Below are 230,686 nucleotides of genomic sequence, written 5' to 3'. Positions count from 1 at the left end.
TTCTCTTCAGTAGGCTTAGCAAACTCTGAGCTATCAAACAGTTCTAACAACACTTTTTCATCCGCGCCAACGGCACGAGCGTAGGAACGGATATATCCGCGAGTAAAGGTGTGCACTTGGCCTAATTGGAAGTCATTACTATCAATACTTTGTATTATAGCGACTCTAAGACGCAGGCGATCCGCGATCTCTTTTTGGCCAATACCTAAAGACTCACGTTTTGCTCTTAGGATGTCACCCACCATAGGTGATGTTGCATGACCCTCTGTGGAGTCAAGGTGTTGTGTATCTGTATGGTTTGATTCTTTGCTCATTCTTTATAGTACTTCAATCTTTAAGGAAGCCTGGATGGGAATTCGCCACTCTGGAGTTACGGATGATTGCGGTCCAATTCATCTTGTAACTGTTGCGTCTCTACCCTTGATCCAAACCTCGTGTGAATATGTTGCAATCGTTGCTGAGCTTCGCTAAAGGCGCCGAAGTGAACAGATAACTTTACCAGTTCAATACTGCTTCGGAAGCGAAATGGCTCATGCTCTAAAGACTTAAGAAAATAGGTCTCAGCTAATCGCAGATTACCTTGCATTGCGGCACACAGACCTGCATTTTCATAACTTGCGGAGACATAGTCGTAGTCGGACTGTTGAATCGCACGCTCAAACTGTCTTTGAGCCAAGGTATATTCTTGTCGTCGACATAAGAACACGCCATAGTCATTCAACACGTCGCCGCTTGTTGGTGATGCAGCTAATGCTTTTTTATACCAAATATCAGCAAGTTCAGGCTCTGCTACCTGCTGGTAATAATAGGCTATTGCGGAGGAAGCGCGTACATAATTAGGCGCATAACGGTGTGCCAGCTCAAGATTTTGCTTTGCTCTGACATTATGCCCAAGTGCTAAGTAATTTATACCGAGCTCTATTCTGGCATCCGCTGCTTTGAAAGGGTTGAATTGCGCGTTTCCAGCCTCACTATCAACTGTAACACAACCGACTAAAAGACAGAGTAAAAAAAGTGTGACCAATCCTTTAAACATAAGGTTCCCCGATAGTTATACCGGGGAACCTTAGTCAAATTAGTCAACGAGTTTACTATCCGTTAAAGTGATTTAACTGGAATGGCTTCCCCAGTGTTCTTCTGGGTACGCTTAGTTCGGTCGATCACGTCACCAACCAATTGACCACAAGCTGCATCAATATCGTCACCACGAGTCTTGCGCACCGTTACCGTGTAGTCGTATTGCATTAGCGTTTTTTGGAAACGGTCAATACGTGAATTACTCGGTTTCTTATAGGGTGAACCAGGATACGGGTTAAAAGGTATTAAATTGATCTTCGCTGGCGTGTCTTTAAGCAATTCTGCGAGCTGTCTCGCATGGTCCATATCGTCATTCACATGGTCTAGAAGAATGTACTCTACTGTCACCTTGCCACGGTTTGCATTCGAAGATGCAATGTAACGACGAACAGATGCCAAGAAATCTTGGATGTCCCAACGGTCGTTGATTGGCATGATTTCGCTGCGCAGCTCATCTGTAGGCGCATGCAATGAAATCGCCAATGCCACGTCAATGTTGCCTGTCATTTGGTCAAGACCCGAGACTACACCAGAAGTGGACACAGTAACTCGACGTTTAGACAAGCCAAAACCTAAATCATCTAGCATGATGTTTAGAGACGGCATTAGATTCTTCATGTTAAGTAGAGGCTCACCCATACCCATCATTACCACATTGGTAATTGGGCGACGACCCGTCTCTTTTTCCAGACCGATTTCTCGAGCTGCACGCCAAATCTGACCGACAATTTCGGATACACGAAGGTTACGGTTAAAGCCTTGCTGCGCTGTTGAACAGAATTTACATGCCAGCGCACACCCTACCTGTGAAGAAACACATAATGTAGCTCTGTCACCATCAGGAATATATACCGTTTCAACGTCTTGATCGCCAACGCGCATAGCCCATTTAATGGTGCCATCGCTAGAGTGCTGAGCTTCAGACACGTAAGGTGAACGAATCTCAGTAAGACGCTGCAATTTTTCACGCAGCTTCTTGTTTAGGTTGGTCATTTTTTCAAAGTCATCACAACCAAAGTGGTATATCCACTTCATTATCTGATCTGCGCGGAATGCTTTTTCACCCAGCTCATCAGCAAAGTACTGACGTAGGCCTTGGCGATCAAAATCAAGCAGATTTACTTTTGCTTTAGTCATGGTGCCTCTCAACGACGAACAACAAATCTAGGGGCGCAGATTGTACAGGGTTTGTGCAACAGCAACAAGAAATATGTGATTTAGGTCAATCTAAAAAAAGACCTAAGCTCTCGCTTAAGTCTTTTTTAGCTCTTAATTGCTAGCTATTAGCTTCGAGGATGAATCTCTGAAGCTGGGAAGAAGAACTCTATTTCTCGTGCCGCTGACGCTGGGCTATCTGAGCCGTGTACAGAGTTATGGCGCATGCTCAAGGCATAATCAGCGCGGATAGTGCCACAGGCAGCTTGTTCTGGATTAGTCTTACCCATCAACTCGCGGTAGCGACAGATAGCATCCTCTCCTTCCAGCACTTGAACCATGATAGGACCAGAGGTCATGAACTTTTTCAGTTCAGGAAAAAATTCTTTGCCTTCATGCTCTGCATAAAAGCCACTTGCTTGCTCTTCTGTAAGATGCAGCATTTTTGCCGCTACGATGCGTAAGCCTGCTTGCTCCATACGCTGATAGATAGCGCCAATTAGGTTACGTTTTACCGCATCAGGCTTCACGATAGAAAATGTTCTTTCAATGGCCATTTAATTTCCTTATAGCTCTTGGGTCGTCAACACAGCTGTTAAAACGACTGTTAAAACGATTTTTCTCTTAGGGTAAAAAAGGCCCCATAGGGCCTCAATTTTTATTATTGATTGTTCAGTAGGTTTGCCAGTGTGCGTACACCCATACCTGTACCACCAGCAGCCCACTTATCCGTCGCTGACTTACGGTAGGCGCCAGCACAGTCAATGTGTAGCCAACCCGTTTTGTAGTCGCTTACAAAGTAAGATAGGAAACCGGCTGCTGTAGATGCACCTGGAGAGAAGTCACCACTACTGATGTTAGATAGATCAGCAAAGTTCGACGGCAACATACCACGGTGGAAATCTGCTAGAGGTAATGGCCATAGACCTTCTTTTTCTTCTGCCGCACATGCAAGTGCTTGCTCAGAGAATGCAGAATCAAAGCTAAACAGAGCGTGGAAGTCATTACCCAGTGCATTTTTAGCCGCACCGGTTAAGGTCGCGCAGTCAATGATCACTTCTGGGTTTTGCTCGCTGGCATAGATAAGGCCATCAGCCAGTACCAAACGCCCTTCAGCGTCAGTGTTCATGATTTCTACTGTCTTACCATTTTTATAAGTAATGACATCGCCCAGTTTCACTGCTCGGCCAGAAATCATGTTTTCTGCACAACATAGGATCAGTTTAACGCGCTTGTTCAAACCACGAAGAATCGCTAACGCTAAGCCACCAGTGATGGTCGCTGCGCCGCCCATGTCCGCTTTCATAGCGGTCATACCCTGAGAGGGTTTAATGCTATAACCGCCTGAGTCAAAGGTAATCCCCTTGCCTACGAGACATGCCATCACAGGCGCATCAGGATCGCCCGTTGGGTTGAAGTCTAGTTGCAGCATCGCTGAGGTTCGTGCCGAACCACGGCCAACCGCATAGATGCCTTCCCAACCTTCAGTTAAAAGGTCTTTGTCTTTTACGATACGGTACTTCACCAAACCTGGTGCAACTGATTTGATGAGCTCACCAGCCATTGTTGCCAACTGGCGTGGCGCGACTTCTTCTGCACTCTTATTGATGATATCGCGAGTCCAGTTAGCCACCTTAATGCGGTCTTGAAGCTCTTTTTCATCAGCTTCAGCTAGTGGTTGCCATTCCAGTGCATTGTCGCGTTTTGGATTACGGTAGCCTTGAGCAAAAGACCAAATGCCTTCTAGATCCCAACTCTCGCCAACGAGAGCAACGTTCTTGATACCTTGTGCGTCTAGCTTACGACCGGCTTTTTGAATAGCGCCGTAATCATGGCCTTGGCCAATGTGCACAGAACAACCTTGCTCTGTGTGAGAAATAATGGCGTTTTCGCCCCATTGAGGTGCTGCTTTATCTGTAGATAGTGATACTTGCATTGCTGTAGACATGACCTCTCCTTGCCCTCTACTTGTCTTATTATGTTTGTTACTTTTATGTTCTCAAGATACAGGAATCCTAGTTTCTCCGACAGAGGAAACTCAGTTATTAATGGAAAGTAAGATATCCCTTTCCTAACAAGGTCTTTCTTGTAGCTTTCAACTGATTTTATGAGCCTATTATGCCTAGGCTAAGTGTCAAAAACATAAAAATCGGGCTCTAAGGCCCGATTTTTATTAAATTTATGTTAAGTGGACCGTTAATCCGCTTCGTCCATCCAACATAGGATAACGGCTTCTAAGATTTTCTCATTAGAGTGCTTCGGATCATCATCAAAACCTTCCAACTCTAATATCCATTGATGCAAGTCAGTAAAACGTACTGTCTGAGGATCTACCTCTGGAAACTTTTCCACTAACTCAATGGCGATATCTCTAGTGTCTATCCATTTCATGCAAACCTCCTTGTTAGCTAAATTGATTAATGATCTTCTGATGCGTGGTTCAGGGTATAACGCGGGATCTCAACCACAAGATCTTCATCTGCAACTACTGCTTGGCAACCTAGACGAGACTCTGGCTCTAGGCCCCATGCCTTATCTAACATATCATCTTCAAGCTCTTCGCTCTCTTCTATAGAGTCGAAGCCTTCGCGTACAATGACGTGGCAGGTAGTACAAGCACACGACTTCTCACACGCATGTTCAATGCCGATGCCGTTCTTTAGAGCCACATCAAGTACGGTTTCACCCGTGTTGGCTTCTAATACAGCCCCTTCTGGGCAAAGATCATCATGGGGTAAAACTACAATCTTAGGCATAACTGCTTATCTCTATATATCATCTACTGATTGGCCAGACAAAGCCTGACGAATCGATTTATCCATACGACGGGAAGCAAAGTCTTGGCTCGCTTTATCCGTCTGCTTAATTCCGTCTTCGATAGCATCAGCATCATCGCCATTGCGCAAAGCAATGAGGTCTTCAATGACTTGAAGTAGCACAGCACGCTCTTGCTCGCTGAGCAGTTCATCTCCGTCTGCTTGCAACGCGGCAATTAATCCTTCGATAACACGATCGGCTTCCACGCGTTGCTCTGCTAGCGCCCTTGCTTGCATATCTTCTTTTGCAAAGGTCATTGAGTCTTTCAGCATATTCGCAACTTCATTGTCACTTAGGCCGTATGAAGGCTTAACCTGAATCTCAGCTTGTACACCGGTGCTCTTTTCCATCGCGGTCACAGAAAGCAAGCCATCAGCATCTACCTGATAGGTTACACGAATGTGCGCCGCACCTGCTGCCATTGGAGGTATCCCCTTCAGTGCAAACTTGGCTAGCGAGCGACAGTCATCAACCATCTCGCGCTCACCTTGTACAGTGTGCACAGTCATGGCGGTTTGACCGTCTTTAAAGGTAGTGAATTCTTGTGCTCTTGCTACTGGAATTGTGGTGTTACGAGGAATGATCTTCTCAACCAGTCCACCCATTGTTTCAATACCAAGAGACAGAGGGATAACGTCCAATAAAAGCATATCTGAATCAGGCTTATTACCCGCAAGGATATCCGCTTGAATCGCAGCGCCTAACGCTACAACCTCATCAGGGTTGATGCTAGTTAACGGCTCTTTATCAAAGAAATCGCCAACCATAGAGCGAACCAAAGGTGTACGTGTAGAACCACCTACCATAACAACCTCAAGTACCTCATCGCTACCAACCTGTGCATCTTTCAACGCGCGGCGACAAGACATCAGAGTCTTCTTCACCAAGGAGCGAATAAGATCGTCAAAAGTTTCTCGAGATATTTCGCCCTGCCAATCTAATACAGAAACCTGAGTTGTCTCGTTATCAGATAGGGCAATCTTGGTCTTTGCAGCAGCATTAAGCAAGATACGGTTCTGTTCATCGGTTAAAGAATCTAGGCCCATTTCTTTTTGAATGTGCTCAGCAAGAAGATGGTCAAAGTCATCACCGCCTAGCGCCGAGTCCCCACCCGTTGATAGCACTTCAAATACACCTTTAGACAGGCGCAAGATCGAGATATCAAAAGTACCGCCACCTAGATCATAAACTGCAATAACGCCTTCTTGACCCGAATCTAGACCGTAAGCGATAGCTGCGGCGGTTGGCTCATTAAGCAAACGAAGTACATTCAACCCAGCAAGCTTAGCCGCATCTTTTGTGCCCGCACGCTGTGCATCGTCAAAGTATGCTGGCACCGTAATAACCACACCAGTGAGTTCTCCACCTAGTGTAGATTCCGCACGCTGACCTAGCGCTCTTAGAATATCTGCAGATACTTCTATCGGGTTCTTATTGCCAAGCGTGGTTTGTAAAATAGGTAAGCCATTGTCGCTATTTGACAGTGCATACGGCAATTTTGGATAACGCTGTTTGATATCTTCAACCGAACGACCAAGAAGTCGCTTCACTGAGATAACGGTGTTTTGAGGATCGCTCTCTGCCGCATCCAAGGCAGAATACCCCACATTGAAGCCATCTGATTTGTAGTGCACCGCTGATGGTAAGATAGCGCGGCCTTCTGCATCAAGGAGTGGGCTCGCTTGCCCACTGCGCACTGAGGCAACCAGTGAGTTCGTGGTACCTAGGTCAATACCTGCTGCAAGCTTATGTTCATGAGGTGCAGAACTTTGGCCTGGTTCTGCTATCTGTAGTAATGGCATGACATTCCTATTGTATATACGACTAGTTAAGTAACTTATCTTCTAGTCGTTCAATTTCTACTAATAACTTGGCAATAAATTTCAATTTTCTTACGCTATCTGCCGCATCAGCCCAACATTGATCATTGATCTGTTGCTCGACTTGTTGCAGTTGTTGCTTGTGCATTTTGGCGACTTTAGATTCAAAATCAAACAATAAATCATCTGCGTCTGTGCTCTCACCAATTTCCTCAAGCTCTTCGCGAAGTTCCATCTGCTGCATTAAAAACAAAGGATCTTGCAACGTTTGCTGCTCTGAACGGATATCGTGCTCATTCTCGGCCAACATATATTCGGCGCGAGCGATAGGATTCTTTAAGGTTTGATATGCATCATTGATGGTTGCCGCTTTTTGAACGGCCATTAGTCGATCGCGCTCAGAGGCAGTGGCAAATTTGTCGGGATGAAAACGACGCTGTAATTCTCTGAATTGAGAAGAAAGAAGGCTACCATCCACATTAAATTGTGTTGGTAGCCCGAATAGTTCAAAGTGGTTCATAATGAGACTCTCGATATCTAAAGAGAGAGGGCTCACCCTTTTGATGAACCCTAGCCTTAACTCGCCCGTTAAACGTTGAAGCTTTCGCCGCAACCGCACTCACTCTTAGCGTTCGGGTTGTTGAATTCAAACCCTTCGTTAAGGCCTTCTTTAACGTAATCTAGCTCGGTACCATCAAGATAAACAAGGCTCTTGGCATCGATCACCACTTTAACGCCTTTGTGCTCGAAGATGCTGTCTTCTTCATTTACGTCATCTACGAATTCAAGCACATACGCCATACCTGAACAGCCCGTTGTTTTAACACCCAGTCTTAAACCGACGCCTTTGCCTCGACTGTCTAGGAATGCTCTAACGCGGTCTGCCGCGGTTTCTGTCATTGTGATGGCCATACTACAACCTTTATTGCCGGTGAGGGGAAGCCTCCCCTCTAATTATTACTCTTGATGTTTTTTCTTATAATCTGAAACAGCTGCTTTAATCGCATCTTCCGCTAGGATAGAGCAATGCACCTTAACCGGTGGCAACTCTAGCTCTTCAGCAATTTCAGAGTTTTTGATTGAAGCGGCTTCATCAACGGTTTTACCCTTAACCCACTCTGTAACTAGCGAGCTTGATGCGATAGCACTACCACAACCGTACGTTTTAAATTTAGCATCTTCGATGATGCCCTCAGGTGTCACCTTAATTTGCAGCTTCATTACGTCGCCACAAGCTGGTGCACCTACCATTCCGCTACCTACGCTTGGATCTTCTTTATCGAAAGAACCAACGTTGCGTGGGTTCTCGTAGTGGTCAATTACTTTTTCACTGTAAGCCATAATATAGTCCTCTAATCCTCTACTTCCTTGGAATTAGTGATGTGCCCACTCTACGGTGTCCAGATCAATACCTTCCTTGTACATATCCCAAAGTGGAGACATGTCGCGTAATTTTGTTACCGCAGTGCGAATTTGCTCTGCTGCATAGTCGATTTCTTCTTCTGTCGTGTAGCGACCGAAAGAGAAACGTACTGAGCTGTGTGCTAGTTCATCATTTAGACCTAATGCACGTAGTACATACGAAGGTTCAAGGCTTGCTGATGTACATGCAGAACCGGATGAAACAGCCAAATCTTTCAGCGACATAAGCAGAGACTCGCCCTCAACAAACGCAAAGCTTACGTTCAAGTTGTGCGGTACACGCTGCTCAAAGTCACCATTAACGGTTACTGCTTCCAGATCTTTAACCGCGTTAAATAGGCGATTACGCAGATTCAGAGCATGTTGGTAATCTTTTTCCATATCCAATTTAGCTACACGGAACGCTTCACCCATACCTACGATTTGGTGAGTTGGAAGCGTGCCAGAGCGGAAACCGCGCTCATGACCACCACCATGCATTTGTGCTTCTAGACGGATACGAGGTTTACGACGAACGTACAATGCGCCGATGCCTTTAGGGCCGTATACCTTGTGTGCTGATAGTGACAACAAGTCAACTTTAGTCTCTTGCACATCAATCGGTAGCTTGCCAGCTGATTGAGCAGCATCTACATGGAATACGATCTTGCGCTCGCGACATAGTTCGCCAATTGAAGTGATATCTTGAATCACACCAATTTCATTGTTTACGTGCATGATAGAAACCAAAACGGTATCTTCACGCATCGCTTCTTGAAGCTTATTAAGGTCAATAATGCCATTTGCTTCAGGCTCTAAATAAGTCACCTCAAAGCCTTCTCGCTCAAGCTGACGACATGGGTCTAATACCGCTTTGTGTTCAGTCTTACAGGTGATGATGTGCTTGCCTTTCTTTGAGTAGAAACGAGCAGCACCCTTGATAGCAAGGTTATCTGATTCTGTCGCACCAGATGTAAATACGATTTCGCGAGGATCCGCATTCAGAAGATCAGCAATCTGTTCACGAGCAGTATCAACAGCTTCTTCAGCTTGCCAACCATAGCGGTGCGAGCGAGACGCAGGGTTGCCGAAGGTACCATCCATAGTCATATACTGGACCATTTTTTCAGCAATGCGTTCATCTACCGGGCAAGTCGCTGAATAGTCTAAATAAATTGGCAGTTTCATTATTTACTCCAAGTAAAACTGTTTGCTCTATGAGCGGACATTGACGCCGATTGCTTCGGCTATCGATTTAGAGCTAAAACCATGATTAGAGGCTAACTCCATATCTTGGCGTCCTGAAATCTCTAAAACTTCATTGTCCAACATCAACTCACCTAAGGTGATGTTGTTTAAAAAATCACTAATTCGAGAACTCAAATCTCGCCAAAGCGTATGGGTAAGGCAACGAGCGCCCCCCTGACAATTGGCCTTTCCATTACAACGCGTTGCTTCGACTGATTCATCGACCGCTGAAATAATGGTACCAATAGCAATAAGTTGCGCGTCTTTTCCTAGGTTATAACCACCACCCGGACCACGAACACTAGCAACTAAACCCGCTTTGCGTAGCTTTGAAAATAATTGCTCTAGATAAGAAAGAGATATACCCTGACGTTCCGATATGTCAGCCAGCGGTACTGGGCCTGACTGAGAATGCAATGCTACATCAAGCATGGCTGTTACGGCATATCTTCCTTTCGATGTAAGCTTCATATCACACTCTTTCCAATTACTTCGTTGCGGAAAGTCTCCCATACCCGACAAAAACGGTCAAGTATTTATTTGACCAATTTACTCAAGTATTTAACCTTATACGAAATATGGCTATTATTTGTGCGAATCTTTCTTTTGTATCGCCGTAAGGATACCGCGTAAGATGTTGATCTCTTGAGCTTCAGGGCGAGCGCGACTGAATAGTCTTCTCAGTTTGTTCATCACCTGATTTGGCTTGTCCTTCTCAATAAACTGGGTATCAAGAAGCACGTTTTCAAGGTGTTGATAAAACATTTCTAATTCGTTATGACGAGAATAGACGACGGGTTCGCTTTCTGGGTACTGAGCCTGATCGCTTTCAAGAAATGCCATTCTCACCTCGTAGCAAAGGGTTTGTACCGCCATCGCTAGATTCAGTGAGCTGTATTCAGGGTTAGCCGGTATAGCAACGTGATACTGACAAAGTTGCAGTTCATCATTGGTGAGGCCGGTACGTTCACGACCAAATACAAGTGCTACCGGGGTATGGCTACCTTCTTGGACAAACTTAACACCACATTCGCGTGGCTCTAGCATTGGCCAATTTAGGGTGCGCGAGCGTGCGCTCGATCCAACAACAAGGGCACAATCGGCCACCGCTTCTTCCATGGTCGAAAATGTCTGTGCATTATTCACCACATCGTCAGCACCTGCTGCCAATGCCATGGTTTGTTCGTCGACTTCACATTGGGGATCAACCAAGACTAACTGCGTCAGCCCCATCACCTTCATTGCTCGTGCAGCTGAACCAATATTCCCTGGGTGAGACGTTCCCACCAATACCACTTTGACGTTCTGTAACATCAAGCCTACCTCTATATTTCACAACCGACGCATACTAACACATCCCTATAGCGGAATAAAAAAAACACTAGCGCAAAAAATAACCACTTCCCTTTTGCCACAATCTTGCTTATACTCCGCCCCGCTTTCCGTTCTTTAACATCCGTTGGGTATAATTATGCATCCTATGCTAAATATCGCTATTCGCGCTGCGCGAAAAGCAGGCAATCATATTGCTAAATCTCTAGAAACTGCTGACAAGATTGAAATCTCGCTGAAAGGCGACAATGACTTTGTTACTAATATCAACAAAGACGCAGAACATGTGATTATCGATACAATCAAATCTTCTTACCCTGACCACAGCATCGTTGCTGAAGAGTCTGGTTTAACAGTAGGTAAAGATGACGCAGTTCAATGGATCATAGACCCACTGGATGGCACCAATAACTTCGTTAAAGGTATCCCACACTTCTCTGTATCTATCGCTGTTCGTATCAACGGCAAAACAGAAGTTGCTTGTGTTTATGACCCGATGCTTAACGAGCTTTTCACTGCACAACGTGGTTCTGGCGCACAGCTAAACAACGCTCGCATCCGTGTTAAGCAGCTAAAAGACCTTCAAGGTACTGTTCTTGCGACTAGTTTCCCAACTAAGCAAAAGCAACACTCTGAATCTTACTTCAAAATCATGAGCTCTCTATTTGTAGACGTTGCTGACTTCCGTAGCACGGGTTCTCCTGCTCTTGATCTATGTTACCTTGCTGCTAACCGTGTTGACGGTTACTTCGAGCTAGGTCTTAAGCCTTGGGATATCGCTGCAGGTGAGCTTATCGCACGCGAAGCTGGCGCAATCCTAACTGACTTTGCTGGCGGCACTGACTACATCAAGTCTGGTAACCTTGTAGGTTCAAGCGCTCGCGGTGTTAAGAACATTCTTCGCCACGTACGTGAGAATGCAAACGAAGGTATGCTGAAGTAATCTCAGCCCTTTGGAAAAAATAGTATAAAAAAAACGGCCATCATTTGATGGCCGTTTTTGTATCTAGCGTTTAACTGTTTGAACAATTATCGCTTAGCAGTGTTCACGAACAGTATCTGCGATGCGGTTAGCAAGTTTAAGCACTAGCTCCCCATCTTCACCTTCTACCATTACACGAATCAAAGGCTCTGTGCCTGACTTGCGCAGAAGGACACGTCCTTTATCACCCAATTCTTGTTCTGCCTGAACAACAGATTCTTGAACAACATCCAGTTGCATTGGATCAGTTTCACCTGAGAAGCGAACGTTAATCAACTCTTGCGGGTATAAAGTCATTCCTTGAGAAAGGTCAAACAGGCTCATGCCGCTGTCAACAATCGATGATAGAACTTGCAAAGCTGCGACAATCGCATCACCGGTAGTTACTTTATCTAGCAAGATAACGTGACCTGAGTTTTCAGCGCCAATGCTCCAGCCTTTTTCTTTCAGCTGCTCCATCACATAGCGATCGCCTACTGCAGCACGTGAGAATGGAATACCCAATTGCTTAAGGCCATTTTCCATACCTAGGTTGGTCATCAATGTGCCGACAACACCACCTTTTAACTCGCCACGGCGCAGTGCGTCACGCGCAATGATGTAAGCGATTTGGTCGCCATCAACTTTGTTGCCTTTATGGTCAACCATGATGATGCGATCACCATCACCATCAAAGCCAAGACCTAGGTCAGCTTTCTCTTCAACGACCTTAGCTTGCAGTGCGCGAACATCCGTTGCACCCACTTCAGCATTAATGTTTAGACCGTCTGGTTCACAACCCATAAGCACTAATTCGGCGCCTAGCTCCTTGAATACATTTGGAGCGATGTGATAGGTTGCACCATGAGCACAATCCACCACAATCTTCAGTGAGCTTAGATTTGCATTACTTGGGAAGGTGCTTTTACAAAATTCAATATAACGACCGGCAGCATCGTTCATGCGAGAAGCTTTACCCAGCAGTGCTGATTCAACACATTCAATGTCTTTGTCTAGCTCAGCTTCAATAGCAAGCTCAATGTCATCTGGTAGTTTTGTGCCTTCAGATGAGAAGAATTTGATGCCGTTATCGTAATAAGGGTTATGAGATGCTGAGATAACAATACCCGCTTCTGCGCGGAATGTTTGCGTTAAATAAGCAACTGCAGGCGTTGGCATTGGACCAGTAAAGGTCGCCTTTAGACCAGCAGCAGCAAGACCTGCTTCTAGCGCAGACTCAAGCATGTACCCAGAGATACGAGTATCTTTACCAATAATGACTTTCTTGGTGCCTTGTTTAGCCAAAACACGGCCCGCAGCCCAGCCTAGCTTTAGTACAAAGTCAGGAGTGATTGGATATTGGCCTACTTTTCCTCGGATACCGTCGGTACCAAAATAACGTCGTTTAGACATTTGTAATTCCTAGTTATTATTTTAATGATTCCATAAAACTCACCACGCGCACGGCATCTACCGTTTCTGCCACGTCGTGAACTCGGATTATTTGTGCGCCTTTTTGAGCAGCCACAACCGCACAGGCAACACTAGCGGAAACGCAGTCCGCGGGTGCTTTATCTAGCAACTTGAACACCATCGATTTTCGAGACATGCCGGCTAGTAGCGGCAATTCAAAGCGATGAAATTGTTCCAAGTGTTGCAATAGATGGTAGTTATGTTCAAGGGTTTTACCAAATCCAAAGCCGGGATCCAGTATCAACTTATCCTTGCTTATTCCCACAGCCTCGCACGCCTTGATTCGTTCTGCCAAGAACTGCTCCACCTCTGAGATGAGATCATCATAATGAGGATTAGCTTGCATCGTTCTTGGCTGCCCTTGCATGTGCATAAGGCAGATAGGCACACCAGAGTCCGCAGCGACTTGCAATGCACCAGGCTCTTGCAATGCTCGAACGTCATTGATTAAGTCAGCTCCAGCCTGTGTTGCTTGACGCATCACCTCAGCTTTGCTGGTATCAATGGATATCCATACATCAGACTCAGCGCGAAGCGCTTCAATTACAGGAATAACGCGCTCTAGCTCTTGCTGCAATTCTACTTCGGGGGCACCCGGCCTTGTAGACTCACCACCGATATCAATAATGGTAGCTCCGGCTGCAATCATTTTGCGCGATTGAGCTAATGCATCTTCAATTCGATTGTATTGGCCACCATCAGAGAATGAATCAGGGGTGACATTGAGTATGCCCATGATCTGCGGCTCAAATAGGTCGAGCTGTTTTTTTCCACTGTTTAAGATCATAACATTAACGAGTTTCAAAAAGGTTAAAGCGAAAGTTTGAGAAGGGTAGAAACAGAAAAACCCCGAGAGCTCTCGGGGTTTGCTTATTTAGCTATTATTCTGAGTCTTTTTCAGCAGACTCTGTCTTTGTTTCTTCTGCCTTTTCTGGCTCAGCTTGCGCTTCAGCCTTAGGCTCTTCGACAGGTTTGCTTGGCTGGTCTCCCCAACCGGCTGGCTCGCGAATATCGCTACGACGTTCCATTAGGTCATCAATCTGACCCGCATCAATGGTTTCGTACTTCATCAGAGCATCTTTCATCGAGTGCATGATATCCATGTTCTCTTCAAGAATCTGACGAGCTCGAGCGTAGTTACGGTCGATGATTTGACGAATCTCATCATCAATCAACTTAGCAGTATCATCAGACATGTGTTTAGTCTGAGTTACGCTACGGCCTAGGAATACTTCGCCTTCTTCTTCAGCATAAAGAAGAGGACCAAGCTTCTCAGAGAAGCCCCACTGAGTCACCATCTTACGAGCGATATCAGTCGCACGTTCGATATCGTTTGATGCACCAGTAGATACGCGCTCTTTACCGTAGATAAGTTCTTCAGCTAGACGACCACCGTAAAGGCTTGAGATCATCGACTCAAGGTGACGACGGTTCATACTTACGCGATCTTGTTCTGGAAGGTACATAGTCACACCTAGCGCACGGCCACGTGGGATAATAGATACCTTATACACAGGATCGTGCTCAGGAACCAAGCGACCAATGATTGCGTGGCCTGCTTCGTGGTATGCCGTTGACTCTTTAATGTCATCCGTCATTACCATAGAGCGGCGCTCTGCACCCATCATGATCTTGTCTTTCGCCTGCTCAAACTCAACCATAGACACGTTGCGCTTATTACCACGAGCTGCGAATAGAGCCGCTTCGTTAACAAGGTTCGCAAGGTCAGCACCGGAGAAACCTGGAGTACCACGAGCAATCAAAGAAGGCTCTACATCGCTAGAAAGAGGTACCTTGCGCATGTGTACTTTCAGAATCTGCTCACGGCCACGTACATCTGGAAGACCAACGACTACCTGACGGTCAAAACGACCAGGACGAAGTAGTGCAGGGTCCAATACGTCTGGACGGTTAGTTGCAGCGATAACAATAATACCTTCGTTACCCTCAAAACCATCCATCTCAACCAGCATCTGGTTCAATGTTTGCTCACGCTCATCGTGACCACCACCAACACCTGCGCCACGCTGACGACCTACAGCATCGATTTCATCGATGAAGATGATACAAGGCGCTGCTTTCTTCGCTTGCTCGAACATGTCGCGCACACGAGATGCACCCACACCTACGAACATTTCTACAAAGTCAGAACCTGAGATAGTAAAGAACGGTACTTTAGCTTCACCAGCAATCGCCTTCGCAAGTAGGGTTTTACCCGTACCTGGAGGACCGACTAGCAAGACACCTGTTGGGATCTTACCACCCAATTTCTGGAATCGGCTTGGGTCACGCAAGTAATCCACTAGCTCTTTAACGTCTTCTTTTGCTTCATCACAACCAGCAACGTCAGAGAATAGTGTTTTGATTTGTTCTTCGCTCATCATACGAGCTTTTGATTTACCGAAAGACATGGCGCCTTTGCCACCACCGCCTTGCATTTGACGCATGAAGAAAATCCACACACCAATCAGTAGAATCATTGGGAACCATGAGATGAAGATAGTACCAAGAAGGCTTTGCTCTTCTGGTGGGGTACCTGTCACCTTCACGTTTTGATTGATCAAGTCATCAAGAAGCTTAGTGTCGTACACAGGCATATAAGTCACATTACGTGAGTTATCGCTGCGATAAAAAACGATTTCTTTATCGTTGATCTTAGCTTCGCGAATCTGGCCTTGGCCAACTTCCTGTATAAAAGTGGTGTAATCCACTGATTTTCCGTTACTGTCTCCTGGGCCAAAGCTCTGGAAAACGGACATTAGCACTACAGCTATCACTAGCCACAGAATTAGATTTTTTGCCATGTCACTCAAGGTGTAAGCCTCTCGATAACTAATTGTAATTAAAAGTAGATTACTACAGTTTGGATGCTGTAGCCAGAATGTAAAGCTTTCTCAAGCTTGTTGAGCGGTTAGCCTTTGTAACCTGTTGCTACAATGAAGACTTCACGAGAACGAGCTCGGGAAGAATCGGGTTTTCGAACTTTAACAGTCTTAAACATTTCACGTACATCTTTGACGAATTGATCAAAACCTTCGCCCTGAAATACCTTAACAACAAAGCTACCATTTGTAGCTAGAACTTGTCGACACATATCAAGGGCTAATTCGACCAAATACATAGCCCTTGGCTGATCTACCGAGTTATTACCTGCAATATTGGGAGCCATGTCAGACATTACGACATCCACCATGCTCGGTTGAATGCGATCCAATAGCGCTTCTAGCACGCTCTCTTCACGGAAATCACCTTGTAGAAAGCTTACACCAGCAATAGGGTCCATTGGCAACAAATCACATGCAATTATTTGTCCATTATCACCAACTATTTTTGCCGCGTATTGCGACCAACCACCAGGAGCCGCCCCTAAATCTACTACGGTCATTCCAGCAGAAAAGAGCTTATCTTTGGTGTGTATTTCTTCCATTTTGAAATAAGCACGTGAACGGTAGCCTTTTTTTCTGGCTTCGTTAGCGTATTTATCATCAAAATGTTCTTTCAACCATCGACCCGAACTGGCCGAATGCTTTTGTTTACTCATTCAATTTCCAATGTGTTTTGAGTAGGCAAATCGCCTAATATTCCCGTTTCATGGATAAAGTATAGTCTTGAGACCTATATGACGTTAAAATAGGATTTTTCAACCCTTACATAAAAGAAATTGGCCGCGATATGAACTTAAGCACCAAACAAAAGCAGCATCTTAAAGGCTTAGCACACGACCTAAAACCGGTTGTGTTGATGGGCGCAAATGGACTTACTGAGGCTGTTCTAGCGGAGATTGAAATTGCACTGGACCATCACGAGTTGATCAAAGTTAAGGTTGCATCGGAAGATCGCGAAACTAAAGTCCTTATCATTGATGCTATCATTCGTGAAACTGGCGCAGAGAAAGTACAAACTATTGGTAAAACACTGGTTATGTACCGCCAATCAGAGCAACGCAAAATCGAAATACCTCGTAAATAGGTCATCGTCGATTAATCGTTCTCACTAAAAAAGGCTGCTGATGCAGCCTTTTTGATATCACGATCCAATCGTCGATTAGATGTATTCTACCTGATCGATTTCGTAATCTTTTACGCCACCTGGAGTGGTGATCGTCACTTCGTCGCCTTCCATTTTACCAATAAGGCCACGTGCGATAGGTGAGCTAACAGAAATACGGCCTAACTTAATTTCCGCTTCATCTTCACCTACGATCTGATACTTGAACTCTTCTTCTGTATCGACATCAATCAGAGTCACTGTTGTACCAAAGATAACCTTACCCGTGTTATCCATTTTAGTGACGTCAATAACTTGAGCGACAGATAGCTTGTATTCGATATCGCGAATCTGAGCTTCACAGATACCTTGCTCCTCACGAGCCGCATGATATTCAGCATTCTCTTTAAGGTCGCCTAGTTCACGAGCTTCAGCAATAGCGGTAGAGATCAGTGGACGCAGTTTAAGCAATCTTTCTAATTCTGTTTTTAGTTGCTGTTCGCCACGAACAGTCATTGGTACTTTTTCCATATTTAACCTCATTTGCCCAGTAAATATAGGGCAACAAAAAACCTATCAAGCGAAGGCTCAATAGGTAACTAACTGATAGTGATAGGGCAATTGTACCGAAAAATCTGCTTTTTTTCATCTAAATTCGAAGCAGATGTACCTCGATAAAGCGTGATGCAAATCACAACATGACGTACAAAAAACAAACTAAATCAATAACATAAATCTAAAATTTCATAAATACTCAAGATGTCATACCAATTGCACACGCACGGTAAGTTACTGTTTTTAATAGCACTGCAACTTAGTGACAGCAATTTGACACAAAAAGTTCCCCTCATTTACATCATTTTACTATCATTCAGCTCTTCATCTAAGTCAGAATCCTAATCGAGAACAAATCTTGTTAAGGCAAAAACATCGCAGATTACAATAACTTAGTGTGATGCTTAACCAAGATTAGATTCAAGGGAGTTTGGGTTTTATGTAAACCCGCTTTTATCGGACAAAAACATTCTAGGACTTGGAAATGAACAAAAAGATTATTGCTCTTGCAGTAGCAGCTGCTGCATTTGGTACTCAGGCATCTGCTGTTGAACTATACAACAACGACGGCTCTACTTTCTCTATCGGTGGTCACGTAACTGCGGCTATCCAAGGTTCTGAAGAGAACGATGCATCAGTAGAAGCAGTTTCTCCACGTATTAACTTCACTGCAACTCAAGATCTAGGTCACGGCTTCACTGCTGATGCTCGTGGTGAGTGGGCAATGAACATGCTAGAAGGCGGTGACAACACGTTCACTACTCGTCTTGGTTACATCGGTGTAACTCACGAAGACTTCGGTCGCGCTGTAGCGGGTACACAGTGGTCTCCATACTACGATATCGCTGGTGTAGCTGATATGCCAATCGCATTTGCGAACGACTTCCTATACGACAACCACGGTAAACTAGGTACTGGTCGTGCAGACAAAATGGTATCTTACCGCAACGGTTTTGACTTAGGTTCTGTTGGCCTAAACATCGGTGCAGGCTGGCAGGGTGACAACCTTGAAGGCGGCGCAGAAGCTGATGCAGGTAACTACGGCAACCGTGCCCAAATCGCTCTAAGCGCTGATGTTGCTGCATTCACTGTTGGTTATGTTTACAACACCGGTAACGTAAACTTCGCGACTATCGCTGGCGGCTCAGTTGATGCTAACTCTCACGCTTTCTCTGCAAAATACGGTTCTTACGGCGACGGTCTATACGTAGCTGCTGTTTACGCAATGAACGAGTACATGAACTCTTACGGCACTGAAGCTCTAGCTGAAACCTCTGCTTACGAATTTCTTGCAGCCTACGCTCTTTCTAACAGCCTAAACCTATCTATCAACTATGAAGGTGTTGAAGATGATGCTGCTAGCGAAACAGTACGTAGCGAAATGGCTCTACAAGCTGAATACAACTTCACTAACAGCTTTGTTGGTTTTGCTGGCTACCAAATCGACCTTGGTAACGACAAAAACAACATCGAAGACAACAAGTACTCTGTTGGTGTTCGTTACTACCTATAATGGTATAACAGCCTAAAATCCTAATAAAACACCTGCCTTTTGGCGGGTGTTTTTGTTTATACTGTCCTTTAATTGCTTTTGCCTAATTAGGGACGTTATGCGCACTCTCACCCTTTTGCTGACTTGTATTTCAACAGCAGTAGCCGCTTCAATCTCTACCCCTTACGAAGTTCTTCCTCCTGGGCAGCTTTCCAGTGTTATCGTCGCGAAAGACGCCACTGTAGAGTCCTCAGTAAATGCGGAGCAACTTCTTCCCCCTGCAAGTACCCTAAAATTAGTCACAGCACTTGCCGCTAAGCTTCATTGGACGGAAGGTCATCAGTTCTCTACCCAGCTTCTTCAACAAGGCGAGGATTACGCAGTTCGCTTCTCTGGAGATCCGAGCCTGAGCCGTCAGGACTTAGATTCACTGCTAAAAGAACTAAAAGGCAAAACCATCAATGGCGATGTGTATCTTGATGGGTCCATATTCACAGGCTATGACCGAGGCGTTGGCTGGCCTTGGGACGTGTTAGGAGTCTGCTACGCAGCCCCCGCTTCAGCTTTAAGCCTGGAGGGTAACTGTGTACAAGCATCTCTAAAGACATTGGATAACGGTGCAACCTCAGCATTTGTCCCTAAACACCAACCCATTAAAGTCACCACCAATGTGAAAGCCGTTACTCAAGAAGAAAAAAGTCGTAGCTACTGTGATCTCAACCTTTCTTCGGCTCCCAACAATAGCTACACATTGAGCGGATGCTTGGTCAATCGAGACAAACCTTTACCGCTGAAATTTGCGGTGCAATCCCCTAGTCTATTTGTAAAGAAGACCCTCACTGAGATTCTTCAGCAAAATAACATCACTCTTAACGGCAAAATTAAACTAGGCAAAGCCAAGTACAACGCAACACTACTTGCAGAGCATCAGTCAAAACCACTCGATGAGATGCTTGAGTTTATGCTGCACAAGTCTAACAACCTGTATGCCGACAATATTACTAAACAACTTGGTGCTGATTTTTATGGAGCGCAAGGAAGCTTCAACAGTGGCACTTCTGCCATTAGAGAGATATTGCTTCAACAAACGGGAATCGACCTCGGCAATGCGGTTCTAGAAGATGGCTCAGGGCTGTCTCGCAATAATCGAGTTTCCCCTCAAGTCATGATGCAGATAATGCGGTACATCAAGGATAACGATGAAAAGGTACATCTTATTGCCTTGCTACCGACATCCGGTTTAGATGGAACCTTGAAATATCGCCCTAGCATGCGAAACACGCCTATCAAAGGCAACATCAAAGGTAAGAGTGGCTCATTGTTTGGCAGTCACAACATGGTTGGCTATAGCTATGATGAGCACGGGAATATCAAATACACCTTCGTGCAATTTGTTAGCAACTACCATCCAGAGCCTAAGGTTAAGGGCGTTGAGCCAGCCATTACTCAGTTTGAAAAGGCTTTCTACAAATCCCTCGTTACTCAGTAAACTAGAGTAAAACAAAAACGGGCTCTGTAATGCAAGATTACAGAGCCCGTTTTTATTGTTTTTTACTTAAGCTAGGCCTAAGAAGTAATTCACTACGCTAAAGTAAATCCACATTCCGGTAATATCTACGATTGATGCCAATACTGGGCTAACCAATACCGCAGGATCTAGCTTGAATGCTCGCGCTATAATAGGCAGCACTCCGCCTAAAGTGGTTGAGATGGAGATCTGAATAAACAGAGCCACCGCAATCGCCAAGGCGATGATATTAAGGTCGTGACCACCTGTTGAGACGCCATCACTAAACAGTAAAATGCGTCCAACGATCACTATGGCAATGACAAAGCCAATACATAGAGCAACTCGACTCTCTTTCCAAAGAACCGAGAGCCACTGCCTTTTCTTAAGCTCTCCCGTTGCCAAGGCCCTGATCACCAGCGTTGCCGACTGAGTACCAGTATTACCACCTGCAGCCGCAATAACCGGCATATAGATAGCAAGAAGCACCAATTGGCTTAAGGTATCCTCATAACTTGCGATGATAAGACCCGAAACGATCCCCATCAAAGCTAAGCCGATGATCCAACCAATGCGCTGCTGCACATGGGCTAACACACCCGTTGAGAGGTATCCTTTATGAGGCTCAGCCTCAGAGCGTATAAATCCTAATTGATGGGCAAAATGACGCGCTCTTACATCTTCCCCAACCACTTCTAACTCAGCAATAATATGCTGAACATAAGCCACTGAGCACTGATTAAGAATCGCCACTGCCTCTTCAATAGGCATTACTTGTAGCAGTTTAACCTGCTGTTTTTCATCATATTTCAAAAATGCGCTTGTTGCTGCGCAGATTTCCTCACGAGAAAAATTAGATATATCGTGAGCTAAAGTTGTGTTCATTACCGTCATGGCGAATCTCCCGATTAGCTGTGTCGACACCAGCAAAAAAGCTGATATAAATGGGGTAACGACCATCGAAATAACACGTACGCTTCGCATCAGAATAGCGAGGCAATTCCATGATATTTATGACTAGAGTGTAAGGAGAAAAATCGAGAGAGAATCAGAAAAGGTTTGATAAAAGTTCTCTACCACTGGGGTAGAGACGAAGAACGTGCACACCGACAGCGAGTTATTTTTCTCCCTTCATACTAGGAGGATGGTCGGTAGTGTTCATAGTGTTCTCCAAAGGTTACTGGGATGTCCCAGCGGCGCGTAATATATCAAAAACAGGACTTAGTTCACAAGTTAACAAATATAAAATAGGCGCCAAATAGGCGCCTATTAATCAAAGGTTACAACTTAGCCTATTTAAAGGTAAGACGAGCAAATTTACGTTTGCCTACTTGGAACACATACGTGCCCGCTTGAGGTACAAACTTGCTGTCAGTTAGTTTCTCACCATCAATTTTAGCTGCGCCTTGTTTTACCATACGCATCGCTTCTGAAGAAGACGAACATAAGCCTGCTTCTTTTAGAAGGTTACTCACAGGACGGCCAACTTCGAATTCAAACTCAGGCATCTCATCTGGGATTTGGCCTTTTTGAAAACGATTAATGAATTCTTGCTCAGCAGCTTCAGCATCGGCTTCAGAGTGGAAGCGAGCGATGATTTCTTTCGCTAGTAGAATCTTAACATCACGTGGGTTTGCACCGTTCTCAACGTCTGCTTTGAACTGCTCAATCTCCTCCAGAGGACGGAAAGAAAGTAATTCGTAGTAGCTCCACATCAAGACATCAGAGATAGACATGATCTTACCAAACATATCGCTTGGTGCATCGCTAACGCCGATGTAGTTGTGCGCCGACTTTGACATCTTCTTCTCACCATCAAGGCCGACAAGAAGAGGCATAGTCAATACAGCTTGAGGCTTTTGACCATGAGCTTTCTGTAGTTCACGTCCCATCAGAAGGTTAAACTTCTGATCCGTACCACCAAGCTCTACGTCCGTTTCCATTGCTACAGAGTCATAACCTTGCAGTAGCGGGTACATGAACTCATGAATAGCGATTGGCTGGCCACCAGCATAACGCTTTTTAAAGTCATCACGCTCTAGCATGCGCGCTACCGTTTGGTTAGCAGCAAGACGTAACATACCTTCAGCGCCAAGTTCACCTAACCACTCAGAGTTAAAGGCAATCTTGGTTTTCGCTGGATCTAGGATCTTGAACACCTGCTCTTTGTAGGTTTCGGCATTACGCAGAACATCTTCACGAGTCAGAGGTGGACGAGTTGTGTTTTTACCCGTTGGATCACCCACCATACCGGTGAAGTCACCGATTAAGAAGGTTACATCGTGTCCAAGGTCTTGGAATGTACGCAGTTTATTTAGAATTACTGTGTGACCAAGGTGGATATCCGGTGCCGTTGGATCTGCGCCTAGTTTAATGCGTAGAGGACGGTCTTCTTTCAGCTTGGCGATCAGCTCTTCTTCTGGAATCAGCTCTTCAACGCCACGCTTGATCTCAGCTAAGGCAGCTTCGAAACTTGCCATATTAGTGTGCTCCCACAAAATCAGGAAAAAATATATCCCGACAGTGTACTTGAATAGCGATTAGTTTTGAAAGCAGTTAGACTAATCAAATACTAATTTTTCACTGATTATTTAACGAATCGGGATATGCTGACCATTTTTCAACGTTTACCTCTGTTGCACCGAGCGTTAATTTGCTGTTTTAGTGCGCTTATTGTTGTCGCCCTATTTCTTCTTCCCGATCCTAGAAGCCTTCACGAGCAAGAAAACAACTATCAAGTCGGTCGTATTTACCCTCTAGAAATTAACGCTAAGGCTTTATCTCCCACAGATCAAAAATTGCCTATGGCAGTAATGCGCTGGGATACTCACGAAGTGCGCTCAGGTGAAAGTGCTTCTGTATTATTTAACCGAATTGGTTTGTCACCTCGTCTGTTGCATACCCTAGTCACCAGTGATGACGAGATTAATAAACAACTATCTCGCCTGCGCCCTAATGATGAATTGATTTTTGGGTATGACGATCAAAATAACCTCATTCAGTTGCAGCGTAAAATTAGCCCTTATGAAACCTTTAAAGCGGTTAAAAGCGGCGATAAATTCAAAGCTGTTACCGACAAGAAAGAAGTCTATACACAGCTTAATTACGCACAAGCGAACATAACCTCAAGCTTTTGGAACGCAGCGATTGGTGCAAAACTCACACCGAATCAGATAATGAGCGTTGCAGGGATCTTCGGCTGGGATATCGACTTTGCTTTGGATATTCGCCCAAACGATAGCTTTAAGGTGTTATTTGAAGAGAATATTGTTGAAGGCGAGTTCGTGGGTAGAGGACGAATCCTAGCCGCGCAATTCACTAACCAAGGTGATACCTTCAAAGCCATCTTAGATGAAGAGAGTGGTAATTATTACGATGAGAAAGGGCGAGCAATGAAGAAAGCTTTCTTGCGCTCTCCTGTGGATTTTCGTCGCGTTACCTCCAACTTTAACCCCAACCGTCGCCACCCAGTAACCGGCAAAGTCAGAGCCCACAGAGGCACAGATTACGCAGCACCGGTTGGCACCCCAATTTACGCGGCGGGTGATGGCATCGTACTCAAATCCGGATATAACCAATTCAACGGTAACTATGTATTTATTAAACACAGCAATATCTATATCACCAAGTATCTACACCTTCAAAAGCGTAGAGTAAAAGGTGGACAAAGAGTTAAGCAAGGACAAACCATAGGTACTCTAGGCGGGACAGGCCGAGTCACTGGCCCTCACCTTCACTACGAATTCTTGGTAAATGGCGTACACAAGAATCCGCGTACGGTTAAACTACCAGAGTCAAAATCCCTCTCTGGGAACAAAAAGACAGAGTTCATGAAAGTAGCAAGCCAACGTTTGGATGAACTTGAGCGTTATCAGCACTTGCTTACCGCTTCGACAAACTAAACACTTTTAGCTGACAGCTTTAAGCTATCAGCTAAAAGTGATTCCCTCTCAATCGGTTTTTATCTTATTCCTTCCAAACATCAGCAGGCAAGGTGTTAGTACCAATGTAAGTACAGTAGCGAAGGCTAGGCCACCGGCAATGGCGGTGGCAAGCTGAGTCCACCATTGCGTGCTCGGTGCTCCAACCTCAATCTTCTGGTTTATGAGGTCTACATTGGTTTGCAGGACCATAGGCATTAAACCAAGGATAGTTGTCACCGTAGTCAGCATTACAGGTCGCAAACGCTGTACACCGGTTCGCAGTATCGCTTCTTCTTTTGACAAGCCACGTTGACGTAATTGATTGAAGGTATCAATCAAGACAATATTGTTATTGACGACTATACCTGCCAATGCGATCACGCCAATACCCGACATTACGATGCCAAACGGGCGCTGGAACAATAGCAAACCGGCGAACACCCCTACCGTTGAGAACAATACGGCACTCAAGATCAAGAATGCTTGGTAAAAGCTATTAAATTGAGTGATCAAAATTAGAGCCATAACAGCCAGTGCAGCCAAAAATGCCGACTGCAGGAAGGCTGAAGAGTTTTGCTGCTCTTCATTTTGCCCTTTGATTCTAAACTCAACACCATCGGCTAGCTGTAAATCTTGCAATGCTTGTTGTATCGACGGCAACTCAATGGCGAGGTTATAACCTTCACTCATATCCGCCACCACATTGACGATACGTTTGCCATCTAGACGATTTATCGTGTCTTGCTTCGGCTCTGGTTTTACCTTAGCAAAATTAGTAATAGGCACTAATCCAGCATGCGTTTTTACCCTGAGTTCATCAAAGCGCCCAATATCACGCTTGTCTTCAGGATAGCGCACCAATATATCCACCTCATCATCGGTATCATCAGGTAGATAATCTCCCACTCGTAAGCCATTGGTAACAAATTGAACCGTATTACCTACCAGAGAAGCATCAGCGCCAAATCGAGATGCATCGGCGCGATTTACATCAATCGTCCAATCAATACCTTCTTTGCTTGAGTTATCGCTGACATTGGTCAGTGCTGGATTCCCATCAGCCCATAGGCGAATTTTCTTAGCGGCTGAATCAATCAAATTAGGATCTCGAGAAGTCACCTCTATCACCAAATCGTTCTCTACCGGGGGACCTGCATCTGGAAATTTATACTCAATCTCCACGCCGGCAAATTTATCCGTTCTTTCGCGAAGCTCCTCAATGATCTCTTTGACCGAGCGGCGATCCTGCCAATCTACAGGCGTCACTTGTATGGTCCCGATTTCGTCTTGACCGCCGGTGCGAGTGTAAACACTCTCAAGCTCAGGATGACCTATGATCTCCCTTTCTAACTCCCGCATAATGCTGTCTTTCTCGACAATAGACAGATCGCCGTAAGAACGAGCTTTAACGTTAAAGTAAGGTGGATCCACCTCAGGGAAAAACTCGGCACCAAGCCCTGCCTTGTTGTAAGCAAAGCCCACCGCAAATGCGAGCAATACAGCACTCAGCAATACTTTCAGTGGATGCTTAATCGCGATAGCCAGAGTGTGGTAATAAAGTTTGGTAATGCCTGTGGCTTTTTCAAAGTCGCCGTCATGAAGCTGCTGCATACGCGTCTGTGTTGCCGCATTCATAAACTGAGGTTTACCAATCAAGCTGCCCAATACAGGCACAAATACCAACGCCATCACCAGTGAAGCACTTAGAGTTGCTATCAAGGTGAGCGGTAGATACTTCATGAACTCGCCTGTGGTATCAGGCCAGAATAACAATGGGGCAAATGCGGCTAGGGTCGTTGCAGTTGAGGCTGTAATAGGCCAAGCCATTCTTTTGGCTGCCTCACGATAGGCCTCTTTACGAGGTGTTCCTTCTTGCATCTTCCTATCGGCAAACTCGGTGACTACGATAGCTCCATCCACCAGCATTCCCACTGCCATTATGAGCGAGAACAACACAACAATATTGACCGTCAAACCAAACACCGAAAGCACCAACAGCCCCGTTAGGAAAGAGCCTGGAATGGAGATACCGACTAACAAAGCCGTGCGCATTCCCAAGATGGCAATAATAACGATAACCACAAGGATAATGGCTGACAGCACGTTATTTTGAAGATCCGTCAACATGCGATCTACGTCTTCAGAATCATCATAAGTGTACTTAACCAATAGATTACTTGGCCACTCTGGTAACTTTTGCGCCTCTGCAATGACCGCCTTAACAATATCCACCGACTCTATGATGTTCTCCCCTGCGCGCTTTTTAACATCAAGCACAACAGCGCTTTCTCCATCCAATCGAGCAAAACTTTCTGGGTCTCTAAAGGAGCGTCTTACCGAGGCAACATCACCAAAGGTAATCACTTGCTTTCCATCGACCTTGACGGGCAATTCAAGTACATCTTGCAGAGAAGCAAACACCGAAGGCACTTTCACAGAGAAGCGCCCATAACCGGTATCAACAAAGCCCGCTGCGACAACGCGGTTGCTCGCGGCAATCAAGTTATAGATATCTCCCTGATCAAGGCCATAACTCTCCATCAACAGGGGATCGACGATCACCTCAACAATATCGTCGCGATCACCCGCTATATCCACTTCCAAGATCTGCTTAAAGCTCTCTAGCTTGTCCTGAATACGGCGACCAATCTGCACTATGGTCCGCTCTGGCACGGTGCCATACAGTGCTACCGACAAAATAGGCTGTTCACTCGCAAGGGTGACTTCGTTTACCGTAGGATCGTCACTGTCATCCGGAAGCTTTGATTTAGCAAGATCCACAGCCTCACGAACATCCGTCATGGCTTTATTGAGATCACTGCCCGCAACAAATTCTAGAGTCACAGAACCATGCCCTTCAGATGCAGTAGAGGTCATTTTCTTCACGCCCTCTATAGAGCGAAGCTCTTGCTCTATAGGACGTACAAGCATGCGCTCAGCATCAAGAGGTGAAATACCCTGATGACTAACAGAGACATAGATAATAGGAATGGTAATGTCTGGGCTAGATTCTTTAGGGATGGTGATATAGGTGTATACACCAGCCACAATCAGCATAAACAAAAGGGTCAGTACCGTTCTGGAACGGTTAAGAGCCGCATCAATGATAGAGTGCATAGCTTGCCCTCTACTGTCTAACGGCGATGACAGAGTCACCATCACGAACAAAGCCCTGCCCTTTAGTGACAATCTCAACGCTGTCACCTAAACCGCTCAACCAGACACCATCTTGCTCTGCTTTAACAATCTGAATACCCACAAAATGAACCTTGTCGTTTAGTAATGTTTTCACTCCAAGGTTGCCCGCTTCATCCAGCGCTAGCATAGCAGGTGTGACCTTAACGGCCATCTTAGTTTCTAGCTCTAACTCCACCTCTGCACTGACACCAGAGGGAAGCATTTGGCCTTTATTAGCGATTTCTATTTCAATGGGGAAGGTATTGGTAGTCACAGAGGAATTGCGGGACACATAGCGCAGGGTACCCTGAAGTTTTTCGCCGCCAAGTAAAGTGATGTTGGCCGTTTGCTCTTTCTTCACTTGCTGAATATGACGCTCGCTAAGATCGGCTTCAATAACCAGCTTTTCAAGATCAATAAGGTGAGCAACCTCATCTCCACGCGATACATAGTCTCCCAGTTCTACGTGCAAGCGGTCGATGATGCCATCAAATGGCGCTCGTATAATACTGTTCTTGAGGCCTAACTTAACATTGGCAACGGTCGCTTTGGCGTTGGCAAGCTCCGCTTCTGCGGTAGTAAAAGCCACCTCATTCTGTAATCCGCGCTCTTTAAGAGAAGTCGCGGCATCAAACTCTTTTTGTTTAACTTTCAACAAGGCATTAGCACGATCCAACTGGATCTCTAAATCCCCTTTGTCGATCATGGCAATGATTTGTCCACGTTTAACCGTCGCGCCTTTTCGAACTCTCAACGTTTTTATGGTACCAGCAAGCTCAGCGCTGAGTTCAACATGACGATTTGGCGCAGTTCGGCCATAGAGTTCAATTTTTCGAGCGACAGGCTCGGCATTAAATTGGGTCACAACAACCTTAGCTAGAGGTACATTGCGTTCTGTTGCAGGGGATTGTTTTGCGGGTTGTTCTGCCCTAAGGGCGCCAGCTGCAAGCCAAGCGCCGAGGACAACAACAAGAGTAAGCGAGATAATCCAAGGTCGTTGGGCAAAGAATTGCCCTGTCCTTCTTAACGGCATAACTAAATCCTTTTAATTATCAGTAGGCGACCTTGCCTAGCTGTTTATACGGCACAGCCTTTATATGCGACTACTGTACCGATTTCTGCCCGTTATTTCTGAGGGTAGGATCACACGCTAAATGAGGCTCCACAACCACAAGTGGTTGTTGCATTAGGGTTATTAATGAAGAAGCGTGCACCTTCAAGTCCCTCTGTGTAATCGACTGTACCACCGATCAAGTACTGTAAAGACATAGGGTCTACCACTAGGGTTACCTCATCTTTAACTATAATCGAGTCGCCTTCATTCACTTTCTCATCGAAAGTAAATCCGTATTGAAAACCACTACAACCACCACCTGTGATGTAAACGCGTAGTTTTAGTTCTGGGTTTTCTTCCTCTGTAATCAATACTTTAACACGCGCTGCTGCTGCGTCAGAAAAATTCAAAGGGACATTTAATTCGCTCACCGAGACCTCTCTTTATTCGATGTTGCCACTCTAGGTGACTCTGTTGATCTCGCGATTATCTAATACCTGAGCAAAGTGTTCAAGTATTGTAATCTATGTGCTCAAACTAATAGTGAGACACAAGCGTTAGACTTGTGCCCAATATTTATTACAATGCTGTCATTCCCAAAAATGCTATCCGAAAGCAAGGATTCTTTAATGAGCAAATCAGAAGCACTCTATCAGCAAGCCCAAACCATTATTCCTGGTGGCGTTAACTCACCAGTACGTGCATTTAACGGTGTAGGCGGTTCTCCACTTTTCATTGAGCGTGCTGATGGCTCTCGTATCTATGATGCAGACGACAAAGCGTACATTGACTACGTCGGATCATGGGGACCAATGATCTTAGGCCATAACAATCCTGTTATTCGCGATGCTGTAGTAGAAGCTGCGCAGCGTGGTCTTAGCTTTGGTGCACCTACTGAGCTTGAGATCAACATGGCTAAGCTTGTCTCTTCTCTTGTTCCGTCAATGGAGCAACTGCGTATGGTAAGCTCAGGCACAGAAGCGACCATGAGCGCAATCCGTTTGGCACGTGGCTACACGGGTCGCGACAAGATCTTGAAGTTTGAAGGTTGTTATCACGGCCACGCCGATAGCTTGCTAGTTAAAGCGGGCTCTGGCGCATTGACTCTAGGCCAGCCGAGCTCTCCTGGCGTACCTGAAGATTTTGCCAAACACACATTGACCGCAACTTTTAATAATCTAGATTCTGTTCAAGCTCTGTTTGATGCGAATCCAGAGCAAATCTCGTGCATCATTGTTGAGCCTGTTGCAGGCAACATGAACTGCATCCCGCCAATCAATGGCTTCTTGGAAGGACTTCGCGAAATCTGTGACCAAAATGGCGCACTACTTATCTTTGATGAAGTAATGACTGGCTTCCGCGTTGCCCTTGGCTGTGCTCAGGCACACTACAATGTTAAACCTGATCTAACTACCCTAGGTAAAGTCATTGGTGGCGGTATGCCAGTAGGCGCATTTGGTGGTCGTAAAGAAGTCATGCAACACATTGCGCCAACGGGCCCTGTATACCAAGCGGGCACACTATCAGGTAACCCTATCGCTATGGCAGCAGGTTACGCCTGTCTAACCCAGTTAGCGCAAGCAGGCAACGCAGAACGCCTTAATGAAATCACAGCAAAATTAGCTCAGGGTTTCAAAGAGCGTGCTGACAAACATAGTATCCCGCTACTTGTAAGCCAAGTAGGCGGTATGTTTGGCTTCTTCTTTACTGACCAAGAACAAGTAAACTGCTACGAAGAAGTGGCGAAATGCGATGTTGAACGATTCAAACGCTTCTTCCACTTGATGCTAGAAGAAGGTGTTTACCTTGCGCCATCTGCATTTGAGGCAAGCTTTACCTCTTTATCTCACTCTGATGAAGATATTGAGCAAACGCTGGCAGCCGCTGACCGTTGTTTCGCCGCTTTAGCTGCCTAATATCCAGCGACAAAAAAGTGAACAAGGAGCCTATTGGCTCCTTTTTTATTTCTAGCGATTCATGTTGCATAACGCTATGATTTATCATCACAAACACTATAAGTGGGCCATTCAAAGTGCCAAGAAGATTCCAACTCACGTCTAGCCAATGGCTACTCATTGCTGCGCTACTGGTTTTTGCGTATGCCTGCTTTGTCTTAATTAGGCCTTATGTCAATTCAATCGTAATGGCGTTTATCATCTCTTTGCTGATGTTCCCTATTCACGAATGGCTCGATAAGAAAATGCCGACCTTGAGGAACACCACTGCGCTCCTCTCATGCATCATCCTAACCTTTATCATCGTAATACCACTGTTGTTTGTCTTCACGGCAATTATCCAGCAAGGTTCTTCTTTCTCGCAGGGTGTTTATCACTGGGTTACCGACGGTGGGGTTCAGGAGTTATTCGCACAGCCTTGGGTGGTTAAGATCCTCGATATCGTCAATACCTACTTGCCGTTCGACACCTTAAAGCCCTCTGAAATAGGCCAAAAAGTCGCAGAGCTTGCCAGTACGTTTGGCTCAAATTTAGTTGCTATCAGTGCTTCGGTTGTGGGTAGTGCGACCAACTTCTTGGTTAACTTTGGCTTGATGCTATTTGTGCTGTTTTTCCTACTGCGCGACCATGAAAAGATCATCAATACCATGCGTCACATTCTGCCTCTTTCTCGCTCACAAGAAGATAGGTTGTTGGATGAGATTGAAAAGGTGTCTAAATCTGCCGTAATGGGATCATTTTTAACTGCGATTGCTCAAGGTGCTGCAGGTGGCTTCGCTATGTGGTTGGTGGGCTTCCCTGCACTCTTCTGGGGCACTATGATGGGGTTTGCGTCATTTATTCCTGTTATTGGCACCGCGTTGATTTGGATACCAGCTTGTCTGTATCTTCTTTTGACCGGTGAAACCGGCTGGGCAATATTCTTGCTTATTTGGTCAGTTGCAGTGGTCGGTTCTATCGATAATATCCTTCGTCCTCTGCTAATGCAGGGAAGTGCGGGGATGAATACCCTAATGATCTTCTTTTCTTTGCTTGGCGGTTTGCATGTCTTCGGCTTAATTGGTTTAATCTACGGCCCGCTGATCTTTGCCATCACTATGGTGCTGTTTAACATGTATGAAGAAGAGTTCAACGACTTCCTCGATCAGCAAGATAACAACTAGTAAGAGTAAATTAATGAGTGCCTACACCGCCCCAAGTCAGATAGCTGAACGTCAACTTGCTTACTTCGCTGGAAAGCGAATCGTCATTGCAGGAGAAGCAGAGGATCATTTCCCAAAACAGCTACAACAGCACGCTGAAGCGGTGACCGTATTTACATCTCACTATGGTTATCATCAACAAATGCAGCGCATCGGTGTTGATAGCCAGTTTGGTGTTGAGTTTGATAACAATGTTGATGCTGACATGCTATTGCTTTACTGGCCAAAGGCGAAAAGTGAAGCAAAATATCTGCTCGAGATGATGCTCAGTAAACTGCCGCCAGAAACAGAGGTTGCCGTAATCGGTGAAAACCGTTCTGGAGTAAAAAGCATAGAGAAAATGTTCAAAGAGTTTGGTCTTATCAATAAGTATGACTCGGCGCGTCGCTGCTCTTTTTACTGGGGGTTAAGCCAAACGCCACCATCTAGCTTTGAACTCAATGATCACTTTAAGTCTTATCAAGTTGAGCTAGAAGGTGTCTCTATCGAAGTTCAAAGCCTACCAGGAGTATTCAGCCATGGTGAGTTTGATTTAGGTTCTAAATTGCTACTTGCAAACCTACCTAAGCTGAAGGGCAAGGTTCTCGATTTTGGCTGCGGTGCAGGCATTATTGGTGCTGCGATGGCATTAAAAAATCCATCAATAGAGTTAGAGATGTGCGATGTGAGTGCCTTTGCTGTGGAATCAAGCAAGCGCACCCTTGAGGCAAATGGACTCAAAGGGCGTGTTTTTGCTACTGACGTGTATTCTGAAGCAAATACAGACTACCAATTTATTGTTAGTAACCCTCCTTTCCACTCAGGATTAGATACCAGTTACAGTGCGACAGAAACCTTACTGGCCGATGCTCCAAAGCATCTCACTCGAAATGGCGAACTGGTAATTGTGGCTAATAGTTTTTTGAAATACCCACCGATTATCGAAAAAGCCTTCGGTAATTGTGAAACTACAAGTAAAACCAATAAGTTCGCGATCTACCACGCAACGAAATAAAACTGTGTGAGGCAACACGCTTTTTTAAGCCTCTGCTTGCCTCACTGCATTTGGCGGGTACATTTCAGCAATGATGATCTCATTATCAGGCCTTGAATTAGTACCCTATGTCAAAAAGTCACGCTCGCCCAAAGTTTAAACGTCTACAAAGCACCCTTATGGGCGCCTTTATGCTGGTCAGCCTTATCCCAATGCTGCTGGTTGCTTTTTTCTTTCTTCGTTCTCACACTCAAGACCTTCAAGAACAAAGCACCACTTACCTAACCTCGATGAGAGATGGCAATGCCAACAAGGTTAGCGCTTACATAGGAAATCTTGACTCAGAAGTGATTGGCTTTGTTCATTCGGAATTGGCTTACGCCAGTGGTGGACGTTTTTATGGGCTGATTGACTCTTTTAGACGCTTAGGGAAAGACCTAGAAGAATCTAGAAGCATAGGTCAACAGAGGTATATTCCAGGCTCAGGGGATGCTATCCGCACCAAAACCGTCAGAGGCAACGACAACTACACCAGTGTTGAGCGCTACCGATTACTGCATAAGCGCTACCATTCAACCTTCCAAAGCTTGTTAGAGCGCTCGGACTTCGATGATATCGCTTTAGTGGATCTCGAGGGCAACGTCGCCTATTCAGTCCATAAGTATGATTACTATGCAACAAACCTAAATTCTGGTCGCTACAAACAAACCGAATTGGGCGATTTGTTCAAGCAACTAAAAGACTATGTTGCCACAAATAAAGACTCCTTAGAGCAATACAATGACATTGTTCTTATGAGTGATTTCTCCATTGAAGGTAACTCGAGCAGCACTGAAGAAGTCGCTTGGTTTGCTGCTCCAATCGTGCAAAGAGGTTATTTACATAGCTATGCGTTCTTTCGACTGCCTCTGTCTGCGCTCACTGACCTCATCACCGAGGAACACCTCGTTAACCTGAATGTATCCTTATTTGATAAGTCCTTAAAACTACTCGCAAGCAGTAGCGATGATGTTGATGCCAAACAGAGCTCTCCTGTGGCCATAAAGGCTCTTGAAGGCTCTGCCGAGGTTGAAACCTATACCAACTTATCTGATGACAACACCATCGCTGCCTATGCACCTATTGATGTACACGGACTCACATGGGCCGTGGTGGTTGAGACTCCAGAAGAAGTCGCGTTTGAACGAGTTAACCAGTTATTTAAGCTGTTTTTCATCATTGTATTGAGCGCTGCCATTGTCGTAGTAGTAGCCTCTCACTATCTGTCGAACTTCATTACCACCCCATTGCTCAAGCTTACGTGGGCCGCTGAGCGAATCTCTGCAGGAGATCTGAAAGAAAATGTTGAAGGCACTAAGCGCAAGGATGAGATAGGAAGGCTCGCAGTCAGCTTTGAGAGAATGCAGCGTTCTATTCGAGAAAAGATTGAATTAATCAAAGAGCAAAACAAAGAGCTCGAATTTAACCTAGACACCATTGCCACGCAAAATGGTGAGCTTCAGCTTGCTGATAAACTAAAAGATGAATTCTTAGCTACCACTTCCCATGAACTAAGGACACCACTGCACGGCATGATTGGAGTCGCGCAAGCTATGCTTAGCGAGGCTCATGGAAGCGTACCGCCTTCTCAACGATACCAATTAGAAATCATCATCAATAGCGGGCATAGACTGTCTAACTTGGTGGATGACCTATTGGATTACCACAAGATGCAATATGGTCATTTGCAGCTTGAACCCACCGCAGTTTCGCTCTCATCTGCATCTCAGCTGGTTGTCGAGTTATCAAAACATCTGGTTGATAAGAAGCCCGTTCGTATCATCAACCAAATTGATAGTAGCTTGCCTATGGTTAGTGCCGATCCGCAAAGGCTTGAGCAGGTGCTGTACAACCTTGTTGGCAACGCGATCAAATTCACTTCGGAAGGCAAAGTGATCTTGAATGCAGAGCAGCAAGGCGAACAACTAAGAATACAAGTGATCGATACCGGACATGGCATCCCTAAAGAGGATCTAGATAATATATTTGAGCCTCTAACTCAAAGTAACTCTTCTGGTTACCATCAAGGCACAGGGCTTGGGTTATCCATCAGTAAACGTTTGATTGAAATCATGCGCGGCGAACTGACTGTTACCAGCCAACCCATGCTCGGCACTACCTTTACCATGACTCTGCCACTTGCCAGCAAGCAAGAACTTGATGCCTTCAACAGTGAATCAGAAACTGAACATTATTCTCGAGAAGAGTTTCATCAAACCGAGTTTGATGAGCAGTCCCTCTCTTTGCCTAAGAATCCAGATGGCAAGCTAGTCATGATCGCGGACGATGAACCTGTGAACCTCAAGATTCTGGAAAGTTTCTTGCGAGTAGAGGGATATAGGGTGGTGAGCGCGCATAATGGCCGAGAGGTGCTTGACCTTATTGCTGAGGAAAAACCCGATATCCTGCTGTTAGATATCATGATGCCGGAGCTGAGCGGATTCCAAGTTTGTGAGTACTTACGTAACTTGTATAACTACAACGAACTGCCAATCATCATGCTCACCGCTTTGAACCAAACTGAAGACAAAGTGAAAGGCTTTGACTGTGGTGCCAATGACTATCTGGTTAAGCCATTTAATAAGCAGGAGCTATCCGCGCGAATTCAGGTACATATTAATGCTAGTCTGTCGGAAAGGCGTAAGCAGGAGAACGACTCACTAAGTGCTGAACTCACCCAGCGTGAAAGAGTCGAATCTTTACTTCTAGAGACTCAAACTAAGCTTCTCGAGCAACTAGAGAGTACTCCAGAGGCCATCGTTTGTATCAACGAAAACCATAAGATTACCTTTGCTAATAAATCGGCTACTGAACTACTAAAGCGCTCTATTGAGCAAATCAAGCGCTCGCAAATTGAAGAGTTCATTGCGCCGAAGCACCTGCAATTTGATCAGCCACACCGCAGCATGGATATCGATGTCTTTGTCGATGAAACCAAACAGGTCATAGCCAGTGATATCTTTACCCTGCCGTTAGAAACCGGGTTAAGAGGCATGATTATCTTCAACTCAGATCCTGATGATGCTAACCAACGCATCAATAATCTCGAAGTCGCGCTGGATGCCTTAGCGAGCTACGCTTTTGCTGGCGATAAGTCACAACTAGAAGAGCTTAAAGAGCTAGGGGATGAGTTTGCAGACTTGGTCGAACAGTTAGATAACAGCAAGGACAACAAACAGCAGAATATGCGACAACTGCTCGTAGACTGCATGTCATCAGCACTTGAGTATTGGGAAAGCCATGACGGCAATACCAAATTCAACTTCGCTGAGCAAAGTGGTCTATGGCGTGTATATCTGGATAGAAGCACCCTGCAAACCAGAACGCTGGATAAATACCTAAGAATAGAGACGCTACCCAAGACTCCACGCTGGCGTACCGTGCTCAATTCTCTAGACTTTATTCTTGCACACTCAAATCACGATGATGCTCAGCGAGCACAGTTAGCTGATTTAAGAGAACAACTACAGAGCTTAGTCACCCAATAACACTTAAAGAAAGAGCTTTTTACACCCTGTAATAAGCTCTTTCGTTATTTGCCACTCTTATTTTCCAGTTCTAAAAAAGAATGAGAGACAACGATATTCCCTACCCTAAAAAGCCCTATACCGACCCCTTTAACGCAGATTTATTCAAATTTGCGAGCATAATCACAACAAATTCATAGTCATATTTTTAACTTGCGAATAAAGTAATAAAACTTAGTTCAATCAAGATCACGAACTAACAAAAACATGATGTAAACACTACTACATATAGCAATAAGAGTAAGTAAACACTAACAACACTCATATTTCCCATTGTGACCTGTATAAAAAAACAACTGACCCAACACCTAATAACGCCGCTATATTAACGATTTTGACATCAAAATGGCCTTGTTTAACGTTTTTGACGGGAATGTAAATTGACGATTTTGACTGGAGAGACAATTCTACTCTCAACCAATGGTTCTCAGAGTCATACAGATGACCCGCCACAGTTAAGCAGTCACGTCGTTGGGTGGCACTGTTTAAGCAACTGACTCAGGCAATCAAGCTTGGTTACTTACTAATAAAGAAGCAAACACAGACTAAGGATAAACTATGCTTGCTAACATAAAAAAAACAGCTCTTGCTACCGCGGTAATCGCAACTGCAGCGACTGCAATCTCTGCACCAGTAGCAGCAAGATCGGAACTTACTATCGTACCTGATTTCTACCCTACAATGGTTCGCAACTTTAACCCCTACTTAGCGACGAACCTGCGCACTACGACTGACTTTATCTACGAGCCACTGGTTGTTTTCAATGAGATGCACGGCAATACACCGGTTATGCGTCTGGCTGAAAACTTTGCGATGGCTGATGATCTAAAGAGCGTTACCTTTGATATTCGCAAAGGCGTTAAATGGTCTGATGGTGAAGCTTTTACTGCTGATGATGTAGTTTTTTCTTTCAATCTAGTTGCTAACAACACGGCATTAGACCAGACAGGTATCAACAAGTGGGTAAGCAAGGTAGAAAAGCTGAATGATTACCAAGTTCGCTTCTTGCTAACAGAAGGCAATTCAAACGTTCCTTATGAAATTGCTAAGGTACCGGTTGTTCCAGAGCATGTGTGGTCAAAGGTTGAAGACCCAACGTCTTTCACCAATGAAAACCCTGTGGGATCAGGCCCATTCACTGAAATCGACACCTTTACTCCTCAGCTATACATTCAGTGTGAAAACCCTAACTACTGGGATGCAGACAACCTAGATGTTGACTGTCTTCGTGTTCCCCAGATTGCTAACAACGATCAGCTTCTAAGTAAGATTGTTAACTCTGAACTGGATTGGACATCGTCTTTCATTCCAGACATTGACCGTACCTACAAAGCCGCTAACCCTAATCATGGTTACTGGTATCCACCAGCAGGCACACAAGCGCTGGTTGTGAACTTTAAAAACCCAGATCCAGCAAAGAATGAAGCACTCACTAATGTAGATTTCCGTCGTGCTATGGGTATGGCGATTGACCGTGAAACTATCATCGATATCGCATTCTATGGTGCCGGAACGGTGAATGATTTTGGCTCAGGTCTTGGTTATGCATTCGAGGCTTGGTCTGATGAGGGAACTCACAGCAAATACCAAAAATTCAATTCATACCACCCAGAAGATGCCCAAAAGCTATTGGAAGAAGCTGGCTTTAAGGACACCAATGGTGATGGCTTTGTAGAAACTCCATCAGGTAAGTCTTTTGAGCTGTTAATTCAGTCACCAAACGGTTGGACAGACTTTAACAACACCGTTCAACTGGCTGTAGAGCAGCTAAACGAAGTTGGCATCAAAGCGCGTGCTCGTACTCCTGAGTTTGCGGTATACAACCAAGCCATGCTTGAGGGTACTTACGATGTGGCTTACACCAACTACTTCCACGGTGCTGACCCACACCTATATTGGAACAGTGCATATAACTCAGCTCTGCAAGAAGGCAGTGGTATGCCTCGCTTCGCAATGCACTTCTACAAGAATGAAGAGCTAGACAACCTTCTAAACAGTTTCTACAAAACTGCAGACAAAGATAAGCAAATGAAGATTGCTCACGGTATTCAGCAGATCATTGCTGAGCATCAAGTAACAATCCCAATCATGTCTGGCGCAAGCAACTATCAGTACAACACTACTCGATTTACGGGTTGGTGGACTGAAGACAACGCCAAGGGCCGTCCAAATATCTGGGCTGGTATTCCTGAGCGCCTACTTCACGTGCTAGATCTAAAACCTGTCGAGTAATCGACATTCAAAGGCGCACCAAATGGTGCGCCGATTAATTCCCCTCAAAGTCAATAACAACTATGGCGCTAAAGCGTCAGGGGACTCTTCGCCCAAAAAGCGAGCTTTATCCGAGATAAGGAAAATAAATCGGATAGTTAAGGTGTAGGTATGGGATATTTTCTAAGACGTCTATCGTTCTATTTTATCGCGCTGCTAGTCGCAGCGACGATTAACTTCATTATTCCGCGAGCAATGCCTGGTGACCCCGTTACCATGATGTTTGCTAACGCGACAGCCCAAGTGACTCCAGAGCGCATCGAGGCCATGAAACAACTGCTCGGCTTTGTTGATGGTCCGCTGTGGATGCAATACATCACTTATATCAAGAGTATTCTTAGCTGGGAGCTAGGTACCTCTATCAAATTCTACCCACTGAGCGTCAATGAATTGCTTGGCGGCGCCTTTGGTTGGTCTTTATTTCTAGCCGGCACTGCAGTGGTGCTTTCATTCTCTCTTGGCTCAATATTAGGCATCTTCGCTGCTTGGAAACGTGGTAGCAAATACGACACCTTTATCACCCCAGGTATGCTGGTTATTCAAGCCGTACCCCAGGTAGTTATCGCTATGCTGGCGATGTTCATCTTCGCTATTGGTCTTAAATGGTTCCCTACTGGTTACGCGTACACCGCAGGTATAACGCCAGACTGGACCAGTTGGGAATTTATAAAGAACGTTGCTTATCACGCAATACTGCCCTTATTTTGCGCCTCAATTGTGCAAATTGGTGGTTTCCTAGTGAATATGCGCAACAACATGATTAACTTGCTAGCTGAAGACTACATCACCATGGCAAAGGGCAAAGGCCTTAGCGAGAACCGAGTAGTATTTAACTACGCTGCGCGAAACGCCTTACTACCCAGTGTCACAGCCCTTTCTATGTCATTGGGTATGGCGATTGGTGGACAGTTAATCATCGAGATCATCTTTAACTACCCCGGCCTCGGCACTGTACTTTTTAACGCAATCACCTCTCGCGACTACCAAGTGCTGCAAGGGCAACTATTAATCATGACCCTATTTATGCTGTTCTTTAACTTGCTAGCTGACATGCTGTATGTACTGCTAGATCCTCGCCTACGCAAGGGAGGTAAGTAACATGAAAGACATACTAAAACTGATTCGAGGCAATACCGTTGCCATGATTGGTGTATTCATTCTAAGTACATTTTTGTTTATCGCTATTGCAGCCCCGCTGATCACTCAGCACGCTCCGGATAAGCGTACAGGTAAGCCTCACGAGTACCCTGGCTTGATAGTCAAAGCCGCTCAAGCAAACCCTGAGGGTTGGGTAGCACAAAACCTAGCAACTGACAGCCGCACCCTACGAATGTCTAAGGATGCAGAACACACCTTAGGCACAACGCGAATGGGTCGCGATGTATGGGCACAGGTAGCCTATGGCGCGCGCGTATCGTTAGCTGTTGGCTTTGGCGCAGGCTTAACTGTGTGTTTTCTTGCGACCATTATTGGCGTATCCGCAGGTTACTTTGGAGGAAAAGTTGATGAATTTCTGACTGCCGCCATGAACATCATGCTGGTGATTCCTCAATATCCATTGTTGTTCGTTGTCGCCGCCTTTATTGGCGAGGCAGGACCGTTAACCATTGCGCTTATCATAGGTCTCACCTCTTGGGCGTGGGGGGCTCGTGTCGTAAGAGCACAGACCCTTGCACTACGTGAAAAAGAGTTTGTTAAGGCTGCAGAAGTCTTAGGTGAGTCTTCATTTAGGATCATCTTTGTAGAAATACTGCCGAACCTAATTTCTATCGTGGGTGCCAGTTTCATTGGCTCTGTGATGTACGCAATCATGATGGAAGCCACTATCTCCTTCTTAGGTATGGGCGATCCCAACACCATCAGTTGGGGCATCATGCTGTACAACGTACAGACCTCCTCTTCTATGTTAATTGGCGCTTGGTGGGAACTATTGGCTCCATGTATGGCGTTGACGCTATTGGTCACAGGCCTAGCACTACTTAACTTTGCGGTTGATGAGATTGCTAACCCACAGCTTCGCTCTCATAAAGGCATGCGTCGCTGGAAAAAAATGGCCAAGTTAGACAAGAAAGAACGCAAATCTGAACCTGTTAAGGTTCCAACCCACCCAATCATGCGCGGAGACTGATCATGACTGAACCATTAATTTCTGTGCGTAATCTTTGTGTGGATTACATTACCGATGCAGGTGATGTGCGAGCATGCAATAACGTGAGCTTTGATATCGCTCCCGGTGAAGTATTTGGCCTAGCGGGTGAATCTGGCTGTGGTAAATCCACCGTTGCCTTCTCCCTGATGCGCCTGCACAAGCCACCTGCTTTTATCTCTGGCGGAGAGGTGATCTTTAACGGCGAAGATATTCTGCAATACAGTGACGACCGCATGCAGGCGTTTCGCTGGAGCGAGATGTCTATGGTATTTCAAAGTGCCATGAATGCCCTTAACCCAGTATTGCCAATAGAAGAGCAGTTCTGTGACGTTATTATGCGCCACACTAACATGACTCGAGAGCAAGCGATTAAACGCGCAGAGGGACTACTGGAGATCGTTGATATCCATCCTAGCCGACTGAGCGATTACCCTCATCAGTTCTCCGGTGGCATGCGCCAAAGATTGGTCATTGCCATTGCCTTGGCCTTGAACCCTAAGATGATCATTATGGATGAGCCTACTACGGCACTTGATGTGGTGGTGCAGCGAGAGATCCTACAAAAGATCTACGCTCTAAAAGAAGAGTTTGGCTTTTCTATCTTGTTTATCACCCATGACCTTTCACTGATGGTGGAGTTCTCTGATCGAATCGGGATCATGTATTCAGGGGAGTTGATTGAAGTGGCTCCTGCCAAGCAAATTCTTGAGCAGCCCTTCCATCCTTATACTCGCGGATTAGGTAGCTCCTTCCCGCCACTAACTGGTCCTAAAACCAAACTGACAGGTATTCCTGGTAACCCATTGAACCTACTAGAAATCCCTGAAGGTTGTCGCTTTCAGGCACGTTGCTCCGAGGTCACAGAGCGATGTAAGACAGTCCCTACGCACTTGCGTCAGATAGAGCATCAACGCTTTTCAAACTGTCACCTGTTTGGTGAACCTATCGCACAACAAGAAGTCAGCTAAGGCCATTGGAGAAGTAACATGAGCAAAGCAACAGGCGAATTACTCATTGAAGGCAAGAACTTAGTCAAAGACTTTCCTGTGAGTAGCAACGCACTCAAAAACCCAATGATGCGAGCCATCAATGACGTGTCATTTAAGATGTATAAGAGCCGCGGATTATCGGTAGTCGGTGAGTCTGGTTCAGGTAAGTCCACCACCGCCAAGATGATTGCCAAGATGTACGCACCGAGTAATGGCAGCATCGAATATCGTGGGCGTGATATCCAAACCATCACTAAAAAGTCAGACCTAATGCGCTACCGCGAGGGAGTGCAAATGGTATGGCAAGACCCCTTTGGCTCTCTCAACCCAACCCATAACATCTTTCACCATATAGCCAGACCACTTTTGATCCATAAGAAGGTGTCGCGAGGGAATAAAAAAGAGCTACAAGAGCGTGTTTACGATCTTCTTGAGCAAGTTGGCTTAATCCCGCCAAAAGAAACAGCAGAAAAGTTTCCGCATCAACTCTCTGGTGGTCAACGCCAAAGGGTAAATCTAGCACGCAACATTGCTGTAGGTGCCGAAGTGGTACTTGCTGACGAACCTACCTCTATGCTGGATGTGTCCATTCGCGCAGGCGTACTCAACCTGATGGAGGAGATGAAGTTTGAAAAGCAGATGTCTCTTTTGTATATCACTCATGATATTGCCACAGCGCGTTACATTGCCGAAGACATCGCCGTAATGTATGTGGGTCACATGGTGGAATGGGGGGACACCGATGAGGTCATAGCCAACCCTCAGCATCCGTATACACAATTGTTGGTCTCTGCTGTGCCCGATCCAGCCAAATCTATCCACGAAAAATTGGCTGGCAATAAAGGGGAAATCCCCCTTTGGACTCCGGAGTCTGTTGGCTGTCCTTTTGCTGGGCGCTGCCTACACGCTACCGACAAATGTAAAGATAAACTCCCTGAAGTCACTCAACTGTCCGATAACCACTTTGTACGCTGTTACTTGCACGAGGGTTAAGAGTGACTTCTGTTTTGGCCCCCACTTTTGGGGGCTATTTTTCTATAAGGAATAACGACTTATGCAGTTGTTAATCAATCAAATCGGCTATTCCACTGCGGCCAATAAACAGGGAGTCCTTCTCTCTCCTTACGCTCTACCCCTTGAAACAGTAGACAACCTAGATGTCATCATTGTTGATACTGCCACCAAGCAAGAAGTGGCTCGCATTCCACTGCAGCCCGGCTCTCAGGTGGATCAATGGAACATAGGGTGGAGCTACCCTTTTGACTTTAGCAAGCTCAACAAAAGCGGGACCTATCAGGCTCGCTTTGAAGACTGTTCATCACATTCGTTTAAGATTCAGCCTCAACTATTGTTCAAGCGCACCTTTTCTGATCTTTTGCATTATTTCAAATCTCAGCGTTGTAGTGGTATCTATGATCAAGCAGATCAACAAGCGAAACTGTTAGGCTCAGAGCGAACCATTGATGTCTCTGGTGGTTGGTATGATGCCTCTGGCGATGTAAGCAAATACCTAAGCCACCTATCTTATGCCAACTATATGAATCCACAGCAGATTCCTATGCTGGTTTGGAATCTGCTTTCTAGCTTAGACAAGTTAAAGGGGGAGCCAAGTTGCCACTCTTTCACTCAAGCGCGTCTGATTGACGAGGCCTTATTTGGCGCTGATTTTCTGGTGAGAATGCAAGATGTAGAAGGCTTCTTTTACATGACGGTGTTTGATCAATGGAGCAAAGACCCTGCCCAGCGAGACATCTGTGCCTATAAAACCCAAGCAGGCATTAAGCTCGATAGTTATCACGCAGGCTTTCGCCAAGGAGCGGGGGTTGCTATTGCTGCCCTCGCCTCTGCCGCTAGGCTTAAGCAAAGCGGTGAGTTCAGCAATAGCGCCTACTTGCAACAAGCGGAGCTTGGCTATTGGCACTTGATTGAGCACAACCAAAACTATCTAGACGATGGTACTGAGAACATTATTGATGAGTATTGCGCGCTACTTGCAAGCATCGAACTCTATAAAACAACCAGTGAGCCTCGCTATTTAGATGAGAGTCGCAGTTGGACTAAAAAGCTTATTGCTCGTCAGTCTAGTGATGATTACTGCCATAACTTTTGGTCAGCCAATAGCGATGGTTCTCGCCCTTATTTTCATGCTGCAGAAGCGGGATTGCCCGTTATCGCCCTATGCTGTTTTCTCGATATTGAGACAGATATTGAGATAAGAAGTCAGGTAGTCGACATCATCAATGCATCGTTATTATTTGAGCTCAGCATCACTCAGAAGGTAGCCAATCCCTTTGGCTACCCTAGGCAGTATGTCAAAGATGTTAGCGGCGAGAAACGTGATGCATTTTTTATTGCTCAAGATAACGAGTCAGCCTATTGGTGGCAGGGAGAAAATGCTCGCCTTGCCTCACTGACCGCGATGGCGCATTTTGCACTTCCATATCTTTCTGGGCACTTAGTTCCTCAGGTACAAAACTACGCACAACAATCCCTTAACTGGATTCTAGGCCTTAATCCCTACGATATGTGCATGCTCGACGGGCATGGACACAACAACCCAGATTACCTTCCAGAATTAGGCTTTTTCAATGCAAAAGGAGGGATTTGTAATGGCATCACCGCAGCCTTTGATAACCCGCTAGGCATTGGATTTAAACCAGCAGAATACGCAAATAACCTAGAACAAAACTGGCGCTGGGGAGAGCAGTGGCTACCTCATGCGGCATGGTATCTATTAGCTATCGCCTATCAAACCAGTGATGAATTATCAGGAGACTCTCAATGAGCCTATTTCGTCTCGACCTAAAAGTCATTAATCAAACTGAGCAGCGAACTCGTTTTTCAATGACGCTTAGCAACCACTCTTCACAAACACTCGAAGATTGGACTCTCTATTTTTCCATTACCCGCTTTTTAGATGCAAGCAGCAATACGCTAGGTGAGCTTTCTCAGTTGGGTAGTTTCTGCACATTAAAGTCACTGCCTAAGCTTAAATGCGGTGGCCTATTCAACACTGAATTTGAGATGGCAACACCACCTTTACAGCTGCAATGTGATGGTATTTTAGAGGCGTTTATTACGACGCCAGAGCACAATTCTGTGGAGGTGACACCGCTGGAACTCATAGAACCTAAACTACACGCACAGCCTTTAAGCGCGGTACGCAAGGCGAGCTTTGGCATTATTCCTAAACCCCAGGAGACAAATATTGGCTCTGGTGTCTTTGAATTTACTCATCAAGAAGGGATATTTGTAGAGAGCGAGCACGCAAAAGAAGCGGCTTTATGGCTGATTGAAGCAAAGCCTGAACTAGGTTTAACCTTAAGTGATCAAGCAAGCAGAATCGTGTTTAAGCAACTTGAAGGCTTATCTCAGCAGTCTTACCAATTAGAGGTATCTTGCAACTCAATCACTCTATTTGCCAGTGACTGCCAAGGGTTTAGTCACGCTGTCGCCTCCCTATTGCAACTGCTTGGCAATGGCGTCAAAGCCACTTGCGTTCAGATATCAGATAGCCCAGTTTATAACTATCGAGGGATGATGCTAGATTGCTCAAGACACTTCCATGAACTTGAGCAGATCAAATTGATCATTGATCAACTGGCTCGCTATAAATACAACCACTTTCATTGGCACCTCACCGATGATGAAGGTTGGCGTATTGAGATCAAAGCCTTCCCTGAGCTGACCGATATTGGTGCATGGCGAGGCAAAGACCTACCTCTTACCGCTCAGTTCAAACACATCGATTCCAAGTATGGTGGGTTCTATTCTCAGCAACAGATAAAAGAGGTGATTGCCTACGCTAACCGTCGAGGGATCACTGTGATCCCTGAAATCGATATACCGGGTCATTGCCGCGCAGCAATCAAGGCACTGCCTCATCTTTTGCTCGATAGTGAAGACAAGTCTATCTACCGCAGTGTGCAGCACTATACCGACAACGTTCTCTCCCCTGCATTAGAAGGAACCTATAAATTCCTCGATAAGGTACTAGAAGAGGTCGCTGACTTGTTCCCTGCCCCTTACGTGCATATCGGTGCAGATGAAGTCCCTGAAGGGGTTTGGACAGATAGCAAAAAATGCCAAGCGCTAATGGCAGAGCACGGCTATTCTGACGCCAAAGAACTGCAAGGACATCTATTGCGCTACGTAGAAAACAAACTAAGCAGTTTGAACAAGCGAATGCTTGGTTGGGAAGAGGCTCAGTATGGCGATAAGGTTAGCCAGCAAACAGTAATCTATTCGTGGCAGAGCGAAGAAGCAGCCATAAAATGTGCACGCAAAGGCTTTGATGTGGTGCTGCAACCGGGTCAATACACCTACCTCGATATGGCTCAAGAATTTGATGCGACCGAGTCTGGATTCTATTGGGCGAACATCACTCCGCTAAAACACGCTTATCACTATCGTCCATTAAGCGAGATTGAGGCTAACGATCCTATCCAACAGAAGGTGTGGGGAATCCAAGCGGGATTATGGTGTGAACTCATTGATAGCGCCGAGCGACTGCAATATATGGTGCACCCTAGACTGCAAGCCATCGCAGAGGTCGCGTGGACTAAAGAAACCAACAAAGATTGGGATGATTTCTTATCTCGTTTACAGCTTGATCTAGAAGGGTTAGAGGGTCGCGGTATCCAATATCGCAACCCTTGGTCTTAAAAAGCCAGCAGCTGAGTTGGGGTTAAGGTAACGTCAACTCGGCTACCAATATCTAATTGCTCTATGGAGCTAGACAGTAGCTTATGTCCATCCACATCAATAACGTAGCGGAAGTGATCACCCATAAACTGCTGTTCTAGTACCTTAGTTAATCCATCAGGATTTGCAGTCAGTTGCAGGTGTTGAGGCCTAAACAATATATGGGCCTGCTCATCGGTACTTTGCTGCTTAGAGAGTGCGTTAACCACACCAAGGGCAGTTTGATATACCCCTTGCTCTACTCTGCGCCCTGGTAAGTAGCTGCCACCACCAAGGAAGTCAGCCACAAATCGGCTCGAAGGGTTGTGATACAAATCGCTTGCGGTACCAAACTGCTCAATGACTCCCTTATTCATCACCGCCATTTTGTCGGCAAAGGCAAAGGCTTCTTCTCTGCTATGGGTAACAAAAATGGCTGTTACCCCTGCTTGCTTGAAGATAGAGCGGATTTGGGCAATCAATTTATGGCGTACTTGGGTATCGATATTCGAGAATGGTTCGTCCAGCAATAGTAGATCAGGCTTATAAGCAAGAGAGCGCGCAATCGCCACACGTTGCTGCTGACCACCCGATAGTTGATGAGGGTAGCGGTCGCCGAGATCTTGCAGGTGAACCATTTCTAGCATCTGCAGAACACGCTCTTTCTGTACTTCTTTCGCCAGTTCTTGGATACCAAAACAGATATTCTCAGCGACTGTAAGGTGGGGAAATAGCGCGTAATCCTGAAAGATCATCCCAATATTACGTTGCTCAGGTGCAACCCAATGCTTGCCATCATCAATAACATTGCCGTTGAGTTCGATATAGCCTTTAGTCAGAGGCAATAAACCTGATATCGCCTTAAGCAACGTGGTTTTGCCACAGCCACTGGCACCTAGCAAACAGACAATCTCTCCTTGCTTAACCTTTAAAGACAAAGACTCAAGAACAGTCTGGTTGTCATACTTACAGGTGAGGTCTTTAATGGCTAAGGTACGGCTCATTAGTGTGGTTGCTCCAAAGAACGGTTGACGATAATTAACGGAATCAATCCGACAAGCACAAGGAGAACAGCAGGCATCGCTGCGATTTCCAATTGCTCATCGGAGGCAAAGTTATACACGTAGGTGGCGAGTGTTTCAAAGTTAAATGGTCGCAATAGCAATGCCGCATTTAGCTCCTTCATCGACTCGATAAACACCAATAAAAAGGCGATGAGTGCCCCACGCTTCATTAATGGTATATGCACACGCTGTAGCATCTGGGTACTGTTACATCCCATAGTGCGCGCCGCCATATCCAATGATGGTGATACCTTATTCATACTGCTTTCGATAGTGCCAATGGCGACCGCAGAGAAACGCACTACAAAGGCAAACACGATGGCGAACATTGACCCTGAAAATATAAGACCGGGTCTGCCCCAATCCATTGCCTTAGCAATATCATTAACAAAATGATCAGCGGTTAATACCGGCACCATAACGCCAATAGCAAGCACAGTACCAGGTACCGCATAGCCTAACGATGCTAGGCGCACGAACACATTGCTACTCTTGGTTGCAGATAGGCGATTGTAGAAATTCAATACCACCGCGATAACCAGTGCAATCAATGCCGCCAACACAGAAACCTGCAGACTATTCATCGCATACTGATAAAACTGAGTTGTCCAACTTTCCGAGAAATAGCGATAGGCGTACTGACAAAGTTGCAGTAAAGGGAAGATAAAAGCAACCGCAACAACCGACCAACACCAGGTAACCGCTGCCCACTTTTTCCAGCCTTTAAGTTCGTAACGGAAGTTCTCATGACTATTAAATTGGTTCTGGAACAGTTTCTGCTTTCGACGACTGTATCGCTCAGCACTGATAAGCAAAATAATAACCAGCAGCATAATCGCTGAGATCTTCGCAGCTGCACCCAAATTAGAGTAACCGAGCCAAGTATCAAATACCGCTGTGGTAAGCGTATTTACTGCAAAGTAGCTTACCGTACCAAAATCACCAATGGCCTCCATTGCCACAAGGGATAGACCAACGGCGATAGAAGGACGAATAATCGGTAACGATATACGCCAAAAGCTTTGCCACGGTGAGCATTTTAGCAATCTAGCCGATTGCAGAATACTGACGCTCTGTTCCATGAATGCCGCGCGACACAGCAGATAAATATATGGATAGAGAACCAAAGACAGCACCCAGATAGCGCCACCTAAAGTGCGCATATCAGGAAACCAGTAATCTCCAGGCCCCCAACCAGTGATGTCCCGTAGGAAAACCTGCAAAGGACCGGCAAAGTCAAACCAGTCCGTAAATACGTAACCGACGATATAACCAGGCATTGCCAGTGGCAGAACCATTGCCCACTGCAACACTTTTTCTGAAGGAAGGCGACACATGGCCATTAGCCAGGCGCTTGGAATACCAATTAACAAGGACAGCAACATCACACCAAATACCAACCAGAAGGTATTTGAGACGTAGGTAGGCAACACCGTAGCAAAAAGGTGGGAGAACAAATCGTTGTCACCACCAATACTGGTGTAAAAAATGGCTAAAATTGGCAAAACCAGTAGCACAGCTAACAGTGCGCTACTGGTTCGAAATACTGGATAGTTTTCTTTCATCAAATAACTTGAAAAGGCGTCCTAAAGACGCCTTGTTTCTAAACCTTAAAGTTTATAGGTGTTTATCCCATGCAGTGTATTACAGGTCAAACTTAGTTTCATCCAATAGCTTCACAGCAATGGCATGATTTTCAGCAATCTTTTCTAGCGCTAGAGTATCTGCCTTGAAGTCACCCCATGATGCGACAAGCTCAGAACGCTTCACACCTTCTTTCACTGGGTACTCATAGTTCACTTCTGCATACATTTGCTGAGCTTTATCACCCGTTAAGAATTCCATAAGCTTCAGAGCATTCTCGCTGTTTGGAGAGTGCTTAGCCATTGCCATACCACTCACGTTTACGTGTGTGCCGTTAGATTCTTGACCAGGGAAATTAATGTAAACTGATTCCGCCCACTCAACTTGCTTAGGATCATTAACCATCTTACCTAGGTAGTAGCTGTTACCTAGTGCTAGGTCACAAAGACCTTCTTTAATCGCTTTAACTTGAGCACGATCATTACCTTGAGGCTTGCGAGCTAGGTTTGCCTTAACGCCTTCAAGCCAAGTTTTAGCTTCAGCTTCACCGTAGTGCGCCACCATAGAAGCCACTAGAGAAACATTGTATGGGTGCTTACCGCTACGAGTACAGATCTTGCCTTTGTACTCTGGATTAGCTAGATCTGTGTAATCAAAATCAGAACCAAGCTTACCTACGCGATCACGAGAAGAGTATACGTTACGTGCACGTAGAGTCAGTGCAAACCACTCACCTTCAGTATCACGGTACTGAGCTGGAACATTTTCTTCGATAACCTTGCTATCAACACTCTGTACAACGCCTTTATTGCTTAGCTCAACCAAGCGGCTGATGTCAGTAGTTAATACTACGTCAGCAGGGCTGTACTCACCCTCTTGAACTAGTTTCTCAGCGATACCTGTATTAGAGAACTTAACGTTTACCGTGATGCCCGTTTGTTTAGTAAATTCATCAAACATTGGCTCAACCAAAAATGGCTGGCGGTAAGAGTATACGTTCACTTCTTCTGAAGCTGATGCGATTGGCGCGAATACACCGCTAACAGCAGCAGTCAACACAAGTAATTTTTTCATTCTAGTTCCCTTAATTGAAAGTGAGAATAGTTATCAATGCGTTTATTATATTCAAGAACTCGTTTCAAACAATGATAAAAAACAACTAAAGTGCAATTTATTTAACTTTATTGCCCATTTATGTGATTCAGCTTCGCAAAAACAAGCTAGTCAAAGCAGAGATAGTCTCTAAAAAGATGACTTTTAGTGGATAAGTTCTACTAAATTCCACGAACTCCCCCTTTTCCACACAAAAAAAAGGCCTACTTTAAAGTAGGCCTTTTGTTAAAAGTTTGATTTAGTGAATTATTGTTTCACTGTCATGAACTCTGGGTAAGCACCGATACCACAATCGTGAACGTCCATGCCTTCCATCTCTTCTTCTTCAGTAACACGGATACCCATAGTTGCTTTCAGTACAGCCCATACCACCATGCTTGCACCAAATACCCAACCAAAGATTACTGCAGCACCTAGAAGCTGAGCACCAAAAGTTGCATCACCGTTGCTTAGAGGCACAACCATCAGGCCAAAGAAACCACACACACCGTGTACAGAGATAGCACCTACTGGATCATCAATCTTGATTTTATCCAAGCCTACGATACTGAATACTACGATTGCACCTGATACTGCACCAATACTAACCGCTGCAAGTGGTGATGGTGATAGAGGGTCAGCTGTAATAGCAACTAGACCTGCTAACGCACCGTTAAGAATCATAGTAAGGTCAGCTTTACCCCAAGTTGTCTTACACACTAGAAGCGCTGCGATTGCACCTGCAGCAGCAGCTGCGTTAGTGTTCAGGAAGATTTGACCTACTGCTGTTGCATTTTCAAAATCAGAAACCATTAGCTGAGAACCGCCGTTGAAGCCGAACCAACCAAACCAAAGGATAAACGTACCTAGTGTTGCAAGAGGCATGTTTGAACCAGGGATAGGGTGAACTGAACCGTTTTTACCGTATTTACCCTTACGAGCACCTAGTAGGATTACACCTGATAGTGCAGCTGCTGCACCTGCCATGTGAACAATACCTGAGCCAGCAAAGTCACTGAAGCCTGCTTCTGATAGGAAACCACCGCCCCAAGTCCAGTAGCCTTCCATTGGGTAGATAAAACCTGTAAGAACGACTGTGAATGCTAGGAAAGCCCAAAGCTTCATACGTTCAGCTACAGCACCAGAAACCACTGACATTGCAGTTGCTACGAACACCACTTGGAAGAAGAAGTCAGACTCTAAAGAGTGATCTGCGCCTTCACCTTGTGTTCCAATCAGGCTGCCAAATGATGGTAGGTAACCGCCACCGCTATTGTCTACGTACATGATGTTGTAGCCTACTAGCAAGAACATAGTACAAGCGATTGCGTACAACACGATGTTTTTAGTTAAGATTTCAGTGGTATTTTTAGAGCGTACTAAGCCTGCTTCTAGCATGGCAAAGCCTGCTGCCATCCACATAACTAACGCACCTGAAATAAGAAAGAAAAAAGTGTCTAGTGCGTAACGAAGTTCCGTTACTGTAGCTGTAAGTTCCATAATAAATTCTCTTGTCCGTTATTCTTAAAGGGCTTCTGTATCCATTTCGCCTGTACGAATACGTACAGCCTGAGATAGGTCGTAGACAAAAATCTTGCCGTCACCAATCTTGCCTGTGTGAGCTGCTTTACTAACAGCTTCAACAACACGGTCAACGTTCTCAGCCTGTGTTGCGATTTCTAGCTTAACTTTTGGCAAGAAATCCACTTGATACTCTGCACCACGGTACAGCTCAGTGTGACCTTTCTGACGGCCAAATCCCTTAACCTCAGAAACAGTCATACCTTCAATTCCCACATCCGATAGTGCTTCACGGACATCGTCCAGTTTGAAGGGTTTTATAATTGCATTGATAAGTTTCATCGCTTTCCCTCTGCATAATTAGTTTCATCAACACTTATACATATACAAAGGGCGTGCCAAGTTTTTAAGACTATGAATTTAAAGGGTTTATAGGGAGAAGGAGAAAATGACGGGGTTTTATTGCACAAATACAGTGCATCAAGCTCACCAAAATTGCACAAATGTTAAAAAATGTCACAAGATTGTGCAATTAAGGGGCAAGAGCCTATCGTCCAGTAGTGAGGAAACGCTGCCATTGGTGAATAAGGATAGAAAAATCCTCTAAACCGCACATTCCAGAACTTTCGCTATCATAGAAGTCCATATCTGGCTCAAACTCTTGTTCATATTGCTGCAGTAATACGTTTTCTTGTACGGTCACTTCGCCCGCTTCAATACTGATGTTGATTTCTGTGCCAGGAAGAGTAAATACATCTGCTAGATTATTTTCTGCCTGTGCTACCAGACTAAGAACTTGGCTGATTTTTTCCATATCATTACCAATCTCTTCATTTAGCCAGCGGCCGATAATCTCGTGCCCCATGCTGCATTGAACGGAGTATTTTCCAAATACGCGTTTAAATTCAAACTCCATAACTCAACCTATACTGCAATAATAACCAAGCGCTACAAGCCCGGCAGTATACCATTATCTTTTTAGAAACGAGCATATTGACGAGTTTGTCGTTACTATCCTGCTGAAAATGCCTAAAACAATACCTGCAATGATGAGAGCCTGTTATGCAACTGAATGAAATGATCGCCAGACAAATTGTTGAACGAACAATGAAGATCATTCCCTACTCCATCAATGTCATGGACGATCAGGGGCGTATTATTGGTTCAAGTGATGCCACTCGCTTGCACCAAAAGCATGAAGGAGCTGTGCTGGCCATCACTGAGTCTCGCGTTGTGAATATAGATGAAGCGACTGCAGAGCATTTAAAAGGTGTAAAACCAGGCATCAATCTGCCTATCCTTTTTCAAGACAAAGTCATTGGAGTAATCGGCATTTCAGGGACACTGCAACAAGTGCATCATTTTGGTGAACTGGTAAAAATGACTGCTGAGCTGATTGTCGAACAGGCGGCACTGATGTCACAGGTCGAATGGAACAAGAGGCATCGAGAAGAATTAGTGCTGCAACTGATCCGTGGCAGTACTCTAAATGACATGCAATTACAGGCGATTGCACAGCGCTTAGATCTCGACTTAGAACAACCTCGAATAGCAGCTGTCGTAAAGGTACTCCCCATTGGCAATAAAGCGCCTTCCCTAGAAAACCTACAGCAATTAGTGCATCTATTAGAATACCCAGAGCGCGACAACCTAGTCGGTATCTTATCGGTATCACAAAATGAGGTGGTCGTCCTAAAGCCTATTACGTTAACTGGAAGCGGTTGGTCAAAAGAGGCTGAAACCAAACGCGTGAATATGCTTCTGAAAAGAATAAAGAAAGAAGCTAAATTTCAAATCAAGATTGCGCTAGGTGATTACTTTCCTGGACTCGCCGGACTCGCCCGCTCCTATGATACGGCTGAACTGACCATGCACAGCGTCGGGAATCGCTCAGGCGAAGTGTTCTTTTATCAAGACCATCGACTTCCAGCCATCATGAGTAGCCTATTGGAAGACCCTTGGATTCGCGAACAGCTAGAACAGTCTTACTTACAATTACGGAAGCAAGACAGCAAAGGGCTACTCATGAAAACGCTCAAGACATATTTGAAGCAGAACTGTGATTCAGCTCTCACCTGTAAGGAGCTACACATTCACCGTAACACTCTGCGTTATCGAATAGATAAAATAAATCAGATAACATCCTTAAATATCAATAATATAGATGACTTATTTCAACTATATATCGCTATCAATTTGTTCCATTGGAAATAGCCACAATTGTGCAACTGCACAACTAGTAACAACAAAATTAGTCGTTTTTTTGTAGAAAGCGCTAAAGACTTGCCACGCCTACCTCTTTATATTTGCCGAAAAATTACAAATTGTTACTTGGGAAATATCACATGATTGAAGTTTCAACCCTCGGCGCACTCGCAGCACTTATCGTTGCTATCGCGCTGATTCTTAAGAAAGTCCCACCCGCCTACGGCATGATTATTGGTGCCTTAATTGGTGGTATTGTGGGTGGTGTATCACTGACAGATACCGTCGGTCTAATGATCGGTGGTGCTCAAGGCATAGTAACCGCAGTTCTGCGTATATTGGCTGCCGGTGTATTAGCGGGTGTACTCATCGAATCTGGCGCTGCCACCTCTATCGCTGAAACCATAGTTAAAAAAGTGGGTGAGACACGAGCTCTACTTGCGCTAGCAGTAGCCACTATGATTTTAACCTCCGTTGGCGTTTTCGTTGATGTTGCGGTTATTACTGTATCCCCAATCGCCCTAGCGATCGCTCATCGTGCCAATATCTCCAAGACAGCCATCTTGCTGGCAATGGTAGGTGGCGGTAAAGCGGGTAACGTAATGTCACCCAATCCAAATGCGATTGCAGCCTCTGATGCATTCAATGTTCCGCTGACTTCTGTAATGGCAGCCGGCGTTGTTCCTGGTCTATGCGGCATGCTATTGGCGTACTTTATTGCTAAGCGCCTAGTTGATAAGGGCTCAAAGGTTTCAGCATCTGAGATTGTAGCCGTTGACCACAGCAAACTGCCTTCATTTGGCGCTGCAATTGTTGCACCTCTAGTGGCTATTGCCCTGTTGGCACTTCGCCCTGTTGCAGGCATTAATGTTGACCCACTGATTGCACTCCCTCTTGGCGGCCTTCTAGGTGCCGTGGTTATGGGGCGCTTTAAAGACTCCAATCAATTTGCCGTTGCTGGACTAAATCGCATGGCTCCAGTAGCCGTGATGCTTCTTGGTACAGGTACCCTCGCAGGCATCGTAGCCAACTCTGCACTAAAAGGCGGGCTGATTGATATCTTGACCGCGTCAGGCTTGCCATCATATCTACTCGCACCAATCTCAGGTGCAATGATGTCACTTGCTACCGCTTCAACCACAGCTGGTACAGCGGTTGCCGCAAGTGTATTTAGCCACACTATTTTAGAGCTAGGTGTTCCCGCTCTTGCAGGTGCGGCAATGATTCACTCTGGTGCTACCGTTCTTGACCACATGCCACATGGTAGCTTCTTCCATGCCACAGGCGGTGCTGTACATATGGGTATTCGAGAGCGTCTTAAGCTTATCCCTTATGAATCTGCGGTAGGTCTAATGATCGCATTTGTTTCGGTAATGATGTTCGGCGTGTTTGGTCTGTTTGTTTAAGTTAAGGGTTTCAAAATGAAAATTGTAATTGCTCCTGATTCATATAAAGAAAGCCTATCTGCAATGGGCGTTGCTCAAGCGATTGAAGACGGCTTCAAACATATAATGCCAGACGCTGAGTACATCAAACTGCCTATGGCAGATGGTGGTGAGGGCACAGTTCAATCACTAGTAGACGCGACAAAGGGCTCTATCACCAAGCACTCCGTGGTTGGTCCGCTAGGAGAAACTGTTGACGGTTTCTACGGCATGCTAGGTGATGGCAAGACTGCGATCATCGAAATGGCAGCAGCTTCTGGCCTAGATTTAGTCGTACCTGAGAAGCGTAACCCATTAAAAACAACCACCTATGGTACTGGCGAGCTAATCAAAGCGGTATTAGATAACGGTGTTGAGCATATTATTATTGGTATCGGCGGTAGCGCTACCAATGATGGGGGCTTGGGAATGGCTCAAGCGCTTGGCATTCGCATGCTAGACGCTGAAGGCAACCAGCTTGGCTTTGGTGGTGGTGAGTTATCAAAACTGGCAACCATAGACCTAAGCAAACTAGATCCGCGCCTACAAAGCGTGCGCCTTGAGGTTGCTTGTGATGTTGATAACCCACTGTGTGGTCCCAAAGGCGCATCACATGTCTTTGGCCCACAAAAAGGGGCAACACCAGATATGGTTGAACAATTAGATGCTAACCTTGCCCACTACGCAAGCATCATGAAACAGCAATTGGGTGCAGACGTCATTAACCTGCCAGGTGCGGGAGCCGCTGGCGGCCTTGGTGCAGCGCTGGTTGGTCTATTAAATGCAGAGCTTCGCCCTGGCATCAACATTGTCATGGATGCAGTAAATCTAGATAGCATTGTTGCGGATGCAGACCTTGTTATTACAGGTGAAGGCCGTATTGATAGCCAAACCATTCACGGTAAAACGCCGATTGGCGTTGCACGCGCCGCCAAGAAGCATAACTTACCCGTCATCGGTATTGCAGGCTGCCTATCTGCAGACTGTGGTGTGGTTCATGCGCACGGTATCGATGCGGTATTTTCAGTTGTAAACCGCTCGGTAGATCTGCCAACAGCACTGGCAGAAGCTGCGGAGAATATTGAGCTAACTGCTCGCAACGTAGCTGCGTTGTATATGATGAAGCGCTCGATATAACAAAGCGTTACGCTACTTTTAATGCAAAAAAAAGGCCGCTATCAAGCGGCCTTTTCATATTTACAGTAACTCTGACATTATGCTGGTTCTTGGAAAATTACCGTATCTGCTTTGTCTGTGTACTCGCCCATACGATGGAAGTTCAGGTAACGGTATGTATCCGCTGCTGTCGCATCAATCTGTGATGAGTACTCTAGGTATTCTTTTTTAGTTGGAATGCGACCTAAGATAGCACCTACAGCGGCCAGTTCTGCTGAAGCCAAGTAAACGTTCGCACCAGTACCTAAACGGTTCGGGAAGTTACGAGTCGACGTTGACATCACTGTTGCCTTATCAGCAACACGTGCTTGGTTACCCATACACAGCGAACAGCCCGGAGTTTCGATACGAACCCCTGCACGTCCAAAGATGCCGTAATAGCCTTCTTCAGTCAGCTGATCACGGTCCATCTTAGTTGGTGGTGCAACCCACAGGCGAGTATCCAACTGACCGTTGAATTTCTCCAATAGTTTACCTGCAGCGCGGAAGTGCCCAATATTGGTCATACACGAACCGATGAATACTTCATCAATTTCAGTACCTTGTACTTCAGATAGTGGACGTGCATCATCAGGATCATTTGGCGCGCACAAGATTGGTTCATCGATCTCTGCCAGATCAATTTCAATTACATGAGCGTATTCAGCGTCTTTGTCCGCTTCCATAAGCTCAGGCTTATCTAGCCACTCTTGCATAGCAGTAATACGACGCTCAATAGTACGACGGTCACCGTAGCCTTCAGCAATCATCCACTTAAGCATAACGATGTTAGAGTTTAGATACTCTTCGATAGACTCTTGAGATAGCTTAACTGTACAACCTGCAGCACTTCGCTCTGCAGATGCATCAGAAAGTTCAAATGCCTGCTCTACGCTTAGGTGTTCAACGCCCTCAATTTCAAGAACGCGACCAGAGAACTCGTTGATCTTGCCTGCTTTCTCAACCGTTAGTAGACCTTGCTTGATGCCGTAATAAGGAATGGCATGAACTAGATCACGCAGCGTGATACCCGGCTTCATTTCACCTTTAAAGCGCACCAAGATAGATTCAGGCATATCCAATGGCATAACACCTGTCGCAGCAGCAAACGCGACAAGACCAGAACCTGCAGGGAAAGAAATACCTAGAGGGAAACGAGTATGTGAGTCACCACCTGTACCTACAGTATCAGGAAGCAACATACGGTTTAGCCATGAGTGGATAACCCCGTCACCTGGACGAAGTGATACACCGCCACGGTTCATGATGAAATCAGGTAGCGTATGGTGAGTGTTCACATCAACCGGTTTTGGATAGGCTGATGTGTGACAGAAAGACTGCATAACAAGATCAGCTGAGAAGCCCAAGCAAGCAAGGTCTTTCAACTCATCGCGAGTCATAGGACCTGTGGTGTCTTGAGAACCTACGGTAGTCATCTTAGGCTCGCAGTATTGACCTGCACGCACACCTTCAACGCCACATGCTTTACCAACCATCTTCTGAGCTAGGGTGTAGCCTTTATCTGATGCAGTTGGGTCAATTGGTTTAGCAAATAAATCAGTCTCTTCAAGGCCAAGCGAAACACGCGCTCGGCTTGTTAGACCACGACCAACAATAAGCGGGATACGTCCACCAGCACGAACCTCATCAAGCAATACTTTGCCTAGTTCAAAGCTAGAAATCTCTTCGCCATTCTTACGTACAACGCCTTCGTATGGGTAGATATCAATCACATCACCCATATTCATTTCTTGAACGTCTAGTTCAATTGGTAATGCACCTGAATCTTCCATTGTGTTGTAGAAGATAGGAGCGATCTTACCACCTAGACAGATACCGCCTGTGCGCTTGTTTGGTACAAATGGGATGTCATCACCCATGAACCAAAGCACAGAGTTTGTCGCCGACTTACGTGAAGAACCTGTACCTACAACGTCACCAACATAAGCAAGTGGGATGCCGTCTTTTTGCAGCTCTTCAATTTGAGTGATAGGACCAACGCTGCCCTGCTCATCAGGGTGGATACCCTCACGCTCCATCTTAAGCATTGCTCTAGCATGCACTGGAATATCTGGACGTGACCAAGCGTCAGGCGCTGGTGATAGGTCATCGGTATTGGTTTCGCCGGTGACTTTAAATACTTTAACTGTGATTTTTTCAGCAACTTTATCTTTCGATGTGAACCATTCAGCATCAGCCCATGATTGAATGACTTTCTTGGCGAACTCATTACCCGCTTTTGCTTTCTCTTCTACATCGTAGAAGGCATCGAACATCAGCAGAGTATGAGAAAGTGCTTTTGTCGCGATAGGAGCCAGTTCAGCGTCATCTAATAGGCTAACTAGCGGTTCGATGTTGTAACCACCCTGCATTGTACCAAGCAGCTCAGCCGCTTTTTGCTTGCTAACTAGCGGCGACTCAACCTCACCCTTAGTGATAGCAGTTAGAAAGCCTGCTTTAACATAAGCGGCTTCATCTACACCTGGTGGAATACGGTTTTCTAGAAGGTCTAAGATGAAGGTTTCTTCACCTTGAGGTGGGTTCTTAAGTAATTCAACAAGTGCAGCCACTTGTTCTGCGTCTAGGGGCTTTGGAACCACTCCCTGTTCAGCACGCTCAGCTACGTGTTTGCGATAAGCTTCAAGCACAACATCATTCCTCTGGTTGTGGTCTGTGAGCCAAAAAGCTACAGACATCCTTTGATCAGACACCTTGTTCTATTGTCGTAATATTTCTGCAACACTTATGCACTGCAGTGAACAAGGGCCAAAATGGTGTACCGAGAATATCAAAATTAACCTTAAATTAAAATCTCGCCATTTTGACCAACATAGCAACTTAGGATGAAATTTTTTACAAATTGTGTCTGAAAGTGCCTCCAGAGGCACTATTTAAAGGCTGTACCTATAATCAAATACACTGACCCCATGCCATCTTCGGTATGACCATAACCAAGAATGACTGGCCCTACAGGTGAGTCGATTCCGGCAAACAATGACCCTGCAACAAACATAGGGGCATCACCAATATCTTTATCTGGCCCAGTCCAAACACCGCCATACTCCACCGAACCACCTAGGTAAACTGGCGATTGGAACATGCCGAAATCATTCTCAAACCATTGATAGCGATAAACCAGCTTCGTAAATGCCTTATTCTGACCAATTAAACTATTTCTTGGGATACCCGACAGGTTTTGAAAACCACCCAAATCATAAGGATCAATAGGTACTGCACCAGAATTATTGGCGTCGAATAAACCCAATTCAGCGGTAGCCACTAAGGTGTGTTTTTCAAAGAAGGTTGCAGCACCTACTAAGTCCATCTTGTACTCGTCGACTCTTTCGTCTTCCTCTGTGGTTGAACCCTGCTCTTCAACTGAATCAAATGAGCTAATGTATTCGAGGTAAACCAATGAACCACGAGTTGGGAAAGATAGGCTATCTAACGTATCGTGAAGGTATCGTGCATACAGAGCTTTTCGTTCAAAGTTTGAATTGCCCACTGACGGAAGTGTTGATAGCTCGGCCTCACCAATGGTGTAGCGAAGACCCACTTTGACTTCATTCCATAGCGCAGGTTGCAAGCCAATACCCAAGTCTGCGACAAACTGCTTGTAGGTCACAGGGATATAATCCTTTGTTTGAGACAAATCATCGATATCACCGGTGATTGATGCCAGAGCAACGTTTCGGCCTTCATCGGTATATTTAAGGGTAAGCGTATTGAACAGTAATTGATTGGCAAAAAATGGGGAGTAAAGGTCAGCTGAGATCAGTTTGTCCGTACCTAACTCTAGATTGGTGCGTAGCTCCGCACCTTGACGACTCAAATCAGTAAAGTTGATAGAGGCTCCTAGCCCATACTTACTCTCTGTCGTAAAATCATCTTCAAGATAAAACCTGAAATTAAGGTAATTCGGTCCCCAATCCTTTTCATCTACACTCACAACAACGGCATTTTCATGCTCTCGCTGTTCAACTCTGTAAGTGATTTTTTCAAAACGGTCTAACGCATAAAGACGAGTAATCCCTTCTTCTATTTCTTCCGGTGTTGGCTGCTCATCCACCCGAAGATCCAAGCGGTGACTGAGAATCTCGGGATTGTAGTGGCTTTGGTTTTGTACTTCTATGGCTTCAATCGGGATCTCGTCTCCCATGACCATAAGGTCTGCTAATAACGCTTTGTGCTCGGTATAAGCGGCATACTCTTCCTCAGAAAGAGAGTAGCGCATCAACTTATCACGATTGGCCATTGCCGCTTCATAACCCAATTCATAGGCCTCAGGCATAGCACTAAAATCGGTTGTACCTATCGTCCCTACCTCTGGCTTCAAATAAGTATCGTCTGCCGTCAAAAGTTTAGCTTTTTCTAAGGTGCCTCGCTGAACCAAATAATTAGATAGCTGACCACCCACATCTAAAAAGCTTCTGAGCTCTTCTTTCGATTTATAGTTACTGGAGATATCAACCGCAATAATGTAATCCGCACCCATATCTTTGGCGAGATCAACCGGCATATTGTTGACCACACCACCGTCTACCAGCATGCGACCATTTACCTCATAGGGAGGGAGTGCTCCGGGTACCGACATAGACGCCATCATGGCGTCAACTAGGTAGCCTTTGTCGATAACAACTTCTTCGAGTTCAACAATATCAGTGGCAACTGCGCGATAACGAATAGCCATGTTATCAAAGGAGTCTATCGCAGGAGGGTTGCGAGAGGTTTCACGCAAAATGCGCAACATCCCTTGTCCTTGCACAACCCCTTTAGGAGTTTTAATGGTACCCATACCAACACCAAGGTCAGTATTAAGTTGATAGCGGTCTTCGTATTCTTTATCGCGCAGACGGCGATCAGAGCGGTTTACTTGATCACGATAACCGGAGTTCCAATCAACGGTCGTCAAGTAGCCTTTAATTTGATCAGCGCTTTGTCCGGTAGCATAAAGTCCACCGACGTACGAACCCATACTGGTACCAGTGATGATATCAACAGGGATTCGCATCTCTTCAAGTGCTTTAAGTACCCCTATGTGGGCTGCGCCTTTTGCCCCACCACCAGCAAGTACTACACCTATGGTGGGTCTAGAATCTGACTTGACCTGATTAGTCTCTGCTGTGGATGCAGACTGTGCTTGTACAGCAAAAGCAAAGGCTGCACATATGCCAACAAGGAATGTGTTACGAAGCAATTGATATTCCTATAAATCCGTTTATTAGAATACCTATAAATCTAACACACTTTGTGACAAATCATTGGCCCTACCAAGGTAATATTTTTTTAAACCAAGGCTTTGCGCTAGATTCACACTCCGCTAGTGCCAAACCGCTCTCATCCCAAACAGGCAGTTTGAAATCACTAGTACAATCTACCGCTAGGCTTCCATCATCCAGTTTGCGATAACCTAGGGTACGAATACCTTTTGGCCAAGGTAAACTAAGCACCTCTGGCTCTCTATGTTTTAAGTAGTCTGCATAGACTCGCAGAGCACCCGATGAGCCTGTCAAATGCGCTTGTTGATTATCATCACGTCCAACCCATAGGGTCACCACTTCTCGACCGTCTACGCCAACAAACCAACTATCACGTCCATCATTACTGGTGCCAGTTTTCCCCGCAAGCGCATAGCGAGAGTAGTTTGCAGACAGATAACGCCCCGACCCTTCACTAACGACTTTTTTCATAGCAAAGGTTGTTAGCCAAGCAGCTTGTTCCGGTACTACCTGCTGAGCACGAGGAAACGATTGATACAACACCTCATCATCTTGGTTTTTCACTACCCGAAGCGCACTTAATGGCACTTTTCTTCCCGAGTTAGTCAACGACTGATACATCTGCGCCACTTGATATGGCGTTAATGAGAATGATCCAAGGAACATGGATGGCAGAGGACGTACCTCATTTGCGCCAACGCCTAGTTTCTCTATGGTTTGTTGTACATTGCGAATTCCTAGCGTCATTCCTAGCTGTACCGTTGGTACATTTAAGGATTGAGCGAGCGAACGGTACAACGGCACATCACCACGGAACTTGCGATCAAAGTTTCTTGGTGTCCAAGTGCTGCCCTTATTGCCTTTCAGGGATATTGGTTCATCAACCAAGGTGGAGGCTAATTGGTACTTATCAGGCTGCATCAAGGCATCGAGGTAAATGGCAGGTTTAACCAAAGAACCAATCTGACGTGAGGCATTGAGCGCTCGATTAAATCCGTCATAGCCAGTGCGTCTTCCGCCAACCATGGCGCGAATTTCACCGGTTTGTCTATCCACAGCAATAGCGGCTGCTTCCAGCTGATCGGGTTTTCCTTTCTCTAGCCTTGGTAAAGTTTCTACAACGGCCTTTTCCAGCATTGACTGAGAAACTGGGTCTAGAGTAGTAAACAAGCGCAGCCCAGCATGCTGCTGAAAATCTTCACCAACATACTGATTTAGTTCATTTTTAAGCTGCTGAAAATAAGCGGGCTGCCTACTCGCAATTTGCGGTGTCTTTTGCAGATCTAAATCTCTACTTACCGCTTGTTGGTACTGTTCTGAATCGAGGGTTCCTTGCTCAAACATCAACTTGAGGATCAAGTCTCGACGTTCTTTAGCTCGCTCTGGATTACGAATAGGGTTGTAATACGATGGTCCCTTCACCAATCCAACTAGCATTGCCATTTGGTCAATACGCAACTCTTGGATCGGTTGCCCAAAATAGAATCTGGCGGCTAAGCCAAAACCGTGTATCGCTTCACCTGCGCTTTGTCCAAGATAAACCTCGTTGAGATAGGCCTCTAGGATTCGATCTTTGTCATATCGATGGTCGATGATCAGAGCAATCAAGGCTTCTCGAACCTTTCTCACTAGCGTTTTTTCTCTGGTTAAAAATAGGTTCTTACTTAATTGCTGAGTTAGAGTACTGCCACCTTGTACCGCACGCCCAGCTTTAAGGTTTACCACAAATGCGCGAGCGATTGCGGTAAGTGATACACCATCATGCTGATAGAAGTCGCGATCTTCTGTGGTTATCAATGCATCTATCAAAAACTCGGGATAGTCCTGCCGTTTTACAAACAGTCGCTGCTCAGTGACATCTTTCTCCAGCATGCCAAGCATTTTCGGCTCAAGACGCAAAAAGCCCAGTTGCGCTTTCTTCTCTACTGACTCAATCTTGGTAACGCTAGAGCTATCAAAGTGAAGCATCACATGACGTTCAGCCTCTGGACCATCCTGAAACTCAAACGGACGACGAATAAGCTCTATCTTTGTGCTAGAGGCTGAATACTCTCCAGGAAATTTAGGACTGCGCACCTTACGGTAATGCAGAACATCCAATTCTTTGAGCATCTGAGAATGGGTAATTTCGGTACCAGGAGCAAGGTTTAAGATACGAGCGTAGACGACCGTAGGCAGGTCAAAAAGCTGCCCTTCAAAGCGTCGTTCTACAATCGTATTTAGATAGATCATCACAAAGGCAAGTACCGCAAATCCAGTGACCCCAAGCTTCCATGTAATACCCCAAAGCTTTTTCAGCCATGAGCGCGATGCTTTTTTGTTGGCTTTGGTGTTCTTTGAGGCTGGCTTTTTTGGCGCAGCTTTTTTTGCCGGTGTCTTTTTCGCTTGTGGCTTCTTCACCTGACGACTTTTTGGCGGAGTCCGTTTCTCTGGCACGCTATGATTCCATTTATAGTTTAATTTTATTTAAGGTGACGTTTCGTTTTACTGGTCGCTTGGTGTGAGGCTGGGTCATCAGGCCATGGATGCTTAGGATAGCGACCCTTCATCTCTTTTTGCACCTCTTTGTACGCCCCATTCCAGAAACCGGCTAGGTCCTGAGTTACCTGAAGTGGCCTTTGCGCAGGAGAGAGTAATTCAAGTGTCACCTTGACTCTACCTTGCGCTACCGTTGGCGACTGAGGCTCACCAAACATTTCTTGTAACTTGACCGATAGCTTAGGATTTTGCCCCTCACTGTAGTGAATCGCTTTATTCGATCCTGAGGGCACCTTCAATGCTTTAGGCAGTAAGGTATTAATTTCTTGGTTTAATGGCCAGCCTAATTCCGCATTAAGAATATCCAGCATATTCAGACGCTGTAGGGCTTTTACCGAACGAACATTATCAAGATAAGGTAACAACCACCCCTCTAGATTGTTCAATAGACCTTGCTCACTCCAATCTGGCCACTCTTTTTCTGGAAGCCAAGTTCGCGCACAATTAACACGACTTCGGAGCGCCTCAGAGTCCTTGCTCCAAGGCAATATCTGCAAGCCTTTTTTAGCGATGTAATTCAGTAGCCCTTTAGCCAACACCTGAGAGGATATCTCGGAGGGTGAAATAGGCTTACGTTTTATAACCAGTTGACCCAAGCGCACTTGATGCTCTGCGAGCATAGCCTGTTTTTCATCACTCCAATGCACCACGTCCTCTTCTTCAAAACCTTGGTATGCCTCAAGCTCAGAGATATTGATACTTGCTGCCGATAATACTCTGCTGGCCGACTGCCGCCCTTTCTGCAAGTTAGCGACTACTAAGTATTCATCACTGGATAACCGACTATTCTCATCCACAAAAGCGCCATGACCAGAGGCTAACTGGTACTGATTCCCTGTTAAAGAACGGCGCTGCCCGATACGATCTGGAAACGCAAAGCTGAGGCACACACCTACCTGGTCTGTTTGTATCGACGCTGGAGTAAATTTACGATTACACCTCGAAGATAAATTCTCGACTCGTTTTTTTAACACTGCTTGTTTTGGATGCTTTTTATCCGCAAACAGAGTGACTTGAAATGCAACATCATCATTATTTCTCATCGGCTCTTCGAGTACTGCAGTAGTAGCAAGCGCAGTATTAAAAAGCGGTTCTGGCGCGCGTGAAAGCATGGCTCCCAAACGAGGTTCTAAACCTAATTGTAGAGCTCGCTTCCCTTGCTGAGTCAAGGTTAAGTCAGAAGTAAGTAAGGTTAGGCGTTGCAATAGCTCCGCAGCCGCAGTTACCGCAGCTGAAGAGGGTTGGTCGACAAATTGCAATTCAGTAAGATCGCTACTGCCCCACTGCACCGCTTCAAGCATTAGAGGTGCTAAATCGGAGCGTAATATCTCAGGCGTTGTATGCGATGGGTTTTGATTTAACTGAGATTCAGAAAACAGCCTTATACAAATTCCGGGCTCGATTCGACCTGCACGTCCTGCACGCTGAATAGCTGAAGATTGCGATATCCATTTTTGTTCAAGGCGCGTAATGCCACTACTCAAGTCAAAGCTCGCTCGATTCTCCAGACCAGAATCAATAACGATTCTAACTCCCTCGATTGTGAGAGAGGTTTCAGCAATATTGGTGGTCAACACCACCTTTCTTTCGCCATTAATACATGGCTGTATTGCCTGCTGCTGAGCGGCAAAGTCCAAGCCACCATGTAAGGGAAGCACCTTTAGCCCGTTGGTTTGTGATAGCTCATTGCTCAGAGACTCTAAGCAAGCATTAATCAGCCCTACGCTTGGTAAAAACACAATAATTGAGCCCGCTTCTTCGTAAATTGCTTTGCTTGTTTGCTGATAAATATGCGTAATTAGATTTTGATTTGACTTAAGCGGAGCGTATCGCTGTTCAATAGGATAGCCACGCCCTTCTGAGGTATGAACTGCGGCATTAGGCATAATCGAATGCAGACCCGCCTGGTCAAGCGTCGCCGACATCACAATGATCTTAAGCTGCTCATTGAAGACTTGCTGTACCTCTAGTGCCAAAGCTAAGCCAAGATCAGCGTGGATACTCCGTTCGTGAAACTCATCAAAGAGCAAAAGCTCAACATCGCTAAGCTCTGGATCTGCTTGAATCATACGGGTAAGCACGCCTTCCGTGACTATTTCAAGCCGAGTTGAAGCACTGGTTTTACTCTCTCCGCGAATTCGATAACCCACGCGCTGTCCGACGGGCTCACCAAGCTGTTTTGCAATAAAGGTGGCAATACTCTTCGCCGCAAGTCTCCTTGGCTCAAGCATAATGATCTTGCCCTGCCATTGTGGGTTGAGAAGCAACTGCAATGGCAAGAAGGTCGATTTACCCGCACCAGGTGGGGCTTGAATAATCAACTGAGAATGGAGCTTAAGAGAGGCGGTAATATCCTCTAAAATTGCGCCAATAGGCAGATTGGATAGTGCTTGAGTCAAGAGAAGGGCCTATGCCATGATGTGTCCTTGGTCAATTCTACCCAAATGATTTAGAAATGGAATTTTCTCCTCCCTTACAAAGCGGCACTTTAATCAAACGTTATAAGCGCTTTCTTGCCGACCTTACCCTAGAAAACGGATCTGAGCTCACTATTCATTGCGCTAACACTGGGGCGATGACCGGATGTGCGGAACCGGGCAATAAAGTGTGGTTCTCTACCTCTGATAACCCTAAACGTAAGTATCCAAATAGCTGGGAACTCACAGAGACAAAAGCGGGCCATCGTATCTGCGTCAATACCATACGCGCCAATGCACTCGCTATTGAAGGAATTAAAGAGGGCGTTATTCAAGAGCTATCAGGCTATGAAGAACTCCAAACAGAACAAAAATATGGTTCTGAGAATAGTCGTATTGATGTTTTGCTGCGCTCACAAGATAAAGCCGACTGCTATATTGAAGTAAAGAGCGTCACCTTACTTTCTAATGATGAAGGCTTGGGACAATTTCCGGACGCAGTGACAACTCGTGGGCAAAAACACCTTAGAGAGTTGATCGAGATAACAAAATCAGGGCAAAGAGCCGTACTTTTGTTTATTGTTTTACATTCGGGTATTGAAAAGGTATCCCCTGCAACCCATATAGATGAGCATTATTCAACTTTACTTAAACAAGCGCAAAAAGCCGGAGTTGAAGTACTTTGTTACAATGCAGATCTATCCGTTGATCAGATAAAGATCTCGCGCAAGTTGCCATTTTACGGGCTGTAAAATGACGAATTGTTCACAGTTATTCGTATAGCTAGAAATGTAACTAACAGACTCGTTGCTAAAACAAGGACTTTTTGCTATAGATACCCGCCTTAAATTAAGCCACTTAGTGGTTTGATAAGGTTATTAGGAGATGCGGTATGCCAGAATCTAAGAAAAAAGCGCTAGGCATTCTAGCCATAGCAGGCGTTGAGCCGTACAAAGAAAAAGCTGGTGAAGAATACATGTCACCAGAGCAGATGGCTCACTTTACAAAAATTTTAGGAGCTTGGCGCGACCAATTGCGTGAAGAAGTAGAACGTACAGTTGTACACATGCAAGACGAAGCGGCAAACTTCCCCGATCCTGTAGACCGTGCGTCTCAGGAAGAAGAGTTCAGCTTAGAGTTGCGTAACCGTGACCGCGAGCGTCGCTTGATCAAGAAGATCGAGAAAACTCTAAACAAGATCGAAGAAGACGAATTCGGCTTCTGTGATTCTTGTGGTATTGAGATTGGCATTCGCCGTCTAGAAGCTCGTCCAACAGCGGACCTTTGCATTGATTGCAAAACGCTAGCTGAGCTTAAAGAAAAGCAAATGCAAGGCTAACGCCAACAAAGCAATAGTTTAAACTAAAGGGAGCCTAGGCTCCCTTTTTCATACCAATCACACTAAGTAAGTGATCAGAAATAACGCAGGAAAAATCCTCGAGAACAAGGCATTATTTTCTCGATTAGTAGTTATTCTAAAATTCTAACGCCATTATCGAGCATTTTAACAAGTTAGAATGACCAGTTAATTAGTACGGTTGGTATCAATCATAAGTGTTTGTATGGATTACGTAGGACGTTTTGCCCCTTCCCCTTCCGGCCCATTGCATTTCGGCTCACTCGTCGCCGCACTGGGTAGCTATTTCCAAGCTAAAAGCCAGCAAGGAGCTTGGTTGGTGCGCATGGAAGATCTTGATCCACCAAGAGAAATGCCAGGCGCAGCCGATCTTATCCTCAAAACCCTAGAAGCGTATCACCTCTTCTGGGATGGTGAGGTTGTGTATCAAAGCCAGCGACACCCTATATATCAATCGCAGATAGAACAGTGGCTAGCAGAGCAAAAAGCCTACTATTGCCAATGTACTCGCAAGCAAATCAAAGCCGATGGCGGGTATTACCTAGGCCACTGTAGAGATCTACACCTTCCTGCTGAGGATTGTGCCGTCCGGATTAAAGTTGATACCCCAATCACAGAGTTTATCGACCTAAAGCATGGAAGGATCGCTATTCCTCAAGCGATTGCCGAAGAAGACTTCATCATTAAACGCCGCGATGGCTTATATGCGTATAACCTTGCGGTTGTGATTGACGATATTGAGCAAGGTGTTACGGAGGTAGTGCGTGGCGCCGATCTCATCGAACCCACAGGACGACAAATTGGTTTGTATAAGACGCTTGGGCAAACACCCATACAGTATCTGCACTTGCCACTAGCTGTGACTGAGAATGGAGCCAAGCTCTCTAAGCAAAACCATGCAGAAGGTATTTGCATGGAGAACCCTATTCCAACCTTGCTTCAAGCAATGCGTTTCTTGGGGTTTTCTCTGCCAAAAAGTCTAGATTCTGCCAAAATTGATGAAATCATCGCCTGGGGAGTTGAACATTGGCAGTTAACTCAGCTTCCAGAAGAGACTCAAATCACAACCTTGTTCTCAAATCGCGTCAGCTAGGCTATTATATGCGCGGATTTGAAGCTGATTCAGACCAAACCTTTATTGGGTGCAACACTAGCTATTGCGCTCTCGTTCCTACTAAAAAAGAAACCGACAAACTCGATGACATCTGATTTCGATACCAATAACTCAGTTGGGAAAATAGACCTTACTGTCTACCCAAGAGACAAACACAATATCTCTAGAGAGCATATCAGTGAGAATGCGCTCAAGGTATTGTATCGATTACAAAAAGCTGGGTACGATGCGTTTTTAGTAGGTGGTGGTGTTCGCGACCTTCTGTTAGGGAAATCGCCTAAAGACTTTGATATCGCTACCAATGCGACTCCAGAGCAAATCAAACAACTATTTCGTAACTGCCGCTTGATTGGCCGTCGCTTTAGACTGGCACACATCATCTTTGGCCGAGACATAATTGAAGTAGCAACGTTTAGAGGCCATCATCAACAGCCTGAAAAGCAAACTTCGGTTCAATCTGATGAAGGTATGCTACTGCGTGATAACGTCTACGGCAGCATAGACGAAGATGCTGAGCGTCGCGATTTCACTATCAATGCTATGTATTACAACATTGCAGATTACTCTATCCATGACTATGCCAATGGCATGCAGGACCTAAACGAAGGTATGGTTCGCCTTATCGGTGATGCAGAGGTTCGCTATCGCGAAGACCCTGTTCGTATGCTTCGCGCCATCCGTTTTGCGTCCAAGTTAGACATGGATATTAGCTACGAAACAGCCAATCCAATCAACTATCTTGCACCTTTGCTTCAAGGTATTCCTGCGGCTCGTTTGTATGAAGAATCTCTCAAATTACTTCAATCTGGCCACGGTTTAGACACCTATGATCTTCTGCGTGAATTTGGCTTGTTTGAGCATTTGTTCCCACAAGTGGCTGAGCTATTTACCGAAGACGAAAACTCAAAGACTGAGCTAATGATTGAGTTGGTACTGGAATCGACAGACCAACGCATTGCTGAGGGCAAGCGAGTCAATCCTGCATTCATGTTCGCCGCTATGTTGTGGTATCCGCTTGAAGCCTATGCTGCACGCCTTATGGCAGAGCAAGGCATGAGCGAATACGATGCCATGATGACTGCTGGCAATCATATTCTTGACGAACAGGTTCGCAGCACAGCTATTCCACGTCGCCATACCGCAACTATCAGAGAAGTATGGCAACTGCAATCTCGTCTAGAGCGCCGCTCTGGCAAGAGAGCCTTCCGCCTACTTGAGCTAAATAAATTCCGTGCAGGGTTTGATTTCTTAGAGATGCGTGGCGAAGTTGAACAAGGCGAAACTCAAAAGCTTGCTCAATGGTGGCATACCTTCCAGCACTCTGGCCGAAACATGCGCCAAGCTATGGTGAATGACCTAGCGAGTGGTGGTAAATCAGGGAGTGGACGTCGCCGTCGCCCTGCAAAGAAAAAACCAAAGAAAACCAATTCATGATTAATGCGTATATTGCAGTAGGAAGTAATCTTGGCGATCCTGTCGCTCAAGCAAAACTTGCGATCGAGAGCCTTAAAGATCTTCCTAATAGCCGTGTTATCGAGGCGTCATCACTGTATAGCAGTACGCCTATGGGTCCTCAAAACCAACCTGATTACATCAATGCTGTAGTCAAAATCGAAACTGAACTGCAACCTCTTGAGCTTCTTGATAACACCCAGAAGATAGAGAATGAGCAGGGACGTGTGCGCAAAGAGGAGCGCTGGGGACCTAGAACTCTTGATCTCGACATTATCCTTTATGGCGATGAAACCATCGACCTACCACGCTTAGTGGTGCCTCATTACGGCATGCGGGAACGAGAGTTTGTGCTTTATCCTCTTCTCGAAATCGAACCAAATTTAATACTTCCCGACGGAAGTGCACTGTGCAAACTGATCCAGTCCGTGGACAGAAATGGCTTGCAGGTGTGGGACAAGTAACTGAGTCCAGCTTCCAGTAAAAGGCATAGAAATGAAAAAAGTAACTATCAACACGCTAATGAAGCTTAAAGAAGAAGGTCGTAAATTTGCTTCTTCAACCGCTTATGACGCAAGCTTTGCTCAACTATTCGAACAACAAGAGATGCCAGTGCTTCTGGTTGGCGACTCGTTAGGAATGGTACTTCAGGGCAAGCCAGATACTCTCCCTGTTACCGTTGAAGACGTCGCTTATCACACTCGCTGTGTGCGTGCAGGTAGCCCAAATAGCCTGCTTATGGCTGACATGCCATTCATGAGTTACGCAACGCCAGAGCAAGCCTGCCTAGAAGCAGCAAAGCTGATGCAAGCCGGTGCCAATATGGTCAAACTAGAGGGTGGCTCTTGGCTAGCTGAAACAGTGCGCATGCTTACCGAGCGTGCTGTGCCTGTGTGTGCTCACTTAGGATTAACGCCACAATCTGTCAATATCTTTGGTGGCTTTAAGGTTCAAGGTCGCGAGCAAGAACAAGCAGACCAAATGGTTAAAGATGCACTAGAGCTTCAAGCAGCAGGTGCACAAATCATCCTACTAGAATGCATTCCTGCAGAGCTTGCAGAGCGCATCACTAAAGCGTTGAGCGTACCTGTAATTGGTATCGGCACAGGTAATGTGACTGATGGCCAAATTCTAGTTATGCACGACATGTTCGGAATTTCGGCTAACTACATGCCTAAATTCTCAAAGAACTTCCTAGCAGAAACGGGCGACATGCGTTCAGCAGTCACTAAGTACATTGAAGATGTAGAAAGTGGTGCATTCCCAGGTCCAGATCATACGATAGCTTAGGAGTGAACATGCTTACGATTGAAAATACCGTTCAGCTTCGCGAGCAGATTCGTAGCTACAAACAGGCTGGAAAAACCATTGGCTTTGTTCCAACTATGGGTAACCTACATGAAGGCCACCTAACACTGGTTCGCAAAGCAAAGGAATTAGCCGATGTTGTGGTAGTGAGCATCTTTGTAAACCCAATGCAGTTTGGTAATCCAGACGACCTGCAGAATTATCCTCGCACATTAGAGCAAGATATTGCTTTACTTGAGGGTTTGGGTACAGAGCTTGTTTTCACGCCAACACCCGAAATCATGTATCCAAAGGGCTTAGACAAACAAACTTTCGTCGAAGTGCCTTTGCTATCCAACATGCTTGAGGGCGCATCTCGACCAGGACACTTTCGTGGCGTAGCAACCATAGTTACTAAGCTGTTTAACTTGGTAAGCCCTGATGTCGCCTGCTTTGGTGAAAAAGACTTCCAACAAGTGGCTGTTATTCGCCAAATGGTTGAAGACCTCGCTATGGATATCGAGATAATGCCAGTACCAACCGTTCGTGAACAAGATGGCCTTGCCATGAGTTCTCGTAACAACCGTCTTACTGAAGAAGAGCGTAAAATCGCACCCGCTATCGCAACTATCATGCATGAAATGGCAGATCGTTTACTGCTTGATCCATTGGACTCTAAGGCGGTAATTTCATTTGGTGAACAGCGTATCAAAGAAGTGAGCATGACACCGGATGAGCTCTTTATCCGCGATGCGGATACTTTGCAAGACATCACTAATGAAACAAGAAACGCGGTAATTTTAATGGCGGCATTTTTAGGCTCTGTTCGCTTAATCGATAACAAAATCATTCAGTTAAGCTAAATAGACCTTTTACACATAGTAAAGCGGCAGTTGGTATTCCAACTGTCGCTTTTTATTTTTTCAGATATGTATTGGCTAACAAGCTTGATTACCACTGGTAACCAACACTAAAGTCTACCAATTAAGCTACTGCTACTAAGGCTAAACGCAGAGCTTTGATTATTTAACCTCTAATAGATGAGCTGTCATTGATACCGCGCGAACATGATTCACTAGTCTTACTGCTTCATCCAAAGTCTTACTAGGCATATCAAAGTCACGTAGTAATTGCTGACCATGCGCTTGGAAACATGCCCACCCTTGATTGATGATTGATACAGCCATACATGCTAAGTGGTAGCTGATTTCATCGGCAACGTTTAGTTCGGCAAATGGGCGTAGGTTAAGTTCGTTAAACCCACCTTCTGGCAATGGCAGTGGACCGCGACTCATAAAGTAACCGTTGGTTACTGACATACGTGATACAGCGTAATTAATGGCAACCTTATCTTCGTTGTTAAGGATCTCTAAATCTGTTTCATCTTGTTCTACACGTAGGGCAATGCGTGTTGCTGCACGAACGTATGCTGCTTGTTTAACAGTGAGTAGTTTTGAAGCTTTTTCAACTTCTGAATATGAATCGTAGTTTTGCATAGTTTGTTACCTAATTTTGGATATAAACAAAACCACTTCCTTGTGACCGTAAGGGCAGTCTATTTAGAACCACGGCTTATTGATGGAATAGCTGTTGTTGGTGTACGTGCTACATGATTATCGTAGTGGAATACAGGATGCACATCGTTCTGTGCGTCACGGTAGTTGCCTGTGTCAGAAGCATTGGCTGCAAATGCGAATACTGCTAGTAAAGCGATAGTTAAGTTTTTCATAATCTATTACCTAAATTTAGACAAAAAATGCCCACTTCCTTATGGGCGAAGGACTAACAAAATATCAGTTAATTACCACTCGTAACCAACACCTGCACCGATAGAAACATTCTCAGAACCTGTATCGTATGCGATGTTAGAGCGAGCAGTGAAGTTCTCAGTAAAGCGAACACCTACACCACCAGCGATTGCGTTTGCTTCGCCTGAGTGACCTAGTGCCACAGTAGTAGAGATCTTGCCAACGTTGTAAGGCATAACTAATGAGCTAGTTGCAATACCTTGGGCCATAGCACCATCCATCACTTTAGCCTGCTCTTCAAATGCCGAGCGTAGATCTTGGATATCAGTTTTGTTTTGAGCAATATCTGATTCGTTTTGCGCTATGCGATTTGAATTATCAGCTATGTGTGCTTGGTTAGCTCGAGTGCGACCATAGTTAGCATCAATAGCGCTGTTTTGAGTATCAATACGTTTAGAGTTAGTAGTTGTATTCACCTTATTGGCTTGAATATCATGAGCATTTACTACTGTGTTTTCTTCTACGTGAGCTACATAGTCAGTATTCGCTTGTATATCTTGCGCGTTAGTGACGGTGTTTGCTTCAACAGATGATACATAGTCTGTATTCGCTTGAATGTCATGAGCATTTACTACTGTGTTTTCTTCTACGTGCGCTACATAGTCAGTAGTTGCTTGTATATCTTGCGCGTTAGTGATGGTGTTTGCTTCAACAGATGCTACGTAGTCTGTATTCGCTTGAATGTCATGAGCATTTACTACTGTGTTTTCTTCTACGTGCGCTACATAGTCAGTAGTTGCTTGTATATCTTGCGCGTTAGTCATAGTGTTCAACTCGACCGACGATGTGTAGTCCATATTGGCTTTAATTTCCTTGGCGTTATCAGCAATTAAGCCATGATTAGTACCAATTCGATTCGAGTTATCCGCAATATCCGTTGTATTTTGATTCGCTGAGTACTGAGCATCCTCAGCAGTTCTCTGTGTTTTCTTAATGCTATCTAGTACACCTGAACTACCAGTACCTACACCTACGATATCTGCCAATGCGCCAATATCATGCGTATTCATTTCTACTTGTGGTTTCAATGAACTTGTTGAACTACTAATTTGGCTAATACGCTCATTAGCCTCAAATAACTCGGCTGTATTGTGTCCTACTGCAGCCTGAGTATTAGCCAGTTCGTCTTTAACACTTTTAACACTGTTTGAGTTTTCAGTTGTGTGAACCTCCAATGCTGCTAAGCGTTCACGATGCGACTCAATAGCTAATGTATTTAGAGTGATCGCATCTTTGTTTTTAATAGCAGTAGTGCCCACATTAGAAATAGCAGTACGATTATCTAGAGTAGTGTTGTAGTTCTTATTAACACCTTGAACCACGTTATGAACACCCGGAGCATTGAATGCAGCTTTATTGCTATCTACTTGGGATAGAACGTCTGCCATCGCTGAACTAGCGAACATAGATGTTATCACTGTAGCTAAGATTGCTTTTTTCATTGATTATTACCTCTTTGTGTTATGAGGTGAACTCTATGTACCACCTGAGCAGAACTCACTCACAACAATCAAACAAAAATGATTAAAACGAATCAATAAATCATCGATCGAATCACAAGTGCGGCAAATATAAACAATCACGATTCATATTTCATCCCTAGACAACTGCAAACTCATTTACCAACTTTGAACTCTCCAAGCTTTTCACCATAAAAACATACAGTTAATAAATAAGGTGCTATTTATTCGATTTATTTCATACAGGTAAAGTATTGACATAGTCCAATGAAATAAAAATCTATTAAAAACAAAGGTATCAGTGAATATAATCATATATGACGGCCAAGTATCACCTCCACAAGAAAAGAAGAATATGTTTCGTTCAATTCGTAAATGCACATGGAAGCTAAATAAAATAGAAAGGGATAAGAAGAAGAGCTGGTGAATTCTGTATTCACAAGATGAGTGTTTTAGGGAAGGAATCCTGAAGAGCTTGAATCGAAGTCAAATGGTAAAGTTGTGTCTAAACCAAAAGATCTACCACTAATTCCAGACTAGAACCCACAACACTAAACAATCTCAAGTTATTGATTTTAATTAAAATAAATGTACTACACGACGTATTCACTAATAATAGTCCGCTATGAATTAGAGATACTCACTAATACTGAAATCAAAAGAAATCCTATTAAATCTGCCTCCTATTACACAGTAAACCTCATCATTGCTCTACTTACGCATCACAAAACACAAACAACAACCAATAAAGTTGCGATAAAGTCATTTATGTAGATAAAGTGACAACAAAATGGATAGTAAACCTATATAGTTTGGAACTAGCACCACTGTCTATGAATATTCGCCTCAGTAAAAACAAGGTTAAAACAATGAATAAATTGACTGTCAACACTGCAACACATCATCCTCTTGAGCAAATAGATAGATGCTTGGAGACTACTGGGGATTCATTTAGTGATCGTCTATTGAAGCTTTCGGCTATAGCAGCTTCACTTGCTAGCAGTAACCTTGAACTTACTAGAGAGTTAATTGCACAGTTTAGGGAAAACTTTGATCTGTCGATGGCTCTTCTTGCTTTGACACGAATGGGCACAGATCAATCGGTTAATCTTTCAAACTCAACACTCGATGATATAGGGCTATCGCCACTCACAAATTTTCAAGTTGATGATATAGGTATTTATCATATGCTTTGTGCTGTGATCTCACACATAAACGGCGATTACAGTTGTATGGAGTATCACTTAAGCCAAGCAAAAATAGATGATGAAATTAAGATTCGCAGCCTAGTACTTGCAACTAATATCTTTAGCCTTACTGAAGACACTGCAACAAATTCTAGAAAACGAAATGACTAGTTCTAAAAACAAATAAGCCAATTACCCATTGTTCAATGCAGTTAACAATCTCACTCAATAAAGCCCCGCTTGCTAGTTAAAGTTATTTTGATAGTAAACGGGTTTAGATGCAGCCTAGAACTCCACTATCAACGTTTAATCCCTACTCAGCTTCAAACCTATGGTCATACTGTTTCTACAAGGAGTAAGGCATGATTAATTGGTTACGAGCACTACCCATTTTAAAAATTAAGAGTAATATCATAGTGTAGTGATCAAGACACTTTAGGTAAGAAGAAAGAATTATGGCCTCTGAACAATCTATTCTGGCAAAAAACATTCAAAAGCGAATGAATGATTTGAACATTAAATCGAATTTGGCTTTATCGAAGGTATCTGGGGTAAGCCGAGCTGTAATCACAAACATCATGCTACATCCTGAGAAATCCATCATGGCTGATAGCGCCTTACTACTAAGTAAGACTCTCGATTGTAATGTTGAATGGCTACTAACAGGAAAGGGGCCAATCAATCGCGATCACGAGGTAGATAGTCAGAAACGATCGGGAGCGCCATTGCTCTCTTTGAATGAAATATCAGAGCGAGGTATCGATGTTCTTCTTTCTGAAGCATCTGAAGATGACACTATTACACGCTTTATGTGCCCATCAGGCAACAAGCCAAGTATTTTTATGGTTTGGCTCAATCGTCCAATGGGTAAAATGAACCATGCTGGACATATTTACTTTGATAGTGATAAGAAACCAGTTTCCGGACAGTTAGTTATTGCAAGAACTCTGAAAGGTGGCCCTATTTCATACATGGAGTACTACTCGGTTCATGACAAACAGTTCTTGTACTGTGTAGAAGATAATATCCCAGAACCACTCAGAACCGTTGAATACACAGACGATATGGAAATTATTGCCACGTTCGAGTGTTTTATCGTGAGTTAAGAGAAGCGATACATAACAACAAATCTTTAGCTAATCTACACTCATAAAAAATGGCAGTTAAACTGCCATTTTTTTATTGCTAACTATGTACTCTAAGTTCAATTAACTTCTCAAACCAATCCCTTTATCCACCAACCTATAAGCCACAGCAAAAAGTACCACGACAAAAATGGCTAGTACTGAAAACGAACTGACAATGTCAACGTCAGAGACACCCAAGAAGCCATAACGGAAGGCGTTCACCATGTAGACGATCGGGTTGATCTTCGATACTCCCTGCCAAAACTCAGGTAGTAAACTGATGGAGTAAAACACGCCGCCCAAGTAGGTCAAAGGCGTCAAAATAAACGTCGGGATGATGGAGATATCATCGAAAGTGCCCGCAAACACAGCGTTAATTAACCCGCCTAGTGCAAACACAACCGAGGTCAAGAAGACGGTTGCGATGATCACTCCCCAATGCTGAACTTGCAGGTCTACAAAGAACAGCGATACGAAGGTAACGATAGTTCCCACTAGCAAGCCACGAACGACACCGCCCATCACAAAGCCAGCGATAATGACATAGGTCGGAACTGGCGCGACTAATAGCTCTTCAATGTTCTTTTGGAACTTGGCACTGAAAAAGGACGACGCAACATTAGAATAGGAGTTAGTAATCACACTCATCATAATTAGGCCTGGCACTATATATTCCATATAGCTAAAGCCGTTCATTTGGCCAATACGAGAACCAATTAAGCTACCAAAGATAATAAAGTAGAGTGTCATTGTGATCGCCGGTGGTACAAGGGTTTGCACCCAGATACGAGTAAAGCGATTGATTTCTTTTCTTAAAAGACTCTTAAAAGCTGTCCAATACACCGCGTACATTATTGTTGTTCCTCTGCTTGATCTCGCACTATGGTCACAAAGAGCTCTTCTAATCGGTTGGCCTTATTGCGCATGGAAAGCACTTTCACCCCAGCGTCGGTTAACTGTGAGAATACATGGTTAAGCCCCTGCTCTTTCTTTAACTCTATCTCTAAAGACCCATTCTCAAGGTGCTGACTTACTACATCGTCAAGTTGAGCAGGCTCAACGCCCTCTTCTAGATCAAGGATAAACGTCTCTACTTGCAGTTTATTAAGCAGGCTCTTCATGCTGGTGTCTTCGATTAGCTCACCACGGTTGATGATACCAATGTTGCGACACAACATTTCGGCTTCTTCTAGATAGTGGGTGGTAAGGATAATGGTGATCCCTTCCTTGTTGATTTTCTGCAAGAACTCCCACATTGAGCGACGCAGTTCGATATCGACACCCGCGGTAGGCTCATCAAGGATCAACAACTTTGGTTCGTGCATTAAAGCGCGAGCAATCATCAAACGACGCTTCATACCACCAGAAAGGCTTCGAGCTCGCTCACTGCGTTTATCCCATAGATCTAGCTGCTTTAGGTACTTGTCTGCTCTGTGCTTCGCATCTTCGCGTGAAACACCGTAGTAACCGGCTTGCTGCAACACAATTTGCTCTACTGTTTCGAACATATTGAAGTTGAATTCTTGAGGAACCAAGCCTAAGTGCTGTTTGGCCAACTCTAAATCTTTACTAATGTTGTGTCCAAATACAGTCACCTCACCCGAGGTTTTATTCACCAAAGACGAGATAATACCAATGGTGGTGGATTTGCCTGCACCATTGGGACCAAGCAACGCGTAGAAGTCACCTTTTTTAACGCGAAGCGAAACGCCCTTAAGTGCCTCAAAGCCACCCTTATAAGTTTTACGTAGATTTTCTATTTCTAATGCGTACATATGAATTTGATACTTAGTGGTTATTTGTCACAAATCCGATTTGATTTGAGCGAATTTTAGGTATAGTAACCCAAGATTCAAAAAAGGACTTAACATGCCAGAAATTAAACAGTTATTTGAGAATAATTCCAAATGGTCAAAATCTCGCACAGCTGATGAGCCTGAGTACTTTACTACATTGGCGCAGGGACAAAACCCTGACTTCCTATGGATAGGATGCTCTGATAGCCGAGTTCCAGCAGAACGCCTTACAGGGCTTTATTCTGGAGAACTATTTGTTCACCGAAACGTAGCAAACCAGGTAATACATACGGACTTGAACTGCTTGTCTGTTGTTCAATATGCCGTAGATGTGTTGAAAGTTAAACACATTATTATTTGCGGCCACTACGGTTGTGGTGGCGTTAATGCCTCTATTGATAACCCTAAACTAGGCCTTATCAATAACTGGTTGTTGCATATTCGCGACCTCTACCTAAAGCATCGTGAATACCTTGATGTTCTTTCTGAAGAAGAGCGTTCAAATAAGCTTTGCGAAATCAACGTAGCAGGACAAGTCTACAACTTAGGCCACTCAACTATCATGCAATCTGCATGGGAACGAGGCCAAGACGTTGAGATTCATGGCGTTGTCTACGGCATTGGCGATGGTAAGTTAGAAGACCTAGGTGTTCGTTGCTCAAGCAAGGAAACCCTCGAGGCAAACTTCCCTGTAGCTATGGCTAAAATCCTAAAATCGGATTAATTACCCCTCATAAAATGAATACCCGCTTTATGCGGGTATTTTTTTATCTTATGTTAGTAATTATAACGGTACGACTTTACCGATGTATGGCAAGTTACGATATTTCTGAGCGTAATCGATGCCCACGCCCACAACAAATTCATCTGGGATTTCAAAACCAATCCATTTCACGTCAACCTTAACTTCTCGGCGAGAAGGTTTATCAAGCAGAGTCGCGATTTGAATAGAGTTAGGCTCGCGGATAGATAAGATTTCGCACACCTTACTTAGTGTGTTGCCCGTATCAATGATGTCTTCCACCAGCAGTACATCCTTGCCTTTGATGTCATCATCAAGGTCTTTCAAGATACGCACATCACGTGAGCTTTCCATGGTGTTGCCGTAGCTAGAGGCTGTCATGAAATCAACACTGTGGTTTACCGTAACTGCGCGAGACAAGTCAGCCATAAATACAAATGAGCCACGTAGAAGGCCTACCATAACTAGCTCTTCACTATCTTTATAGTGCTCATTAATCAATGCACCAAGCTGTTGTACTCGTTCTTGAACCTCTTGTTCAGAGATCATCACTTCTACGGTATGTTTCATACTGTTCTCTCGTTTACTGGACTCGCATCAACTATAGCCACCCAGTACCATACTGTCGCAAATTTTTGCATTTGAATGGCAAGGTGGGCTCAAAAAAGTCGTTGAGCTTAAAATGGGCGAGCATTGTAACAAACAATGTTTGAAACCGAAAAAAAACCCAGCTAAAAAGCTGGGTTTTATTTTCAAACACATTGTTCAGCAAATAAGAAATTACTTCTTCTTCACTGCTTTCTTGTTTGGAAGGTCAGTGATTGAACCTTCGAATACTTCAGCTGCTAGACCAACAGACTCATGCAGTGTTGGGTGAGCGTGGATAGTTAGAGCGATATCTTCCGCATCACAACCCATCTCGATAGCTAGACCGATTTCACCAAGAAGCTCACCACCGTTAGTACCAACAACAGCACCACCGATTACGCGATGAGTATCTTTATCGAAGATCATCTTAGTCATACCGTCAGCACAATCTGATGCGATTGCACGACCAGAAGCAGCCCAAGGGAAAGTAGAAACTTCGTAGTTGATGCCTTCAGCCTTCGCTTCTTTCTCAGTCTTACCTACCCATGCCACTTCTGGCTCAGTGTAAGCAATTGAAGGAATAACTTTAGGGTCAAAGTAGTGTTTCTTACCAGAGATAACCTCTGCCGCTACGTGACCTTCATGCACACCTTTGTGCGCAAGCATTGGTTGGCCAACAACGTCACCGATAGCGTGAATGTGTGGTACGTTAGTACGCATCTGCTTATCAACGTTGATGAAGCCACGCTCATCTACTTCGATACCCGCTTTTTCAGCGTCGATTAGTGCACCATTTGGTACACGACCGATAGCAACAAGAACAGCATCGTAGCGCTCAGCTTCTGCTGGTGCTTTTTTGCCTTCCATTGATACGTAGATGCCATCTTCTTTCGCTTCAACTGCAGTCACTTTAGTCTCAAGCATTAGCTTGAACTTGTCTTTAATGCGCTTAGTGAAGACTTTAACGATGTCTTTGTCTGCTGCTGGGATAACTTGATCGAACATCTCAACAACGTCAACTTTAGAACCTAGAGAGTGGTATACCGTACCCATCTCAAGACCGATGATACCACCACCCATGATAAGTAGTTTTTCTGGTACTTCTTTCAGTTCTAGTGCATCCGTAGAATCCCAAATACGTGGGTCTTCATGTGGAATGAACGGCAGTTTGATTGGGCGAGAACCCGCAGCAATGATTGCGTTGTCAAAGTTAACAGTCGTTGATTCTTCGCCTTCCACTTGGATAGTGTTAGGGCCAGTGAATTTACCGAAACCATTTACAACAGTTACTTTACGCATCTTAGCCATGCCGTTAAGGCCGCCAGTCAGTTGGTCTACAACCTTCTCTTTCCAGATGCGGATTTTGCTGATGTCTGTTGTTGGTTCACCAAATACAACACCGTGCTCAGCCATCGCTTTTGCTTCTTCGATAACTTTAGAAACGTGAAGAAGTGCTTTCGATGGGATACAACCCACGTTCAGACAAACACCACCTAGAGTGCTGTAGCGTTCAACAAGTACAGTTTCAAGACCTAAATCTGCGCAACGGAAAGCGGCAGAGTATCCAGCAGGACCTGAACCAAGTACTACAACTTGGGCTTTAATTTCTTTGCTCATTTTGACCTCTTGTAGTCATTATCCCTAACAGGCTAATTGGGTATTTGCGTCGCCCCAGTTTACAAACTTGTAAACTAAGAGAAAACTAATTCCATTTAGGCTGTGAGCTATACAACAATTCGGCACTACTTTATCTCAAGTCGCGCCAAATTTTGTTAAATATTTGCGACAAAAAGCAGCTCTATCGAGCTGCTCTGTTTTTTACATTACCAGACGACGAATATCGCTTAGGCATTGGTTTAAGAAGGTAATGAATCGTGCACCTTCTGCACCATCGATAACACGGTGGTCATAAGACAGCGACAATGGAAGCATTAGGCGAGGAGTAAACTCACTGCCATTCCATACTGGCTTCATCTCAGACTTAGATACACCAAGGATACCCACTTCTGGTGCATTCACGATTGGCGTGAATGCTGTACCGCCGATGCCACCTAGGCTTGAGATAGTGAAACAGCCACCCTGCATATCCGCAGCTGTAAGCTTACCAGCACGAGCCTTCTTAGAGATAGCCGCAAGTTCAGCAGACAACTCGTAGATGCCTTTCTTGTTTACGTCCTTAAATACAGGAACAACAAGACCGTTTGGTGTATCTACTGCGATACCAACGTTCACGTACTTCTTAAGAATGATGCTTTCGCCATCTTCAGATAGAGACGAGTTGAATGAAGGGAATTCTTCAAGTGCTTTCGCTACCGCCTTCAAGATAAACACAAGTGGCGTGATCTTGATGCCAGAATCTTTCTTCGCTTCAAATGCGTTTTGCTCTTTACGGAACTTCTCAAGCTCAGTGATATCAGCGTTATCCCACTGTGTAACGTGCGGGATCATAACCCAGTTACGGTGCAGGTTCGCGCCAGAGATCTTCTTGATCTTAGAAAGCTTCTGAACTTCAGTGTCACCAAACTTGCTGAAGTCTACTTTTGGCCATGGTAGTAGGCCAAGTGCACTGCCGTCGCCTTTGCCAGATGCAGCTGCACCAGACTCTAGGCGCTTAAGCGCGTCTTTTACAAAGCTCTGAACGTCTTCTTTCAGGATACGGTTCTTACGACCAGTACCTTTAACCTTAGATAGGTTAACGCCAAACTCACGAGCAAGGCGACGAACAACTGGAGATGCGTGTGCATACTCGTGGTTCTCTTGGAAGTCACCCTTAGTTGCTGGCGCTGCTGCTGGAGCCGGAGCCGCTGCAGGCGCTGCTGCTGGTGCCGCTACTGGTGCAACTGCTACTGCGCCGCCAGCCGTTTCAAATACCATGATTAGAGAACCAGTGGTTACTGAATCGCCTTCAGCAATCTTGATTTCTTTAACCGTACCCGCAAATGGTGCCGGTACTTCCATAGAAGCCTTATCGCCTTCTACAGTAATTAGTGACTGCTCTTCTTCAACGCTATCACCAACAGAAACCATGATTTCAGTTACTTCAACTTCATCACCGCCAATATCAGGTACGTTAACTTCTTGTACAGCAGATGCTGCTGGTGCCGCCGCAGGAGCAGGTGCTTGAGCTGCTGCCGGAGCCGCTGCAGGTGCGCTTGCGCCGGTCTCAAATACCATGATTAGAGAACCAGTAGAAACAGAATCGCCTGAAGCTACTTTGATTTCTTTAACTGTACCTGCGAATGGTGCCGGTACTTCCATAGATGCTTTGTCGCCCTCTACAGTAAGAAGAGATTGCTCTTCTTCAACTGTGTCGCCAACTGCAACCATGATTTCAGTAACTTCTACTTCGTCACCGCCGATGTCTGGTACGTGAACTTCTTTAAGTTCTGAAGCGCCCGCAGGAGCAGCAGCTGGTGCCGCCGCTTCAACTGCTGGAGTTGCAGGTGCTGCAGCAGCACCTTCCACTTCAAAGATCATGATTAAAGAGCCAGTAGTAACTGAATCGCCTTCAGCTACTTTGATTTCTTTAACGATACCCGCTTGAGACGCAGGTACTTCCATTGAGGCCTTGTCGCCTTCAACAGTGATCAGTGACTGTTCTTCTTCAACCTTGTCGCCAACGTTAACCAGAATCTCAGTTACTTCAACCTCATCAGCACCGATATCAGGTACATTAATTTCGATTGTCATTGTTTATTTCCCTTAATAAATGGAAGTCTTATGCGTATTGCGGGTTAATTTTGTCTGCGTCGATGCCGAACTTAGCAATTGCTTCTGCAACTACTGACTTCTCAACATCGCCACGTTTAGCCAGTTCAGTTAGTGCTGCAACTACTACGTAGCCAGCGTTAACTTCGAAGTGACGACGTAGGTTTTCACGGCTATCTGAACGACCGAAGCCATCAGTACCAAGAACCTTGTAAGACTCAGAAGGCATAAATGCACGTACTTGCTCAGCGTAGTTCTTCATGTAGTCAGTTACTGCGATTGCAGGCTCATTACCTAGAACTGTAGTGATGTACGGTACTTGCTCTGCAGCTTCTGGGTGAAGCATGTTGTAGCGTTCTGCTGCTTGACCGTCACGAGTTAGCTCGTTGAACGATGTTACAGAGAATACGTCAGATGCTACGCCGTACTCTTCACTTAGAATCTGTGCAGCTTTACGCGCTTCGTTCATGATAGTACCAGAGCTCATTAGCTGAACTTTAGACTTGTCACCTGCGTAAGACTCAAGCTTGTAGATACCTTTGCGGATGCCTTCTTCAGCGCCTTCAGGCATTGCTGGCATTGCGTAGTTCTCGTTCATTACTGTTAGGTAGTAGTAAACGTTCTCTTGCTCAGGACCGTACATGCGACGAATACCGTCTTGCATGATTACCGCTAGCTCGTAAGCAAACGTTGGATCGTAAGAGATACAGTTAGGTACAGTGTTCGCCATGATGTGCGAGTGACCATCTTCGTGCTGTAGACCTTCACCATTCAGTGTTGTACGACCTGCTGTAGCACCTAGTAGGAAGCCACGAGCTTGTTGGTCACCTGCTAGCCATGCCATGTCACCAATACGTTGGAAACCGAACATTGAGTAGTAGATGTAGAATGGGATCATTGGTAGATCGTTAGTGCTGTATGAAGTTGCAGCAGCAACCCAAGACGCCATTGAACCTAGTTCGTTGATACCTTCTTGAAGAACCTGACCAGAAGTCGCTTCTTTGTAGTAAGAAACGATGCCTTTATCTTCAGGCGTGTAGTCTTGACCGTGCGGGTTGTAGATACCGATTTGACGGAATAGACCTTCCATACCAAAGGTACGTGCTTCGTCACAAATGATAGGAACGATGTTCTTACCAACGCTCTTGTTCTTCAACAAGATGTTTAGTGTACGAACGTAAGCCATAGTAGTAGAGATTTCACGCTTCTGAGCACCTAGTAGAGGAGCGAACTCTTCTAGTTCTGGTACTTGGAATTCTTGAGTGAACTTAGGCAGACGCGCTGGAGTGTAACCGTGCAGAGCGTTACGACGAGCGTGCATGTATTCATATTCAGGAGTACCAGCTTCAAGCTTCAGGTAAGGAAGTTCTGCTAGTTTGTCATCTGAAAGGATGTCTTCTAGGCCTAGGCGATCACGTAGGTGTTGAACATGAGTCATGTCCATTTTCTTCACGCCGTGTGCAATGTTCTTGCCTTCAGCTGCATCACCCATGCCGTAACCTTTAACAGTCTTAGCTAGGATAACCGTTGGCTTGCCGCCAGTTTCTTTCGCATTGTTGAATGCTGCGAATAGCTTAGATGAATCATGACCACCACGCTTAAGAGCGAAGATCTCGTCATCAGTCATGTCAGCAACAAGTGCTGCTGTTTCAGGGTATTTACCAAAGAAGTGCTCACGTACGTACGCGCCATCTTTAGATTTGAATGTTTGGTAGTCACCGTCGATAGTTTCGTTCATTAGCTGAAGAAGCTTACCAGTCGTGTCTTTTGCAAGTAGAGAATCCCAGTTGCTACCCCAGATAACCTTAACAACGTTCCAACCAGCGCCTTTGAATAGGCCTTCTAGTTCTTGGATGATGCTGCCGTTACCCATTACAGGGCCATCTAGACGCTGTAGGTTACAGTTGATTAGGAAGCATAGGTTGTCCAGTTTTTCACGAGCAGCAAAAGAGATTGCACCGCGTGATTCTGGCTCATCCATCTCGCCATCACCTAGGAATGCGTAAACGCGCTGAGCTGAAGTATCTTTTAGACCACGGCCTTCAAGGTACTTCAAAAAGCGAGCTTGATAGATAGCAGAGATAGGGCCTAGACCCATAGATACTGTTGGGAACTGCCAGAATTCAGGCATCAACTTAGGGTGTGGGTAAGAAGGGATACCCTTGCCATCAACTTCTTGACGGAAGTTATCTAGCTGCTCTTCAGTTAGACGACCCTCAACGAATGCGCGAGAGTAGATACCTGGAGAGATATGACCTTGGTAGTAAACCAAATCGCCACCGTCCGTCTCATTTGGAGCACGGAAGAAGTGGTTGAAGCAAACTTCGTAGAATGCAGCTGCTGACTGATAAGAAGCCATGTGACCACCAAGGTCTAGGTCTTTCTTAGAAGCACGCAATACGATCATGATTGCGTTCCAGCGGATGATAGAGCGAATACGACGCTCAAGCGTTACATCACCAGGGTAAGCTGGTTCTTGCGCGGCCGGAATGGTATTGATGTAGTTAGTGTTAATGCCAGTAGGCATATCAACACCGTCTAAGCGAGCCTTATCTAGAACTTGTTCTAGTAGGAACTGCGCGCGTTCTACACCTTCTTCACGTACTACTGACTCAAGCGCTTCTAACCAATCTTGAGTTTCCAGAGCATCTACGTCATGCTTCATATCAGACATGGCGAACTATCCTTTTTAATTAAGTTAGGTCAACTACTAGGGTGGTATACCCTAAGCAAAAGCTTACTGTTTGTTCTGTTGAATTCGACGCAATGAACGAGCTCTTCTATCCTGCTCTTCAGTCAAATCCGACAATGTTTCATCGATAAACGCTAAATGAGTTTCAGACATTTCGCGGGCTCGTTGTGGCTCTCTCGATGTAATCGCTTTAACGATGTCCGCTCTGTGCTCATTTAATTTTTGAATTACGTCTTCACGGCTATGCAAAAGCATCAAATTCTGTGACACATTCTTTTGCAGCAGTGGAGATAAACTACGAACAATGTGCAATAACACGACGTTGTGTGAAGCCTCTGCAATAGCAATCAGGAATTCCATAATTGCTTCGGATTCTTGCTCAACGTCATCGCTATCCACCGTAACGCTCATCGCCTTTTGGCACTGAGTAATACGCTGGAAGTCCTCTGTCGTTCCTCTTAAAGCAGCAAAATACGCTGAGATACCTTCGAGTGCATGGCGCGTCTCTAATAGGTCTCTTTGCGTATCAGCATGGCTTGAAAGAAGGTTCAAAAGAGGATCGGTTAGATTAGAAGACAAGCTTTCACAAACAAAAGTTCCCCCACCTTGGCGACGAGTTAACAACCCTTTGGCTTCTAGCCTTTGAATTGCTTCGCGTACCGACGGTCTTGAAACATCAAACTGCTTGGCAAGTTCTCTCTCTGGCGGCAGTTGCTGCCCTGGAGACAATATCCCATCCAAAATCAATGTTTCCAACTCACGCTCTATCACATCAGATAGCTTAGGTTGGCGAATACTTTGAAAGGAAACTTTTTGCATCTAAATCTCTGCGTCCTGCTCGATGTTAATTGGTATTACCAATTTCAACTTGACGCGAAACTTAACATATCAATTTCTCACCTGTCTAGAAAAAATTGATTTAAATCATAAAACAGGGATCGCGATAACAAAACAATTCCAAAAAAAACGGGGGCTGTGACGCATTTGTTAACAAATGTGTATTCACGCGAACTATATGTTCACCTGTTTACTTGTACGACAAATGTATCAATCACGCACTAACGCGCGATCATCTTGCGAAACCTAGACCAGTTAAAGGATAGGCCTGGGTCGGTTTTTCGCAGCGGTGCTATGTATTGATGGCCGGTAATTCTCGATGAATTCAGCTTGGGATAGGTGTCGAGTAGGAACTGAGTCAACTTAGCTAGGGATTGATATTGAGCCTGTGTATATGACATATAATCCGTTCCCTCTAGCTCAACACCAATGGAGTAGTCATTGCACTTATCCCGACCGGCAAAAGAGGAAAGGCCCGCGTGCCATGCACGTTTTTCAAATGGGACAAACTGTATTATTTCGCCATCTCTTTTGATTAAGCAGTGCGCCGAGACTCGCATACCACTAATACGTTCAAAAAACGGGTGCACAGAAGCATCCAACTTACCTTGAAAAAAGGCTTCAATATTGCCGTTATTAAATTCTGCGGGCGGCAGGGAAATATTGTGCACCACCAACAAAGAGATATCCTTGGGATCAGGTCTGTCATCACAATGCGGAGATGGGACGGCTGTGGCGTGCGGATACCATAAATTAGCGGACATTTTTCTTCCCTGAGAGCAATTATTGCTGAATTATAAGTCAAGCAAGAGTATCATTCAGCACAAATCAGTATTCGACAACATAGTGAAAGTTTTGGTTATGAAAAATACCCACGACAGTGACGCTCGTTTAGCGTACCTAAAGCAACAACTACCTCATGAAGTATCTCGCGCAGTAGAAGAGACACTTAAAGAAGATCTTGGGGGCTCAGTTGACGCTTCTGTGGACATCACCGCAAATCTCATCGCAGAAGATACTCAAGGTATCGCAACCATCATTACTCGCGAGCACGGAGTGTTCTGTGGGCAGATGTGGGCAGACGAAGTCTTCAAACAGCTTGGCGGACAAGTGACTGTTGAATGGCACGTTGCAGATGGTGACGCAGTAGAACCTAACCAAACGCTATGCACTCTTACCGGCCCTGCTCGCACGCTATTAACTGGCGAGCGCAATGCTATGAACTTCATCCAAACACTATCCGGCTGCGCTACCGTTGTTGCTGAATATGTGGGTAAGATTGAAGGTACCGGATGTAAGCTACTTGATACTCGCAAAACCATCCCAGGGTTGCGCAGTGCATTAAAATACGCTGTTGCGTGTGGTGGCGGTTTCAATCACCGTATTGGTGTATTTGATGCTTACCTTATCAAAGAGAATCACATCATTGCCTGTGGTGGCATTAAGCAAGCGATCTCTACAGCCAAAGAGCTAAGCCCAGGAAAGCCGGTTGAGGTGGAAACAGAAAGCTTAGATGAGCTTAAGCAGGCAATTGATGCTGGCGCTGATATCATCATGCTAGATAACTTCACGTTAGATATGATGCGCGAAGCAGTTGCAATCAACCAAGGCCGTGCCGTACTTGAGAATTCAGGTAACGTAACCCTAGAGACTATCCGCCCTATGGCTGAAACGGGTGTCGATTTTATCTCAGTGGGTGCACTGACTAAGCATTTGAAGGCAATGGATCTCTCCATGCGATTCAAATAGCCACCAGCGCCAAACTCTAAAAATTAAGGTCAGCATTGCTGGCCTTTTTTGTATCGTAAAGCATTAGACAAAGTTCGCTCTATTGCGACTGATATTTTCTTTCCTAGCGCTTATACAGACATTCGTTGCTCCAATTGCTGCGAGATGCCCTGCAAGCACTTACTCCCCTTCTTTCACCTCAGCTCATAGCTTCTAATTTTATTGCCACTAACAAACCTCCAGTTACCTAAGGAGAGAGCAATGAACAGAAAACAAACCGGCTTTACCTTAATTGAACTAATGATAGTGGTCGCCATCATCGGCGTACTTTCGGCAATCGGCATTCCTATGTATCAGGACTACGTAAAGAAGTCTGAACTGGCTTCAGCAACGGCAACCCTGCGCGGGTTGCTAACCAAGGCTGAGCTCTATTACTTAGACCAAGGCTCTTTTCCTACCGCTCTGACTGATATCGGCTCGGTATCGAGTGCCGGAGGTAGTATTGGAGAGGTTGGAATTAGCGGAAACCAACTGCAGTTTACCTTTAGTGCCACTGGTAGCTCATTGGATGGTTCTTCGGTGTCCTTTTCTCGTGACGATACTTCGGGTTGGAGTTGTAGCGTAAGTGGTGCTGCGGGTATCGATAAGCCAAAGGGTTGCCAATGATCCACCCTATTGTTGCTTCACTCTGTCCGGTAATACTCAATCAGTCTGATATAGAGCTATTATCCCATAGGACTATAGACTCAACCGCTGATGCACTTTATCAAGTGTCGCAAGTAAGCCAACGCTCTTTCGCTGAATTAGGGCAGATACTGGCGAACCATCATCAGCTTATGTTTAATCCGAGGCCTAATCGAAGCATTAAACTGGCCACAGTGATAACCACAATCAAAGAGTTGCATCTTGAGCGCATTGTGGCTCAGCACGCCATTATCCCAATGTCATTGGATAATGGCGTGTTGCAACTACTCTCTTTTGATCCGCTTCTCAAGTCACTGTTAGCCGAATTGCAATTTCATCACCGCGTTAATACCCAACTGGTTATTACTGATATTGAGCAATTTCAGTACTTGTATAGTGAAGTAAAGCGCCAGCTTGATTCCGAATATCAGCAAGGAGCAGATGAGCTAAACCTTCTTCCCCAGATAATGCATCAAAGCCAGCAAAGGGATGCCTCTGATATTCATATAGAACCAGATAAAGATCAGGCTCGAGTAAGGGTGCGTTGCGATGGGTTACTCGTGACCATTATGCAGTTTCCTTTGAATAAGATGATGGCGCTAGTCAGTCAGATAAAAATCTATGCTGAGCTCGATATTACCGAGCAGCGCTTACCACAAGACGGTCGCATGAGTTATAGCCTTTCAGAAAAAGAAGAGATCGACGTTCGCGTCTCCACACTGCCAACCCTTTGGGGGGAAAAGCTGGTGATGAGGATAGCAAGGGAGAAAGAAAGCCTGCCTAAGCTTGATCAATTGGGACTTACGCAAGAGCAATATCATGCGTTAAAGCTAGCGCTTAACCAGCCACAAGGGCTAATACTGGTGACTGGGCCAACCGGTAGTGGCAAGACCATCACACTCTACTCTTGCCTCAGTACTGTCGCCAACGCCAGTATCAATATCTGCACAGTAGAAGATCCCGTAGAGATCCATTTTCAAGGGTTCAATCAAGTGCAGACAAATGCCCATATTGGTCTGAGCTTTGCTCGGAGCCTTCGCTCATTGCTGCGCCAAGATCCCGATGTGATCATGCTAGGGGAGATACGTGATTCAGAAACAGCAGAGATCGCCATTCATGCAGCTCAAACGGGTCATCTGGTGCTCTCTACCCTGCATACCAATTCGGCCTTTGGCGCTCTCGAACGACTCAATCAACTCGGTATCAATAAAGCAGATCTTATCGATAGTCTGCAACTGGTTATAGCCCAGCGCCTGCTACGTAAGTCATGCCCATACTGCGCTGAGGATAGCTCCACTCAGACTTGCTATCACTGCAATGAGGGCTACAAAGGTAGAAGCGGTGTATTTGAGCTATTGCCGGTAACTCGTCAGTTACTGTCCAATATTACGCAACTGCAAAGTGGCGAAGAACGCTTAAGCGGCTATCTGATTGGCGAGCAAGACTTGCTTCAAGTTGCCAATGAGCTTTGCTTGAAGCAAATCACTACCCAACAAGAAATAGAACGAGTACTCGGGCATGAGTAGCTTGAAGCTGTTCATCTGGCTAGGCACTAGCCACTCTAAACCTCGGATTACCGGTCACCTTTTGGCGTACTCAGGAATCCAACTAAAGAGGATTCTAGAGAGCAAAGGAATAAAACTTCGTAAATTCATAGCAAAGCCCGTTCCCTTTACTACAGCGTATAAGCATGAAGTAAAATACAGTGACATCACCACGTTCACCCACCAGTTAGCATTGATGCTTGAGGCAGGACTTCCTTTAGCCCTTGCTCTGTATGAACTGCAACGTTCAAACCAGCGGCAAGGTGTGCAGGTACTGTTGGAGGCGCTGCATTTTCAGATACAGCAAGGTCAAAAGCTATCGGTAGCGATGCAGGAGTTTCACTTCCTAGATTCTATTTACCTTCAGTTTGTACGAATTGGCGAGGAGAATGGTGATCTTTCCACAGCATTAGGCTACTGCACCCAGCACAGAGAGAAGAACCAACAATTACTCAAGCAGGTAAAATCGGCGCTTATCTACCCCACTTCGGTCATTATCATGGCGTGTGCTGTATTTACGATAATGATGACGTTTGTCATCCCACAGTTTTCTAGCTTGTTCCACAGCTTTGGTGCTGAGTTACCAAAACTGACTCAACTTATTGTGGAGCTCTCCACTTGGTTTCAAAGGTACTTTTGGGCACTACTATTTGGTCTATTGGTATTCACTAGTCTTGTTTGTCTCTGTTACCGAAAAAGTCCGAACGTTCGTCATATCATTGCTAAACACAGCTTAAACGTCCCGATACTAGGGCGCTGTATTCTGGTTAGTGAATTAGCTCGATTTAATTTGCTATTGTGCAATGGGATACAAGCAGGTCTCCCCCTCATCACCTGCCTGAATAATGCCACCCTTGGAGTGCGCAATGACTTTATGCGAAAAGCACTTAGCAGTGCACATGAGGGTATCAAGGAAGGCAAAAGTCTTTATCACTCCTTAGAGGCCCTCTCTTTTCTTCCATCAATCATGCTTAAAATGATCAAAATTGGCGAAATAAGCGGAACTCTAACGGTTATTACAGGTAGATTGGCTACACTTTTTGAACAGCAACTAAAGGAAACAACAGACAAGTTAGGCCAGTTAATTGAGCCCTTAGTCATTGTTTTTCTTGGTACTCTCGTCGGAGGCTTGGTATTGAGTATGTATTTACCTATTTTCAGTCTTATGAGCGTTGTAGGATAAGCTTATCTCTGAGTTAGGTATAAACAAGCGCTTAAAGTTGCGATAACATACCCACAGACTTTCTTAATATGGGCTCAAGATGCTCGATTTTTATTTTACGCACTACCCTTTGCTATTTCCGATACTCGCCACCATTCTTGGTTTGATCATCGGTAGCTTTCTCAATGTAGTGATCCATCGACTTCCGATCATCATGGAGAGAGAGTGGCAGAAAGAATTTGCCGAAGCCTACCCTGAGCTAAAACTTAAGGTACCCGAAGGGGTTTTTAACCTCAGTCTACCTCACTCACGTTGCCCTAAATGTGAAGCTCCAATTAAAGCGATACATAACATTCCGGTTATCGGCTGGTTAAGCCTCAAAGGGCGCTGCCGTTCTTGTGGCGATAAGATCAGTCCAAGATACCCTCTTATCGAGCTGCTTTCTGGGGGGCTAAGCCTCACCATCGCTCTCTTGTTTGAACCAAGCTTTTACGCCGTCGCATTACTCGGATTTACTTGGGTACTGCTCTGTGCCACCTTCATCGATTTAGACACCATGCTACTGCCAGATAGCTTGACCTTACCTCTGATGTGGGCGGGTTTAGCTTTATCAGTATTTGGGATCAGCCCGCTATCACTGCAAGATGCAGTCATCGGTGCAATGGCAGGCTATCTTTCTTTGTGGAGTGTCTACTGGTTATTCAAACTACTCACTGGAAAAGAAGGCATGGGATATGGTGACTTCAAGCTATTGGCGGCGCTAGGTGCGTGGTTAGGTTGGCAGTCCTTACCTCTTATCATTTTACTTTCTTCATTAGTTGGCCTGATATTTGGCATTATTCAACTTAGACTGAAGCAGCAAGGCGTTGAAAAAGCCTTCCCCTTCGGACCATACCTAGCGATAGCCGGTTGGGTTTACTTGATAGTGGGCAATGACATTGTGTCTTGGTACCTCAGTCGCTACATCGGGGGATACTAATGTCTAAAATTATCGGTTTAACGGGGGGGATTGGAAGTGGAAAAACTACCGTAGCCAATCATTTCCATGACAATTACCATATCGATATCGTTGATGCTGACATTGTTGCTAGAGAGGTTGTCGAGCCAGGCAGTGAAGGTTTAATGGCCATTGCAAATCAATTTGGTCGTTCAGTTCTTAACGAAGATGGCACCCTAAATCGCGCTCAATTGCGTGAATTGGTATTTGCAGATCCAAGCAACAAACAATGGATCGACAACCTGCTGCACCCAATGATCCGAGAGCGGATGCAACAACAGCTAAAAATGGCCACCTCTCCCTACTGCCTATTAGTCATCCCATTGATGGTAGAGAATGGCTTACAGAGCATGGCTGATCGAGTTTTAGTTGTGGATGTTTCTCCTGATACACAACTAAAGCGAACTTTAGCGAGAGATGGCGTATCTAAACAGCAGGTGCAGTCGATATTAAAAGCACAGGCAACACGAGAGCAAAGACTGGCCATAGCCGACGATATTATCAACAACGATAGCGATAATGGACATTTAGCAGAAAAAATTGCTGAGTTGCATCGTAAATATCTAGCCTTGTGTCACTGATTTCTGGGAGAATAACCATTATGTCTAAAGCAGGATGCAATGTATGACAATCCAAAGATATGAACATCCTCTGAATGAGAAAACCAGAACTTATCTGCGTATTGAAAGCCTTCTTCGTCAAGCGCAACACTGCGCGACTTTTTCAGATCCGCAACACTACCAAGTTCTTTTCCGTTCTTTGTTCGATCTATTAGATATATTTGAACAAATTCAGCTTAAGCCAGAGCTATTAAAAGATCTCGATAAGCTCAAGCTGACTTACAGCAACTGGTTAAATGTACCGGGCGTCGATCAGAAACGCCTGCAGGGCCTATTAAGTGAAATTGCTCTAGTGCATAAAGAAGTACTAGGGGCTCAGCGATTTGGTACAAAACTGAAAGAAGACAGCTTTTTGTCTTCTATCAGACAACGGTTCAATCTGCCGGGTGGCGCTTGCTGCTTCGATCTACCTGCGTTGCACTATTGGCTCCACCAGCCTTTAGAAAAGCGAATGGCAGATGCTCAACAGTGGCTAACATCACTAGCGCCACTAAACCATGCCTTGCAACAGTGGTTAAATCTCACTCGCAGCTCAGCACAATTTAAGCCTCAGATCGCACGCAATGGTTTCTTCCAAAGTGATGCAGATGAAGCCAATATACTCAGGCTGCACTTTGCTCATGACTATGGCGTATACCCAATGGTTTCAGGGCACAAGAATCGCTTTGCCATTAAGTTTATCCACTTTGATACCGGCCAAGCCAGCACCCAAGATATCGAATTTGAACTGGCTATTTGTAGCTAGTTAATACAGTAAGAGAAGTAATACTATGAGTAAGATTACCATCGTACCCTGCCCGACCTGTGGCAATGATGTTGAGTGGGGAGAACAAAGCCCGCATCGCCCTTTCTGTAGCAAGAAGTGCCAGATGATCGATTTTGGTGATTGGGCAGATGAAGAAAACTCCATCGCCGGCGCACCCGACATGTCAGACAGTGATGGATGGTCAGAAGATCAATACTGAGTCGTAGACATAACGCTGAAAGATTTAAGCTGTTAGAAGTTAATAAATCGAGAACAAAAAAAAGGAGACCTTTCGGTCTCCTTTTTTCTTATGAGAAATGCAGGTTTTGCATTACTTCTTAGCAAGTTTCTCTTTAATACGAGCTGACTTACCAGAACGCTCACGTAGGTAGTACAACTTGGCACGACGTACTGCACCACGGCGTTTAACTTCAATGCTATCAACCATTGGAGAGTGAGTTTGGAACGTACGCTCAACACCTTCACCGTTCGAGATTTTACGAACTGTGAATGCAGAGTGTAGACCACGGTTACGAATAGCGATTACAACGCCTTCGAATGCCTGTAGACGCTCACGGTCGCCTTCTTTAACTTTAACTTGAACTACTACAGTGTCACCAGGTGCGAATGTAGGTAGGTCTTGTTTCATTTGCTCTTGCTCAAGAGCGTTGATGATATTACTCATGTTTCTATACCCTAGAATAAACTGAATCTAAATTTAATAGGTTACTTGCTGTCTTTATTCGTGCGCTTTCGCTCCATCACGAACTCGGCAAGTAAGTGTTCCTGTTCGTCAGTCAGAGCTAGGTTTTCCAGCATCTCTGGCCTTCTTAGCCAAGTACGGCCTAACGATTGTTTCAATCGCCAGCGACGAATGTCCTTGTGGTTTCCAGATTTTAGTACCGCTGGTACCTCTTTTCCATCCAACACTTCAGGACGCGTATAGTGGGGACAATCCAGTAACCCATTTGCAAAGGAGTCTTCCTCTGCTGACGCAAAATCACCTAGTACACCCGGTATAAACCGTGATACTGAGTCGATTAAGGTCATGGCTGGCAATTCACCACCTGTCATCACAAAATCTCCAATTGACCATTCTTCGTCAACCTCAGATTGTATGATGCGCTCATCTACCCCTTCATAGCGACCACAAATAAGAAGCAAGTTCTCGTTTGTTGCCAACTCTTCTACACCTTGCTGGTCGAGTTTACGACCTTGAGGGCTAAGATAGATAACCTTCGTCTTTCCAGGAGCTGCTTGCTTGGCAGTGTTAATAGCATCGCGCAAAGGCTGTACCATCATCAGCATACCAGGGCCACCCCCGTAGGGTCTATCATCGACAGTTCGATGTTTGTCTTGTGTAAAATCGCGGGGATTCCACGTTTCTACCGACAAAAGACCTTTTTTAACCGCTTGACCTGTTACACCAAAATCAGTGACAGAGCGGAACATTTCTGGAAACAGGCTTATTACGCCAACCCACATAGTTCACTCTCTAATTTTGATTTAAAAGGCAGGATCCCAGTCAACTTCGATCCGTTGAGCTTCGCGATCAACTTTGATGATCACTTGCTCTTCAAGGAACGGAATTAGTCGTTCCTTTTGGCCAAAAGCATCCTTCAGATTAGCTTTCACCACCAAAACATCGTTTGAACCCGTCTCAAGCATGTCTGAGACTTCGCCTAGGTCATAACCTTTAGTGGTTACAACTTTCATTCCAAACAATTCACGCCAGTAGAATTCTTCTTCTGACAGTTCAGGTAATGAAGATGGGGCTACTGAGATTTCAAGGTTAGTCAACAGATGTGCATCTTCACGTACATCAAGACCTTCCAGCTTACACACATAACCTTTGTTATGACGCTTCCAGCTTTCTACCTTGCACTCAACCCATGTCCCCTTTTGGTTCAAGAACCAAGGGCTATAATCGAAAATGTTTTCAGCATTGTCTGTAAAGGAATGAACTTTAAGCCAACCACGAATGCCATAAGTAGCGCCGAGCTTTCCTACAACAATTTTTTCGTTTTGTTCACTCATTCATTCTTTTCCTTAACATCGAGATAAATTGCTGATTAAGCCGCTTTTTGAGCGTCTTTAACTAGCTTAGCTACACGGTCAGAAACTGTAGCACCTTGTGAAACCCAGTGGTTCACACGGTCTAGGTCTAGACGTAGACCTTCTTCTTGACCTTGAGCTGTAGGGTTGAAGAAACCTACTTTCTCGATGAAACGACCTGTAGCTGCGCGACGGCTGTCTGCTACTACGATTTGATAAAATGGACGCTTTTTAGCGCCGTGACGTGCCAAACGAATGGTAACCATGTCGTCCTCTTTGCTTTCTCAATAAAATAATTAACCCCAAACTACTCCTCAGAGTTGCGTGGGGTCTCGTGCCAAAATAAAGCTAGCGAATTTTACTCTTATTCCTAGTCTTTGCAAGGGTTTTAGCTACTTTTTAGCCAACTAATTGAATGTGAGCGAGTTAACAGCTTGAAAACAAAAAGGCTCTATCTAAATAGAGCCTTATGAAATCACTATTGGTAGCTTTGAAGCTGACCGCTATTAGCTAAATGGATTATCGACCGAATGGGCCACCCATTCCGCCCATACCGCCACCACCCATGCCGCCCATCATGCCTTGCATGTTGCGCATCATGCCGCGCATTCCACCTTTTTGCATTTTCTTCATCATCTTCTGCATCTGGGTGAATTGCTTCAGTAGACGGTTTACGTCTTGTACCTGAGTACCCGAACCGGCAGCAATACGTTTCTTGCGAGAGCCTTTGATTAGCTCAGGGCGCAGACGCTCTTTCATAGTCATTGAGCTGATGATGGCTTCCATCTGCTTAAACATTTTGTCGTCTACCTTATCTTTCACATTATCAGGTAGATTACCCATGCCAGGCAGTTTGCCCATCATGCCAGCCATGCCGCCCATGTTTTCCATCTGGCCTAGTTGTTCACGGAAGTCTTCAAGGTCAAAGCCCTTCTTCTCCTTGAACTTCTTCGCCATCTTCTCTGCTTTATCGGTATCTACATTACGCTGTAGGTCTTCGATAAGAGAAAGAACATCGCCCATGCCCAGAATACGAGAGGCAACGCGATCTGGATGGAAAGGTTCTAGTGCGTCAGTTTTTTCACCCACACCCAAGAACTTAATTGGCTTACCTGTAATGTGCTTAACCGACAGTGCCGCACCACCACGTGCATCACCATCAACCTTAGTTAGAATCACACCGGTTAGTGGTAGTGCATCGCCAAAGGCTTTTGCTGTATTTGCCGCATCCTGACCTGTCATGGCATCAACCACGAACAAGGTCTCAACAGGGTTAATCGCAGTATGAAGCTGCTTGATTTCGCCCATCATCTCTTCATCGACGGCTAGACGACCTGCGGTATCCACCAAAAGCACGTCATAGAATTTCTTCTTCGCATGGTCGATAGCTGCATTAGCGATATCTAGAGGCTTCTGGTCAGCGCTGGATGGGAAAAAGTCCACACCAACATCCGATGCTAAGGTCTCTAGCTGTTTGATCGCTGCAGGACGGTATACGTCGGCAGAAACAACCAATACTTTTTTCTTATCACGCTCAGAAAGAAGTTTAGAAAGCTTACCTACACTGGTGGTTTTACCCGCACCTTGTAGACCAGCCATTAGTACTACAGCCGGTGGCTGAGCAGCTAGGTTAAGACCTTCATTGGACTCACCCATTACCGCTTCTAATTCAGACTGAACAATCTTGATGAATTCTTGGCCTGGAGTAAGAGATTTAGATACCTCTACGCCTACTGCACCCTCTTTAACACGCTTGATGAAATCGCGTACTACTGGAAGGGCGACATCCGCCTCTAAAAGCGCCATGCGTACTTCGCGCAGCGTATCTTTTATATTGTCTTCGGTCAGACGACCTTTACCGCTGATGTTCTTCAGCGTTTTGGATAATCGTTCTGTTAAGTTATCAAACATCGTGCTCTCTTCGCGTTGAATTGCGATTAATTACTCGAAGTATACCCCACAGCCACTATTTACAAAACCATGCGCAATAAGTACATAGCCAGTAATGTGGTATTGGGTGTATAATTTCCTTTTAAATCCAAATACTAATGTCGACTGAATATGGACTTTGTGGTTGTTATCCTAGCCGTACTTTTATACCTAACGGCGACCTTTCTTATTCTTCCGGGGCTATTACGTCAGTCGGAAATCAATAAAAAGGTTGTTTTAGGCATAGCGTTTGTTGCTTTGATCCTGCACTTTTCAACGTTAGTTGAGGGCATCTTTGCGCCCCACGGGCAAAACATGAGCATTCTCAATGTCGCTTCATTGGTGAGTATTATCATCTCACTAGTGCTGACCTTGGCTATGTTTAAAACTCGTTTGTGGTTTTTGCTACCCATCGCCTATGGATTTTCTTGCCTTAGCCTTGTTGCTGCCGAATTTGTTCCGGGTACCTTTATCACCCACTTCGAACATTCACCTGGCTTAATTATTCACATCACACTTGCTCTGTTTTCGTATGCCACACTAATGATTGCGGCTTTGTATGCGATGCAACTGGCTTGGCTTGATTTCAAACTAAAGCAAAAGACTTCTCAAGCATTAAACCCTAACCTACCTCCTTTAATGAAGGTGGAGCGCCAACTTTTCAATATCATTTTGATCGGAAATGGCTTACTTACCCTCACATTAATGAGTGGTCCGCTATTTGTTGAAGACTTTTTAAGTAGTGGAAAGACTCACAAAGCCTTGCTGTCGTTTATCGCATGGCTAGTATTCAATGTCTTATTGTGGGGGCATTATAAGCTGGGCTGGCGCGGTAAAAAGGTCACTTGGTTTTCCATTATCGGGGCATTTTTGCTGACCCTTGCCTACTTTGGCAGTCGATTTGTACGTGAAATCATACTGACCTAATCGGCACACTTAGTTGACAGTTGCCCGTAAATCATTCATTAATTGAAAAGAGCTAAATAAAAGGATTCATTTAATTTGGACGACATATCAACCGGGGTACTGTTTACCCTCCTTGCATGTCTTATCATTATATCAGGCTACTTTTCAGGTTCAGAGACTGGGATGATGTCCCTGAATCGCTATAGATTAAAGCACCTTTCAAATCAGGGGCATAAGGGAGCGCGTCGTGTAGAGAAGCTTCTTACCCGCCCCGATCGCTTAATCGGCCTTATTCTAATCGGCAACAACCTCGTTAATATTTTGGCATCTGCCATCGCCACCATACTCGGTATGCGTTTGTACGGTGATATTGGTGTTGCGATTGCCACTGGTATTCTCACTTTAGTGGTGCTGGTTTTCGCCGAAGTAACGCCTAAAACTCTCGCTGCCATGTACCCTGAGCGTGTCTCCTACACCAGCAGTATTCTGCTGAAGATACTAATGAAGTTGCTGTCACCACTGGTTATCCTGGTCAACTTTATTACTAATGGTTTTTTACGACTGCTAGGCATCAAGGGCATCAATCATAAGTCTGATCACCTGAGTTCTGATGAGCTTCGAACGGTTGTGAACGAAGCCGGTAGTTTGATACCGAGCCGTCACCAAGACATGCTGGTCTCTATTTTGGATCTCGAGAACGTCACTGTGAACGATATTATGGTGCCTCGAAATGAGATTACGGGTATCGACGTCAACGATGACTGGAAGTCTATTGTACGGCAATTAACTCACTCTCCTCATGGCCGAGTAGTGCTATATCGCGACCAGATCGATGAGGTAGTAGGCATGGTTCGCTTGCGTGAAGCCTATCGCTTGATGCTGGAGAAAAATGAGTTCAACAAGCAAACCCTGTTAAAGTCTGCGGATGAGGTTTATTTCATTCCTGAAGCGACGCCACTCAATGTGCAGCTATTGAAGTTCCAACGCAATAAAGAGCGTATTGGATTAATCGTGGACGAATATGGCGACATTATTGGCTTGGTTACTCTAGAAGATATCTTAGAAGAGATCGTGGGCGAGTTTACCACTTCGATGGCCCCTAGCCTTGCGGAAGAAATCACGCCGCAACCTGATGGCAGTTACCTGATTGAAGGCAGTGCAAACATCAGAGACATCAATAAAGGGTTGCAGTGGGACTTACCTACCGATGGACCAAGAACGCTAAACGGACTCATTTTAGAGCACTTGCAAGACCTTCCTGAAACTCACATCAGTATCATGGTGGCAGAGCACAATATGGAAGTTATCGATTTTTCAGAAAACAAAATCAAGATGGTGAAGGTTCATCCTATTCAGTAGTGGATGTTCTACATTCATCAGAAATCAAAAAGGCTCCTTTCGGAGCCTTTTTTAGTAGAGAGTAAAACTACACTTTCAGTGTTTGTAGCATCTCTTCTGGAAGAGCCAACTCATCATTTTTATTCACTGATACACCCGCTTCTAAAATAGCGCTAGCAATAGCTTTTGCTTCTTCTAGAGAGTGCATTTCTGCGGTACCACACTGGTACTCGTTCAGTTCAGGGATCTTGTTTTGTCCCTCGACTTTAAGCACATCTTCCATAGATGCAACCCATGCCGTTGCTACATCAGATTCTGATGGTGTGCCAATCAGGCTCATGTAAAAGCCAGTACGACAACCCATAGGGGAGATATCGATGATCTCAACGGAATCACCATTTAGGTGGTTACGCATGAAACCAGCGTACAGGTGCTCAAGTGTATGAATCCCTCTCTCAGAAAGGATATCTTTATTTGGCTGAGTAAAGCGAAGGTCGAATACTGTAATAGTATCGCCACTTGGAGTTTGCATCGTTTTTGCCACACGCACTGCAGGTGCATTCATTTTTGTGTGGTCAACTGTAAAACTGTCTAATAGGGGCATGATCGGCTCTCCAAGGTTATTTCAGATACGCGAAGTATTCTTCTAAGTATTGTTCAAAATCTACCGAATCGGCAGCTTCAATTTGTTGTTGCTTATTCACAGAGTCTGCGACTTCTTGGTCCATCATTTCCTGAGAATAAACGCTGTAATTGTGTTGACGGTACTGCTGCTGATAGCGCTCACCTAACTGCATACCAAACTGGCCATTGCCGCCTTTTTCTTTTACTTCAGCAAGCATTTTACCAGACAGGGTTAATTCTGGTTCATCAATCCAATCTCGCAGTTCATTGCAGACATCTTGATAACCCGTACTGCTGTTGCCTTCATCCATCACCTTAGCGATTTGTTCAAACTGGTCAAAGATGCGGTGCACCCACTGTTGCAAGGTAAGCTTCTCACCATCACAGCCAATGGTCAGATATACCCCTTTACGTCGCCCTTCGGTAATCACTGAATTCCAGTTGTGTTTCCAGCAATTGAGCTCACAGTCATCCATTGGATCAGACTCTGTCAGCGCACACCAAGTAAGGAAGATATCAAGGAAGCGAATCTGACGCTCGCTAATGCCCACCGGGTTAAACGGGTTGACGTCTAATGCACGAATTTCAATATACTCTACGCCACCACGCTCAAGCGCTTCTGAAGGCTTTTCACCACTCTTCGCGACTCGCTTAGGTCTGATAGGAGCATAAAGCTCATTTTCTATCTGCAAAACATTACTGTTTAGTTGCTTAAATTGTCCATCTTCTTTGACGCCAATCTTAGAAAATTTTTCTGAAGGCTTACGAATCGCTCGATTCAAGCCTTCTAGGTACTCACCTACGCCATTAAAGCTTATCTTTAGCTCGCTCTGTTCGCTATTGGTATAACCCAAATCACTCATACGCAAAGAGGTAGCGTACGGCAGGTACAAAGTGCCAGTGCCATTTAATTTTTCAAAGGGTAAGTCTGTTTCGCGACCTTGAATAAAGGTTTCACAGATCGCTGGAGAAGCACCAAAGAAATATGGGATTAACCATCCAAAGCGGTAGTAGTTACGAATCAACCCAAAGTAAGCATCAGACTTAGAGTCCTGACGCTGCTGTTCGTCTTGTTCACCGTATAGGCTGTCCCAAAAGCTTTCAGGAAACGAAAAATTAAAGTGAACCCCTGAGATAATCTGCATCAAGCTTCCATAGCGATGCTTCAGTCCCTGGCGGTAAAGGGTTTTCATTTGACCTGAATTAGAAGAACCATACTGCGCTAGTGCAATGTCGTCTTCATCAGCAACCGCACATGGCATAGACAGTGGCCATAACTGCTCTTGGTCTAACTTACTGTGCGCGTAGTGATGGATGTCTTGTAATTGAGACAGCAGCGTAGGGATATCATTTGAAACAGGAGTAATAAACTCCATTAATGATTCTGAGAAATCAGTGGTTATCCATTCATGAGTCAAAGGAGAACCCAGGCTTTCTGGATGAGGAGTTGTTGCTATGTGGCCATCGGGTTTGTAGCGAAGTGTCTCTCGCTCCACGCCGCGTCCATACTGCGTAAATACCTGCTTGTTAGCAGCCACCTGTGCTAGGCGGTTAGAAAAAATAGTCAAAACAAGGCCACTTATATTTTTAGAGAGTACTCTCTCAATAGACAGCCCTGTACTTGAGAACAAGCACAGGGCATACAACTATCCCATAGATGGGTCGACTAAGGCGCAATTTCAAGTGTTTGAATAGGGAAATTTAGCGTCTTAAGTTGAGGCATTAGCTGTTTCGCGTCTCCGACAACAATAATTTGATAGTCGGCAGGATCAAACCACTTGCTCGCCATTTCATTGAGCGTCTGTTTGGATACGTCAGCAACAATATTATTGCGCACAGCTAGATAATCATGATCCAAGTTGTAGGTCAGTATTGAGCTTAACAAATAGGCTTTCTGCCCTGGTGTTTCATACTTCAGCGCATCTTGTTGCCCAACCGCTAGTCGCATGAATTCAATTTCTTTATCAGTAAAGCCCTCTTTTGCAGCACTGTCCATTTCTTTGATCAGTTCTTTAATAGCAGGAGCAGTTGAATCTGCCCTAACTTGCGCTGTAGCAACGACGGCCCCGATCTCTCTATTCGCTGCAATGTAGCTACTTGCACCGTAGGTGTAACCCTTATCTTCACGCAGATTTTGATTAATACGACTGTTAAAGTTACCACCTAAATTGAAGTTAGCCAGTTGAGTAAGGTAACTCTCACCTGTCGCATCAAAAGGTAACCCTCGGCGAACTAAGCGCACAGACGTTTGAGGTGCCCCCGGCTTATCAACCAAGAATAACGTTTGCTCTCCCATCTCTGGCAGACGGCGCTGGCGTAGCAAAGGCGGTGTTTCGCCCTGCCACTCTTGTAAACTAGCAAGCTCTTTGCGTACTTGCTTCTCAGATAGGTCACCAACCACTAATATCTGCGTGCCCTTTGGCGTGTAGTACTTGTTATAAAAAGCTTTTACATCATCCAAAGTAAGGCTTTTCACTGAATCCATAGTGCCTGATGCAGAGCGTCCATAAATCGTATCGCCGTATAGCACTTGTCTTGTTGCTTGAGAAGCTAACCAGCTTGGTGTCTGATGCTCGTACACAATCCCTTCTAACATCTGGCGCTTAACGCGCTCGAAGTCTTCTTCTTTCAGCAATGGATTGAACAGAGCGTTTTCAACCAGTTCCATTGTCGCAGTAAAGTTTTTACTCAAGCTAGAAACAGTCAGAGTTGTATTGTACTGGCCCGCACTTAATGAGGCGCTACTGCCCAATTTATCCAGCTCAGCAGTAAGCTCTTCACTGGTTAGGGTCTCGTCTCCCTCTGAGACCATAGAGGCAGTAAGACTGGCTAGTCCTTCTTTACCCACCGGTGCGTAGCGATTGCCTGCAGGCATCTTTATTTGCATAACCACGGTCGGCGTTTCCGACGTTTCACTGCCTAGTACTTCAATATCATTGTTCAAGTGGAATGAATACAGCTCAGGCATGGTTCCCGTAACCGCAGACTGCACTTCCGGCATCACTGAACGATCAAACGTATCATTCACGAAGCGGTACTCTAATTCGCTATCTTCGATCTTCTTGTTTTCAGGCAATGTTCTTGGCGGCGTTTCAAAGGTCGCTTCTTTCGCCGCTAGCTCTAGTTTACCTCTAGGTACTACCGATAAAGTCACCTTGTGTTTATTGTCGATAAACTCTTGATATACTTTATAAATAGAATCTGGCGTTACCTTACGTAAGCGTTCTAGTTCAATCTGAAGTCGATCTGGCTGTTGATAGAAGGTCTCATTAGACGCCAGTTGCGTCACCTTGCCACGTACACTCTGCAAGGCGAAGATTGAGCCGGCTTCTGCGCTACCCACAATTTCTTGTAGCGAATCAGGATTGATATCAGAAAGCTGCAAATTATCGATGATGTCATACACTTCGTCATACAAAGGCGTTAGATCGGCTCTCTTACTGGAGTCAGCCATTACGTAAACGTAAAAATTACAAGCTAACTCCGTACATTGATGGAATGCCCCCGCATCAAGCGCTTTTTCAGTCTTCACCAATTTTTGATAAAGAATACTATTTCGTCCGCTCCCTAAAACCTTAGCTAATACGTCAAGATCAGCATTGCGCGCTTCCCCTTGGTAAGTCGTTGGCCATCCCATGACAAGCATTGGTTGTTGGATCATACGATCTTCAAGGGTAACGTAGCGGTCTTCATTGAGGACAGCCGGTTGCTTAGGTGCAGCCTCTACTTCTGGACCACGGGGAATTGGACCAAAATACTTCTCTACCCATTCAAGTACTTGCTCTGTCTCAAAATCACCACCTATGGTCAAAACTGCATTGTTTGGGCCATACCAACGCAAGAAGAAGGCTTTAAGATCATTCACATCGACCTTATCTAAGTCTTCAACATAACCAATGGTCTGCCATGAGTATGGGTGCCCTTCCGGATACATAGCCTCACCCATTTTTTCCCACATCAAGCCATACGGGCGATTGTCATAGTTTTGAGCGCGCTCATTTTTAACGGTATCACGCTGTATTTCAAACTTGCGTTGAGACACAGCCTCAAGCAAGAAGCCCATACGATCTGACTCAAGCCAAAGCATCTTCTCTAGCTGGTTCGATGGGACTGTTTCAAAGTAGTTGGTGCGGTCACGATTGGTTGTACCGTTAAGCGATCCACCTGCTTCGGTGATGATCTTAAAGTGCTGTTGATCTGCCACGTGTTTCGAACCTTGAAACATCATGTGCTCAAAGAAGTGCGCAAAACCAGACTTACCAATCTCTTCTCTCGCTGAGCCCACATGATAGGTGACATCAACATGAACCAAAGGATCTGAATGATCAGGCGATAAGATTAAGGTTAATCCATTGGCAAGCTTATATTTTGAGTAGGCGATCGACGCCTTGCCCGGTGTTGCATCGACTTTTTCAACTAGCTGAATGGCCGAATCCTTAGGCTTTGGCTCAACTGTGCTCTCTTGAGTAGAGCAAGCCGCTAACAGAGTCACAGCGGTCAGCGTGCCCACAAGCTTGTACTTGGACAATGACAGGTTAAGACGAGATAAGATCATTGTTGTTCCTTATAGATTACCCAGCCCAGTGTATAACCCTACTAGTACCGCATAGCGGACTAATTTTCCTAGGGCTATCAACACCAAACAGGGAAGAAAGCGCATTCGAAGCCACCCAGCGGCTAGGCACAAAGGGTCACCAATAACGGGAGCCCAGCTAAACAATAGACCCCAATAGCCATATTTTTGTAACCAAGCTATGGCTTTGTGACCATGTTTTTCCTGCTGAGTTCGATTTGGTATCCACAAACCCAGCCAATAGTTAGTTAATCCACCAAGAGTGTTACCCAAGGTAGCAACCAACAAGATGCTAAAAATTGAATATTGATTAAGACTCAGTGTGGCGATAAGCGCCGCTTCTGAACCGCCCGGAAGTAGCGTTGCACTTAAAAATCCCGTTGCAAATAGTAAGGTCAGCGCCGAATCGGCAAACCAAACACCGAGCTGAGCAAATACAGCATCCACTAGCTTACAGTCTCAAAACAACAATTATTAATAAGGTATACGTTACAAGTAAACGAGGTAAGCCACAGAGGCATAATTTTCTGACCATTTGAGATGCATATCGTTACATATTACCGACAATTCTCAGGAATATCATTGTTTTGCTGTCAGAGATAAGTGAAAAAAAAGGATGCAAAAATGCATCCTTTTCTCAATAGTGAAAGGAGTTAGCCCACCAGAGCAAGTAGGATACCAGCAGCGACTGCTGAGCCTAATACACCCGCTACGTTCGGCCCCATTGCATGCATTAATAAGAAGTTCTGAGGGTTTGCCTGCAGACCTACCTTGTTAACAACACGAGCCGCCATTGGAACCGCAGATACACCAGCCGCGCCAATGAGTGGGTTAATGTCTTCTTTAGACACCTTGTTCAGTAACTTGGCCATCAATACGCCACCCGCAGTACCAATACTGAAGGCAACTGCACCAAGACCAAGGATACCTAAGGTTTCGATGTTCAAGAACTTATCCGCTTGAAGCTTCGAACCTACACCAAGGCCCAAGAAAATGGTAACAATGTTGATGAGTTCGTTTTGGGCTGTCTTACTCAAACGGTCCACAACACCTGCTTCTCGCATCAGGTTTCCAAGACAAAACATTCCGACCAAAGGCGTTGCCGACGGCAAAAATAGGATTGTCATTAGCAGTACACCTAGTGGGAAGAATACCTTCTCACCTTTACCCACATGACGAAGCTGCGCCATTTTGATGGTACGTTCTTCTGGGGTAGTTAACGCCTTCATAATAGGTGGCTGAATGATTGGAACTAAAGCCATGTAACTGTAGGCAGAAACTGCGATTGCACCAAGCAAATCAGGGGACAATCGGCTTGCTAAGAAGATCGCGGTTGGACCATCAGCACCACCGATAATGGCAATTGACGATGCATCCGCCAAGCTAAACTCCATGCCTGGTACATAGTTAAGCAAGATAGCGCCAAACAAGGTTGCAAAGATACCAAACTGAGCTGCAGCGCCTAACCACAAGGTTTTAGGGTTAGCAATCAAGGCACCAAAGTCCGTCATCGCCCCTACGCCCATAAAGATAAGCAATGGGAATACCCCAGTTGAAATCCCTACCTCGTAGACGTAGTACAGCAAACCACCTGGCTCAGTAAAGCCAGCATTTGGGATATTAGCTAGGATTGCACCAAAGCCAATTGGCAGTAGTAGTAAGGGCTCAAAGCCCTTACGAATAGCAAGAAACAGCAGCCCGCAACCCACCAAGATCATGCAGATCTGGCCAAATTCAAAGTTAGCGATGCCCGTCTCTCTCCAGAGAGTAAGTAAACCGTCCATGTTGTATTGCTTCCTTACGCTAGGCTAAGTAGCGGTGAGCCAACAGAGACAGAATCACCTTCTTTCACATGCAAACCTTGTACTACGCCACCTCGTGCCGCTCGTACTTCGGTCTCCATCTTCATTGCTTCTAGGATCAGTAACACATCGCCTTCTTCAACCACCGCGCCACTTGATACGTTCACCTTGAAGATATTACCAGCCAAAGGTGCAGGCACATCTTCTGCATTACTCGCCACTGGTGCTGCAACTGGCGCAGCCGCTGCAGTGGATGCTGCTGGGGTAACAGAAGTAAGCTCTCCTTGAGGGCCCACCTGCACATCGAAGACCTGACCATCAACCTTAACGCTGTAGGCTTCTACCGTTGTATTAGCACTCGCAACAGGAGCTGGTTTAGTTTCTTCAACTTCTGCTTCCGTGCCTGGTGCTGGCTCAAACATAGATGGGTTGTGACGATTCTTCAGGAACTTCAAGCCCACTTGAGGGAACAGTGCATAGGTTAAAACATCATCTTCAATGTCTTCAGCCAGTGAAATACTTTCTGCTTTTGCCTTCTTCTGTAGATCAAGTGTCAAAGACTCAAACTCATCTTCTAGCTGATCCGCTGGACGACAGGTAATTGGCTCTGCACCGTCTAATACTTTATTTTGTAGCTCAGCATTCAGCTCTGCAGGCGCTTTACCGTATTCACCCTTTAGTATGCCCGCGGTTTCTTTAGTAATGCTCTTGTAGCGCTCGCCAGTTAAGACGTTGATAACCGCTTGCGTACCAACAATCTGTGAGGTTGGTGTCACCAAAGGAATGTAACCAAGATCTTTACGTACGCGAGGGATCTCCTCTAGCACTTCATCCAATTTATCAGCCGCGCCCTGCTCTTTTAGCTGACCTTCCATATTGGTGAGCATTCCGCCAGGAACTTGAGCAATCAAGATACGAGAATCAACGCCCTTCAATTGCCCTTCAAACTTCGCATACTTCTTACGTACTTCTCGGAAGTAAGCCGCAATAGGTTCGATTTGGTCTAATTTTAGGTTGGTATCACGCTCTGTACCCTCAAGCATCGCCACAACGGTTTCTGTTGGCGTATGGCCATAGGTGCAGCTCATAGACGAAATCGCAGTATCTAGAATATCTACGCCCGCCTCTACCGCTTTAACCGCAGTTGCAGTACTCAAACCTGTTGTTGCATGACAGTGAAGTGCCAGTGGAACGTCGCATGCCTCTTTGATGCGTGTAATCAGCTCTTCAGCCTCATAAGGCTTAAGCAGACCTGACATATCTTTAATACATAGTGAATGACAACCTAGGTCTTCTAGACGCTTAGCAAGATCAACCCAAGTATCAGAATTGTGCACAGGACTTGTTGTATAAGAAAGTGTACCTTGAGCATGAGCACCAACATCAACCACTGACTTAACGGCTTTTTCAAAGTTACGCACGTCATTCATCGCATCAAAGACACGGAAAACATCCATACCATTGGCATGTGCGCGCTCTACAAACTTTTCAACCACATCATCCGCGTAGTGACGGTAGCCTAAAAGGTTTTGTCCACGTAGCAACATTTGCATTGGTGTATTTGGCATTGCTTTTTTAAGCTCACGCAAGCGCTCCCATGGATCTTCTCCAAGAAAGCGAATGCACGAATCAAAGGTCGCTCCACCCCAGGTTTCTAGTGACCAATAGCCAACTTTATCCAGTTCAGCCGCAATTGGCAGCATATCCTCTAAACGCATACGTGTTGCGAACAAAGATTGATGCGCATCTCGCAGTACTACGTCTGTTATTGCAAGTGGTTTAGACATGCTCATTAACTCCTTCTAATTTTTGTTGTCTATTGGGCTACAGCTGAACGATGACGATGCACAGCGGCCGAAATAGCGGCCACAACTTTTGGATCGACTCGATGGGTTGATTCAGCTTGAGTAACTTGTTTAAGATTTTGCGGGCTTACTGGCGCCACTGGTTGTTCTGCCGGAAGTAACTTCGACATCAAACGAACCACAAACACCAATAAAGTAAGAAAAAGAAAAACCATAGCCATACCAATGGCCATAATAGAGGCAGCTTCCGATAGCAAACCTGAGATGTTATCCATAATAAAATTCCCTTATTTGTCTTCCTGACAATTCGATGTTTTCACATCGAGCACCTGATTATCTAGATTGATGAAAATTTGTCAATTTTCTTTATTCAGGTGCATGCAGGCAAACCATTGCATAGAAAGTATGCGAATTGAAGACAAAATACTGAGATCAGACCAGAATTTATCAAAAACACTTAGAAAACAGTGCTTTATGTAAATAAAGGGTTATCGGAATGATAATGAGATGTTATAAAAAAACCCCGCCGAAGCGAGGTTTTGTGAAGTGGCGCGTCCTGGAGGATTCGAACCTCCGACCGCCTGGTTCGTAGCCAGGTACTCTATCCAGCTGAGCTAAGGACGCGCGATGCTTCTTTGCAGAAGACTTTATAGAAAAGCCGATACTTGTATCAACTCTTCGTTGTAGTGGCGCGTCCTGGAGGATTCGAACCTCCGACCGCCTGGTTCGTAGCCAGGTACTCTATCCAGCTGAGCTAAGGACGCGCAGTGCTTCTTTGCAGAAGGCTTATATAGAACCGTTAATTATTAATTAACCATTCGTTGTAAAGTGGCGCGTCCTGGAGGATTCGAACCTCCGACCGCCTGGTTCGTAGCCAGGTACTCTATCCAGCTGAGCTAAGGACGCACAGTGTTCTCGTTCTGAGAAGGGTGCGAAGTCTATCACACTTTTCAGTTTAGAAAACAAAAAAATTGACCATAAGGTCAATAAATGGCGGTGAGGGAGGGATTCGAACCCTCGATACGGCTACAAACCGTATACTCCCTTAGCAGGGGAGCGCCTTCAGCCTCTCGGCCACCTCACCGCATTATCACTAACAAGTTAGCATTTTCATATCAAAAAATGATATGGCGCGTCCTGGAGGATTCGAACCTCCGACCGCCTGGTTCGTAGCCAGGTACTCTATCCAGCTGAGCTAAGGACGCGCATTTTGTTCCGTTAAGAACGTTTCGCAAGAATGGCGGTGAGGGAGGGATTCGAACCCTCGATACGGCTACAAACCGTATACTCCCTTAGCAGGGGAGCGCCTTCGGCCACTCGGCCACCTCACCGTCTTGCGGAGGCACATATTACGATTTACCAAAAATATGTCAAACATTTTATTGGCAAAATCACATAAAAAACGGTTAACAGAACAACTTTCAACCAAACCGCTTAAAAATGCTAGTTATATGTACTTTGTGCCTACGATAAAACAAGAAAGGCTAGTCCTATGACTAGCCTTTCAATAGAAACTTAGTAGTTGCCTGATGCAACGTTTCCATTACCTTTTTCAGCTTGAATACGCATGTAAATTTCTTCACGATGCACAGAAACTTCTTTAGGCGCGTTTACACCGATACGCACTTGGTTTCCCTTAACACCCAGTACAGTAACGGTCACTTCATCCCCAATCATTAGGGTTTCACCAACACGGCGAGTCAAAATTAGCATTCGATAGCTCCTTGCTGTCACTCAAAATACTTTGAGATCTATTATTCAATAAAAATAACAACTTGGTAAAGAACTTATTACAAAATAAGCGCTTTTTTGTCTGTAGCAACACTATGAGACTGCTCAATGTATTGAGCATGAATAAAATTGGCAGCCCGATCCAGATGTTCCGGTAATAGTAGCAACTTCACTACCCTATCACACCTAAAACTATCAAGAACTTTGATATCTTCCGCCAACAATTGAGGTAAAACATCGATATGTAGCTCCTCAAGCTCAGCACCGACGATAGTCAGGGCACTAATAGGCTCAACGATGCTGACGTCGTCAGATAGGATCTGTAATAGCTTGGAGACATCATTATTGTTAACAATAAGATGTTCAGCCGTTTGAGAATGCACCGCAATACCAAGTAGTTGGCACTGCATTGCAATCTGATCTGCTTTTTCTAGATTAACAACTAGGCGAGCAAGTTCGCGCTGAAGTGCTAAACCACACACATTTTTTTTGCTCTGTAAGCGAGTGACCAAAGTGCCTTGTTTTGGCGAAAACGAGGATAACACTCGGATATCCAAGTTGTATTTAGCTGCAAACTCAACACACGGCTCGTGTAAAACCTTGGCACCATGCTTTGCCATGGTTTGCATGTCATCAAAGTCGACATGCTCTAATTTCAAAGCCGATTCAACCACTCTAGGGTCACAACTATACACGCCATCAACATCTGTGAAGATCTGGCACTCGTTAGCTCCTAGAAGCCCTGCTAGAGTGACTGCACTGGTATCTGAACCTCCACGTCCTAGCGTGGTAATCGCGCCGGCTTGGTTAACGCCTTGGAAGCCTGCCACAATCACTATATGACCATCACTGAGTAGTTGGTCAAACTTCTCATTGTCTACAGACTGAATCGTTGCTTGATTGTGCATATCATCGGTAACAATGCCTGCTTGCCACCCCGTTAGAGAGGTCGCTTTGTGGCCGAGCTTATTAAGAGTCATCGCCAATAAAGCTATGGTCACCTGCTCCCCAGCTGACAAGATAACATCGAGTTCTCTTGAGTTGGGAACACTATCCACTTCATAGGCTAAGCCTTGCAACCGATTCGTTTCACCTGACATCGCTGAAACCACAACCACGACTTGATTGCCTTGCTCTTTGGTCTTTATTACCTGCTCGGCAACCGCTCGAATTCGGTCAACTGAACCTACAGATGTCCCACCAAACTTTTGCACGATTAATCGGTTCTTCACTTACTTTCCACCTTCCTAAAACAGTCTTCTGTTCTTTGTACACAGGACACTTTAAAACAACAAAACCAAGCATTTTGCGATAACAAAAATGCTTGGTTCCTATTACTTTACTTGGGTACCCGATGCACCCAAGTTAATTACTATTCGCTTACAGGCGCTCTTCCAACCAAGGAATAACCGATTGTAGAGCCTCTGGTAATGCCGCTACGTCTGTACCGCCCGCTTGAGCCATATCAGGGCGACCGCCGCCTTTACCACCTACTTGAGTCGCAACTAAGTTAACCAACTCACCCGCTTTTACTTTGCCAGTTAAGTCTTTAGTTACACCTGCAACCAAGCCAACTTTGTCGTTGGCAATATTGGCAAATAAGATAACACCAGTACCAATGCGGTTCTTCGTATCATCAACCATGTTACGAAGATTCTTGTTATCTGCACCTTCAAGTGCAGCAATAAGCACTTTAGTACCGTTAACTTCCTGTACCTTACCCATGATGTTGGCGCTTTCTGCCGCTACCATTTTGTCTTTCAGGTACTGAATCTCTTTCTCTAACGATTTGGCTTTCTTCGCTGACTCAACTAGCTTCTGTTGTAGTTTGTCCTGCTCTGCATCGATAGCATCTAGAGCTGCATCAGCGGTTACCGCTTCGATACGACGAATACCGGCAGCAATACCACCTTCAGAAGTAATCTTGAACAGACCAATATCACCCGTATTAGCAGCGTGAATACCACCACACAATTCAGTAGAGAACTCACCCATAGAAAGCACGCGAACTTCGTCGTCATACTTCTCACCAAACAATGCCATCGCGCCTTTCTGCTTAGCAGACTCGATGTCCATTACATTGGTTTCAATATCGTGGTTAGTTCGAATTTGAGCATTAACCATACGCTCTACTTGCTTCAATTCAGCCGCGGTCACCGCTTCAAGGTGAGAGAAATCAAAACGAAGGTTCTCTGCTTTTACCAATGAACCTTTCTGAGTAACGTGCTCACCTAGAACCTTACGTAACGCAGCGTGTAGCAAGTGAGTTGCTGAGTGGTTCAATGAAATTTGTGCACGGCGCACTGCATTAACAGCCGCTTTTGCTTTTTCACCCGAGCTCATCACACCTTCAACAAGCTCGCCATGGTGCGCAATCGCATTGCCTAGTTTCTGAGTATCAGTAACCTTAAACTCACCAAGCTCAGTTTTCAGAGTACCTGTATCACCAGATTGGCCACCTGATTCGGCGTAGAACGGAGTTTGCTCAAGAACAATAATGGCCTTCTGACCACTTGATAGGTTCTCTGTAGGTTGGCCCTCGACAAAGATAGCTTCAATGTTGCTCTCACCATCTGTCGCAGAGTAACCACAAAACTCTGTTGTGCTGTCTAGCTTGATAGTCTCGTTGTAATCAGTACCAAACTGGCCAGCTTCACGTGCACGTTGACGCTGTGCTTCCATCGCTTTCTGGAAGCCTTCTTCGTCAATGTTGAATTCACGCTCACGTGCAACATCATTGGTTAAATCCGCTGGGAAACCATAGGTATCGTACAATTTGAATACTGTCTCACCATCAAGCGTAGATTTACCTTCGCTTTTCAAGGCATCCAGTGCATCGTTAAGAATGCTCATACCGCGCTCTAGAGTGCGACCAAAGTTCTCTTCCTCAATGCGAAGTACTTTCTCAACCAGTGCTTGTTGCTTCTTAAGTTCAGCGCCAGCTTCACCCATAACATCAGCCAACACACCAACTAGTGTGTGGAAGAATGCACCTTGAGCACCTAACTTGTTACCGTGACGAACTGCGCGGCGAATAATACGGCGAAGTACGTAGCCACGACCTTCATTTGATGGCATAACGCCATCAACGATAAGGAAAGAACATGAACGGATATGGTCTGCGATTACGCGTAGAGACTGATTTGAAAGGTCTTCATAACCAACCGCTTCTGCAGATGCTTTAATAAGGGTTTGGAATACATCAATCTCGTAGTTTGAGTGCACACCCTGCATAATTGCAGAGATACGCTCAATACCCATACCTGTATCAACAGCTGGCTTTGGAAGAGGTTCCATAGTGCCGTCAGCGTGACGGTTAAACTGCATGAATACGTTGTTCCAGATCTCGATGAAGCGATCACCATCTTCTTCTGGTGTGCCTGGACGTCCGCCCCAGATATGCTCACCGTGATCATAGAAAATTTCAGTACATGGGCCACAAGGACCTGTGTCACCCATTGTCCAGAAGTTATCTGATTCGTAGGCTTTGCCACCCTTTTTATCGCCAATACGGATAATTCGATCAGCCGGAATACCCATCTGCTTGTTCCAGATATCAAAGGCTTCGTCGTCAGTTTCATAGATAGTAACTAACAATTTTTCTTGTGGCAGACCAAGAGTGTCCGTAAGGAATTCCCACGCGAACTTAATTGCGTCTTCTTTAAAGTAGTCTCCAAAACTGAAGTTACCTAGCATTTCAAAGAAGGTATGGTGACGGGCTGTAAAGCCAACGTTTTCTAGGTCATTGTGTTTACCACCGGCACGAACACAACGCTGTGCCGTAGTCGCTCGCGTGTAGCTACGCTTTTCGGCTCCTAGGAAGCAGTCTTTAAACTGGTTCATACCTGCGTTAGTAAATAGCAGAGTAGGATCGTTATGAGGTACAAGAGAAGAACTCTCTACAATCTGGTGCCCTTTGCTCTCAAAGAACTTTAAAAAGGCACTACGAATTTCGGCGGTGCTCATGTACATGTGGCAATATCCTGAAACGTTCAAGTTAGAATTTTGCCACATTGTAAATCAAGCAAGGGAGAACGACTAGTTTTCTGTCTAATTTGCCTGAAAATGCTGATGAATTAACGAAAATTTGTCAGAAGGCGTTTACTTATTCTTAAGTAAGAGAAGCTAGCATCGGAGGTATAACTATGAATTTACTCAGGATTTAATGCATATTGGATCTGCTCTGAGCTAAACCCTCGATATTGTAGAAAACGTACTTGGTTGGAGTATTCGTGGCTCTCTGAGGTACTGCTCTCTCCAAAATGCTTGTTTACTGATAGTTTCGCAAGCTCAAACCAATTTTGAGGATCTTCTGCCAGGGCCTGATCGATAACCTCGCTACGCACGTGTTTTACGTGCAAGTTCTGACGAATTCGACGTTCACCATGACCTTTTTCAACATGCAGCTTAATTTGATCTTTAGCGTAACGCAGGTCATCTAAATAATGATGCTCTCGACAAAACTCAATGGCTTCATCAATATCATTTAGCTCGAAACCTTTGTTCAATAGTTTTTGTTGAAGCTCGTACCGGCCATATTCACATCGACTCAATAGGTCTAGTGCGGCCTTCTTAGCTGTTCGAACTGGAGTTTGAGAATACATACACACCTCGTGAGATTCAGTGCGAAGAAAAACAAATAAGACAAGGGAAAGTACTGAGCCTTAGGATAAAGGCTCAGTAGATTAGGAGCATAATTGAGTTGAGATTACTCTACCTCAGCCTCTTGAGTATCTTCAAGTTGAGCTGTAGTCAGCAACATTTCACGTAGCTTAGTATCGATTTCGTGTGCTGTTTCAGGGTGCTCGCGAAGGAATTTACCTGCGTTTGCTTTACCTTGGCCAATCTTATCGCCTTGGTAGCTGTACCACGCACCCGCTTTTTCTACTAGCTTGTGCTTAACACCCAGATCAATCAGCTCACCTTCACGGTTAAAGCCTTGACCATACATAATTTGAGTTTCTGCTTGCTTAAACGGTGCAGCAATCTTGTTCTTAACAACCTTAATACGGGTTTCGTTACCAACAACCTCATCACCATCTTTGATAGCGCCAGTACGACGGATATCAAGACGAACCGATGCATAGAACTTAAGTGCGTTACCACCAGTCGTTGTTTCTGGGTTACCAAACATCACACCAATCTTCATACGGATTTGGTTGATGAAGATACACATACAGTTAGATTGCTTTAGGTTACCCGTTAGCTTACGCATTGCTTGAGAAAGCATACGAGCCTGAAGACCCATGTGGCTGTCACCCATTTCGCCTTCAATTTCAGCTTTTGGTGTTAGTGCTGCTACTGAATCGACAACCAATACGTCGATAGCGCCAGAGCGAGCTAGTGCATCACAGATCTCTAACGCTTGCTCGCCGGTATCTGGCTGAGAAACTAAAAGAGCATCGATGTTTACGCCAAGCTTTTGAGCATAAATAGGGTCTAGTGCGTGCTCTGCATCGATAAAGGCACAGGTTTTACCTTCACGTTGAGCTGCCGCAATCAACTCTAGAGTTAGTGTTGTTTTACCCGATGATTCAGGACCGTATACTTCTACGATACGTCCCATTGGCAGACCACCAGCACCTAGAGCGATGTCTAGAGACAGTGAACCAGTAGAAATTGTTTCTACGTCCATGGTGCGGTTATCACCAAGGCGCATAATTGAGCCTTTACCGAATTGTTTTTCTATTTGGCCAAGTGCAGCCGCGAGAGCTTTTTGCTTGTTATCGTCCATTTTATGCTCCATGGAATCGGGTATTTCTAGTTGATGAATCAATTATTACTGTTAATTCATACAGTGTCTAGATGAAAAAGTGTTTTTTTTGCCTGCAACAAGCAATTACTTATTTTCTATATATTTTTCAATTAGTTGAAGAGCATGATAAACGGACTGATTTCTCACCTCGGCTCGATCACCTGTAAATACACAGCGTTGTACCTGTATAAGTTCAGTATTAAACGCTAACCCAAAACACACGGTGCCAACGGGCTTATCTTCACTGCCCCCACCAGGACCTGCAATTCCAGTAATAGAAACGGCTATTTGAGCTGCAGAGTGTCTTGCCGCGCCCAATGCCATCTCCTTCGCAACCTCTTCACTCACCGCTCCAAAGCAGTCTAATGAATGAGAAGTCACGCCGAGCATCTCCATCTTAGCTTCGTTGCTATAGGTGACAAAAGCTCTATCAAACCAAGCAGAACTGCCCGCAATTTCGGTCACGGCTTGCGCCACTCCGCCACCAGTGCATGACTCTGCTGTCGCCATCATCCAGCCATTTTTCTCAAGCAGTTTTCCCACTCGAGCGCTTAAGTTATCCAATGTTCTTTCCGACATCTGACTGATTCGCTTTACCCATTAGTTGTGAATCATTTATCCTAAGCCTCTATAGAAATAATGAAAAGCAACAGAAGTGATTATGTCGGTAAAATCAAAGCCAAAACACACCCCAATGATGCAGCAGTATCACAAACTCAAAGCAGAGAACCCTGATATCCTGCTTTTTTACCGCATGGGTGACTTCTATGAATTGTTTTATGACGATGCAAAGCGAGCCTCTCAACTACTCGACATCTCGCTAACCAAACGCGGCGCATCAGCGGGCGAGCCTATCCCAATGGCTGGCGTCCCTTTTCACGCGGTTGAGGGCTATTTAGCTAAGCTGGTTCAACTTGGCGAATCTGTCGCGATATGCGAGCAAATCGGCAATCCAGCAACCTCAAAGGGACCCGTTGAGCGTAAAGTTGTACGCATCATTACTCCAGGTACAGTGACTGATGAAGCCTTGCTAGCTGAGCGCGTTGATAATCTGATTGCCGCTATCTATCAGTATGATGATAAGTTTGGTTACGCCACTTTGGATATTACCTCGGGTCGCTTTTTAATATGCGAGCCGAAAACCGAAGAAGCGATGCTTGCAGAGTTGCAGCGCACTAGCCCTAAAGAGTTGCTCTTTCCTGAAGACTTCGCGCCAGTACACCTGATGGAAGGTCGACATGGCAATCGTCGCAGACCGGTTTGGGAGTTCGAGTTACAAACGGCAAAACAGCAGCTCAATATCCAGTTTGGTACCAAGGACTTAGTCGGCTTTGGTGTTGAGAAAGCAGAGCTTGGACTTTGCGCGGCTGGCTGTTTGATACAGTACGTCAAAGACACGCAGCGTACCGCTATGCCTCATATCCGTTCGATCACGATGGAAAGGCAAGACAACTCCGTTATCCTTGATGCTGCAACAAGACGCAACTTAGAGATCACGCAGAACTTATCTGGCGGCCTCGATAACACCCTTGCGGAGGTGCTAGATCATACCGCAACCGCGATGGGTAGCCGCATGTTAAAACGTTGGTTACACCAGCCAACTCGTGAAGTCTCAGTTCTGAACAATCGTTTGGATGCGATATCAGAATTAATAGAGCAAGGGCTTTTCCCTGAATTGAACCAAACCTTAAAACAGATTGGCGACATTGAGCGTATTGTCGCTCGATTGGCTATTCGCTCTGCTAGGCCACGTGACCTTGCCCGCCTGCGTACCGCATTACAGCAATTGCCAGAACTAGAAGCGACACTAGAAAGCTTAGTCAATCCACACCTCAAAGACTTGTCCAATGATGCGAAACCATTAGAGAGTTTATGTGAGCTATTGGAGCGAGCAATCAAAGAAAACCCTCCAGTTGTCATCCGTGATGGGGGCGTTCTGGCCGAGGGCTATAACGAAGAACTCGATCAATGGCGCGACCTGGCGAATGGTGCGACGGAATATTTAGAAAAGCTTGAGTCTGATGAGCGAGAGCGACACGGCATAGATACCTTGAAGGTAGGCTATAACGCCGTTCACGGCTTCTACATTCAAGTCAGCCGTGGACAGAGTCACCTTGTGCCTCCTCACTACATTCGTCGCCAAACGCTGAAGAATGCAGAGCGCTACATTATTCCTGAGCTAAAAGAGCACGAAGATAAAGTTCTTAATTCTAAATCTAAGGCTCTGGCAGCAGAAAAGGCGTTGTGGGAAGAGTTATTTGACCTGATCTTGCCTCACCTTACTAGGCTGCAACTTCTGTCATCTGCCGTTTCGGAGATAGACGTACTGCAAAACCTTGCGGAACGCGCTGAAACCTTAGAGTACTGCCGTCCAAACATTAAAAATGATATTGGGTTATCGGTAACCAATGGCCGACACCCAGTAGTTGAGCAAGTGCTAGAAGACCCGTTCATTGCTAACCCTATTGAGCTCCACCCTGAGCGTAAAATGCTGATCATTACCGGCCCGAATATGGGGGGTAAATCCACCTATATGCGTCAAACAGCTTTGATTGCATTACTCGCTCACATTGGCTCTTATGTTCCTGCTGAATCAGCAAACATTGGCTTACTGGATCGTATATTTACCCGAATCGGTGCGTCCGATGATTTGGCCTCAGGCCGTTCGACATTCATGGTGGAAATGACGGAGACTGCGAATATCTTGCACAATGCTACAAACCGAAGTTTGGTGCTGATGGATGAGATAGGACGAGGAACCAGTACCTATGATGGGCTGTCTCTAGCATGGGCTAGCGCCGAATGGCTGGCAAACCAGATTAGTGCCCTGACCTTATTTGCTACTCACTACTTTGAGTTAACGGAACTGCCTTCCCAACTAGAAGGACTGGCAAATGTACACTTAGATGCCGTTGAGCACGGCGACGACATCGCCTTTATGCACGCGGTACAAGAAGGTGCGGCTAGCAAGTCTTATGGCTTAGCGGTAGCAGGGTTGGCTGGTGTACCTAAGCCTGTCATCAAGCAAGCGAGACAAAAGCTCAACTTGCTTGAACAGCTTAGCCATCAACCACAAGCAAACAATCCAAGTAGTGTCGAGATTGCAAACCAACTTAGTTTGATCCCAGAGCCAAGTGATGTGGAAATCGCATTGGGTGCTATTGATCCTGATGATCTGACACCAAGACAAGCTCTTGAAGAGCTCTATCGATTGAAGAAAATTCTCTAAATCTCAGCTCTCAGAAAGTTTAGAACTAATAGCATAAACGTAAAAAGGTCAGCAATCGCTGACCTTTTTTATTTAGCCTTTAAAAATATTATTCACTGTCGAAGTTGAACAGCGACTCCATGTTTAGCCCTTGTTTCAACAGGATTTCACGTAGTCGACGTAGACCTTCCACTTGGATCTGACGTACACGCTCACGAGTTAGGTTAATTTCGCGACCAACCTCTTCTAGGGTTGACGGTTCATAACCAAGTAAACCGAAGCGGCGAGCAAGTACTTCTTTCTGTTTTGGATTTAACTCATCAAGCCAATCGATCAGAGAGTGCTTAATATCGTCATCTTGGGTAGAAACTTCAGGGTCTGAGTTGTTGATATCAGGAATGATATCAAGCAATGCTTTGTCACCGTCACCACCAATTGGGGTATCCACTGAGCTTACACGCTCATTGAGGCGTAGCATCTTGCTTACATCATCAACCGGTTTATCAAGCTGCTGTGCAATCTCTTCTGCGGTTGGCTCATGGTCTAGTTTCTGAGATAACTCACGAGCTGTTCTCAGGTAAATATTAAGCTCTTTAACCACATGAATCGGCAGGCGGATAGTGCGGGTTTGGTTCATCAGAGCACGTTCGATAGTTTGTCGAATCCACCAAGTTGCGTAAGTAGAGAATCGGAAACCACGCTCGGGATCGAATTTTTCCACAGCGCGAATTAGACCGAGGTTACCCTCTTCAATTAGGTCTAATAGAGCTAAGCCTCGATTACTGTAACGACGAGAAATTTTGACGACAAGACGTAGGTTACTTTCAATCATACGCTTGCGTGCAGCTTCGTCTCCGCGAAGTGCTCGTCTTGCGTAAAGAACCTCTTCTTCTGCTGTTAGGAGTGGGGAGAAGCCGATTTCGCCAAGGTAAAGTTGAGTTGCGTCTAGATTCTTTGTTGAAGCATCAAACTCTTCTTTTACCTGAGTTTCCACTTTTTCAACAATACTACTTTCTTCTATCTCCGCACTAACCTTGTCTTCTGCTAGGTCTTCCACTTTTGCTGCAGTGTTATCCATACTCATAGCGCCTCCAATGGCTCAACAGGTTGGCATTACTGCTTATAATGCCGTCAGTTAGGGTAAATATCTTTCCGGGTTAACGGATTTTCCTTGATACCTAATCTCAAAGTGCAGTTTAACGCCGCTAGTGCCAGAGCTACCCATAGTTGCAATCTTTTGCCCTGCAGATACTGTCTGTCCTTCATGGACTAACAAACTATCGTTGTGAGCATAAGCACTAAGGTAATCATCATTATGTTTAACAATAATAAGGTTGCCATAACCGCGAAGGGCACTACCGGAATACACCACACTACCACTGGCAGTTGAGATAACCGACTGGCCACGTTGACCTGCTATATCAATCCCTTTATTGCCTTGTTCTCCTGATGAGAACTTGCTGATGACTCTTCCTTTAGTTGGCCACTTCCATGACGAGACCGCTTTATTTGCTGGCGGTTTCGATGTTGCAGCACTGTTAACACTTTGTTTAGAACCAACATACTCCTTTGTGGACTGCTGATCAACCTTTGCGGTAGCACTTTTTTGTGGATTTGTCGAAGTCTGTCCCGAATTTTGTGCTGTACTCTGCGCAGGTTGAGGGCTCTTTGTAGTAGAAGTTTGAGCTACAGCAACAGGTTTGCTTGAACTATACGCCGGGGTTGTATCTTTATAATCGGGGTGCCAAAGCTTAATTCTCTGGCCAACACGCAGGGTATAAGGTGCTTTAAGGTTGTTAAAACGGATAAGATTATTGACGTTGCGATCAGTGATATAAGCGATGTAATAAAGGGTATCGCCCTTATCTACCGTATAAAAACTGCCTCGAAAGCTGCCTCGATCGAGTTGCTTGTAATCACGATCTTTGGCGGAATATCCACTAGGAGCACACCCCACTAGGGTTGCAATCAGAACAATCCCAATGATCGAACGTAAAATCTTATCCATAAACCTAAGCTAGCTCTCCCTGAACTAAAGGCACAAATCGTACATCTTCTATAATTTCAGACTGAACTCCAGACTCGTGTTTAACAATCTTCAATAATTGTTGATGTGAGTCTCCAATTGGAATGATCAGTCTTCCACCAATCGCCAACTGGTCAACAAGAGCTTGTGGAAGCTCTGCCGCTGCTGCTGTTACTATAATAGCGTCAAACGGAGCATGTGCGCCCCACCCTTTCCAACCATCACCGTATTTTGATGATACATTGTAGATATCGAGCTTAGATAAGCAGCGCTTTGCACCCCACTGCAGCGTTTTAATACGCTCAATGGTAAATACACGTTCAACCAACTGCGCTAACACTGCAGTTTGATAGCCAGAACCAGTCCCCACTTCTAAGACCTTAGAGGTGTAATCCAGTTCCAATAGCTCTGTCATTCTTGCGACAATATAGGGTTGAGAAATGGTTTGTCCATTGCCAATAGGCAGAGCGTTATTATCATAGGCCTGATGCCTCATAGCGTCTGATAAAAACGACTCTCGAGGCAAATTAGCCATCGCCTTCAACACAGCAGAATCACGTATGCCCAACTGCTGCAAATGCTCTGACAAACGTTGAGCTTGATAATGTCCCATCTAAGATCCTTTCAACCACTTATTCATACTAGGTAGCGATTCGTGTGCGGTCAGGTCGACCTGTAGCGGTGTAATCGAGACCTTTTTCTGCTCTAGTGCGTAAAAGTCGGTGCCTATTCCTGCGTCCTGCTCTTTGCCCGGAGGACCTAGCCAGTAAATCTGCTTTCCTCTCGGGTCGAGCTGTTTAATCATGTTTTCTGCATGATGCCTAGCACCTAGACGAGTAACTTCAATCTCACCGAGGTCTTCCCAGGCAACATCCGGAATATTCACGTTAAGAAGTCTATTGGTTGGTATAGGTTGACGCTGATGTTGCTCCACCAGCTGACGCGCTATCTTAGCCGCGGTATTAAAGTGTGTGTTTCCAACCAGAGACAATGCAATAGATTGCACCCCAAGAAAGTGCCCTTCCATTGCAGCAGCAACGGTTCCAGAATAAAGCACATCATCGCCAAGGTTTGCGCCATGGTTGATGCCACTTAACACTAGGTCAGGATAATCGTCTTTCATTAGTTCGTTCAGAGCAAAATGCACGCAATCTGTTGGCGTTCCCTGCACTGAATGAACATTAGGTGCGATCTCATTCACCCTAAGTGGGTTTTCCAATGTCAGTGAGTTTGACGCACCGCTACGGTTTCTATCTGGGGCTACAACGATCACTTCTGCGATCTTTTTTAGCTCCTCAGCAAGAACTCGAATACCTTCCGCATGCACACCATCATCGTTACTTAAAAGAATTTTCATTAAACTGGGTACTCTTAATCAAACGAACGTTCGAAAGGAATCTCTTCAATCACTTCTCGCATGATAGACGTAGCGAAGCAACCAGAATCCAACCAGAATTTCACTACTACTTGGTCATTACTACTTTCCCAACTGAGCTGCTCTGGTAGCAATTTAATGGCTCTTCGGTCATGGCGCATGCGATTTCCTCGGATCAAAGCCATCAGATCAGGTTCTGCATCTACTGCTGCTTGCTCTATCTCTAGCGCAGCATCAGAGGTTGGTAAAGCGTTATCACCCGCTAAGGCTGCAGTAATTTCACCCAATGGCTCAGAGAGCACATCACCTGCAATAGCAGAGTCAAAACACTCTTTGTTTAAACGCTCAGAGACGATCTGATTAAATATCCACGAGCGTGCCGTTGAGAGATACAAGCTGCGTTTGTTTTGATTGCGAGTACGAACATTATCTCGGCCCCAGCGACGAGCTTCATCAAGGTTGTTGCCGTTATTTCCGAAGCGCTGTGCTCCGAAGTAATTTGGCACACCACTTTCAGAAATAGCCTGCAAGCGAGCTTCAACTGCAGTTACATCGGTCACCTCACTTAAGGTAAGTTCGAAGAAGTTACCTTTTAGATCGCCGGGACGAAGTTTCTTGTTGTGCCTAGTGACTTCGAGGATCTCGACACTTGGATGCATTTTCGTAAATAATGCGAAGTCTAAGTCATCACCTTTTGGAAGGTGCACACTTAGCCACTGTTCAGTGACAGCATGGCGATCTTTCAAGCCAGCCCAGCTTACATCTTTAGACTTAACGCCGCAGAATTTAGCTAACTCATTTGCCACAAAACTGGTGTTCTCTCCAGTCTTGCGAACACGCAACATCAAATGCTCACCACTGCCTAATAACTCAAAGCCTAGGTCTTCTTTCACTACGAAATGTTCAGCTTGAGCTTTAAGCTTGGCTTTAGCCGTTGGTTTACCGTGCTGGTAAGCAAGATTTGATAGTATGTCACTCATAGTTTGGAGTGCGCCTCTAGTTAGAAAGTTGAATCAGAACCACGGCTTCTACCGCAATCCCTTCTTTACGTCCGGTAAAACCTAAACGCTCTGTTGTTGTCGCTTTTACATTAACGTTGCCAAGCTCTGTCTGCAGGTCTTGTGCAATCGCTTCTCGCATACCTTGAATGTGCGGAGCCATTTTAGGTGCTTGTGCCATGATGGTGACATCGAGGTTGCCTAGCACATAGCCTAGTTCTTGCACTCGTCTGTATACATCCTTGAGTAACTCGCGGCTATTTGCGCCTTTCCACTTGTCATCCGTGTCAGGAAAGTGATGACCAATGTCTCCTGCTGCAATCGCACCAAGCAATGCATCGCATACAGCGTGTAGGGCAACATCACCATCAGAGTGAGCAACTAAGCCTTGCTCATAAGGAACGGCAACACCGCCTATGATAACAGGGCCTTCACCACCAAATTTATGTACATCAAAGCCGTGTCCAATACGGATCATAACTGCTCCTGAGTTGTAGGTCTTAAATAGAATTCAGCCAAGGCTAAGTCCTCTGGCTGGGTTACCTTAAGGTTGTCCGCACGTCCTTCAACGAGAAGCGGTGACAATCCGATGATCTCCATACACGATGCTTCATCAGTCACTAGATCGTGATTTTTTAAGGCTGACTGCAATGCCAATTGTAACTCGTGACAGCGAAACATTTGCGGTGTCAAAGCGTGCCAAAGATTGACACGGTCAACGGTGCCCTCAATCTCTTGATTGCCAGATGAGCGCTTCATGGTATCTCGAACCTTTGCTGCTAGGATAGCTCCTACAGGGTGCCGAGAACCTTCATCAATCAAGTTACAGATATCTTTAAGACTTACATTCGGTCTTGCTGCATCATGCACCAACACCCAGTCTTGATAACCTTGTTGTTTAAGATAATCGAGCGCATTTAACACTGAATCACAGCGCTCTTTACCACCCGCCACGCGAGTGACTAATGGATGATGAGCAAGAGAGGTCCCAGCAAAATATCCATCTTCTTGGCTTACAGCGATCACTACCTCAGAAATTGAAGGGTGTGATAATAATCTTTCTACTGTGTGTTCTAGAATAGTTTTTCCATGCAGCATGAGATACTGCTTCGGGCGATCTGCCTGCATTCGACTGCCTACACCAGCAGCGGGGACAATAGCGATATATTTATTCAAGTTGAGAACCGGTTATAAAAAATTAGTCCGAATCGATAATACGGTAGAAGGTTTCTCCTTCTTTAACCATTCCGAGTTCATGGCGAGCACGCTCTTCGATGGCATCAAGCCCTTGCCTTAGGTCGTCAATCTCAGCAAACATCTCATCGTTGCGCTTACGCAATTCTGAGTTCACAGAGCTTTGAATGGCAATTTCATCCTGAACTTGGCGGTAATCGTTAACGCCATTCTTACCGGCCCACAGCTTTGCTTGCATCAGCAAGAGTAAACCAAACAGCAATACGGAAAAAACACGCACGATAAAATCCTTCTCAAATAACTGGCTCTTATGGCCTTGCAGACAAAGAACCCAGCTAACCTTAGTTAGTTAATATTTATAACATATTCGTGTAATAGACGACATGCATCAAACTTAATGACAAGAAAAATACAAAAAAAAACACCTCGCGAACGCGAGGTGTTTATGTCTAAAACTAATAACTGAAAGCTATCAGCTTTAACGCTAAGCTAACTCAGTTAAGAATTAAGCTTGGCCTTTAACTTCTTTAAGACCGTTGTAAGGAGCACGCTCACCTAGTGCTTCTTCGATACGGATAAGTTGGTTGTACTTAGCAACACGGTCAGAACGGCTCATAGAACCAGTCTTGATTTGGCCTGCAGCAGTACCTACCGCTAGATCAGCGATAGTTGCATCTTCAGTTTCGCCAGAACGGTGAGAGATTACAGCTGTGTAACCTGCGTCTTTAGCCATCTTGATTGCAGCTAGAGTCTCTGTTAGAGAACCGATTTGGTTGAACTTGATAAGGATAGAGTTAGCAACGCCTTTCTCGATACCTTCAGCTAGGATCTTAGTGTTAGTAACGAATAGATCGTCACCTACTAGTTGAAGCTTGTCGCCTAGTAGTTCAGTTTGGTGCTTGAAGCCATCCCAATCAGACTCGTCAAGACCGTCTTCGATAGAAACGATTGGGAAGTTGTTCGCTAGCTCAGCTAGGTAGTGGTTGAACTCTTCAGAAGAGAAAGTCTTACCTTCGCCTTTCATGTTGTAGATGCCAGCTTCTTTGTCGAAGAACTCAGATGCAGCACAGTCCATAGCTAGAGTAACGTCTTTACCTAGCTCGTAACCAGCAGCAGCAACAGCTTCTGCGATAACTTCTAGAGCTTCAGCGTTAGACTTAAGGTTAGGAGCGAAACCACCTTCATCACCAACTGCAGTGCTGTAGCCTTTAGACTTAAGAACTTTAGCTAGGTTGTGGAATACTTCAGCGCCTACACGTAGAGCTTCTTTAAGAGTCTTAGCACCAACTGGTTGGATCATGAACTCTTGGATGTCAACGTTGTTGTCTGCATGCTCACCACCGTTGATGATGTTCATCATTGGTAGAGGCATAGAGAATTGGCCTGCAGTGCCGTTTAGCTCAGCGATGTGCTCAAAAAGAGGCATGCCTTTAGCTGCAGCAGCTGCTTTTGCGTTAGCAAGAGAAACAGCAAGGATTGCGTTAGCACCGAACTTAGACTTGTTTTCAGTACCGTCTAGGTCGATCATCACTTGGTCGATAGCAGCTTGGTCTTTAGCGTCTTTGCCAACTAGAGCAGTAGCGATTTCGCCGTTTACAGCGTCAACAGCTTTAAGAACACCTTTACCTAGGAAACGTGCTTTGTCACCGTCACGTAGCTCAAGAGCTTCGCGAGAACCAGTAGATGCGCCAGATGGTGCAGCAGCCATACCTACGAAACCGCCTTCTAGGTGTACTTCAGCTTCTACAGTTGGGTTACCACGTGAGTCGATAATTTCACGACCTAGAACTTTAACGATCTTAGACATTAAATGTTTCCTCTTATAATCAAAAAAATGTCAATTTTAAGGGGTGCTATACATCTCCGCTCAACACCCCAGCATTCCTTTACTTGTCGAATTCACCGCGTTGGAATTGACCTGCCGCTTTAACGAAACCAGCGAATAATGGGTGTCCATCACGTGGTGTCGAAGTGAATTCTGGGTGGAACTGAGCCGCCACGAACCAAGGGTGCGCAGGGTTCTCGATAACTTCCACCAATTTTTTGTCTGCAGATAGACCTGATACTTTAAGACCAGCTTTCTCAATCAACGGACGTAAATTATTGTTCACCTCATAACGGTGACGGTGACGCTCGTGGATCTTAGCGCTGCCGTAGAGTTCGTGAGCTTTAGTGCCCTTCTCTAGGTGACATAGCTGAGAACCTAGGCGCATTGTACCACCAAGGTCAGAGGTTTCGGTACGCTCTTCAACGTTACCTTCTTTATCAACCCATTCGGTAATCAAGCCTACCACAGGGTTTGGTGTTTCTTTGTTAAATTCTGTTGAATGCGCATCAGCGAGGTTAGCAACATTTCGCGCGAACTCAATCAGCGCTACTTGCATACCTAGGCAGATACCTAGATATGGAATGTTGTTCTCACGAGCATACTGTGCGGCACGAATCTTACCTTCAACACCACGGTCACCGAAGCCACCTGGTACTAGAATTGCGTCTAAACCGGCAAGTGCTTCTTCGCCCTTGCTCTCAACATCTTGAGAGTCTACATACTTAATGTGGACGTTGAGGCGGTTTTTCAACCCTGCATGCTTCAATGCTTCGTTCACAGACTTATAAGCATCTGGTAGTTCGATGTATTTACCGACCATACCAATGGTTACTTCACCCGTTGGATTCGCTTCTTCGTAGATTACTTGTTCCCACTCAGACAGGTCAGCTTCTGGCGCATTAATGCCGAAACGTGCACAAACTAGATCATCTAGACCTTGTGACTTGATGTGCTGAGGGATCTTGTAGATAGAATCTACATCTTTCATTGAGATAACTGCTTTTTCTTGTACGTTACAGAACAAAGCAATCTTCTTACGCTCGTTTGCAGGTACCATACGGTCACTACGACAAACAAGAATATCTGGTTGGATACCAATCGAAAGCAACTCTTTAACTGAGTGCTGTGTTGGTTTGGTTTTCACTTCGCCTGCTGCTGCTAGGTAAGGAACCAGCGTTAGGTGCATGAACATAGCGCGCTCACGGCCTAGTTCAACAGCTAGCTGACGAATCGCTTCCATAAATGGTAGAGATTCGATATCACCTACAGTACCGCCCACTTCAACAATCGCCACATCATGGCCTTCAGAACCAGCAATTACGCGGTCTTTGATAGCATTAGTGATGTGAGGGATAACCTGAATGGTAGCGCCTAGGTAGTCGCCACGACGTTCTGCTGCTAGAACGTCTGAGTAAACACGACCCGCTGTAAAGTTGTTACGCTTAGTCATCTTGGTACGAATGAATCGCTCGTAGTGACCAAGGTCAAGGTCAGTTTCAGCGCCATCTTCCGTGACAAACACTTCACCATGCTGAGTTGGGCTCATTGTACCCGGATCAACGTTGATGTAAGGGTCAAGCTTCATCATGGTCACTTTAAGACCACGAGCTTCTAAAATAGCCGCAAGAGATGCTGCTGCAATACCTTTACCGAGTGAGGAAACAACCCCGCCAGTAACAAAAATGTAATTTGTCGTCATGTTTAACCTGAAATTGGTTGAATGAGGGAAATGGATATCTTCTGGACGGGATGCAAATATACCAGAAGCCCTTTATCGCCACAACGTGAAACTTATCACAGGCATTTTTTTTATTTTTTGCTTCAAATCAATTCAAACATCTAAAGCAAGTTTTACTTCCGCTCATCTTGTTTTACTAAATCCCATAAAGAATCCAGATATTCAAGGTCACAATCATCTAAATTGCGCCCTTGCTCTATCACCTTTTTCTCTACAGCTCTAAAGCGTCTTTCAAATTTATTATTTGCTTTACCCAGAGCCACTTCTGGGTTGCAATTTAGGTGCCTAACTAGGTTCACTGTAGCGAACAAAAGATCGCCCAATTCATCTTCGACTTTCTCTTGTGCAACAGTGACTTGCAAGGCTTCATCTAACACCTCTTGCACCTCTTCATGCACCTTATCGACTACAGGCCCTATAGTGTCCCAATCAAAGCCATGTTTGGCGCAGCGTTTTTGAATCTTATTAGCACGACTGAGTGCAGGCAAAGACTTAGGTACAGAGTCTAGAATACTTTTTTCAACATTGCCTGAACGAGCTTTCTCTTTCGCTTTTTCCGCTTCCCAGTTGTCATTTATTTCTTGTTCATTGGCAAATTTCTCATCAGAAAAAACATGTGGATGGCGACGCACCAGTTTTTCGTTGAGCACTTCTAGCACATCTTCAAAATCAAACAGTTGCTGCTCTTTTGCCAATTGCGAATAGAAAATGACTTGAAAAAGTAGGTCGCCCAACTCTTCTTTCAGATTATCCCAGTCTTTATTTTGAATGGCGTCCACCACCTCATAAGTTTCTTCTATGGTATGGGGGACGATAGTCTCAAAGCTCTGTTTTTTGTCCCACGGGCAACCCTGATCAGGGTCACGGAGCGTGGCCATAATGGATAGCAGTTGTTCGATAGAGTTTGAAGCTGACATAAAATTTCCAATTCACATTCAAAAAATAAAGCCCCTGAAAAGGGGCTTGTTAGATAGGTTAACCAAGGCGTTTAACAGAGATAACGTCTTTGATCTGCTCTATTCGAGATTGCACCCGAGAGCTAATTTCAACACTGTTCACTTGGACATCTAAATCCATAATCGACATTTGACGCTTATGGTCGGTGCGTGAGCGCATACTCGCTACCTTGAGTTTTTCGTTGGTGATCAAGGTAGTGATGTCTTTTAACAGACCCGTACGCTCTAATGCCTCGACTCTCAAAGTCAAAATAAACGAGCCAACAAAGCCACTTCCCCAAACCGTATCTATGATTCGCTCTGGTGCATGATGCCTTAGCTCATTGAGTTGGTCACAGTCACTGCGATGCACTGAAATGCCTCGCCCTTGCGTGATATAACCACTGATTCTGTCTCCCGGTATTGGCTGACAACAGCGTGCTAAGTGGGTCATCAGGTTATCCACCCCCTCAACCACAACAGCGTCTTTGTGTGGCTTGCTCTCCAACGGCGCTGTCGAATCTACACTCTTGAGTTTTTCAAGAGCTTGCTTATCTTCCTCTTCCGCCGTTGGCTTGTTTACCAAGGCATTGATGTGATTAACCACTTGGTTAATACGCAAGTCACCACTGCCAATTCCCGCATACAACTCATCGGCTGAATTGACGTTGAAGCGTTTTAACGCGTAAAGATCAGCATCCTTCAAGTTAGCGCCAATCTTAGACAATTCTACTTCTAGAATTTCTTTGCCCGCATCGATGTTTTTCTCTCGGCTCTGCTTTCTAAACCAAGCATTTATCTTCGCGCGAGCACGACTTGAGTGAACAAAACCTAATGATGGATTTAGCCAATCTCGAGATGGGTTTGGCTCTTTTTGGGTGATGATCTCGACCTGATCACCCATTTCCAATTTATGAGTAAACGGTACGATTCTTCCTGCGACCTTAGCACCGATACAGCGGTGCCCTACCTCAGAGTGGATATGGTAAGCAAAGTCGAGAGGGGTTGCGCCCATAGGTAGATCGACTACGTCACCACGCGGGGTAAAGGCATAAACACGGTCATCAAAGACTTGAGAACGCAGCTCGTCCAGCATTTCACCGGAATCTGACATCTCTTCTTGCCAATCAAGCAGTTTACGCAGCCAAGTAATCTTCTCGTCATAGCCACTGCGTCCACCTGAACTGCCCTCTTTGTATTTCCAATGGGCAGCCACACCAAGCTCTGAATCTTCATGCATCTGCTTGGTACGGATCTGAATTTCTATAGTTTTCCCTTCAGGCCCAAGTACCACGGTGTGGATAGATTGGTAGCCATTAGGCTTTGGATTCGCGACATAGTCATCGAACTCACTAGGAAGATGCTTATATTTGGTGTGTACGATGCCAAGGGCGCCGTAGCAATCTTGAAGTTGGTCGGCAATAATTCGCACGGCTCGCACATCAAATAGCTCATCAAAGGCGAGCTTTTTCTTCTGCATTTTACGCCAGATACTAAAGATGTGCTTAGGACGACCGCTGACTTCTGCATTGATATTAGTGCGCTTCATTTCTGATTCGAGATCATCAACAAATTCTTTAATATACCGCTCGCGGTCGATGCGTCGTTCAGCTAGTTGCTTGGCAATTTTTTTATAGGTAGTCGGGTTTTGATAACGAAACGCATAGTCTTCGATTTCCCATTTAAGCTGACCAATACCCAGGCGGTTAGCAAGTGGTGCATAGATGTTCGCACACTCTTTCGCTACCGCTTGACGCACTTCGTCTGGGGCATCTTTCACTTCGCGTAGATTACAGATACGTTCGGCAAGCTTTATAATGACACAGCGGAAATCATCCACCATGGCCAGCAACATACGTCTAACGTTATCGACCTGGGAAGAGGCGCTACTACTCTCTAAGGAGGCATTAAGCTGACCGATGGCCGCCATCTCTTCAACGCCTTCGATCAGTTTCATGATCTCTTGACCGTAGCGCTCTTTCAGTTCTTCGGTATCAAATAAGCCACTGGATACCACTGGGAATAGCTGAGCTGCAAGCAGGGTCGCCCTATCCATAGATAGAGTGATCAATATCTCGATCATCTCACGCCCACGCCACAGCAATAATTCCTTTTGCTCATGACTTGCTAGCATTTCTTCACAATCGATGTACAGCTTGCGCAGCTTGTTCTCGGTTTTTTGCCCTTGTTTTAGACTGCCTACCCAGGCATCAAGGTTAAACTCTTCATCCTTTTTTATGTGCGCACTGCGTACCGCAACCATATTTCGTCCCTAAATAACTATGATTTTACTCTCGTACATTTCTTGCAACAGTATACCCCTAGGGCGATTCAGCTGTTTAGCAAAATTTGGAAATTTGCGTTATTTCTCAAATAACACCATGGATTCCAGATGCCCGGTATGAGGGAACATATCCAAAATCCTCATTTTCACTACCTTATAGCCTTGCTTAAGTAAGGATTCACTATCACGCGCTAGCGTCGCAGGGTTACAAGAGACATACACAATGCGCGAAGCGCCAAATGAAGAGAGTTTTTCTACTACACCAGCAGCGCCAGCTCTGGCAGGATCTAATAGGATTTTATCAAAGCGCTCACTCGCCCAACTTTCTTCTCCGGTAAGCTCTGCAAGGTTAGCTCGATGAAACTCAGCAGTATCAATACTGAGCGCTTGTGCATTGTTGTTCGCTCTAGAGACCATTTCATCGACCCCTTCAATGCCAACAACCGCTTTTGCCTTTGCGCTAAGCGGGAAGGTAAAGTTGCCAATGCCACTAAATAGATCTAGTACTCTTTCATTTTCGTTCACATCAAGCCATTCGATGGCCTTGGAAACCATCTGCTGATTCACAGAGCGATTAACTTGAATAAAATCTGTAGGTAAGAAATCCAATTCAAAGCCAGTCTCATTGCACCTTGGTGATTCACCGCACAATTTTCTAGGCTTACTCTGCCCTTCATGAAGATACAAAGTGAAGTTGTTCTGCTGGGCAAAATCGACAACCGCCTTGCTATCTTTAGCTCTTAGCTCAGCACTGGTGCGAAGCAAGATGACCTTGGTATTGTCAGCTTCAACCAACTCTAGATGACCAAGGATCTTAGGTTGGGACAAACCCTCTAACAAAGTCTTCATTTCTGGAAGCAGGCCGGCAAGCGAGTCGGATAGAACAGGGCATTGGCTAACGGTCACTATGTTTTTGCTCTGACCTTCTCTAAAGCCAAACTGTAATTTGTTCTTTTTTGTATCCCACAGCAGGCTGATGCGGGCTCTACGACGATAACTTCTGCTATTGCCCACTATTGGAACTTCTAACTCTTGCTGCGGTGCTACCTTAGACATCACCTTAGAGAAAGCTTGCTGCTTCACGTCTAACTGCTGCTCATAAGGCATATGCTGCAAGGTACATCCACCACATTGCTGAAAGTGCGGGCAAAATGCAGCTACGCGCTCATCACTGGCCTTTAATACTTTGATTAATTTAGCCTTTATGAATTTCGCTTTGCTTTCCACTGGCTGACATACCACTTCTTCACCGACCAAGGCGCCAGAAATGAACACTGGTTTCCCTTGGGCGTATGCCATCCCTGCCCCTTGAAAGTCGTACTTTTCAATGGTCAGACTCAAGTGCTTTTGCGTACGGTTGGTATTTTTTTGCGGTTTATAAAAGTTAGCCATAGAGGTGTGCCTAGTAAGTTTTAACGGTCATGCATCAAGCTTTTGACTGAGTTTTCAGTCTGACAGAGTTCTTGGGAAGCAATTTTAATTTCAATGATTTAGACTTAGGTTCAAGTTTAGGAAACTCAAAAGCCTTTGAAGGCTTATTTTTTCACATCCGGCACATTAATAAAACATGACAAGATACGGACTTCGCGCACGCGTAATAACATTGACTCTCGCCCCAACACTCATCGTTGGGATGTTGTTGAGCGTGTTTTTTACTTCAAATCGATATAACGACCTTGAAGCGCAATTAATCACCGCCGGAACCAACATTGTGGAGCCACTAGCGATTGCCAGTGAATTCGCTATGTTACAGCAAAATCGCGAAGCTGTGAGACGACTGATTAGTTATAGTCATCGTAAGCGTTCTGATGTGGTGCGAAGTATCGCAGTATTCGACGCCAATCACGAACTATTTGTTACCTCAAACTTTCACCCTAATTTCCAGAGCCTGATGTTCCCTCAATCAGAGCCTATTCCCCTGCACAGCACTGTTCAGTTAATTGACACCAAGCTTATTATCAGAACCCCAGTTATCGCTGAAGCGCAATTTGTGGCGCCTCAGGCTGACTCAAAAGAAAGTAATCAAGTGCTCGGTTACATCGCCATAGAGCTCGATCTCTCTAGCTTGAGACTTCAACAGTATCAAGAAATCGTGGTAGCACTGGTAGTGATGTTCCTCGGGGTGGGGTTATCCGCATTTTTCGCTTATCGATTGATGCAAGATATTACCGCGCCGATTACTCACCTGAAAAATAGTGTGGACCGTATTCGTCGCGGACAGTTGGACGTTCGTATTGAAGGCAAAATGCATGGTGAGCTTAATTCGCTAAAAAATGGTATCAACGCCATGGCTATGTCGCTCTCTGAGTACCATATAGAGATGCAGCACAGTATTGACCAAGCCACATCCGATCTTCGTGAAACCCTAGAGCAGCTCGAGATCCAAAACGTTGAGCTGGATATTGCTAAGAAACGTGCGCAAGAAGCCGCGCGAGTTAAATCAGAGTTCTTAGCCAATATGTCCCACGAATTGAGAACGCCGCTCAATGGCGTGATCGGCTTTACGCGCCAAATGCTCAAAACCAATTTGTCTCACAGCCAAACCGATTACCTATTAACTATCGAACGTTCGGCAAATAATCTGCTTAGTATTATCAATGACATTTTGGACTTCTCGAAACTTGAGGCGGGTAAACTGCTTCTAGAAAATATTCCATTTGATTTCCAAGAATCACTGGAAGAAGTGGTCAATCTACAAGCCCCAAGCGCCCATGAGAAAGGACTCGAGTTAACCTTAAAAGTAGACCCTAAAATCCCTGCTGGGGTTGTAGGGGACTCTTTACGTATCCAGCAAGTACTGACCAACCTAGTGGGCAATGCGGTTAAATTTACCGAGCGCGGCAACATTGACGTGAGTATTGAGCTTCGTACACAAAAAGAAGATCAAGTTGAAATTCAGTTTATGGTGAAAGATACCGGCATTGGTATCTCAGAGCGCCAGCAAGCACAATTATTCCAAGCATTTAGCCAAGCCGATGCCAGTATATCCAGACGCTACGGCGGTACGGGTCTTGGCCTTGTCATTACCCAAAAACTGGTTCGCCAAATGGGCGGAGAAATCAGTCTAACCAGTCGCCTGCACCAAGGCTCGACCTTCTGGTTCACAATTCGCCTCAATACCACTGACTTGCCACTAGAGCAGATCGATCTTACGGATATTCGTGGTAAAGAAGTGTTACTGATTGAGCAGAACCTTCAAGCGGCGAATGTGTTGCAGCAGCTGTTAACTCAAGAGAGTATCGTGACTCAATATCGCTCGGCGATCCCTGAATCTATTACTCCTCATGATTACATTATCTATAACGTTCCCGTAAATGAAATCATGGGAGAGGCCGAACTGGTCGAGTTTATTTACCAAGCCAAAGCAGTCTGTCCAAATGTCATTATTGGTCTGCCAAGCAATCAGTTAGCCTTGTCTGAGACCTTGATGTCTCAGCATGCTGTCACCTGCATTATCAAGCCACTGACTCGCACTAAGATCATGCAGGCCATGCTACGCGGTCAAGATAGTAGTGTTCCTATTTACGAAAAGCCTGAGCCATTGCTGCTTGAGAAGTTGTCACTTAAAGTCATGGCTGTTGACGACAATCCAGCCAACCTAAAACTCATCAGCGCCTTGCTTGATGAACATGTAGAGTCCGTAGTGACTTGCTCCAATGGTCAAAGCGCTGTCGACGAAGCCACACGCACTCATTTTGATTTGATCTTAATGGATATTCAAATGCCGGGCATGGATGGTGTAGCGGCTTGCCAAGCAATTAAGAAAACGGCAACTAACAAAGACACACCAATCATAGCAGTGACCGCCCATGCAATGAGTGGCGAACGCGATAGACTACTTCAAGCGGGTATGGATGACTACCTGACCAAACCCATTGAAGAGCGAGTTTTGCTCAAAGTACTCAACCATTGGGGTGGAAACCCTATTGATGATCCAGTGGTGATATCAACACCTGAGGTCGCCCCTACTCCAAGCAGCGACGTCATCATTGACTGGCGAGCAGCTCTAGCACAATCTGCGAACAAAGAAGACTTAGCCAAAGAGATGCTGCAAATGCTCGTTGACTATATTCCAGAGGTGAATGAGATTGTGGAGCAAGCGATTGATGAGCAGTTAGGATCTCGAGATGAGCTGATCCACCATATTCATAAATTACACGGCAGTAGCAGTTATTGTGGTGTCCCTAAACTTAAAAAGGCCTGTGCCCTGCTCGAACAGATGTTGCGTTCTGGGGAGACGATAGAGGATATTGAGCCTGAGTTGCTAGAGCTTCAAGATGAAATGGAAAAGGTACAAACGACAGCTCGCCTGTACCTACAGGATTAACGTTCGAGAATGACCGTAGCGACGGCGTAGTGCCTTTCATCAGAAATTGACAGATGAATATGAGCAACGCCGAGCTGCTGAGAGATTTCCAGAGCCTTGCCTGACAGCAATAGCTCTGGCTTGCCTAGGGCATCATTACTAATGGTGAAGTCTTGAAACGAAACGCCTTTCGCTATCCCTGTACCTAAAGCCTTAGAGGCAGCTTCTTTGGCAGCAAAGCGTTTGGCTAGGAACTTTGCCTTTGAGGTTAGCTGATGAAATCGCTCCATCTCAACCTCAGTTAAGATACGTTCAGCAAAACTAACACCGGTACGATTGAGCGCTTTTTCTACGCGCTCAATCTCTGCAATGTCAGTCCCTAAACCAACAATGGCCATTACTTGCGAGCCTGATCCATGATGGCTTTCATATCAGCTACCGCTTTGTTCAAGCCATCAAATACTGCACGTCCCATAATCGAGTGGCCAATGTTCAACTCGTAGATCTCAGGCAGTGCCGCTACAGGGCCAACATTATGATAGGTCAATCCGTGGCCTGCATTTACCGTGATGCCTAAGCCTGATGCATAGGTTGCGGCTTCAGCAATAACTTTTAGCTCTTTGTGTTGCTCTTCTTCAGTCTGCGCTTCTGCGTAATGACCGGTGTGAAGTTCAATGAAAGGCGCACCGGCAGCCTTTGATGCATCGATTTGCGCAGGGTTTGGATCGATAAACAATGAGACCTTGATGCCTGCAGCTGCCAGTTTTTCTGTAGCAGTTTTAATCTTGTCAAACTGACCCACTACGTCTAGACCACCTTCCGTAGTCAACTCTTCACGCTTTTCAGGAACCAAGCAGACGAACTCTGGCTTAGTTTCAAGTGCGATATCAACCATCTCATCGGTGACTGCCATCTCGAGATTCATACGAGTCTGAATAGTCTCCGCAAGAATGCGAACGTCTCTGTCTAGGATATGACGACGGTCTTCGCGCAGGTGAATCGTGATGCCATCAGCACCAGCACGTTCAGCAATTTCTGCAGCATGTACTGGATCTGGGTACTTAGTTCCGCGCGCATTTCGTAAGGTAGCAATGTGGTCAATATTGACCCCAAGTAAGATTGGATTCATTTTCCGATACTCCGTGTTCGGGGCATAAATAACTCCCGACTTTTTATTGGTTTTCCGCCAAGATAAGGCTTTAAGGCTATACGTGTAAAGCGCTTTGCCGCGCTCAACTGAGATTTAGAGGTAAAACATCTTTCACTCAAGGCTATCAACTCTTCCCCCATAAAGGTGAGGTTGTCTTTTCGCACTGATGCAATGAAGCCTTGCTGCTCTCGGTAACGATAGGTCATCTTGGGGTCTATAGGCTCCCCAGTCCCTGAGCAATGCATAAAATCCACGCCATACCCAAGAGCATTCAGCAAAGCGAGCTCAAAGCGGCGTAGCGCAGGCTCGGGGTTGTCAGCTTGGGCAAGCTCAGTTAAGGCATGCAGATAATCAATAAACAGCTCAGGGTAAGGTACTTCTTGGGCAATCACTCGCACCAATATTTCGTTGATGTACATGGCTGAATATAGATTAACACCACTCAGAGGCAGACCGAGACTAATCGGCTCGGCTTGGCGCAGGGTTTTCATGGAGCCGCCACCCGACCATTTGAGCAGTAAAGGCGTAAAGGACTGCAAAGCCCCTTTTAATGGAGAGCGCTTGCTTCTGCCACCTTTACTCAGGATGGTCACACGACCAAACTCCTCAGAAAAGACATCTAAAATCAAGCTAGATTCTGTGTAGGGGCGACGATGCAATACAAAGCAACGCTGGAAGCCTTCAATTACCGACATAGTATTGATGCCATAAAAAACTCCACGTCTAAGGTGGAGTTTTGAGTTTAATCTTTACAGGTCATCCATGTAGCCCAATGAACGAAGTGCTCGCTCATCGTCAGCCCAACCAGATTTGACCTTAACCCAAGTCTCTAGGTAAACCTTGCGACCAAATAACTCTTCCATATCTAAACGAGCTTCTCGTCCGATAGTTTTTATCTTATCACCGCCCTTACCAATGACCATTTTCTTCTGGCCACTGCGTTCCACAAGAATCAGTGCGTTAATGTGAAAGCCATCATTATCAGGGTTGTAATCAAAGCGCTCGATTTCCACTGTAACTGAGTAAGGTAACTCGTCACCAGTAAAGCGCATTAATTTCTCACGCACGATCTCTGATGCCATAAAACGCTGAGAGCGGTCTGTTACGTATTCTTCAGGGAAATGATGAGTAGCTTTTGGTAAGTGATCACGAACATGCTTACGCAGTACGTCGATATTTTTCCCTAATTTTGCAGAAATAGGCACAACATCAACGAAGTCCATCTTCTGGGTCATCTCTTGCATGTGGCTCATAACAAGGTTGCGATCTTGTACTTTATCAACCTTGTTCACACACAAGACAACAGGGAAGTTTGCTGCTCTTAGCTTGTTGAGCACCATATCATCATCGGCCGTCCAATGAGTCCCATCAACCAAGAAAAACACAAGGTTAACATCACTCAGTGAGCTGTTTGCAGCGCGGTTCATCAAACGGTTGATTGCGCGTTTTTCTTCGATGTGAAGCCCTGGGGTATCGACAAAGATAGCCTGGTAATCACCGTCAGTATCCACGCCCATAATACGGTGACGAGTTGTCTGAGGCTTACGAGAGGTAATCGATATCTTCTGACCAAGAATGTGGTTAAGAAGTGTTGATTTACCTACGTTAGGTCGACCGACAATAGCGATAAAGCCACAATGTTGATTCTCAACAGTGGTTGCTTTTTCTTGGTTGTGCGAAGCAAAGTACGCATCAAGGTCGATGCCTTGATCTTCTGGCTGATCGTGATTAGACATTAGTTAGTTTCTCCAACGCAAGTTCAGCCGCAGCTTGTTCAGCTTTACGACGACTGGTGCCTTTACCTGTGAAAGGTTTTTCTACACCTGATACAACGCAATCAACGGTAAACTCTTGGTTATGAGCTTCACCCTTAATCTTGATAACGTCGTAAGTCGGTAAAGGTTTACGACGACCTTGCAAGAACTCCTGAAGACGAGTCTTAGGGTCTTTTTGCGATACACCTGGTTCAATCGCCTCAAGGCGACTCATGTACCAACTAAGAACAATAGCTCTAACAGGCTCAGTGCCACTGTCTAAGTATATTGCTCCAATAATAGCTTCTACCGCATCTGCAAGAATAGAATCACGGCGGAACCCGCCACTCTTCAATTCACCTGGACCTAATTTTAAGTAGTCTCCGAGTTCAAATTCACGTGCTAGCTCAGCCAGAGTTTTACCTCTTACCAATGTGGCACGCATTCGACTCATGTCGCCCTCGTTTACCTTAGGAAAACGATGGTACAAATCATCAGTGATGACAAAACTTAAAATTGAATCGCCCAGAAACTCCAGTCGCTCATTATGTTTGCCATTGGCGCTGCGGTGTGTCAGCGCCAAGTTCAGTTTATCTAAGTCATTGAATTTGTATCCAATGCTCTTTTCTAATCTAGCTAATTGAGAAGTCATACTCTCTGATTACTCTATGCCGCCAATGCGGTTTAAACGGATACCGGTTGGAATCCAAGATGGCAGGAAGCTGTCGTCACTGCGATCAAACTCAAAGCTCACCCATATTCCAACTGCTTTACCAACTAAGTTGGCTTCAGGAACAAAGCCCCAATAACGGCTGTCTGCACTGTTATCGCGGTTGTCACCCATCATGAAATAATGCCCTTGAGGCACAATCCATTCACGAACACCAGCTCTAGGCTGATACGCAGCTACGTTATCCTGACGCAGTGGGTTCACCAAAACTTGGTGCTGATGCTCACCCATGGTTTCGTCGAGACGAATCAATGGGATGTTGTTTTGTATAAACTCACTTTCCGTATAATTGGTTAGAGGCACTGGTGTACATTGCTTCTCACCACTTGGTTTAATACAAAGTTTCTTATCTTGAGTATAGCGAACCGTATCACCCGGTAAGCCAATTACTCGCTTAATGTAGTCAATGTTAGGTTGAGGTGGGAATTTGAATACCGCTACGTCACCACGCTCAGGCTTACCCGTTTCAACTAATTGGTTACGCCATACAGGGTCCTTCAGTCCGTAAGAGAATTTCTCTACTACGATAAAGTCTCCAATCAGCAACGTTGGCATCATAGAACCCGATGGGATCTGAAAAGGTTCATAAATAAACGAACGTAATACCAACACAAAAGCGATCACAGGGAAGATAGATACACTGTTCTCAATCCACCATGGCTGATGCGTTATCTTAGCCTTGGTTTGATCATCCAAACCTGTTGTTTGAGCCTCAACCTCTGCCACCTTGGCTGCTCTTTTCTTTGCCCAAACGAGCTTTTCTAGAGCATAGACAATACCAGTAACCAAAGTCACACAGACTAGGATTAGTGAAAACGTATTAGCCATTGAAATCCCTTAAATTTATATGTTTCTAAAACAACGAAAGTGAAAGGGTCATTAACCCTTTCACTTTGTAATTCTTAATCAACCATTGTTAATCAACTATGGTTAATGGTTTTAATCTTTGCCTACGTGAAGAATCGCTAGGAAGGCCTCTTGCGGAAGCTCAACGTTACCGATTTGCTTCATACGCTTCTTACCTTCTTTCTGTTTCTTCAACAGCTTTTTCTTACGGCTCACGTCACCACCGTAACATTTAGCAATTACGTTCTTACGCAACTGCTTAACGGTTGAGCGAGCAATAATGTGGTTACCAATCGCCGCCTGAATTGCGATATCAAACATCTGGCGAGGAATGAATTCCTTCATCTTCTCAACTAATTGACGACCACGTGTCTGTGCGTTGTCTTTGTGAGTGATGATAGCCAGTGCATCAACAGTATCGCCATTAAGCAATACATCTACACGCACCATGTTTGATTCTTCATAGCGATGGAAGTTGTAGTCTAGTGATGCGTAACCACGTGACGTCGATTTTAGACGGTCAAAGAAGTCTAGTACCACTTCTGCCATTGGCAGGTCGTAAGTCAGAGCAACTTGGTTTCCGTGATAAACCATATCCACCTGAATACCACGCTTCTCAACACAAAGGGTAATAACATTACCTAGGTAATCTGATGGTACAAGGATGTTACAGCGGGCAATTGGTTCACGAATTGCCTCAAGATCGTTCACTGCAGGAAGTTTTGCAGGGCTATCTACATACAATACTTCGCCATTAGTTTTCTCTACTTCGTACACTACGGTTGGTGCTGTAGTGATTAGGTCTAGATCGTATTCACGCTCTAAACGCTCTTGAATAACTTCCATGTGAAGCATACCCAAGAAACCACAACGGAAACCAAAGCCAAGTGCAGCTGAGCTCTCTGGCTCGTAGAATAGCGACGCATCATTTAGGCTCAGTTTACCTAGTGCATCACGGAAGTTTTCATAATCATCAGATGATACTGGGAATAGACCCGCGTATACCTGTGGCTTCACTTTCTGGAAGCCTGGCAGTGCTTTTTCACAGCCGCCTTTAGCATGAGTTAAGGTATCGCCAACTGGTGCACCAAGGATATCCTTGATACCACATACAACCCAACCTACTTCACCAGTGTTCAGTTCAGTGGTATCAACTTGCTTAGGCGTAAAGATACCTAAGCGGTCCACACCCCAAACTTGGCCGGTGCTCATTACCTTAATTTTGTCGTGTTTCTTTAGCTTGCCGTTTTTGATACGCACAAGTGAAACAACGCCAAGGTAGTTGTCAAACCAAGAATCGATGATTAGCGCTTGCAATGGGCCTTCTGGTTCACCCTTTGGTGCAGGAATCGACTTTACGATTTCTTCCAATACTTCATCAACACCAAGACCGGTTTTTGCCGAGCAGCGAACAGCTTCTAAAGCATCAATACCAACGATCTCTTCGATTTCTTCTGAAACACGCTCAGGATCAGCAGCAGGAAGGTCAATCTTATTCAAGATTGGCACAACCTCTAGATCCATTTCGATCGCGGTATAACAGTTAGCTAGAGTCTGAGCTTCAACGCCTTGACCTGCATCAACCACCAGCAACGCACCTTCACAGGCTGCTAGAGAGCGAGATACTTCATAAGAAAAGTCCACGTGTCCTGGAGTATCGATGAAGTTCAGCTGATAGGTTTCCCCATCATTTGCTTTGTAGTCTAGAGTCACACTCTGAGATTTGATCGTGATGCCACGCTCTCTTTCAAGATCCATAGAATCAAGAACTTGCGCTTCCATTTCGCGATCACTAAGGCCTCCACAAACTTGAATCAGACGATCTGATAAGGTGGATTTACCATGGTCAATGTGGGCAATAATCGAAAAGTTACGAATGTTCTTCATAGTAAGGTGCGGTTAGACTCATACAAAATTGAAAGGGAAAATGATGTTTTTTTCATCATCATTTTGCTCAGGTTGGCAGATTCTACCGAATTTCAGCGCTTGCCGCTATCTTCATTTTACTTCTAATTGTTGGCCTAGGGTACGAATCAAGGTTACTTGCTGTTCTGCATCGTGCTTGGTGTGTCTAAGTTTTGCTTTGACAAACATTCCACTGAGTAGGGCAAATCCCGATCCTAACGCTATGCTCGGCCATTCCTGTCCTTCAAATACAGCCTGTGATATCTCAGCACCAATCACGGCACCAAGGAACAAGAACAGCAAAGGAACAAGATAAACTAGGGCGGCAGCGGAAAGCAGTGCTTTTTCTGGGAGGGCAATCTCTACCACATCACCCTCTGATACTTTTAAAGGTGTTATCAAAGACCATGCGTGCTGCTTATTACCAATGGCTTTGGTCACTTGACCCGTTGCACAACTGGATTTGGAGGCACAACTATTACAACTCGTTTGTTGCTCGCACGAGAGATCTACCTTAAAGAGCAACTCTCCTGAGTCGGGTGACGCTATCTCGGTCACCCTTGTCACTTGAGCCAGTGCGTTCATCATGATCAGTTACCTAATGAAAAGTCACTGATTGTAATATACGTTGCGCGGTACTAGGAGGAATATCTCCTACTACGATCACTTCATGTTGATTTACGACAGCACTTTGCAGTGTGCGTCTACCCTGCCTGACAAGTTGACGCTTCAACGACAAATCATCTTCGGGAGCCACATAGATAGAAAACTGAAACAAACCATCCGAATAAATTTGGCTCTCTACCATTCGGTCAGAACCAAACAAAGGATGACTTTGCATCTTTTTACTTTCAAAACCTCTAGGCATCCAATCAGCACTCCAAGAGATTTCATCAACACTGCTATCTGGCAAAGTCACCACATCAGGCAAAGTTGCTTTTTCTAAGCCCTTCATAATAGGGACAAGATGATCGGTGACGGAATAAGAAACCGTTCGATATTGCTCAAGAATTTCGCCATCTCTGTCGATCAAATCCGCACGAAGAGGCAGCGCCGTCTGCTCATCAATCCACACGATGTACGAGTATCGCTGCCCGTCTTTAGGTACAACACGTACTACTTGAGTCGGTGCACCGGCTTCACGAGCACGCCCAACCTTCACAAAGTCATAGTAGGCTTTGAGTCTCTGCGTATCGACGCTGAGCATAGGCATTAGTGGCGCCACCATTTTATCTGATGCAATCGTGAAAGGATCAATACCCGGTTCTATATAGCTGACTTGATCCCCTCTGCGAATCACTTCTCGCACAGGCCCACTCAAATACATGAGTTGTGCAAATCGCATGTCGTTATCATTGGCTTGACGATAAACTAGGGGCTCAATACTGCTCTTTCGAATCAATACATAAGACATCTCATAATTGAGAGTGCTACTCGCATCGCTCATCTTGTGGAGAAGAGCCTCAGCAGGGTTATCTTCTGCTAAGGCTAAAGGAGAGGCTGTTAAGCTGAGCAGCGCAAAGGCGCTGGCCAGAAATTTATTCATTTGACTTCCGTTTCTACGTCAGAGTTCGTTTCGCTATGATTAAGGCGAAGCTGCAACTCATAGTCTTGCAACACAGTGTTAATGCGGCGACGTTGTTCTGCAATTTGCTCGTCCTGTGGCGATGCCTTGTTCGCATCAGTCTTCGTACGCACAGAATCGCGAGTTAAGCTCACTGGCTCAACACTACCCGCCATAGGGATAGTTTGCAGGACAGGAAGTGTTTCCGCTACCTGTGAAGGCTGCCCATCAACATTACCACCGTACTGCTGAACCCCTAGAATGACCGCAAAAGATACACAAGCAGCTACCGCTACTTGACCAAATTGGGTTAGCCATTGAGGGAGGCCTTTTTTCGCCTTAGTTGGCACAGGTTGCTCTTCGAGCATAGGCTGAACATTGGTTGAATGAGCAGGCTCATCTTCAAGGGCAAGGGCGACTCGACTAGCGATATCCCAGTTAGGGTTATCCGGAGTATCCCCTCGCATCACATCACCAATTAGATGGTAGTTCTGCCAGGTCTGTTGAGCGTCCTTCTCATTTTCCATCTCAGAGATCAGGCTTAAGTCTACCGACTCACCATCCATCAAAGCTGAGATTTTCTCTTTGTTAGACATTACTTTCACCATTGTGATTATCTTCTAACGCTGAAGAAGCGGTTGCATTTTTTTCTCTACCGCTTCTCGAGCTCTAAATATTCGCGAACGAACTGTGCCTACTGGGCAATCCATAACAGCTGCGATCTCTTCATAACTTAATCCATCAAGTTCTCGCAACGTCATAGCAGTTTTCAGGTCTTCTGGTAGTGCTTCAATCGCGTTGAAAACTACCTCCTTCAATTCATTCGACAACGTTAAGTTTTCTGGGTTCGATATTTCTTTTAGCGCATTCCCAGTTTCTAAATATTCGGCATCCTCAGCGTCTACGTCAGTCGCAGGTGGCCTGCGTCCTAACGCGACAAGATGATTCTTCGCCGTATTCACCGCAATGCGATATAACCAAGTGTAAAATGCACTTTCACCCCTAAAGTTAGGGATAGCACGATACGCCTTAATAAAGGTCTCCTGCGCCACATCGGCTACATCACTTTGATTATTCACGTATCGAGAAATCAAGTTACACACTTTATTCTGGTATTTGACTACCAGAAGATTAAAGGCTTGCTTATCTCCATTTTGAATGCGCTCAATCAGTACCTGATCGGTCAACTGCTCGTTCATTCGAGCTTTTACTCCTATGTTCAGCTCTCATCTTCTCAGATATGAGTTTTTTCAGTGCATAATGTATTATTGACAGCACCAATTACTTGAGCACTATTGTGACTCAATCGAAGTACAAAAGTTCATTTTGATTAAGGTTTTTTTAAAACTTAGTCAAAAATGTGATGTACTAGGCGCTTGATAGCCAATTAGAAGCGAACTTCAGTCTAAGGTTAGAACTGTTGATGCAGCGCAATGCTTTGCGCGACAAGTAGTAGTCGAATAGTAGCACCCTAGTGCCTAGGTGGGTTAAGAACACGTCAAAAACTATAAAATTAAACGAGTGTTCAACTAGAGGTTAATGGTTAGCACAGAGGCTAACAGACAAAAAAGGAAACAACGTCTCAATGAATTCAATCTCTCAGCATCAATGTGATGTACTGGTTATAGGTAGCGGCGCAGCTGGGCTATCTTTGGCTCTTCGTGTTGCCAAAAAATCCAAGGTTATCGTTTTAAGTAAAAGCTTGAGCCGTGAAGGCGCTACCTTCTACGCACAAGGTGGCATCGCTGCCGTATTCGATGAAGCTGACACTATAGAGTCTCACGTTGATGACACTTTAATTGCTGGCGCAGGCCTTTGTGAAAAAGACAAGGTTCAGTTTATTGCTGAAAACGCCAAAAAATGTGTTCAATGGCTCATCGACGGCGGTGTTCCATTTGATCAAGAAGAGTCCGATGATGACGATGATAAGCCTCGCTATCACTTAACCCGCGAAGGTGGACACAGTCACAGACGTATTTTGCATGCAGCAGATGCGACAGGCATGGCGATGCAGACCTCTCTTCAAGAGAACGTTCTTAACCACCCGAATATTACCGTATTAGAGAGACATAATGCCGTCGACTTAATCACCGAAGATAAAATTGGCGGTGATGCACAAAAAGTCGTGGGTGCGTATGTATGGAATCGCGATTCAGAGCATGTCGAGACAATCGCAGCTAAATTTGTGGTTCTAGCTACAGGCGGTGCTTCGAAGGTGTATCAGTACACGAGTAATCCAGATGTGTCTTCTGGCGATGGTATTGCTATGGCATGGCGCGCAGGATGCCGTGTTTCAAACCTAGAATTCAACCAGTTCCATCCTACGTGTCTATTCCACCCCGAAGCTCGAAACTTCTTATTGACCGAAGCACTTCGTGGTGAAGGTGCTTACCTTCTAAGGCCAGATGGCACGCGCTTTATGCCCGACTTTGACCCGCGTGAAGAGTTAGCACCACGCGATATCGTGGCTCGAGCTATCGACTTTGAAATGAAACGCCTAGGTGCAGATTGTATGTATCTCGATATCAGCCATAAGTCAGCTGATTTCATTACTAAGCATTTCCCTACAATACATATGCGCTTGCAAGACCTTGGACTCGATATGACCAAGGAACCTATTCCTATTGTTCCGGCTGCACACTATACCTGTGGTGGCGTAATGGTGGACCCACAAGGCCAAACGGACGTTAAGCAGTTGTATGCTATCGGCGAGGTAAGCTATACCGGATTGCACGGTGCAAATCGCATGGCATCGAACTCGCTACTTGAATGTGTCGTTTATGCATGGTCGGCAGCTAAGAGCATTCTTAAGCAATTAGACCAAGCTGAAATGCCTGAAAATTTGCCATGCTGGGATGAGAGCCAGGTATGTAACTCTGATGAAGAGGTTATCCTTCAGCACAACTGGCATGAGCTAAGACTGTTCATGTGGGATTACATGGGGATAGTTCGCACAGACAAGAGACTTGAGCGCGCTTTGCGTCGCATTCAGCTTCTGCAACAAGAGGTGAACGACTACTACAGTAACTTCCGCGTCTCAAACAACCTTCTTGAACTGCGTAACCTGTTACAGGTGGCTGATTTGATGGTTCGTTGCGCTATGGAGCGAAAAGAGAGTCGAGGACTGCACTACACCCTAGACTATCCAGAGATGCTAGAAGAGGCAAAACCAACTATCTTGGTGCCTAATCGCTCAGATAAAAGTTACCCTAACTAATCAAAACCATCTCGTTCTAAAATAAAGACTAAAAAGGCGCCCATTCAATGAGCGCCTTTTCTATAAATGCAGGAGTGCTGTGTATTTAAGAGCGCACCTTACTTAAATTATGTGCCACGACTTTATCAATCATTGATGCTAACGCTAAATTTTCACTTCGACCGTGTCCCATCACCCAGGTGAATAGATCTGGGTCATCACACTCTAGTAGCGCTACAAAATCCTTCTTTTCCTGGTCAGTCAACTGGTCAAAGCACTCTTCAAAGAAGGGCATAATGACAACGTCCAACTCCAGCATACCGCGTCGACACGCCCATTTAATGCGTGCTTTTTGTTCTGGTGTGTACATGCGTTACCTCAAAAATAAATCATTCCTTTTATCCGAGTGTACCAGTCTCGCTAAATCGTAACTATTAGCTTAATCACAGCTTACTGTTCATATCTGATGATTTATAAGTCTAAGGGTTGAATTTGCATCCTTAGACATACACATCAATAGTGATTACCATATACCCAACGACTTAGCTCAAGGAATCACTATGAGTGCAACACCTTCTGTTTCTTTCAACTTGCCTTCACTAGCATGGACTTCACTCTCTGACTGGCAAGCTATCACGGTAACCGGTGCGGACAGCAAATCTTATTTACAAGGCCAGGTAACCTGCGATGTTGTCCAATTAGACGCTGAGCACTCTACTCTAGGCGCTCATTGCGATGCTAAAGGGAAAATGTGGAGCCTGTTTCGACTGTTCCATCACAACCAAGGCTACGCTCTATGGCAGCACAAATCAGGTATTGAAACCGCCTTACAAGAAATTAAAAAGTACTCGGTTTTCTCTAAGGTAGATCTTGAGTTGTCTTCGCAAGTCAGTGTTGGCGTACTCGGTGAACAGGCTGACAGTTTCATCGACTCCATCACGGACAGTCAAGGGGATGTCCGTTCTGTAGCGTCAGGTAGTGTAGTCAAAATTGACTCGCAGCGTTGGCTATTGCTGATAGATGAAGCTGAACTCGATAATCTAAAACAACAACTACAAAGCGCCGAAGAAATTAGCGCTGATGTTTGGGACTATATTGACGTGATCAGTGGCATCCCGCGCATTACTCAATCTCAGCAGAATACTCATATTCCTCAAACCTTAAACCTGCAAGCTCTTGATGGCATTAGCTTTGAAAAAGGTTGCTACACAGGTCAGGAAACCGTTGCCAGAGCTAAGTATCGTGGAACCAATAAAAAGGTGATGCGCTTGCTGCAAGGCTCAGCACCTGAAAACGCAACCTTCACCTTTGAGCGCCAAGTAGGCGAGAACTGGCGTGGCGCGGGTGAAGCGGTAGCCCATTACCGCAACCAACAAGGCGAGGCTTTGGCCCTGATTGTTCTTAACAAGGACATTGAGTTTGACACTCAATTTAGACTAGCCGAAGACAACTCTAATACTTGGTCTCTGATTGCGTTACCGTACGATATCGAACAGTAAATGCTAGAAACTGCAGTCACTCGGTTTTTACAAAAGAATGGAGTAGGGTTCAATATGATGCCCCACTCCACTCCTGCTACTTCTATTGATGACGCAGCCAAGCAGCGAGGTATTTCCTCACAAATCATGCTAAAAACTCTGTTGCTACGGGATATGGGCGGAAGGCTATTCTTGGCTTGCGTACCCGGAGATCAACAGGTTGATCCTAAAAAAGTCCGAGCTTACTTCAACTGCCGACGCACAACCTGTGTCAATGCAGAGGAGGTGGTCCATATCACTGGCTTTAAGCCTGGCACCTTAACTCCACTGATACTCCCTGAATCAATTACGACTATCTTTGATCACTCAGTTTTGCAGTTACCTGAAGTTACCATAAGTAGTGGTAGCGACATGGCGGGGATCATGCTTCGCACTGAGGATGTCATTAAATTTTGTAAACCTCATTTTTCACACATCACAAAAGCACTCAGCACCCCATAAACTCTTACCCTCACCAAGCGATTAACACTTAGTTACATTTACAGCCCTGCTCGTTAGAACTTTTCCCGCAATTTCACGGTCTATATGAGAGTAAGTTCAGTTTATAGGCGACAAAGTCAGTACTTAAACCTATACAACCCTACATGAGCGCAATTTAAATCTGAGCTGAATCGCAAAACTAGTTAAAAACATCAGACCAGATGAGTGTTCTGTTTATTAATCCAGTTGCATCACAATTTCGTAGAAACAAATGTCCTATAATAAGCCTCGCCATGGAGGCAAAGAATAAATAAAAATTAGAAAGGGTTCAGAAATGAGACTGTTTAAGCGTTATGTTCCTAGCATGATTGCAAAACACGTAAGTAGACTGTTCAAGGGAAGAATATATATTTACGGCGTCGGTAAGTTTGAGTTTGATAACGGGAAGCTAATCCTTCCTCATCACGCTGAAGAGCGTCACTTCAAAACTGTAAAAGAAGTGAACGTCGAAGTGAAAAGACTACGAGCTTGCTACATTTAGTTGGCTAAGAATAAAGGAGGCTTTAGCCTCCTTTTTTTATTTCTAGCTTTGCCTGTTTTATTTGGCCAGTTTAGGAAGGTCTCCCTTCAAGCCTAAAGCATGCTTCATTACTTCGTTTTTCACACCAGGTAATGTTCCAGCTAGGTTCATCCCAACACCACGTAGTAATTTCTTCAACGGATCGTCGCCGTTAAATAGCTCTTTAAAGCCTTGCATACTGGAGATCATCTTCACAGCTTCAGTTTTTCTCCAGCGCTCAAAATGACGCAAGTTGGCGTAATCACCAATATCTTTGCCTGTGTTCCAATACTTTTCGATCTCTTCAGCTAAGGTTGCCGCATCAAGAAGGCCAAGATTAACGCCCTGCCCTGCTAGAGGGTGAATTGTATGTGCAGCATCACCAATCAGAGCTACTCTGTTCTTAGCAAAATCACGAGCATATCGCATCTTTAAAGGAATGGCCTGTCTCTTAGTTAAATGCTTTACCTTACCCAAACGCATATCAAAATCGACCGCCAACTGCTTACAGAAGTCTTCCTCGGACAGCGCCATTAACTGTTGAGCTTTATCGGTAGTTTGTGACCAAACGATAGAGCACAGATTTGATTCATGTAGAGGCAAGAAGGCTAATGGGCCTGTCTCGGTAAAGACCTGCCTCGCTATGCCATTATGAGGCTCTTCCATTGTCACATTGGTCACAATGGCTGTGTGATCATAGTCCCATTCAGTCAACGGGAAGTCTTGCTGCTCTCGCACCCAAGAGTTTGCTCCATCAGCGGCCACGACAAGCTTAGCTGTCAAGTGCTGGCCATTATCAAGAGTTAACCAAGCCTCTCTTTCTCCAACCGCTATATTGGAGCATTTATTCGGTTGGAAGAGGGTGACATTTGGCAGTTGCTTAACTTGCTCAAGAAGGAAATGCTGGATAATCTGATTTTCAACGATATACCCTAGATTGCTTTCATGTAGCTCTTTGGCCGAAAAGTCTATCTTGGCAAAGGTATCCTTTTCCCACACCTGCATGCCGGAATAGGCTGTGCAGCGATGATTAGCAATATCATTCCAAGCACCAAGTCTAGCTAGGATTTTTTCACTGGCACGACTCAATGCTGATACGCGAGAAGTGGCTTGCAGGGTAATTTCGCTAGGTTGGTTGCTTTCAATAATCGCGATTCGAATATCGGTCTCTTTTAATGCGAGGGCGAGCGTCAATCCAACCATACCGCCGCCAACAATTACCAAGTCTACATTCTTCATCATTTTGTGTTCTACACCAGTCCTAGGCTACGGTTTTTAACCGGGCCTTGCATGGAGGGGGCTATATCAAAAATAGCGAGCCCTAGGTTTCGAGCGACTACCATAGGTAGCCATTCATTTGAAAAGATTCTGACCAAAGAAGAGGTCATAGTGCAAGTCGCTTCACGATCTTGTTCACGAAGGCGTTTAAACTCCGCTAAGCAAGCGTACTCGCCACAATCTACGTATTTAGAAGTGACATCAACGAGTGTTGCCACATCGCGAATACCAAGATTAAACCCCTGCCCCGCAATAGGGTGAAGCGTCTGAGCGGCATTACCAATAAACGCAACACGGTGATGAATAAGGCGATCTCTTTTGTGTAACATCAAAGGGTAGCTAGCTAGGCTTCCCACTTTCTTGAAGCGCCCTAAGCGCCAACCAAACTCTTGCTGTAGCTCAGATAAAAACTGCTCTTCACTCCAAGATAGAGCTTGCTGCAACATGGACTCTGACATGCACCACACCAGTGACATACGGTTGTCTGTCATGGGCAATAGCGCCAAAGGACCATGAGAGGTAAAACGCTCATAGGCTCGATTGTGATGCGGCTGTTCAAGCTCAACGTTTGCAATCAGAGCGTGCTGTTCGAAATCATCCACTGATTTCGAGATATTGATAAGCTCAGCGACTTTGGAGTTTGCGCCATCAGCCGCTACAACAAGCTTTGCACCCAGCGTTGTTCCCGAGCGAAGAACAACCTCAACACTTTCTTGGTGCTGAATGAGTTGCTCGATTGCATCAGGACAAAATACATCGATATTCGGATCAAGCTGTAGCTTGTCTCGATACACAGCACCCACATCAGCGAGTTCGACCACCGAACCTAGTAGCTCTTTTCCCAATTGCTTTGCATCGAATCCAGTTTGTGCAAAATGACCACGATCAGACACATCAATAGATTTAATTGAGGTAGCCTTAGGTTGGATGTCACCCCAAAGCTCATAACGACGCAATAGCTCCACGCTGCCTAATGAAAGGGCAATGGCTCGGGAGTCAAAGCCAGGGTGCTTTGAAGACTCAGCAACGGCTTCTACGACAGCCACTTTTTTATTCGCCATGCGACTCAATGCAAGAGCTAATGTTGCCCCGCTCATCGCACCACCAATAACTACTACATCGTACTGCAAAGCAAACTTCCTTATTGTTTCGCGGGATTAATGAACTGTTTTCGATTCAGGTTTTGCTGGCTTTGCACCTAGCTCAGCATGAACCGTTAGCGCACAAACTTTAACATGCTCTAACACCTGCTCGAGCAGAACAGCTTGCTCTTCTAGATCATCCTCAGGATCAACTTCTAACTTTGCGATCTCTAGCAGGTCTTGAAGTGCCTCTTTGGCTTGCTCACTGGCTTTATTTACCTTTGCATCAATCAAACCTAGCCCTGATACAAAGTGGCTCACCCACTCACTCAACGCCCCTGAATACGCAACGATATCGCTGTCTACCGGTAACAAGATGCTTAGTTCGAAATTATCATCAGTCAGTTCCTCTCGAGCCACCTTTAACGTCTGCTCGGCGAGAGCCAAACACGTCATAGGCCAGCCCATACCGTCATTGGTGTAGTCAAACAGCAGTGCTTGCCATGCTTCACTGTCTTTAGCTAACCCACCACTTAACATACCAATAAGAAGGCCATGCATTTCTGCTGGGGTCACAGCAATACCGGCTGTTTTAAGTTCATCAGCAACGGATAGGTAATTAGGTAAAGAGGTCTGGCTCATAAGGGAAGTATCCTAAAAGAGAGTAATTGGGCTATCTTATCATTTGGTTAAGAGACGATACAGACGCAAAATTGGACTCAGCTCTCTCATTTTTCGTATCAATCACATGATCACTTATACTGAGAATGTCGAGCAATTAAGCAAATTGCTCTGTTTCTAGCTAGTTGAACACTCTATCTCTCGTACATGAGCGGAAAAGCTTGAATCTTAGTGGGGGTTTTTCTATAGTTTCTTGCCTAAAGGTGCACAGGACGCACTAGGCTTTTTGGGAGCGGTAACGAGTTGTCGAGCATGAGCAATCAAGCAGTTGAAGTCGAAATTTTAGGTAAGATTACTCGCGTTAATTGTCCAGCGGGCAAAGAGGATGCTTTACGTCAAGCAGCCCAGAACCTTGATCAGCGTATCAAGGATATGGCTGAGAAGACTAAAGTCGCTAATACCGAAAAACTTCTAACTATCGCAGCACTTAACGTTTGCTACGAGTTACTAGAAAAAGAAGTTTCTTCTGAAATTCAGCATGATATCGAGCAACGCTTAGAGCTACTCGATGGCAAGCTAGACAAAGCTCTCACTAAAGAGTAACAATACATAGCCAAGTGGACGGCAGAATTAAAATTACCCTGGGGTGTGCGTCAGCTGGATTTATGTCCCTGAGCCGATAAGCAATCCTTAAGGGTTAGTACTTGATGGCTATTGAGCAAGCTCGACTCGTATCGAGAAGCCTACGGTCCTCATTGCTGATCCGCCTTGAACCAGCTGGTTCAAGGGCCAAAATCCGCAACGGCACTCTGGGGTCCCTCATGCAATCACTCTCTACTCGCAGTGACATTCGCAAACACATCCGCACGCTTCGTGTGGCACTCTCTGAATCAGAACAGCAGTCTGCATCCTCTCAATTGGTTGCTCAGCTTCGTCAGCTACCTGAACTTAATAGCGCTAAAAATGTAGCCTTGTATCTCGCTAATGATGGCGAAATTGATCCAAGCCTAGCCATACAATGGTGCTGGGAGAATAACATCAACACCTGCATCCCTGTGCTTCATCCCTTTTCTAAGGGGCAACTACTGTTTCTTAGATTCACAGCAGGCACTGAACTCACTCCCAACAAATATGGAATCCTCGAACCAAAATTATCGGTGACAGAAATCGTACCGGTCGCTAACTTGGATATTATCTTTACGCCTTTAGTGGCCTTTGATACTCGCGGACACAGACTAGGAATGGGCGGCGGATATTATGACCGCACTCTAACTCCCTTTATTGATAATCCCACTCCAAAGCCCATTGGTATCGCACATGATTGCCAGCAGCTCGATAAGTTACCGAGCAAGGACTGGGATGTGCCATTAGATAAAATCATAACCCCAAGTAAAACCTGGAGTTGGTAATCACCCTTGTTGATTCAAATATTCAAACAATGAGTATATAATCGCGTCGACCCCCTTTACCTCTTATCTGGAGAATCAGAATGACCCAAGATGAAATGAAAAAAGAAGCTGGTTGGGCAGCGCTTAATTACGTTGAACCAGACACTATTGTTGGTGTTGGTACGGGCTCTACCGTAAACCACTTTATCGATGCTTTGGGTACCATGAGCGATAAAATTAAAGGGGCAGTATCAAGTTCTGTTGCATCAACAGAGAGACTTGAAAAGCTGGGCATCAAAATATTCGATTGCAATGATGTTGCCTCGTTAAGTGTCTATGTTGATGGCGCTGACGAAATCAATGCGGATAAAGAGATGATAAAGGGTGGCGGTGCCGCACTGACTCGCGAAAAAATCGTTGCTGCTATCTCTGAGAAATTTGTTTGTATCGTTGATGGCACTAAAGCCGTTGATGTACTGGGTGAGTTTCCTCTTCCGATCGAAGTTATCCCTATGGCTCGCTCTTACGTAGCACGTGAACTAGTTAAACTAGGCGGCGACCCTGTTTATCGTGAAGACTGCGTCACCGACAACGGCAACGTGATCCTTGATGTGTACAACATGAAGATCACCAACCCTAAACAGCTTGAAGATCAGGTTAATGCTCTACCTGGCGTAGTGACCGTAGGCCTATTTGCCCACCGCGGTGCTGATGTTGTTATTACAGGTACGCCAGAAGGCGCGAAAATTGAAGAATAAGATATAGTTTTTAGCTATTAAAGCAAAGCTAACTATCTGATTTTACTATTCAAATAAAAAAGCAGAGGCTCAAAAGAGCTTCTGCTTTTTTTTTATTGTAATTTTCTTACCCAAATTGTTCTTTTTTTGATAATTTAGGGATAGTTCACTTTTAGAAAACGTTTGCTTTTCGAAATTAATTTACCCATATGTTAAGGAATAACCATTATGACCAGAGTCTCTTTACACAAAGATAAGATAAAAATCTTGCTTCTAGAAGGCCTTCACCCTTCGTCTGTTGAAGTGTTAGAGGCGGCAGGTTACTCCAACATCGAATACCATAAAGGCTCAATCTCAGAAGAAGAACTAATCGAAGCGATTAAGGATGTGCATTTCATTGGCATTCGCTCTCGCACCAACCTGAATGAGCGCGTACTGGCTGCTGCAAACAAATTGGTTGCTATCGGTTGTTTCTGTATTGGTACAAACCAAGTCGACCTAAATGCCGCAGCTGCTAAAGGCGTACCTGTATTCAATGCTCCTTTCTCAAACACCCGTAGTGTTGCGGAACTCGTTCTCGGACAAATCTTATTGCTGATGCGCGGCATTCCTGAAAAGAACGCACTTGCTCATCGTGGTATTTGGAAGAAAAGTGCCGATAACTCTTACGAGGCTCGCGGAAAGCGTTTGGGTATCATAGGTTACGGTCATATTGGTACCCAGCTAGGTATTATCGCAGAGAACCTTGGCATGCGAGTCTACTTCTATGATATTGAGAATAAGCTTTCTCTGGGTAACGCGACCCAAGTACAAACCATGGCTGAATTGCTTAATAAGTGTGATGTTATCAGTCTGCACGTACCTGAAACTCCAGGAACAAAAGATATGATGGGTGCTGATGAGTTTGCTCTCATGAAGCCTGGCGCTATCTTTATCAATGCGGCGCGAGGAACAGTGGTTGATATCCCTGCATTATGCTCCTCTCTAGATTCTGGCCACCTTGGCGGCGCTGCTGTGGATGTGTTCCCTGTAGAGCCAAAGACCAACGCTGACCCATTTGAATCTCCACTGATGCAATTTGATAACGTGATTTTGACTCCACACGTGGGTGGTTCTACACAAGAAGCTCAAGAGAATATCGGCGTTGAAGTTGCTGGAAAGCTGGCGAAATACTCAGACAACGGTTCAACGCTTTCAAGTGTAAACTTCCCTGAGGTATCTTTGCCACAACATCAAAGTGCTTCTCGCTTACTTCATATTCACGAAAACCGTCCAGGTGTACTAACACAAATCAACACCATCTTTGCGAGCGCTGGCATTAACATCGCAGGTCAGTACTTACAAACGAACGGAGATCTTGGTTATGTGGTCATCGATGTTGAAGCTGAACGTTCAGAAGAAGCATTGGCAAAACTGAAAGAGATCGACGGTACTATCCGCGCGCGCCTACTTCACTAATTAGCCATTAAGAATAAAAATAAAAAGCCCCTGTAACGAATACCATTACAGGGGCTTTCTTATATCTGGAGGGTGTTACTTAAGCTTGTAAACAACCTGCACTCTATCTTTGATCACTATGGTGGCATCTTGATAGCTATTTGAACGCTCTGACGCATCCATAGCCATGCTTTTAGACAGCATAGGTCTCACTTGTGGGGATTGATAATTAACCTGCCACACACCATCTATGGCCTTCTCGAAGCCTTCAGCGACTGACTTGGCTTTGGCTTGTGCATCTTTAATCGCCTCACTGCGTGCAATAGCTTGATACTTAGAGGGATCTTTTACGCTCAGTTGTACTTGGTCTATACGATTGATGCCGGACTCAAGTGCTACATCAAGTAGCTTGGGTAAAGATGGTAACTCATTAACGGTCACCCTCACCTGCCTAGAAGCTCGATAACCTTTTTGCTCTGGTTTGGCGTTTTTAGGGTAATGCATTTGGGGCATGAGTTGGATGTTGCCACTTTGAATATCTTCTCTAGAGAGCCCTGCTTTTTGTAAGCTGGCTAGGAACTTATCAACTACTGAATCAACCTCTGATTTGGCTTCCTCTGCTGTATCTTTGACTGCCACTACCTGCACAGAAAATTCCGCCATATCTGGCTCAGCTAGGACTTCTCCATAACCCGTCGTGCTTAAGTGTGGAAAGTCGAACGACTGCGCCTGTGCACTGACCACCCATATCGATAAAAGCGCGCCGAACATCAACTTGACCATTTTCATATTACTCTCCATTTACTGTTTCTTTTTTGACTACTCAAAACGCAGAAGGTTGCACATCCCAATAAACGAAAAAGCGCGCCATAAGGCGCGCTATATAAACTATCGATGTCGATTAAGACTCAACTTTATTGAGATGCACATCCATTTGAGGGAATGGGATCTCGATACCATTTTCATCAAGGGCAATCTTAATTGCCTGAAGAGTATCGAAGTACACATCCCAGTACTCTTCAGTACGGCACCAAGGGCGAACAACAAAGTTTACTGATGAATCAGCGAGCGCTAATACACCAATTTGAATGCCTTTGTCTTTTAGTAGACGATCATCTGCTTCAAGCGTTTGACGAATAACCTGCTCTGTCTTCTTAAGATCTGCACCATAAGAAACACCAATAACATGGTCGACACGTCGCGTAGCATGCCTTGAATAGTTGGTAATAGGGCTGCCGATTACACCACCATTTGGTACAACTACCATTTTATTATCAGGTGTAGTCAAAACCGTTTGGAAGATTTGGATAGATTCAACAGAGCCTGCAACACCACCAATCTCAACGTAATCGCCTGATTTGAATGGGCGGAATGCAACAATAAGAACACCCGCAGCGAAGTTTGAAAGTGAGCCTTGCAGCGCTAGACCAACCGCTAAACCTGCAGCACCAATTACAGCAACCACAGATGCCGTTTGAACCCCTAAGCGTCCAAGTGCAGCAATCAAGACAATAACGAATAATAGGTAACGAACTAAAGCATGAACAAAATCAACAACCGCTTTGTCCATGCGGCGTTTTTCGAGCATTTTAGAGACGCTGTTGGCTACCATCTTAGTAATGATGTTACCAATAAATAGTATCAATACAGCGGTGATGATATTTACAGCATAACCAATCAATAAATCAGAGTTATCGGTTAGCCACATATGGGCGTCTTGCATCCCTTCATGAATGGCATCTACGCTTGGGACTTCTGGTACTTCAGGGGTTTCTTGTGACATTGTAAGTTTCTCTTCCGTAATAAAGTGTTACAACTGAAATGCGACGGCATCATACTTTCATATGTGCATTTTAAGTCAAGTTTCTGTGAAAACGCAGCTTCCTGCAGACTTTAAGAATAACACTAGAAAACTATAGTACAGAAGACAAAAAAAACCCGCTATAAAAGCGGGTTTTTCTAAATTAATTAATAAGTTGCAAACTTATTACAGTACGTCAACCGCGTTAAGGTCAGCAAATGCTTTCTCAAGACGAGCAACCATTGAAGTTTGACCAGCACGTAGCCATACGCGTGGATCGTAGTACTTCTTGTTTGGTTGGTCTTCACCTTTAGGGTTACCGATTTGACCTTGTAGGTAATCACGGTTATCAGCTTCGTAGTTACGGATGCCGTCCCAAGTAGCCCACTGAGTATCAGTATCGATATTCATTTTGATAACACCGTAGCCGATAGACTCTTTGATTTCAGCTTCAGAAGAACCAGAACCACCGTGGAATACGAAGTTTAGAGCATTAGGTGCGATACCGAACTTCTCTGCACAGTATGCTTGAGAGTCACGTAGGATAGTTGGAGTAAGAACTACGTTACCTGCTTGGTAAACACCGTGTACGTTACCGAAAGATGCTGCGATAGTGAAACGAGGGCTGATTGCGCTTAGTTTCTCGTATGCGTAAGCAACGTCTTCTGGAGAAGTGTAAAGCTCAGATGCGTCCATGTCAGAGTTATCTACGCCGTCTTCTTCGCCGCCTGTACAACCTAGTTCGATTTCTAGAGTCATGCCTAGTTTAGCCATACGCTCTAGGTACTTAGCACAGATTTCGATGTTCTCTTCTAGAGACTCTTCAGAAAGGTCAATCATGTGAGAAGAGAATAGAGGCTTACCAGTTTGAGCGAAGAACTCTTCACCAGCGTCTAGTAGACCGTCAATCCAAGGAAGAAGTTTCTTAGCTGCGTGGTCAGTGTGAAGAATAACTGGCACACCGTAAGATTCAGCTACAGCGTGAACGTATTTAGCACCTGCAACAGCACCAAGGATTTGAGCACCTTGACCTTCTAGTTTCACGCCTTTACCAGCGAAGAAACCAGCACCGCCGTTAGAGAACTGAACAACTACTGGAGCTTTAACTTTAGCTGCAGCTTCTAGTACACCATTTACAGAGTCTGTGTTTACAACGTTTACAGCAGGAAGAGCAAATTTGTTTTCTTTTGCTACTTCAAAAACTTTTTGTACGTCGTCGCCAGAGATAACACCTGGTTTTACAAAATCGAAGATCTTAGACATGGAATAAGTCCTATTTTCTGTCGTTTAGTATTAAATTGCACTTTTGCAAAGATTAAAAAACCTTGCTAACAACGCAAAGCATTGTAGCAAAATTAATAAAAAGGCGAGAACAAAGTCCTCGCCTTAAAAAATTACGCTTTTGCGCGCTCTTCTAGCATAGCAACTGCTGGAAGAACTTTACCTTCTACAAACTCAAGGAAAGCACCGCCACCTGTTGAGATGTAAGATACATCAGCCTTGATACCGAACTTGTCGATAGCTGCTAATGTGTCACCGCCACCTGCTACAGAGAAACCTGCAGACTCAGCGATTGCTTTAGAAATACCAGCTGTACCCGCTTCGAAGTTCTTAAATTCGAATACGCCTACAGGGCCGTTCCAAAGGATAGTTTTTGCGTTAGCAATGATGTCAGCAAGTACTGCAGTTGAATCTGGACCTAGGTCGAAGATCATGTCGTCATCAGCAACGTCTGCAACGTTTTTGATTTCTGCTTCAGCGTTCTCGTCAAATGCTTTTGCACATGCAACGTCAGTAGCAACTGGAATTGCACACTCTTTCATTAGTTTCTTCGCAGTATCAACTAGGTCTGCTTCGTAAAGAGACTTACCTACGTTGTGGCCTTCTGCAGCGATAAATGTGTTAGCAATACCACCACCCACAACTAGTTGGTCAGCAACTTTAGATAGAGACTCAAGAACAGTCAGCTTAGTAGAAACCTTAGAACCACCTACGATTGCAACTAGTGGACGCTCTGGGTTATCCATTGCTTTGCCTAGAGCTTCTAGCTCAGCAGCAAGAAGAGGACCAGCACAAGCAACAGGAGCGTAAGTGCCAACACCGTGAGTAGACGCTTGAGCGCGGTGAGCTGTACCAAATGCATCCATAACAAAGATGTCACAAAGAGCAGCGTATTTCTTAGATAGCTCTTCTTCGTTTTTCTTCTCGCCTTTGTTGAAACGAACGTTCTCAAGAACAACTAGCTCACCAGCGTTCAGTTCAAGACCTTCTAGGTAGTCTTTCGCTAGTTTAACTTCGCAATCTAGTGCGTCGTTTAGGTAGTTTACTACTGGCTGTAGTGAGAACTCTTCAGCGTACTCGCCTTCAGTTGGACGACCTAGGTGAGAAGTAACCATTACTTTAGCGCCAGCTTCTAGGCAACGCTTGATAGTAGGAAGAGATGCAAGGATACGAGCATCAGAAGTTACTTTACCGTCTTTTACAGGAACGTTTAGGTCAGCACGGATAAATACGCGTTTACCTGCTAGTTCCAGGTCAGTCATCTTGATTACAGACATTGTTAGTCCTCTAAAGTTTAAATATAAAAACTGTCCACTCGTCTCGGCGCAGTCGCCAGCACAAGTGTTCGAAATCCATCTAATGTAAGCTTACATTGGGCCGTTTATCTAATAGTTCAAGAGCTAGAACAAAAAAGCTACGGATTTATTTCACGCGATGTAATTAATGTGACGCATGCATCGCTAAGGCCGTATCTAGCATCCTATTTGCAAAGCCCCATTCATTATCGCACCACACCAGCATCTTCACTAGTTGGCCATCACTGACACGGGTCTGGGAACCATCGACAATCGCACTATGGGAGTCATGGTTAAAATCTATAGAAACAAGCGGCGCTTCAGTATAGTCAACGATTGACTGTAATGTACACTGAGATGCCTGCAAGATGGTTTGATTTACGTCATTAACTTTCACATTCGTATCTAAAGTTACACTCAGATCCATCGCAGTAACATTTACTGTGGGCACACGCACAGATATCGCCTCAAACTTGTTTTCAAATTTCGGAAATATTCTTTCAATCCCTTTATGAAGCTTAGTATCCACCGGAATAATCGATTGACTGGCACTGCGTGTTCGTCGCAAATCAGGGTGATAAGCGTCAATGACCTGCTGATCATTCATCGATGAATGAATGGTGGTAATTGTGCCTCGCTGAATACCATAAGCATCATCTAGCACCTTGATAATTGGAACAATACAGTTTGTCGTACACGAACCATTAGACACGACTTTGTGCTCAGGTTTAAGAGTGTCGTGATTAATGCCGTAGATGATGGTATTATCGAGATCCTGGGATCCTGGGTGAGAGAAAAGCACCTTATCAGCCCCAGCTAAAATATGCTGCTGACCATCCGCTTGAGTACCGTAAACCCCAGTACAATCGAGCACGATATCAACATCAAGATCACGCCAAGGAAGCAAATCCAGCTCAGCAAGGTGCAAGATACGAATCTCATCTTTGCTACCATCGATATGATGGATATTCAGATACTCTTGAGTGTGGCTAACCTTGTGATGAAAACGTCCATGACTAGTGTCATATTGGAGAAGATGCGCCATAGCATCCGGTTGTGCCAGTTCATTAACCGCCACCACCTTTATTAAGTCTTGCTTACCGCTCTCATAAACCGCACGCAACACATTACGTCCGATACGACCAAATCCATTTATTGCGACTCTTAGCATACCTGCACTCCCACCAAGGCCTACTATTATAGTAATGGTGCGAGAGTTTATCAGATCACATATTTATATACATAAGTGAATTTACTAGTGCTTATCTTACTCTTTGGCTTGAATACAAACAGATAGTCTTGCATCCTCTAGAAACTAGAGGAAATAGGATTGGTTTAGATGCTCAAGGATTGGGTTTATAGCAATAGAAAGGATCTTCTTTTTATTGTCTATTGTTGGTTTATCGTTGCTACAGTAATGTTTACAAAGAGTTGGGATAGTATTTCAAATCTTGAACTAAGAGATAACGATGACTATATGCGTTATGTCCAATTTATGGACTGGATAAAGAATGGCAATTGGTATCTAGAACCAATGCCGCAGTTCAATCCTGATGATGGCGTCATCATGCATTGGTCACGCGTTCCAGACCTATTGCTAGCTGGTACTACATTAGCTATATCACCTATTTTAGGTATCAATACCGCATCACTAGTTGCCATTGGTATCGTTCCACTTTTTTATATGCTTTGTTTTGCTTTGGCACTATTTGCATTTACGGACCAATATTTAGGAGAACGATACAGGTTTATTGGAATGATTTTTGCCCTTGGGTCTCCTGCCATACTTAAATTTAGCCCAGGTTCAATCGACCACCATAATTTGCAACTCATCATTGTTGCAGTTTTTCTACTTCTAACCCCTATTACCAAAGTACACCTGAGAGAAAGTTGGCGTTTTCTAATTCAGGCACTACTCATATCGACATCACTTTGGATTGGGTTAGATAATTTTGTATTCTTCGTATTCTATTTGGCTTGCTATAGTATCTATTATTATTTCACCAATACTCTGTGGCTAAATTACTTTTCAAACATGTGTTTAGCGACATTCTTCGCTTCGTCAGTTATGTCACTTCTCAATAGGCCTATTTGGGAGTTTTTCATAGAGCGATACGATGCATTGTCTTTTCCTTTTTCTATCTGCTTTCTTGGCGGGGCAATCTTTTTAAAACTGTCCGTCATTTTTACTTCCCAATCCACTCGTAATTTGAATCGTCTCATTTTAGGGACGGTTCTTAGTCTCATGATTTTCGCCCCAATTTTAATCCTGTATCCTTCCCTTTTAAAGGGGGCATATGCTGACTACCCTCCAATATTACGCGAGTTTTGGTTGGACAAAGTTACGGAAGCGCAATCGATGTATTCACTAATAGAAAAAAACGGGGTTTTCTCTTCGGATAATTACTTTTTAACCTTCATTCCAGCTTTAGCATACCCTTTTATACGTAAGAAAAATCCACAATTAAACATTCTATACGGAATTTTATTGTTGCATGTTGCAGTTGCATTCTTCTGGCAAATAAGAGCTGCAAACCTCTGTTTTATCCTTAGTGCGCCCCTACAAGCGTATGTATTAATTGAAATCACAAAGAGTATGAAATATGAATTAACGAAATCAATATTTCTAATCTCTGGTATCCCTATCATCATCCTAATTGGGTTGGTAATAGTCAACCCAATTCCCAGTAAAAACACTTCAAACTTTCCCCCTGAAGTAACCAAACTTGGGGAGTTACTTAAAGAGCATGATATTTACGAAGAGAAAATATTATCAGGGATAACGACAGGTGCAAAAATACTAGCTAAGTCAGACAATTCAATAATTGCCGCACCATATCATAGAAATATTAATGGCAATATACTAGCAATTGCGACCTTTCAAAGCACAGATGATGACTTTATAAAGAGAACACTTAAAAAAAACAACATAAATTACATTATAATCAATAATGACAATCAACTTGAGTACATTATAAAATCATCAAATGAAAAATCATTAATAAACAGACTAACATATAATTCCCAACCTGATTGGCTAGAGTTATTAAATAAAAACCAATCTGATGGATATCGAATTTTTATATTTAAAGGACTATAATGAAAAATATTGATATTGCTGTACTACTGCCCAGTCACAACGAGCAAGGAGCAATAGGTAATACAGTTACGGCATTCAAAAAGTCACTACCTAATGCAACGGTTTACGTTTATGACAACAACTCTACAGATAACACAGTGGAGGAAGCAAGAGAAGCTGGTGCTATTGTTCGGTATGAGCATCGACAAGGCAAAGGAGAAGTAGTTCGGCGAATGTTCGCAGATATTCAAGCTGATATATATGTGATGTCAGATGGAGACAATACATACGATGCTTCGATTTGCCCTAAACTGATATCTCAGTTGATAGATGAAAATCTCGATATGCTCATAGGCACACGCTCTCGAGAATTAAGCTCTTACCCTAAAGGACATGTAATAGGAAACAAACTATTTTCTAATCTAATAAACAAAGCTTTCAATTCTAACCTAGAGGATGTTTTTTCTGGTTATAGAATAATGAGCAATAGATTTGTTAAATCAATACCTTTGTTCAGCGATGGTTTTCAAGTTGAAACTGAACTCACAGTACACTCTTTGCAACACAAGATCCCCATAAAAGAAGTTCCAACGAAGTACGTGCCTCGACCAGAGGGCACAGAAAGCAAACTAAAAACATATAGAGACGGATTTAAAATTCTCAATTTTATTATTTTCCTACTCAGAGATGTAAGGCCTTTATTGTTTTTTAGTAGTATTGCATTAGCTCTGCTTACTCTTTCACTATCTTTAGGTATACCAGTCATCATCGATTTCTTTGATAGTGGGCTTGTGGAGCGTTTTCCAACAGCTATTCTAGCTAGTTCAATCGCTCTGATAGCGGTGATAGCACTATTTAGTGGGCTTATACTAGACAACGTAAGTCGTGGTCGAAAAGAACGTAAGATAGTTACTTATCTAAGAACACCATACTTTAAAGATGCCTCATAAAATGCGTTTAATTAAATAATCATTCAAATAATAAAACCAGCAGTAAAACTGCTGGTTTTTGTCTTCTTAGATATTCTTAAGCGATTAAGCTAGAAGCTCTTTCGCTGTGTTCACTACGTTTTCAGTAGTGAAGCCAAACATCTTGAATAGTTCGCCTGCTGGAGCAGATTCGCCGAAGGTTGTCATGCCGATGATCTTGCCACCGAAGCCAACGTACTTGTACCAGAAATCAGCGATGCCAGCTTCTACAGCGATACGCTTAGTTACTGATGATGGTAGTACTGACTCACGGTAAGCTTCATCTTGCTTGTCGAACGCATCAGTAGAAGGCATAGATACAACGCGTACCGCTTTGCCTGCTGCAGTTAGCTCAGCTTGCGCTGCAACCGCTAGTTCTACTTCAGAACCTGTTGCAATGATGATCAGCTCTGGAGTGCCAGCACAATCTTTAAGGATGTAAGCACCCTTAGCGATGTCAGCTACTTGAGAAGCGTCACGCTCTTGCTGTGCTAGGTTTTGGCGAGAGAAGATAAGCGCTGTAGGCGCGTCTTTTCGCTCAATAGCCAGTTTCCATGCTACTGCAGACTCAACTTGGTCACATGGGCGCCATGTGCTCATGTTTGGAGTTAGACGTAGAGAAGCCATTTGCTCAACAGGTTGGTGAGTTGGACCATCTTCACCTAGACCGATAGAGTCATGCGTGTAAACTTGGATGTTCTGAACCTTCATCAGAGCAGCCATACGCATTGCGTTACGCGCGTATTCCATGAACATTAGGAAAGTTGCGCCGTACGGTACGAAACCGCCGTGCAGAGCAATACCGTTCATGATAGCCGTCATGCCGAACTCACGTACACCATAGTGAATGTAGTTACCTGAGAAGTCATTCGCTTCAAGAGACTTAGAACCAGACCACATAGTTAGGTTAGAAGGCGCAAGGTCAGCAGAGCCACCCATGAATTCAGGAAGCATTTGACCAAACGCTTCTAGTGCGTTTTGAGATGCTTTACGTGATGCAATGTTTGCTGGGTTTGCTTGAAGATCAGCAATGATTTCGTTTGCTTTCTCTTCCCACTGTGCAGGAAGCTCGCCGTTGATACGACGCTTAAGCTCAGCTGCTTCTGCAGGGTATGCAGCCGCGTAAGCTTCAAATTTTGCGTTCCAAGCTGCTTCTTTCTCAGCACCAGACTCTTTTGCGTCCCACTGTGCATAGATGTCAGCAGGAACTTCAAATGGACCGTGCTCCCAGCCAAGGGCTGCCTTAGTCGCAACGATTTCGTCTTGGCCAAGTGGTGCGCCGTGACAGTCGTGTGTACCCGCTTTGTTTGGAGAGCCAAAACCAATCACTGTCTTAGTACAGATAAGTGTTGGGCGAGGGTCAGCTTTTGCAGCTAGGATAGCCGCGTTAATTGCTTCTGCATCATGACCGTCTACCGCTGGAATTACGTGCCAACCGTATGCTTCAAAACGCTTAGGTGTATCGTCAGAGAACCAGCCTTCAACTTCACCATCGATAGAGATGCCGTTGTCATCCCAGAAAGCCACAAGCTTACCAAGACCAAGAGTACCAGCAAGAGAACATGCCTCGTGCGAGATACCTTCCATTAGACAGCCATCACCCATGAATGCATAGGTGTAGTGGTCAACGATGTCGTGACCTTCTTTGTTGAACTGCGCTGCAAGAGCTTTTTCAGCCATCGCCATACCAACAGCGTTGGTGATGCCTTGACCTAGAGGGCCAGTAGTGGTCTCGATACCAGGTGCGTAACCATATTCTGGGTGACCTGGAGTCTTAGAGTGCAACTGACGGAAGTTCTTAAGGTCATCGATAGATAACTCGTAACCCGTCAAATGAAGCAGAGAGTAGATCAGCATTGAGCCGTGACCATTTGACAGAATAAAACGGTCGCGGTCAGCCCACTCTGGGTTTTGTGGGTTATGGTTCAAATGACCACGCCAAAGAACTTCAGCGATGTCAGCCATACCCATAGGTGCGCCTGGGTGACCAGAGTTAGCTTGTTGAACACCATCCATGCTAAGGGCACGGATTGCATTGGCTAGATCTTTACGAGAAGACATGTCTGCTCCTGAATGCATAAGCAATTTATTAAAAATAAGTCCTGAATCCCAACTGAGGGTGTTGGGCGTCGTTATTGTCGCAAAGCACCTCTATTACTGCAAACTCTTTCCCGAGCAAAATTCAAACTATGAGAGATTAATTTGTTTAACATCTCACTATTTTAATTAAAAACTTACGTGACCTAGCGCAAACGTTTGGCTCACTTAAATCGTAAAAAAGCTTGTATTTCACACATTCAAAATTAGAATAGACGTCTAGAAGTAGAAACACCTACTAAACAGTACGATTCAAAAGACGCCAAGATGCGTCTTTTCTTAACTAAGAAATAAGGGAGCCCATCATGGCTAAGCACCTGTTTACTTCTGAGTCAGTATCAGAAGGCCATCCAGATAAAATCGCAGACCAAATCTCTGATGCGGTTCTAGATGCAATTCTTGAGCAAGACCCAAAAGCTCGCGTTGCTTGTGAAACCTACGTGAAAACAGGCATGGTAATGGTGGGTGGTGAAGTCACTACCTCTGCTTGGGTTGATATCGAAGAAATTACACGTGAGACAGTACGTGAGATCGGCTACGTGCACTCTGACATGGGTTTTGATGCAGATTCTTGTGCTGTACTAAACACTATCGGTAAGCAGTCGCCAGACATCAACCAAGGTGTTGATAAAGCAGACCCCAAAGATCAAGGCGCTGGCGACCAAGGCATCATGTTTGGTTACGCTACTAACGAAACGCCAATCCTAATGCCAGCACCAATTACTTACTCTCACCTACTTGTTAAGAAGCAAGCTGAAGTTCGTAAAAGTGGCAAGTTAGACTTCCTTCGTCCAGATGCTAAATCTCAGGTAACGTTCCAGTACGACCAAGGTAAGATTGTTGGTATTGATGCAGTGGTACTTTCAACTCAACACTGTGATTCAGTAACCACACCTGACCTACGTGAAGCGGTAATGGAAGAAATCATTAAGCCAGTACTTCCTTCAGAGTGGATCAACAAAGACACTAACTTCTTCATTAACCCAACAGGTCGTTTCGTAATCGGTGGCCCAATGGGTGACTGTGGTCTAACAGGTCGTAAGATCATCGTTGATACCTACGGCGGCGCAGCTCGTCACGGTGGCGGTGCATTCTCTGGTAAAGATCCATCAAAAGTTGACCGTTCAGCTGCTTACGCAGCACGCTACGTTGCGAAAAACATCGTTGCTGCGGGTATGGCTGACCGTTGTGAGATTCAGCTGTCTTACGCTATCGGTGTTGCTGATCCAACATCTATCATGGTTGAAACATTTGGTACTGAGAAAGTTTCTCACGACATCATCATCGAAGCAGTACGTCAGAACTTTGACCTGCGTCCATACGGTCTACAAGAAATGCTGAACCTACTTCAGCCTATCTACAAGCAAACGGCTGCATACGGCCACTTCGGTCGCGAAGAGTTCCCATGGGAAGCAACAGATAAAGCTGCAATCCTTAAAGACTTTGCTGGCATCAAGTAAGCTTGTAAAAAATATTGCTAAGACCTCAGCCATCGTGCTGAGGTTTTTTTTGCTTCAAATCTACCTCCTTCTGATTAATTTCCGCACAAAATTTGTAATTCATCCCATCCAAGACGATAGTTATAAAAGTTAACAAACTGTTAAATAGATCAGCTTTTTTAGCAAGAGGGTCGTATTAATAACAGGCAAACTCCCTTGGTCTTTCTAATAGAGATGCGCTGCTCTAAGCATCGAGGGTAAACATTACGGGACAGAATCAGGAGGATTACCATGCCTCGTACATACGATGAAGATGACTTTCAGAAAACGACGAAAGTCAAAGACAGTGACTATGCAAAGACACTGCCATGTAACAAAATCACCATTAGCGACCCTTTCCAGTGGTTGTCACTAGGCCTTAATGACCTGGTTAAGTCGCCGCTAATTAGTCTTTTCTACGGAGTCTGCTTTGCCGCTGCTGCCGCTGGCATTGTCGGGCTTATCTATTTGCAAGGTAACCATTCACACCTAGTGATACTCCCTGCACTTATCGTGTACATGCTAATCGGTCCCTTCCTAGCTCTGGGCCTATACGACGCAAGTTGGGCGAGAGAGCGAGGAAAAGAGCCGAGCTTACTTCATTCAATGAAGGCTATTGGGAGAAACTCAACATCTCAATGGAGCTTCGCCGTTCTTTTAGTCGTCGCAATGATCTTCTGGATGAGAGTGGCGGCATTATTGCATGCGCTTTATCCTTCAGTGGAAGGTGCCAGCATCGTTGAATTTGCTCCGTTTCTCATCACAGGTTCCATTGCAGGGTTCATCTTAGCATCCGTTGTATTTAGTATTTCAGTATTCTCAATGCCACTCATGCTAGAGCGCAGAGTTGATATTATGACAGCTGTATTTACTAGCTTTAACGCCGTTCGTAATAATCCGGGGCCAATGCTTGTTTGGGCTGCAATGATATGTGGTGGCGTTCTGATAGGTTTTGCCACTTACGGGATTGGCATGATAGTGACGATGCCAATTCTTGGGTATGGTACGTGGCATGCCTACCACGCTACCATTCAAAAAAAGCACTAATTTAATTAACCTTCATAAGGGAAGCATTCGCTTCCCTTTTTTATGCTTTCTATACCTTTTTTGTACAAGCAGATTGCGCTAGAGTGCATGCATAAACAGGTAGTAAATTAGACCCAATGACCCCAACTCAATATCAGCTCTCCAAGAAAACAGCACAACTGATAGACATTGCAAACCAACACTTCCAGCGAAGGTTTCCAATGCCACAAGTAGACGTCGATATGCGAGGAAAAGCCGCTGGCAAGGCATTGCTGCAACTCAATACCATCAAGCTTAATAAAATACTGTTTGCTGAGAACCAGCAGCAGTTTATAGATGAAGTGCTACCACATGAACTTGCGCATCTAATCACCCATCAAGTGTTTGGGAGAGTTAAGCCTCATGGCAAGGAGTGGCAATACGTGATGGTTAAAGTGTTTGGTATTAAGCCTGAACGAACCCACACAATGGATGTCAGCTCGGTACAAGGTAAAACCTTTGAATATCAATGTGGTTGTCGTAGCTATCCCCTCTCTATTCGCCGTCACAACAAGGTCCTGCGTAAAGAGAGCCAATATTCTTGCCGTAGCTGTGGTGTTGAATTAGCTTTCACTGGTAAGCAACTTAGCTAATCGATATCTCTTATAGAGTGCGCCGCACTATCGTCACACTTGATTGAACAAAATCTGGTCAATTCACTTAAAGGTCGTTATCCTACTCTCCGTTTCTACCCACTTAACGTTGTTTATTCTTGATACGCTTTATTTTCCCAATTATCAGCCTAGTACTTATGGCTTCATCGGTTCATGCTAAACCGCAATCCTTCTATAAGTCTAAGCAGCTTGCTGTTGGCATCTATCAGCAACACCCGCAGTCCTTTTACTGTGGATGTAAGATAGATTGGCAAGGGAAAAAAGGTACCCCGCAACTTGATGATTGCGGTTACCAAGTTCGCAAACAAGAGCGACGAGCAAACCGCATTGAATGGGAGCATGTGGTTCCGGCCGCACACCTAGGTAAGCAAAGACAATGCTGGCAAGAAGGTGGCCGTTCGAATTGCACCAAAAGCGACCCTATATACAAAGAAATGGAAGCCGATCTCCACAATCTCGTGCCTGCGATTGGAGAAGTGAACGGTGATCGTTCTAACTTTGATTTCAACCAATGGAATGGGGAGCGCGGGGTTAGTTATGGCCAATGTCAAATGCAGATAAGCTTTAAAGATGACAAGGCGATGCCGCCAGAGCAATCTCGAGGACCTATTGCCCGCACCTATCTGTATATGGAAAAGCAATATCCCATCACCCTATCAGATCAGCAAATTAAGCTAATGCAAGCGTGGAACAAAACCTACGCTGTGACTGACTGGGAGTGCCAGCGCAATCAATTGATCTCTGAAGCGCAAGGCAATTCAAACCCATTCGTTGAACAAGCGTGTCGCCACTAAAATTTCATCTCTATCAGACTGCACTACACCTCTTGTTATTTGCTACCATAGCAACCATATTTAGTGAGTTCAGTTAGTTACGGGTAAGAATTTAATGCGTACACCAAGGATATATCATCCTGAGTCTTTGTCTTCAGCCACTCATGTCCAGCTATGTGATGATGCCGCAGGGCACATTGGTCGTGTATTAAGAATGCAGACAGGACAAGCGGTTACCTTGTTTGATGGCAGCGATGTAGAGTATTCCGCTGTTATTACAGAGGTTTCTAAGAAAAATGTCGCGGTTGAGATAACAGGTTCTCAGCAACACAGTGTCGAATCGCCACTTGATATCCATCTAGGACAAGTCGTTTCTCGCGGCGACAAGATGGAATTCACTATTCAAAAGTCTGTGGAGCTTGGCGTCAATACTATTACCCCTCTTATTTCTGAGCGTTGTGGCGTTAAACTCGATGCTAAACGATTTGAGAAAAAACTCATGCAGTGGCAGAAAATCGCTATTGCGGCTTGTGAGCAAAGTGGTCGTAATACCGTTCCCGTGATTAGACCCATTATGCAGTTAGAGGAATGGTGTGGCGAAGAGTATCAAGGGCTTAAGCTCAACCTTCACCCTAGAGCGCCCTACTCAATTAACACCCTTCCCCAGCCAATCAAACACGTTAAGTTACTGATTGGTCCAGAAGGTGGGCTATCTGGCTCTGAAATCGACATGACCACTGAACATAACTTCGAACAAACCCTGTTAGGGCCGCGCGTTCTCAGAACAGAAACAGCCGCCCTTACTGCAATTACCGCACTCCAAGTTCGCTTTGGCGATCTTGGCTAGGAGAAATTAATGATCAAGATCGGCATAGTGATGGACCCTATCTCGTCCATCAACATTAAGAAAGATTCAAGTTTTGCCATGCTTCTCGAGGCACAACAACGTGGCTACGAGATCCACTATATGGAAATGGACGATCTACACCTAGATCAAGGTGTAGCGGTCGCTGATACTAAAACCCTGAGAGTCGAGAAAAACGCCGATTCTTGGTATGAATTCCTTTCAGAGCAAACCATTAAACTCTCTGAGTTAGACGCAGTATTGATGCGTAAAGATCCTCCGTTTGATACTGAGTATATTTACGCAACCTATATTCTAGAACGCGCTGAAGTTGAAGGCACACTGATCGTCAACAAACCTCAAAGCCTGCGCGATTGCAACGAAAAGCTTTACACAGCTTGGTTTGCAGACATGACCCCAACCACTATCGTGACGCGCAAGGCTGAGAAGATCAAAGCCTTCCAACAAGAACACGGCGATGTGATCCTTAAACCACTTGATGGTATGGGCGGCGCATCTATCTTCCGTGTAAAAGACGGCGATCCAAACGTATCAGTCATAATAGAAACATTGACTAATCACGGACAAAATTACGCAATGGCACAAGCATTCGTACCTGACATCAGTAATGGTGACAAACGCATTTTGATCGTTGATGGTGAGCCAATGCCTTACTGCCTAGCCCGTATTCCAGCCAAAGGCGAGACTCGCGGTAACCTGGCTGCCGGCGGACGTGGTGAAGCTCGTCCTTTAAGTGACACAGATTTTGCGATAGCCAATGCGATAGGTCCTACACTTAAAGAGAAAGGATTGATCTTTGTTGGTCTAGACGTAATCGGCGATAAGGTGACGGAAATCAATGTCACTAGCCCAACCTGTATTGTTGAGATTGAAACTGAGTTTGGTATTTCTATCACAGGCAAACTGATGGACGCTATTGAGCGACGCATCGGCAAATAACTCGACAGCACGTCTTGGCATAACGCGTAGCCACCGCACTGCGGTGGCTTGTTTTCGGAGGTAGCGCATGAACCTTACTAATCACTTCTTAGTAGCCATGCCGTCAATGCAAGACCCCTATTTCAAACGCTCTGTTATCTATATCTGTGAGCACAATGAAAATGGCGCTATGGGTATCATGATCAACGCCCCTATCGACATCACTGTCGGTGGTATGTTGAAACAGGTAGAACTGAAATCAGAGCATATCCAAGCAGGTGATAGCCTAAAACAACCTGTGCACAATGGCGGCCCTGTAGCAGAAGACCGAGGTTTTATTCTTCATCAGCCTAAGGGCAGTTACCAATCAAGCATAGAAATGGCCAATGGCCTAACGATGACAACATCTAAAGACATATTGTCAGTATTGGGAACCCAAGAAGAACCAGACCAATACCTTGTCACACTGGGGTATTCAGGCTGGGAACCTGGGCAACTGGAAAATGAGTTGGCTGAAAACTCGTGGTTAACGATGGAAGCTGACCCCAATATTATCTTTACCACACCGGTACAAGACCGCTGGGCTAGCGCAGTGCAGTCGCTAGGCATAGACGCGTCTCAATTATCAACACAAGCAGGACATGCATGAGCAGAACCATAATGGCGTTTGATTATGGCACCAAGAGCATTGGTAGCGCCATCGGACAAGACATCACAGGTACCGCCACCCCTTTGAAGGCGTTTAAGGCCAAAGATGGCATCCCCAATTGGGATGACATTGGCGCACAGTTAGAAGAGTGGAAACCGGATCTTGTGGTTGTAGGTCTACCAACAGACTTGCATGGTAAAGACCTAAAGACCATTACTCCAAGAGCAAAGAAATTTGCTCAGCGAATTCATGGTCGATTTGGAGTACAAGTAGAACTCCACGATGAAAGGCTTTCTACTACGGAAGCAAGAGCTGACCTATTTGCCATGGGCGGCTACAAAGCCCTAAGCAAGGGCAATGTTGACTGCCAATCAGCAGTGGTCATCTTAGAAAGCTGGTTCGAAAGCCAATGGGGCGAGTGATCCTCACCCCATATCAATTTTAATATCATCTAACGGGCCACTACTGCTCGTCCCCTGATGATTTTTTAGCATCAAGCGCAGGTCATTTGCAGAATCTGCGCTTCGCAAAGCCTCTTCCTCACTGACCTTACCCTGCACCACTAAATCAAACAGCGATTGATCAAAGGTACATATTCCTTCTTGCTTGGTCTTCGCCATGTAATTCTTGATCTCTGCGATCTCTCCCTGACGAACAAGATCCGAAGCCCTAGGTGTCACCAATAAGATCTCTAGTGCAATATGACGCCCACTATCATCTTTTGCTTTCAGCAATTGCTGACCTACGATCCCTTTCAGGTTAAGAGAGAGGTCTAATAAAAAGTGCTCTCGTTGAGCTTGGGGGACTAAATGTAAAATCCGTTCAAGTGCTTGATTAGCATTGTTTGCATGCAAGGTTGCAACGCACAGGTGACCAGTTTCCGCAAAGGTCATGGCATAACGCATAGTTTCAGGCGTTCGAATCTCCCCAATGACAATCATATCTGGCGCTTGTCGTAGAGAGTTCTTTAGTGCAATTTCATAGCTCTCGGTATCTAACCCAACCTCACGCTGCGTGACTATGCTATTTTGATGTTGATGCACAAACTCTATAGGGTCTTCTACCGTAAGAATATGCCCTCGCTGGTGTTGATTTCTATGCCCGACCATAGCAGCCAAAGTTGTGGATTTTCCTGATCCCGTAGCACCAACCACCAGCACTAAGCCACGCTTTACCATAGCGAGATCTTTCAACGTATCAGGCAAGCCAAGCTCATCAAAAGACGGAATATTGGTTTCAATATGACGAATAACGGCACCGGGAAGATCTCGCTGAAAGAAAGCACTGACCCTAAAGCGTCCTGATTCACTTTCTATGGCAAAGTTTGCCTCTCGAATGGCGCGATATTCTTTGCGCCTATCGTTATCCATGATGCTATCAAGAATAGCGGTCACCCCTGACTGATGTAGCTTTTCCCCAAAAGGCTGAAGCTCTCCATCAACTCGAAACATACAAGGAGAATCTACGGTGATATACAGATCCGATGCCTTATGCTCTATCATCGCATCTAGCAGTTCTTTTAATTCCATGGTCTTCCCCTTATCTGTTTCGCCAGCAATTAAAAGCCTGTACCTAAGCCAGTTTGTATTTCTACTTTGGCCTCAGCTTCTTCTCGGCTAACTAGGTTTTGTTGCATCAGTTGATTTACCGACTGCTCCATCGTTCTCATGCCTTGAGCCGCGCCAGTTTGGATAATTGAGTACATCTGCGCCACCTTATCTTCCCGAACAAGGTTTCGAATAGCTGGGTTCGCTAACATGATCTCATGACATGCCACTCGCCCTCCTCCAATACGCTTTAGAAGTTTTTGTGCGATAACGGCGCGCAGTGATTCCGACAACATAGAACGGACCATGTTTTTATCACCCGCAGGAAATACATCAATAATACGGTCTATGGTTTTTGCTGCAGAACTCGTGTGTAGAGTGCCAAAAACTAAATGCCCCGTTTCTGCTGCGGTTAGGGCAAGGCTTATGGTTTCTTGGTCACGAAGCTCCCCCACCAAAATCACATCAGGGTCTTCACGTAATGCTGAGCGAAGTGCGGCTTTAAAGCTATGTGTATCACGATGCACTTCCCTTTGGTTAATCAGACACTTTGAGCTTTGATGGACAAACTCAATAGGATCTTCAATGGTTAAGATATGCTTGTTGTGATGACGATTAATGTAGTCAACCATGGCTGCTAGGGTGGTTGATTTACCCGACCCCGTAGGTCCAGTGACTAAGACTAGCCCCTTCTCATAATTGGCTATTTTTTCAAATATTGGAGGGCAATCAAGTTGCTCAAGAGTTGGAATGGTTGTGGGTATGGTTCGGAACACCGCAGAAGCGCCACGACTTTGGTTGAAGGCATTAACCCTAAAACGGCCAACGCCACCCAGTTCAATTGAGAAATCTAACTCTAGATTTGATTCAAACTCACTTCGCTGCGCATCATCCATAATGTCGAAGATAAGATCGTGTACCTCAGCTTCACTAAATTCAGGCATTTCCAAGCGTCTCACATCGCCATCAATCCTTACCATTGGCGGTAGTCCCGATGAAAGATGTAGATCTGAGGCATTATGCTTTACACTAAAGCGAAGCAATTCGGTGATATCCATAAAATTTCCTGTTAAGTCAAAACTATGCAGACAATCCAATCAAATTTAGAACATATTCATCAGCAGATTAAAGAGTCTGAACGTAAGTTTGGGCGCGCAACTGATTCCGTGCAACTTCTTGCAGTAAGTAAAACCAAGCCCAACCAGGCAATTGTAGATGCTTGTATTGCAGGTCAGTGCCAATTTGGCGAGAACTACGTGCAAGAAGGCGTTGAAAAAGTTCAATACTTTCAAGAACATCATAGCGACTTCGACATAGAATGGCACTTTATTGGACCAATACAATCCAATAAAACACGCCCTATTAGTGAGAACTTCGACTGGGTTCACTCTATTGATAGAGCTAAAATTGCACAGCGCCTTAATGACCAAAGGCCTGATGGTAAAGAGCCATTGCAGGTACTCATCCAAGTCAATACCAGTGGTGAAGCAAGTAAGTCCGGCATTTCCGCTCAGCAAGCATTGGAGTTAGCCGCTTCTATTGACTCACTACCAAACCTCAACTTGCGCGGATTAATGTCCATTCCCGCAGCTGTTGCAAGTTATGAGGAACAACTGCAGGCGTTTAATCAGCTCAAAGACTTGTTTGAAGCAATTAAAGCCCAATATCCTCAAGTAGATACCTTATCTATGGGCATGAGCGGTGATATGGAAGCCGCCATCGAAGCCGGTAGCACTATGGTTCGTATCGGCACTGCCATTTTCGGTGCGCGAGACTATTCAAATAAACAGTAAGTTAAACAAACAATAAGGGACAGAGCTCTTGGCAAATTCAGCACGTAAAATCGCCTTTATTGGTTCAGGCAATATGGCTAGCTCCATCATTGCGGGGCTTTTAGACAGCGGTTATCCAACTAATGCATTAACAGCAACCGCTCCTTCGCAGCAAAGCCGTGACAGAATGAGCCAACGCTTTTCCATTAGCGCGACAGCAGACAACCGAGCTGCAGTCACTCAAGCGGATGTGATAGTACTCTCCGTCAAGCCACAGATTATGTCTGAAGTATTGGCGGAGCTTTCTGATATCGACTTTAGTAACAAGTTACTGATCTCTATTGCTGCTGGCATTACGATTCCTAGATTGCAATCAATGCTAGGGCAAGATGCTGACTTTGTGCGTGTAATGCCAAATACCCCGTCTTTACTTGGACTTGGTATGAGTGGCCTTTATGCGCCAGAACAGATCAGTAAAGAAGACAAAACCTTTGCTGGTGAGTTAATGCAGGCAGTAGGTAAAATCTGCTGGGTGGATTCAGAATCTCAAATTAATTCCATTATTGCAGCAGCAGGAAGCTCGCCTGCTTACTTCTTCTTGTTTATGGAAGCCATGCAGCAAGAAGCCATCGCACAAGGTTTTGATAAAGAGACCGCGCGCATGCTTGTACAACAATCTGCAATCGGCGCTGCGCAAATGGTCGCTGAAAACCCAGAGTTGGAACTCGCAACTCTTCGCCAGCAAGTGACTTCGAAGGGTGGTACCACCGCTGAGGCCATTGCCACATTTAATCAACACCAGCTCTCTGACACCGTTGCTAATGCCATGCAGGCTGCAGTAAAGCGTGCCGAAGAGATGGAATCCCTTTTTTAACCTCATCAAGGATTTGTAATGAATTCAATGCAGTTTTTAGTGACGACCTTTTTTGATCTCTACATCATGGTTGTCATCCTTAGAATCTGGTTACAAGCAGCTCGCGCTGACTTCTATAACCCGTTCTCTCAATTTATTGTCAAAGCGACCCAACCGGTATTAAAGCCTTTGCGTCGCGTTATTCCCTCTATTGGTAATATCGACTTAGCCACTCTGACCTTTGCTTATGCGTTATGTGTACTGAAGTTTGTACTTCTAATGTTGATGGCATCAAATGGTGCTGTAGGCTTTAGTCCAGATCTTCTGATCATTGGTTTACTTGCCCTAATTAAGGCTGGCGGTAAGTTGTTGTTCTGGGTGCTTCTACTTCGCGCAATCCTTAGCTGGGTTAGCCAAGGTCGTAGCCCAATCGAATACGTATTCCATCAATTGACTGAGCCTATGCTAGCGCCGATTCGTCGCATCATTCCAGCGATGGGCGGACTAGACTTAAGCGTACTGGTGCTATTCATTGCATTGCAGTTTGCTAACTTCTTAATGGGCGACCTCACCAGCAGCCTATTTGGTCCAATTTGGTACGGGCTGTAACGCTCAAACATGATTTCAGGGGTAAGGATGACAAAGCTACTCAAAACCGCACTATGCACACTATTGATGGCCGGATTTGCCATGCCTACTTGGGCTGAGCAGTTTGTGCGGATGAAAGATATTGAATTGCACTACTCTGCATTTAATTCCACATTCATCGCCCCTGCAATTGCAACAGAGTTGAAATTAAAGAGAAACGCCAACGTTGCTCTGATCAACATCAGTGCCCTTGATCTCTATAGCGTTGGCAAAAAGCCGACACAAGTGACACTTAAAGGCACAGCGAAAAACCTCGTTGGCAATACTCGAACCCTAGAGTTTCGAGAGATCACTCAAGGCGAGGCTATCTACTATCTAGCTGAATTGCCAATAACAGAGAATGAAACCTTTCGCTTTGAGATAAAAGCGGATGCTGGCTCTAAGGGCAGTGGCATTCTCAGATTTAACCAAACTTTCCATATTCAGGAGTAATCCTTTGTCTGCAAAAAATAAACTAGTGCTTGCTACCGGAAACCAAGGCAAGGTACGTGAAATGGCGAACCTGCTTTCTGACTTTGGCTTTGAGGTGCACGCTCAAAGTGAATATCAAGTCTCAGATGTAGCAGAAACAGGCACAACCTTTATTGAGAACGCAATCATCAAGGCTCGCCACGCAGCCCAAGAAACGGGTCTACCTGCTATTGCTGACGATTCAGGATTAGAGGTCGACTTTCTTAACGGCGCACCTGGCATTTACTCTGCACGTTTTGCTGGCGAAGGAGCAACTGACCAGCAAAACCTCGACAAGCTATTAGATCAGCTAGATGGTGTTGCCGAAAAACAACGCAGTGCGCGCTTTCACTGTGTGCTGGTTTACATGCGCCATGCAAACGACCCTACCCCTATCGTTTGCCATGGAAAATGGGAAGGACGCATTTTAACTAAAGCCCACGGCGAAAATGGCTTTGGTTATGATCCTGTATTTTATGTTCCAGAAGATGATTGTGCCTCTGCAGAATTGGCACCAGAGCGTAAAAAGCAGCTTTCTCATCGAGGCAAGGCTTTAAATGAGCTGTTCCAACAGCTAAAACAGGCTTTATGAGCAAGCTAATACCACCCGCGCTGGGCCTTTATATTCACATACCTTGGTGTGTGCAAAAGTGCCCTTATTGCGATTTCAACTCCCACGCGTTGAAAGGAGATATCCCTGAAGAGTTGTATATTGATGCACTTCTTGAGGATCTAGATAGCGATATCGGTAAATATGCGGATTCTGTTGGTGAAAGAGTACTTACTTCCATCTTTATTGGTGGCGGTACGCCGAGCCTAATCTCTCCGCAGCAAATTGCACGCTTACTCAATGGTGTGGAGCAGCGCATCCCCTTCTCTGAAGGTATAGAGATCACCATGGAGGCGAACCCTGGCACGATTGAAGCTGAGCGATTTGCTCAGTATGTCGAGGCCGGAGTGACACGTATCTCCATAGGCGTGCAAAGCTTTGAGCAACAAAAGCTAGAGCGATTAGGTCGTATACACGGTAAAGATGAAGCCGTAAACGCTGCCAAACTAGCGCACAGTATTGGTCTGAATAGCTTCAATCTAGACCTTATGCACGGCCTTCCTGAACAAAGTATTGAGCAAGCACTGGATGATTTGGATAAAGCCATTGAGCTCGCTCCGCCGCACCTATCTTGGTATCAGCTCACCATTGAGCCCAACACTCTGTTCTACTACAAAACGCCGACACTGCCTGATGATGATGATCTTTGGGATATCTTCGAAAGAGGGCATGAGAAGCTAAATGCAGCTGGGTATGTACAATATGAAATATCTGGATACAGCAAGCCTGGTTACCAGTGTCAGCACAACCTCAACTACTGGCGCTTTGGTGATTACCTAGGTATCGGCTGTGGCTCACATGGCAAGCTTAGCTTTACAGATGGACGCATTGTTCGCACTACCAAGACAAAGCACCCTAGAGGCTATCTAGCAAGCTATCAGAACATGGTGAAGCCGTATTTAGATACAGAACACCTCGTTGCCGATGAAGACCGTCCATTTGAGTTCTTTATGAACCGCTTTCGATTGATCGAAGCGTGCCCTAAACAGGATTTTGTGGACACAACGGGACTGCCGCTTAGCACTATCCAGCCCACTATCGACTGGGCAATAGAAAAGTCTTACTTAAGTGAAACTCAAACTCACTGGCAAATTACCCACAAAGGAAAGCTATTTCTGAATGATTTGCTTGAAGCCTTCATGGCTGAAGAAGATGAATAGACTAGACCTCTCCATGTGAGAGGTCTTTTTTTAGAAGATAGAACGGCCAATGCGCTCAGACAAAAGCTCTAAGGCCCGTGTGCCTGCCAATGAGTTACCTGATGCATCAAGCTCTGGCGACCATACTGCAATAGTCATATCACCAGGCACAATTGCAATGATGCCCCCACCAACACCAGACTTACCAGGCATACCAACTCGATAGGCAAATTCACCTGCTCCATCATACAAACCACAAGTAGCCAGTAGGGCATTTAGCTGCTTACTTTGAGTCTTTGATACAACACGCTTACCAGTTCTAACCGAGATACCTTGGTTGGACAAGTAACTAAAGGTTTTCGCTAAATCGACGCAGCTCATTTTAAGGGCGCAGGCGGTAAAGTAATTCTCCAATACCGGAATTACCTCACTGTTAAAATTGCCAAAAGAACGCATCAAATAGGCAATCGCTGCGTTACGATCCCCATGCATCATCTCCGAAGCAGCAACCACCTTGTCATAGACAATATGCGTGTCACCAGACAATTGACGGACGAACTCAAGAAGATACTGCCTTGGTGCGGATAAACGGCAATTAAGAAGATCCGCTACCACGATAGCACCTGCATTGATAAAGGGATTGCGAGGAATACCCTGCTCCATTTCCAACTGAATCATGGAATTAAATGCTTGGCCAGAGGGCTCTTTTCCTACCCGAGTCCAAATGTCTTGCTGCTCATATAGTCGCATGGCAAGAGTTAAACTAAGTGCTTTCGATATAGACTGGATAGAGAATGCCTCGTCCGCATCCCCAGCCTTAAAGACTTCACCGTCATTGGTGTATACCGCGATACCGAGTTTGGTATTGGGTACATTAGCGAGCGCAGGAATGTAGTTTGCAACTTTACCCTCACCTATCAAGGGAGCGACTTCCGATAGGATGTCTTGTAATAGTTCAGCTGTTGGTTTCATTTCTTACCTGCGTTATTCAAGGACAAAAAAGCCAACACTAGGTTGGCTTTATAGAAGTGTCTGTTTTAAAGCTAGTTTAAGGTTTAACAGCAATAAAGATATTACGGTTAATTGACTGGTCTACGCGGTGTAGGTATCCAGTGTACGGTTCTTTGTCTTGCACCTCAAAGCCTTGCTCGGCAAAAAGCTCTGCTAACTCTGTCCACTTTAAAGTGAACTCATTGAACGATAACACTATCGCTCCCTTTGGCTTCAATACACTCTTCCATGCAGGAAGGGCTTCTTCAATTAGCTCGAGAGGGCTTCGCGCCATCTTGGTGTCTTTAGCACTTTTGCTGCCATGCTGCACTCCATAAGGAAGGTCAGACACCATCACATCACAAGAGTTTTTCTTAATGATCTGATTCACAATACGAGTATCAGCTGCGTACAGCTTCATCGACTGACCAAGGTCGTTAACAAAGTCCTCTTTGCTTACAGCTGCATTAATCACAAACCCATCTGCAATCTTCTTACCCGCACTGCCAGTGCGCTTTTCCTTGGTCACTTTATGCTTATAACGACCATTTTTCATGTACTTAACGATAAAGGTTTGGATCTCTTGAACCCATTTGGCATTGATCTCAACACCCATAACATCCAGTCCTTGGATCAGACCTTCATATAGCGTTGTACCCTTGCCACACATAGGATCCATCAGACATTTTCGGGGACTATTGGTTTTAGCCGCACTCAAGCCTAAGTTAACCATCAATCGTGTAAACTGCTCATTAGTCTTGCCTGTATAACGCAAGATTTGGCTCATGCTTTCAGGGAAAGTATTGAATGCCTCAGGCTGAAGTGGTTTCAATAAGCCCGATTCTACAACTTGAAATATCGCATAGTAGATAGAAGATGAAGAGAGCCTTTTGAGTTGCTGTGCATCCAGCTCTTTTTCTGTTTCAAACACCAAAGCGGCAGGTAAACCAATATCCTTCTCCAAGACTTCATCGACGATGATATTCATAGAAGAAAGTATTGCCTTCAATTCTGAGCATGCAATCTTAACTGCGGTGTCAAAGTAGATACGGTTATGGCCTGGGTTAGCCAAGATAGCGTATTGAAACATCTAAAAACCTTATTCATATTTCTGAGTGTGGTAAAAACAAAAAGGAGCTACCCAGTAGCCCCTCATCGATATCAATATTAAGCAGTGCGCTTATATTTAATATCCCAGACACCGTGTCCAAGGCGATGACCTCGAGCCTCAAACTTCGTCAGAGGACGTTCGTCTGGGCGAGGGATATAGTCGCCATCAGTGGCGATGTTAGCAAAGCCTGGAGCCTGGTTCATAATCTCAATCATATGCTCTGCATAGTTTTCCCAGTCAGTCGCCATATGGAAAATACCAGTTTCCATTTGCAGCTTAGAACGAAGCATTTCAGCAAACTCAACCTGAACGATACGACGCTTGTGGTGACGCTTCTTATGCCATGGGTCAGGGAAGAACAGCTGAACGGTCTGTAAGCTACCATCAGGAATCATGTTCTCAAACACCTCGACGGCATCGTGACACATAACACGAAGGTTAGTGATACCCTCATCACGAGCAAGACCTAAACAAGCACCGACACCTGGGCGATGAACTTCGATACCGATGAAGTTCTTCTCTGGGGCAGCCTTCGCCATTTCAACTAACGAAGCGCCCATACCAAAGCCAATCTCAAGTACGATTGGGTTAGTATTACCAAATACCTCAGCCCAATTTAGCAATTCATTTTGATAATCGATGCCCATCGTTGGCCAGCAATCATTCAAAGCGGTTTCCTGACCTTTAGTCAATCGACCTTCTCGACGCACAAAACTGCGGATTTTTCTCACCAGTTTGCCATCTTCGGTATATTCGTTAGTCGTTACTTCGCTCATTTTGTTGCCTGTTCATCGATTAATCAAAGCGGGAATTATCCAAAGAAATCTTCATTACGCAAGTGCATAAATCATTTCAACGGTAAATTATTCCAATTTCTGTGCATATTGGGTGTATGTTGCGCTCAATCAGCACAACTTAGTTTTACTTAGCCTAACTATTATGGTGCAATTTCTAACCTTTGATGACTAATTTTGTGGGCTCTCAGTGACACCATTCGCAAATAAGATACTTACTTGGTACCAGCAATACGGTAGGAAACACCTTCCTTGGCAGCAAGATAAAACGGCTTACAAGGTATGGCTTTCAGAAATAATGCTTCAGCAGACGCAAGTAGCCACTGTCATCCCTTACTTTGAGCGCTTTATAGAGCAATTTCCCGATGTTGACTCGCTTGCTAAAGCTCATCTTGATGAGGTGTTGCACCTTTGGACAGGTCTCGGCTATTACGCAAGAGCCCGCAATTTGCACAAGAGCGCTCAGATCGTAGCTGATCAATATGGAGGCAACTTCCCATTAGATATTGACGAACTAAATGCCCTGCCAGGCATTGGCCGCTCTACTGCAGGAGCGATATTGTCATCAGTATTTAAACAGTCGCATCCTATCCTAGATGGTAATGTGAAACGGGTTCTTGCAAGGTGTAATGCCATTGATGGTTGGCCAGGCAAAAAGATCGTTGAAAATGCGTTGTGGGCAGTGGCAAGTGAGCATACACCTACCAAGCGAGTAGATGAATACAACCAAGCTATGATGGATATGGGTGCCATGGTTTGCACTCGCAGTAAACCCAAGTGTTCGTTGTGCCCTGTATCCAACCACTGCGTTGCTTTTAAGCAGCAAAATCAAACCGAGTATCCAGGTAAAAAACCAAAGAAAGATAAACCAACAAAACAAACTTGGTTTGTGATTCTTCACCATAAAAATGAAGTGTGGCTAGAACAAAGACCAGCATCAGGTATTTGGGGAGGTTTGCATTGCTTTCCAGAGCAGCCCAACGCCAATATTCAAGACTACTTACAGAGCTTAGGTTGCAGTGAGGCGGAAATTAACAATGCGAAAACGTTAATCGCGTTTAAACATACTTTCAGTCATTATCACCTAGATATTACGCCTGTATTGTTAAACCTAGAGCAACTTCCTAGCCTGGTAATGGAACAAAACCAAGGTCTTTGGTATAACTTGTCTCAACCACAGAAACTTGGGCTGGCTGCGCCGGTTAAGAACCTACTAGCCAACCTTAAGTATGATCTAACATAAGGAACACTCATGAGTCGCACAGTATTTTGCGAGCATCTAAAGAAGGATGCAGAAGGTCTGGATTTTCAACTGTATCCCGGTGAACTTGGCAAACGCATCTTCGACGGCATCTCTAAGGAAGCTTGGGGCATGTGGCAAAGCAAACAAACCATGCTAATCAACGAGAAAAAGTTGAACATGATGGATCCTGAACATCGAAAACTACTCGAAACAGAAATGGTTAACTTTTTGTTTGAGGGTAAAGACATCGTTATCGATGGCTATACGCCACCAAGTCAGTAATTCTATCGAGTGGCTTCTGCCACTCTTTTTTTTATTTTTGGATGCCAATGAAAAAGCTGCTCTATCTTGCCCTTCCCTTAATTCTTGCTGGTTGTAGTCGTGAATTTGTAGAAAAAATCTACGACGTAAACTATGAACCTACTAGTCGATTTGCGGCCAAAAATTTGGCACCTAAGCCCGGACAATTTGAAAAAGACACCGCGGCTCTAGACTCATTAATCAGTAGTTTTACTGGCGATATTGAGAAAAAATGGGGTAAGCAGCAGGTCAAAGTTGCAGGTAAAAGCAACTACGTGAAGTACATAGATAACTATGACAGTCGAGCTGAAGTTAACTTCTCCACAGGCAAGATCACGATCGAGACGGTGGCCTCCAATGATCCAAAAGCCCACTTAAAAACCGCGATCATCACGACTTTATTGACACCAGATGATCCTGCACACGTTGATCTTTTTTCCTCGACTAACATCAAACTTGAGGGAGAACCCTTTCTATATCAACAGGTTGTAGATCAAGAAGGTAAGCCAATTCAGTGGAACTGGCGAGCAAATAAGTTTGCAGACTACCTAATTGCAAACAAGATGAAGACCAGGAAAGTGGACTACAAAATAGCTCACTATGTAGAAATTCCTATGGTTGCTACGCACTCAGAAGTACGATCATATAAGTACGCAGATATTGTGCGAAGGGCTTCGCAGCGCTATGACATTCCAGAAGACTTGATCTACGCGATAATAAAAACTGAAAGTAGTTTTAATCCCTACGCTGTGAGTTGGGCGAATGCTTATGGACTTATGCAAGTGGTACCAAAAACTGCAGGCGCCGACGTATTTAAGCTGGTCAAAAAGAAGCCTGGCATCCCTACTCCAGAGTATTTGTTCAATCCTGAGAACAATATTGATACAGGTACGGCCTACTTCTACATTCTGAAAAACCGTTATTTGAAAGATGTGAACAATTTCTTATCGCTAGAGTACAGCATGATCTCTGCTTATAACGGTGGAACTGGTGGAGTATTGAACACCTTCGATCGAAACAGTCGTAGTAATGCGATGAAAAACTTAAATTCTTTGCAACCAAATCAAGTTTATTGGGCATTAACCAATAAACACAGTAACGCTGAAGCACGAAGATATTTAGAGAAGGTCACCAAATACAAGCGCGATTTTAACCAAGGAAAGGGATAATTTGAGCAATATGCTCAAATTAAAAGCAAACAACACGCTTTTTGAAAAAAAACCAAAAAACAGGTTGACGAATTCCTCAAAAATACGTTTAATAGCGCTCCGTTGCCCGGATAGCTCAGTCGGTAGAGCAGAGGATTGAAAATCCTCGTGTCGGTGGTTCGATTCCGCCTCCGGGCACCACAATTTGATTGTTGGTGTTCAAGTAACGTCAACATTGCACAAAGAATAAAGTGTGCCGACTTAGCTCAGTAGGTAGAGCAACTGACTTGTAATCAGTAGGTCACCAGTTCGATTCCGGTAGTCGGCACCATTCTTTATGCCTCGATAGCTCAGTTGGTAGAGCAGCGGATTGAAAATCCGCGTGTCGGTGGTTCGACTCCGCCTCGAGGCACCATTATTTGGTGCTGAATGTGAAAACATTGCACAAATAATTCCCCTTTAGTTCAGTTGGTAGAACGGCGGACTGTTAATCCGTATGTCGCAAGTTCAAGTCTTGCAAGGGGAGCCACATTACAAGCCCTAGTCTTCGGACTGGGGCTTTTTTGTATCTGAAAAACTTTGTGAACGATGAATATGTCGCACCCAGTTGGTCGGCCTGTTCGAGCCCCGCAGGGGAACTACATTATAAGCCTTAGTCTTTGAACTAGTTTCTTTTAAATCTTCAAGCTTTCTCATTACCGTCGTCTCCGAATAACTTTATAGAGACCTTTTCAACTGCTGAACTACTCAGATCCCCGATAAAACCACTCGGGGAAGACACCAGTTTCTCTTTGGACTCCATCTTGCTTGTGCCACCATTTTACCTTTGCCACCCAGGCTAACTACCAATCAGCAGAATCAGAGCACACATTGATATTTCAACAGTAGCCATACCTCCCTAGTTGAGCTCTTTCTACCCTTGAACTAAAAGAGCAACAATTCAGCACTCAAAAATTTATCTATCCGCTTATCTCTGAATATACTCTCAGTTAGCGATCAATAAGTTATTACTCAGTACGATCTCTGTATCATCATCACTAAGTCATAGGTTTATCAATCGCTACCCTATATGCGGTAACCAAAAAATGTAGCAATAAGAAAAGAATTAGTTATTAATTGGTGAAAAAAGTGCTCTTTTATACATAAAATGTACGCTTCGGACTAGAATTTCATCAAGTGGAATATTTTTTGCATTTTTTTGTTGACCTGAATAACGAAAAACCGTTTAATACCCCCCGTCGCCCGGATAGCTCAGTCGGTAGAGCAGAGGATTGAAAATCCTCGTGTCGGTGGTTCGATTCCGCCTCCGGGCACCACAATTTAATTGTTGGTGTCTTAGACATCAGTAAGAAATATAAGTGTGCCGACTTAGCTCAGTAGGTAGAGCAACTGACTTGTAATCAGTAGGTCACCAGTTCGATTCCGGTAGTCGGCACCATTTATTTACTTTAAAAGTAATTCCCCCTTAGTTCAGTTGGTAGAACGGCGGACTGTTAATCCGTATGTCGCAAGTTCAAGTCTTGCAGGGGGAGCCATTTTTCATCACTAGCTTATGCTATTGATACGGAGCCGACTTAGCTCAGTAGGTAGAGCAACTGACTTGTAATCAGTAGGTCACCAGTTCGATTCCGGTAGTCGGCACCATTTATTTGCTTAAAAGTAATTCCCCCTTAGTTCAGTTGGTAGAACGGCGGACTGTTAATCCGTATGTCGCAAGTTCAAGTCTTGCAGGGGGAGCCACATTATAAGCCCTAGTCTTCGGACTGGGGCTTTTTTGTATCTGAGAACAAGAACTTTGTGAACGATGCATATGTCGCAACCGGATGGCCGGCCCATTCAAGTATTACAAGCGAAACCACATTGTAAGCCCTAGTCTTCGGACTGGGGCTTTTCTGTATCTGAAGAATAAGAACTTTGTGAGCGATGAATATATCTAGTTCAGAATGAACTAGGGGAAAAATATTCCAAGTTGCCAATACAGGTATCAAACCACTATTGATTGTTAGCCCCTACATCATTCTGGCAATGGAGCATCCAACGGATACCAAATTTATCAACCAGCTGACCAAAGTGAGCACCCCAGAACATATCGGTTAGAGGCATAATCACCTGCCCCTCTTCTGCCAATGCATTAAATATCTCAGCCTGCTGGCTCATATCATCAAGCATTATAGACAGGGCTATAGGACCGTCTCTCTCTGTGCTTTTCAGGCCGTCTGACATCATCAGTGTAAAATGAGGGCATTTAAACTCAGCATGCATAATCCAATGAGGTTCAGCGCCTTCTATTACCTGTGGAGCGTCAGAGAAGAGTTGCTGCGAAACAACCTCACCAGAAAAAACATCACAATAAAAACCTAGGGCCTGTTCGCATTTCCCTGAGAAAAACAAATATGGAGTCAGTTGGCTCATACGCATACCTTGAGTGAGTTTGTCTGTATCTCAAAGCTAGGAGTGTCACGTGCAATGTTCAAGTCAGAGCGTCCATAAAATATTAATCACTCGACTATGAAGCAGTATCTTCCCTTCAATAAACAATAGTTCTACATGAGCTTGCTACTTCACACAGGTAAAGTGCAGCTCCTCACTTTTTAGCATGTCACACAGCCACAATGTAATTTAATTACAGAATGTTACTGCCAGCCCTAATCTGCGCATGAATCATACAAGTCACGCTTACAAACCAACCATCAATTCACCGTAATTATGTATTAAATACAAAAAATGAGATTTAAATCACAATAAATATTCTCTCTAAAGAGAATAAAGTGTGATCTAGATCGGAGTCAAATGAGAGTAAATCTCAATAAATTGCTTATGTAATTTATTGACACAGCTTTTATGTGATTCAGATCACTGTTAATTAATAGTACAAACAGAACTGGTGTGATATTTATCACGCTTTCTGGGTGAGCCGTGCGTTTTCAATTTTATGTGATAGATTTTTGTCAACGTTAAACAAAACAACACTGCCAACTGGCTCAAATAATAAACGAGGTCACTCTATGCTATCTCCCGAAGCTAAGATCAAAGTACAGAACTTTGGTCGTTTCCTCTCCAACATGGTTATGCCTAATATTGGGGCATTCATTGCTTGGGGTTTCATTACCGCCCTATTCATTCCAACAGGCTGGATTCCTAACGAAACGTTAGCAGCTATGGTTGGTCCTATGATCACCTACCTTCTACCGCTCTTAATCGGTTACACAGGTGGTAAAATGGTCGGTGGTGACCGTGGTGCAGTAGTAGGTGCAATCACTACTATGGGTGTCATCGTCGGTACTGACATCCCAATGTTCATGGGTGCAATGATCGTAGGTCCTTTAGGCGGCCTAGCAATCAAGAAATTTGACGCTGCAGTTCACGGTAAAGTGAAGAGCGGTTTTGAGATGTTGGTCAACAACTTCTCTGCTGGTATCGTTGGTATGATTTGTGCCATCCTAGCGTTCTTGGTGATTGGTCCTGCTGTTAAACTTCTATCTTCTGGCCTAGCAGCTGGTGTAGATGTAATGGTAAACGCTGGCCTACTTCCTTTAGCCTCTATTTTCGTAGAGCCTGCAAAGATCCTATTCCTAAACAACGCAATCAACCACGGTATCTTTACTCCACTAGGTGTACAGCAATCTGAAGAACTAGGTCGTTCAATCTTCTTCCTAATTGAAGCGAACCCAGGTCCAGGTCTTGGTCTACTTCTAGCTTACATGGTATTTGGTAAAGGCAATGCTAAGCAATCTGCCGCTGGTGCTTCTATTATCCACTTCTTTGGTGGTATCCACGAAATCTACTTCCCATACGTATTGATGAACCCTCGTCTAATCCTTGCTGTAATCGCAGGTGGTATGACGGGTGTATTCACTAACGTAGTATTTAGCTCAGGTCTAATTTCTCCAGCTTCACCGGGCTCTATCTTTGCAGTTCTAATCATGACACCTAAAGATTCATTCATCGGTGTAATTCTTTCTGTAGTCGCAGCAGCAGCGGTATCATTCCTTGTTGCATCGCTACTAATGAAAACTCAAGCTCAAACAGATGATGAAGAAGATTCTCTAGAGAAAGCTGCGAGCCAAATGAAAGACATGAAAGCGTCTTCTAAAGGCCAAGCTGCAAACGCTGATGTAAACATGTCAGCAGTAAAGAACATCATCGTAGCGTGTGACGCTGGTATGGGTTCAAGTGCAATGGGTGCAGGTCTACTGCGCAAAAAAGTTGAAGCTGCAGGTCTAGATATTTCAGTCACCAACTTAGCAATCAATAACTTACCGCAAGACGTCGATATCGTTGTAACACACAAAGATCTAACAGACCGTGCTCGCTCAGTGGTTGATAGTGCTTATCATATTTCACTGTCTAACTTCCTAGACGGCGCTGTATACGACAATCTAGTTGCACAGCTGCTAGAAGCTCAAGGTGCTTCAGAGGCTCCAGTAGCGGCTAAAGAAGAGCCAGCACAACAAGGTACATTGAAGCTATCAAACGATAATATCTTCCTAGGTATGCAAGCAAAGACTAAAGAAGAAGTCATCAAATTCGCTGGTGAGCAACTGGTTAAGCTTGGCAATGTTCGCCCTGAATATGTAGACGGCATGCTTGCTCGTGAAGAGCTTGTATCTACCTACCTAGGTGAGTCGATTGCTGTACCACATGGCACTATCGAAGCTAAACAGTATGTTGAAAGCACTGGCATCGTGTTCTGCCAATTCCCTGAAGGTATTCAGTGGGGTGAAGACGAAGATGATATTGCGAAGATGGTAATCGGTATCGCTGCACAAGGTGACGAACATATTCAAGTAATCACCGCTATCACGAATTCACTTGATGACGAAGAGGCTGTTGAACTGTTGAAGACTACATCTAACCCTCAAGATGTATTGAATATCCTCAACGGAAAGTAAAAGCTTTAAGTCACGCTCCTAAGTAAGTGACGAGGCCAGCTCCCCTTATTATGCTGGCCTCCTTTTTATTTTTATTAATTTCTATTGGTTAGGTACTGTTATGAAAGCTTTACATTTTGGCGCAGGTAACATTGGTCGTGGTTTTATCGGTAAGCTACTTGCTGATGCTGGTATCGCTGTGACATTTGCAGATGTAAATGAAACTGTAGTAAACGCTCTGATCGAGCGAAATGAGTATTCTGTTAAGGTTGTTGGCGCGGATTGTGTTGTAGACACCGTTTCAAACGTAACCGCAGTCAACTCAACTAGCCCTGAAGTTGTGAACTGCATTGCAGAGTCAGATATGGTGACAACTGCTGTAGGTCCAACGGTTCTTAACATCATCTCAAAGACCATCGCACAAGGCCTTGAGTTGCGTTTCTCACAAGGTAACGAAGCACCACTAAACATCATTGCTTGTGAAAACATGGTACGTGGTACTACTCAGCTTAAAGAAGCGGTTTACGGTCACCTAAGTGATGAAGTAAAAGCTAAAGCTGACCAATTTGTAGGTTTTGTTGATTCAGCAGTAGACCGTATCGTTCCACCAGCAGAAGAAGGTGAAACAGATCCACTAGCTGTAACTGTAGAAACCTTTAGTGAGTGGATTGTAGATCAAACTCAATTCAAGGGTGAGATTCCTAACATCCCAGGTATGGAATGTACTGATAACCTAATGGCATTTGTTGAGCGTAAACTATTTACTCTTAACACAGGTCACTTAATCACTGCGTACCTTGGTGTTCTTGCTGGTCACGAGACCATCAAAGACTCAATCGAAGATCCTGCAATTCTTGCTGAAGTAAAAGCGGCGATGGAAGAAAGTGGTGAGGTATTGATTCGTCGCTACGGCTTCGATCCAGAAGCTCACGCAGCTTACATTCAAAAGATTCTTGGTCGATTCGCTAACCCGTTCCTTCGAGATGAAGTTGATCGCGTAGGCCGTCAACCTATTCGTAAGCTAAGCCCTCAAGACCGTTTGATCAAACCGCTAAACGGGACTCTAGAGTACAATCTACCAAACAAACACCTACTAAAAGGCATCGCCGCTGCATTCCATTATAAGAATGACGACGATCCACAAGCTGTTGAACTTCAAGCTATGTTTGCAGAAAAAGGCTTTGCTGAGACATTAGCACACTACTCTGAGCTGAATGTTGATGCTGAAGTTGTTAAACTAGCGGAACAAGCTTACCTAGCGATTAAATGATCCAAACCAGAGGTGCCTCTTATGAGGCACCTTTTAATTTTAATCCCCACAATAATAAGAGTTATATGCCCATAACCCCTGAGCATGAAACAGAACTTCTTGAGGCCCTTTCTGAAGCAGAAAGCGCTCATGAGTGCCTGCTAACTGCTTTTGATGCATTAGACGATACCGTTGATGCATTGCTCAAAAGCATCTTATTCAAAGACGACTATGCGGTTAAATATGTGGTTGATCCCCTATTAACCAACGATGGTCCTTTAGGTGAAATTCAAGTAAGAACCAAGCTTTTGTTAGGGTTAGGAAGCATCTCCAAAGAAGTCTACGATGATATAGAAATCTTCATGACACTAAGGGAGTGGGCAAAAATTCAGGGAGAAGACGTCAGCTTCACAGAGGTTGATGTATTGTTTGAACTCAATAAGATCAACTCGATTAAGGGCATTATGCCACTTGAGTTTGATGCGACGCTGGCAGAAGGTATGAGTGGCGCCACGTTAGATATGTTTCTAACGCGACACTTCCAGAGAGTGCGCTCAACCCTAGTGCTGGCCATAACGGATATCATCAATAAACTCTGTCGAGAAAATGATTTAACCTCCTAACAAAAAACCACCTTGCGGTGGTTTTTTTATTCTCTGAAATCAAGCCTTATCAATCTAGCTAAGCTTATAGATCTTTGATGTTCTCAGCTTCTAGCTCGTTAAAGTACTTCACTGTTTTCACTTTAAGTTCTTGCTGTGCAGGCTCATCAGCAACGATTACAGCCTTATTGTGAAGCTGCAGAGCTGTCACGGTCCACATGTGGTTTACACTGCCTTCAACTGCCATCTGCAATGCTTGTGCTTTATTGTGGCCTAGAGAAAGAATCATCACTTCTTCAGCATCTAGCAAAGTAGCTACACCAATAGTGAGTGCGTATTTTGGCACTTGGTTGATGTCACCATCAAAGAAACGAGAGTTCGCAATACGAGTGTCTTCAGTTAGAGTCTTAATACGCGTGCGTGATGATAGAGATGAGCCTGGCTCATTGAAAGCAATGTGCCCATCAATACCAACACCACCCATGAATAGGTTAATCTTACCGTAAGACTTCATTTTAGCTTCATATGCCGCACAGTGAGCATCGATATCATCAGCTAAACCATCAAGCAGGTTGATGTTTTCTTCTTGAACATCAACATGATTAAAGAAGTTGTTGTACATGAAAGAACGATAAGACTCTGGATGCTCAGGATCGATGCCCACGTACTCATCCATGTTAAAGGTAACAACGTTCTTGAAGCTCACTTCACCCGCTTCATATAGTTCAATCAAAGCTTTGTAGGTGGTCAGTGGAGTACCACCAGTTGGTAGACCAAGTACAAATGGTCGCTCCGCTGTTGGTTGGAACTTGTTGATGCTTGCAACGATATGACGAGCAGCCCACTTACCTACTTTTTCAGCATTGCTTAACGGAATCAGTCTCATAACTTTACCTTTCTAATAATTTAGGGTTCTAATGTTTTTTTGTAGTGTAAAATAAGTAGTGGTTTTGTCCAACCCTTATTAGTGATTTTTTGACCTGGATCAGCCATAAGCAGCAGAACCTTAGCCTTTACTACCCAAAAAACGCCCTTTCACTACCTTTCCAAACGAAAGATATCAGCAATAAACCCATCAATAATTTTCAACGAGAATTATGCTTTTCAATTCATAAATAACAACAGCTTATATGTGGAGACATGCAACCCACTAGTTTCATGACTCTTTCGAAGTGTAGACATTTAAGTTTCGATGTGAAAGAATGCTCTCATCGAAACGAAAGAAATCGAATATGACTAAACGAAATACTCAAATTCGACGCAGTGCTATCGCCTCTCTTGTAGAAGAGCAAGGTGAAGTGACTGTTGAGGAACTAGCAAAGCGCTTTGATACGTCAGAAGTTACTATTCGTAAAGACCTCGCATCGTTAGAGCAAAGTGGCCAGCTACTGCGCCGCTATGGTGGCGCAGTCTCTATCCCAACAGAAACGGTAGCGGAAGAGCTCAATATACTGGTGTCAGAAGAGAAGCTATCTCTAGCATCAGTCGCCGCCTCCTTGGTTCGTGATCACAATCGAATATTAATCGATAGTGGCAGCACCACCGGTGCTCTTATTTCCAAGCTAAACACAAAGAAAGGCTTAGTCGTAATGACTAACTCATTAACCGCAGCTAATGCGCTCAATGAGCTAGAAAGCGAGCCTACCCTATTGATGACAGGTGGCACTTGGGATGCACATTCAGACTCTTTTCAAGGTCAAGTCGCCGAAGCGGCTCTGCGTTCATACGATTTTGACCAATTGTTTGTTGGCGCCGATGGTGTAGACCTTGAACGAGGTACGACTACCTTCAATGAACTCATTGGCTTAAGTCGTGTGATGGCAGAGGTCTCTCGCCAGGTCATCGTCATGATTGAGTCAGACAAGATTGGTCGTCGCATTCCTAACCTAGAACTAGCGTGGGATAGCATCGATATCGTAATTACCGATAAAAACCTATCTGACGAATACAAACAAATTATCGAATCAAAAGCTGTTCGCGTTATTCGAGCAGCCAACTAAATTTAAAACTACTATCGTCTTTGCTGTATGAGCATAGACAAATCGGAGAATAAAACATGTGTGGAATTGTTGGTGCAGTAGCACAGCGTGATGTAGCAGAAATCCTTGTAGAAGGCCTTCGTCGTCTTGAATACCGCGGTTACGACTCAGCTGGTGTTGCTGTCGTAGACGCAGAGTCAAACCTAACTCGTGTTCGCCGCTTAGGTAAAGTTCAAGAACTTGCAGACGCTGTAGATGCACAAAACGTTCTAGGCGGTACAGGTATCGCACACACTCGCTGGGCAACTCATGGCGAGCCAAGTGAAGTAAACGCACACCCTCATATGTCTGGTGACATTGCTGTTGTGCACAATGGCATCATCGAAAACCACGAGGAACTACGTGAGCTATTAGTTGGCCGTGGCTATGTATTTACTTCTCAAACAGATACTGAAGTTATTGCTCACCTAGTTGAGTGGGAACTAAGAACATCAGCGTCTTTAGTTGAAGCTCTTCAAAAAACAGCTAAACAACTTGATGGTGCTTACGGCACGGTAGTGGTTGATCGCAAAGACCCTAGCCGTATTGTTGTAGCTCGCTCTGGTAGCCCAATTGTTATCGGTTTAGGTGTAGGTGAGAACTTCCTTGCATCAGATCAGCTAGCACTGCTTAACGTAACTCGCCGCTTCATCTATCTAGAAGAAGGTGATATCGCAGAGATCACACGTCGCGACGTATCTATCTTTGATGCAGAAGGTAATTCAGTTGAGCGTGAAGAGCACGAATCTAACGCTGAGCACGATGCTGGTGATAAAGGTAAATACCGTCACTTCATGCAAAAAGAGATCTTCGAGCAACCTACAGCGCTAATCAGCACAATGGAAGGTCGTATCTCTGCAGATTCAGTTATCACTAACGCTATCGGCGTTAAAGCAGAAGAAATCCTTAGCAAGGTTGAACACGTTCAGATCATTGCATGTGGTACGTCTTACAACTCAGGTATGGCAGCTCGTTACTGGTTCGAATCTATTGCAGGCGTAAGCTGTGACGTAGAAATCGCATCAGAATTCCGCTACCGCAAATTTGTAACTCGTCCAAACAGCCTACTTGTGACTCTTTCTCAGTCAGGTGAAACTGCCGATACACTCGCTGCACTTCGTCTTGCAAAAGAAAAAGGTTACATGGCGGCAATGACCATTTGTAACGTAGCAGGCTCTTCACTTGTTCGTGAATCTGATTTTGCCTTTATGACTCGCGCAGGAACAGAGATCGGTGTTGCTTCAACAAAAGCATTTACCACTCAACTTGCAGCAATGTTAATGATGGTTGTATCTATTGGTCGCCTGCAAGGTCGCGTAGATTCAGCACGTGAAGCAGAGATTGTTCAAGCTCTACATGAGCTACCAACTGCGATTGAAAAAGCCCTAGCGTTTGATAAAGAAATCGAAGCTCTAGCACCTGATTTTGCTGACAAGCACCATACACTGTTCCTAGGCCGCGGTGAGTACTACCCAATTGCGATGGAAGCGTCTCTTAAACTAAAAGAGATCTCTTACATTCATGCTGAAGCTTATGCTGCAGGTGAGTTGAAGCACGGTCCTCTTGCTCTAATTGATGCAGATATGCCTGTAGTGGTTATCGCACCAAACAACGAACTTCTTGAGAAGCTGAAGTCTAACGTTGAAGAAGTACGTGCACGTGGTGGTCTGCTGTATGTATTTGCAGACGAAAAAGCGGGCTTTGAAAGTGATGAAAACATGAAGATCATCAAGATGCCTCATGTAAATGAAATTACAGCACCTATCTTCTACACGGTTCCAATGCAATTGCTGTCATACCATGTAGCATTGATCAAAGGTACCGACGTAGACCAACCTCGTAACCTAGCAAAAGCGGTTACCGTTGAATAAAGCTATATCTTTCTGTTTTTAAAGGGGCCTTTGGGCCCTTTTTTGTTTTTGCTGATAGTGCTAAAGCAAGAAAGATGAAACACAAAAACTAATCTTGTGGGACAAGTACACTAATCCACAAAACCATAGTCACGCAATTGCATAATTTAGTCTAATATTTAACCATCAAATATTGACTGGATGAATTGATATGCAAATCGAGGAAACACAAAGCTTCATCCAACCTCTAAAAGACACCTTAGCTGACTTCTTCTTTTACTTAGCTATCATTTGGGGTGCAGTAATGATCCTTGGGTATGCTCTTCTGATCCTAAAACGCCATTTAGAAGTAATTAAAGAGCAAAAAATCATGCACAATAGGCATGATACATCACATCATAAATAACAATTAATATTGCACTAGATAACATTATTAATAAACATTACCTTCCTATTCTTACTCTTCATAATTGTTATGACTTAGTTGGTTATTTGTTTTAATTATTGATGAGGTAGAACACTGTATTACACTAAATTTCATCCAATAGATTATTGCAATTAAATTTCGTTCATTATGATTTTTCGTATCACGTTTATTATATTCATCGAATGAGTTTAAGATCACAACATCGTATTGACTGAGTGTATGAGTATGCACTCTGCTGTTAGACTCATGCGACTTCGTTTTGACTCTATGGCTTATTGTTATTATGGATAGGAAATATCGAATAAACTTGCTATTCAATGCAAATAAGGTTTATGACCGACAAGTAATTGAGGGCATTGGTGAGTACTTACAGGCAACTCAGTGTGACTGGGATATTTTTCTAGAAGAGGACTTTACGACTCACTTGGAGAATGTTCAAGCTTGGCAAGGTGATGGCATCATCGCTGATTTTGACAACCCTGAGATAGAACGTCTACTTTCGAATTCAGACATACCTGTTGTGGGCGTGGGTGGTTCTTACGAGTCTGAAAATGATTATCCCGACGTCCCTTATGTAGCTACAGATAACCAAGCCTTGGTGGAGATGGCATTCCAACACTTAAAAGGCAAAGGGCTACAAAATTTTGCTTTCTATGGCATCCCTGATGCTCCTTGTCGCCGCTGGGCAGGAGAAAGAGAGAAAGCATTTAAAAACATTGTTACTCGCGAAGGTTATGCTAGCGCAATATTTCGTGGTAATGAGACTTCATCAGACAGTTGGCAATATGATATGAACCGTCTTGCCGACTGGCTACAAAGGCTTCCAACTCCAACTGGAATTATTGCTGTAACTGACTCTAGAGCTAGGCATTTACTGCAGGTATGCAGCCATTTAAACATCATGGTTCCTGATAAGGTTGCCGTGATTGGCATCGACAATGAAGAAGTAACTCGTTATCTCACAAGAGTATCTCTTAGCTCTGTAGCTCAAGGCAGTAAAGAGATGGGCTATCGTGCAGCTAAGATGCTTCACAACATTTTAGACACCCAAGCAAACTCAGAAAATGAATCTCTAGTTCCTACAGCAAGACCTAGAGTCATGATACCGCCATCAATGGTGTATGAGCGTCAGAGCACCGATTATCAAGCCTTAAATGACCCTTATGTTATTCAGGCAATGCACTTTATTCGACACAATGCCTGTAAAGGAATCAAAGTCGATCAAGTACTAAGCTACGTCGGTATTTCTCGTTCAAATATGGAAGTAAGGTTTAAAGAGGCAAGAGGGCACTCTATTCACCAGGAGATTCACAACTCCAAACTGAAGAGAGCTTGCAACCTACTCACTAGTACCTCACTCTCAATCAATGATATCGCTGAGGTGTGTGGCTACCCGTCGTTACAGTACATGTACACGGTATTTAAAAAGAACTTTGAAATGACACCTAAAGATTTTAGAGAAAAATCTGCCTAAAAAAGTTAAAGCTAGTTCATATTAAAAAGCCCCGTTATAAATACGGGGCTTTTATTAATTAAAGCTCTTACTTGGGGGTGAGCTTATTATAAATAATCAATCAGAAATTAGATTTACTAATCATGTTAGATAGTAGTAAATAGGCAACTATTTAAAATTACTCTTATTAGCAACTTGATTATGCAATCTGGTTTATGTGATATGCATCTGAAAACTGGCTATCACTGTTCAATAACCCAGCATAAATAGCGACAAAAAGTGTTTTCATTTCCTGAATGAGACTTGTCGCACAAATAACAAATACATGAATTTTAGTACTAAAAATCGTAATTGAAGGAATGAGATAAAAAGTAAATTATGACTATCGAAGCCTGTTACTCATTTTGGATATTACGATTATGACCGAATTCTTTAAAAACATTAATAAAATTAAATTTGAAGGCACCGAGTCTTCAAACCCACTTGCTTTCCGCCACTATGACGCCGACAAAATGGTACTGGGCAAAAGCATGAAAGAGCACCTGCGATTTGCAGCATGCTACTGGCACAACTTCTGCTGGGCTGGCTCGGACGTATTCGGCGCTGGCACTTACGACCGTCCATGGCTAAAAAGCAATGATGCGATGGAAGTGGCTCGTATGAAGGCTGACCACGCATTCGACTTCTTCTCAAAATTGACCGTACCTTACTACTGCTTCCACGACACTGATGTCGCTCCTGAAGGTAACTCTATCAAAGAGTACATCAACAACTTCCAGACTATGGTTGACGTGCTAGAGCAGAAACAAGCCGAAACCGGCACTAAGCTACTTTGGGGTACAGCAAACGCATTCTCAAACCCTCGTTACATGTCTGGTGCAGGCACTAACCCTGACCCGAAAGTATTTGCTTATGCTGCGACTCAAATCTTCAACGCTATGGGCGCAACCAAGCGTCTAGGTGGTGAAAACTACGTACTTTGGGGTGGTCGTGAAGGCTACGAAACACTACTTAACACTGACTTGCGCCAAGAGCGTGAGCAACTTGGTCGCCTAATGCAAATGGTGGTTGAGCACAAACATAAGATTGGCTTTAACGGCACTATCTTGATTGAGCCTAAGCCACAAGAGCCGACTAAACATCAGTACGACTACGATACAGCAACCGTGTATGGCTTCTTGAAGCAATACGGCCTAGAAGATGAAATCAAGGTAAACATCGAAGCAAATCACGCCACTCTTGCAGGGCACAGCTTCCACCATGAAGTGGCAACAGCGACTTCTCTAGGCCTATTCGGCTCTATCGATGCGAACCGTGGTGATGCTCAGCTAGGTTGGGATACTGACCAGTTCCCTAACAGCGTTGAAGAAAACACGCTTGTGATGTACGAAATCCTTAAAGCTGGTGGCTTCACCACTGGTGGTTTTAACTTTGATGCTCGCCTTCGTCGTCCATCTATCGATGCTGAAGACCTATTCCACGGCCATATTGGCGGTATGGATGTTATGGCGAAATCTCTAGAAAATGCAGCCGCTATGCTAGAGAACGACGTGCTAGGCAAGCTCACTTCTGAGCGCTACGCTGGCTGGAATGACGACCTAGGTAAGAAAATCCTAAGCGGTGAAATGAACCTTGAGCAAGTGGCTAAGTTTGCTCAAGAGAAAAACATTGCACCTAAGATGGCATCGGGTCGCCAAGAGCATCTAGAGAACATCGTTAACGGCTTTATATTTAAATAACAAAGCGATACGTTAACCAATCGAGCCCGAGCGCCATATACATTAAGGTTCTCGGGCTTTTTAATTAACAAGCTCTCAGTAAACTACAACAATAAGAAATGACAATGACACATGTAATCCAAAACCCAATACTTAAAGGCTTTAATCCCGATCCTTCCATAGTTCGAGTTGGCGATGATTATTACATTGCGACTTCAACATTCGAGTGGTTTCCTGGTATTCAAATTCACCACTCTAAAGACCTAGTTAATTGGCGTCTTGCCGGGCATGTTCTCACGCGCACCTCGCAATTAGACATGAAAGGCATGGATAATTCTGAGGGCGTCTATGCCCCTACCCTTACCTATGCTGATGGTCAGTTTTGGGTATGCTTTTCCAACGTGCACTCATGTCGAGGCGGAAACTGGATGGCGACCCCTTGCTTTGTGGTTACCGCAGAGAATATCGAAGGTCCATGGAGCGAGCCTATCTCTATCGGCAACTATGGCTTTGACCCTTCGCTGTTTCACGACGACGACGGTAAGAAATACATGGTCAACATGGTGTGGGATGGCAGACAAAAAACGAATTTCTTTGGTGGCATTGTTGTTCAAGAATTTGATGTAGAAACACAGTCTCTAATTGGAAAGCCACACAATGTATTCAAAGGTACCAAACTCGGCTGTACTGAGGGACCACAAATTCTCAAGAAAGATGGCTACTACTATCTGATTACCGCAGAAGGTGGCACATCTCGTGACCATGCTGTCACTGTCTGTCGTTCAGAAAACATATTAGGGCCTTACGAGGTTCATCCTGAAAACCCAATCCTAACGACACGCTTTCAAGAAAACGCTCCCCTTGAACGAGCTGGACATGGTTTCTTTGTAGAGACTCAAAATGGCGAGTGGTACCTGAGTCATCTGTGTAGCAGACGAATTCCAAATCCAGAAGGCTATCAATTCATACCCGATTATGACAATGGCTATTCAATTCTTGGACGTGAATCTGCGATTCAAAAAGCACACTGGCAAGAGGGGTGGCCTTATGTCACTTCAGGTCGAATCCCCGCTCTAGAAGTAGAAGCCCCAGATCTTCAGCCACATCCTTGGCCAAGTAAGCCAAATCGCGACAACTTCGAGAGCACGACACTTGCAGTTGATTATCAAACACTAAGAGAGCCTGCGGACGAGTCTTGGCTGTCTCTAACTGAGCGCCCGGGATATTTAAGACTGAAAGGTCGCCACTATCTCTCATCAAGATACGAACAAAGCATGCTAGCACGCCGTTTTCAGGCTTTTTATTGCACTGTAGAAACCAAGCTAGAATTTGCACCTGAGACGCCTTACGAGATGGCAGGATTGTGCGCCTACTATTCGCGCAATGGTCACTACTTCCTGAAAATGAGCGCGGATGATGAAGGAAATCGACTGCTACAAATTGCCGGAAACATTAATGATGTGTATGGGGAATATTCCGAAGAAGTCTTCATTGGTGATGCAGACTCTGTATTTATGCGTCTCGAGCTCGATCGCCAGTGGTATCGCTTCAGTTATTCATTAGACGGTCAAACTTGGCAGCCTATAGGCCCTCCCCTAAACAGCACACCGCTATCAGATGAAGGTGGTCCAGATATCTTCCGCTTCACTGGCAGCTTTGCTGCCCTGTTTTCCGCTGATATTCGCGGACAAAAACGTGCAGCCGATTTTGCATATTTCGACTATGTCGAACATCAAGATAAGCAATAAGACAAATGATAAGCACATCGCCCAATCTGGTGATGTGCTGTGACAAGATTAAATGACTATTTGAGTGAGAATATTATGAATGACACAACAGCAACCGAACTGAGTGATGCAGAAAAAGTAACGGCTCGCGATCTTGAGCGTGCGAGCTCACTGAAACCAATCTCTTCTCCATTGGTTACTCACATGTACACTGCCGATCCCTCTGCGCATGTATTTAATGGCAAGATCTACATCTATCCATCGCATGACATCGAAACGGATCAACCTTTAAACGATAATGGCGATCACTTTGATATGCGTGATTACCATGTGATCTCACTTGATCGACCTTTTGGTAAGGCAACGGACCACGGCAACGCGTTAGACGTTAAAGACGTTAAGTGGGCAGAGCGTCAAATGTGGGCACCAGATGCGGCAGAGAAAGACGGCAAATACTACCTATACTTCCCTGCGAAAAATGCACAAGGCATTTTTCATATCGGTGTTGCCGTTGGCGAGCAGCCTGAAGGTCCATTTGTTCCTGAAGAAACGCATATTCAAGGCTCATACAGTATCGATCCTGCAGTGTTCCAAGATGAGGACAACCAATACTACCTTTATATCGGCGGACTTTGGGGTGGCCAACTACAGAACTGGCGTGATAATGAATATGGTGAAGAGATCTTTCCACAAGATCACGAGCCAGCCCTTTTACCTAAGGTAGCTAAACTTGCAGACAACATGATTGATCTTGCTGAGACACCTCGTGATATAGAGATCCTTGATGAGAATGGAGAACTGCTTTTAGCAGGAGATACCGACCGTCGTTACTTTGAGGGCCCGTGGCTACACAAACACAACGATACCTATTACTTCTCATACTCTACCGGCGATACCCACAAAATAGTGTACGCCACCAGCCAATCGCCATATGGTCCATTTACGTACCAGGGTGTTATTTTAGAGCCAGTTCTTGGCTGGACCACTCACCACTCAATTGCTGAGTATGAAGGTAAGTGGTACTTGTTCTACCATGACAGCACGTTATCTGGAGGCCAAACACACCTTCGCAATATCAAGATGGCAGAGCTCACGCATAACGAAGACGGCAGTATTCAAACCATTACACCTTATCTCGATATCTAAGAATAAGGTACCAACTCCCATTAAGCGCACACCATAACGGTGTGCGTTTTTTTCCTTCTTTTCTCAATTTAACAACGAAAAAGAGGTGACCTAAGCCACCTCTATCCTGATATCGATTTCTAAATCCTAACCAATCTAGCGCAAAGTTATCCTAGTTAGCTCCTCACCAAGATATGACATGTTACTACCCGGTACTGGATAGAGTTGGTATTTACGCCCCTCTCCGTCGTTATCTGAAAGGGCGATATTCCACTGAATGCTTTCGCCATCTTTTAGCCCTGAATCAAGTTCAATGGCAAACAACAATTGTGTGCCCTCCTCGTTCCATTGCGCTTGATAACCAAGTGCATAGTTAGCTGGCTCAAAACCTTCTCCAACTACAGTTCTAAATTGCGTCATATCCTTATCGCCATGTTGCACAAATACCTCTACGTTATCATTTTCGTAGCTTTGTTCAGCTCCAGTAAAGGTCACATCGTCTTGTCGTTCAACAACTCCGTACAACCATTTACCATGCACCCCAACCTGCCACGAGCCAGATATATCGGCATCATCAAAACTCATGTCTCTTTGATTTAGCTGATTAAAAGCAAATGAGTAACGATAGGCATTTTCCCAAACAGCGTCATCCGCGCTGCTTGGTGCGTTATTTAACTGGTTCATGGAGAAAGTCGGTGGTGTCGAAATTGGATTGGGTGACACAACAGCATTCTGTCCGTTCATGAACAACTCACCAAACTCCTCACCCTGCCAACCTACGTTGTTACCGGTTAGTGGGTAAAGCTGAGCTTTGCGATTACCATCGTCCGTATCGTTGTCATTATCCGATAGTGCAATATTAAAGCCTACCGTCTCCCCAACTAGGTCTTCAAAATCTTCAAATTCAATAACAAAGTCAAATACCTGACCGTCTTTACTCCAAGTTCCCTTTGCTTTTCCTGGGAAACCTAGCGGAGCAAAATCTTGGCCTACCACTGAACGGAATTGCCAATATTGTTCACCAAGTCGAATGAACACCTCAACATTGTCATTCTCATGAACAAGGCTATGGTTGGTCACCGTTGTCTCGTCTGAGCGAATAACTTGGCCTATTAGCTTATTCTTGTAATAGCCCACACCCCATTTACCACTCACCGTCTCAGAATTAGGCAACCTTTGGTCTTTGCCACTAAGTTGGTTGTACACAAATGGGTAATAGACGATAGCTTCAGCATTCAATGATTCTGACGACAGAGGCTTGGCATTAAATGGAGAAACATGACGCTTAGCGTTACTTAGGTCTGTAATTGGTTCATAACCAAAGTTTCCTGTTACAGCATCCACCAGCACATCTTGCACCGCTATATATGCAGGTTTTGCTCTATAGTCTTTATCCAACATCAAGGCTCTACCGTAACCCTCAAACCACGATGGAACCCATGAGTACTTATCGGTCAGCCCCCAGGTGGTGTACATATCTACTTCTGGATAATAAGCAGCAAGCTTCATTAAGGTCTCATAGTGCTTGGCTTGATCATTAAGCCCGGCCTGACCGTCACTGTCTCGCATACGCACATCAATCTCAGTAAAGTGTGTATCCAGCCCGATCTCGGAGAAGCGCTCAATATTGCGAGCAATAGATGCCTCACCAATTGGGTATTCACTCATTAAGTGTAGCTGTGTGCCCACCCCATGAATCGGCACGCCTTTATCCAGTAAGGCCTTTAAGTGGCGGTATACAGCATTGGATTTAGGGCCCATAGCTTCTGTGGAATAATCGTTATAAAACAGCACAGCATCAGGATCGGCTTCATGCGCCCACCTAAAGGCCATCTCGATGTACTCTTCACCTAACACTTGATACCAAAGCGTTTCTCTAAAGGTACCATTGTCATTGAAGGCTTCGTTGACAACATCCCAGTATGCTACTCGCCCTTTATAGTGACCGACCACCGTCTTGATATGTTGCTCAAGTACCTCGCTTAACTCTTGTTTGGTCCACTCAGTTTCTTCTAACCATTTAGGGTTTTGGATATGCCAAACAAGGGCATGTCCTTTCACGACCATGTCATGTTCCTGCGCAAACTCAACAAGTTGGTCTGCCTTACTAAAATCGAACTGACCACGCTGAGGCTGAACATAACTAAACTTCATCTCATTCTCTGGTGTGATCTGCGAGAAGTCGCGGATCAACACCTGACGAAATAAAGGATCTTCTAAGTGACGCGTCTCTACGGCAGCGCCTATCGCAAGGTTGATTTGGTCAGCTAAAGATTTAAGAGGCATACCCGGAAGTTCACCCGGTTTAGCCATAGCCGGTGTGGTTTCTTGAGTTGGCTGGTTTGTTTGTTCGGCGGAGCAAGCTGAGAGTAATGCGAAACAGAGTGAAGGGAAAAGTAACTTTCTCATCTTTATTTCCTTTTTTAAGATGCAATTACACAACTGGATGCCTCAGTAGCATCCAGTGTGTTGTTGTCATCAAATAGTTAGAATGTAGGGTTTATCCTTTAACTGCACCAGAGGTAAGTCCGTCGATAAGTCGACGTGATGCCAATATAAATAGAATAAGTAGTGGTAATACTGCGATGGCAGCACCAATAGAGACTGCGCCCCAAGGCACTTGTCCCGTGCCCTGCAGGGCACGTAGAGCTAGCGGTACCGTGAACATTTTCATGTCGTTCATTACTACCAAAGGTCCCATGAAGTTGTTCCATGTTCCGATGAAGGTAATCAAACCTAGAGTACCGAATGCTGGGGTAATAAGAGGCACGATAACTCGGTAATAGATCTTAAACTCACCACAGCCATCCATGCGCGCCGCTTCAACTAGCTCTTTAGGGATAGAGCTTGAAATAAACTGGCGCATCATGAAGATCCCCATCGCTCCACAAGCTGCTGGGATAATCAGTGCTTTAGGATCGTTCATCCAACCGATAGTCGACATGATCATTGCTGTTGGGATCATTCCTAGGAATGGAGGCAATAACATGGTCGCCATAATGCCCACGAACAGTGTGTTCTTAAATTTAAAATCAAACATCGCAAACGCATATCCTGCCAACGAACAGAATAATAAGTTTAAGAAGGTCACTACAATTGCTATGTATAAACTCAAGCCTAAGTTGTGCCAGAAATACGGTAGAAACTCTAACAGGGTATTAAAGTTTTCTAGCAGGTAGTCACCCAATCCAATCGGAGGCGGTACTGATAAAATGCCTGCGTTTGAGTGCGATGAAAATATAAACATGAAGTAGAACGGAGCAATCATAATTAATGCTCCAACGGCCACAAAACCGTAGGCAATGAGTTTGTCTTTTCCTATTGCTTTTCTCATTGGTTGTTCCCACCTAATAGTTTGTTATTTACTAGCGTCAATCCTGCGATGATCATGAATAGTATCCAGGAGATAGCCGATGCTGTACCAAAGTCACTCTCAACAAATGCCGTAATGTACATGTGCATTGCCGCAGTCTTACCCGCTTGCTCTAGACCACCTGTACCACCAGTGATAATGAACGGTTCTTCAAACAACTGCAGGTTACCGATAATGGTCAAGGTAACGGCAAAGAAAGCCATAGGTTTTAGCATTGGCAAAGTAATATGCCAGAATTGCTGATAACGATTAGCACCATCGATAATGGCCGCTTCATAGATGTCTTTCGGAATCGTCTGTAATGCAGACAAGTAAAGCACGGTATTCCAGCCAACAAATCGCCAGAAGACCACAAATGAAATCATATCCTTGGTATAAGCGGGTTTAGCCCAGTCAATATTCTCTGTAGGGAAGATCCACGCCAGGACTTTAATATCCCCAATGGTAAAGTTACCGAGAGAGGTTAAAACTTGGTTGATCATGCCGAAGTCTCGAGAGAACAGCGTCGTGAAAACCAAAGATATCGCCACGGTTGAAGTGATGTAAGGTACAAAGTAAATACCGATAACCGTGTTACGCATTCTCATGAAACTGGTATGAATAAAGAATGCTAAAGGCAGTGCAACTGCGTGTTGTGGAATACCTGATTTAAGAGCAATAACAAAGGTATTGTAAATAGACGTTTGGAACCATTCATCTTGCAAAGCGAATACATAGTTCTCAATACCTACCCATTCCATAGAGGCTAAACCTGCTGCAGGCTCCCAATAGTGGAATGACAAATACAAAGAAAATAACAGTGGAAATAATCCAAATACGCCAAAAATCACAAAGAATGGCATCACAAATACATATGGAGCAATCTTGTTGCCTTTGCGAAGCCAGAAGCGACCTTTTTGTGACGAAGTAGGATTGGCAGCTAATAAAGAACTCATAATCTTATCCTAACTAAAAAAGAGTGGGTTAGGGCTAACGCCCTAACCCGGGCGTTATTTAACGACGACGTGCACGTCGTTTGATTTGTTTCTCAGCTTCCGCTAGTACCGTGTCGATATCAGCGTCTTTTTCTAACACTTGCTCTAGGGCATCATTGATAACCTGACGAGCAACTTCGTCATAACGATCAGCAACACGCGCTGGAACTTTTTCTGACGCAGCACGCCAGATCAAGCGAGCTTTTTGGCCGCCTAGGTAAGGTACCTCTTCATTGAAAAATTCTGCTGAATGAACTGATGTCAAAGCAGGGAAAGCGTTGATTTCTTCAAAGCCAAGCATTTGCACTTCAGTGTTAGTTGCCATGAACTCAATGAATGTCCATGCTGCTTCTTTGTTTTTCGCTTTTTTAGGAATACCGTAGAAAGAACCGCCCCAACTTGCATAAGCACCTGCTGGAAGCTGCGCTGTGCGCCACTTACCGACTTCTTCTGGTGCAATCCAGTCTTGCAAGTGCCCACCTAGCCAAGCACCCATCATTTGCGATGCGATGGTTCCGCGACGAAGGCCTTCTGTCCACTCGTTTGACCAAGCTCCAACTTCAGCATCGATTCCTGCATCACGCGCTTTTTTCGCTAGACGGAACGCTTCTTTAAAGCGTGGTGAGTTAACTAGAATGTTGTGATCTCTGTCGAAGTAAACACCTTCGCCATCTTTAAGGTTGGCACGGATGTAAATGTCTTTAATATCAACAGCATTGGCTAGCATGTAACTGCCAGTCGCTTCTTTAACCTTAATCCCTGCTTCAATGAAGGAATCCCAATCTTTAAGAAGCTCTTCTTCAGTTACACCCGCTTCATCAAGGATGTCTTTGCGATAAAAGGTTGCACCTGGGCCAATATCTGCTGGAACACCAGATAGAACACCTTTTGAGTTAGTACCTTGCGCAACAGCATAAGGCACTAATTGATCGGTTAATTTAGCTGCGTTGTATTGAGGCGCATTAAGATCTTCTAAACCGCCACCCTCAATGAAACGTCCTACATAGGCATACTCTATACCCATAACATCAGGAACGTTTGCACCAGTCGCTAGTGCTGTGGTCATCGCATTGTGGTGATCGCCATAAGCCAATGTCACAACCTTTACTTTAATATTTGGATATTGCTTCTCAAATAGAGGAACAGCAGCTTCCGCCACTTGGTTAAAGTTTGGGAAAGAGGCAACACTAAGTTCCACTGTCTCTGCTTGCGCATAGCCCGCAACGGCGGATGCTATGGCAATAGACATTACCTTGAGGTTTAGCTTTTTCATTTTTTTTCCTTTTTATAGTAGGGTAATGTTTTGATTTTCATCGAAATAATGAACATTTCGAGAATCAAAGAACACGTTAATACGCTCGTCTATTTCTTCTTCTTGATATGGCGTTTCAATGGTGACCCGCTTTGAACCCAGCAAGCCGTTGACATGAATAACAGAGCCCAAGACTTCATGCCCGATCACATCTATCTCAGCAGAGCAACGATGAGTAACGTCAATGTCGTTTTCAGTCAGAGTGAAGTCTTGTGGACGAATACCAATAGACTCGATGCTACTGGTATCAATAGAAGTTGGCAGGCGGCTTACAAACTCGTTCTCAGTAGAAGGCAGAATGTTGATTTCAGGGCTACCAATGAATTTGGCTACAAACTTAGTGCGAGGTTTCTCAAATATCTCTTTAGGCGTCCCAACCTGTTCGATAACACCATTATTAAGAATCACAATGCGATCAGCTAAAGTCATTGCTTCAACCTGATCGTGTGTTACATAGATAACTGTGGTTTGCACACGCTTGTGTAGAGCCTTAATTTCTTTACGCATCGCTCCACGTAATTTGGCATCTAAGTTAGACAGTGGCTCATCAAATAGGAAGACTTCAGGCGTACGAACCATCGCACGTCCCATCGCTACACGTTGACGCTGACCACCCGATAGATCTTTTGGCTTTCTGTCCAGCAGAGGAGTCAACTCCAGAACCTCTGCTACTTCAGCAACCATCTCTTTACGCTTAGCTTTATCTACCTTCATGTTTTCTAGAGCAAAACCAATGTTTTCTTCTACTGACATGTGTGGATAAAGGGCATAGCTTTGAAATACCATTGCGATATTTCGCTCGATTGGGTGTAGGTCATTGACGAGTAAGTCATCAATGTAGATTTCGCCGTCACTGATGTCTTCTAGACCTGCTAGCATTCTTAGAGTGGTTGATTTTCCGCAACCAGAAGGCCCTAACAGAACCACAAACTCACCATGCTTAATATCTAGATCAACGCCCTTTACTACTTCCGTATCGCCGTAGGATTTTTTTAAATTATTAAATTTTACAGATGCCATTTACATCACCTAAGAGTAATAAACCTTCAAAATTTGCTGTCATTCATACTGTGAAATAATAAGCTCATCAGCAATTGTGAAATTTCATATCAAATTTATTCTTTTTATTTGTAGGCTATGTTTATCTCAATAATTAGCTATTGCTCACATTTACAATTACCTTGCAGCGCATCGTATTGACGAAAACGATTTATTTAGTAGGAAGGCCAAAATCACTAATGAAATTGGAATATTTAGAGCTAGATCAAATTCTAATTTATTTGGGTTTTATATGTGAACTTCGTCACTTAATTTATTATTTCCATGCTAAATAACCTAGAGATGTGATCATTCGCAAATTAGTCAAATAACTTAAAGTCAGTAATAAATTTCATAATTGAGCCAATGGATAAAACTGATTCATGATAAGGCAAGTGATTCATCCTTTTGGACTTAGGTAGAGACAATGGCAACTGTAGAGTTTAGAGGCGTAGACAAGATTTACTCCGGAGACACACACGTAGTAAAGGACTTCAATCTTGAGATTGAAGATGGAGAATTTGTTGTTTTACTAGGGCCTTCAGGCTGTGGTAAATCCACCACCCTAAGAATGTTGGCTGGCCTAGAGGATATTAGCAATGGTGAGGTTATCATTGATGATAAGGTGGTTAATGACCTTAATCCAAAGGATAGAAATATCGCAATGGTATTTCAAAGCTATGCGCTCTACCCTCACATGACTGTGGCTGAAAACATTGGATTCTCCCTTAAAATGGCAGGCATTGATAAGAAAGAGATCGAGCAACAGGTTCGCCGTGTCTCTGATATGTTGCAGTTAACCCCGCTACTGAATAGAAAGCCTAGAGCATTGTCTGGCGGTCAACGTCAGCGTGTTGCTATGGGGCGCGCAATGGTCCGTACGCCAGAGGTGTTCTTGTTTGATGAGCCACTATCAAACCTAGATGCTAAATTGCGAAATACCATGCGTACCGAATTAAAAGAGCTACATAAAAAGCATAAAAAAACCACGGTTTATGTTACTCACGATCAAATAGAAGCGATGACCTTAGCTGACAAGGTTGTTATTTTACGTGATGGATTAATCGAGCAGGTAGGAACCCCAAAAGAGATTTTCCACAAACCTGCAAACCAATTTGTCGCTACCTTTATTGGCAGTCCAACCATGAATATGTTACCTGTGAATATTCATAAAAAGGATGAGCAATGGGAACTCAGTGTAGAGGATACCAACTATCTACTTTCAGAGGCCTATCATAACTCTTCAATCCAAGAAGGCCCTGCAACCCTAGGTATCAGACCATCGGATATCAGCAGCGAAGAAAGTGACAACTCAATTCCCATCGAGTTGTTTGTTGAAACGACTGAGTTGCTAGGTGCAACGGTACAAATAAACGGTAACTATCAAGATGTAAATGTTGTTATTGAAGTTGATTCTGATAAAAGTGTGTCAGCTAATAGAATGCACCGATTCTATATAGATAGAAATAGAATGCACATCTTTAACTGCAATGGAAAAGCTTTAATTTAGCCTTCCCATTTAATTAAAAAACAACCGCAGTGATAATTAAATCACTGCGGTTGTTTTGCTGTTATAAATAACAGTAAAACAATAATAAATTACCTAAACAACAAATAAGATTTCATAATTGTAATTAAAACGCTGAACATTGATTATTGAATTCGAAGATTAATCCTAATAACTGGGTACCAAAATCATGACCGAATTCTTTAAAAACATCGATACTATTAAGTTTGAAGGTTCTAACTCTTCAAACCCACTTGCTTTCCGCCACTATGACGCCGACAAAATGGTACTGGGCAAAAGCATGAAAGAGCACCTGCGATTTGCAGCATGCTACTGGCACAACTTCTGCTGGGCTGGCTCGGACGTATTCGGCGCTGGCACTTACGACCGTCCATGGCTAAAAAGCAATGATGCGATGGAAGTGGCTCGTATGAAGGCTGACCACGCATTCGACTTCTTCTCAAAATTGACCGTACCTTACTACTGCTTCCACGACACTGATGTCGCTCCTGAAGGTAACTCTATCAAAGAGTACATCAACAACTTCCAGACTATGGTTGACGTGCTAGAGCAGAAACAAGCCGAAACCGGCACTAAGCTACTTTGGGGTACAGCAAACGCATTCTCAAACCCTCGTTACATGTCTGGTGCAGGCACTAACCCTGACCCGAAAGTATTTGCTTATGCTGCGACTCAAATCTTCAACGCTATGGGCGCAACCAAGCGTCTAGGTGGTGAAAACTACGTACTTTGGGGTGGTCGTGAAGGCTACGAAACACTACTTAACACTGACTTGCGCCAAGAGCGTGAGCAACTTGGTCGCCTAATGCAAATGGTGGTTGAGCACAAACATAAGATTGGCTTTAACGGCACTATCTTGATTGAGCCTAAGCCACAAGAGCCGACTAAACATCAGTACGACTACGATACAGCAACCGTGTATGGCTTCTTGAAGCAATACGGCCTAGAAGATGAAATCAAGGTAAACATCGAAGCAAATCACGCCACTCTTGCAGGGCACAGCTTCCACCATGAAGTGGCAACAGCGACTTCTCTAGGCCTATTCGGCTCTATCGATGCGAACCGTGGTGATGCTCAGCTAGGTTGGGATACTGACCAGTTCCCTAACAGCGTTGAAGAAAACACGCTTGTGATGTACGAAATCCTTAAAGCTGGTGGCTTCACCACTGGTGGTTTTAACTTTGATGCTCGCCTTCGTCGTCCATCTATCGATGCTGAAGACCTATTCCACGGCCATATTGGCGGTATGGATGTTATGGCGAAATCTCTAGAAAATGCAGCCGCTATGCTAGAGAACGACGTGCTAGGCAAGCTCACTTCTGAGCGCTACGCAGGCTGGAATGACGACCTAGGTAAGAAAATCCTAAGCGGTGAAATGAACCTTGAGCAAGTGGCTAAGTTTGCTCAAGAGAAAAACATTGCACCTAAGATGGTATCGGGTCGCCAAGAGCATCTAGAGAACATCGTTAACCAGTTTATCTTCAAGTAAAGCTAAAGGTGCCAGTGATTGCTCACTGGCACCTCCTCTCATTCTCACTTTCTCCTAACACCATAGGATTAACAAACATGAACAATGCACTGCAACAATTAAGAAAATTCACTACTGTCGTTGCTGATACTGGCGAAATAGATGCCATTAGAAAATATGCACCTCAAGACGCAACCACCAATCCATCACTGATATTAAAAGCGGCACAAGTGCCGGAATATGCGCCCTTAATTGATGAAGCCATTGCCTATGCAAAACCTCAAAGCAATGACAGAGCAACACAGATCCAAGATACCTGTGACCGACTTGCGGTAAACATCGGCAAAGAGATCCTCACTACTATTCCTGGTCGTATTTCAACAGAAGTCGATGCGAGATTGTCTTACGACACAGACGCGAGTGTCAGCAAGGCTCGTCAGTTGATTAAGATGTACAACGATGCTGGCATCAACAATGACAGGATCCTGATCAAACTCGCTTCTACTTGGGAAGGGATCCGCGCTGCGGAGATCCTAGAAAATGAAGGGATCAACTGTAACCTGACACTGTTATTTTCTTTTGCTCAAGCTCGTGCCTGTGCAGAGGCCGGCGTATTCTTAATCTCACCATTCGTGGGCAGAATCATGGATTGGTACAAAGCCAAGCAAGGGCAAGAATTCCAAGCTTCTGAAGATCCAGGGGTGCTTTCTGTCACAAAGATCTACAACTACTACAAGCAACATGATTACAACACCATAGTAATGGGCGCTAGCTTCCGAAATATTGGCGAGATTATCGAGCTAGCTGGCTGTGATCGCCTCACTATTAGCCCTAACTTGCTTCAAGAACTGGAAGAAACTGAGCTTGAAATCAGCGAGAAATTACAGGCTAATCAGCCAGTACAACATCGACCAGAGCCATTATCTCATGCTGAGTTCCTATGGCAACACAACCAAGATCCTATGGCCATAGAAAAACTTGCTGAAGGCATTCGGAACTTTGCTGTCGACCAAGGCAAACTTGAAGCGATGATCGCTGAAAAACTTTAATCCAATTCCCTTTATCTAATTAGAGCGTTTGTATTCGTAAACGAGTTCAGTAAACAAATGCTCGGTTAGATAAGCCAACAATTTCCTTTTATCTATAGAGACATTCTAATATGGACCGTAAACATCTCGCCAACGCGATTCGTGCATTGAGCATGGATGGTGTACAGCAAGCAAACTCTGGACACCCAGGTGCGCCAATGGGTATGGCTGATATCGCCGAAGTACTTTGGCGTACACACCTAAACCATAATCCAACAAACCCAGACTGGGTAGACCGCGACCGATTCGTACTCTCGAATGGCCATGGATCAATGCTTATCTATTCTTTGCTACACCTCAGTGGCTACGATTTATCTATTGACGATCTAAAGCAATTTCGACAATTGCATTCTAAAACACCAGGGCATCCTGAATACGGATATGCCCCAGGTATAGAAACGACCACAGGTCCCCTAGGACAAGGGGTCACTAATGCCGTAGGTATGGCAATTGCTGAGAAATCTCTAGCAGCACAATTCAACCGTGACGATTTTGATATCGTTGATCATCACACCTATGCGTTTATGGGTGATGGCTGTCTAATGGAAGGTATTTCCCATGAGGCCTGTTCTCTGGCCGGAACTTTAGGTCTAGGAAAGCTGATTGCTTTTTGGGATGACAATGGCATCTCTATTGATGGTGAGGTTGAAGGCTGGTTCTCTGATGATACCCCTAAACGATTTGAAGCCTACGGCTGGCAAGTGATTGCAAACGTTGATGGCCATGATCCAATCGCCATCAACACCGCGATTGAAGAGGCGAAAGCAGACAGTTCACGCCCTACTCTAATCTGTACCAAAACCATTATTGGTTTCGGTTCCCCGAACAAGTCGGGCTCTCACGATTGCCATGGCGCACCATTGGGAGCTGACGAGATTCTTGCAACACGAAAACAACTAGGTTGGAACTATGGCTCGTTTGAAATTCCATCGGAAATCTACGCACAGTGGAACGCGGCTGAGGCAGGCTCAGCTAAGGAAGCAGCGTGGAACCAGAAGCTTGCTGATTATGAAAAGGCATACCCTGAACTTGCCAGCGAGTTCAAGCGCAGAACCAGTGGTGAACTTCCAGACCAATGGCAAGAATTAAGCCAAAAAGTCATCGACGATCTACAAGCAAACCCAGCGGATATTGCCTCTCGAAAAGCATCACAAAATGCTCTTGAAGCCTTTGGTAAGATCTTGCCTGAATTCTTAGGAGGATCGGCTGATCTTGCTCCGTCTAATCTCACCATGTGGTCAGGATCTAAGGCGATCTCTGCAGAGGATGCCAGTGGCAACTACATGCACTACGGAGTTCGTGAGTTTGGCATGACTGCCATCATGAACGGCATCGCTTTGCATGGCGGTTTCGTTCCCTATGGTGCTACCTTCTTAATGTTCATGGAGTATGCACGCAACGCCATGCGCATGGCAGCATTGATGAAGATCCAAAATATTCAGGTATATACTCACGATTCTATCGGTCTTGGTGAAGATGGACCAACTCACCAACCTGTTGAGCAGATCGCATCGCTACGCCTAACTCCAAACATGAGCACTTGGCGCCCTTGTGATCAGGTAGAATCTGCAGTGGCTTGGAAGCTTGCTATAGAGCGTAAAGATGCGCCAAGCGCATTGATATTTTCTCGTCAAAACCTTGCTCAGCAACCAAGAAACCAACAGCAACTCACTGATATCACTAAGGGTGGCTACATCCTAAAAGATTGCCCAGCTAAACCTGAACTGATCTTGATTGCGACGGGTTCGGAGGTAGAGCTAGCAATCAATGCAGCAACGGAATTAACAGCACTAGGAAAGCAAGTACGTGTGGTTTCTATGCCATCAACGGACACTTTTGATAAGCAAAGTGCGGAATATAGAGAGTCTGTATTGCCATCTGCAGTCACCAAGCGTATTGCTATTGAGGCAGGTATTGCTGATTACTGGTACAAATATGTCGGCTTTGATGGCGCTATCATTGGCATGACCACCTTTGGTGAATCTGCCCCTGCTAGTGAGCTGTTCAAAATGTTTGGCTTTACCGTCGACAACATTGTTGGCAAAGCTACAGAACTACTGAAGTAACCTGAAGTAACAGACCAAAAGCCAGTGCCGGAAGGTTCAATTTCCAGTACTGGCTTTTTTGCATTCCCCACCAACCTCAATTCGAACTATTCCATAGTACCCGAAAGCAAAAAGGCCAGCCCTTTCGGCTGACCTCTAGTGCTCAAGAATTTAATTCCAAGTGACTTAGAATAGCCCTTTAAGTTGGGAGTATAACGCCTGATAAGTCTCTCGCTTAGTTGCATACTGCTCTGTAAGCGCTAAGTCTGGCATATGTATCTGTACTGCAGGAGGTACAGGACAAACATCGGTTATAGTCGCACCTTCTTCTACACCAAGTCTTGCCAACCTTGCAGCGCCAAGAGCTGGACCTACATCACCACCTTCTCTGAACACTACCTTCATACCAAAGATATTTGACAACATTTGACGCCAGTATGCACTGCGTGCCCCGCCACCAATCAATGAGATCTCTTCTGGTATTAATTTGGTTTCGTGCAAGGCGTCAAGGCCATCCGCAAACGCAAAGCCTACCCCTTCCAGTACGGCCTGAACTAAGTCGCATTTAGTCGTAGAGTGGGTCATGCCAAAGAACACACCCTTTGCGGTAGGGTCATTGTGCGGCGTTCTTTCTCCTGAAAGGTAAGGCAAGAAACATACCGCTGACTCTTGATTCGCGTTAGCTTCTGTTTCCGCCAGCATCTGACCAACATCTTCAAAACCGGTAAGCTGTGCAACCCAATCTAGACATGAAGCTGCACTTAAGATTACTGACATTGCATGCCAAGTACCTGGCAGTGCATGACAAAAACTATGCAATGCAGATTCAGGGTTAGAGATATAGCCATCACTTACGGCAAAATAGACGCCCGATGTACCAAGAGACAACATAGCCTGACCAGGCTCAGTAATACCTACGCCGACAGCACCTGCAGCATTGTCACCCCCACCAGCAATAATAGGCACCTCTTGCATCCCCCAGCGGGTGGCAAGCTCAGAGGTGAGATGACCAGTCACTTCACTGCCCTCAAACAGTTTTGGCATTTGCTTACGAGTCAGTCCCGTCGCTTTAAGTAGCTCTTCGCTCCAGTCTCTGTTGGCGATATCAAGCCACATAGTACCTGCAGAATCAGACATGTCAGATGCATAGTCACCACTGAGTTTAAAGCGCAAGTAATCTTTAGGAAGTAACACCATGTCGACCTTGGAGAAAACATCAGGCTCATGATTAGCCACCCACTTCAGCTTAGGTGCGGTAAAGCCTGGCATCATTAAGTTACCAACGATATCGCGGCTATTCGGTACGTCTTTTTCAAGCTCAATACATTCAGCCGCACAGCGACCATCATTCCATAAAATAGCCGCTCTTAGGACTTCACCTTGACTGTCCAATAAGGTTGCACCGTGCATCTGCCCAGAAAGACCAATGGCTGTAACTGCTGACATGTCTATTTGCTCAGCAAGGCTATCAATAGCATTTTGTGTTGCTTCCCACCAAGCATGAGGGTCCTGCTCTGACCATAGAGGTTGTGGTCTTTGCACCGTCAACGACTGCGTAGCTTGCGCGACAATTTTATCTTGATTATCCAGTGCGATAACTTTCACACCCGATGTGCCTAAATCTACTCCAATATACATACTCATTACCCGCTCATTGAAAACTAATGTCACCGCGTATTAATCAATACAACGGCATGCTTAACATCGATAATGAGCGCTCTATTAGAGGCTCTCAATTACGTTTTTTGTTTCTCAAATTCAGGGATTTCACGACTGGGGGATGGATCACATCAAGCTTCTCAATTTGAACCAACCCTGTGCTGTAATTCATACCTTGAGCGTGATTTTCTCTAAACATTATGCAATACGTTCCTTAGGCATAAATTCCAAATACTGATTGATTAGTAATATGAACATTCATTTATAGACATAATAAATACAGATGTAACATAATGTAAGTATTTAGATTTGCATTGAATTCTATCCACAGATACAGGATGTATTGTGAAGAAAACCATCAAAGGTTTTACCTTAATTGAGCTTGTCGCTGTCTTAATTTTGATAACCATTATCGCTGTTGTTGCTGCGCCAAAATTCATCAACCTATCTTCTGATGCTCGCACAAACACCATGAAAATGGTTGCCGCTGCTATGAGAGCGAGTGCCGACCAAGTTAAATTTCAGGCTCAAATACAAGGCGTACAAAATGGAGATGTCGAGCTTGAGAGCATAGGCCGAACCGTTGTGGTTTATAGCGGTCACGTAAAGGGACATTGGCGAGATGCTTGGCAGCATATTCTAGATATAGGGAAAGTAATTGAATGGACAAACGTTAGGCAAACCTGCACAAAGCATGACATTTGCGGAGTTGGCAATCAAACTGGATACAATATACCTAGCTTCCCTCACCCTGAAGACTTGAGCGGTCAAAGAGGTTTAGTGTTGGTTTGGCCTGAAGGATATCAAATTGCTGATTTATGTTATTCCTACTATTACAACCCTCAAAATGGTGAAGAGCCAATAATAGGAACAGTTGTAGATGGATGTTAGTAAAATAATAATTATTTATTACCTAACCTTACTTTAATAAAAACAACTATCAGAATGACTCCTTAGTAAAACAATATATATTTATCGACTAGATAAAAACGAATTATCGACGTCAATTCTCGCCAAAAATACCAAGCAAACCATTGATTTTTAACGGGTTTAAATTAACCTCAAATAATGTCTCACTTTTAGTCTTTATATTTAATTATCGAGATTTCAAATAGCATCACACATTTAAATTATAATACTACAAATAATAAAAACTCCGGATATTATCCTCTCGTTTATTAACGAATGTGAGAATACCAAAGTGGAACTCAATACTCTTATTGTTGGCATCTATTTCCTATTTCTAATTGCAATAGGATGGATGTTCCGTAGTTTTACCAGCACAACCAGTGATTACTTCCGTGGGGGCGGTAACATGTTGTGGTGGATGGTGGGTGCAACTGCGTTTATGACTCAGTTCAGTGCTTGGACATTTACCGGCGCTGCAGGTAAAGCATATTCAGATGGTTTTGCTGTGGCTATGATTTTTGTCGCCAATGCATTTGGCTATCTGATGAACTATCTGTACTTTGCACCAAAGTTCCGTCAACTACGTGTAGTGACGCCTATTGATGCTATCCGTATGCGCTTCGGCTCCAAGAACGAGCAAGTGTTCACGTGGTCTTCAATGCCAAACAGTGTGATTTCTGCCGGTATCTGGCTGAATGGTCTCGCTATCATTGCTTCCGGTATCTTCGGGTTCGATATGGAAACCACAATTTGGTTAACAGGCCTAGTTGTGCTGGTTATGTCTGTAAGTGGCGGCTCTTGGGCGGTTATTGCCTCTGACTTCATGCAGATGGTCATTATCATGGCCGTAACCATTACCTGTGCTGTAATTGCAGTAGTACATGGCGGCGGTGTTTCGAATATCATCAACAACTTCCCCGTAGAGGAAGGCGCCTCTTTTGTTTCAGGTAATAACCTTAACTACGTGAGCATATTTGGTATCTGGGCTTTCTGTATCTTCATGAAACAGTTCAGCATCACCAACAACATGCTTAACTCCTATCGTTACTTAGCAGCAAAAGACTCCAAGAATGCCAAGAAAGCAGCACTATTGGCTTGCGTGCTTATGACAATTGGTCCAGTGATCTGGTTCTTACCCTCTTGGTTTATTGCATCTCAAGGCGTAGACCTTGCCGCTCAGTATCCAGATGCAGGGAATAAAGCTGGTGACTTCGCTTACCTATATTTTGTAGAGAAGTACATGCCTGCGGGTATGGTGGGGTTGCTTATTTCAGCGATGTTTGCTGCAACAATGTCTTCCATGGATTCCGGTTTAAACCGTAACTCTGGCATCTTTGTGATGAACTTTTATCAACCGATTATTCGCCCTCAAGCCACCGAAAAAGAATTAATGGTAGTATCAAAGCTAACCTCTGCATTCTTTGGCTTCGCGATCATATTTATCGCACTGTTCATCAACTCCCTAAAAGGATTAAGCCTTTTCGATACCATGATGTACGTGGGAGCTCTAATCAGCTTCCCTATGACGATTCCTGCTTTCTGTGGTTTCTTTATCAAGAAAACACCTGACTGGGCTGGCTGGGGAACATTAGTCGTCGGGGGTATCGTTTCTTACATCGTAGGCTTCATTATCACTGCAGGTCATATCGAATCGTGGTTTAACCTCAATGAGCTAACCAAGCGTGAATGGGCTGATGTGAAAGTCGCTGTAGGTCTAGTGGGACACATGGTCATTACCGCAGGGTTCTTCTGTGCCACAACGCTGTTCTACAAACCTCTAGAGGAGAAGCGTCAAAAAGATGTAGACCTATTCTTTGACAACCTAGCAACTCCGCTTGTGAATGACTCAACGGATCAGAAGAAACTGGATAATAAGCAACGAAAAATGCTTGGTTCTCTTATTGCAATTTCTGGCGTCGGAGTGATGGCAATGTTTGCACTACCGAACCCTCTATGGGGCAGAATGACCTTCGTTCTATGCGGTGTCATTGTTCTGGGTGTTGGCCTGCTGCTTGTAAAAGCAGTGGACGATTCAGTTGAGAAGTCGATCGAAGAAGCTAGCGCAAATTAATCAGAAGTCTAAGTTACAACTCAATCAAGCCTTAGCGATCTCGCTAAGGCTTTTTTGTATACGAACAGGACATTAATCAGGGGGATGCATTGAACCAATTTGCGGGCAATTTCATACCCCCTAAAACGACGAAAAGCCGCTAATAATAGCGACCTTTCTATGTATGGTACCGGTAGGTGGACTTGATGGGCCGACATTTCGGACGCCACTCGAATACACACATAAACGCATCACATAATTGGTTTCATATGTTCTAAAACGACGAAAGGTCGCTATAAATAGCGACCTTTCTATATATGGTACCGGTGGGCAGACTTGATGGGCCGACATTTCGGACGCCACATCGGATACGCACTTAAGTACATCATATTATGGGCAACTTCAAACACCCTAAACGACGAAAGGCCGCTAATAATAGCTACCTTTCTATGTATGGTACCGGTGGGCGGACTTGAACCGCCACGCCCGAAGGCAACGGATTTTGAATCCGTCGTGTATACCAATTTCACCACACCGGCTTTGTGCACCTTTAAGGTACGTTTTGCATTATACGTAAGCCAAAGGGGCACGCAAGGACAAATATTGCAATTATGATTCGTTCGCATGTTTTTTAGACATGGATGCCACTTTTTTACACTGAATTGCTTTGCAGTCAGGCCACAAATGGCTATTCTGAGCCGCAAAATACAATGATTAGAACTTCAAAACGAATGAATTCACAAAACTCTCTACCTAAAGCAGGTTTGATGCGACGTCTTGGTGCTTGGCTTTATGACGCACTAATTGTAATTGCCATTGAGATGATGGCGGCTGGTGTCGTTGTTGCAGTCTTTGAAGCATTAGTAGCTGCAGGCCTAATGGATTACGGTCAATACATTGATGTTAGCGACTATCTTACTCAGCACCCACTATGGAGTGTTTTATTTACTTCCTACCTAGCCATCATTTGGATTGGGTTCTTTGTCTATTTCTGGACTAAAGCGGGACAAACGCTGGGAATGCGAGCTTGGAAGCTTAGAGTTCAAAACAAAGACGGCTCACTCATTAGCGTCACTCAAGCATGTATTCGTATTGCAACCTCAGCCTTCGGCTTGAGCAACTTAGCGGTTCCTTTCGATACTGAAAAACGCGGTTTCCATGATATTTGGGCAAAAACTGAAGTAGTTGTGTTACCTAAGGCCAACTAAAAAAACGGAATAAAAAAAGGATGACTAATCAGTCATCCTTTTTTTATTACAACGTTTTATAGCTTGCGCCTTAACAACATAATGGCCACCAGCATAAAGGCGACACTCGGCGCCAAAGCTCCCCACATTGGTGGAATTTGATAAACAACACTCAAAGGCCCAAAGAACTCTGAAGAAATATAGAAAGAGAATCCTGCGATAACCCCTGAAAGTATCCTTGCCCCCATGGTTACGCTACGTAACGGACCAAATACAAACGACAATGCCAGCATCATCATTACCGCAATGGATAAGGGTTGAGTTATCTTCCGCCAAAAGGCCAACTCATATCGAGAGGCGTCCTGCTCTGAGTCTTTAAGGTAAGTAACATAGCTATATAGACCGGACAAAGATAACTCTTCCGGTTTAACCGTTACGATCTCAAGCCTTTCTGGTGCCAGTGTGCTTTTCCATTCCAACGCACTTAACTTGCTTTTATCAATCTCGGTTTCGTTGGTATATAAGGTGGTAGTGACGTCATTCAAGGTCCAAACATTGTCACCCTTATAATCCGCGCTTTTTGCAAATAAGCTGCGCATTAGGTCTTTGTTTTCGTCATATTCCCAAATATTTATTGCCGTTAGCTCTTCACCATTGACTCGGCCAATGTAGATAAAGTCATTCGCATCTTTAGCCCAAACACCTGCTCGTGTAGAGACCATTTGTCCGCCAGAGACAGAAACGGTTCTTAGATCACGCGCCATTTTTTGCGCTTGCGGAGCACCCCACTCGCCCAACAGCATTACCATCATCATTAGTGGCAGTGCTGTTTTTAGCACCGACATGCCAATGTTAACTTTAGAGTAACCAGAGGCCTGCATTACTGTTAGCTCTGAGCTTGTTGCCAAGGTCCCCAAAGCAATCAATGCACCCAGCAACGCAGCCATAGGGAAGAACAGCTCGATATCGCGAGGAACACTCAACAAAACAAAGTAAAGTGCATGCAGCAAGTCATAGGTACCACGCCCAACTTTACGCAACTGCTCAACGTATTTGATGATGCCAGATAAGCCAACCAAGGTAACCAAACAGATAGTGGTGGTACCGATAATGGTTCTGCCAATGTATAAATCTAGAATCTTAAACATCTAGGCAGCCCTCTTTTGGCGAATTTTATCTTTCCAGCGTCGCACCGGTAAACTATCCATTGAGTTCAGCACTAACCCCACAACCAACAAACCAATATTCATCGGCCACATACCGATTACTTCGGATATTTTGCCATCTTCAATCGCCGATTTTGCCGCACTGATAGACATGAAGTACGCCAAATAAAACAGAATAGCAGGTCCCATTTTCGCAAAACGACCTTGTCTCGGGTTTACCGCCGAAAGCGGGATAACCACAAGGGTAAGTAGCGGAATACAAATAATTAAACTGATACGCCAATGAAGCTCAGCTTTTGCTCGCTTATCCGGGTTATTGAACAGTTGAACCGTAGGCAACGCCTCGAAGTCTCGCCCTTTAGGTTTAACTTCACGCTGACCGATTAGCGCATCGTACTCGTCAAAATCCGTTCTCATGTAGTCTAGTTGGGTTGGTATCCCTTCCCATCGCGTACCATTGAACAGAGTTAAGATCTGACGACCATCAGACAACTCTTGCGCTAATCCTGAATCAGCAAACGCGACACTTGGACGAACAGATCCTTCACCAACAGTCTGAGCAATAAAGACATTGGTTAGCCTTTTATCTTTCAATTCATCAATAAAGACTACAGCGGTGCCATCAGGAGTCCGTTGGAATTGACCCTTTTGCAAAAGCTCAACGCTAGTGTCAGCCGCCAAATCCTCCATAATCTGTGCTTCTTTATCTTGAGCCCAAGGCGAGAAGTACAAAGAGTTAAACGCAGCAACACCAGAAGTAATAAGAGCCAGATACAAAGCAGCCTGAATCAAGAACTTATTCCCGATCCCTGTTGCATTCATAACGGTTATCTCACTTTCAGCGTATAAGCGGCCAAAAGTAAGCAAAATACCAATGTATAAGCTCAGCGGTAGCATTAACAAACCCATAGCAGGCATGTTTAAACCAACCACTGTCATGATAAGTCTGGCGGGAATATCGCCATTTGAGGCTTCGGCCAACACACTGATAAATCTTTGGCTTAAAAAGATTAAAAACAGTACGAAAAAGATGGCCAGCTGACTCTTGATTGTCTCGCGGATCAAATATCTAACAATAATCACGCTAAAGTCCCTATAAGCTCGGATGCAAAACTTGTATTTTTACAGGAATCGCTATAATTTCTGATTGAACCTTTTATTTTTCAATTTTTCTGACTAATCGATAATCAATTAACTTGCTTACGCTCATTGAGTAAACATAGCTCTTGACCAAGATTCAACAAGTTAAGCAGTTATTATCTAACATTTATTGTGGTTTGTCTTCAGGATGTAGGAGTAGGCATGGAGTTCAGTGTAAAAAGTGGTAGCCCAGAGAAACAACGTAGCGCATGCATCGTTGTTGGGGTGTTCGAACCACGACGCCTTTCACCAGTTGCAGAGCAACTGGATAAAATCAGTGATGGATACCTAAGTTCACTGCTACGCAGAGGCGATCTAGAGGGTAAACCAGGTCAAATGCTGTTATTGCATCAAGTACCTGGAGTGTTATCCGAACGTGTTCTGTTAGTGGGTTGTGGTAAAGAGCGTGAGCTTGGCGAGCGCCAATATAAAGAAATTATTCAAAAAACCATCAGCACGCTAAACGAAACAGGTTCAATGGAAGCAGTTTGCTTCCTGACTGAGCTTCACGTTAAAGGACGTGATACCTACTGGAAAGTACGCCAAGCTGTAGAAGCGACGCACGATGGTCTTTACACTTTCGATCAGTTTAAGAGCAATAAGCCAGAGACACGCCGTCCTCTGCGCAAATTAGTATTTAACGTACCAACACGCCGTGAACTGAATATCGGCGAGCGCGCCATCAACCATGGTCTAGCAGTCGCATCTGGTGTTGCGGCTTCTAAAGACCTAGGCAATATGCCACCAAACGTGGCAAACCCGGCTTACCTAGCGTCTCAAGCCCGCCGTTTAGCGGATGACTATGAAACGGTCACTACTAAGATTATTGGCGAGCAAGAGATGGAAAAGCTGGGCATGACCTCTTACCTAGCGGTAGGTCGTGGCTCGCACAATGAATCTATGATGTCGGTCATGGAGTACAAGGGTAACCCTGAATCAACCGCCAAGCCTATCGTGCTGATCGGTAAAGGCCTGACCTTTGACTCAGGCGGTATCTCGCTCAAGCCAGGTGACGGCATGGATGAGATGAAGTACGACATGTGTGGCGCAGCCAGTGTCTTCGGCACAATGAAGGCGCTTGCTCAACTTAACCTACCAATCAATGTAGTAGGTGTTCTGGCTGGCTGTGAAAACATGCCAGGAAGTAACGCATATCGCCCGGGTGATATCCTAACTACTATGTCAGGTCAAACCGTAGAGGTGCTAAACACCGATGCAGAAGGTCGCCTAGTACTGTGTGATGCACTAACTTATGCAGAGCGTTTTGAACCAGACTGCGTGGTTGATGTAGCAACTCTAACTGGTGCTTGTGTGATTGCCCTTGGCCATCACATCAGTGGCGTTATCTCAAACCATAACCCGCTATCTCACGAGCTTGTGAACGCATCAGAGCAATCTGGTGACCGCGCGTGGCGTTTACCTATGGCTGATGAATACCAAGAGCAGATCGCTAGCCCGTTTGCCGATATGGCAAACATCGGTGGTCGCCCAGCAGGTACTATCACTGCGGGTTGCTTCCTTTCTCGCTTTACCAAGAAATACAACTGGGCTCACCTAGATATTGCTGGTACCGCTTGGAAGTCAGGCCAAGCAAAAGGCTCAACAGGTCGCCCTGTATCTCTATTGGTTCAGTTCCTACTAAACCGTAGTGGCCAAGAAGCCGAAGAATAATAGCCTCATACTGTGTGCTAACCTAAATTAAGTAACGCCTCCTTCGGGAGGCGCTTTTTATTGAGAAAGAGCATGTCTATAGCCACCTTTTACTTGATTGAACCCAACAGTGTTGCCGACTCAGAGCAAGGCTTCCGTGATTATGTCTGCTACCTCATTAGGCACTTCACCAAGCAAGGCGCGCGCATCTATCTGAATACCAAAGATAAACATCACTCAGAAGTTTGGGATGACCACCTATTTCAGCTTAACGGCGCAGACTTCATTGCTCACAATTTAACGGGCGAAGGCCCTAGGCAAGGTACTCCTGTCGAGATTGGCACAGGTTCAACTCAACTAAATCGTAGCCGTAATATTGTTATTAATCTGGCTGAAGATGATACAAACTTTGCGGGAATAGTGTCTCAAGTGGTAGACTTCGTGCCTTGCGATGAAAAAGCGAAGCATATCGCCCGAGAAAGGTATAAAATTTACCGTCAGGCTGACTATCAAATGCAGACGATATCCATTGCAGAACTGAACAAATAGACCAAACTTCATAGCTAAAGCATTTATCAACTGGCGGTTGATAAACCCTTAATTTATGCAGTTTGCCATCAACCAATTATCCATGTAAGAGCATTATGGAAAAGACATATAACCCACAATCTATCGAACAAGATCTGTATCAGACTTGGGAAGAAAAAGGCTACTTCAAGCCACACGGTGACACCTCGAAAGAATCATACTCAATCATGATCCCACCGCCGAATGTCACAGGTAGCTTGCACATGGGACATGCATTCCAAGACACCATCATGGATACGCTAATCCGTGCTGAGCGAATGAAGGGCAAAAACACCCTTTGGCAAGTAGGTACTGATCACGCTGGTATTGCCACTCAAATGGTTGTTGAGCGCAAGATTGCAGCAGAAGAAAACAAGACTAAACACGACTACGGCCGTGAAGCTTTCATTGACAAGATCTGGGAATGGAAAGCTGAATCTGGCGGTACTATCACTCAGCAGCTTCGTCGCCTTGGTGCCTCTGTAGACTGGGATCGTGAGCGATTCACTATGGATGACGGCCTGTCGGCTGCAACTCAAGAAGTATTCGTTCGTCTATACGAAGAAGACCTTATCTACCGTGGTAAGCGTCTAGTTAACTGGGATCCGAAACTGCACACTGCAATTTCAGATCTTGAAGTTGAGAACAAAGACAAGAAAGGCTTTATGTGGCACTTCCGCTACCCGCTAGCAAATGGTGCTACAACGGCTGACGGAAAAGACTACATCGTAGTTGCTACCACTCGTCCAGAAACAATGCTGGGTGATACTGGTGTTGCTGTAAACCCAGAAGATCCTCGTTATAAAGATCTTATTGGTCTGCACATTGAGCTGCCTATCGTAGGTCGTCTAATTCCAATCGTTGGTGATGAACATGCTGACATGGAAAAAGGCACAGGTTGTGTGAAGATCACTCCTGCACACGACTTTAACGACTACGAAGTTGGTAAGCGCAACGGCCTACCAATGATCAACATCCTAACGTTCAACGCTGATATTCGTGATGCGGCTGAAGTATTCAATACTAACGGCGAAGAAAGCGATGTATACAGCACTGAGCTTCCGGCCAAATACCATGGCATGGAGCGTTTTGCCGCTCGTAAGGCTATCGTTGCTGAATTTGAAGAACTAGGCCTACTTGATGAAATCAAGGATCACGACCTAACCGTTCCTTACGGTGACCGTGGTGGCGTGGTGATTGAACCAATGCTAACGGACCAATGGTACGTTCGTACTGCTCCTCTAGCTGAGCCAGCGGTAAAAGCAGTTGAAGACGGTCAAATTCAATTTGTACCTAAGCAATATGAAAACATGTACTTTGCGTGGATGCGTGATGTACAAGACTGGTGTATCTCTCGTCAACTTTGGTGGGGCCATCGAATCCCAGCATGGTACGACAACGACGGCAAAGTCTATGTAGGTCGCACTGAAGAAGAAGTGCGTGAAAAGAACAACCTAGCGCCAGTGGTAGTACTGCGCCAAGATGACGATGTTCTGGATACTTGGTTCTCTTCTGCGCTTTGGACTTTCGGTACGCAAGGCTGGCCTGAAGATACTGATGCACTGAAAACATTCCACCCATCTGAAGTTCTAGTATCAGGCTTTGATATTATTTTCTTCTGGGTTGCTCGTATGATCATGATGACCATGCACTTCGTGAAAGACGAAGACGGCAAGCCTCAAGTACCGTTCAAAACCGTGTACATGACAGGTCTTATCCGTGATGAAAACGGCGACAAGATGTCTAAGTCGAAGGGCAACGTACTTGACCCTATCGATATGATTGATGGTATTGGTCTTGAAGAGTTAGTTGAAAAGCGTTGTGGCAACATGATGCAACCGCAATTAGCGAAGAAGATCGAAAAGAACACTCGTAAGACCTTCGAAGACGGTATTGAACCATACGGTACTGATGCATTGCGCTTTACGCTAGCAGCAATGGCTTCAACCGGTCGTGATATCAACTGGGACATGAAGCGTCTAGAGGGTTATCGTAACTTCTGTAACAAGCTGTGGAACGCAAGTCGCTATGTTCTAATGAACACAGAAGACCAAGATTGCGGTTTTGCACAAGGAGCAGAGCTAGAGTACTCAATCGCTGACAAGTGGATTGAATCTCAGTTTGAACTTACAGCAAAAGAGTTTAACGCTCACCTAGACAACTACCGTCTAGACATGGCTGCGAACACGCTGTACGAGTTCATCTGGAACCAATTCTGTGACTGGTACCTAGAGCTAACTAAACCTGTTCTTTGGAAGGGTACTGAAACTCAGCAGCGCGCAACACGTCGCACGCTAATCACGGTTCTTGAGAAGACTCTACGTCTTGCTCACCCAGTTCTTCCTTACATCACAGAAACAATCTGGCAGAGCGTTAAGCCGCTGGTTGATGGTGTAGAAGGCGATACAATTATGACTCAAGCACTGCCTCAGTATGAAGCAGCCAACTTCAACCAAGAAGCGCTTGATGATATTGAGTGGGTTAAAGCATTCATTACTAGCATCCGTAACTTGCGTGCAGAATACGATATTGCTCCAAGCAAGCCACTAGACGTAATGCTTAAGGCTTCTGATGCAAGCGATGTAACTCGCCTAGAAGCAAACAAGGCTGTGCTTATGTCTCTAGCCAAGCTTGAGAACATTACTGTTCTAGAAGACGGCGCAGAGACTCCTGCATGTGCAACCTCTTTGGTTGGCAAGTCTGAGCTAATGATCCCAATGGCTGGTTTGATTGATAAAGACGCTGAACTTAACCGTCTAGCGGGCGAA

At 44.7% G+C, this 230,686-nt stretch carries 200 protein-coding genes, 16 tRNA genes and 1 other RNA gene (2 of these 217 only partly in view); 98 read left to right on the top strand and 119 right to left on the bottom strand.

The window, feature by feature from the left end; all coding sequences use genetic code 11:
• The 14 genes from OCU46_RS02755 to trmJ form a co-directional block, all read right to left on the bottom strand.
• Positions 1 to 314: the 5' portion of a RodZ domain-containing protein gene (locus tag OCU46_RS02755; RefSeq protein ID WP_141269660.1), read on the bottom strand. 619 nt of this gene lie to the left of the window's left edge; the window shows 314 of its 933 coding nt (coding positions 1-314); it begins with the start codon at positions 312 to 314; its stop codon lies beyond the left edge, outside the window.
• 56 nt (positions 315 to 370) lie between these two features.
• A complete protein-coding gene (gene pilW / locus OCU46_RS02750) occupies positions 371 to 1,036 on the bottom strand; it encodes a type IV pilus biogenesis/stability protein PilW (protein WP_141269662.1) in 666 nt (221 codons plus the stop codon).
• A 62-nt stretch (positions 1,037 to 1,098) separates the two neighbouring features.
• Complete coding sequence (gene rlmN / locus OCU46_RS02745; RefSeq protein ID WP_141269664.1) at positions 1,099 to 2,214, bottom strand: dual-specificity RNA methyltransferase RlmN; 1,116 nt, start codon at positions 2,212 to 2,214, stop codon at positions 1,099 to 1,101.
• A 146-nt stretch (positions 2,215 to 2,360) separates the two neighbouring features.
• Entirely contained in the window at positions 2,361 to 2,789 is a 429-nt protein-coding gene (ndk, locus tag OCU46_RS02740; RefSeq protein WP_141269666.1) for a nucleoside-diphosphate kinase, read from the bottom strand.
• Between the two features lie 104 nt (positions 2,790 to 2,893).
• Positions 2,894 to 4,180, bottom strand: coding sequence for an aminopeptidase PepB (gene pepB / locus OCU46_RS02735; RefSeq protein ID WP_141269668.1), 1,287 nt, complete (start codon positions 4,178 to 4,180; stop codon positions 2,894 to 2,896).
• Between the two features lie 248 nt (positions 4,181 to 4,428).
• Complete coding sequence (gene iscX, locus OCU46_RS02730; protein WP_141269670.1) at positions 4,429 to 4,623, bottom strand: Fe-S cluster assembly protein IscX; 195 nt, start codon at positions 4,621 to 4,623, stop codon at positions 4,429 to 4,431.
• 26 nt (positions 4,624 to 4,649) lie between these two features.
• Complete coding sequence (gene fdx, locus OCU46_RS02725; RefSeq protein ID WP_141269672.1) at positions 4,650 to 4,988, bottom strand: ISC system 2Fe-2S type ferredoxin; 339 nt, start codon at positions 4,986 to 4,988, stop codon at positions 4,650 to 4,652.
• Positions 4,989 to 5,000: 12 nt separating this feature from the next.
• Positions 5,001 to 6,851 carry a Fe-S protein assembly chaperone HscA gene (gene hscA / locus OCU46_RS02720; protein ID WP_141269674.1) on the bottom strand — a complete coding sequence of 617 codons (1,851 nt, stop codon included), beginning with the start codon at positions 6,849 to 6,851 and terminating at the stop codon, positions 5,001 to 5,003.
• Positions 6,852 to 6,873: 22 nt separating this feature from the next.
• Positions 6,874 to 7,389 carry a co-chaperone HscB gene (hscB, locus tag OCU46_RS02715; protein ID WP_141269675.1) on the bottom strand — a complete coding sequence of 172 codons (516 nt, stop codon included), beginning with the start codon at positions 7,387 to 7,389 and terminating at the stop codon, positions 6,874 to 6,876.
• Between the two features lie 68 nt (positions 7,390 to 7,457).
• The gene (iscA, locus tag OCU46_RS02710; protein ID WP_017028350.1) at positions 7,458 to 7,781 is read right to left on the bottom strand and encodes an iron-sulfur cluster assembly protein IscA; all 324 of its coding nucleotides are present in this window, start codon (positions 7,779 to 7,781) and stop codon (positions 7,458 to 7,460) included.
• 45 nt (positions 7,782 to 7,826) lie between these two features.
• A complete protein-coding gene (gene iscU, locus OCU46_RS02705; protein WP_017028351.1) occupies positions 7,827 to 8,210 on the bottom strand; it encodes a Fe-S cluster assembly scaffold IscU in 384 nt (127 codons plus the stop codon).
• 33 nt (positions 8,211 to 8,243) lie between these two features.
• The gene (locus OCU46_RS02700) at positions 8,244 to 9,458 is read right to left on the bottom strand and encodes an IscS subfamily cysteine desulfurase (RefSeq protein WP_141269677.1); all 1,215 of its coding nucleotides are present in this window, start codon (positions 9,456 to 9,458) and stop codon (positions 8,244 to 8,246) included.
• Positions 9,459 to 9,485: 27 nt separating this feature from the next.
• On the bottom strand, positions 9,486 to 9,989 hold the full coding sequence (gene iscR / locus OCU46_RS02695; protein WP_141269679.1) for a Fe-S cluster assembly transcriptional regulator IscR: 504 nt from the start codon (positions 9,987 to 9,989) through the stop codon (positions 9,486 to 9,488).
• Between the two features lie 114 nt (positions 9,990 to 10,103).
• Positions 10,104 to 10,832, bottom strand: coding sequence for a tRNA (cytosine(32)/uridine(32)-2'-O)-methyltransferase TrmJ (gene trmJ, locus OCU46_RS02690; protein ID WP_141269681.1), 729 nt, complete (start codon positions 10,830 to 10,832; stop codon positions 10,104 to 10,106).
• Between the two features lie 157 nt (positions 10,833 to 10,989).
• Between trmJ and suhB the strand changes: the two genes are divergently transcribed.
• Positions 10,990 to 11,793, top strand: coding sequence for an inositol-1-monophosphatase (gene suhB, locus OCU46_RS02685; protein WP_141269683.1), 804 nt, complete (start codon positions 10,990 to 10,992; stop codon positions 11,791 to 11,793).
• Between the two features lie 93 nt (positions 11,794 to 11,886).
• Here the strand turns inward: suhB and glmM are convergent, their stop codons facing one another.
• From glmM to rlmE, 4 genes are all read right to left on the bottom strand, one after another.
• Positions 11,887 to 13,224 carry a phosphoglucosamine mutase gene (glmM, locus tag OCU46_RS02680; RefSeq protein WP_141269685.1) on the bottom strand — a complete coding sequence of 446 codons (1,338 nt, stop codon included), beginning with the start codon at positions 13,222 to 13,224 and terminating at the stop codon, positions 11,887 to 11,889.
• A gap of 16 nt (positions 13,225 to 13,240) precedes the next feature.
• Entirely contained in the window at positions 13,241 to 14,071 is an 831-nt protein-coding gene (gene folP / locus OCU46_RS02675) for a dihydropteroate synthase (protein WP_141269687.1), read from the bottom strand.
• A gap of 94 nt (positions 14,072 to 14,165) precedes the next feature.
• On the bottom strand, positions 14,166 to 16,088 hold the full coding sequence (gene ftsH, locus OCU46_RS02670; RefSeq protein WP_141269689.1) for an ATP-dependent zinc metalloprotease FtsH: 1,923 nt from the start codon (positions 16,086 to 16,088) through the stop codon (positions 14,166 to 14,168).
• Positions 16,089 to 16,195: 107 nt separating this feature from the next.
• On the bottom strand, positions 16,196 to 16,825 hold the full coding sequence (gene rlmE / locus OCU46_RS02665; protein WP_017028359.1) for a 23S rRNA (uridine(2552)-2'-O)-methyltransferase RlmE: 630 nt from the start codon (positions 16,823 to 16,825) through the stop codon (positions 16,196 to 16,198).
• A 131-nt stretch (positions 16,826 to 16,956) separates the two neighbouring features.
• Between rlmE and yhbY the strand changes: the two genes are divergently transcribed.
• A complete protein-coding gene (gene yhbY, locus OCU46_RS02660) occupies positions 16,957 to 17,253 on the top strand; it encodes a ribosome assembly RNA-binding protein YhbY (protein WP_141269691.1) in 297 nt (98 codons plus the stop codon).
• Between the two features lie 75 nt (positions 17,254 to 17,328).
• On the opposite strand, the gene greA is transcribed toward yhbY, so the two are convergent.
• Positions 17,329 to 17,802, bottom strand: a complete 474-nt coding sequence (greA, locus tag OCU46_RS02655; protein ID WP_141269693.1) for a transcription elongation factor GreA — start codon at positions 17,800 to 17,802, stop codon at positions 17,329 to 17,331.
• Positions 17,803 to 18,310: 508 nt separating this feature from the next.
• Between greA and OCU46_RS02650 the strand changes: the two genes are divergently transcribed.
• Positions 18,311 to 19,339 carry a porin gene (locus OCU46_RS02650; protein ID WP_141269695.1) on the top strand — a complete coding sequence of 343 codons (1,029 nt, stop codon included), beginning with the start codon at positions 18,311 to 18,313 and terminating at the stop codon, positions 19,337 to 19,339.
• Between the two features lie 97 nt (positions 19,340 to 19,436).
• A complete protein-coding gene (gene dacB / locus OCU46_RS02645; protein WP_141269697.1) occupies positions 19,437 to 20,807 on the top strand; it encodes a serine-type D-Ala-D-Ala carboxypeptidase in 1,371 nt (456 codons plus the stop codon).
• 66 nt (positions 20,808 to 20,873) lie between these two features.
• Here the strand turns inward: dacB and OCU46_RS02640 are convergent, their stop codons facing one another.
• Entirely contained in the window at positions 20,874 to 21,719 is an 846-nt protein-coding gene (locus OCU46_RS02640; protein WP_141269699.1) for a magnesium transporter, read from the bottom strand.
• 398 nt (positions 21,720 to 22,117) lie between these two features.
• Complete coding sequence (gene tyrS, locus OCU46_RS02635; protein ID WP_141269701.1) at positions 22,118 to 23,305, bottom strand: tyrosine--tRNA ligase; 1,188 nt, start codon at positions 23,303 to 23,305, stop codon at positions 22,118 to 22,120.
• A 126-nt stretch (positions 23,306 to 23,431) separates the two neighbouring features.
• Here tyrS and OCU46_RS02630 point away from each other — a divergent pair, with 126 nt between their 5' ends.
• The gene (locus OCU46_RS02630) at positions 23,432 to 24,727 is read left to right on the top strand and encodes a peptidoglycan DD-metalloendopeptidase family protein (RefSeq protein ID WP_141269703.1); all 1,296 of its coding nucleotides are present in this window, start codon (positions 23,432 to 23,434) and stop codon (positions 24,725 to 24,727) included.
• Between the two features lie 48 nt (positions 24,728 to 24,775).
• Here OCU46_RS02630 and OCU46_RS02625 read toward each other — a convergent pair whose 3' ends face one another.
• From OCU46_RS02625 to erpA, 3 genes are all read right to left on the bottom strand, one after another.
• Positions 24,776 to 27,865: an efflux RND transporter permease subunit gene (locus tag OCU46_RS02625; protein WP_141269705.1), complete on the bottom strand. Its 3,090-nt coding sequence runs from the start codon at positions 27,863 to 27,865 to the stop codon at positions 24,776 to 24,778.
• 10 nt (positions 27,866 to 27,875) lie between these two features.
• Positions 27,876 to 28,958, bottom strand: a complete 1,083-nt coding sequence (locus OCU46_RS02620; protein ID WP_141269707.1) for an efflux RND transporter periplasmic adaptor subunit — start codon at positions 28,956 to 28,958, stop codon at positions 27,876 to 27,878.
• A 110-nt stretch (positions 28,959 to 29,068) separates the two neighbouring features.
• On the bottom strand, positions 29,069 to 29,410 hold the full coding sequence (gene erpA, locus OCU46_RS02615) for an iron-sulfur cluster insertion protein ErpA (RefSeq protein ID WP_017028370.1): 342 nt from the start codon (positions 29,408 to 29,410) through the stop codon (positions 29,069 to 29,071).
• A gap of 198 nt (positions 29,411 to 29,608) precedes the next feature.
• On the opposite strand from erpA, the gene hemL reads away from it, so the two are divergent.
• The 11 genes from hemL (at position 29,609) to OCU46_RS02560 (ending at position 46,749) form a co-directional block, all read left to right on the top strand.
• The gene (gene hemL, locus OCU46_RS02610; protein ID WP_141269709.1) at positions 29,609 to 30,895 is read left to right on the top strand and encodes a glutamate-1-semialdehyde 2,1-aminomutase; all 1,287 of its coding nucleotides are present in this window, start codon (positions 29,609 to 29,611) and stop codon (positions 30,893 to 30,895) included.
• A 116-nt stretch (positions 30,896 to 31,011) separates the two neighbouring features.
• Entirely contained in the window at positions 31,012 to 32,097 is a 1,086-nt protein-coding gene (locus OCU46_RS02605) for an AI-2E family transporter (RefSeq protein ID WP_141269711.1), read from the top strand.
• A gap of 13 nt (positions 32,098 to 32,110) precedes the next feature.
• Positions 32,111 to 33,130, top strand: a complete 1,020-nt coding sequence (gene rsmC / locus OCU46_RS02600; protein WP_141269713.1) for a 16S rRNA (guanine(1207)-N(2))-methyltransferase RsmC — start codon at positions 32,111 to 32,113, stop codon at positions 33,128 to 33,130.
• 107 nt (positions 33,131 to 33,237) lie between these two features.
• Positions 33,238 to 36,636: a response regulator gene (locus OCU46_RS02595; protein ID WP_141269715.1), complete on the top strand. Its 3,399-nt coding sequence runs from the start codon at positions 33,238 to 33,240 to the stop codon at positions 36,634 to 36,636.
• 597 nt (positions 36,637 to 37,233) lie between these two features.
• A complete protein-coding gene (locus tag OCU46_RS02590) occupies positions 37,234 to 38,907 on the top strand; it encodes an ABC transporter substrate-binding protein (protein ID WP_141269717.1) in 1,674 nt (557 codons plus the stop codon).
• Positions 38,908 to 39,057: 150 nt separating this feature from the next.
• The gene (locus tag OCU46_RS02585; protein ID WP_141269719.1) at positions 39,058 to 40,044 is read left to right on the top strand and encodes an ABC transporter permease; all 987 of its coding nucleotides are present in this window, start codon (positions 39,058 to 39,060) and stop codon (positions 40,042 to 40,044) included.
• 1 nt (position 40,045) lies between these two features.
• Positions 40,046 to 41,074, top strand: a complete 1,029-nt coding sequence (locus OCU46_RS02580; protein ID WP_141269721.1) for an ABC transporter permease — start codon at positions 40,046 to 40,048, stop codon at positions 41,072 to 41,074.
• A 2-nt stretch (positions 41,075 to 41,076) separates the two neighbouring features.
• Positions 41,077 to 42,063, top strand: coding sequence for an ABC transporter ATP-binding protein (locus OCU46_RS02575; protein ID WP_141269723.1), 987 nt, complete (start codon positions 41,077 to 41,079; stop codon positions 42,061 to 42,063).
• Between the two features lie 18 nt (positions 42,064 to 42,081).
• The gene (locus tag OCU46_RS02570; protein WP_141269725.1) at positions 42,082 to 43,077 is read left to right on the top strand and encodes an ABC transporter ATP-binding protein; all 996 of its coding nucleotides are present in this window, start codon (positions 42,082 to 42,084) and stop codon (positions 43,075 to 43,077) included.
• A gap of 61 nt (positions 43,078 to 43,138) precedes the next feature.
• Positions 43,139 to 44,869, top strand: coding sequence for a glycoside hydrolase family 9 protein (locus OCU46_RS02565; protein ID WP_141269727.1), 1,731 nt, complete (start codon positions 43,139 to 43,141; stop codon positions 44,867 to 44,869).
• Complete coding sequence (locus OCU46_RS02560) at positions 44,866 to 46,749, top strand: beta-N-acetylhexosaminidase (RefSeq protein ID WP_141269729.1); 1,884 nt, start codon at positions 44,866 to 44,868, stop codon at positions 46,747 to 46,749. Before OCU46_RS02565 ends, OCU46_RS02560 begins: the two co-directional genes overlap by 4 nt.
• Here the strand turns inward: OCU46_RS02560 and OCU46_RS02555 are convergent.
• From OCU46_RS02555 to OCU46_RS02530, 6 genes are all read right to left on the bottom strand, one after another.
• The gene (locus OCU46_RS02555) at positions 46,746 to 47,771 is read right to left on the bottom strand and encodes an ABC transporter ATP-binding protein (protein ID WP_141269731.1); all 1,026 of its coding nucleotides are present in this window, start codon (positions 47,769 to 47,771) and stop codon (positions 46,746 to 46,748) included. The genes OCU46_RS02560 and OCU46_RS02555 overlap by 4 nt on opposite strands.
• The gene (locus OCU46_RS02550; protein ID WP_141269733.1) at positions 47,771 to 49,396 is read right to left on the bottom strand and encodes an ABC transporter permease; all 1,626 of its coding nucleotides are present in this window, start codon (positions 49,394 to 49,396) and stop codon (positions 47,771 to 47,773) included. Before OCU46_RS02550 ends, OCU46_RS02555 begins: the two co-directional genes overlap by 1 nt.
• A 79-nt stretch (positions 49,397 to 49,475) precedes the next feature.
• A complete protein-coding gene (locus OCU46_RS02545) occupies positions 49,476 to 50,489 on the bottom strand; it encodes a Fe(3+) ABC transporter substrate-binding protein (RefSeq protein WP_141269735.1) in 1,014 nt (337 codons plus the stop codon).
• A 285-nt stretch (positions 50,490 to 50,774) separates the two neighbouring features.
• Complete coding sequence (locus tag OCU46_RS02540; protein ID WP_141269737.1) at positions 50,775 to 52,007, bottom strand: ammonium transporter; 1,233 nt, start codon at positions 52,005 to 52,007, stop codon at positions 50,775 to 50,777.
• A 24-nt stretch (positions 52,008 to 52,031) separates the two neighbouring features.
• Positions 52,032 to 52,370: a P-II family nitrogen regulator gene (glnK, locus tag OCU46_RS02535; RefSeq protein WP_017028386.1), complete on the bottom strand. Its 339-nt coding sequence runs from the start codon at positions 52,368 to 52,370 to the stop codon at positions 52,032 to 52,034.
• Positions 52,371 to 52,575: 205 nt separating this feature from the next.
• Complete coding sequence (locus tag OCU46_RS02530; protein ID WP_141269739.1) at positions 52,576 to 52,944, bottom strand: YacL family protein; 369 nt, start codon at positions 52,942 to 52,944, stop codon at positions 52,576 to 52,578.
• 146 nt (positions 52,945 to 53,090) lie between these two features.
• Between OCU46_RS02530 and OCU46_RS02525 the strand changes: the two genes are divergently transcribed.
• The 3 genes from OCU46_RS02525 to OCU46_RS02515 all read left to right on the top strand — a co-directional run bounded on the left by OCU46_RS02525 (position 53,091) and on the right by OCU46_RS02515 (position 56,794).
• Positions 53,091 to 54,242, top strand: coding sequence for a sugar diacid recognition domain-containing protein (locus OCU46_RS02525; protein WP_141269741.1), 1,152 nt, complete (start codon positions 53,091 to 53,093; stop codon positions 54,240 to 54,242).
• Between the two features lie 131 nt (positions 54,243 to 54,373).
• Positions 54,374 to 55,639 (top strand): GntP family permease, encoded by a 1,266-nt coding sequence (locus OCU46_RS02520; RefSeq protein WP_141269743.1) that lies wholly within the window; start codon positions 54,374 to 54,376, stop codon positions 55,637 to 55,639.
• Between the two features lie 15 nt (positions 55,640 to 55,654).
• The gene (locus OCU46_RS02515) at positions 55,655 to 56,794 is read left to right on the top strand and encodes a glycerate kinase (protein ID WP_141269745.1); all 1,140 of its coding nucleotides are present in this window, start codon (positions 55,655 to 55,657) and stop codon (positions 56,792 to 56,794) included.
• A gap of 77 nt (positions 56,795 to 56,871) precedes the next feature.
• Here OCU46_RS02515 and acnB read toward each other — a convergent pair whose 3' ends face one another.
• From acnB to hrpB, 4 genes are all read right to left on the bottom strand, one after another.
• Positions 56,872 to 59,460, bottom strand: coding sequence for a bifunctional aconitate hydratase 2/2-methylisocitrate dehydratase (gene acnB / locus OCU46_RS02510; protein WP_141269848.1), 2,589 nt, complete (start codon positions 59,458 to 59,460; stop codon positions 56,872 to 56,874).
• Positions 59,461 to 59,699: 239 nt separating this feature from the next.
• Positions 59,700 to 62,009 carry a patatin-like phospholipase family protein gene (locus OCU46_RS02505; protein WP_141269747.1) on the bottom strand — a complete coding sequence of 770 codons (2,310 nt, stop codon included), beginning with the start codon at positions 62,007 to 62,009 and terminating at the stop codon, positions 59,700 to 59,702.
• A 70-nt stretch (positions 62,010 to 62,079) separates the two neighbouring features.
• Entirely contained in the window at positions 62,080 to 64,467 is a 2,388-nt protein-coding gene (mrcB, locus tag OCU46_RS02500) for a penicillin-binding protein 1B (RefSeq protein WP_141269749.1), read from the bottom strand.
• A 26-nt stretch (positions 64,468 to 64,493) separates the two neighbouring features.
• Positions 64,494 to 66,968 (bottom strand): ATP-dependent helicase HrpB, encoded by a 2,475-nt coding sequence (gene hrpB, locus OCU46_RS02495; RefSeq protein WP_141269751.1) that lies wholly within the window; start codon positions 66,966 to 66,968, stop codon positions 64,494 to 64,496.
• A 56-nt stretch (positions 66,969 to 67,024) separates the two neighbouring features.
• On the opposite strand from hrpB, the gene sfsA reads away from it, so the two are divergent.
• The 7 genes from sfsA to panC all read left to right on the top strand — a co-directional run bounded on the left by sfsA (position 67,025) and on the right by panC (position 73,059).
• Complete coding sequence (gene sfsA, locus OCU46_RS02490; RefSeq protein ID WP_141269753.1) at positions 67,025 to 67,738, top strand: DNA/RNA nuclease SfsA; 714 nt, start codon at positions 67,025 to 67,027, stop codon at positions 67,736 to 67,738.
• A gap of 140 nt (positions 67,739 to 67,878) precedes the next feature.
• On the top strand, positions 67,879 to 68,325 hold the full coding sequence (gene dksA, locus OCU46_RS02485; protein WP_141269754.1) for an RNA polymerase-binding protein DksA: 447 nt from the start codon (positions 67,879 to 67,881) through the stop codon (positions 68,323 to 68,325).
• Positions 68,326 to 68,548: 223 nt separating this feature from the next.
• Positions 68,549 to 69,436, top strand: coding sequence for a tRNA glutamyl-Q(34) synthetase GluQRS (gene gluQRS, locus OCU46_RS02480; protein WP_141269756.1), 888 nt, complete (start codon positions 68,549 to 68,551; stop codon positions 69,434 to 69,436).
• 105 nt (positions 69,437 to 69,541) lie between these two features.
• Positions 69,542 to 70,891: a polynucleotide adenylyltransferase PcnB gene (pcnB, locus tag OCU46_RS02475; protein WP_141269850.1), complete on the top strand. Its 1,350-nt coding sequence runs from the start codon at positions 69,542 to 69,544 to the stop codon at positions 70,889 to 70,891.
• Complete coding sequence (gene folK, locus OCU46_RS02470) at positions 70,888 to 71,373, top strand: 2-amino-4-hydroxy-6-hydroxymethyldihydropteridine diphosphokinase (RefSeq protein WP_141269758.1); 486 nt, start codon at positions 70,888 to 70,890, stop codon at positions 71,371 to 71,373. Before pcnB ends, folK begins: the two co-directional genes overlap by 4 nt.
• A gap of 31 nt (positions 71,374 to 71,404) precedes the next feature.
• Positions 71,405 to 72,199, top strand: a complete 795-nt coding sequence (gene panB, locus OCU46_RS02465; RefSeq protein ID WP_141269760.1) for a 3-methyl-2-oxobutanoate hydroxymethyltransferase — start codon at positions 71,405 to 71,407, stop codon at positions 72,197 to 72,199.
• Positions 72,200 to 72,207: 8 nt separating this feature from the next.
• Positions 72,208 to 73,059, top strand: a complete 852-nt coding sequence (panC, locus tag OCU46_RS02460; RefSeq protein WP_141269762.1) for a pantoate--beta-alanine ligase — start codon at positions 72,208 to 72,210, stop codon at positions 73,057 to 73,059.
• A gap of 159 nt (positions 73,060 to 73,218) precedes the next feature.
• Here panC and OCU46_RS02455 read toward each other — a convergent pair whose 3' ends face one another.
• The 3 genes from OCU46_RS02455 to OCU46_RS02445 form a co-directional block, all read right to left on the bottom strand.
• Complete coding sequence (locus tag OCU46_RS02455; protein ID WP_141269764.1) at positions 73,219 to 73,692, bottom strand: hypothetical protein; 474 nt, start codon at positions 73,690 to 73,692, stop codon at positions 73,219 to 73,221.
• A gap of 59 nt (positions 73,693 to 73,751) precedes the next feature.
• Positions 73,752 to 73,925, bottom strand: coding sequence for a hypothetical protein (locus tag OCU46_RS02450; RefSeq protein WP_167495338.1), 174 nt, complete (start codon positions 73,923 to 73,925; stop codon positions 73,752 to 73,754).
• Positions 73,926 to 73,997: 72 nt separating this feature from the next.
• A complete protein-coding gene (locus tag OCU46_RS02445; protein ID WP_141269766.1) occupies positions 73,998 to 75,446 on the bottom strand; it encodes a YadA C-terminal domain-containing protein in 1,449 nt (482 codons plus the stop codon).
• Positions 75,447 to 76,333: 887 nt separating this feature from the next.
• Here OCU46_RS02445 and OCU46_RS02440 point away from each other — a divergent pair.
• Entirely contained in the window at positions 76,334 to 76,822 is a 489-nt protein-coding gene (locus tag OCU46_RS02440) for a hypothetical protein (RefSeq protein WP_141269768.1), read from the top strand.
• Positions 76,823 to 77,106: 284 nt separating this feature from the next.
• Positions 77,107 to 77,757 carry a bacteriophage CI repressor gene (locus tag OCU46_RS02435; RefSeq protein WP_141269770.1) on the top strand — a complete coding sequence of 217 codons (651 nt, stop codon included), beginning with the start codon at positions 77,107 to 77,109 and terminating at the stop codon, positions 77,755 to 77,757.
• Positions 77,758 to 77,859: 102 nt separating this feature from the next.
• On the opposite strand, the gene OCU46_RS02430 is transcribed toward OCU46_RS02435, so the two are convergent.
• Both OCU46_RS02430 and OCU46_RS02425 read right to left on the bottom strand, forming a co-directional pair.
• Positions 77,860 to 78,630 (bottom strand): ABC transporter permease, encoded by a 771-nt coding sequence (locus OCU46_RS02430; protein ID WP_141269773.1) that lies wholly within the window; start codon positions 78,628 to 78,630, stop codon positions 77,860 to 77,862.
• On the bottom strand, positions 78,630 to 79,553 hold the full coding sequence (locus OCU46_RS02425; protein ID WP_141269775.1) for an ABC transporter ATP-binding protein: 924 nt from the start codon (positions 79,551 to 79,553) through the stop codon (positions 78,630 to 78,632). Before OCU46_RS02425 ends, OCU46_RS02430 begins: the two co-directional genes overlap by 1 nt.
• A 94-nt stretch (positions 79,554 to 79,647) precedes the next feature.
• On the opposite strand from OCU46_RS02425, the gene can reads away from it, so the two are divergent.
• On the top strand, positions 79,648 to 80,298 hold the full coding sequence (gene can / locus OCU46_RS02420) for a carbonate dehydratase (RefSeq protein WP_141269777.1): 651 nt from the start codon (positions 79,648 to 79,650) through the stop codon (positions 80,296 to 80,298).
• Between the two features lie 60 nt (positions 80,299 to 80,358).
• On the opposite strand, the gene hpt is transcribed toward can, so the two are convergent.
• The 6 genes from hpt to ampD form a co-directional block, all read right to left on the bottom strand.
• Positions 80,359 to 80,886 (bottom strand): hypoxanthine phosphoribosyltransferase, encoded by a 528-nt coding sequence (gene hpt / locus OCU46_RS02415; RefSeq protein ID WP_017032769.1) that lies wholly within the window; start codon positions 80,884 to 80,886, stop codon positions 80,359 to 80,361.
• 210 nt (positions 80,887 to 81,096) lie between these two features.
• On the bottom strand, positions 81,097 to 82,521 hold the full coding sequence (gene lpdA / locus OCU46_RS02410) for a dihydrolipoyl dehydrogenase (protein ID WP_141269779.1): 1,425 nt from the start codon (positions 82,519 to 82,521) through the stop codon (positions 81,097 to 81,099).
• 201 nt (positions 82,522 to 82,722) lie between these two features.
• The gene (gene aceF / locus OCU46_RS02405) at positions 82,723 to 84,594 is read right to left on the bottom strand and encodes a pyruvate dehydrogenase complex dihydrolipoyllysine-residue acetyltransferase (protein WP_141269781.1); all 1,872 of its coding nucleotides are present in this window, start codon (positions 84,592 to 84,594) and stop codon (positions 82,723 to 82,725) included.
• A 28-nt stretch (positions 84,595 to 84,622) separates the two neighbouring features.
• Positions 84,623 to 87,286 (bottom strand): pyruvate dehydrogenase (acetyl-transferring), homodimeric type, encoded by a 2,664-nt coding sequence (aceE, locus tag OCU46_RS02400; RefSeq protein WP_141269783.1) that lies wholly within the window; start codon positions 87,284 to 87,286, stop codon positions 84,623 to 84,625.
• A 63-nt stretch (positions 87,287 to 87,349) separates the two neighbouring features.
• Positions 87,350 to 88,123, bottom strand: a complete 774-nt coding sequence (pdhR, locus tag OCU46_RS02395; protein ID WP_141269785.1) for a pyruvate dehydrogenase complex transcriptional repressor PdhR — start codon at positions 88,121 to 88,123, stop codon at positions 87,350 to 87,352.
• A 239-nt stretch (positions 88,124 to 88,362) separates the two neighbouring features.
• Positions 88,363 to 88,905: a 1,6-anhydro-N-acetylmuramyl-L-alanine amidase AmpD gene (gene ampD / locus OCU46_RS02390; RefSeq protein WP_141269787.1), complete on the bottom strand. Its 543-nt coding sequence runs from the start codon at positions 88,903 to 88,905 to the stop codon at positions 88,363 to 88,365.
• A 97-nt stretch (positions 88,906 to 89,002) separates the two neighbouring features.
• On the opposite strand from ampD, the gene nadC reads away from it, so the two are divergent.
• From nadC to yacG, 8 genes are all read left to right on the top strand, one after another.
• Positions 89,003 to 89,890, top strand: coding sequence for a carboxylating nicotinate-nucleotide diphosphorylase (gene nadC, locus OCU46_RS02385; protein ID WP_141269789.1), 888 nt, complete (start codon positions 89,003 to 89,005; stop codon positions 89,888 to 89,890).
• Between the two features lie 240 nt (positions 89,891 to 90,130).
• Positions 90,131 to 90,535 carry a pilin gene (locus OCU46_RS02380; RefSeq protein WP_141269791.1) on the top strand — a complete coding sequence of 135 codons (405 nt, stop codon included), beginning with the start codon at positions 90,131 to 90,133 and terminating at the stop codon, positions 90,533 to 90,535.
• On the top strand, positions 90,532 to 92,079 hold the full coding sequence (locus OCU46_RS02375; RefSeq protein WP_141269793.1) for a GspE/PulE family protein: 1,548 nt from the start codon (positions 90,532 to 90,534) through the stop codon (positions 92,077 to 92,079). Before OCU46_RS02380 ends, OCU46_RS02375 begins: the two co-directional genes overlap by 4 nt.
• Positions 92,072 to 93,280, top strand: a complete 1,209-nt coding sequence (locus tag OCU46_RS02370; RefSeq protein WP_141269795.1) for a type II secretion system F family protein — start codon at positions 92,072 to 92,074, stop codon at positions 93,278 to 93,280. The genes OCU46_RS02375 and OCU46_RS02370 overlap by 8 nt, the downstream gene beginning before the upstream one ends.
• A 79-nt stretch (positions 93,281 to 93,359) precedes the next feature.
• Positions 93,360 to 94,238, top strand: coding sequence for a prepilin peptidase (locus OCU46_RS02365; protein WP_141269797.1), 879 nt, complete (start codon positions 93,360 to 93,362; stop codon positions 94,236 to 94,238).
• Entirely contained in the window at positions 94,238 to 94,837 is a 600-nt protein-coding gene (coaE, locus tag OCU46_RS02360) for a dephospho-CoA kinase (RefSeq protein ID WP_141269799.1), read from the top strand. Before OCU46_RS02365 ends, coaE begins: the two co-directional genes overlap by 1 nt.
• A gap of 43 nt (positions 94,838 to 94,880) precedes the next feature.
• Entirely contained in the window at positions 94,881 to 95,621 is a 741-nt protein-coding gene (zapD, locus tag OCU46_RS02355) for a cell division protein ZapD (protein WP_141269801.1), read from the top strand.
• A gap of 25 nt (positions 95,622 to 95,646) precedes the next feature.
• Positions 95,647 to 95,841: a DNA gyrase inhibitor YacG gene (gene yacG, locus OCU46_RS02350; RefSeq protein WP_065210205.1), complete on the top strand. Its 195-nt coding sequence runs from the start codon at positions 95,647 to 95,649 to the stop codon at positions 95,839 to 95,841.
• A 111-nt stretch (positions 95,842 to 95,952) separates the two neighbouring features.
• Here yacG and rplS read toward each other — a convergent pair whose 3' ends face one another.
• From rplS to ffh, 5 genes are all read right to left on the bottom strand, one after another.
• On the bottom strand, positions 95,953 to 96,306 hold the full coding sequence (rplS, locus tag OCU46_RS02345; RefSeq protein ID WP_021712249.1) for a 50S ribosomal protein L19: 354 nt from the start codon (positions 96,304 to 96,306) through the stop codon (positions 95,953 to 95,955).
• A 41-nt stretch (positions 96,307 to 96,347) separates the two neighbouring features.
• Entirely contained in the window at positions 96,348 to 97,106 is a 759-nt protein-coding gene (gene trmD, locus OCU46_RS02340; protein ID WP_102376298.1) for a tRNA (guanosine(37)-N1)-methyltransferase TrmD, read from the bottom strand.
• 21 nt (positions 97,107 to 97,127) lie between these two features.
• Positions 97,128 to 97,658 carry a ribosome maturation factor RimM gene (gene rimM, locus OCU46_RS02335; protein WP_141269803.1) on the bottom strand — a complete coding sequence of 177 codons (531 nt, stop codon included), beginning with the start codon at positions 97,656 to 97,658 and terminating at the stop codon, positions 97,128 to 97,130.
• A gap of 35 nt (positions 97,659 to 97,693) precedes the next feature.
• The gene (gene rpsP / locus OCU46_RS02330) at positions 97,694 to 97,942 is read right to left on the bottom strand and encodes a 30S ribosomal protein S16 (RefSeq protein WP_017027436.1); all 249 of its coding nucleotides are present in this window, start codon (positions 97,940 to 97,942) and stop codon (positions 97,694 to 97,696) included.
• A gap of 253 nt (positions 97,943 to 98,195) precedes the next feature.
• The gene (gene ffh, locus OCU46_RS02325; protein WP_141269805.1) at positions 98,196 to 99,587 is read right to left on the bottom strand and encodes a signal recognition particle protein; all 1,392 of its coding nucleotides are present in this window, start codon (positions 99,585 to 99,587) and stop codon (positions 98,196 to 98,198) included.
• Positions 99,588 to 99,737: 150 nt separating this feature from the next.
• On the opposite strand from ffh, the gene OCU46_RS02320 reads away from it, so the two are divergent.
• Both OCU46_RS02320 and OCU46_RS02315 read left to right on the top strand, forming a co-directional pair.
• Complete coding sequence (locus OCU46_RS02320; RefSeq protein WP_141269807.1) at positions 99,738 to 100,532, top strand: cytochrome C assembly family protein; 795 nt, start codon at positions 99,738 to 99,740, stop codon at positions 100,530 to 100,532.
• Positions 100,533 to 100,607: 75 nt separating this feature from the next.
• Complete coding sequence (locus OCU46_RS02315) at positions 100,608 to 101,870, top strand: HlyC/CorC family transporter (RefSeq protein ID WP_141269809.1); 1,263 nt, start codon at positions 100,608 to 100,610, stop codon at positions 101,868 to 101,870.
• Positions 101,871 to 101,937: 67 nt separating this feature from the next.
• On the opposite strand, the gene luxS is transcribed toward OCU46_RS02315, so the two are convergent.
• The 19 genes from luxS to pncC form a co-directional block, all read right to left on the bottom strand.
• Positions 101,938 to 102,453 carry an S-ribosylhomocysteine lyase gene (luxS, locus tag OCU46_RS02310; RefSeq protein WP_141269811.1) on the bottom strand — a complete coding sequence of 172 codons (516 nt, stop codon included), beginning with the start codon at positions 102,451 to 102,453 and terminating at the stop codon, positions 101,938 to 101,940.
• A gap of 16 nt (positions 102,454 to 102,469) precedes the next feature.
• Positions 102,470 to 104,041, bottom strand: a complete 1,572-nt coding sequence (gene gshA / locus OCU46_RS02305; RefSeq protein WP_167495339.1) for a glutamate--cysteine ligase — start codon at positions 104,039 to 104,041, stop codon at positions 102,470 to 102,472.
• A 98-nt stretch (positions 104,042 to 104,139) separates the two neighbouring features.
• Positions 104,140 to 107,028 carry a M16 family metallopeptidase gene (locus OCU46_RS02300; RefSeq protein ID WP_141269815.1) on the bottom strand — a complete coding sequence of 963 codons (2,889 nt, stop codon included), beginning with the start codon at positions 107,026 to 107,028 and terminating at the stop codon, positions 104,140 to 104,142.
• 9 nt (positions 107,029 to 107,037) lie between these two features.
• Positions 107,038 to 107,493 carry a YqaA family protein gene (locus OCU46_RS02295; RefSeq protein ID WP_141269817.1) on the bottom strand — a complete coding sequence of 152 codons (456 nt, stop codon included), beginning with the start codon at positions 107,491 to 107,493 and terminating at the stop codon, positions 107,038 to 107,040.
• A 206-nt stretch (positions 107,494 to 107,699) separates the two neighbouring features.
• The gene (locus OCU46_RS02290) at positions 107,700 to 108,830 is read right to left on the bottom strand and encodes a sodium ion-translocating decarboxylase subunit beta (RefSeq protein WP_017029620.1); all 1,131 of its coding nucleotides are present in this window, start codon (positions 108,828 to 108,830) and stop codon (positions 107,700 to 107,702) included.
• Positions 108,831 to 108,844: 14 nt separating this feature from the next.
• On the bottom strand, positions 108,845 to 110,635 hold the full coding sequence (oadA, locus tag OCU46_RS02285; RefSeq protein ID WP_141269819.1) for a sodium-extruding oxaloacetate decarboxylase subunit alpha: 1,791 nt from the start codon (positions 110,633 to 110,635) through the stop codon (positions 108,845 to 108,847).
• A 29-nt stretch (positions 110,636 to 110,664) separates the two neighbouring features.
• Positions 110,665 to 110,928, bottom strand: a complete 264-nt coding sequence (locus OCU46_RS02280) for an oxaloacetate decarboxylase subunit gamma (RefSeq protein ID WP_141269822.1) — start codon at positions 110,926 to 110,928, stop codon at positions 110,665 to 110,667.
• Positions 110,929 to 111,200: 272 nt separating this feature from the next.
• Positions 111,201 to 111,277, bottom strand: a tRNA-Arg gene (locus tag OCU46_RS02275).
• Positions 111,278 to 111,340: 63 nt separating this feature from the next.
• A tRNA-Arg gene (locus OCU46_RS02270) sits at positions 111,341 to 111,417 on the bottom strand.
• Between the two features lie 65 nt (positions 111,418 to 111,482).
• Positions 111,483 to 111,559 (bottom strand) — tRNA-Arg (locus OCU46_RS02265).
• 85 nt (positions 111,560 to 111,644) lie between these two features.
• A tRNA-Ser gene (locus OCU46_RS02260) sits at positions 111,645 to 111,737 on the bottom strand.
• Positions 111,738 to 111,781: 44 nt separating this feature from the next.
• A tRNA-Arg gene (locus OCU46_RS02255) sits at positions 111,782 to 111,858 on the bottom strand.
• A 33-nt stretch (positions 111,859 to 111,891) separates the two neighbouring features.
• Positions 111,892 to 111,984: transfer RNA gene (locus OCU46_RS02250), tRNA-Ser, on the bottom strand.
• 184 nt (positions 111,985 to 112,168) lie between these two features.
• On the bottom strand, positions 112,169 to 112,366 hold the full coding sequence (csrA, locus tag OCU46_RS02245) for a carbon storage regulator CsrA (RefSeq protein ID WP_004415691.1): 198 nt from the start codon (positions 112,364 to 112,366) through the stop codon (positions 112,169 to 112,171).
• 77 nt (positions 112,367 to 112,443) lie between these two features.
• Entirely contained in the window at positions 112,444 to 113,616 is a 1,173-nt protein-coding gene (locus OCU46_RS02240) for an aspartate kinase (protein WP_141273273.1), read from the bottom strand.
• Positions 113,617 to 113,764: 148 nt separating this feature from the next.
• Positions 113,765 to 116,356, bottom strand: coding sequence for an alanine--tRNA ligase (gene alaS / locus OCU46_RS02235; RefSeq protein WP_141273271.1), 2,592 nt, complete (start codon positions 116,354 to 116,356; stop codon positions 113,765 to 113,767).
• A 179-nt stretch (positions 116,357 to 116,535) separates the two neighbouring features.
• A complete protein-coding gene (recX, locus tag OCU46_RS02230; RefSeq protein ID WP_141273269.1) occupies positions 116,536 to 116,988 on the bottom strand; it encodes a recombination regulator RecX in 453 nt (150 codons plus the stop codon).
• Positions 116,989 to 117,092: 104 nt separating this feature from the next.
• Positions 117,093 to 118,118 (bottom strand): recombinase RecA, encoded by a 1,026-nt coding sequence (gene recA / locus OCU46_RS02225; protein WP_141273267.1) that lies wholly within the window; start codon positions 118,116 to 118,118, stop codon positions 117,093 to 117,095.
• 105 nt (positions 118,119 to 118,223) lie between these two features.
• Positions 118,224 to 118,718 carry a nicotinamide-nucleotide amidase gene (pncC, locus tag OCU46_RS02220; RefSeq protein WP_208733576.1) on the bottom strand — a complete coding sequence of 165 codons (495 nt, stop codon included), beginning with the start codon at positions 118,716 to 118,718 and terminating at the stop codon, positions 118,224 to 118,226.
• Positions 118,719 to 118,800: 82 nt separating this feature from the next.
• Here pncC and mutS point away from each other — a divergent pair, with 82 nt between their 5' ends.
• Positions 118,801 to 121,368, top strand: coding sequence for a DNA mismatch repair protein MutS (gene mutS, locus OCU46_RS02215; RefSeq protein ID WP_141273263.1), 2,568 nt, complete (start codon positions 118,801 to 118,803; stop codon positions 121,366 to 121,368).
• 88 nt (positions 121,369 to 121,456) lie between these two features.
• Here the strand turns inward: mutS and rpoS are convergent, their stop codons facing one another.
• The 13 genes from rpoS to rlmD all read right to left on the bottom strand — a co-directional run bounded on the left by rpoS (position 121,457) and on the right by rlmD (position 135,117).
• Positions 121,457 to 122,431, bottom strand: a complete 975-nt coding sequence (gene rpoS / locus OCU46_RS02210) for an RNA polymerase sigma factor RpoS (protein WP_141273261.1) — start codon at positions 122,429 to 122,431, stop codon at positions 121,457 to 121,459.
• Between the two features lie 51 nt (positions 122,432 to 122,482).
• Positions 122,483 to 123,355, bottom strand: coding sequence for a murein hydrolase activator NlpD (gene nlpD, locus OCU46_RS02205; RefSeq protein ID WP_141273259.1), 873 nt, complete (start codon positions 123,353 to 123,355; stop codon positions 122,483 to 122,485).
• A 4-nt stretch (positions 123,356 to 123,359) separates the two neighbouring features.
• On the bottom strand, positions 123,360 to 123,986 hold the full coding sequence (locus tag OCU46_RS02200; RefSeq protein ID WP_141273257.1) for a protein-L-isoaspartate(D-aspartate) O-methyltransferase: 627 nt from the start codon (positions 123,984 to 123,986) through the stop codon (positions 123,360 to 123,362).
• A complete protein-coding gene (surE, locus tag OCU46_RS02195) occupies positions 123,987 to 124,730 on the bottom strand; it encodes a 5'/3'-nucleotidase SurE (RefSeq protein WP_141273256.1) in 744 nt (247 codons plus the stop codon).
• 14 nt (positions 124,731 to 124,744) lie between these two features.
• Positions 124,745 to 125,728, bottom strand: coding sequence for a tRNA pseudouridine(13) synthase TruD (truD, locus tag OCU46_RS02190; RefSeq protein ID WP_141273254.1), 984 nt, complete (start codon positions 125,726 to 125,728; stop codon positions 124,745 to 124,747).
• 16 nt (positions 125,729 to 125,744) lie between these two features.
• Positions 125,745 to 126,224, bottom strand: a complete 480-nt coding sequence (ispF, locus tag OCU46_RS02185; RefSeq protein WP_141273253.1) for a 2-C-methyl-D-erythritol 2,4-cyclodiphosphate synthase — start codon at positions 126,222 to 126,224, stop codon at positions 125,745 to 125,747.
• Positions 126,221 to 126,922, bottom strand: a complete 702-nt coding sequence (ispD, locus tag OCU46_RS02180; RefSeq protein WP_141273251.1) for a 2-C-methyl-D-erythritol 4-phosphate cytidylyltransferase — start codon at positions 126,920 to 126,922, stop codon at positions 126,221 to 126,223. Before ispD ends, ispF begins: the two co-directional genes overlap by 4 nt.
• A gap of 22 nt (positions 126,923 to 126,944) precedes the next feature.
• Complete coding sequence (ftsB, locus tag OCU46_RS02175) at positions 126,945 to 127,220, bottom strand: cell division protein FtsB (RefSeq protein ID WP_141273249.1); 276 nt, start codon at positions 127,218 to 127,220, stop codon at positions 126,945 to 126,947.
• A gap of 225 nt (positions 127,221 to 127,445) precedes the next feature.
• Positions 127,446 to 128,747, bottom strand: a complete 1,302-nt coding sequence (gene eno / locus OCU46_RS02170) for a phosphopyruvate hydratase (protein WP_141273247.1) — start codon at positions 128,745 to 128,747, stop codon at positions 127,446 to 127,448.
• A gap of 79 nt (positions 128,748 to 128,826) precedes the next feature.
• On the bottom strand, positions 128,827 to 130,467 hold the full coding sequence (locus OCU46_RS02165) for a CTP synthase (protein WP_141273245.1): 1,641 nt from the start codon (positions 130,465 to 130,467) through the stop codon (positions 128,827 to 128,829).
• A 152-nt stretch (positions 130,468 to 130,619) separates the two neighbouring features.
• Entirely contained in the window at positions 130,620 to 131,423 is an 804-nt protein-coding gene (gene mazG / locus OCU46_RS02160) for a nucleoside triphosphate pyrophosphohydrolase (protein ID WP_141273243.1), read from the bottom strand.
• Between the two features lie 58 nt (positions 131,424 to 131,481).
• Positions 131,482 to 133,704, bottom strand: coding sequence for a GTP diphosphokinase (gene relA, locus OCU46_RS02155; protein WP_141273242.1), 2,223 nt, complete (start codon positions 133,702 to 133,704; stop codon positions 131,482 to 131,484).
• A gap of 99 nt (positions 133,705 to 133,803) precedes the next feature.
• Positions 133,804 to 135,117 carry a 23S rRNA (uracil(1939)-C(5))-methyltransferase RlmD gene (gene rlmD, locus OCU46_RS02150; protein WP_141273240.1) on the bottom strand — a complete coding sequence of 438 codons (1,314 nt, stop codon included), beginning with the start codon at positions 135,115 to 135,117 and terminating at the stop codon, positions 133,804 to 133,806.
• Between the two features lie 175 nt (positions 135,118 to 135,292).
• Here rlmD and barA point away from each other — a divergent pair, with 175 nt between their 5' ends.
• On the top strand, positions 135,293 to 138,052 hold the full coding sequence (gene barA, locus OCU46_RS02145; protein ID WP_141273238.1) for a two-component sensor histidine kinase BarA: 2,760 nt from the start codon (positions 135,293 to 135,295) through the stop codon (positions 138,050 to 138,052).
• Here barA and acpS read toward each other — a convergent pair.
• The 11 genes from acpS to rpoE form a co-directional block, all read right to left on the bottom strand.
• Positions 138,049 to 138,429, bottom strand: a complete 381-nt coding sequence (gene acpS, locus OCU46_RS02140) for a holo-ACP synthase (protein ID WP_141273236.1) — start codon at positions 138,427 to 138,429, stop codon at positions 138,049 to 138,051. The genes barA and acpS overlap by 4 nt on opposite strands.
• Positions 138,429 to 139,160, bottom strand: coding sequence for a pyridoxine 5'-phosphate synthase (gene pdxJ, locus OCU46_RS02135; RefSeq protein WP_141273234.1), 732 nt, complete (start codon positions 139,158 to 139,160; stop codon positions 138,429 to 138,431). Before pdxJ ends, acpS begins: the two co-directional genes overlap by 1 nt.
• Complete coding sequence (gene recO / locus OCU46_RS02130) at positions 139,157 to 139,876, bottom strand: DNA repair protein RecO (RefSeq protein ID WP_141273232.1); 720 nt, start codon at positions 139,874 to 139,876, stop codon at positions 139,157 to 139,159. The genes pdxJ and recO overlap by 4 nt, the downstream gene beginning before the upstream one ends.
• Before the next feature lie 54 nt (positions 139,877 to 139,930).
• Positions 139,931 to 140,917, bottom strand: a complete 987-nt coding sequence (era, locus tag OCU46_RS02125) for a GTPase Era (protein WP_141273230.1) — start codon at positions 140,915 to 140,917, stop codon at positions 139,931 to 139,933.
• Positions 140,910 to 141,587: a ribonuclease III gene (gene rnc / locus OCU46_RS02120; protein WP_141273228.1), complete on the bottom strand. Its 678-nt coding sequence runs from the start codon at positions 141,585 to 141,587 to the stop codon at positions 140,910 to 140,912. Before rnc ends, era begins: the two co-directional genes overlap by 8 nt.
• Before the next feature lie 9 nt (positions 141,588 to 141,596).
• Positions 141,597 to 142,493, bottom strand: coding sequence for a signal peptidase I (gene lepB / locus OCU46_RS02115; protein WP_141273226.1), 897 nt, complete (start codon positions 142,491 to 142,493; stop codon positions 141,597 to 141,599).
• A gap of 111 nt (positions 142,494 to 142,604) precedes the next feature.
• The gene (gene lepA / locus OCU46_RS02110; RefSeq protein WP_141273224.1) at positions 142,605 to 144,398 is read right to left on the bottom strand and encodes a translation elongation factor 4; all 1,794 of its coding nucleotides are present in this window, start codon (positions 144,396 to 144,398) and stop codon (positions 142,605 to 142,607) included.
• A gap of 111 nt (positions 144,399 to 144,509) precedes the next feature.
• Positions 144,510 to 145,004 (bottom strand): SoxR reducing system RseC family protein, encoded by a 495-nt coding sequence (locus OCU46_RS02105; protein WP_141273222.1) that lies wholly within the window; start codon positions 145,002 to 145,004, stop codon positions 144,510 to 144,512.
• A gap of 10 nt (positions 145,005 to 145,014) precedes the next feature.
• Positions 145,015 to 145,962, bottom strand: a complete 948-nt coding sequence (gene rseB / locus OCU46_RS02100; RefSeq protein ID WP_141273220.1) for a sigma-E factor regulatory protein RseB — start codon at positions 145,960 to 145,962, stop codon at positions 145,015 to 145,017.
• Positions 145,959 to 146,576, bottom strand: a complete 618-nt coding sequence (locus OCU46_RS02095; RefSeq protein ID WP_141273218.1) for an RseA family anti-sigma factor — start codon at positions 146,574 to 146,576, stop codon at positions 145,959 to 145,961. Before OCU46_RS02095 ends, rseB begins: the two co-directional genes overlap by 4 nt.
• A gap of 24 nt (positions 146,577 to 146,600) precedes the next feature.
• The gene (gene rpoE, locus OCU46_RS02090; RefSeq protein WP_017027173.1) at positions 146,601 to 147,179 is read right to left on the bottom strand and encodes an RNA polymerase sigma factor RpoE; all 579 of its coding nucleotides are present in this window, start codon (positions 147,177 to 147,179) and stop codon (positions 146,601 to 146,603) included.
• A gap of 386 nt (positions 147,180 to 147,565) precedes the next feature.
• On the opposite strand from rpoE, the gene nadB reads away from it, so the two are divergent.
• Entirely contained in the window at positions 147,566 to 149,197 is a 1,632-nt protein-coding gene (gene nadB / locus OCU46_RS02085; RefSeq protein WP_141273216.1) for an L-aspartate oxidase, read from the top strand.
• Between the two features lie 85 nt (positions 149,198 to 149,282).
• On the opposite strand, the gene OCU46_RS02080 is transcribed toward nadB, so the two are convergent.
• On the bottom strand, positions 149,283 to 149,546 hold the full coding sequence (locus OCU46_RS02080; protein ID WP_141273214.1) for an FAD assembly factor SdhE: 264 nt from the start codon (positions 149,544 to 149,546) through the stop codon (positions 149,283 to 149,285).
• Between the two features lie 190 nt (positions 149,547 to 149,736).
• Here OCU46_RS02080 and ygfZ point away from each other — a divergent pair, with 190 nt between their 5' ends.
• The 3 genes from ygfZ to OCU46_RS02065 all read left to right on the top strand — a co-directional run bounded on the left by ygfZ (position 149,737) and on the right by OCU46_RS02065 (position 151,675).
• A complete protein-coding gene (ygfZ, locus tag OCU46_RS02075; RefSeq protein ID WP_141273212.1) occupies positions 149,737 to 150,675 on the top strand; it encodes a tRNA-modifying protein YgfZ in 939 nt (312 codons plus the stop codon).
• Complete coding sequence (locus tag OCU46_RS02070) at positions 150,676 to 151,155, top strand: aminoacyl-tRNA deacylase (protein ID WP_141273210.1); 480 nt, start codon at positions 150,676 to 150,678, stop codon at positions 151,153 to 151,155.
• Positions 151,156 to 151,468: 313 nt separating this feature from the next.
• Positions 151,469 to 151,675, top strand: coding sequence for a DUF1107 domain-containing protein (locus OCU46_RS02065; protein WP_017027167.1), 207 nt, complete (start codon positions 151,469 to 151,471; stop codon positions 151,673 to 151,675).
• Positions 151,676 to 151,732: 57 nt separating this feature from the next.
• On the opposite strand, the gene OCU46_RS02060 is transcribed toward OCU46_RS02065, so the two are convergent.
• Genes OCU46_RS02060 through OCU46_RS02050 form a run of 3 tightly spaced genes read right to left on the bottom strand, consistent with a single transcriptional unit; the run spans position 151,733 to position 154,695 of the window.
• Positions 151,733 to 152,935: an FAD-dependent 2-octaprenylphenol hydroxylase gene (locus OCU46_RS02060; protein WP_141273208.1), complete on the bottom strand. Its 1,203-nt coding sequence runs from the start codon at positions 152,933 to 152,935 to the stop codon at positions 151,733 to 151,735.
• A gap of 8 nt (positions 152,936 to 152,943) precedes the next feature.
• On the bottom strand, positions 152,944 to 154,101 hold the full coding sequence (ubiH, locus tag OCU46_RS02055) for a 2-octaprenyl-6-methoxyphenyl hydroxylase (RefSeq protein WP_141273206.1): 1,158 nt from the start codon (positions 154,099 to 154,101) through the stop codon (positions 152,944 to 152,946).
• A gap of 27 nt (positions 154,102 to 154,128) precedes the next feature.
• Complete coding sequence (locus OCU46_RS02050) at positions 154,129 to 154,695, bottom strand: YecA/YgfB family protein (protein ID WP_141273204.1); 567 nt, start codon at positions 154,693 to 154,695, stop codon at positions 154,129 to 154,131.
• Between the two features lie 291 nt (positions 154,696 to 154,986).
• On the opposite strand from OCU46_RS02050, the gene zapA reads away from it, so the two are divergent.
• From zapA to serA, 5 genes are all read left to right on the top strand, one after another.
• Positions 154,987 to 155,277: a cell division protein ZapA gene (gene zapA / locus OCU46_RS02045; RefSeq protein WP_141273202.1), complete on the top strand. Its 291-nt coding sequence runs from the start codon at positions 154,987 to 154,989 to the stop codon at positions 155,275 to 155,277.
• A gap of 32 nt (positions 155,278 to 155,309) precedes the next feature.
• A non-coding RNA gene (ssrS, locus tag OCU46_RS02040) (6S RNA) lies at positions 155,310 to 155,494 on the top strand.
• A 1-nt stretch (position 155,495) separates the two neighbouring features.
• Positions 155,496 to 156,083 (top strand): 5-formyltetrahydrofolate cyclo-ligase, encoded by a 588-nt coding sequence (locus OCU46_RS02035; protein WP_141273200.1) that lies wholly within the window; start codon positions 155,496 to 155,498, stop codon positions 156,081 to 156,083.
• Between the two features lie 80 nt (positions 156,084 to 156,163).
• A complete protein-coding gene (gene rpiA, locus OCU46_RS02030) occupies positions 156,164 to 156,820 on the top strand; it encodes a ribose-5-phosphate isomerase RpiA (protein ID WP_141273198.1) in 657 nt (218 codons plus the stop codon).
• A gap of 207 nt (positions 156,821 to 157,027) precedes the next feature.
• Positions 157,028 to 158,257 (top strand): phosphoglycerate dehydrogenase, encoded by a 1,230-nt coding sequence (gene serA, locus OCU46_RS02025; protein WP_141273196.1) that lies wholly within the window; start codon positions 157,028 to 157,030, stop codon positions 158,255 to 158,257.
• 75 nt (positions 158,258 to 158,332) lie between these two features.
• On the opposite strand, the gene OCU46_RS02020 is transcribed toward serA, so the two are convergent.
• The 5 genes from OCU46_RS02020 to epd all read right to left on the bottom strand — a co-directional run bounded on the left by OCU46_RS02020 (position 158,333) and on the right by epd (position 163,784).
• A complete protein-coding gene (locus OCU46_RS02020; protein ID WP_141273195.1) occupies positions 158,333 to 159,025 on the bottom strand; it encodes an oxidative stress defense protein in 693 nt (230 codons plus the stop codon).
• Between the two features lie 112 nt (positions 159,026 to 159,137).
• Positions 159,138 to 160,019 carry a small-conductance mechanosensitive channel MscS gene (mscS, locus tag OCU46_RS02015; RefSeq protein WP_167495438.1) on the bottom strand — a complete coding sequence of 294 codons (882 nt, stop codon included), beginning with the start codon at positions 160,017 to 160,019 and terminating at the stop codon, positions 159,138 to 159,140.
• Positions 160,020 to 160,223: 204 nt separating this feature from the next.
• Positions 160,224 to 161,300, bottom strand: coding sequence for a class II fructose-bisphosphate aldolase (gene fbaA, locus OCU46_RS02010; RefSeq protein WP_141273193.1), 1,077 nt, complete (start codon positions 161,298 to 161,300; stop codon positions 160,224 to 160,226).
• Positions 161,301 to 161,431: 131 nt separating this feature from the next.
• Positions 161,432 to 162,595 carry a phosphoglycerate kinase gene (locus OCU46_RS02005; protein WP_141273191.1) on the bottom strand — a complete coding sequence of 388 codons (1,164 nt, stop codon included), beginning with the start codon at positions 162,593 to 162,595 and terminating at the stop codon, positions 161,432 to 161,434.
• Between the two features lie 163 nt (positions 162,596 to 162,758).
• A complete protein-coding gene (gene epd, locus OCU46_RS02000; protein WP_141273189.1) occupies positions 162,759 to 163,784 on the bottom strand; it encodes an erythrose-4-phosphate dehydrogenase in 1,026 nt (341 codons plus the stop codon).
• Positions 163,785 to 163,952: 168 nt separating this feature from the next.
• Between epd and OCU46_RS01995 the strand changes: the two genes are divergently transcribed.
• Positions 163,953 to 165,713, top strand: a complete 1,761-nt coding sequence (locus OCU46_RS01995) for a hypothetical protein (RefSeq protein WP_141273187.1) — start codon at positions 163,953 to 163,955, stop codon at positions 165,711 to 165,713.
• Positions 165,713 to 166,642: a glycosyltransferase family 2 protein gene (locus tag OCU46_RS01990; RefSeq protein ID WP_141273185.1), complete on the top strand. Its 930-nt coding sequence runs from the start codon at positions 165,713 to 165,715 to the stop codon at positions 166,640 to 166,642. Before OCU46_RS01995 ends, OCU46_RS01990 begins: the two co-directional genes overlap by 1 nt.
• Before the next feature lie 84 nt (positions 166,643 to 166,726).
• Here OCU46_RS01990 and tkt (OCU46_RS01985) read toward each other — a convergent pair whose 3' ends face one another.
• Positions 166,727 to 168,721, bottom strand: coding sequence for a transketolase (tkt, locus tag OCU46_RS01985; protein ID WP_141273183.1), 1,995 nt, complete (start codon positions 168,719 to 168,721; stop codon positions 166,727 to 166,729).
• A gap of 341 nt (positions 168,722 to 169,062) precedes the next feature.
• On the opposite strand from tkt (OCU46_RS01985), the gene metK reads away from it, so the two are divergent.
• The 8 genes from metK (at position 169,063) to ruvX (ending at position 175,541) form a co-directional block, all read left to right on the top strand.
• Positions 169,063 to 170,217, top strand: a complete 1,155-nt coding sequence (gene metK, locus OCU46_RS01980; protein WP_141273181.1) for a methionine adenosyltransferase — start codon at positions 169,063 to 169,065, stop codon at positions 170,215 to 170,217.
• 270 nt (positions 170,218 to 170,487) lie between these two features.
• Positions 170,488 to 171,282 (top strand): DUF2189 domain-containing protein, encoded by a 795-nt coding sequence (locus OCU46_RS01975; RefSeq protein ID WP_141273179.1) that lies wholly within the window; start codon positions 170,488 to 170,490, stop codon positions 171,280 to 171,282.
• Positions 171,283 to 171,398: 116 nt separating this feature from the next.
• Positions 171,399 to 171,893, top strand: a complete 495-nt coding sequence (locus tag OCU46_RS01970; RefSeq protein WP_141273177.1) for a SprT family zinc-dependent metalloprotease — start codon at positions 171,399 to 171,401, stop codon at positions 171,891 to 171,893.
• A 158-nt stretch (positions 171,894 to 172,051) separates the two neighbouring features.
• Positions 172,052 to 172,708, top strand: coding sequence for an endonuclease (locus OCU46_RS01965; RefSeq protein WP_167495437.1), 657 nt, complete (start codon positions 172,052 to 172,054; stop codon positions 172,706 to 172,708).
• Between the two features lie 94 nt (positions 172,709 to 172,802).
• Complete coding sequence (rsmE, locus tag OCU46_RS01960; RefSeq protein WP_141273173.1) at positions 172,803 to 173,534, top strand: 16S rRNA (uracil(1498)-N(3))-methyltransferase; 732 nt, start codon at positions 172,803 to 172,805, stop codon at positions 173,532 to 173,534.
• 9 nt (positions 173,535 to 173,543) lie between these two features.
• Complete coding sequence (gene gshB, locus OCU46_RS01955) at positions 173,544 to 174,491, top strand: glutathione synthase (RefSeq protein WP_141273171.1); 948 nt, start codon at positions 173,544 to 173,546, stop codon at positions 174,489 to 174,491.
• A gap of 67 nt (positions 174,492 to 174,558) precedes the next feature.
• Positions 174,559 to 175,119: a YqgE/AlgH family protein gene (locus tag OCU46_RS01950; protein WP_141273169.1), complete on the top strand. Its 561-nt coding sequence runs from the start codon at positions 174,559 to 174,561 to the stop codon at positions 175,117 to 175,119.
• Positions 175,116 to 175,541, top strand: coding sequence for a Holliday junction resolvase RuvX (gene ruvX, locus OCU46_RS01945; protein WP_141273167.1), 426 nt, complete (start codon positions 175,116 to 175,118; stop codon positions 175,539 to 175,541). The genes OCU46_RS01950 and ruvX overlap by 4 nt, the downstream gene beginning before the upstream one ends.
• A gap of 3 nt (positions 175,542 to 175,544) precedes the next feature.
• On the opposite strand, the gene OCU46_RS01940 is transcribed toward ruvX, so the two are convergent.
• Both OCU46_RS01940 and OCU46_RS01935 read right to left on the bottom strand, forming a co-directional pair.
• Complete coding sequence (locus tag OCU46_RS01940; protein WP_141273165.1) at positions 175,545 to 176,648, bottom strand: PilT/PilU family type 4a pilus ATPase; 1,104 nt, start codon at positions 176,646 to 176,648, stop codon at positions 175,545 to 175,547.
• A 29-nt stretch (positions 176,649 to 176,677) separates the two neighbouring features.
• A complete protein-coding gene (locus OCU46_RS01935; protein WP_141273163.1) occupies positions 176,678 to 177,724 on the bottom strand; it encodes a type IV pilus twitching motility protein PilT in 1,047 nt (348 codons plus the stop codon).
• 24 nt (positions 177,725 to 177,748) lie between these two features.
• Between OCU46_RS01935 and OCU46_RS01930 the strand changes: the two genes are divergently transcribed.
• The 6 genes from OCU46_RS01930 to hemW are packed head-to-tail and all read left to right on the top strand — an operon-like array spanning position 177,749 to position 182,159.
• Positions 177,749 to 178,459, top strand: a complete 711-nt coding sequence (locus tag OCU46_RS01930) for a YggS family pyridoxal phosphate-dependent enzyme (protein ID WP_141273161.1) — start codon at positions 177,749 to 177,751, stop codon at positions 178,457 to 178,459.
• A gap of 28 nt (positions 178,460 to 178,487) precedes the next feature.
• The gene (proC, locus tag OCU46_RS01925; protein WP_141273159.1) at positions 178,488 to 179,312 is read left to right on the top strand and encodes a pyrroline-5-carboxylate reductase; all 825 of its coding nucleotides are present in this window, start codon (positions 178,488 to 178,490) and stop codon (positions 179,310 to 179,312) included.
• 18 nt (positions 179,313 to 179,330) lie between these two features.
• Positions 179,331 to 179,900, top strand: a complete 570-nt coding sequence (locus OCU46_RS01920) for a YggT family protein (protein ID WP_141273157.1) — start codon at positions 179,331 to 179,333, stop codon at positions 179,898 to 179,900.
• A gap of 27 nt (positions 179,901 to 179,927) precedes the next feature.
• Positions 179,928 to 180,371, top strand: coding sequence for a DUF4426 domain-containing protein (locus tag OCU46_RS01915; RefSeq protein WP_141273155.1), 444 nt, complete (start codon positions 179,928 to 179,930; stop codon positions 180,369 to 180,371).
• A 4-nt stretch (positions 180,372 to 180,375) separates the two neighbouring features.
• Positions 180,376 to 180,981, top strand: a complete 606-nt coding sequence (locus OCU46_RS01910) for an XTP/dITP diphosphatase (protein WP_141273153.1) — start codon at positions 180,376 to 180,378, stop codon at positions 180,979 to 180,981.
• Positions 180,978 to 182,159: a radical SAM family heme chaperone HemW gene (gene hemW, locus OCU46_RS01905; RefSeq protein ID WP_141273151.1), complete on the top strand. Its 1,182-nt coding sequence runs from the start codon at positions 180,978 to 180,980 to the stop codon at positions 182,157 to 182,159. Before OCU46_RS01910 ends, hemW begins: the two co-directional genes overlap by 4 nt.
• Before the next feature lie 30 nt (positions 182,160 to 182,189).
• Here hemW and glsB read toward each other — a convergent pair whose 3' ends face one another.
• The 3 genes from glsB to trmB form a co-directional block, all read right to left on the bottom strand.
• Positions 182,190 to 183,110 carry a glutaminase B gene (gene glsB / locus OCU46_RS01900; RefSeq protein ID WP_141273149.1) on the bottom strand — a complete coding sequence of 307 codons (921 nt, stop codon included), beginning with the start codon at positions 183,108 to 183,110 and terminating at the stop codon, positions 182,190 to 182,192.
• Between the two features lie 76 nt (positions 183,111 to 183,186).
• On the bottom strand, positions 183,187 to 184,218 hold the full coding sequence (locus tag OCU46_RS01895) for a TRM11 family SAM-dependent methyltransferase (protein WP_141273147.1): 1,032 nt from the start codon (positions 184,216 to 184,218) through the stop codon (positions 183,187 to 183,189).
• Between the two features lie 77 nt (positions 184,219 to 184,295).
• Positions 184,296 to 185,015 carry a tRNA (guanosine(46)-N7)-methyltransferase TrmB gene (gene trmB, locus OCU46_RS01890; protein WP_141273145.1) on the bottom strand — a complete coding sequence of 240 codons (720 nt, stop codon included), beginning with the start codon at positions 185,013 to 185,015 and terminating at the stop codon, positions 184,296 to 184,298.
• A gap of 208 nt (positions 185,016 to 185,223) precedes the next feature.
• Between trmB and mutY the strand changes: the two genes are divergently transcribed.
• The 12 genes from mutY (at position 185,224) to OCU46_RS01830 (ending at position 189,464) form a co-directional block, all read left to right on the top strand.
• Positions 185,224 to 186,276 carry an A/G-specific adenine glycosylase gene (gene mutY / locus OCU46_RS01885; RefSeq protein ID WP_141273143.1) on the top strand — a complete coding sequence of 351 codons (1,053 nt, stop codon included), beginning with the start codon at positions 185,224 to 185,226 and terminating at the stop codon, positions 186,274 to 186,276.
• Between the two features lie 9 nt (positions 186,277 to 186,285).
• Positions 186,286 to 186,558, top strand: coding sequence for an oxidative damage protection protein (locus OCU46_RS01880; protein WP_141273141.1), 273 nt, complete (start codon positions 186,286 to 186,288; stop codon positions 186,556 to 186,558).
• Between the two features lie 47 nt (positions 186,559 to 186,605).
• On the top strand, positions 186,606 to 187,745 hold the full coding sequence (gene mltC / locus OCU46_RS01875; RefSeq protein WP_141273139.1) for a membrane-bound lytic murein transglycosylase MltC: 1,140 nt from the start codon (positions 186,606 to 186,608) through the stop codon (positions 187,743 to 187,745).
• A gap of 104 nt (positions 187,746 to 187,849) precedes the next feature.
• A tRNA-Phe gene (locus OCU46_RS01870) sits at positions 187,850 to 187,925 on the top strand.
• A gap of 54 nt (positions 187,926 to 187,979) precedes the next feature.
• Positions 187,980 to 188,055, top strand: a tRNA-Thr gene (locus OCU46_RS01865).
• An 8-nt stretch (positions 188,056 to 188,063) separates the two neighbouring features.
• Positions 188,064 to 188,139: transfer RNA gene (locus tag OCU46_RS01860), tRNA-Phe, on the top strand.
• Between the two features lie 38 nt (positions 188,140 to 188,177).
• A tRNA-Asn gene (locus OCU46_RS01855) sits at positions 188,178 to 188,253 on the top strand.
• A gap of 711 nt (positions 188,254 to 188,964) precedes the next feature.
• Positions 188,965 to 189,040, top strand: a tRNA-Phe gene (locus OCU46_RS01850).
• 46 nt (positions 189,041 to 189,086) lie between these two features.
• Positions 189,087 to 189,162 (top strand) — tRNA-Thr (locus OCU46_RS01845).
• A 21-nt stretch (positions 189,163 to 189,183) separates the two neighbouring features.
• Positions 189,184 to 189,259 (top strand) — tRNA-Asn (locus tag OCU46_RS01840).
• A gap of 33 nt (positions 189,260 to 189,292) precedes the next feature.
• A tRNA-Thr gene (locus OCU46_RS01835) sits at positions 189,293 to 189,368 on the top strand.
• A 20-nt stretch (positions 189,369 to 189,388) separates the two neighbouring features.
• Positions 189,389 to 189,464: transfer RNA gene (locus OCU46_RS01830), tRNA-Asn, on the top strand.
• 252 nt (positions 189,465 to 189,716) lie between these two features.
• Here the strand turns inward: OCU46_RS01830 and OCU46_RS01825 are convergent.
• The gene (locus OCU46_RS01825; protein ID WP_141273138.1) at positions 189,717 to 190,136 is read right to left on the bottom strand and encodes a VOC family protein; all 420 of its coding nucleotides are present in this window, start codon (positions 190,134 to 190,136) and stop codon (positions 189,717 to 189,719) included.
• 593 nt (positions 190,137 to 190,729) lie between these two features.
• On the opposite strand from OCU46_RS01825, the gene OCU46_RS01820 reads away from it, so the two are divergent.
• The 3 genes from OCU46_RS01820 (at position 190,730) to OCU46_RS01810 (ending at position 194,467) form a co-directional block, all read left to right on the top strand.
• Positions 190,730 to 192,616 carry a PTS mannitol transporter subunit IICBA gene (locus OCU46_RS01820; protein WP_141273136.1) on the top strand — a complete coding sequence of 629 codons (1,887 nt, stop codon included), beginning with the start codon at positions 190,730 to 190,732 and terminating at the stop codon, positions 192,614 to 192,616.
• Positions 192,617 to 192,716: 100 nt separating this feature from the next.
• The gene (locus tag OCU46_RS01815) at positions 192,717 to 193,865 is read left to right on the top strand and encodes a mannitol-1-phosphate 5-dehydrogenase (protein ID WP_141273134.1); all 1,149 of its coding nucleotides are present in this window, start codon (positions 192,717 to 192,719) and stop codon (positions 193,863 to 193,865) included.
• A gap of 65 nt (positions 193,866 to 193,930) precedes the next feature.
• Positions 193,931 to 194,467, top strand: coding sequence for an MltR family transcriptional regulator (locus OCU46_RS01810; RefSeq protein ID WP_141273132.1), 537 nt, complete (start codon positions 193,931 to 193,933; stop codon positions 194,465 to 194,467).
• A gap of 64 nt (positions 194,468 to 194,531) precedes the next feature.
• Here the strand turns inward: OCU46_RS01810 and nagB are convergent, their stop codons facing one another.
• Positions 194,532 to 195,332, bottom strand: a complete 801-nt coding sequence (gene nagB / locus OCU46_RS01805) for a glucosamine-6-phosphate deaminase (RefSeq protein ID WP_141273130.1) — start codon at positions 195,330 to 195,332, stop codon at positions 194,532 to 194,534.
• 346 nt (positions 195,333 to 195,678) lie between these two features.
• On the opposite strand from nagB, the gene OCU46_RS01800 reads away from it, so the two are divergent.
• The 7 genes from OCU46_RS01800 (at position 195,679) to OCU46_RS01770 (ending at position 204,785) form a co-directional block, all read left to right on the top strand.
• Positions 195,679 to 196,446 (top strand): DeoR/GlpR family DNA-binding transcription regulator, encoded by a 768-nt coding sequence (locus tag OCU46_RS01800; protein ID WP_141273128.1) that lies wholly within the window; start codon positions 195,679 to 195,681, stop codon positions 196,444 to 196,446.
• 56 nt (positions 196,447 to 196,502) lie between these two features.
• Positions 196,503 to 198,335: a glutamine--fructose-6-phosphate transaminase (isomerizing) gene (gene glmS, locus OCU46_RS01795; RefSeq protein ID WP_141273127.1), complete on the top strand. Its 1,833-nt coding sequence runs from the start codon at positions 196,503 to 196,505 to the stop codon at positions 198,333 to 198,335.
• 190 nt (positions 198,336 to 198,525) lie between these two features.
• Positions 198,526 to 198,720: a hypothetical protein gene (locus tag OCU46_RS01790; RefSeq protein ID WP_141273125.1), complete on the top strand. Its 195-nt coding sequence runs from the start codon at positions 198,526 to 198,528 to the stop codon at positions 198,718 to 198,720.
• 304 nt (positions 198,721 to 199,024) lie between these two features.
• Entirely contained in the window at positions 199,025 to 200,215 is a 1,191-nt protein-coding gene (locus tag OCU46_RS01785) for a XylR family transcriptional regulator (RefSeq protein WP_280176839.1), read from the top strand.
• A gap of 398 nt (positions 200,216 to 200,613) precedes the next feature.
• On the top strand, positions 200,614 to 201,933 hold the full coding sequence (gene xylA / locus OCU46_RS01780) for a xylose isomerase (protein ID WP_337972451.1): 1,320 nt from the start codon (positions 200,614 to 200,616) through the stop codon (positions 201,931 to 201,933).
• 104 nt (positions 201,934 to 202,037) lie between these two features.
• The gene (locus OCU46_RS01775; RefSeq protein ID WP_141273707.1) at positions 202,038 to 203,660 is read left to right on the top strand and encodes a glycoside hydrolase family 43 protein; all 1,623 of its coding nucleotides are present in this window, start codon (positions 202,038 to 202,040) and stop codon (positions 203,658 to 203,660) included.
• 75 nt (positions 203,661 to 203,735) lie between these two features.
• Positions 203,736 to 204,785, top strand: coding sequence for a glycoside hydrolase family 43 protein (locus OCU46_RS01770; RefSeq protein ID WP_141273705.1), 1,050 nt, complete (start codon positions 203,736 to 203,738; stop codon positions 204,783 to 204,785).
• Positions 204,786 to 204,920: 135 nt separating this feature from the next.
• Here OCU46_RS01770 and OCU46_RS01765 read toward each other — a convergent pair whose 3' ends face one another.
• The 5 genes from OCU46_RS01765 to OCU46_RS01745 form a co-directional block, all read right to left on the bottom strand.
• A complete protein-coding gene (locus OCU46_RS01765; RefSeq protein WP_141273703.1) occupies positions 204,921 to 207,173 on the bottom strand; it encodes an endo-1,4-beta-xylanase in 2,253 nt (750 codons plus the stop codon).
• A gap of 91 nt (positions 207,174 to 207,264) precedes the next feature.
• Positions 207,265 to 208,098 (bottom strand): carbohydrate ABC transporter permease, encoded by an 834-nt coding sequence (locus OCU46_RS01760; protein ID WP_141273700.1) that lies wholly within the window; start codon positions 208,096 to 208,098, stop codon positions 207,265 to 207,267.
• Positions 208,095 to 209,072, bottom strand: a complete 978-nt coding sequence (locus tag OCU46_RS01755) for a carbohydrate ABC transporter permease (RefSeq protein ID WP_141273698.1) — start codon at positions 209,070 to 209,072, stop codon at positions 208,095 to 208,097. The genes OCU46_RS01760 and OCU46_RS01755 overlap by 4 nt, the downstream gene beginning before the upstream one ends.
• Positions 209,073 to 209,130: 58 nt before the next feature.
• Positions 209,131 to 210,384: an extracellular solute-binding protein gene (locus OCU46_RS01750; protein ID WP_141273696.1), complete on the bottom strand. Its 1,254-nt coding sequence runs from the start codon at positions 210,382 to 210,384 to the stop codon at positions 209,131 to 209,133.
• 12 nt (positions 210,385 to 210,396) lie between these two features.
• The gene (locus OCU46_RS01745; protein ID WP_141273694.1) at positions 210,397 to 211,443 is read right to left on the bottom strand and encodes an ABC transporter ATP-binding protein; all 1,047 of its coding nucleotides are present in this window, start codon (positions 211,441 to 211,443) and stop codon (positions 210,397 to 210,399) included.
• A 445-nt stretch (positions 211,444 to 211,888) separates the two neighbouring features.
• Between OCU46_RS01745 and OCU46_RS01740 the strand changes: the two genes are divergently transcribed.
• From OCU46_RS01740 to tkt (OCU46_RS01725), 4 genes are all read left to right on the top strand, one after another.
• Entirely contained in the window at positions 211,889 to 212,971 is a 1,083-nt protein-coding gene (locus OCU46_RS01740) for an ABC transporter ATP-binding protein (protein WP_141273692.1), read from the top strand.
• Positions 212,972 to 213,158: 187 nt separating this feature from the next.
• Positions 213,159 to 214,478: a xylose isomerase gene (xylA, locus tag OCU46_RS01735; protein WP_337972450.1), complete on the top strand. Its 1,320-nt coding sequence runs from the start codon at positions 213,159 to 213,161 to the stop codon at positions 214,476 to 214,478.
• 77 nt (positions 214,479 to 214,555) lie between these two features.
• Entirely contained in the window at positions 214,556 to 215,506 is a 951-nt protein-coding gene (gene tal / locus OCU46_RS01730; protein ID WP_141273115.1) for a transaldolase, read from the top strand.
• Positions 215,507 to 215,616: 110 nt separating this feature from the next.
• Positions 215,617 to 217,611 carry a transketolase gene (tkt, locus tag OCU46_RS01725; RefSeq protein ID WP_141273113.1) on the top strand — a complete coding sequence of 665 codons (1,995 nt, stop codon included), beginning with the start codon at positions 215,617 to 215,619 and terminating at the stop codon, positions 217,609 to 217,611.
• A gap of 165 nt (positions 217,612 to 217,776) precedes the next feature.
• Here tkt (OCU46_RS01725) and xylB read toward each other — a convergent pair whose 3' ends face one another.
• On the bottom strand, positions 217,777 to 219,228 hold the full coding sequence (xylB, locus tag OCU46_RS01720) for a xylulokinase (protein ID WP_167495436.1): 1,452 nt from the start codon (positions 219,226 to 219,228) through the stop codon (positions 217,777 to 217,779).
• A gap of 366 nt (positions 219,229 to 219,594) precedes the next feature.
• On the opposite strand from xylB, the gene OCU46_RS01715 reads away from it, so the two are divergent.
• Positions 219,595 to 220,140 carry a type II secretion system protein gene (locus OCU46_RS01715; RefSeq protein WP_167495435.1) on the top strand — a complete coding sequence of 182 codons (546 nt, stop codon included), beginning with the start codon at positions 219,595 to 219,597 and terminating at the stop codon, positions 220,138 to 220,140.
• Positions 220,141 to 220,450: 310 nt separating this feature from the next.
• Entirely contained in the window at positions 220,451 to 222,229 is a 1,779-nt protein-coding gene (locus OCU46_RS01710) for a sodium:solute symporter family protein (RefSeq protein ID WP_141273107.1), read from the top strand.
• Between the two features lie 433 nt (positions 222,230 to 222,662).
• Here the strand turns inward: OCU46_RS01710 and OCU46_RS01705 are convergent.
• A tRNA-Leu gene (locus OCU46_RS01705) sits at positions 222,663 to 222,747 on the bottom strand.
• Between the two features lie 192 nt (positions 222,748 to 222,939).
• On the opposite strand from OCU46_RS01705, the gene OCU46_RS01700 reads away from it, so the two are divergent.
• Positions 222,940 to 223,416: an RDD family protein gene (locus OCU46_RS01700; RefSeq protein WP_141273105.1), complete on the top strand. Its 477-nt coding sequence runs from the start codon at positions 222,940 to 222,942 to the stop codon at positions 223,414 to 223,416.
• A gap of 56 nt (positions 223,417 to 223,472) precedes the next feature.
• Here OCU46_RS01700 and lptG read toward each other — a convergent pair whose 3' ends face one another.
• On the bottom strand, positions 223,473 to 224,543 hold the full coding sequence (gene lptG, locus OCU46_RS01695; RefSeq protein WP_141273103.1) for an LPS export ABC transporter permease LptG: 1,071 nt from the start codon (positions 224,541 to 224,543) through the stop codon (positions 223,473 to 223,475).
• Positions 224,544 to 225,644 carry an LPS export ABC transporter permease LptF gene (gene lptF, locus OCU46_RS01690; protein ID WP_141273102.1) on the bottom strand — a complete coding sequence of 367 codons (1,101 nt, stop codon included), beginning with the start codon at positions 225,642 to 225,644 and terminating at the stop codon, positions 224,544 to 224,546.
• 219 nt (positions 225,645 to 225,863) lie between these two features.
• On the opposite strand from lptF, the gene pepA reads away from it, so the two are divergent.
• The 3 genes from pepA to OCU46_RS01675 form a co-directional block, all read left to right on the top strand.
• Positions 225,864 to 227,372, top strand: coding sequence for a leucyl aminopeptidase (gene pepA, locus OCU46_RS01685; protein ID WP_141273100.1), 1,509 nt, complete (start codon positions 225,864 to 225,866; stop codon positions 227,370 to 227,372).
• A 72-nt stretch (positions 227,373 to 227,444) separates the two neighbouring features.
• Positions 227,445 to 227,900, top strand: coding sequence for a DNA polymerase III subunit chi (locus OCU46_RS01680; protein ID WP_141273098.1), 456 nt, complete (start codon positions 227,445 to 227,447; stop codon positions 227,898 to 227,900).
• A gap of 95 nt (positions 227,901 to 227,995) precedes the next feature.
• Positions 227,996 to 230,686 carry the 5' portion of a valine--tRNA ligase gene (locus OCU46_RS01675; protein ID WP_141273096.1) on the top strand. The gene runs 171 nt beyond the window's last position, so the window shows 2,691 of its 2,862 coding nt (coding positions 1-2,691); it begins with the start codon at positions 227,996 to 227,998; the stop codon falls past the right edge of the window.

This window comes from Vibrio comitans (genome assembly GCA_024346835.1).
Lineage (GTDB): Bacteria > Pseudomonadota > Gammaproteobacteria > Enterobacterales > Vibrionaceae > Vibrio > Vibrio comitans.
This window is presented reverse-complemented; position numbering and strand designations above follow the sequence as displayed.

Coding starts and splice junctions, on each gene's coding strand:
- pilW (WP_141269662.1), bottom strand. CDS start 1,036: ATGTTTAAAGGATTGGTCACACTTTTTTTACTCTGTCTTTTAGTCGGT.
- rlmN (WP_141269664.1), bottom strand. CDS start 2,214: ATGACTAAAGCAAAAGTAAATCTGCTTGATTTTGATCGCCAAGGCCTA.
- ndk (WP_141269666.1), bottom strand. CDS start 2,789: ATGGCCATTGAAAGAACATTTTCTATCGTGAAGCCTGATGCGGTAAAA.
- pepB (WP_141269668.1), bottom strand. CDS start 4,180: ATGTCTACAGCAATGCAAGTATCACTATCTACAGATAAAGCAGCACCT.
- iscX (WP_141269670.1), bottom strand. CDS start 4,623: ATGAAATGGATAGACACTAGAGATATCGCCATTGAGTTAGTGGAAAAG.
- fdx (WP_141269672.1), bottom strand. CDS start 4,988: ATGCCTAAGATTGTAGTTTTACCCCATGATGATCTTTGCCCAGAAGGG.
- hscA (WP_141269674.1), bottom strand. CDS start 6,851: ATGCCATTACTACAGATAGCAGAACCAGGCCAAAGTTCTGCACCTCAT.
- hscB (WP_141269675.1), bottom strand. CDS start 7,389: ATGAACCACTTTGAACTATTCGGGCTACCAACACAATTTAATGTGGAT.
- iscA (WP_017028350.1), bottom strand. CDS start 7,781: ATGGCCATCACAATGACAGAAACCGCGGCAGACCGCGTTAGAGCATTC.
- iscU (WP_017028351.1), bottom strand. CDS start 8,210: ATGGCTTACAGTGAAAAAGTAATTGACCACTACGAGAACCCACGCAAC.
- OCU46_RS02700 (WP_141269677.1), bottom strand. CDS start 9,458: ATGAAACTGCCAATTTATTTAGACTATTCAGCGACTTGCCCGGTAGAT.
- iscR (WP_141269679.1), bottom strand. CDS start 9,989: ATGAAGCTTACATCGAAAGGAAGATATGCCGTAACAGCCATGCTTGAT.
- trmJ (WP_141269681.1), bottom strand. CDS start 10,832: ATGTTACAGAACGTCAAAGTGGTATTGGTGGGAACGTCTCACCCAGGG.
- suhB (WP_141269683.1), top strand. CDS start 10,990: ATGCATCCTATGCTAAATATCGCTATTCGCGCTGCGCGAAAAGCAGGC.
- glmM (WP_141269685.1), bottom strand. CDS start 13,224: ATGTCTAAACGACGTTATTTTGGTACCGACGGTATCCGAGGAAAAGTA.
- folP (WP_141269687.1), bottom strand. CDS start 14,071: ATGATCTTAAACAGTGGAAAAAAACAGCTCGACCTATTTGAGCCGCAG.
- ftsH (WP_141269689.1), bottom strand. CDS start 16,088: ATGGCAAAAAATCTAATTCTGTGGCTAGTGATAGCTGTAGTGCTAATG.
- rlmE (WP_017028359.1), bottom strand. CDS start 16,825: ATGAGTAAACAAAAGCATTCGGCCAGTTCGGGTCGATGGTTGAAAGAA.
- yhbY (WP_141269691.1), top strand. CDS start 16,957: ATGAACTTAAGCACCAAACAAAAGCAGCATCTTAAAGGCTTAGCACAC.
- greA (WP_141269693.1), bottom strand. CDS start 17,802: ATGGAAAAAGTACCAATGACTGTTCGTGGCGAACAGCAACTAAAAACA.
- OCU46_RS02650 (WP_141269695.1), top strand. CDS start 18,311: ATGAACAAAAAGATTATTGCTCTTGCAGTAGCAGCTGCTGCATTTGGT.
- dacB (WP_141269697.1), top strand. CDS start 19,437: ATGCGCACTCTCACCCTTTTGCTGACTTGTATTTCAACAGCAGTAGCC.
- OCU46_RS02640 (WP_141269699.1), bottom strand. CDS start 21,719: ATGACGGTAATGAACACAACTTTAGCTCACGATATATCTAATTTTTCT.
- tyrS (WP_141269701.1), bottom strand. CDS start 23,305: ATGGCAAGTTTCGAAGCTGCCTTAGCTGAGATCAAGCGTGGCGTTGAA.
- OCU46_RS02630 (WP_141269703.1), top strand. CDS start 23,432: ATGCTGACCATTTTTCAACGTTTACCTCTGTTGCACCGAGCGTTAATT.
- OCU46_RS02625 (WP_141269705.1), bottom strand. CDS start 27,865: ATGCACTCTATCATTGATGCGGCTCTTAACCGTTCCAGAACGGTACTG.
- OCU46_RS02620 (WP_141269707.1), bottom strand. CDS start 28,958: ATGCCGTTAAGAAGGACAGGGCAATTCTTTGCCCAACGACCTTGGATT.
- hemL (WP_141269709.1), top strand. CDS start 29,609: ATGAGCAAATCAGAAGCACTCTATCAGCAAGCCCAAACCATTATTCCT.
- rsmC (WP_141269713.1), top strand. CDS start 32,111: ATGAGTGCCTACACCGCCCCAAGTCAGATAGCTGAACGTCAACTTGCT.
- OCU46_RS02595 (WP_141269715.1), top strand. CDS start 33,238: ATGTCAAAAAGTCACGCTCGCCCAAAGTTTAAACGTCTACAAAGCACC.
- OCU46_RS02590 (WP_141269717.1), top strand. CDS start 37,234: ATGCTTGCTAACATAAAAAAAACAGCTCTTGCTACCGCGGTAATCGCA.
- OCU46_RS02585 (WP_141269719.1), top strand. CDS start 39,058: ATGGGATATTTTCTAAGACGTCTATCGTTCTATTTTATCGCGCTGCTA.
- OCU46_RS02580 (WP_141269721.1), top strand. CDS start 40,046: ATGAAAGACATACTAAAACTGATTCGAGGCAATACCGTTGCCATGATT.
- OCU46_RS02575 (WP_141269723.1), top strand. CDS start 41,077: ATGACTGAACCATTAATTTCTGTGCGTAATCTTTGTGTGGATTACATT.
- OCU46_RS02570 (WP_141269725.1), top strand. CDS start 42,082: ATGAGCAAAGCAACAGGCGAATTACTCATTGAAGGCAAGAACTTAGTC.
- OCU46_RS02565 (WP_141269727.1), top strand. CDS start 43,139: ATGCAGTTGTTAATCAATCAAATCGGCTATTCCACTGCGGCCAATAAA.
- OCU46_RS02560 (WP_141269729.1), top strand. CDS start 44,866: ATGAGCCTATTTCGTCTCGACCTAAAAGTCATTAATCAAACTGAGCAG.
- OCU46_RS02555 (WP_141269731.1), bottom strand. CDS start 47,771: ATGAGCCGTACCTTAGCCATTAAAGACCTCACCTGTAAGTATGACAAC.
- OCU46_RS02550 (WP_141269733.1), bottom strand. CDS start 49,396: ATGAAAGAAAACTATCCAGTATTTCGAACCAGTAGCGCACTGTTAGCT.
- OCU46_RS02545 (WP_141269735.1), bottom strand. CDS start 50,489: ATGAAAAAATTACTTGTGTTGACTGCTGCTGTTAGCGGTGTATTCGCG.
- OCU46_RS02540 (WP_141269737.1), bottom strand. CDS start 52,007: ATGGAACTTACAGCTACAGTAACGGAACTTCGTTACGCACTAGACACT.
- glnK (WP_017028386.1), bottom strand. CDS start 52,370: ATGAAACTTATCAATGCAATTATAAAACCCTTCAAACTGGACGATGTC.
- OCU46_RS02530 (WP_141269739.1), bottom strand. CDS start 52,944: ATGGAGTTTGAATTTAAACGCGTATTTGGAAAATACTCCGTTCAATGC.
- OCU46_RS02525 (WP_141269741.1), top strand. CDS start 53,091: ATGCAACTGAATGAAATGATCGCCAGACAAATTGTTGAACGAACAATG.
- OCU46_RS02520 (WP_141269743.1), top strand. CDS start 54,374: ATGATTGAAGTTTCAACCCTCGGCGCACTCGCAGCACTTATCGTTGCT.
- OCU46_RS02515 (WP_141269745.1), top strand. CDS start 55,655: ATGAAAATTGTAATTGCTCCTGATTCATATAAAGAAAGCCTATCTGCA.
- sfsA (WP_141269753.1), top strand. CDS start 67,025: ATGGAATTTTCTCCTCCCTTACAAAGCGGCACTTTAATCAAACGTTAT.
- dksA (WP_141269754.1), top strand. CDS start 67,879: ATGCCAGAATCTAAGAAAAAAGCGCTAGGCATTCTAGCCATAGCAGGC.
- gluQRS (WP_141269756.1), top strand. CDS start 68,549: ATGGATTACGTAGGACGTTTTGCCCCTTCCCCTTCCGGCCCATTGCAT.
- pcnB (WP_141269850.1), top strand. CDS start 69,542: ATGACATCTGATTTCGATACCAATAACTCAGTTGGGAAAATAGACCTT.
- folK (WP_141269758.1), top strand. CDS start 70,888: ATGATTAATGCGTATATTGCAGTAGGAAGTAATCTTGGCGATCCTGTC.
- panB (WP_141269760.1), top strand. CDS start 71,405: ATGAAAAAAGTAACTATCAACACGCTAATGAAGCTTAAAGAAGAAGGT.
- panC (WP_141269762.1), top strand. CDS start 72,208: ATGCTTACGATTGAAAATACCGTTCAGCTTCGCGAGCAGATTCGTAGC.
- OCU46_RS02455 (WP_141269764.1), bottom strand. CDS start 73,692: ATGCAAAACTACGATTCATATTCAGAAGTTGAAAAAGCTTCAAAACTA.
- OCU46_RS02450 (WP_167495338.1), bottom strand. CDS start 73,925: ATGAAAAACTTAACTATCGCTTTACTAGCAGTATTCGCATTTGCAGCC.
- OCU46_RS02445 (WP_141269766.1), bottom strand. CDS start 75,446: ATGAAAAAAGCAATCTTAGCTACAGTGATAACATCTATGTTCGCTAGT.
- OCU46_RS02440 (WP_141269768.1), top strand. CDS start 76,334: ATGAATAAATTGACTGTCAACACTGCAACACATCATCCTCTTGAGCAA.
- OCU46_RS02435 (WP_141269770.1), top strand. CDS start 77,107: ATGGCCTCTGAACAATCTATTCTGGCAAAAAACATTCAAAAGCGAATG.
- OCU46_RS02430 (WP_141269773.1), bottom strand. CDS start 78,630: ATGTACGCGGTGTATTGGACAGCTTTTAAGAGTCTTTTAAGAAAAGAA.
- OCU46_RS02425 (WP_141269775.1), bottom strand. CDS start 79,553: ATGTACGCATTAGAAATAGAAAATCTACGTAAAACTTATAAGGGTGGC.
- can (WP_141269777.1), top strand. CDS start 79,648: ATGCCAGAAATTAAACAGTTATTTGAGAATAATTCCAAATGGTCAAAA.
- hpt (WP_017032769.1), bottom strand. CDS start 80,886: ATGAAACATACCGTAGAAGTGATGATCTCTGAACAAGAGGTTCAAGAA.
- lpdA (WP_141269779.1), bottom strand. CDS start 82,521: ATGAGCAAAGAAATTAAAGCCCAAGTTGTAGTACTTGGTTCAGGTCCT.
- aceF (WP_141269781.1), bottom strand. CDS start 84,594: ATGACAATCGAAATTAATGTACCTGATATCGGTGCTGATGAGGTTGAA.
- aceE (WP_141269783.1), bottom strand. CDS start 87,286: ATGTCTGATATGAAGCATGACGTAGATGCTCTGGAAACTCAAGATTGG.
- pdhR (WP_141269785.1), bottom strand. CDS start 88,123: ATGCAAAAAGTTTCCTTTCAAAGTATTCGCCAACCTAAGCTATCTGAT.
- ampD (WP_141269787.1), bottom strand. CDS start 88,905: ATGTCCGCTAATTTATGGTATCCGCACGCCACAGCCGTCCCATCTCCG.
- nadC (WP_141269789.1), top strand. CDS start 89,003: ATGAAAAATACCCACGACAGTGACGCTCGTTTAGCGTACCTAAAGCAA.
- OCU46_RS02380 (WP_141269791.1), top strand. CDS start 90,131: ATGAACAGAAAACAAACCGGCTTTACCTTAATTGAACTAATGATAGTG.
- OCU46_RS02375 (WP_141269793.1), top strand. CDS start 90,532: ATGATCCACCCTATTGTTGCTTCACTCTGTCCGGTAATACTCAATCAG.
- OCU46_RS02370 (WP_141269795.1), top strand. CDS start 92,072: ATGAGTAGCTTGAAGCTGTTCATCTGGCTAGGCACTAGCCACTCTAAA.
- OCU46_RS02365 (WP_141269797.1), top strand. CDS start 93,360: ATGCTCGATTTTTATTTTACGCACTACCCTTTGCTATTTCCGATACTC.
- coaE (WP_141269799.1), top strand. CDS start 94,238: ATGTCTAAAATTATCGGTTTAACGGGGGGGATTGGAAGTGGAAAAACT.
- zapD (WP_141269801.1), top strand. CDS start 94,881: ATGACAATCCAAAGATATGAACATCCTCTGAATGAGAAAACCAGAACT.
- yacG (WP_065210205.1), top strand. CDS start 95,647: ATGAGTAAGATTACCATCGTACCCTGCCCGACCTGTGGCAATGATGTT.
- rplS (WP_021712249.1), bottom strand. CDS start 96,306: ATGAGTAATATCATCAACGCTCTTGAGCAAGAGCAAATGAAACAAGAC.
- trmD (WP_102376298.1), bottom strand. CDS start 97,106: ATGTGGGTTGGCGTAATAAGCCTGTTTCCAGAAATGTTCCGCTCTGTC.
- rimM (WP_141269803.1), bottom strand. CDS start 97,658: ATGAGTGAACAAAACGAAAAAATTGTTGTAGGAAAGCTCGGCGCTACT.
- rpsP (WP_017027436.1), bottom strand. CDS start 97,942: ATGGTTACCATTCGTTTGGCACGTCACGGCGCTAAAAAGCGTCCATTT.
- ffh (WP_141269805.1), bottom strand. CDS start 99,587: ATGTTTGATAACTTAACAGAACGATTATCCAAAACGCTGAAGAACATC.
- OCU46_RS02320 (WP_141269807.1), top strand. CDS start 99,738: ATGGACTTTGTGGTTGTTATCCTAGCCGTACTTTTATACCTAACGGCG.
- luxS (WP_141269811.1), bottom strand. CDS start 102,453: ATGCCCCTATTAGACAGTTTTACAGTTGACCACACAAAAATGAATGCA.
- OCU46_RS02300 (WP_141269815.1), bottom strand. CDS start 107,028: ATGATCTTATCTCGTCTTAACCTGTCATTGTCCAAGTACAAGCTTGTG.
- OCU46_RS02290 (WP_017029620.1), bottom strand. CDS start 108,830: ATGGACGGTTTACTTACTCTCTGGAGAGAGACGGGCATCGCTAACTTT.
- oadA (WP_141269819.1), bottom strand. CDS start 110,635: ATGTCTAAACCACTTGCAATAACAGACGTAGTACTGCGAGATGCGCAT.
- OCU46_RS02280 (WP_141269822.1), bottom strand. CDS start 110,928: ATGGATAACATCTCAGGTTTGCTATCGGAAGCTGCCTCTATTATGGCC.
- csrA (WP_004415691.1), bottom strand. CDS start 112,366: ATGCTAATTTTGACTCGCCGTGTTGGTGAAACCCTAATGATTGGGGAT.
- alaS (WP_141273271.1), bottom strand. CDS start 116,356: ATGTACATGAGCACCGCCGAAATTCGTAGTGCCTTTTTAAAGTTCTTT.
- recX (WP_141273269.1), bottom strand. CDS start 116,988: ATGTATTCTCAAACTCCAGTTCGAACAGCTAAGAAGGCCGCACTAGAC.
- recA (WP_141273267.1), bottom strand. CDS start 118,118: ATGGACGATAACAAGCAAAAAGCTCTCGCGGCTGCACTTGGCCAAATA.
- pncC (WP_208733576.1), bottom strand. CDS start 118,718: ATGTCGGAAAGAACATTGGATAACTTAAGCGCTCGAGTGGGAAAACTG.
- mutS (WP_141273263.1), top strand. CDS start 118,801: ATGTCGGTAAAATCAAAGCCAAAACACACCCCAATGATGCAGCAGTAT.
- rpoS (WP_141273261.1), bottom strand. CDS start 122,431: ATGAGTATGGATAACACTGCAGCAAAAGTGGAAGACCTAGCAGAAGAC.
- nlpD (WP_141273259.1), bottom strand. CDS start 123,355: ATGGATAAGATTTTACGTTCGATCATTGGGATTGTTCTGATTGCAACC.
- OCU46_RS02200 (WP_141273257.1), bottom strand. CDS start 123,986: ATGGGACATTATCAAGCTCAACGTTTGTCAGAGCATTTGCAGCAGTTG.
- surE (WP_141273256.1), bottom strand. CDS start 124,730: ATGAAAATTCTTTTAAGTAACGATGATGGTGTGCATGCGGAAGGTATT.
- truD (WP_141273254.1), bottom strand. CDS start 125,728: ATGAGTGACATACTATCAAATCTTGCTTACCAGCACGGTAAACCAACG.
- ispF (WP_141273253.1), bottom strand. CDS start 126,224: ATGATCCGTATTGGACACGGCTTTGATGTACATAAATTTGGTGGTGAA.
- eno (WP_141273247.1), bottom strand. CDS start 128,747: ATGTCTAAGATCGTTAAAGTTCTAGGTCGTGAAATTATCGACTCACGT.
- OCU46_RS02165 (WP_141273245.1), bottom strand. CDS start 130,467: ATGACGACAAATTACATTTTTGTTACTGGCGGGGTTGTTTCCTCACTC.
- mazG (WP_141273243.1), bottom strand. CDS start 131,423: ATGTCAGCTTCAAACTCTATCGAACAACTGCTATCCATTATGGCCACG.
- relA (WP_141273242.1), bottom strand. CDS start 133,704: ATGGTTGCGGTACGCAGTGCGCACATAAAAAAGGATGAAGAGTTTAAC.
- rlmD (WP_141273240.1), bottom strand. CDS start 135,117: ATGGCTAACTTTTATAAACCGCAAAAAAATACCAACCGTACGCAAAAG.
- barA (WP_141273238.1), top strand. CDS start 135,293: ATGACAAGATACGGACTTCGCGCACGCGTAATAACATTGACTCTCGCC.
- acpS (WP_141273236.1), bottom strand. CDS start 138,429: ATGGCCATTGTTGGTTTAGGGACTGACATTGCAGAGATTGAGCGCGTA.
- pdxJ (WP_141273234.1), bottom strand. CDS start 139,160: ATGAATCCAATCTTACTTGGGGTCAATATTGACCACATTGCTACCTTA.
- recO (WP_141273232.1), bottom strand. CDS start 139,876: ATGTCGGTAATTGAAGGCTTCCAGCGTTGCTTTGTATTGCATCGTCGC.
- era (WP_141273230.1), bottom strand. CDS start 140,917: ATGTCTAATCACGATCAGCCAGAAGATCAAGGCATCGACCTTGATGCG.
- rnc (WP_141273228.1), bottom strand. CDS start 141,587: ATGACTTCTCAATTAGCTAGATTAGAAAAGAGCATTGGATACAAATTC.
- lepB (WP_141273226.1), bottom strand. CDS start 142,493: ATGGCTAATACGTTTTCACTAATCCTAGTCTGTGTGACTTTGGTTACT.
- lepA (WP_141273224.1), bottom strand. CDS start 144,398: ATGAAGAACATTCGTAACTTTTCGATTATTGCCCACATTGACCATGGT.
- OCU46_RS02105 (WP_141273222.1), bottom strand. CDS start 145,004: ATGATGAACGCACTGGCTCAAGTGACAAGGGTGACCGAGATAGCGTCA.
- rseB (WP_141273220.1), bottom strand. CDS start 145,962: ATGAATAAATTTCTGGCCAGCGCCTTTGCGCTGCTCAGCTTAACAGCC.
- OCU46_RS02095 (WP_141273218.1), bottom strand. CDS start 146,576: ATGTCTAACAAAGAGAAAATCTCAGCTTTGATGGATGGTGAGTCGGTA.
- rpoE (WP_017027173.1), bottom strand. CDS start 147,179: ATGAACGAGCAGTTGACCGATCAGGTACTGATTGAGCGCATTCAAAAT.
- nadB (WP_141273216.1), top strand. CDS start 147,566: ATGAATTCAATCTCTCAGCATCAATGTGATGTACTGGTTATAGGTAGC.
- OCU46_RS02080 (WP_141273214.1), bottom strand. CDS start 149,546: ATGTACACACCAGAACAAAAAGCACGCATTAAATGGGCGTGTCGACGC.
- ygfZ (WP_141273212.1), top strand. CDS start 149,737: ATGAGTGCAACACCTTCTGTTTCTTTCAACTTGCCTTCACTAGCATGG.
- OCU46_RS02070 (WP_141273210.1), top strand. CDS start 150,676: ATGCTAGAAACTGCAGTCACTCGGTTTTTACAAAAGAATGGAGTAGGG.
- OCU46_RS02065 (WP_017027167.1), top strand. CDS start 151,469: ATGAGACTGTTTAAGCGTTATGTTCCTAGCATGATTGCAAAACACGTA.
- OCU46_RS02060 (WP_141273208.1), bottom strand. CDS start 152,935: ATGATGAAGAATGTAGACTTGGTAATTGTTGGCGGCGGTATGGTTGGA.
- OCU46_RS02050 (WP_141273204.1), bottom strand. CDS start 154,695: ATGAGCCAGACCTCTTTACCTAATTACCTATCCGTTGCTGATGAACTT.
- zapA (WP_141273202.1), top strand. CDS start 154,987: ATGAGCAATCAAGCAGTTGAAGTCGAAATTTTAGGTAAGATTACTCGC.
- OCU46_RS02035 (WP_141273200.1), top strand. CDS start 155,496: ATGCAATCACTCTCTACTCGCAGTGACATTCGCAAACACATCCGCACG.
- rpiA (WP_141273198.1), top strand. CDS start 156,164: ATGACCCAAGATGAAATGAAAAAAGAAGCTGGTTGGGCAGCGCTTAAT.
- serA (WP_141273196.1), top strand. CDS start 157,028: ATGACCAGAGTCTCTTTACACAAAGATAAGATAAAAATCTTGCTTCTA.
- OCU46_RS02020 (WP_141273195.1), bottom strand. CDS start 159,025: ATGAAAATGGTCAAGTTGATGTTCGGCGCGCTTTTATCGATATGGGTG.
- mscS (WP_167495438.1), bottom strand. CDS start 160,019: ATGTCACAAGAAACCCCTGAAGTACCAGAAGTCCCAAGCGTAGATGCC.
- fbaA (WP_141273193.1), bottom strand. CDS start 161,300: ATGTCTAAGATCTTCGATTTTGTAAAACCAGGTGTTATCTCTGGCGAC.
- OCU46_RS02005 (WP_141273191.1), bottom strand. CDS start 162,595: ATGTCTGTAATCAAGATGACTGACCTGGAACTAGCAGGTAAACGCGTA.
- epd (WP_141273189.1), bottom strand. CDS start 163,784: ATGCTAAGAGTCGCAATAAATGGATTTGGTCGTATCGGACGTAATGTG.
- OCU46_RS01995 (WP_141273187.1), top strand. CDS start 163,953: ATGCTCAAGGATTGGGTTTATAGCAATAGAAAGGATCTTCTTTTTATT.
- OCU46_RS01990 (WP_141273185.1), top strand. CDS start 165,713: ATGAAAAATATTGATATTGCTGTACTACTGCCCAGTCACAACGAGCAA.
- tkt (WP_141273183.1), bottom strand. CDS start 168,721: ATGTCTTCTCGTAAAGATCTAGCCAATGCAATCCGTGCCCTTAGCATG.
- metK (WP_141273181.1), top strand. CDS start 169,063: ATGGCTAAGCACCTGTTTACTTCTGAGTCAGTATCAGAAGGCCATCCA.
- OCU46_RS01975 (WP_141273179.1), top strand. CDS start 170,488: ATGCCTCGTACATACGATGAAGATGACTTTCAGAAAACGACGAAAGTC.
- OCU46_RS01970 (WP_141273177.1), top strand. CDS start 171,399: ATGACCCCAACTCAATATCAGCTCTCCAAGAAAACAGCACAACTGATA.
- OCU46_RS01965 (WP_167495437.1), top strand. CDS start 172,052: ATGGCTTCATCGGTTCATGCTAAACCGCAATCCTTCTATAAGTCTAAG.
- rsmE (WP_141273173.1), top strand. CDS start 172,803: ATGCGTACACCAAGGATATATCATCCTGAGTCTTTGTCTTCAGCCACT.
- gshB (WP_141273171.1), top strand. CDS start 173,544: ATGATCAAGATCGGCATAGTGATGGACCCTATCTCGTCCATCAACATT.
- OCU46_RS01950 (WP_141273169.1), top strand. CDS start 174,559: ATGAACCTTACTAATCACTTCTTAGTAGCCATGCCGTCAATGCAAGAC.
- ruvX (WP_141273167.1), top strand. CDS start 175,116: ATGAGCAGAACCATAATGGCGTTTGATTATGGCACCAAGAGCATTGGT.
- OCU46_RS01940 (WP_141273165.1), bottom strand. CDS start 176,648: ATGGAATTAAAAGAACTGCTAGATGCGATGATAGAGCATAAGGCATCG.
- OCU46_RS01935 (WP_141273163.1), bottom strand. CDS start 177,724: ATGGATATCACCGAATTGCTTCGCTTTAGTGTAAAGCATAATGCCTCA.
- OCU46_RS01930 (WP_141273161.1), top strand. CDS start 177,749: ATGCAGACAATCCAATCAAATTTAGAACATATTCATCAGCAGATTAAA.
- OCU46_RS01920 (WP_141273157.1), top strand. CDS start 179,331: ATGAATTCAATGCAGTTTTTAGTGACGACCTTTTTTGATCTCTACATC.
- OCU46_RS01915 (WP_141273155.1), top strand. CDS start 179,928: ATGACAAAGCTACTCAAAACCGCACTATGCACACTATTGATGGCCGGA.
- hemW (WP_141273151.1), top strand. CDS start 180,978: ATGAGCAAGCTAATACCACCCGCGCTGGGCCTTTATATTCACATACCT.
- glsB (WP_141273149.1), bottom strand. CDS start 183,110: ATGAAACCAACAGCTGAACTATTACAAGACATCCTATCGGAAGTCGCT.
- OCU46_RS01895 (WP_141273147.1), bottom strand. CDS start 184,218: ATGTTTCAATACGCTATCTTGGCTAACCCAGGCCATAACCGTATCTAC.
- trmB (WP_141273145.1), bottom strand. CDS start 185,015: ATGAGCGAAGTAACGACTAACGAATATACCGAAGATGGCAAACTGGTG.
- OCU46_RS01880 (WP_141273141.1), top strand. CDS start 186,286: ATGAGTCGCACAGTATTTTGCGAGCATCTAAAGAAGGATGCAGAAGGT.
- mltC (WP_141273139.1), top strand. CDS start 186,606: ATGAAAAAGCTGCTCTATCTTGCCCTTCCCTTAATTCTTGCTGGTTGT.
- OCU46_RS01825 (WP_141273138.1), bottom strand. CDS start 190,136: ATGAGCCAACTGACTCCATATTTGTTTTTCTCAGGGAAATGCGAACAG.
- OCU46_RS01820 (WP_141273136.1), top strand. CDS start 190,730: ATGCTATCTCCCGAAGCTAAGATCAAAGTACAGAACTTTGGTCGTTTC.
- OCU46_RS01815 (WP_141273134.1), top strand. CDS start 192,717: ATGAAAGCTTTACATTTTGGCGCAGGTAACATTGGTCGTGGTTTTATC.
- OCU46_RS01810 (WP_141273132.1), top strand. CDS start 193,931: ATGCCCATAACCCCTGAGCATGAAACAGAACTTCTTGAGGCCCTTTCT.
- nagB (WP_141273130.1), bottom strand. CDS start 195,332: ATGAGACTGATTCCGTTAAGCAATGCTGAAAAAGTAGGTAAGTGGGCT.
- OCU46_RS01800 (WP_141273128.1), top strand. CDS start 195,679: ATGACTAAACGAAATACTCAAATTCGACGCAGTGCTATCGCCTCTCTT.
- glmS (WP_141273127.1), top strand. CDS start 196,503: ATGTGTGGAATTGTTGGTGCAGTAGCACAGCGTGATGTAGCAGAAATC.
- OCU46_RS01790 (WP_141273125.1), top strand. CDS start 198,526: ATGCAAATCGAGGAAACACAAAGCTTCATCCAACCTCTAAAAGACACC.
- OCU46_RS01785 (WP_280176839.1), top strand. CDS start 199,025: ATGGATAGGAAATATCGAATAAACTTGCTATTCAATGCAAATAAGGTT.
- xylA (WP_337972451.1), top strand. CDS start 200,614: ATGACCGAATTCTTTAAAAACATTAATAAAATTAAATTTGAAGGCACC.
- OCU46_RS01775 (WP_141273707.1), top strand. CDS start 202,038: ATGACACATGTAATCCAAAACCCAATACTTAAAGGCTTTAATCCCGAT.
- OCU46_RS01770 (WP_141273705.1), top strand. CDS start 203,736: ATGAATGACACAACAGCAACCGAACTGAGTGATGCAGAAAAAGTAACG.
- OCU46_RS01765 (WP_141273703.1), bottom strand. CDS start 207,173: ATGAGAAAGTTACTTTTCCCTTCACTCTGTTTCGCATTACTCTCAGCT.
- OCU46_RS01760 (WP_141273700.1), bottom strand. CDS start 208,098: ATGAGAAAAGCAATAGGAAAAGACAAACTCATTGCCTACGGTTTTGTG.
- OCU46_RS01755 (WP_141273698.1), bottom strand. CDS start 209,072: ATGAGTTCTTTATTAGCTGCCAATCCTACTTCGTCACAAAAAGGTCGC.
- OCU46_RS01750 (WP_141273696.1), bottom strand. CDS start 210,384: ATGAAAAAGCTAAACCTCAAGGTAATGTCTATTGCCATAGCATCCGCC.
- OCU46_RS01745 (WP_141273694.1), bottom strand. CDS start 211,443: ATGGCATCTGTAAAATTTAATAATTTAAAAAAATCCTACGGCGATACG.
- OCU46_RS01740 (WP_141273692.1), top strand. CDS start 211,889: ATGGCAACTGTAGAGTTTAGAGGCGTAGACAAGATTTACTCCGGAGAC.
- xylA (WP_337972450.1), top strand. CDS start 213,159: ATGACCGAATTCTTTAAAAACATCGATACTATTAAGTTTGAAGGTTCT.
- tal (WP_141273115.1), top strand. CDS start 214,556: ATGAACAATGCACTGCAACAATTAAGAAAATTCACTACTGTCGTTGCT.
- tkt (WP_141273113.1), top strand. CDS start 215,617: ATGGACCGTAAACATCTCGCCAACGCGATTCGTGCATTGAGCATGGAT.
- xylB (WP_167495436.1), bottom strand. CDS start 219,228: ATGTATATTGGAGTAGATTTAGGCACATCGGGTGTGAAAGTTATCGCA.
- OCU46_RS01700 (WP_141273105.1), top strand. CDS start 222,940: ATGAATTCACAAAACTCTCTACCTAAAGCAGGTTTGATGCGACGTCTT.
- lptG (WP_141273103.1), bottom strand. CDS start 224,543: ATGTTTAAGATTCTAGATTTATACATTGGCAGAACCATTATCGGTACC.
- pepA (WP_141273100.1), top strand. CDS start 225,864: ATGGAGTTCAGTGTAAAAAGTGGTAGCCCAGAGAAACAACGTAGCGCA.
- OCU46_RS01680 (WP_141273098.1), top strand. CDS start 227,445: ATGTCTATAGCCACCTTTTACTTGATTGAACCCAACAGTGTTGCCGAC.